The 230686-nt window shown below is 69.7% G+C and carries 199 protein-coding genes, 5 tRNA genes and 3 pseudogenes (2 of these 207 running past the window's edge); 84 read left to right on the top strand and 123 right to left on the bottom strand.

Annotated elements, in window-relative coordinates; genetic code table 11:
- Both FHX37_RS11705 and FHX37_RS11710 read left to right on the top strand, forming a co-directional pair.
- Window positions 1–455: the 3' portion of a beta-ketoacyl-[acyl-carrier-protein] synthase family protein gene (locus FHX37_RS11705; protein ID WP_141923928.1), read on the top strand. Its footprint begins 766 nt before the window's first position; 455 of the gene's 1221 nt are visible here — the last part of the coding sequence; its start codon lies off the left edge, out of view; its stop codon occupies window positions 453–455.
- Between the two features lie 57 nt (window positions 456–512).
- Window positions 513–1517: a beta-ketoacyl-[acyl-carrier-protein] synthase family protein gene (locus tag FHX37_RS11710; RefSeq protein WP_141923929.1), complete on the top strand. Its 1005-nt coding sequence runs from the start codon at window positions 513–515 to the stop codon at window positions 1515–1517.
- 63 nt (window positions 1518–1580) lie between these two features.
- Here FHX37_RS11710 and FHX37_RS11715 read toward each other — a convergent pair whose 3' ends face one another.
- Window positions 1581–2453, bottom strand: a complete 873-nt coding sequence (locus FHX37_RS11715) for a DUF6461 domain-containing protein (RefSeq protein WP_141923930.1) — start codon at window positions 2451–2453, stop codon at window positions 1581–1583.
- Window positions 2454–3237: 784 nt separating this feature from the next.
- On the opposite strand from FHX37_RS11715, the gene FHX37_RS11720 reads away from it, so the two are divergent.
- On the top strand, window positions 3238–4875 hold the full coding sequence (locus tag FHX37_RS11720; RefSeq protein ID WP_141923931.1) for a BCCT family transporter: 1638 nt from the start codon (window positions 3238–3240) through the stop codon (window positions 4873–4875).
- A gap of 64 nt (window positions 4876–4939) precedes the next feature.
- Window positions 4940–5368, top strand: a complete 429-nt coding sequence (locus tag FHX37_RS11725; protein ID WP_141925210.1) for an Hsp20/alpha crystallin family protein — start codon at window positions 4940–4942, stop codon at window positions 5366–5368.
- 84 nt (window positions 5369–5452) lie between these two features.
- Here FHX37_RS11725 and FHX37_RS11730 read toward each other — a convergent pair whose 3' ends face one another.
- From FHX37_RS11730 to rimP, 11 genes are all read right to left on the bottom strand, one after another.
- Entirely contained in the window at window positions 5453–6784 is a 1332-nt protein-coding gene (locus FHX37_RS11730) for a M16 family metallopeptidase (protein WP_141923932.1), read from the bottom strand.
- 89 nt (window positions 6785–6873) lie between these two features.
- On the bottom strand, window positions 6874–9186 hold the full coding sequence (locus FHX37_RS11735) for a polyribonucleotide nucleotidyltransferase (protein ID WP_141923933.1): 2313 nt from the start codon (window positions 9184–9186) through the stop codon (window positions 6874–6876).
- Between the two features lie 348 nt (window positions 9187–9534).
- Window positions 9535–9804: a 30S ribosomal protein S15 gene (rpsO, locus tag FHX37_RS11740; protein WP_141923934.1), complete on the bottom strand. Its 270-nt coding sequence runs from the start codon at window positions 9802–9804 to the stop codon at window positions 9535–9537.
- A 173-nt stretch (window positions 9805–9977) separates the two neighbouring features.
- Window positions 9978–10934 carry a bifunctional riboflavin kinase/FAD synthetase gene (locus tag FHX37_RS11745; RefSeq protein ID WP_141923935.1) on the bottom strand — a complete coding sequence of 319 codons (957 nt, stop codon included), beginning with the start codon at window positions 10932–10934 and terminating at the stop codon, window positions 9978–9980.
- A gap of 202 nt (window positions 10935–11136) precedes the next feature.
- On the bottom strand, window positions 11137–12036 hold the full coding sequence (gene truB, locus FHX37_RS11750; RefSeq protein ID WP_141925211.1) for a tRNA pseudouridine(55) synthase TruB: 900 nt from the start codon (window positions 12034–12036) through the stop codon (window positions 11137–11139).
- 168 nt (window positions 12037–12204) lie between these two features.
- Window positions 12205–12651, bottom strand: coding sequence for a 30S ribosome-binding factor RbfA (gene rbfA / locus FHX37_RS11755; RefSeq protein ID WP_141923936.1), 447 nt, complete (start codon window positions 12649–12651; stop codon window positions 12205–12207).
- Complete coding sequence (locus tag FHX37_RS11760) at window positions 12644–12952, bottom strand: DUF503 domain-containing protein (protein ID WP_141923937.1); 309 nt, start codon at window positions 12950–12952, stop codon at window positions 12644–12646. The genes rbfA and FHX37_RS11760 overlap by 8 nt, the downstream gene beginning before the upstream one ends.
- A 147-nt stretch (window positions 12953–13099) precedes the next feature.
- Entirely contained in the window at window positions 13100–16267 is a 3168-nt protein-coding gene (gene infB, locus FHX37_RS11765; protein WP_141923938.1) for a translation initiation factor IF-2, read from the bottom strand.
- Between the two features lie 223 nt (window positions 16268–16490).
- Complete coding sequence (locus FHX37_RS11770) at window positions 16491–16808, bottom strand: YlxR family protein (protein ID WP_141923939.1); 318 nt, start codon at window positions 16806–16808, stop codon at window positions 16491–16493.
- Entirely contained in the window at window positions 16792–17826 is a 1035-nt protein-coding gene (gene nusA, locus FHX37_RS11775) for a transcription termination factor NusA (RefSeq protein WP_141925212.1), read from the bottom strand. The genes FHX37_RS11770 and nusA overlap by 17 nt, the downstream gene beginning before the upstream one ends.
- A 24-nt stretch (window positions 17827–17850) precedes the next feature.
- A complete protein-coding gene (gene rimP / locus FHX37_RS11780; protein WP_141923940.1) occupies window positions 17851–18333 on the bottom strand; it encodes a ribosome maturation factor RimP in 483 nt (160 codons plus the stop codon).
- Between the two features lie 273 nt (window positions 18334–18606).
- Here rimP and FHX37_RS11785 point away from each other — a divergent pair, with 273 nt between their 5' ends.
- Both FHX37_RS11785 and FHX37_RS11790 read left to right on the top strand, forming a co-directional pair.
- The gene (locus tag FHX37_RS11785) at window positions 18607–19119 is read left to right on the top strand and encodes a ferritin-like domain-containing protein (RefSeq protein ID WP_246062253.1); all 513 of its coding nucleotides are present in this window, start codon (window positions 18607–18609) and stop codon (window positions 19117–19119) included.
- Window positions 19116–19580: a ferritin-like domain-containing protein gene (locus FHX37_RS11790; RefSeq protein ID WP_141923941.1), complete on the top strand. Its 465-nt coding sequence runs from the start codon at window positions 19116–19118 to the stop codon at window positions 19578–19580. Before FHX37_RS11785 ends, FHX37_RS11790 begins: the two co-directional genes overlap by 4 nt.
- Window positions 19581–19596: 16 nt before the next feature.
- Here the strand turns inward: FHX37_RS11790 and FHX37_RS11795 are convergent, their stop codons facing one another.
- Window positions 19597–21378 carry a proline--tRNA ligase gene (locus FHX37_RS11795; RefSeq protein ID WP_211351808.1) on the bottom strand — a complete coding sequence of 594 codons (1782 nt, stop codon included), beginning with the start codon at window positions 21376–21378 and terminating at the stop codon, window positions 19597–19599.
- Window positions 21379–21632: 254 nt separating this feature from the next.
- Between FHX37_RS11795 and FHX37_RS11800 the strand changes: the two genes are divergently transcribed.
- Window positions 21633–22478, top strand: coding sequence for a spermidine synthase (locus FHX37_RS11800; protein WP_141923942.1), 846 nt, complete (start codon window positions 21633–21635; stop codon window positions 22476–22478).
- 223 nt (window positions 22479–22701) lie between these two features.
- On the opposite strand, the gene FHX37_RS11805 is transcribed toward FHX37_RS11800, so the two are convergent.
- The gene (locus FHX37_RS11805) at window positions 22702–23385 is read right to left on the bottom strand and encodes a hypothetical protein (protein WP_141923943.1); all 684 of its coding nucleotides are present in this window, start codon (window positions 23383–23385) and stop codon (window positions 22702–22704) included.
- Window positions 23386–23754: 369 nt separating this feature from the next.
- On the opposite strand from FHX37_RS11805, the gene FHX37_RS11810 reads away from it, so the two are divergent.
- The 4 genes from FHX37_RS11810 (at window position 23755) to FHX37_RS11825 (ending at window position 28467) form a co-directional block, all read left to right on the top strand.
- Window positions 23755–24990, top strand: coding sequence for a cytochrome ubiquinol oxidase subunit I (locus FHX37_RS11810; RefSeq protein ID WP_141923944.1), 1236 nt, complete (start codon window positions 23755–23757; stop codon window positions 24988–24990).
- A 14-nt stretch (window positions 24991–25004) separates the two neighbouring features.
- Complete coding sequence (locus tag FHX37_RS11815) at window positions 25005–25928, top strand: cytochrome d ubiquinol oxidase subunit II (protein ID WP_141923945.1); 924 nt, start codon at window positions 25005–25007, stop codon at window positions 25926–25928.
- Window positions 25929–26454: 526 nt separating this feature from the next.
- Window positions 26455–27162, top strand: a complete 708-nt coding sequence (locus FHX37_RS11820) for a TetR/AcrR family transcriptional regulator (protein WP_211351809.1) — start codon at window positions 26455–26457, stop codon at window positions 27160–27162.
- A 66-nt stretch (window positions 27163–27228) separates the two neighbouring features.
- On the top strand, window positions 27229–28467 hold the full coding sequence (locus tag FHX37_RS11825) for a serine hydrolase domain-containing protein (RefSeq protein ID WP_246062254.1): 1239 nt from the start codon (window positions 27229–27231) through the stop codon (window positions 28465–28467).
- Window positions 28468–28876: 409 nt separating this feature from the next.
- Here FHX37_RS11825 and FHX37_RS11830 read toward each other — a convergent pair whose 3' ends face one another.
- Window positions 28877–29146 (bottom strand): DUF6406 domain-containing protein, encoded by a 270-nt coding sequence (locus FHX37_RS11830; protein ID WP_141923946.1) that lies wholly within the window; start codon window positions 29144–29146, stop codon window positions 28877–28879.
- Between the two features lie 295 nt (window positions 29147–29441).
- The gene (gene secA2 / locus FHX37_RS11835; protein WP_141923947.1) at window positions 29442–31757 is read right to left on the bottom strand and encodes an accessory Sec system translocase SecA2; all 2316 of its coding nucleotides are present in this window, start codon (window positions 31755–31757) and stop codon (window positions 29442–29444) included.
- A 169-nt stretch (window positions 31758–31926) separates the two neighbouring features.
- Between secA2 and FHX37_RS11840 the strand changes: the two genes are divergently transcribed.
- Window positions 31927–33498, top strand: a complete 1572-nt coding sequence (locus tag FHX37_RS11840) for a glycerol-3-phosphate dehydrogenase/oxidase (protein ID WP_141923948.1) — start codon at window positions 31927–31929, stop codon at window positions 33496–33498.
- A 14-nt stretch (window positions 33499–33512) separates the two neighbouring features.
- On the opposite strand, the gene FHX37_RS11845 is transcribed toward FHX37_RS11840, so the two are convergent.
- Window positions 33513–34097, bottom strand: a complete 585-nt coding sequence (locus FHX37_RS11845; RefSeq protein ID WP_141923949.1) for a GTP-binding protein — start codon at window positions 34095–34097, stop codon at window positions 33513–33515.
- 802 nt (window positions 34098–34899) lie between these two features.
- On the opposite strand from FHX37_RS11845, the gene hisS reads away from it, so the two are divergent.
- Window positions 34900–36222, top strand: coding sequence for a histidine--tRNA ligase (gene hisS, locus FHX37_RS11850; RefSeq protein ID WP_141923950.1), 1323 nt, complete (start codon window positions 34900–34902; stop codon window positions 36220–36222).
- 334 nt (window positions 36223–36556) lie between these two features.
- Here hisS and FHX37_RS11855 read toward each other — a convergent pair whose 3' ends face one another.
- The gene (locus FHX37_RS11855) at window positions 36557–37498 is read right to left on the bottom strand and encodes an alpha/beta hydrolase (RefSeq protein WP_141923951.1); all 942 of its coding nucleotides are present in this window, start codon (window positions 37496–37498) and stop codon (window positions 36557–36559) included.
- Window positions 37495–38019 carry an ATP-binding protein gene (locus tag FHX37_RS11860; protein ID WP_141923952.1) on the bottom strand — a complete coding sequence of 175 codons (525 nt, stop codon included), beginning with the start codon at window positions 38017–38019 and terminating at the stop codon, window positions 37495–37497. The genes FHX37_RS11855 and FHX37_RS11860 overlap by 4 nt, the downstream gene beginning before the upstream one ends.
- Window positions 38020–38917: 898 nt before the next feature.
- Here FHX37_RS11860 and FHX37_RS11865 point away from each other — a divergent pair.
- From FHX37_RS11865 to FHX37_RS11895, 7 genes are all read left to right on the top strand, one after another.
- A complete protein-coding gene (locus FHX37_RS11865; RefSeq protein WP_211351810.1) occupies window positions 38918–40540 on the top strand; it encodes an ABC transporter substrate-binding protein in 1623 nt (540 codons plus the stop codon).
- A 38-nt stretch (window positions 40541–40578) separates the two neighbouring features.
- Window positions 40579–41529: an ABC transporter permease gene (locus FHX37_RS11870; RefSeq protein ID WP_141923953.1), complete on the top strand. Its 951-nt coding sequence runs from the start codon at window positions 40579–40581 to the stop codon at window positions 41527–41529.
- On the top strand, window positions 41526–42416 hold the full coding sequence (locus tag FHX37_RS11875) for an ABC transporter permease (RefSeq protein WP_141923954.1): 891 nt from the start codon (window positions 41526–41528) through the stop codon (window positions 42414–42416). Before FHX37_RS11870 ends, FHX37_RS11875 begins: the two co-directional genes overlap by 4 nt.
- Window positions 42413–44017, top strand: a complete 1605-nt coding sequence (locus FHX37_RS11880; protein ID WP_141923955.1) for an ABC transporter ATP-binding protein — start codon at window positions 42413–42415, stop codon at window positions 44015–44017. The genes FHX37_RS11875 and FHX37_RS11880 overlap by 4 nt, the downstream gene beginning before the upstream one ends.
- Before the next feature lie 87 nt (window positions 44018–44104).
- The gene (locus FHX37_RS11885; RefSeq protein WP_246062255.1) at window positions 44105–45067 is read left to right on the top strand and encodes an LLM class flavin-dependent oxidoreductase; all 963 of its coding nucleotides are present in this window, start codon (window positions 44105–44107) and stop codon (window positions 45065–45067) included.
- A 121-nt stretch (window positions 45068–45188) separates the two neighbouring features.
- A complete protein-coding gene (locus FHX37_RS11890) occupies window positions 45189–45935 on the top strand; it encodes a hypothetical protein (protein WP_141923956.1) in 747 nt (248 codons plus the stop codon).
- On the top strand, window positions 45932–46393 hold the full coding sequence (locus tag FHX37_RS11895; RefSeq protein WP_246062256.1) for a hypothetical protein: 462 nt from the start codon (window positions 45932–45934) through the stop codon (window positions 46391–46393). The genes FHX37_RS11890 and FHX37_RS11895 overlap by 4 nt, the downstream gene beginning before the upstream one ends.
- A gap of 24 nt (window positions 46394–46417) precedes the next feature.
- Here the strand turns inward: FHX37_RS11895 and FHX37_RS11900 are convergent, their stop codons facing one another.
- Window positions 46418–47260 carry a GNAT family N-acetyltransferase gene (locus FHX37_RS11900; protein WP_141925219.1) on the bottom strand — a complete coding sequence of 281 codons (843 nt, stop codon included), beginning with the start codon at window positions 47258–47260 and terminating at the stop codon, window positions 46418–46420.
- Window positions 47261–47543: 283 nt separating this feature from the next.
- Between FHX37_RS11900 and FHX37_RS11905 the strand changes: the two genes are divergently transcribed.
- On the top strand, window positions 47544–48005 hold the full coding sequence (locus tag FHX37_RS11905; RefSeq protein ID WP_141923957.1) for an Lrp/AsnC family transcriptional regulator: 462 nt from the start codon (window positions 47544–47546) through the stop codon (window positions 48003–48005).
- 49 nt (window positions 48006–48054) lie between these two features.
- Here FHX37_RS11905 and FHX37_RS11910 read toward each other — a convergent pair whose 3' ends face one another.
- The 18 genes from FHX37_RS11910 to FHX37_RS11995 form a co-directional block, all read right to left on the bottom strand.
- Window positions 48055–48462, bottom strand: coding sequence for a DUF4345 domain-containing protein (locus tag FHX37_RS11910; protein ID WP_141923958.1), 408 nt, complete (start codon window positions 48460–48462; stop codon window positions 48055–48057).
- Between the two features lie 122 nt (window positions 48463–48584).
- Window positions 48585–49193 carry an energy-coupling factor transporter transmembrane component T family protein gene (locus tag FHX37_RS11915; RefSeq protein ID WP_141923959.1) on the bottom strand — a complete coding sequence of 203 codons (609 nt, stop codon included), beginning with the start codon at window positions 49191–49193 and terminating at the stop codon, window positions 48585–48587.
- Window positions 49190–49903 carry an energy-coupling factor ABC transporter ATP-binding protein gene (locus tag FHX37_RS11920; protein WP_141923960.1) on the bottom strand — a complete coding sequence of 238 codons (714 nt, stop codon included), beginning with the start codon at window positions 49901–49903 and terminating at the stop codon, window positions 49190–49192. Before FHX37_RS11920 ends, FHX37_RS11915 begins: the two co-directional genes overlap by 4 nt.
- A gap of 50 nt (window positions 49904–49953) precedes the next feature.
- On the bottom strand, window positions 49954–50565 hold the full coding sequence (locus tag FHX37_RS11925) for a biotin transporter BioY (RefSeq protein WP_141923961.1): 612 nt from the start codon (window positions 50563–50565) through the stop codon (window positions 49954–49956).
- 177 nt (window positions 50566–50742) lie between these two features.
- Entirely contained in the window at window positions 50743–51783 is a 1041-nt protein-coding gene (locus tag FHX37_RS11930) for a lactonase family protein (protein WP_141923962.1), read from the bottom strand.
- On the bottom strand, window positions 51780–53654 hold the full coding sequence (locus FHX37_RS11935; RefSeq protein ID WP_141923963.1) for a fatty acyl-AMP ligase: 1875 nt from the start codon (window positions 53652–53654) through the stop codon (window positions 51780–51782). The genes FHX37_RS11930 and FHX37_RS11935 overlap by 4 nt, the downstream gene beginning before the upstream one ends.
- Window positions 53638–54426, bottom strand: a complete 789-nt coding sequence (locus FHX37_RS11940) for a thioesterase II family protein (protein ID WP_141923964.1) — start codon at window positions 54424–54426, stop codon at window positions 53638–53640. Before FHX37_RS11940 ends, FHX37_RS11935 begins: the two co-directional genes overlap by 17 nt.
- On the bottom strand, window positions 54401–54664 hold the full coding sequence (locus FHX37_RS11945; protein WP_170181564.1) for an acyl carrier protein: 264 nt from the start codon (window positions 54662–54664) through the stop codon (window positions 54401–54403). Before FHX37_RS11945 ends, FHX37_RS11940 begins: the two co-directional genes overlap by 26 nt.
- Window positions 54665–54780: 116 nt before the next feature.
- Window positions 54781–57714, bottom strand: coding sequence for a type I polyketide synthase (locus tag FHX37_RS11950; protein WP_170181565.1), 2934 nt, complete (start codon window positions 57712–57714; stop codon window positions 54781–54783).
- The gene (locus FHX37_RS11955) at window positions 57711–58304 is read right to left on the bottom strand and encodes a class I SAM-dependent methyltransferase (RefSeq protein WP_170181566.1); all 594 of its coding nucleotides are present in this window, start codon (window positions 58302–58304) and stop codon (window positions 57711–57713) included. The genes FHX37_RS11950 and FHX37_RS11955 overlap by 4 nt, the downstream gene beginning before the upstream one ends.
- 111 nt (window positions 58305–58415) lie before the next feature.
- The gene (locus FHX37_RS11960; protein ID WP_141923967.1) at window positions 58416–59504 is read right to left on the bottom strand and encodes a styrene monooxygenase/indole monooxygenase family protein; all 1089 of its coding nucleotides are present in this window, start codon (window positions 59502–59504) and stop codon (window positions 58416–58418) included.
- A 195-nt stretch (window positions 59505–59699) separates the two neighbouring features.
- Complete coding sequence (locus FHX37_RS11965; RefSeq protein WP_141923968.1) at window positions 59700–60305, bottom strand: GTP-binding protein; 606 nt, start codon at window positions 60303–60305, stop codon at window positions 59700–59702.
- On the bottom strand, window positions 60280–60678 hold the full coding sequence (locus FHX37_RS11970; RefSeq protein ID WP_342777611.1) for a DUF742 domain-containing protein: 399 nt from the start codon (window positions 60676–60678) through the stop codon (window positions 60280–60282). The genes FHX37_RS11965 and FHX37_RS11970 overlap by 26 nt, the downstream gene beginning before the upstream one ends.
- 31 nt (window positions 60679–60709) lie before the next feature.
- Complete coding sequence (locus FHX37_RS11975; RefSeq protein WP_141923969.1) at window positions 60710–61135, bottom strand: roadblock/LC7 domain-containing protein; 426 nt, start codon at window positions 61133–61135, stop codon at window positions 60710–60712.
- A 42-nt stretch (window positions 61136–61177) separates the two neighbouring features.
- Window positions 61178–62755, bottom strand: a complete 1578-nt coding sequence (locus tag FHX37_RS11980; protein WP_141923970.1) for a sensor histidine kinase — start codon at window positions 62753–62755, stop codon at window positions 61178–61180.
- Window positions 62756–63144: 389 nt separating this feature from the next.
- Complete coding sequence (gene hrpA / locus FHX37_RS11985) at window positions 63145–67056, bottom strand: ATP-dependent RNA helicase HrpA (protein WP_141923971.1); 3912 nt, start codon at window positions 67054–67056, stop codon at window positions 63145–63147.
- A 52-nt stretch (window positions 67057–67108) separates the two neighbouring features.
- Window positions 67109–67369: a hypothetical protein gene (locus FHX37_RS11990; RefSeq protein ID WP_141925222.1), complete on the bottom strand. Its 261-nt coding sequence runs from the start codon at window positions 67367–67369 to the stop codon at window positions 67109–67111.
- Between the two features lie 25 nt (window positions 67370–67394).
- Entirely contained in the window at window positions 67395–68285 is an 891-nt protein-coding gene (locus tag FHX37_RS11995; protein ID WP_141923972.1) for an RpnC/YadD family protein, read from the bottom strand.
- Between the two features lie 102 nt (window positions 68286–68387).
- On the opposite strand from FHX37_RS11995, the gene FHX37_RS12000 reads away from it, so the two are divergent.
- Window positions 68388–68831, top strand: coding sequence for a MerR family DNA-binding protein (locus FHX37_RS12000; RefSeq protein WP_141923973.1), 444 nt, complete (start codon window positions 68388–68390; stop codon window positions 68829–68831).
- A gap of 197 nt (window positions 68832–69028) precedes the next feature.
- Here FHX37_RS12000 and FHX37_RS12005 read toward each other — a convergent pair whose 3' ends face one another.
- A complete protein-coding gene (locus tag FHX37_RS12005) occupies window positions 69029–70060 on the bottom strand; it encodes an NADP-dependent oxidoreductase (RefSeq protein WP_141923974.1) in 1032 nt (343 codons plus the stop codon).
- A gap of 163 nt (window positions 70061–70223) precedes the next feature.
- Between FHX37_RS12005 and FHX37_RS12010 the strand changes: the two genes are divergently transcribed.
- Complete coding sequence (locus FHX37_RS12010; protein ID WP_141923975.1) at window positions 70224–70841, top strand: TetR/AcrR family transcriptional regulator; 618 nt, start codon at window positions 70224–70226, stop codon at window positions 70839–70841.
- A 90-nt stretch (window positions 70842–70931) separates the two neighbouring features.
- Window positions 70932–72329: a heparan-alpha-glucosaminide N-acetyltransferase domain-containing protein gene (locus FHX37_RS12015; RefSeq protein ID WP_211351811.1), complete on the top strand. Its 1398-nt coding sequence runs from the start codon at window positions 70932–70934 to the stop codon at window positions 72327–72329.
- A 104-nt stretch (window positions 72330–72433) separates the two neighbouring features.
- On the opposite strand, the gene FHX37_RS12020 is transcribed toward FHX37_RS12015, so the two are convergent.
- The 7 genes from FHX37_RS12020 to FHX37_RS12045 form a co-directional block, all read right to left on the bottom strand.
- Complete coding sequence (locus FHX37_RS12020; protein ID WP_342777612.1) at window positions 72434–72574, bottom strand: DUF397 domain-containing protein; 141 nt, start codon at window positions 72572–72574, stop codon at window positions 72434–72436.
- Window positions 72575–72605: 31 nt separating this feature from the next.
- The gene (locus FHX37_RS23875) at window positions 72606–72728 is read right to left on the bottom strand and encodes a hypothetical protein (RefSeq protein WP_281288295.1); all 123 of its coding nucleotides are present in this window, start codon (window positions 72726–72728) and stop codon (window positions 72606–72608) included.
- Complete coding sequence (locus tag FHX37_RS12025) at window positions 72725–73318, bottom strand: GNAT family N-acetyltransferase (RefSeq protein WP_211351812.1); 594 nt, start codon at window positions 73316–73318, stop codon at window positions 72725–72727. Before FHX37_RS12025 ends, FHX37_RS23875 begins: the two co-directional genes overlap by 4 nt.
- Window positions 73315–75105: an IucA/IucC family protein gene (locus FHX37_RS12030; RefSeq protein ID WP_141923976.1), complete on the bottom strand. Its 1791-nt coding sequence runs from the start codon at window positions 75103–75105 to the stop codon at window positions 73315–73317. The genes FHX37_RS12025 and FHX37_RS12030 overlap by 4 nt, the downstream gene beginning before the upstream one ends.
- A 61-nt stretch (window positions 75106–75166) precedes the next feature.
- The gene (locus FHX37_RS12035) at window positions 75167–76933 is read right to left on the bottom strand and encodes an IucA/IucC family protein (protein ID WP_141923977.1); all 1767 of its coding nucleotides are present in this window, start codon (window positions 76931–76933) and stop codon (window positions 75167–75169) included.
- Between the two features lie 33 nt (window positions 76934–76966).
- A complete protein-coding gene (locus FHX37_RS12040) occupies window positions 76967–78367 on the bottom strand; it encodes a lysine N(6)-hydroxylase/L-ornithine N(5)-oxygenase family protein (protein ID WP_141923978.1) in 1401 nt (466 codons plus the stop codon).
- Entirely contained in the window at window positions 78364–79965 is a 1602-nt protein-coding gene (locus tag FHX37_RS12045; protein WP_141923979.1) for a pyridoxal phosphate-dependent decarboxylase family protein, read from the bottom strand. Before FHX37_RS12045 ends, FHX37_RS12040 begins: the two co-directional genes overlap by 4 nt.
- 779 nt (window positions 79966–80744) lie before the next feature.
- Between FHX37_RS12045 and FHX37_RS12050 the strand changes: the two genes are divergently transcribed.
- Window positions 80745–81641 (top strand): Kelch repeat-containing protein, encoded by an 897-nt coding sequence (locus FHX37_RS12050; RefSeq protein WP_170181567.1) that lies wholly within the window; start codon window positions 80745–80747, stop codon window positions 81639–81641.
- 139 nt (window positions 81642–81780) lie between these two features.
- On the opposite strand, the gene FHX37_RS12055 is transcribed toward FHX37_RS12050, so the two are convergent.
- Both FHX37_RS12055 and FHX37_RS12060 read right to left on the bottom strand, forming a co-directional pair.
- Window positions 81781–81853 (bottom strand) — tRNA-Lys (locus FHX37_RS12055).
- Between the two features lie 122 nt (window positions 81854–81975).
- The gene (locus tag FHX37_RS12060) at window positions 81976–82974 is read right to left on the bottom strand and encodes an LCP family protein (protein ID WP_141923981.1); all 999 of its coding nucleotides are present in this window, start codon (window positions 82972–82974) and stop codon (window positions 81976–81978) included.
- Window positions 82975–83510: 536 nt separating this feature from the next.
- On the opposite strand from FHX37_RS12060, the gene FHX37_RS12065 reads away from it, so the two are divergent.
- The 4 genes from FHX37_RS12065 to FHX37_RS12080 are packed head-to-tail and all read left to right on the top strand — an operon-like array spanning window position 83511 to window position 87946.
- Entirely contained in the window at window positions 83511–84533 is a 1023-nt protein-coding gene (locus FHX37_RS12065) for a 3-oxoacyl-ACP synthase III family protein (protein WP_141923982.1), read from the top strand.
- A complete protein-coding gene (locus FHX37_RS12070; protein WP_141923983.1) occupies window positions 84530–85366 on the top strand; it encodes an SDR family NAD(P)-dependent oxidoreductase in 837 nt (278 codons plus the stop codon). The genes FHX37_RS12065 and FHX37_RS12070 overlap by 4 nt, the downstream gene beginning before the upstream one ends.
- Window positions 85359–86099: an AfsA-related hotdog domain-containing protein gene (locus FHX37_RS12075; RefSeq protein ID WP_141923984.1), complete on the top strand. Its 741-nt coding sequence runs from the start codon at window positions 85359–85361 to the stop codon at window positions 86097–86099. Before FHX37_RS12070 ends, FHX37_RS12075 begins: the two co-directional genes overlap by 8 nt.
- 11 nt (window positions 86100–86110) lie before the next feature.
- The gene (locus FHX37_RS12080) at window positions 86111–87946 is read left to right on the top strand and encodes an acyl-CoA dehydrogenase family protein (RefSeq protein ID WP_141923985.1); all 1836 of its coding nucleotides are present in this window, start codon (window positions 86111–86113) and stop codon (window positions 87944–87946) included.
- Between the two features lie 179 nt (window positions 87947–88125).
- Here the strand turns inward: FHX37_RS12080 and FHX37_RS12085 are convergent.
- The 3 genes from FHX37_RS12085 to FHX37_RS12095 form a co-directional block, all read right to left on the bottom strand.
- A tRNA-Lys gene (locus tag FHX37_RS12085) sits at window positions 88126–88198 on the bottom strand.
- 294 nt (window positions 88199–88492) lie between these two features.
- Window positions 88493–88696 carry a hypothetical protein gene (locus FHX37_RS12090; RefSeq protein WP_141923986.1) on the bottom strand — a complete coding sequence of 68 codons (204 nt, stop codon included), beginning with the start codon at window positions 88694–88696 and terminating at the stop codon, window positions 88493–88495.
- Between the two features lie 96 nt (window positions 88697–88792).
- Window positions 88793–89752 (bottom strand): N-acetylglucosamine kinase, encoded by a 960-nt coding sequence (locus FHX37_RS12095; protein WP_141923987.1) that lies wholly within the window; start codon window positions 89750–89752, stop codon window positions 88793–88795.
- A gap of 653 nt (window positions 89753–90405) precedes the next feature.
- Between FHX37_RS12095 and FHX37_RS12100 the strand changes: the two genes are divergently transcribed.
- The 4 genes from FHX37_RS12100 to FHX37_RS12115 all read left to right on the top strand — a co-directional run bounded on the left by FHX37_RS12100 (window position 90406) and on the right by FHX37_RS12115 (window position 94269).
- Entirely contained in the window at window positions 90406–91308 is a 903-nt protein-coding gene (locus tag FHX37_RS12100) for an N-acetylmuramic acid 6-phosphate etherase (protein ID WP_246062390.1), read from the top strand.
- 68 nt (window positions 91309–91376) lie between these two features.
- Window positions 91377–92042 carry a SanA/YdcF family protein gene (locus tag FHX37_RS12105; RefSeq protein ID WP_141923989.1) on the top strand — a complete coding sequence of 222 codons (666 nt, stop codon included), beginning with the start codon at window positions 91377–91379 and terminating at the stop codon, window positions 92040–92042.
- 70 nt (window positions 92043–92112) lie between these two features.
- Window positions 92113–92760, top strand: a complete 648-nt coding sequence (locus tag FHX37_RS12110) for a SanA/YdcF family protein (RefSeq protein ID WP_246062257.1) — start codon at window positions 92113–92115, stop codon at window positions 92758–92760.
- A 51-nt stretch (window positions 92761–92811) separates the two neighbouring features.
- Window positions 92812–94269: a hypothetical protein gene (locus FHX37_RS12115; RefSeq protein ID WP_141923991.1), complete on the top strand. Its 1458-nt coding sequence runs from the start codon at window positions 92812–92814 to the stop codon at window positions 94267–94269.
- 48 nt (window positions 94270–94317) lie between these two features.
- On the opposite strand, the gene FHX37_RS12120 is transcribed toward FHX37_RS12115, so the two are convergent.
- The gene (locus FHX37_RS12120; RefSeq protein WP_141923992.1) at window positions 94318–97578 is read right to left on the bottom strand and encodes a tetratricopeptide repeat protein; all 3261 of its coding nucleotides are present in this window, start codon (window positions 97576–97578) and stop codon (window positions 94318–94320) included.
- A gap of 301 nt (window positions 97579–97879) precedes the next feature.
- Window positions 97880–98800, bottom strand: a complete 921-nt coding sequence (locus tag FHX37_RS12125; RefSeq protein WP_141923993.1) for an NADP-dependent oxidoreductase — start codon at window positions 98798–98800, stop codon at window positions 97880–97882.
- Between the two features lie 305 nt (window positions 98801–99105).
- Between FHX37_RS12125 and FHX37_RS12130 the strand changes: the two genes are divergently transcribed.
- Entirely contained in the window at window positions 99106–101379 is a 2274-nt protein-coding gene (locus FHX37_RS12130; protein ID WP_141923994.1) for a UvrD-helicase domain-containing protein, read from the top strand.
- Here FHX37_RS12130 and FHX37_RS12135 read toward each other — a convergent pair.
- The 3 genes from FHX37_RS12135 to FHX37_RS12145 all read right to left on the bottom strand — a co-directional run bounded on the left by FHX37_RS12135 (window position 101376) and on the right by FHX37_RS12145 (window position 103807).
- A complete protein-coding gene (locus FHX37_RS12135) occupies window positions 101376–102230 on the bottom strand; it encodes an SAM-dependent methyltransferase (RefSeq protein ID WP_141923995.1) in 855 nt (284 codons plus the stop codon). The two genes, FHX37_RS12130 and FHX37_RS12135, sit on opposite strands and share 4 nt — an antisense overlap.
- Before the next feature lie 240 nt (window positions 102231–102470).
- Window positions 102471–102704, bottom strand: coding sequence for a hypothetical protein (locus FHX37_RS12140; protein ID WP_141923996.1), 234 nt, complete (start codon window positions 102702–102704; stop codon window positions 102471–102473).
- A gap of 107 nt (window positions 102705–102811) precedes the next feature.
- Complete coding sequence (locus FHX37_RS12145; protein WP_211351813.1) at window positions 102812–103807, bottom strand: trypsin-like serine peptidase; 996 nt, start codon at window positions 103805–103807, stop codon at window positions 102812–102814.
- 930 nt (window positions 103808–104737) lie between these two features.
- Here FHX37_RS12145 and FHX37_RS12150 point away from each other — a divergent pair.
- From FHX37_RS12150 to FHX37_RS12170, 5 genes are all read left to right on the top strand, one after another.
- Complete coding sequence (locus tag FHX37_RS12150; protein ID WP_141923998.1) at window positions 104738–106294, top strand: hypothetical protein; 1557 nt, start codon at window positions 104738–104740, stop codon at window positions 106292–106294.
- Between the two features lie 20 nt (window positions 106295–106314).
- A complete protein-coding gene (locus tag FHX37_RS12155; RefSeq protein ID WP_141923999.1) occupies window positions 106315–107313 on the top strand; it encodes a hypothetical protein in 999 nt (332 codons plus the stop codon).
- Window positions 107314–107480: 167 nt separating this feature from the next.
- A complete protein-coding gene (locus FHX37_RS12160) occupies window positions 107481–108221 on the top strand; it encodes an immunity 49 family protein (RefSeq protein ID WP_141924000.1) in 741 nt (246 codons plus the stop codon).
- A gap of 187 nt (window positions 108222–108408) precedes the next feature.
- A complete protein-coding gene (locus FHX37_RS12165) occupies window positions 108409–109323 on the top strand; it encodes a hypothetical protein (protein ID WP_141924001.1) in 915 nt (304 codons plus the stop codon).
- On the top strand, window positions 109320–109742 hold the full coding sequence (locus FHX37_RS12170) for a GntR family transcriptional regulator (RefSeq protein ID WP_211351814.1): 423 nt from the start codon (window positions 109320–109322) through the stop codon (window positions 109740–109742). Before FHX37_RS12165 ends, FHX37_RS12170 begins: the two co-directional genes overlap by 4 nt.
- Window positions 109743–109775: 33 nt before the next feature.
- On the opposite strand, the gene FHX37_RS23235 is transcribed toward FHX37_RS12170, so the two are convergent.
- Window positions 109776–110348 (bottom strand): hypothetical protein, encoded by a 573-nt coding sequence (locus tag FHX37_RS23235; protein ID WP_211351815.1) that lies wholly within the window; start codon window positions 110346–110348, stop codon window positions 109776–109778.
- A complete protein-coding gene (locus tag FHX37_RS12180; RefSeq protein WP_141924002.1) occupies window positions 110290–110616 on the bottom strand; it encodes a hypothetical protein in 327 nt (108 codons plus the stop codon). Before FHX37_RS12180 ends, FHX37_RS23235 begins: the two co-directional genes overlap by 59 nt.
- An 82-nt stretch (window positions 110617–110698) precedes the next feature.
- Between FHX37_RS12180 and FHX37_RS12185 the strand changes: the two genes are divergently transcribed.
- Complete coding sequence (locus FHX37_RS12185) at window positions 110699–112288, top strand: DUF262 domain-containing protein (RefSeq protein ID WP_141924003.1); 1590 nt, start codon at window positions 110699–110701, stop codon at window positions 112286–112288.
- A gap of 605 nt (window positions 112289–112893) precedes the next feature.
- Here FHX37_RS12185 and FHX37_RS12195 read toward each other — a convergent pair.
- A complete protein-coding gene (locus FHX37_RS12195) occupies window positions 112894–113292 on the bottom strand; it encodes a hypothetical protein (protein ID WP_141924004.1) in 399 nt (132 codons plus the stop codon).
- 567 nt (window positions 113293–113859) lie between these two features.
- On the opposite strand from FHX37_RS12195, the gene FHX37_RS12200 reads away from it, so the two are divergent.
- From FHX37_RS12200 to FHX37_RS12220, 4 genes are all read left to right on the top strand, one after another.
- Complete coding sequence (locus FHX37_RS12200; RefSeq protein WP_141924005.1) at window positions 113860–114285, top strand: hypothetical protein; 426 nt, start codon at window positions 113860–113862, stop codon at window positions 114283–114285.
- Window positions 114282–114593 carry a hypothetical protein gene (locus tag FHX37_RS12205; protein WP_141924006.1) on the top strand — a complete coding sequence of 104 codons (312 nt, stop codon included), beginning with the start codon at window positions 114282–114284 and terminating at the stop codon, window positions 114591–114593. Before FHX37_RS12200 ends, FHX37_RS12205 begins: the two co-directional genes overlap by 4 nt.
- A gap of 550 nt (window positions 114594–115143) precedes the next feature.
- On the top strand, window positions 115144–115521 hold the full coding sequence (locus tag FHX37_RS12215; RefSeq protein ID WP_141924008.1) for a DUF4258 domain-containing protein: 378 nt from the start codon (window positions 115144–115146) through the stop codon (window positions 115519–115521).
- A 5-nt stretch (window positions 115522–115526) separates the two neighbouring features.
- A complete protein-coding gene (locus FHX37_RS12220; protein WP_141924009.1) occupies window positions 115527–115730 on the top strand; it encodes a hypothetical protein in 204 nt (67 codons plus the stop codon).
- A gap of 105 nt (window positions 115731–115835) precedes the next feature.
- Here the strand turns inward: FHX37_RS12220 and FHX37_RS12225 are convergent, their stop codons facing one another.
- Window positions 115836–116555 carry a lantibiotic dehydratase gene (locus tag FHX37_RS12225; protein ID WP_246062258.1) on the bottom strand — a complete coding sequence of 240 codons (720 nt, stop codon included), beginning with the start codon at window positions 116553–116555 and terminating at the stop codon, window positions 115836–115838.
- Here FHX37_RS12225 and FHX37_RS12230 point away from each other — a divergent pair.
- A pseudogene (locus FHX37_RS12230) lies at window positions 116482–117359 on the top strand (IS5 family transposase). The gene FHX37_RS12225 and the pseudogene FHX37_RS12230 overlap by 74 nt on opposite strands.
- A gap of 15 nt (window positions 117360–117374) precedes the next feature.
- On the opposite strand, the gene FHX37_RS12235 reads toward FHX37_RS12230, so the two are convergent.
- The gene (locus FHX37_RS12235; RefSeq protein WP_281288296.1) at window positions 117375–118196 is read right to left on the bottom strand and encodes an IS481 family transposase; all 822 of its coding nucleotides are present in this window, start codon (window positions 118194–118196) and stop codon (window positions 117375–117377) included.
- On the opposite strand from FHX37_RS12235, the gene FHX37_RS12240 reads away from it, so the two are divergent.
- Both FHX37_RS12240 and FHX37_RS12245 read left to right on the top strand, forming a co-directional pair.
- Entirely contained in the window at window positions 118143–118430 is a 288-nt protein-coding gene (locus FHX37_RS12240; RefSeq protein ID WP_141921957.1) for a transposase, read from the top strand. The two genes, FHX37_RS12235 and FHX37_RS12240, sit on opposite strands and share 54 nt — an antisense overlap.
- A 17-nt stretch (window positions 118431–118447) precedes the next feature.
- Window positions 118448–119326: an IS3 family transposase gene (locus FHX37_RS12245; RefSeq protein ID WP_246062391.1), complete on the top strand. Its 879-nt coding sequence runs from the start codon at window positions 118448–118450 to the stop codon at window positions 119324–119326.
- 52 nt (window positions 119327–119378) lie between these two features.
- Here the strand turns inward: FHX37_RS12245 and FHX37_RS12250 are convergent.
- The 5 genes and pseudogenes from FHX37_RS12250 to FHX37_RS12265 form a co-directional block, all read right to left on the bottom strand.
- Window positions 119379–119624: pseudogene (locus tag FHX37_RS12250) on the bottom strand (leucine zipper domain-containing protein); the annotation flags it as partial.
- A gap of 67 nt (window positions 119625–119691) precedes the next feature.
- The gene (locus tag FHX37_RS22860) at window positions 119692–120162 is read right to left on the bottom strand and encodes a lantibiotic dehydratase (protein ID WP_170181570.1); all 471 of its coding nucleotides are present in this window, start codon (window positions 120160–120162) and stop codon (window positions 119692–119694) included.
- Window positions 120163–120439: 277 nt separating this feature from the next.
- A complete protein-coding gene (locus FHX37_RS22865; RefSeq protein ID WP_170181571.1) occupies window positions 120440–120604 on the bottom strand; it encodes a hypothetical protein in 165 nt (54 codons plus the stop codon).
- Window positions 120605–120676: 72 nt separating this feature from the next.
- Entirely contained in the window at window positions 120677–121198 is a 522-nt protein-coding gene (locus FHX37_RS12260) for a hypothetical protein (protein ID WP_141924013.1), read from the bottom strand.
- A 175-nt stretch (window positions 121199–121373) separates the two neighbouring features.
- Window positions 121374–121916 carry an ATP-binding protein gene (locus FHX37_RS12265; RefSeq protein ID WP_141924014.1) on the bottom strand — a complete coding sequence of 181 codons (543 nt, stop codon included), beginning with the start codon at window positions 121914–121916 and terminating at the stop codon, window positions 121374–121376.
- Between the two features lie 259 nt (window positions 121917–122175).
- Between FHX37_RS12265 and FHX37_RS12270 the strand changes: the two genes are divergently transcribed.
- The 3 genes from FHX37_RS12270 to FHX37_RS12280 all read left to right on the top strand — a co-directional run bounded on the left by FHX37_RS12270 (window position 122176) and on the right by FHX37_RS12280 (window position 125566).
- A complete protein-coding gene (locus FHX37_RS12270; RefSeq protein ID WP_342777613.1) occupies window positions 122176–123000 on the top strand; it encodes a helix-turn-helix domain-containing protein in 825 nt (274 codons plus the stop codon).
- Window positions 122997–123248: a DUF397 domain-containing protein gene (locus tag FHX37_RS12275; RefSeq protein WP_141924016.1), complete on the top strand. Its 252-nt coding sequence runs from the start codon at window positions 122997–122999 to the stop codon at window positions 123246–123248. Before FHX37_RS12270 ends, FHX37_RS12275 begins: the two co-directional genes overlap by 4 nt.
- A 224-nt stretch (window positions 123249–123472) precedes the next feature.
- A complete protein-coding gene (locus FHX37_RS12280) occupies window positions 123473–125566 on the top strand; it encodes a UvrD-helicase domain-containing protein (protein ID WP_141924017.1) in 2094 nt (697 codons plus the stop codon).
- 85 nt (window positions 125567–125651) lie between these two features.
- Here FHX37_RS12280 and FHX37_RS12285 read toward each other — a convergent pair whose 3' ends face one another.
- The 5 genes from FHX37_RS12285 to FHX37_RS12305 all read right to left on the bottom strand — a co-directional run bounded on the left by FHX37_RS12285 (window position 125652) and on the right by FHX37_RS12305 (window position 131923).
- The gene (locus tag FHX37_RS12285; RefSeq protein ID WP_141924018.1) at window positions 125652–127898 is read right to left on the bottom strand and encodes a GmrSD restriction endonuclease domain-containing protein; all 2247 of its coding nucleotides are present in this window, start codon (window positions 127896–127898) and stop codon (window positions 125652–125654) included.
- Between the two features lie 193 nt (window positions 127899–128091).
- Window positions 128092–128478 carry an SdpI family protein gene (locus tag FHX37_RS12290; protein ID WP_246062260.1) on the bottom strand — a complete coding sequence of 129 codons (387 nt, stop codon included), beginning with the start codon at window positions 128476–128478 and terminating at the stop codon, window positions 128092–128094.
- A 323-nt stretch (window positions 128479–128801) separates the two neighbouring features.
- A complete protein-coding gene (locus FHX37_RS12295) occupies window positions 128802–129929 on the bottom strand; it encodes a baeRF2 domain-containing protein (protein ID WP_141924019.1) in 1128 nt (375 codons plus the stop codon).
- Between the two features lie 143 nt (window positions 129930–130072).
- The gene (locus FHX37_RS12300) at window positions 130073–130492 is read right to left on the bottom strand and encodes a DUF2267 domain-containing protein (RefSeq protein ID WP_141924020.1); all 420 of its coding nucleotides are present in this window, start codon (window positions 130490–130492) and stop codon (window positions 130073–130075) included.
- A gap of 333 nt (window positions 130493–130825) precedes the next feature.
- Window positions 130826–131923, bottom strand: coding sequence for an ISAs1 family transposase (locus FHX37_RS12305; protein ID WP_141924021.1), 1098 nt, complete (start codon window positions 131921–131923; stop codon window positions 130826–130828).
- A gap of 220 nt (window positions 131924–132143) precedes the next feature.
- Between FHX37_RS12305 and FHX37_RS12310 the strand changes: the two genes are divergently transcribed.
- Window positions 132144–132971 carry an EI24 domain-containing protein gene (locus FHX37_RS12310; protein WP_394344516.1) on the top strand — a complete coding sequence of 276 codons (828 nt, stop codon included), beginning with the start codon at window positions 132144–132146 and terminating at the stop codon, window positions 132969–132971.
- 185 nt (window positions 132972–133156) lie between these two features.
- On the opposite strand, the gene FHX37_RS12315 is transcribed toward FHX37_RS12310, so the two are convergent.
- The 3 genes from FHX37_RS12315 to FHX37_RS12325 all read right to left on the bottom strand — a co-directional run bounded on the left by FHX37_RS12315 (window position 133157) and on the right by FHX37_RS12325 (window position 136196).
- Window positions 133157–134272, bottom strand: coding sequence for a D-alanine--D-alanine ligase family protein (locus FHX37_RS12315; protein ID WP_141924023.1), 1116 nt, complete (start codon window positions 134270–134272; stop codon window positions 133157–133159).
- Between the two features lie 94 nt (window positions 134273–134366).
- Window positions 134367–135377, bottom strand: coding sequence for an NAD(P)H-dependent glycerol-3-phosphate dehydrogenase (locus tag FHX37_RS12320; protein WP_141924024.1), 1011 nt, complete (start codon window positions 135375–135377; stop codon window positions 134367–134369).
- Between the two features lie 6 nt (window positions 135378–135383).
- Window positions 135384–136196, bottom strand: a complete 813-nt coding sequence (locus tag FHX37_RS12325) for a lysophospholipid acyltransferase family protein (RefSeq protein WP_141924025.1) — start codon at window positions 136194–136196, stop codon at window positions 135384–135386.
- A gap of 280 nt (window positions 136197–136476) precedes the next feature.
- Between FHX37_RS12325 and cofC the strand changes: the two genes are divergently transcribed.
- On the top strand, window positions 136477–137109 hold the full coding sequence (gene cofC / locus FHX37_RS12330; protein ID WP_141924026.1) for a 2-phospho-L-lactate guanylyltransferase: 633 nt from the start codon (window positions 136477–136479) through the stop codon (window positions 137107–137109).
- A gap of 84 nt (window positions 137110–137193) precedes the next feature.
- Here the strand turns inward: cofC and FHX37_RS12335 are convergent, their stop codons facing one another.
- The 4 genes from FHX37_RS12335 to leuC form a co-directional block, all read right to left on the bottom strand.
- On the bottom strand, window positions 137194–137475 hold the full coding sequence (locus FHX37_RS12335) for an HU family DNA-binding protein (protein WP_141924027.1): 282 nt from the start codon (window positions 137473–137475) through the stop codon (window positions 137194–137196).
- 78 nt (window positions 137476–137553) lie between these two features.
- On the bottom strand, window positions 137554–137802 hold the full coding sequence (locus tag FHX37_RS24220; protein ID WP_449405181.1) for an SCO5555 family protein: 249 nt from the start codon (window positions 137800–137802) through the stop codon (window positions 137554–137556).
- Window positions 137781–138371 carry a 3-isopropylmalate dehydratase small subunit gene (leuD, locus tag FHX37_RS12345; protein ID WP_141924028.1) on the bottom strand — a complete coding sequence of 197 codons (591 nt, stop codon included), beginning with the start codon at window positions 138369–138371 and terminating at the stop codon, window positions 137781–137783. The genes FHX37_RS24220 and leuD overlap by 22 nt, the downstream gene beginning before the upstream one ends.
- A 39-nt stretch (window positions 138372–138410) precedes the next feature.
- Window positions 138411–139808, bottom strand: a complete 1398-nt coding sequence (leuC, locus tag FHX37_RS12350) for a 3-isopropylmalate dehydratase large subunit (RefSeq protein ID WP_141924029.1) — start codon at window positions 139806–139808, stop codon at window positions 138411–138413.
- Between the two features lie 190 nt (window positions 139809–139998).
- Here leuC and FHX37_RS12355 point away from each other — a divergent pair, with 190 nt between their 5' ends.
- Entirely contained in the window at window positions 139999–140676 is a 678-nt protein-coding gene (locus tag FHX37_RS12355) for an IclR family transcriptional regulator (RefSeq protein WP_141925227.1), read from the top strand.
- A 79-nt stretch (window positions 140677–140755) separates the two neighbouring features.
- Here the strand turns inward: FHX37_RS12355 and FHX37_RS12360 are convergent, their stop codons facing one another.
- The 4 genes from FHX37_RS12360 to FHX37_RS12370 form a co-directional block, all read right to left on the bottom strand.
- Window positions 140756–143146: an FtsX-like permease family protein gene (locus tag FHX37_RS12360; RefSeq protein WP_246062261.1), complete on the bottom strand. Its 2391-nt coding sequence runs from the start codon at window positions 143144–143146 to the stop codon at window positions 140756–140758.
- Window positions 143146–143421 (bottom strand): hypothetical protein, encoded by a 276-nt coding sequence (locus FHX37_RS23580; protein WP_394344495.1) that lies wholly within the window; start codon window positions 143419–143421, stop codon window positions 143146–143148. The genes FHX37_RS12360 and FHX37_RS23580 overlap by 1 nt, the downstream gene beginning before the upstream one ends.
- Window positions 143400–143888, bottom strand: coding sequence for an ABC transporter ATP-binding protein (locus FHX37_RS12365; protein WP_246062262.1), 489 nt, complete (start codon window positions 143886–143888; stop codon window positions 143400–143402). Before FHX37_RS12365 ends, FHX37_RS23580 begins: the two co-directional genes overlap by 22 nt.
- Before the next feature lie 682 nt (window positions 143889–144570).
- Window positions 144571–145722, bottom strand: a complete 1152-nt coding sequence (locus FHX37_RS12370; protein WP_141924030.1) for a PQQ-dependent sugar dehydrogenase — start codon at window positions 145720–145722, stop codon at window positions 144571–144573.
- A 125-nt stretch (window positions 145723–145847) separates the two neighbouring features.
- Here FHX37_RS12370 and FHX37_RS12375 point away from each other — a divergent pair, with 125 nt between their 5' ends.
- The 5 genes from FHX37_RS12375 (at window position 145848) to FHX37_RS12395 (ending at window position 151306) form a co-directional block, all read left to right on the top strand.
- A complete protein-coding gene (locus FHX37_RS12375; protein ID WP_141924031.1) occupies window positions 145848–146678 on the top strand; it encodes a M24 family metallopeptidase in 831 nt (276 codons plus the stop codon).
- Complete coding sequence (locus FHX37_RS12380; RefSeq protein WP_141924032.1) at window positions 146675–148447, top strand: SDR family oxidoreductase; 1773 nt, start codon at window positions 146675–146677, stop codon at window positions 148445–148447. Before FHX37_RS12375 ends, FHX37_RS12380 begins: the two co-directional genes overlap by 4 nt.
- Before the next feature lie 29 nt (window positions 148448–148476).
- The gene (locus FHX37_RS12385; RefSeq protein ID WP_141924033.1) at window positions 148477–149412 is read left to right on the top strand and encodes a metal-dependent hydrolase; all 936 of its coding nucleotides are present in this window, start codon (window positions 148477–148479) and stop codon (window positions 149410–149412) included.
- 35 nt (window positions 149413–149447) lie between these two features.
- Window positions 149448–150539 (top strand): PDR/VanB family oxidoreductase, encoded by a 1092-nt coding sequence (locus FHX37_RS12390; RefSeq protein ID WP_141924034.1) that lies wholly within the window; start codon window positions 149448–149450, stop codon window positions 150537–150539.
- Window positions 150540–150694: 155 nt separating this feature from the next.
- On the top strand, window positions 150695–151306 hold the full coding sequence (locus FHX37_RS12395) for a TetR/AcrR family transcriptional regulator (protein ID WP_141925229.1): 612 nt from the start codon (window positions 150695–150697) through the stop codon (window positions 151304–151306).
- Between the two features lie 50 nt (window positions 151307–151356).
- Here FHX37_RS12395 and FHX37_RS12400 read toward each other — a convergent pair whose 3' ends face one another.
- On the bottom strand, window positions 151357–152094 hold the full coding sequence (locus FHX37_RS12400) for an SGNH/GDSL hydrolase family protein (RefSeq protein ID WP_141924035.1): 738 nt from the start codon (window positions 152092–152094) through the stop codon (window positions 151357–151359).
- A gap of 66 nt (window positions 152095–152160) precedes the next feature.
- Window positions 152161–153208: pseudogene (locus FHX37_RS12405) on the bottom strand (TlpA family protein disulfide reductase).
- 81 nt (window positions 153209–153289) lie between these two features.
- Here FHX37_RS12405 and FHX37_RS12410 point away from each other — a divergent pair.
- Entirely contained in the window at window positions 153290–153937 is a 648-nt protein-coding gene (locus tag FHX37_RS12410; protein ID WP_141924037.1) for a MerR family transcriptional regulator, read from the top strand.
- Window positions 153938–153984: 47 nt separating this feature from the next.
- Here the strand turns inward: FHX37_RS12410 and FHX37_RS12415 are convergent, their stop codons facing one another.
- The 6 genes from FHX37_RS12415 to FHX37_RS12440 all read right to left on the bottom strand — a co-directional run bounded on the left by FHX37_RS12415 (window position 153985) and on the right by FHX37_RS12440 (window position 157607).
- Window positions 153985–154443 carry a carboxymuconolactone decarboxylase family protein gene (locus FHX37_RS12415; RefSeq protein WP_141924038.1) on the bottom strand — a complete coding sequence of 153 codons (459 nt, stop codon included), beginning with the start codon at window positions 154441–154443 and terminating at the stop codon, window positions 153985–153987.
- Between the two features lie 173 nt (window positions 154444–154616).
- Window positions 154617–154689, bottom strand: a tRNA-Glu gene (locus FHX37_RS12420).
- A 97-nt stretch (window positions 154690–154786) separates the two neighbouring features.
- Window positions 154787–154859, bottom strand: a tRNA-Glu gene (locus FHX37_RS12425).
- Between the two features lie 55 nt (window positions 154860–154914).
- A tRNA-Gln gene (locus FHX37_RS12430) sits at window positions 154915–154986 on the bottom strand.
- A gap of 133 nt (window positions 154987–155119) precedes the next feature.
- Window positions 155120–156580 carry a glutamate--tRNA ligase gene (gene gltX / locus FHX37_RS12435; protein WP_141924039.1) on the bottom strand — a complete coding sequence of 487 codons (1461 nt, stop codon included), beginning with the start codon at window positions 156578–156580 and terminating at the stop codon, window positions 155120–155122.
- 229 nt (window positions 156581–156809) lie between these two features.
- Window positions 156810–157607, bottom strand: a complete 798-nt coding sequence (locus FHX37_RS12440; protein ID WP_141924040.1) for a fumarylacetoacetate hydrolase family protein — start codon at window positions 157605–157607, stop codon at window positions 156810–156812.
- Between the two features lie 207 nt (window positions 157608–157814).
- On the opposite strand from FHX37_RS12440, the gene FHX37_RS12445 reads away from it, so the two are divergent.
- Both FHX37_RS12445 and FHX37_RS12450 read left to right on the top strand, forming a co-directional pair.
- Window positions 157815–158594, top strand: a complete 780-nt coding sequence (locus FHX37_RS12445) for a DUF3152 domain-containing protein (RefSeq protein ID WP_246062264.1) — start codon at window positions 157815–157817, stop codon at window positions 158592–158594.
- 208 nt (window positions 158595–158802) lie between these two features.
- On the top strand, window positions 158803–159267 hold the full coding sequence (locus FHX37_RS12450) for a Rieske (2Fe-2S) protein (protein ID WP_141924042.1): 465 nt from the start codon (window positions 158803–158805) through the stop codon (window positions 159265–159267).
- A gap of 44 nt (window positions 159268–159311) precedes the next feature.
- Here the strand turns inward: FHX37_RS12450 and cimA are convergent, their stop codons facing one another.
- The 3 genes from cimA to FHX37_RS12465 form a co-directional block, all read right to left on the bottom strand.
- Window positions 159312–160949, bottom strand: a complete 1638-nt coding sequence (cimA, locus tag FHX37_RS12455; protein WP_141924043.1) for a citramalate synthase — start codon at window positions 160947–160949, stop codon at window positions 159312–159314.
- A 251-nt stretch (window positions 160950–161200) separates the two neighbouring features.
- The gene (locus FHX37_RS12460) at window positions 161201–162646 is read right to left on the bottom strand and encodes a sodium/glutamate symporter (protein ID WP_141924044.1); all 1446 of its coding nucleotides are present in this window, start codon (window positions 162644–162646) and stop codon (window positions 161201–161203) included.
- Window positions 162647–162932: 286 nt separating this feature from the next.
- Window positions 162933–164357, bottom strand: a complete 1425-nt coding sequence (locus tag FHX37_RS12465) for an aldehyde dehydrogenase family protein (protein ID WP_141924045.1) — start codon at window positions 164355–164357, stop codon at window positions 162933–162935.
- 253 nt (window positions 164358–164610) lie between these two features.
- On the opposite strand from FHX37_RS12465, the gene dacB reads away from it, so the two are divergent.
- The 9 genes from dacB to FHX37_RS24110 all read left to right on the top strand — a co-directional run bounded on the left by dacB (window position 164611) and on the right by FHX37_RS24110 (window position 178477).
- Window positions 164611–166197, top strand: a complete 1587-nt coding sequence (gene dacB, locus FHX37_RS12470) for a D-alanyl-D-alanine carboxypeptidase/D-alanyl-D-alanine endopeptidase (protein WP_141924046.1) — start codon at window positions 164611–164613, stop codon at window positions 166195–166197.
- 198 nt (window positions 166198–166395) lie between these two features.
- Window positions 166396–168183 carry a hypothetical protein gene (locus FHX37_RS12475; protein WP_141924047.1) on the top strand — a complete coding sequence of 596 codons (1788 nt, stop codon included), beginning with the start codon at window positions 166396–166398 and terminating at the stop codon, window positions 168181–168183.
- Window positions 168184–168268: 85 nt separating this feature from the next.
- The gene (locus FHX37_RS12480) at window positions 168269–169198 is read left to right on the top strand and encodes a 3-methyladenine DNA glycosylase (RefSeq protein ID WP_141924048.1); all 930 of its coding nucleotides are present in this window, start codon (window positions 168269–168271) and stop codon (window positions 169196–169198) included.
- A 56-nt stretch (window positions 169199–169254) separates the two neighbouring features.
- Window positions 169255–171588 carry a M20/M25/M40 family metallo-hydrolase gene (locus FHX37_RS12485; RefSeq protein WP_141924049.1) on the top strand — a complete coding sequence of 778 codons (2334 nt, stop codon included), beginning with the start codon at window positions 169255–169257 and terminating at the stop codon, window positions 171586–171588.
- A 151-nt stretch (window positions 171589–171739) separates the two neighbouring features.
- Window positions 171740–172528 carry a hypothetical protein gene (locus FHX37_RS12490; protein ID WP_246062265.1) on the top strand — a complete coding sequence of 263 codons (789 nt, stop codon included), beginning with the start codon at window positions 171740–171742 and terminating at the stop codon, window positions 172526–172528.
- An 87-nt stretch (window positions 172529–172615) separates the two neighbouring features.
- The gene (locus FHX37_RS12495; protein WP_141924050.1) at window positions 172616–173323 is read left to right on the top strand and encodes an SWIM zinc finger family protein; all 708 of its coding nucleotides are present in this window, start codon (window positions 172616–172618) and stop codon (window positions 173321–173323) included.
- A gap of 133 nt (window positions 173324–173456) precedes the next feature.
- Window positions 173457–176537, top strand: coding sequence for an SNF2-related protein (locus tag FHX37_RS12500; RefSeq protein ID WP_449405186.1), 3081 nt, complete (start codon window positions 173457–173459; stop codon window positions 176535–176537).
- Between the two features lie 5 nt (window positions 176538–176542).
- On the top strand, window positions 176543–177319 hold the full coding sequence (locus tag FHX37_RS12505; RefSeq protein WP_141924052.1) for an SWIM zinc finger family protein: 777 nt from the start codon (window positions 176543–176545) through the stop codon (window positions 177317–177319).
- Window positions 177320–177634: 315 nt separating this feature from the next.
- Complete coding sequence (locus FHX37_RS24110) at window positions 177635–178477, top strand: GrpB family protein (protein WP_141924053.1); 843 nt, start codon at window positions 177635–177637, stop codon at window positions 178475–178477.
- Here the strand turns inward: FHX37_RS24110 and FHX37_RS22870 are convergent.
- Entirely contained in the window at window positions 178418–178693 is a 276-nt protein-coding gene (locus FHX37_RS22870; RefSeq protein ID WP_170181453.1) for a hypothetical protein, read from the bottom strand. The two genes, FHX37_RS24110 and FHX37_RS22870, sit on opposite strands and share 60 nt — an antisense overlap.
- A gap of 102 nt (window positions 178694–178795) precedes the next feature.
- Window positions 178796–180073: an RNA-guided endonuclease InsQ/TnpB family protein gene (locus tag FHX37_RS12515; protein ID WP_141924054.1), complete on the bottom strand. Its 1278-nt coding sequence runs from the start codon at window positions 180071–180073 to the stop codon at window positions 178796–178798.
- A 510-nt stretch (window positions 180074–180583) separates the two neighbouring features.
- Here FHX37_RS12515 and FHX37_RS12525 point away from each other — a divergent pair.
- The gene (locus tag FHX37_RS12525; protein ID WP_141924055.1) at window positions 180584–182239 is read left to right on the top strand and encodes a hypothetical protein; all 1656 of its coding nucleotides are present in this window, start codon (window positions 180584–180586) and stop codon (window positions 182237–182239) included.
- Here the strand turns inward: FHX37_RS12525 and FHX37_RS12530 are convergent.
- The 3 genes from FHX37_RS12530 to dnaE form a co-directional block, all read right to left on the bottom strand.
- On the bottom strand, window positions 182236–184398 hold the full coding sequence (locus FHX37_RS12530; RefSeq protein WP_141924056.1) for a tetratricopeptide repeat protein: 2163 nt from the start codon (window positions 184396–184398) through the stop codon (window positions 182236–182238). The genes FHX37_RS12525 and FHX37_RS12530 overlap by 4 nt on opposite strands.
- A gap of 144 nt (window positions 184399–184542) precedes the next feature.
- A complete protein-coding gene (locus FHX37_RS12535; RefSeq protein ID WP_141924057.1) occupies window positions 184543–185259 on the bottom strand; it encodes a helix-turn-helix domain-containing protein in 717 nt (238 codons plus the stop codon).
- Window positions 185260–185313: 54 nt separating this feature from the next.
- The gene (gene dnaE, locus FHX37_RS12540) at window positions 185314–188877 is read right to left on the bottom strand and encodes a DNA polymerase III subunit alpha (RefSeq protein ID WP_141924058.1); all 3564 of its coding nucleotides are present in this window, start codon (window positions 188875–188877) and stop codon (window positions 185314–185316) included.
- Between the two features lie 365 nt (window positions 188878–189242).
- Here dnaE and FHX37_RS12545 point away from each other — a divergent pair, with 365 nt between their 5' ends.
- Window positions 189243–190004 (top strand): MerR family transcriptional regulator, encoded by a 762-nt coding sequence (locus tag FHX37_RS12545; RefSeq protein ID WP_141924059.1) that lies wholly within the window; start codon window positions 189243–189245, stop codon window positions 190002–190004.
- A gap of 361 nt (window positions 190005–190365) precedes the next feature.
- A complete protein-coding gene (locus FHX37_RS12550) occupies window positions 190366–192267 on the top strand; it encodes a DUF2075 domain-containing protein (RefSeq protein ID WP_141924060.1) in 1902 nt (633 codons plus the stop codon).
- Between the two features lie 70 nt (window positions 192268–192337).
- Here the strand turns inward: FHX37_RS12550 and FHX37_RS12555 are convergent, their stop codons facing one another.
- The 3 genes from FHX37_RS12555 to FHX37_RS12565 form a co-directional block, all read right to left on the bottom strand.
- Window positions 192338–196132, bottom strand: a complete 3795-nt coding sequence (locus FHX37_RS12555; RefSeq protein WP_141924061.1) for a caspase, EACC1-associated type — start codon at window positions 196130–196132, stop codon at window positions 192338–192340.
- Complete coding sequence (locus FHX37_RS12560) at window positions 196129–196530, bottom strand: hypothetical protein (protein WP_141924062.1); 402 nt, start codon at window positions 196528–196530, stop codon at window positions 196129–196131. Before FHX37_RS12560 ends, FHX37_RS12555 begins: the two co-directional genes overlap by 4 nt.
- A 219-nt stretch (window positions 196531–196749) precedes the next feature.
- Window positions 196750–197994, bottom strand: coding sequence for a helix-turn-helix domain-containing protein (locus FHX37_RS12565; RefSeq protein ID WP_141924063.1), 1245 nt, complete (start codon window positions 197992–197994; stop codon window positions 196750–196752).
- Window positions 197995–198159: 165 nt separating this feature from the next.
- Between FHX37_RS12565 and ureA the strand changes: the two genes are divergently transcribed.
- The 4 genes from ureA to FHX37_RS12585 are packed head-to-tail and all read left to right on the top strand — an operon-like array spanning window position 198160 to window position 203510.
- The gene (gene ureA / locus FHX37_RS12570) at window positions 198160–198738 is read left to right on the top strand and encodes an urease subunit gamma (RefSeq protein ID WP_141924064.1); all 579 of its coding nucleotides are present in this window, start codon (window positions 198160–198162) and stop codon (window positions 198736–198738) included.
- A gap of 5 nt (window positions 198739–198743) precedes the next feature.
- A complete protein-coding gene (locus tag FHX37_RS12575; RefSeq protein WP_141925231.1) occupies window positions 198744–200423 on the top strand; it encodes an urease subunit alpha in 1680 nt (559 codons plus the stop codon).
- Window positions 200424–200463: 40 nt separating this feature from the next.
- On the top strand, window positions 200464–202164 hold the full coding sequence (locus FHX37_RS12580; RefSeq protein WP_141924065.1) for an amidohydrolase: 1701 nt from the start codon (window positions 200464–200466) through the stop codon (window positions 202162–202164).
- Window positions 202165–202175: 11 nt separating this feature from the next.
- Complete coding sequence (locus FHX37_RS12585) at window positions 202176–203510, top strand: MFS transporter (RefSeq protein WP_141924066.1); 1335 nt, start codon at window positions 202176–202178, stop codon at window positions 203508–203510.
- 44 nt (window positions 203511–203554) lie between these two features.
- Here FHX37_RS12585 and FHX37_RS12590 read toward each other — a convergent pair whose 3' ends face one another.
- Complete coding sequence (locus tag FHX37_RS12590) at window positions 203555–203914, bottom strand: nucleotide pyrophosphohydrolase (RefSeq protein ID WP_141924067.1); 360 nt, start codon at window positions 203912–203914, stop codon at window positions 203555–203557.
- Between the two features lie 58 nt (window positions 203915–203972).
- The gene (gene dhaM, locus FHX37_RS12595; RefSeq protein WP_141924068.1) at window positions 203973–204365 is read right to left on the bottom strand and encodes a dihydroxyacetone kinase phosphoryl donor subunit DhaM; all 393 of its coding nucleotides are present in this window, start codon (window positions 204363–204365) and stop codon (window positions 203973–203975) included.
- A gap of 99 nt (window positions 204366–204464) precedes the next feature.
- Between dhaM and dhaK the strand changes: the two genes are divergently transcribed.
- The 6 genes from dhaK to FHX37_RS12625 all read left to right on the top strand — a co-directional run bounded on the left by dhaK (window position 204465) and on the right by FHX37_RS12625 (window position 210510).
- A complete protein-coding gene (dhaK, locus tag FHX37_RS12600) occupies window positions 204465–205460 on the top strand; it encodes a dihydroxyacetone kinase subunit DhaK (RefSeq protein ID WP_141924069.1) in 996 nt (331 codons plus the stop codon).
- Between the two features lie 24 nt (window positions 205461–205484).
- Complete coding sequence (dhaL, locus tag FHX37_RS12605) at window positions 205485–206138, top strand: dihydroxyacetone kinase subunit DhaL (RefSeq protein WP_211351817.1); 654 nt, start codon at window positions 205485–205487, stop codon at window positions 206136–206138.
- Between the two features lie 45 nt (window positions 206139–206183).
- Complete coding sequence (locus tag FHX37_RS12610; RefSeq protein ID WP_141924070.1) at window positions 206184–206492, top strand: hypothetical protein; 309 nt, start codon at window positions 206184–206186, stop codon at window positions 206490–206492.
- 278 nt (window positions 206493–206770) lie between these two features.
- Window positions 206771–207472, top strand: coding sequence for a DUF1707 SHOCT-like domain-containing protein (locus FHX37_RS12615; RefSeq protein WP_141924071.1), 702 nt, complete (start codon window positions 206771–206773; stop codon window positions 207470–207472).
- A gap of 241 nt (window positions 207473–207713) precedes the next feature.
- Window positions 207714–209201 (top strand): M20/M25/M40 family metallo-hydrolase, encoded by a 1488-nt coding sequence (locus FHX37_RS12620; protein WP_141924072.1) that lies wholly within the window; start codon window positions 207714–207716, stop codon window positions 209199–209201.
- 709 nt (window positions 209202–209910) lie between these two features.
- On the top strand, window positions 209911–210510 hold the full coding sequence (locus FHX37_RS12625; protein ID WP_141924073.1) for a cob(I)yrinic acid a,c-diamide adenosyltransferase: 600 nt from the start codon (window positions 209911–209913) through the stop codon (window positions 210508–210510).
- A gap of 13 nt (window positions 210511–210523) precedes the next feature.
- On the opposite strand, the gene FHX37_RS12630 is transcribed toward FHX37_RS12625, so the two are convergent.
- The 17 genes from FHX37_RS12630 to rpmE all read right to left on the bottom strand — a co-directional run bounded on the left by FHX37_RS12630 (window position 210524) and on the right by rpmE (window position 224292).
- Entirely contained in the window at window positions 210524–210820 is a 297-nt protein-coding gene (locus FHX37_RS12630) for an MTH1187 family thiamine-binding protein (protein WP_141924074.1), read from the bottom strand.
- Between the two features lie 138 nt (window positions 210821–210958).
- Window positions 210959–211432: a DUF2550 domain-containing protein gene (locus FHX37_RS12635; protein ID WP_141924075.1), complete on the bottom strand. Its 474-nt coding sequence runs from the start codon at window positions 211430–211432 to the stop codon at window positions 210959–210961.
- A 23-nt stretch (window positions 211433–211455) separates the two neighbouring features.
- Window positions 211456–211857 (bottom strand): F0F1 ATP synthase subunit epsilon, encoded by a 402-nt coding sequence (locus FHX37_RS12640; RefSeq protein WP_141924076.1) that lies wholly within the window; start codon window positions 211855–211857, stop codon window positions 211456–211458.
- Window positions 211858–211926: 69 nt separating this feature from the next.
- Entirely contained in the window at window positions 211927–213369 is a 1443-nt protein-coding gene (gene atpD, locus FHX37_RS12645; protein ID WP_141924077.1) for a F0F1 ATP synthase subunit beta, read from the bottom strand.
- 5 nt (window positions 213370–213374) lie between these two features.
- Complete coding sequence (locus FHX37_RS12650) at window positions 213375–214292, bottom strand: F0F1 ATP synthase subunit gamma (protein ID WP_141924078.1); 918 nt, start codon at window positions 214290–214292, stop codon at window positions 213375–213377.
- Window positions 214293–214295: 3 nt separating this feature from the next.
- Entirely contained in the window at window positions 214296–215939 is a 1644-nt protein-coding gene (atpA, locus tag FHX37_RS12655; RefSeq protein WP_141924079.1) for a F0F1 ATP synthase subunit alpha, read from the bottom strand.
- Window positions 215940–216015: 76 nt separating this feature from the next.
- Entirely contained in the window at window positions 216016–216825 is an 810-nt protein-coding gene (locus tag FHX37_RS12660) for a F0F1 ATP synthase subunit delta (protein WP_141924080.1), read from the bottom strand.
- Complete coding sequence (locus FHX37_RS12665; protein WP_141924081.1) at window positions 216825–217367, bottom strand: F0F1 ATP synthase subunit B; 543 nt, start codon at window positions 217365–217367, stop codon at window positions 216825–216827. The genes FHX37_RS12660 and FHX37_RS12665 overlap by 1 nt, the downstream gene beginning before the upstream one ends.
- Window positions 217368–217409: 42 nt before the next feature.
- The gene (atpE, locus tag FHX37_RS12670) at window positions 217410–217619 is read right to left on the bottom strand and encodes an ATP synthase F0 subunit C (protein ID WP_141924082.1); all 210 of its coding nucleotides are present in this window, start codon (window positions 217617–217619) and stop codon (window positions 217410–217412) included.
- A 93-nt stretch (window positions 217620–217712) separates the two neighbouring features.
- Window positions 217713–218579: a F0F1 ATP synthase subunit A gene (gene atpB / locus FHX37_RS12675; RefSeq protein WP_211351818.1), complete on the bottom strand. Its 867-nt coding sequence runs from the start codon at window positions 218577–218579 to the stop codon at window positions 217713–217715.
- A gap of 93 nt (window positions 218580–218672) precedes the next feature.
- Window positions 218673–218888 (bottom strand): hypothetical protein, encoded by a 216-nt coding sequence (locus tag FHX37_RS12680; RefSeq protein WP_141924083.1) that lies wholly within the window; start codon window positions 218886–218888, stop codon window positions 218673–218675.
- A gap of 60 nt (window positions 218889–218948) precedes the next feature.
- A complete protein-coding gene (locus FHX37_RS12685) occupies window positions 218949–219386 on the bottom strand; it encodes a hypothetical protein (protein ID WP_141924084.1) in 438 nt (145 codons plus the stop codon).
- 226 nt (window positions 219387–219612) lie between these two features.
- Window positions 219613–220836, bottom strand: a complete 1224-nt coding sequence (locus tag FHX37_RS12690; protein ID WP_141924085.1) for an MraY family glycosyltransferase — start codon at window positions 220834–220836, stop codon at window positions 219613–219615.
- 126 nt (window positions 220837–220962) lie between these two features.
- Window positions 220963–221778, bottom strand: coding sequence for an L-threonylcarbamoyladenylate synthase (locus tag FHX37_RS12695; protein ID WP_141924086.1), 816 nt, complete (start codon window positions 221776–221778; stop codon window positions 220963–220965).
- A gap of 37 nt (window positions 221779–221815) precedes the next feature.
- Window positions 221816–222673, bottom strand: a complete 858-nt coding sequence (gene prmC / locus FHX37_RS12700; RefSeq protein ID WP_141924087.1) for a peptide chain release factor N(5)-glutamine methyltransferase — start codon at window positions 222671–222673, stop codon at window positions 221816–221818.
- A gap of 209 nt (window positions 222674–222882) precedes the next feature.
- Entirely contained in the window at window positions 222883–223950 is a 1068-nt protein-coding gene (gene prfA, locus FHX37_RS12705; protein ID WP_141924088.1) for a peptide chain release factor 1, read from the bottom strand.
- A 132-nt stretch (window positions 223951–224082) separates the two neighbouring features.
- The gene (gene rpmE / locus FHX37_RS12710; RefSeq protein WP_141924089.1) at window positions 224083–224292 is read right to left on the bottom strand and encodes a 50S ribosomal protein L31; all 210 of its coding nucleotides are present in this window, start codon (window positions 224290–224292) and stop codon (window positions 224083–224085) included.
- A 381-nt stretch (window positions 224293–224673) separates the two neighbouring features.
- On the opposite strand from rpmE, the gene FHX37_RS12715 reads away from it, so the two are divergent.
- A complete protein-coding gene (locus FHX37_RS12715) occupies window positions 224674–225381 on the top strand; it encodes a hypothetical protein (RefSeq protein WP_141924090.1) in 708 nt (235 codons plus the stop codon).
- Window positions 225382–225441: 60 nt separating this feature from the next.
- On the opposite strand, the gene FHX37_RS12720 is transcribed toward FHX37_RS12715, so the two are convergent.
- From FHX37_RS12720 to thrB, 3 genes are all read right to left on the bottom strand, one after another.
- Window positions 225442–226998, bottom strand: a complete 1557-nt coding sequence (locus tag FHX37_RS12720; RefSeq protein ID WP_141924091.1) for an OmpA family protein — start codon at window positions 226996–226998, stop codon at window positions 225442–225444.
- Between the two features lie 346 nt (window positions 226999–227344).
- Window positions 227345–229396 (bottom strand): transcription termination factor Rho, encoded by a 2052-nt coding sequence (rho, locus tag FHX37_RS12725; protein ID WP_141924092.1) that lies wholly within the window; start codon window positions 229394–229396, stop codon window positions 227345–227347.
- 411 nt (window positions 229397–229807) lie between these two features.
- Window positions 229808–230686, bottom strand: partial view of a homoserine kinase gene (gene thrB, locus FHX37_RS12730; RefSeq protein WP_141924093.1) — the 3' portion only. It continues 105 nt past the right edge of the window; 879 of the gene's 984 nt are visible here — the last part of the coding sequence; its start codon lies off the right edge, out of view; the stop codon is at window positions 229808–229810.

Raw genomic sequence — 230686 nt, forward strand, 5'->3', positions numbered from 1 at the left:
CCGGATACGGCGCCTCGGCCGACGCCCACCACTTCACACGCCCGGAGCCCCAGGGCCACGGTGCCCAGCTGGCGATTCGCGCCGCCCTGGACGACGCCGAACTCGACCCCAGCGAGGTGGACCACGTCAACGCCCATGCCACCTCCACCCCGATCGGCGACCTCGCCGAGGCCAGGGCGCTGCGCGCGACGTTGCCCGCACCACCGCCGGTGACCGCGCTCAAGAGCGTCATCGGCCACGCCCATGGGGCCGCCGGCTCCCTGGAAGCGGCGGCCGCGGTACTGACACTGGAGCACCAAGAGATCCCACCCACCGCCAACCTCGACCACATCGACCCGGAGATCGGGCTGGACGTGGTGACCAAGGCGCCGCGACTGGCATCGATACGCACCGTACTGAGCACGTCGGTCGGGTTCGGAGGGCAGAACGCGGCACTGCTACTCACCAGCGCCTGAACCAGCGCCCCACCGACCCAGCCGCCACACACCCAGCGACGGACGAAGGGACCCCCAGTGAGAGTCGACGCGCCCCTGAGCATCACCTCGGCCTCGGTATGGCTACCCCCGGACCGCTACCACGTGGAGGAGGCGCTGGCCAGCGGGGCCGTCACCGAGACACAGGCGCGCCGTGCCGCCGGACCCGTGGCCGCCTACGCCGGTGACACCAGCGTCGAGGAGATGGCGGTATCCGCCGCACAGGACACCCTCAAACTGGGCGATGTCACCGCCGACGAGGTCTCCCTGTTCCACTACGCCTGGTCCTACGACCAGGGGGAGCACCTGTGGTCGCCCGCCCACCAGATCGCGCAGGCGAGCGGCATCACCGCCTGCGCCAGCGTGGGATTCTGCGAGATGTCCAACGCGGGCGCGACCGCCCTGCACGCCGCCGCCTCGTCGATGATGCTGGAGCCGCACCTCGACCGCGCCCTCATCGCCACGTCGGACAACTTCAGCACACTGCCCTACGACCGCTGGGCCAACTCCCTGGTCAACATCCTCAGTGACGGGGCGACCGCCGCACTGCTCACCCGCGGCGCCGGGCCGCTTCCCGTCATGGCGGTCGCCTCCGGCGGGGACCCCCTGATCGGGGGAGGGCTGGTGGCCCACCGGCACCCGTTCCAACCCTCGCGGCCCGGCCACAAAGTGTCGCGTGAGGACTGGCACGCGGCCGCGCAGGCCTTCACGGCAGTACGCGCGGCGATCACCGACACTGTCACCACGGCACTGGACCACGCCGGACTGGAGCCCGCCGACCCCCGCATCCGCGCTGTACTCACCCCGCGGATGTCGGCGGCGCTGGCAGCCAAGACGCTACCGCGCCTGCTGCCCGAGCCGCTCTACCAGCGCCACATCCTGCTCGGCCAGGACACCGGCCACATCGGAACCGGTGACCTGCTGGCCAACCTCGCCTGGCTACTGGAGCGTCCCGACCTCACCCCCGACGGTTACACCGTCCTGCTGTCGTTCGGTTTCGGCGGCAACATCACCTGCCTGGTGGTGGCCAACGGTCCCAGGTGAGCCCGCGCCCCGGGAGAGGGCCAGGTACGGATTCCGACACTCGCCCATCCCAAGACGACGTATCTAGGCTCCCAGCGCACGGCGGACCGCGTTGCGGCGTGCGGCCTCGCGGGAACGACCCGTGACGTGCGTGGCGCACCCGAGAGCGCTCCGCAGGGCGAGCTCGGGATCGGGATGCAGCGCGGCCTGCAACGCCTCGGAGGTCCGGGCGAGCTCGAACCGGTCCTCCCGTGGCTCCGGCGACCACGCCTCCTGTCCCCACGAACGCAGGAGCAGACCCAGCTCCGAGTGATCGTCGACGGGCGCGTCCGGACCCCGTTCCGCTCTCTCCAGGGCCGCGGTGACTTCCGGGTGGTCCGCCACCCCGGCCTCCTCGGCCCATGAGCGTGCGTAGTCCACCGCCGCCCGGCGCCGAACCTCCGGTGCCGCAGCGGCGACCAGCTCCGCAAGGTCGGGCTCCAGCCGCCGAGCGTCCGCGCCGACATCACCCAGTAGTGGCCACAGCTCCGCGCCCAGCGGTTCCCCGCCGAGGTCAGCGGACTCCAACCGCACGCCGGTGATCCGCTCGGCGAGCGCCAGAGCCGCGCCGGCCGGATCGGCACCGGACTCCCGCCCCCGCTCCGGGTCGAGTCCGACCGCGCGCATGTCGGCGTCGAGGGGGTTGGACGCTCCCAGGCCGTCCTGGGGCCGCAACGGGTCGAAACACACCCGCGTCGTCCCGTCGACGGCGTACAGAAAGGCGCCCTCCGCGTTGGCGTTGAGCGCCCACACGGCGACCATCTCGGTTCCGGCCGACGCGCGCTCCGCGACCGAGGGGGTGGTGCCCTGCCACCCGGACGGTTCCACCAGCACGGTCCATTCCCCCTTCCGGACGGCGTGCGCGGTGAGCGGGTCGTGATCGCCGTTGGCCGCCTGCTCCTCGAGGGCGTCCGCCACGGGGAAGGGCCGGATCCGCTCCGCCCCAGCACCGCCAAGCGGCACCAGTGGCGGAAGGCGCGAGGAACCACGAGGCAGGACCGTGCGGTGCGCATCCCCGCTCCCGAACACGTGGCGGATGTGTGTTTTTCCGGGATCACCTGGGGGAACGCTCCGTTACGCCCCATCCGGGGACAAGTGCGAAATACCACGTTTCACGGCATACCGAGAACGGCACCACAGGGTTGAGTAAGCGCGCGGAAAGCAACACCAATCCCTGGATGTCAATATCGGTGTGGCGGTGAGAATGGCCGGATCCGGCCATTCTCACCGCCACACCGAATAAGCTCCCACACCCGGCCGGGCACATGGCATACATGTGTTGAGGCCGCGCTGAGCAGGATATTCACACAGGCCGGTGCGGTACACGATGATGGGATGCACAGCCACAGGCGACTCTACGAACACACTCGGCTCCCCGGAGGTAGCGCGATAACTAAAACCGGCACAAACCGATCAATATACGATAACCACTCGCCCGCAAAACACATGATTTGCGCACGTTGGCGTATAGGCTGCGCCAAGGACTACGAATAGCAACCAGAATTCGGCCGTCCGGCAACCGCTGCGGCCCGACGTGCGAGCGCACGGGCCGCGCGATGCAGGGCTCTGAGTCGGCCCGGCAGCAGCGGAGTGGTCCGCACGGACCCGCACTCCATGGAGCCGGCAGAGCCGAGCCGGAGCTCGGGAAGGAGTCGTCATCCCTCAACAGAAATCGTATATAAAGGAGCATACGAACCCACCGGTGTTCTTCATCTCCGGTGTGGTCATCCTGGCCTTCGTCGTACTGGGCATCGTGTTCCCGGAGCAGTTCGAGGCCAACGCGCTCAACGTCCGGAACTGGATCGGGGAGAAGTTCGGCTGGTTCTACACCCTCGCCGCTTCGTTCTTCCTCGTGTTCGCCCTGTGGCTGATGCTCAGCCGCTACGGCCGGATCCGGTTGGGCCCGGACTCGTCGCGGCCGGAGTTCGGCACCATGGCGTGGTTCGCCATGCTGTTCACCGCCGGCATGGGTATCGGCCTGGTGTTCTACGGTGTCACCGAGCCGGTCTGGGACTCGGTCGACGACCGGATCGTCAACGTCGACAACGTCGCAGAGTCCACCACGGGCGCGTTGCAGTACACCCTGTTCCACTGGGGTTTCCACCCGTGGGCCATCTACATCATCGTCGGTGCCTCGCTGGGCTACTTCTGCTTCCGCAAGGGTCTGCCCATGCGGCCCGCGTCGGCGCTGTACCCGCTCATCGGCAGCCGCATCTACGGCTGGCTCGGTAACCTGATCGACATCCTCGCCGTGTTCGGCACGCTGTTCGGTCTGGCCACCTCACTCGGTCTGGGGACCCAGCAGATCAACAGCGGGCTGGAACGGGTCCTGGGAGTTCCCAACACGGGCCTCGTCCAGGTCGCGATCATCTGCCTCATCACGGCGGTCGCCGTCATCAGCGTCGTCGCCGGCATCGACAAGGGCATCCGCCGGCTGTCGGTCATCAACCTGTGGCTGGCCGCAGCGCTGATGGTCTTCGTGTTCCTCCTCGGCCCGAAGCTGTGGATGCTCAGCATGATGACCACCGGTGCCGGCGCCTATCTCCAGAACCTCGTGGAGATGAGCCTCACCTTCATGCCCGGCCAGATGGAGGGCGCCACGGCCAGCACCGCCACGCACGACTTCAGCGTGGCCTGGACCGTCTTCTACTGGGGCTGGTGGATCTCCTGGTCGCCGTTCGTCGGCATGTTCCTCGCCCGTATCTCCTACGGCCGTACCCTGCGCCAGTTCGTCACCGGAACGCTGTTCGCCCCGGTGGGCGTCACCGTCGTGTGGTTCGGCGTCTTCGGCGGCGCGGGCATGTTCTACGACAAGCTCCAGAACGCTGGGATCAGCGGCGTCGGCGACGAGGCCGAGGGCATGTACGAGCTGGTCGAGGCACTGCCGGTGGCCGGCATCCTCATCAGCCTGGTCTCGCTGCTGACCGTGCTCGTCGTGACGGTCTTCTTCGTCACCTCCTCGGACTCCGGCTCGCTCGTCGTGGACATGCTGACCAACGGCGGCGACCCGCACCCGGTGAAGATCCAGCGGATCTTCTGGGCCGTCACCGAGGGTCTGGTGACCATCGTGCTGGTTGTCGCGGGCGGCACAGCAGCACTGGAGGCCCTGAAATCCGCAGCGGTCATCACAGGACTGCCGTTCGCGATCGTGCTCCTGTTCATGCTGGCTGGCCTGTTGAAGGCCCTGAAGCAGGAGGACCCGGCATCCATCTATCCTGACATGCAGCTGCCGCGTCTCGGAGACGGGAAACCGTCACACCAGAACCCCGAGGATGAGGGGAACGTGACCGTCGGGACCTCCGGAAGCGCAACGTCGACACGTACCGAAGACGAGCAGTGAAGGGACGGATGCTGTGACAGCTAAACGAAGGAAGGGGGCCAACCCCTTCCGTGGTGTCCTGGACATGATGAGCGAGATGAACCGCATCTCCGACACCATGTCCACCCTGGAGACCAGTTCGGGGTACGCGCAGCCCCGCGGGCACGCCGACGCGTGGAGCCCCACCACCGACATCTTCGCTCGGGGCGACGACCTGGTCATCCAGTGCGAGATACCCGGGGTCAACCCCGACGAGGTCGAGGTGTCGTTCTCGCACGGCTACCTGACGATCTCGGGTGAGCGCCGCCGCAACGACGAGGACCGGCTCTACTACGCCTCCGAGCGTTTCCTCGGTAACTTCCGCCGTGAGGTCACCCTCCCGGTCGGGATCGACGAGGACAGCCTCGAGGCGAACTTCGACGACGGTCTGCTCGAGGTGACGGTGCACGGTGGCGCCGACGCCTCCGGGCCCAGCCAGATCGAGGTGCAGAGCAAGAAGCGCCGGGGCAAGTAACCCCCAGTCGGGTTACCGGCGCAGGCGGCCCGGGTGGAACCGAGGTTCCACCCGGGCCGTCGTTCGTTCGCGGGGAAACGGCGCTCAGAACTCGCGGTCCCGGCCGTAGGGGCCGATCACCGCCAGTGCCCGGGGCCGGTTCAGCACCTCAGCCGCGACACGGGACACGTCCTCGAGCGTCACCGCATCGAACGTGCGAAGGTCCTCGTCCACGGAACGGTGCCGGGCGTGGCCGAGCTCGTGCGCGGCGATCCGACCGCGACGCGCGTTCGTCCCCTCGCTGTCCAGCACCTGGGAACCCGTGATCTGGCCCTTGGCACGCACCAGCTCCTCCTCGGAGATCCCCTCCGCCGCCACACGGGCGAGTTCGGTGCGCAGCACGTCCAGAAGCTCGTCCACCTTGTCCGGTTGGCACCCCGCGTACACCTGGAACAAGCCGGCGTCGGCGAATCCGCTGTGGAACGACTGCACCGCGTAGGCCAGCCCGCGCCTCTCCCGCACCTCCTGGAACAACCGGGAGGACGGCCCGTCGCCGAGGACGGCGTCGAGCACCCGCAGCGCGTAGCGCCGGTCATCGGTCCGGGTCACTCCCGCACACCCCAGGATCAGGTGCGCCTGTTCCGTGTCCCGCGGCACCAGGGCCGTTCCCGGGCGTATCGCCATCGCCTCCGAACCGCTGCGCGGCGGCGCCGGCGGCACGGAACCGGCGGTCTCCAGTTGGGGGCCGAACGCGGCCGCGACCTGGTCGACCACCGTCTGGTGGTCGAGGTTTCCCGCCGCGGTGACCACGAGTTCTGCGGGGACGTAGGCACTGCGGTACTGCTCCGCGATGCGTTCCCGCGGCAGTGCGGAGATGGTGTCACGAGTACCGAGGATGGGGCGTCCGAGGGGGTTCCCACCGAAGACGTGCGCGGCGAAGACGTCGTCGACGAGCTCGCTGGGCTCGTCCTCGTACATCGCGATCTCCTCGAGGATGACGCCGCGTTCGCTCTCCACCTCGGCGGGATCGAGCAGCGATCCGGTCGCCATGTCGCTCACGACGTCGATGGCCAGCGGGAGGTCCCGGTCGAGCACCTTGGCGTAGTAGGTGGTGTGCTCCTTGGTGGTGTAGGCGTTGTGGTCGGCGCCGACCCCGTCGAGAGCCGCGGATATGTCGCGGGCGGAGCGCCGGTGCGTCCCCTTGAACAGCAGGTGTTCCAGGAAGTGGGCGGACCCGGCGTGCTCGTCGTCCTCGTCGCGGGAGCCCGTGGTCGCCGAGACGCCGAACGACACGGAGCGCACGCCCGGGACGGTCTCCGTCACCACGCGCAGCCCGCCGGGCAGGACGCTGCGTTGCACGCGGCCGGACCCCTGGCCGGGTTCCAGCAGGGTCAGGGTGGGCTGTGTCTGTTCCGCGGCGGTAGGGGTTGGGTTCATGACTCGCTTTTCTGGTGCGGGGCTGGCAATACCAAGGGCGGCCGTGTCCGTGACACGGCCGCCCCGCTGCTACGGTTCGTCAGCTCAGGTCAGGTGTTCTCGCTGCGGGCGCCGCGGCGACGACGCCGCCGCTCGCCCCCGCCGCCGGAACCACTGTCCTCGTCCGAGCCGCTCGACTCCTCGGCTTCCGCGGTCTCGCCCTCCTCGGCGGAGTCGGACCCGGATTCCGCCTCGGCGTCGGCGACCTCCACGGGAACGAGGGACAGTTTGCCGCGGTCGTCGATCTCGCGGATCTCCACCTGGATCTTCTCCCCGATACCGAGGACGTCGTCGAGGTTCTCGATCCGCTTCCCGCCGTGCAGCTTCCGGATCTGCGAGATGTGCAGCAGACCGTCCTTGCCGGGCAGCAGCGACACGAACGCCCCGAAGGCCGTGGTCTTGACGACCGTACCGAGGTAACGGTCGCCGACCTCCGGCATCGTCGGGTTGGCGATGCTGTTGATGGTGTCCCGGGCGGCCTCGGCGGAAGGGCCGTCGGTAGCGCCGACGTAGATGGTGCCGTCGTCCTCGACCGTGATGTCGGCGCCGGTGTCCTCCTGGATCGTGTTGATCATCTTGCCCTTGGGGCCGATGACCTCCCCGATCTTCTCGACGGGCACCTTCACGGTGAGGATGCGCGGGGCGTGCGGGCTCATCTCGGCGGGCCGGACGATGGCCTCCTGCATGACGTCCAGGATGGCCAGGCGCGCGCCACGGGCCTGCTGCAACGCGGCGGAGAGCTGCTGGGCCGGGATCCCGTCCAGCTTCGTGTCGAGCTGCAGCGCCGTGATCAGCTCACGCGTTCCGGCGACCTTGAAGTCCATGTCGCCGAACGCGTCCTCCGCACCGAGGATGTCGGTCAGCGTGACGAAGTTGTCGCCCTCGCTGATGAGCCCCATCGCGATACCGGAGACCATCTCCTTGAGCGGAACGCCCCCCGCCATGAGCGACATCGTGGAGGCACAGACCGACCCCATGGAGGTCGACCCGTTGGAGCCGACCGCTTCGGAGACCTGCCGGATGGCGTAGGGGAACTCCTCCCGGGACGGCAGCACGGGGATGAGCGCCCGCTCGGCGAGCGCACCGTGCCCGATCTCCCGGCGCTTCGGCGAGCCGACCCGGCCGGTCTCCCCCGTGGAGTACGGCGGCATGTTGTAGTTGTGCATGTAGCGCTTGGTCTTCTCCGGGTTGAGCGTGTCAACCGTCTGCTCCATGCGCAACATGTTCAGCGTGGTCACACCCAGGATCTGGGTCTCGCCGCGCTCGAACAGCGCCGAACCGTGCACGCGGGGCAGGACGTTGGCCTCCGCGTTCAGTTGGCGGATGTCCTTGGGCCCCCGGCCGTCGATACGGACGTTGTCCCGCAGTACCCGCTCCCGCATCAGCTGCTTGGTGAGCGAACGGTACGCGGCACCGATCTCCTTCTCGCGCCCCTCGAAGTCCTCGAGGAGCTTCTCCCCGGCCAGCCCCTTCACGCGTTCCAGCTCGGCCTCGCGCTCCTGCTTGTCCGCGATGGTCAGCGCGTTGGACAGCTGCTCGCGGACCGCGTTGTCGACCGCCTGGTAGACGTCGTCCTCGTACTCGAGGAAGATCGGGAACTCCCCGGTCTCCTGAGCGGCCTGGTCGGCGAGCGCCTGCTGCGCCTTGCACAGCACCTTGATGAACGGTTTGGCCGCATCCAGCCCCTCGGCGACGGTCTGCTCGTTCGGGCCGACAGCGCCGTCCGCGACGAGCTGCAGGGTGCGCTGGGTGGACTCGGCCTCCACCATCATGATCGCGACGTCGCCGTCCTGCAGGACCCGGCCCGCGACCACCATGTCGAACGTGGCGGCCTCCAGCTCACTGTGGGTCGGGAACGCCACCCACTGCCCGTCGATCAGCGCCACGCGGACGCCGCCGATCGGGCCGGAGAACGGCAGCCCGGCGAGCTGTGTGGACATCGAGGCGGCGTTGATCGCCACGACGTCGTACAGGTGCTCGGGGTGCAGCGTCATGATCGTTTCCACGATCTGGATCTCGTTGCGCAGCCCGTCCTGGAACGACGGGCGCAGCGGCCGGTCGATCAGCCGGCAGGTCAGAACGGCGTCCTCGGAGGGGCGCCCCTCCCGCCGGAAGAACGAGCCGGGGATGCGCCCCGCGGCGTACATGCGCTCCTCGACGTCCACCGTCAGGGGGAAGAAGTCGAGGTTCTCCTTCGGTCGTTTCGACGCGGTGGTGGACGAGAGCACCATGCTCTCGTCGTCCAGGTAGGCCACGGCCGACCCCGCGGCCAGCCGGGCGAGACGTCCGGTTTCGAACCGGATAGTACGAGTGCCGAACCGGCCGTTGTCGATCACGGCCTCGGCAGAGTATGCGCCCTCCATGGGCGGCCTCCTAGCACAGGGTTCACATCTGCTCCCGCACCCGTACCTCGGAGGGTCTTCTTCGTCGCCGAGTTCTCGTCTCGACTCGCCGGTGCGGCACTGTGCGTGCCCGCAGAGCGCCGAGAGGTCCGTGACGGCCGGTCATCGATCGAAGTTTCCGGCCCGCTGTGACGGTCCGGAAACCACTACCGAGGACCGGCCTCGACGCAGCAGCCGAGGGGCGGCGCACGGGAGCGCTTCGCGATTCAGTTGTTGCTCTTACCCACCATTGTGGACGATACGCCCGCCGAACGGTGGTCAAAGCACGGTACGAACAGAGGGAGCGGACCAGCCGCTCCCTCTGGAAACCTACCGGCGCACGCCGAGACGGTGGATCAGGTTCCGGTATCGCGTGATGTCCTTCTTCGCGATGTACTTCAGCAGCCGCCGACGGCGGCCCACCATGAGCAGCAGCCCGCGGCGGCTGTGGTGGTCCTGCTTGTGGGTCTTCAGGTGCTCGGTAAGCTGCACGATCTGGTGTGTCAGCAGTGCGACCTGGACATCCGGCGACCCGGTGTCGCCTTCCTTCGTGCCGTACTCGGCGATGATCCTCGCCTTAGTCTCAGTGTCGAGAGCCACGACGCTCCTTCTGTCGGTACGCAGCTTCATCATTGGGCATCCGGGCCCCGTTCGGGGAGGCCGGATTCGGCGACCACGCGTACGAACAGTCGCCACAATGGCGCCAGGCGTAGAACCTGGACAACGCACCAATCCTACCCCAACGAGCGGAACCGGTCGGACATCCCGCGGGCTCACCGCCCCGACATCAGCTCCCGCACCGCGGAAACGTCCCGCCGCATCGCGACAATCAGGTCCTCGACACTGGGGAAACTCTCCTGCGCCCGGATGTGGTCGGTGAACTCCACAGCGGCCCTGCGCGAGTACAGGTCGAGATCGTCCCGGTCCAGGGCGTAGGCCTCGACGGTACGAGGGCTTCCCTCGAACGTGGGGTTACTCCCCACCGACACCGCCGCGGGCCAGCGTTCCTCCTCCCCGCCGCTGTCAGTGGTGCGCACCAGCCACCCCGCGTACACCCCGTCCGCGGGAACGGCCGTCTCCGGCGGGAAGTCGATATTGGCGGTGGGGAAACCGAGGAGGTCCCGCCCCCGGGAGGCGCCGGGAACCACCACGCCCTCCAACCGGTGCGGCCGCCCGAGGCAGTCCCGCGCCCGAGCCACGTCCCCGGAAGCGATGAGGCTCCGGACCCGTGTGGAGGTAACCGTCTCCGCGTGGGAGTCCGTGAACAGCCGGACACCGTCCACGACGAAGTCGTACTTCTCCCCCAGCGCCCGCAGCACGCCGACGTCCCCCGTCGCCCCGCGCCCGAACCGGAAGTCCTCCCCGACGACCACAGCGGCGGCGTGCAGCCGCTCCGCGAGGACGCGGCGCACGAACCCCTCCGCGTCCAGGCGGGACAGCTCCGGGGTGAAGGGCAGCACGCACACCGCGTCCGCCCCGTGTTCGGCGAGCAGTTCGTCCCTGCGTTCCGCCGGCGTCAGGAGGTCAGGAGCACCGCCCCCGCGCACCAGGGTGTCCGGATGGGGGTCGAACGTCACCGCGACGACCGGAAGCCGCGACGCGGCGGCGTGGTCCGCCGCTGTGCGGAGGACGGCCTGGTGACCGAGGTGGACACCGTCGAAGACACCAACAGTGACGACGCAGCGCCCCCAGCCGGAGGGAACGTCGTCCAGCCCTCGCCAACGCCACACGTCCAACGGCCTCCTTCGGGCACACATGGCACGGGTTCCACACGCCGGGAGAACAGCCCCGGCACACCGGGGGAACAGGGCGGGCCCGTCCCGCAAGCGCGGCGGAACCGGCCGTGTCGCCCCGGAGCGGGGCCAACGATACCGCTCCGGGATCCCCGCCGGCACGCTGACATGTGGGTGGCGAACGCGCCGGGGACGACCGTCAGGAACCCGCCGGGGCGAGAACCACGACGGGTTTGCTGTAACCGGGTTTCTCCTCGGCCAACGCGACCGCCTCGCCCTCGGGGGAGAAGACCCCGATCGGCCCCGGTCCCAGCTCCCCCGGCGCGATCCGGTTGCCGTGCGTGATCTTACGGGTCTCCTCGGCGCTGAGCACCCGTACGGGGAACGCCGCCGCCACCGCCTGGGAGAGGGGAAGCGCCGTGAACTCCTCGGCCAGCTCGTCGAGCGTGCGCGCCTGGGAGACGTCGTAGGGACCCACCCTGGTCCGGCGCAGCGCCGTGAGGTGCCCGCCGACGCCCAGCGCGTCTCCCATGTCCCGGGCGAGAGCCCGAACGTAGGTACCGCTGGAGCAGGTGACGCGGGCGTCCACGTCGAGGGCCCCGTCCGCACCGTCGGCAGCGTGCCGGATCTCACCCACCGAGAACTCGGACACCGTCACCGACCGGGACTCGAGCTCGACGTGCTCCCCGGAGCGAGCGGACTTGTAGGCCCGTTTGCCGTCCACCTTGATCGCGCTCACCTGCGGCGGCACCTGGCTGATCGCGCCCGTCAGCTCCTCCGCGGCGGCACGGACCGCCTCACCCGTCACGGCACCAGCGTCAGCACGCGCCACGGGCTCGCCCTGGGCGTCGTCCGTCGTGGTGCTCTGACCGAGCCGGATGGTGGTCTCGTAAACCTTCTCCGTCCGGGTGAGATACCCGAGTAGTTTCGTCGCCTTACCGGTCCCGATCACCAGCACCCCGGTCGCCATCGGGTCGAGGGTGCCGGCGTGGCCGACCTTGCGGGTACCGGCGAGTTTGCGCAACCGCGCGACAACGTCGTGCGAGGTCCACTCGGCGGGTTTGTCGACGATAACAACGGCGCCGTCACTAGCGGTCATCATGCCCTCGGCGCCCCCGTTCCGCACCGCGGTGGGGCCGCCTCTCTCCTTCCTGGTGGTGAAGCGCCACGAGCCACTCGTGCTGGCAGGCACCGCCCGCGCGGGCGGTGAGGACCGCCCGGCCCCGCGGCACGGATTCGCTGTCAGCCGCTCCCCGGCGCGGGGGCCTTACTCCTCGTCGTCCTCGTCCGCCCGCTCGCGGGGTTCCCGGTACGGGTCGGGGTCGCCCGCGGGCTGGGCCTCGTTGGCGGAACGCGCCACCTCGGCGTCCGACTCACGTGCCTTGACCAGCAGTTCCTCGATGTGCCTGGCGTTGCGCGGCACCTCGTCGCTCGTGAACGTCAGGCTGGGAGTGTGCCGCAGGCCGAGCTGCTTGCCGACCTCGCTGCGGATGACACCCTTGGCGCTCTCCAGAGCGGCCGACGTCCCGGCCTTGTCCTCGTCGGAACCGAAGACGGTGTAGTACACCGTCGCCTCACGCAGGTCGTTGGTCAGACGCGCGTCGGTCACGGTGACGAAGCCCAGGCGCGGGTCCTTGATGCGTCGTTCCAGCATCTGGGCGACGATCCGCTGGATCTGGTCGGCGACCTTGCGCGCTCGTGCGGCGTCAGTCATCGTCACTTTCTTCCTCTGCGTTGAAGATCCGCTGTCTCGCGGAGAGCAGATCGATCTCGGGGTGGTCGGCGACGGTCCGCTCGCAGGAGTCCATCAGGTTGGAACAGTGGGCGGCCGTCGACGCCGCCACGGCCACACCGATCTCGCAACGGCGGTACAACTCCTGGTTTCCCGTCTCGGCGACCGAGACGGAGAACGCGCGCTGCAGTTCCGCCACGATCGGCCGTACCACCGAACGCTTCTGCTTCAGGGAACGGACGTCTCCGAGCAGAATGTCGAGTGTCAGGGCCCCGATGAACACGCGCCCACCCCATGTGTCGCTTACCGCGAACCGCGGTCCGGATGTCCTGTGCGTGTCGCTTGACGGCGCGACGGGCCGGAGGAGACGAGCAACAGGCGGGACCCCGGTGCGGTGTTCCCACCCGGGGGCCCGCTTGCTCACCGCGCGTTAGTCGCGCGGTTTCTCCTGCATCTCGTAGGTCTCGATGACGTCATCCACGCGGAGATCGTTGTAACCGATGCCGATACCGCACTCGTAGCCGTCCCGGACCTCGGTCGCGTCCTCCTTGAACCTGCGCAGCGAGTCCACGTTGAGGTTCTCGGAGACGACGACCCCGTCCCGGATGAGCCGCGCCTTGGCATTCCGGCGGATGATACCGGTACGTACGAGCGCACCCGCGATGTTGCCGACCTTGGGCACCTTGAAGATCTCGCGGACCTCCGCGGTTCCCAGCTGGACCTCCTCGTAGACCGGCTTGAGCAGGCCCTTGACCGCTTTCTCGATCTCGTCGATCGCCTGGTAGATCACCGAGTAGTAGCGGATGTCCACGCCCATCCGGTCGGCGAGCTCGCTGTTCTTGCCCTCCGGCCGGACGTTGAAGCCGACGATGATCGCGTCCGAGGTCGCCGCCAGGTTGATGTCGTTCTGCGTGATCGCGCCGACACCGCGGCCGATGATCCGGATGCTGACCTCGTCGCCTCCGACATCGATCTTGTTCAGCGACTCTTCCAGCGCCTCGACCGAACCGGACATGTCACCCTTGATCAGCAGGGCCAGCTCGTTGCGCTCGCCCTCCTTCAGGTGCTCCTGCCAGTTCTGCAGCGTGACCCGGCGGCTCGCCTTGGCCTGCTGCGCGAAACGCTCCCGCGCTTCCCGCTGCTGGGCGATCTGGCGCGCGACCCGGTCGTCCTTGACGACCAGGAAGCTGTCGCCGGCGCTGGGAACATTGGTGAGGCCGAGCACCTGGACCGGACGGGACGGCTCGGCGCTCTGCACGTTCCTGCCGTGCTCGTCGAGCATCGCCCGCACGCGGCCGTAGGCGTCGCCGCAGACGATCGACTCGCCAACGTTCAGCGTGCCGCGCTGCACCAGCACTGTCGCCATCGAACCGCGGCCCCGGTCGAGGTAGGCCTCGATCGCCAGCCCCTGGGCCTCCATCTCCGGGTTCGCCCGGAGGTCGAGGGAGGCGTCCGAGGTGAGCACCACGGCCTCGAGCAGCTCGTCGATGTTGCTTCCCCGCAGTGCCGAGATGTCGACGAACTGGACGTCACCGCCGAGGTCCTCGGCGACCACACCGTACTCGGTGAGCTGCGAACGCACCCGCTGCGGTTCGGCGCCCTCCGTGTCGATCTTGTTGACCGCCACCACGATCGGGACACCGGCGGCCTTGGCGTGGTCGATCGCTTCGGCCGTCTGCGGCTTCACCCCGTCATCGGCGGCGACCACCAGGATCGCGATGTCCGTTGCCTGGGCACCGCGCGCACGCATGGCGGTGAACGCCTCGTGCCCCGGGGTGTCGATGAAGGTGATCCTGCGCTCTTCACCGTCGACCTCGGTTCCCACCTGGTAGGCACCGATGTGCTGGGTGATACCGCCGGCTTCGCCGCCCACCACGTTGCTGTTGCGGACCGTGTCCAACAGCTTCGTCTTGCCGTGGTCGACGTGGCCCATGACGGTCACCACGGGCGGACGGGGGCGCCGGTCCTCCTCGGACCCGCTGTCCTCACCGAACTCGATCGAGAAGGACTCGAGCAGCTCCCGGTCCTCGTCCTCGGGACTGACGACCTCAACGGCGTACTTGAGCTCGTCACCGAGCAGCTGCAGCGTCTCGTCCGGCAGGGACTGGGTCGCGGTGACCATCTCACCCAGGTGCATCATGACCTGGACGAGCGACGCCGGGTTCACCTCGATCTTGTCCCCGAAGTCGGACAGGGAGGCACCGCGGGACAGCCGGAGCTTCTGGTTGTTGCCACTGGGGATCTTGACGCCGCCGAACGACGGCGCGCCCATCTCCGTGGACTCCTGGCGACGCTGCTTCTTGGACTTGCGACGCCCCGGACGGCTTCCCGGACGCCCGAAGGCACCCGCTGTTCCGCCGCCGCGGCCACGGCCGCCGCCACCGGGACGTCCCGGAGCGCCACCGGGACGCGGTCCGCTGCCGCCACCGGGTCCGCTGCGCGGCGCGCCGCCGGCCGGTGCTCCGCTGCGGCCGCCACCGCCGCCGCCACCGCCGCCACTGGCGGGACGGCCACCGCCGCGGCCACCACCGCCGCGGCCGCCACCGCCACCGGTGTTGGGGGGCGTCGGCCGCGAGGCCGGCATGTTCATGGGGCTGGGACGGGGACCCGCCGGCTTGGGGCCGGCGTTGGCCGGGGTGGGTTTCTGCTGGCCACCGGACTCCGTCGATCCGCCCGAACGCGGCTGGGCCTGGGGACGGGGTGCCCCCTCCTGCTTACCGCCTCCGGAACGCTGAGCCGGCTGACCGCCCTGGCCGCCCTGGCCACCGCGGCCGCCCTGACCACGGCCGCCCTGGCCGCCGCGACCACCCTGGCCGCGACCACCCTGGGCGCCCTGGCCTCCTTGGCCTCCTTGGCCGCCCTGGCCTCCTTGGTTGCCTTGGCCGCCCTGCTGACCGGAACGCGGTCCCGGACGCGGAGCGGGTTTGGCTCCCATCCCGGTCGCTGTCGTCGCGAACGGGTTGTTCCCGGGGCGCGGTCCCGCGGAACGCGGGGTGGGACGCTGTCCCTTGCCGCCGCTGTCGGAACGCTCGCCGCGCTGACCGGACTCACCGCCGGACTTGCCGCCCCCGGGCGGCCCCGGTTTCGGTGCCGAACTGCGGGGCCCCGGCTTGGGGCCCGGTTTCGGACCCGGCTTGGGGCCCGGCTTCGGCGCCTCTCCCGTTCCGCCGGGCTTGGGGCCCGGTTTCGGCGCGGTTGTGGACTCTGCGGAGGCGGCACTACCGTCCTCCGCCTGGGCGGCTTCCTCCCCGCCCGTGGACTGGGCGGCTTCCTCCCCAGCCGGCTGGGAGCCGTTGGACTGGGGCTGGCCGCTGGGGACGGATTGTTCGGGTTTCGCGGCGGGCTGCTCGGACTCGTCAGCCTTCTCAGCCTTCGCCGCGGGCTCCTCGGCCGGCTCCGCCGTCGATTCCGCCTTCTTCGTCCCGGAGCCCGTGCCGGAAGTCTCGTTGAACGCTTCCTTGAGGCGCCGAACGACGGGGGCCTCTATCGTCGAGGACGCCGATCGCACAAACTCGCCCATCTCATTGAGCTTGGCCAGTACGGCCTTGCTCTCTACTCCGAACTCCTTCGCGAGCTCGTATACCCGGACCTTCGCCACTGCTCTCCTCTACTCGGTCCGGGCCATGGGGTTGTGCCGGACCGTCGCTAGCTTGACGTACTCATCGCTGCGTACTCATCGAGCGCTCATCGCAATCTCGACCCGCTTCCTCGTCGCTACACAACAATGGGGCAGCCGCACCAGGGACCTGGCACCTGGCACAGCAAAACCCGCCGATCCTGCTTTCCCTTACAACCAGCGGATCGGCGCTACCATTCCAACCCTATCTGGAAGCTTGGCCGACTCCAACGTGCGAAGCTGCGGCAACGCGGGCGGCGACACGGGACGTGTCCAAGCCCCCCGCGGGTACGGGAAACACCCGCGACCACACTTTCCGCCGCTCGGCCGACTCCCAGCACTGCGGGTCGCTGTGCAGATAGGCGCCCCGGCCAGGCATGCGCCTGGTGGGGTCCGGCGTAACCACACCGTCCTCGACCACCAGCCGCACCAGGTCGGACTGCGCAGCCCGCGACCGGCAGCCGACGCACGTACGCACGGGCGACAACCGGCCGCTGGCATCCAGTCTAGCGCGCTGACGCATTCGGCTCACCCGCCGGACGGTCAGGATAATCGTCCGGACTTCCGATGACCGGTTCCGCGTCCTCCGGATCGGAGTCGGACCGGATATCGATTCGCCACCCGGTGAGGCGGGCAGCCAGCCGCGCGTTCTGCCCCTCCTTACCGATCGCCAGTGACTGCTGGTAGTCCGGAACTGTGACCCGGGCCACCTTGGCGGCCGGATCGAGCACCTCGACCTCGCTCACCCGCGCAGGGGAGAGCGCGTTCCCGACGAACACCGCCGGGTCCTCGGAGTGGTCGACGATGTCGATCTTCTCCCCGTTCAGTTCGGTCATGACGTTACGAACCCGGCTGCCGAGCGGACCGATGCAGGCCCCCTTGGCGTTGACCCCTGTCTGGGTGGACTTCACCGCCATCTTGGTGCGGTACCCGGCCTCCCGGGCGATCGCCGCGATCTCCACCGTCCCGTCGGCGATCTCGGGAACCTCCAGCTCGAACAGTTTGCGCACCAGGTTGGGATGGGTACGGGACAGGGTCACCGAGGGACCCTTGTGCCCCTTACGAACCTGGACCACATAGGCCCGCAGCCGTTCCCCGTGCGGGTAGGTCTCACCGGGTACCCGTTCCTGCGGCGGCAGCACCGCCTCCACCCTGCCGAGGTCGACGAGGACGTTGCGGGAATCCCTGCCCTGCTGGATGATGCCGGAGACGATGTCGTACTCGCGGCCGGCGAACTCCCCCAGGGTCATCTCGTCCTCAGCGTCCCGCAGTCGCTGCAGGATCACCTGCTTGGCTGTCGAGGTCGCGATCCGCCCGAAGCCGACGGGCGTAGCGTCGTACTCGCGCAGGAAATTGCCTTCGTCGTCATAGTCAGCGGCCCACACCACCACGTGCCCGGTGGAGCGGTTCAGCTCCACCCGCACCGAGAGGTCCGTTCCCTCCTGCCGGTGGTAAGCGAGCACGAGAGCGTCCTCGATCGCCTTGACGACGAGGTCCACCGAGATGTCCTTCTCGCTTTCCAAACTGCGCAGGACACTCATATCGATATCCACGGGGCTCCCCCTCTAGTCCGCCGCGCCGACGTCAGGATCGCGGCGGAATTCCACCTGGACTTTGCCGCGCCCCAGATCAGAATAGCCGTACACACGGTTCTGACCATCGACCTCAAGAGTCACACCCGTTTCGTCCGCGTCCACCACGCGACCGTTCACCTCACCGCCCTCGGCGAGGTCGGCCCGCACCAGACGCCCTCGGGAGCGTCGCCAATGCCGGGGGTGCGTAATCGGCCGGTCCACTCCGGGCGAGGTCACTTCGAGAACGTAAGGAGCTTTGCCCATGGCATCGGACGCGTCGAGCACGGTGGAGATCTCCTGCGTCACCACTCCGACGGAGTCGAGGTCAACGCCGTCGTCGGAGTCCACCACGACACGCAGCAGACGCCGTTTGCCGGCCGGGGTGACCTCAATGGCTTCCAGGTCCAGTCCGGCCTCGGCGAGAACCGGCTCCAACAGCTCGGCGAGACGGTCATGGCGAGCCTGCGCGCCCATCAGTGATCCTCCCCCGGCGAATTCCGCCCGCTCCCCTGGCGAGGATGGGGCGGTCCAGCTGTGCACATAAGTCGTCCGCACGTCACGACGACGGCGGTTGTACGATCAAGGGTATCCACAGTCGGCGGTTCTCCAGGCATCATCCACCAAGGTGTGCACCCGACGGTTCGGTTTTCCAGTCTGACCCGCCGTGGCCGCGTGTTCCGGTGAGCCACGCCCGACGTGTCACGATGGAGATCCTTTCCCCGCACGTCCGCTCAGAGGAGGACGGGTTTGGCCCACGGCTACGGCGCCGTCAGCCGCCGCGCTCTCGTCACAGGTGGGGCCATGGGTGTCGTTGTCGCGGCGCTGGGTGGCTGCCAGGGGCAACGTTGGCACCCCAGTGAGATATCCCCCGACGAGTACGTCCTGCGTGGTGCGATCACCACCAAGAACCGTCTCATCGACCGTTACGAGACACTCATCGCCGACGGGACCGGGCCGGGGGACCTGCTGGAGCGGCTACTCACGGACCACAGGCGGCACCTGGAGGCGCTGAAGGGGCGGATGCCGGACCGGGAGCACGAACCTCCCGACCGCGCCGAACCCTCGCCCTCCCCATCCCCCGTTCCGGAAGGGGACGACACCGACCTCTCCGTGGCCGGGATCCGGGCAGCGGAGCAGAGCGCCGCCGCAGCGCGGCCGCGGGAGGCCCAGCGGGTGGCGGACCCCGCCCTGAGCCAGCTCCTCGTCAGTATCGGCGCGAGCGAAGCCGGCCACGTCCGACGACTCACGGAGGAAGGTTGAGACCCACAGCCACGGGGGACATCGCCGCTGACGACGCGCTGCAGGCGGCGCTGGCGGCCGAGCACGCCGCGGTGTACGGCTACGGCTACATCGGCGCCCACAGCACGGAGGGGCAGCGCGAGCGGAGCCGCCGGTGCCTGGACGAGCACCGCCGCCAACGGGACGTGCTGCGCGAGAAGCTGCGCCAACGCGACGTCACCCCCACCGAGGCCGAGGACGCCTACCAGCTCCCGGACGACACCGGGGAGGACGCCCTGGCGTCCTTCGCCCGCGAGCTGGAGGGCACGGCCGCCCAGAACTACCTCCAGCTCGCCTCGGTGGACGAGCCGCAGTTGCGCGAGCTCGCGGCGCACGCGCTGCAGAGCACAACGGTACGGGGGCTGCCGTGGGGAGCCGAGCTCCCCACGTTCCCCGGGTTCCCGGACGGCGAGCCCCCCGGACCGGACAGCGCGGGCGAGTGAGGCGGCCGGTACCGCCTCACACCCGGCTCACCGCCTCACGGTCCGCAGCCTCACGACCGGCCGCCTCGACGACCGTCGCCACCGCCGAGTCGAGCGCGATCTCCGTCCGCTCCCCGCTCCTGCGATCCCGCAGCTCGAGCACCCCGTCGTCGAGGCCCTTGCCGACGATCAGCGCGGTGGGAACGCCGAGCAGCTCGGCGTCGGTGAACTTCACGCCGGGGGACACGCCCTTGCGGTCGTCCACCAGCACCCGGAGGCCGGCCTTCTCGAGGTCCTCCGCCAACCGCACCGCGGTGGCGACCTGGTCCCCCTTGCCGGTGCCGACCACGTGGACGTCCGCGGGAGCCACACGGCGGGGCCACACGATGCCCTTCTCGTCGTGGGACTGCTCGACGATCGCCGCGACGACGCGGGAGACGCCGATCCCGTAGGAGCCCATGGTGACGCGCTTGGGCTTCCCGTCCGGGCCCAGGGCGTCCAGTTCCGCCGCGTCGGCGTACTTCCGGCCGAGCTGGAACACGTGCCCGAGCTCTATGCCGCGCGCGGTGTACAACGTGCCCTGCCCGTCCGGTGCGGGGTCGCCCTCCCGCACCTCGGCCGCGTCGACCACGCCGTCCGGTGTGAAATCGCGTCCACAGACCAGGTCGACCACGTGGTGGTCGACCTGGTCCGCGCCGGTGACCCACCGGGTTCCCTCCGCCACCCGCGGGTCCACGAGGTAGCGGAGCTTGTTCTGCGTCAACGCGGTGGGCCCCACGTAGCCCTTCACCAGGAACGGGTTGGCGGCGAAGTCGGCCTCGTCCAGCAGCGCCACCTCGTGCGGGTCCAGCGCCGCTTCCAGCCGCTTCATGTCCACGTCCCGGTCCCCGGGAACCCCGACACCGAGGATCTGCCACTCGTCCTCACCCGGGGCGCGGGTCTTGACGAGCACGTTCTTCAGGGTGTCGGCGGCGGTGAACGACCTGCCCAACCCGGCGTTGTTCATGAACTCGACCAGGGTGTCGATCGTCGGCGTGTCCGGTGTGTGGTGCACCTGCGCCTCGGGCTGGCCCTCGACCGGCACCGCGGGAGGGGCCGCCACCCGTACCGCCTCGACGTTGGCGGCGTAGTCGGAACCGGTGCTGCGGACGAAGGTGTCCTCACCGGTGGGTGTCTCGGCCAGGAACTCCTCGGAGAGGCTCCCTCCCATGGCACCGGACGTCGCGGAGACGACGGCGTAGTCCAGTCCCAGCTGGTCGAAGATCCGGACGTAGGCGTCCCGGTGCAGCTCGTAGGAACGCTGCAGCCCCTCGTCGTCGATGTCGAAGGAGTAGGAGTCCTTCATGTGGAACTCGCGTCCGCGCAGGATGCCGGCGCGGGGACGCGCCTCGTCCCGGAACTTCTCCTGGATCTGGTAGAGGAAGACGGGGAAGTCCTTGTAGGAGGAGTACTCCCCCTTGACGAGGTCGGCGAACAGTTCCTCGTGCGTGGGGCCGAGGAGGTAGTCGGCGCCCTTCCGGTCCTGCAGGCGGAACAACAGGTCCCCGTACTCGGTCCACCGCCCGCTGGCCTCGTAGAGCTCCCGGGGGAGCAGGGCGGGCAGCAGCACCTCCTGGGCCCCGATGCGGGACATCTCCGCGCGGATGACGTCGGCCACGTTGTCCAGCACCATCTTTCCGAGCGGCATCCAGGAGTAGACGCCGGGGGCGGCGCGACGCACGTATCCGCCGCGGGCCAACAGTTTGTGGCTGGGCACCTCGGCGTCGGCGGGATCCTCGCGCAGGGTGCGTAGGAACAGGGTCGACATCCGCAGCAGCACGGCCGCTCCTCAGTAGCGATGGGGATAACACGATTGCGATTGGGAAGTTCCAGGCTACTGGGACACGGACACGCTCGCAGCCGCGTTCCGCGCGGCGGCCTCCCGGACCGGCCCCCGCCGTCCCGAGCAGCTCGGCTCCGTCGCGGCGCGGGAGGCACGAGGGAGTACCGTTTCCCCAGTGGGAGGCGACGCCTCGGGTCGCGGGTGGCAACGCGGCCGGCGGACAGTTGGGAACCGATTCGGACGGGAGCGCCATGGGTGGGCACGAGACCGGGGACGCGGGCCCGTCGGAGCGCCCGGACGTACGGGTGATGCGGGACGCGGACCGGAGCGACGCCTGGATCCTGGTGGCGGACGGGACACCGCAGTCCCACGTCGACCTTTCCGACCCCACCTACCTGGACTTCGAGTACGTGCGGCGGCTGGCCCACGTCGCCGACCTCACCGCCCCTGAGGGGGCGCCGATCGCGGCGCTGCACCTCGGCGCGGGAGCGCTCACGCTCCCCCGCTACATCGCCGCCACCAGGCCGGGCTCCCGGCAGCGCGCCGTGGACGACAACCCCGAACTCGTGGAACGGGTCCGGTCGGAGCTTCCCTGGGGGCGGGAACTGCGCATCCGGGTCGGTATCCAGGACGCGCGCACCTGGTTGGCGCAGCGCCAGACGGCGAGTGCCGACCTGCTCGTGTGCGACGTCTTCGCGGGCGCGCGCACCCCGGCCGCCCTGACCTCGGTGGAGTTCCACTCCGAGGTGGCACGGGTGCTGCGGGGTACCGGGCTAGCGGCGTTCAACATCGGTGACGGTCACCGGATGCGGCACGTGCGGTCCCAGGTCGCCACCGCGTCCGCGGTGTTCTCCGAGGTCGCTCTCCTCGCCGAACCACGGGTGCTGCGCGGGCGGAGGTTCGGCAACCTCGTACTGGTCGCCTCGGACGGTTCGCTGCCCGTCGGGGAGCTCGCGCACCGTGCCCACCACGACCCCGACATGGCGCGCCTCCTGGAAGGCGCGGAGCTGGACCGTTTCGCGTCGGGGGCACGGCCGGTGCACGATGCCGACGCCGAGGCCTCCCCGGCGCCGCCGGAGGACGCGTTCCTACGTTAGGTCCTGTTTTCCGGACGCTGTTCGTCGCGAGCGGCTTCTCCCGTGCCGCCCGGCACGGCCGGTCAGGGAGGCGGAGCGGACCCTCCGCCGACCCCGCCGGGCGGTGTCCCGGGGCGGCGCGCAGCAGGACAAGCGCCCGAAAAACAGGACCTGGTACTCCGGTGTACCGCGCCGGCCCCGCAGCGCTCGTGGCGGCAGCCTCCACCGGAGGGGCCCGGACGGTTCAGGGGGGAAGCTCGCGTTCGAGCATGGCGGAGAACTCGTCGGTGTGCTGGAGCTGCAGTCCGCCGGCGGGGTCGCTGCGGGTGGGCATGCAGGAGAGCTTCCCGCCGCGCCACCAGATCATCTGGTCGGTGATCGCCTCCCCCCGGTCGAGGCTCCGGAAGGTCTGGTACAGGAAGGGCAGCAACGGTATCGACCGTTTGCTGCGCAGTACGGCGTAGACGAGGACGTTGGGGTCCGGCAGCATCACGATGGCCCCGTAGGGCAGCGGTTCCCGGGCGAGTTCCGCCAGGCGCATCACGTGTGCCGAGCCGGGCCAGGTGAGGCCGTGGACAACGTGCACCGGGGTGTCGGCGGTGGTCTGGTACGTCTGCCCGTCCACGGGGTCCTGGGCCATGTTCCTCAGGGCGGTGAACCACACGTCCTGCTTGCTGACCCCCCACGCCTGCAGGTACCGCTTGTCCAGCACCATCGCCTCGTAGGAGGACGGCTGCGTCTGGTAGCAGACGAGCGCCGTCAGGTGGGGGTTCACCGAGTACGCCAGCATCTCCGTTCCCAGGGAGCTCGGATCGCCGGTGAGAGCGACCCGCAGTTGCGGGGCCGCCACGGGGAACGGCATGGACAGCACATAGCCGTGCATGTCCGGTTGCGGGCCGTGCGCGGGCTCGGGAGGTGGGACGCCCATCACTGGATCTCGCGCTCCTCGTCGTCGATGGCACTGCGGTGTGCCGACCGTACCGGTACGTCGGTGGCGTGTATGGGACGAGCGCACCCGGCTCGCCGTTCCCACCCGGCCGCCCCGGTTGGCCGCGGACGCACTCCCGCGCGCGTCACGTACCGTTCCGGCCCGTGCCACCGGCGTCGCGGAACGCGCCGCCAGGGGCGGCTGCCCCGGGAGCGGGCCCTCCTACTCCCATGGCGGTAGCCCGGGCGCCGTCGGCACTCCCGGAGTCGTAGCGCGGGAGTCCCCCCGGGGACGACGCCCGCGCCGCGGGCGGTCGGGGACGCTTTCGTCCGTACCCGCTGTCCCCGCACCCCACGAGACGGAACCGGCATGGTCGACGATCCCCTGCTTCTGGCACGGCTGCAGTTCGCGCTGACCGCGGGAACGCACTACCTGTTCGTGGCCTTCACTCTGGGACTGGCGCCGTTCCTCCTGTTCGGCCAGCTCAGCGCGACCCTGCGTGGCGACGCGGGGCGGATGCTGGGGGTGCGGTTCTGGGGAGGCCTCTATGTCGTGAACTACGGGATGGGGGTGCTGTCCGGGATCGTCATGGAGTTGCAGCTCGCGACCGGGTGGAAGGGCCTCAACGAGGTCTTCGGGTACACCTTCGGGGCCCCGCTGGCGGTGGAGACGATGGGAGCCTTCTTCCTCGAGTCCACGTTCCTGGGGCTGTGGGTGTTCGGGTGGGACCGGATGGGCCGCTGGACGCACCTGTCCTGCCTCGCGGTGGTCACCGCGACCGCCTACGCCTCAGCGTTCTGGGTGCTTGTCGCCAACGGTTTCCTGCGCCATCCGAGCGGCATTCGGATGCAGGACGGCACAGCCGTCCTCACCAACCCCGCGGCGCTGCTCGCTTTCGGTCACGTGACGGTGAGCGCGCTGCTGTTGGGCGGGCTGGTCACCGCCGCCGTGAGCGCCTACCACCTGAGTCGGGGCCACGACCCGCACGGGATCTACCGCCGCGGTGTCCACAGTGGTCTCGCCGTGATCACGGCTGCCGCCCTCCCCACCGTGGCGCTGGGTGGTTCCCAGCACGTTCTCGACCAGCGCCCTCCGCCAGCCAGCGGTCTCACCTACAGCGCCACGGAGATCGCGCGAATCGAGGACGCCTACGGGGCGACGGCGACAGCGGCGGTGTTCGGTCACCTCGGCTACGCCGTGATGGTGCTGAGCTGGCTGCTGGTCGTCGGGGTCGCCGGCGTCGGTGCCGTGGTGTGGCTGCTGGGCGGGTTACGGCGGTGGCGCTGGTTCCACTGGACCCTGGTGTTCTCCCCCGTTCTCGCGTTCACCGCCAGCATCGGCGGCTGGGTCTACCGGGAGACCGACCGCCAGCCCTGGGCGGTGACACACCTGCTCACCACCGCCGACGCCCGTACGGAGATGTCCGCGGGAGCGGCGGCCGCCTCGGCCCTCCTGTTCACGCTCGCCTTCCTCGTCCTGGCAACGGTCACCTACCGGCTGCTGGTGCGTTTCGCCCGGCGGGGGCCGTACGGCGGCCCGCTCGCACCGCCCACCGAACACACCGAACACACCGACGGAACGCAACCGCCCGAGCCCGTTCTCTGAGCAGGGAGACCACGATGGAACACCCCGCCGCCCTCGCCCTCACCAGCCTGACAGTGGGTTACTTCGTCCTCGCCGGATGCGATGTCGGCCTCGGTATGCTCATGCCCCACCTCGCCCGCACCGCCGGTGACCGCCGCCGTCTGGTCGCCGCGATCGCACCGTACTTCCTGGGAACCGAGGTGTGGCTCGTCGCGACCGTCGGGATGATGGTGGGGCTCTTTCCCGAGGTGGAGAGCCGCCTCCCGGCCGCTGTGGTGCTGCTGGTGCTCCTGCCGGGGTGGCTGTCGCGGGACGCCGGGCTGTGGCTGCGGTCCCGCTCCCGCACCGCGGCCTGGCGGCATGCCTGTGACACGGCCGTGGTGGTGGGGAGCTGGGCCCTCGCCGTGGGGTTGGGGCTGGTGCTGGCGGACCTGTTGACCGGTGGCCGGCCCGGTCCGGCGACCGTGTTCTACACGCTCACCACGGTCCTCCTGTTGGCGCTGCGCGGGGCCGCGTTCGGGGCCGAGCGTCTCGTCCCTCCCGAGCACGCCGCGGGCAGGGCGGAAAGCGCCGACGCCGCTGCCAGACTGACCCGCACGCTCGCGCGCGGCGGAGTGGTGGCCACGGCGCTGGCGACGGGTGCCGCGTTCCTCCCCGGAGCCGGTCCGGAACGGCTTCTGCCAGCGGCGGCGGGTGCCGCGGTGCTGGTGGCGGTCCTGGCCGTGGCCTCCGGACTCTCCGGGCCGCGGTGGTCGGGGACCACGTCGGCACTGGCGGTGGCCATCCCACCGCTGGTGACAGCCCTGTCCGCCGGACTGCCCACACCGGCCGCTCCCCCGCAGACCCTGGCACTGGTGGGAACCACCCTGCTTCCCCTGGTTCCGGTCATGGCTGTCGGGCAGATATGGCTTTACCGATTGTCACGCCGCCCCGCCAGCACGCCCGGGTTCTTCGCGTGAACCCGCTGGGTACGGGCGCACCCGAACGGAGGCAGCGCGCCCGGGAGCCCCGAACGGCGGAAAGTATGCGTAGCGGCTCGCGAGAACGGGCATCCGGTTACTGGCGACGGTTCGTCGCTCGGAATCGCATCCGTACTCGCGCGGCCTGTCCGGTGACCGGAACAGGCGTGGCCAAAGGAGGAAAGACCGTGCCCGAGACCGTCCACACACCGTCCGCTGCCGGCTGCAGTTGCGGCCCCGGTTGCTCGTGCGGCTGCCAGAGCGGCGGCCCGTGCTCCTGCTCCGGCGGCTGCGGCTAGTTTCTCCCCCTACGAACGCGCACGGGTTGCTCTCTTCCGGACGACAGCCCGTGCGCGGGCACCTCAGTCACCGGTGCGTTCCGCCGGTCACGGGACGCGTCGGGGGCGGTCCCGGAAGCCGACCGCTTCTCCTGAGTGGAACGCCCAACCGCCGCGGGGACCGGTGTGACACATATCGTGCTCGTATCCGAAGAGGCACGCGGCGCGACGCTCCCATACTGGAAAGCGTGCATAGCTCACCCCACGAACGTCCGCCGTTTCCAGAGGCCAGTGTCGCTGCCCCGATCCCGTCCAGTGAGCACAGGGGGTACCAGCGCCAGCAACGGTCCGCTTCCCCGCTCGCGTCCCAACGGCGGGCGAACCTCGTGCACATCGCCGCCGAGCTGTTCGCCAGGAAGGGGTTCCAGTCGACCACGGTCCGCGAGATCGCCGACGAGGCGGGGATCCTCTCCGGCAGTCTGTACCACCATTTCGACTCCAAGGAGTCGATCGTCGACGACATCCTCTCGTCCTTCCTCACCAGCGTGGTGGACGCCTACCGGACGGCGGAGGCGCAGGGCGGCGACCCTCGCGAGGTCCTCGCCCGCCTGGTCCGGGCCTCCTACTCCGCCCTCGACAGTCACCGTTCCGCCGCCACCGTGCTGCACAACGACTGGAACTACCTGCGGCAGCTCCCGCGATTCGACTACCTGCACACGACCGAACGCGACATCCAGCGGATCTGGACCGGTGTACTCACCGACGGCCAGAGCAGAGGCGTGTTCCGGTCGGACATCGATCCCGAGCTCACCTGTCTGATGCTGCGGGACAGCATCCGGGGCAGCGTGCGTTGGCACCAGCCCGACGGGAAATCCGCCACCTCCGAACTCGCCCGGCACACCATCACCGTGCTCCTCGCCGGTATCAGCGCCGACGGGGATGACGAGACGCCGTAAACCGTCCCGGAGACCGGGAGTGTAGGCTCGTGGCCCGGTCCGGACCGGCAGTCGAAAGAGGTGACCGTGGTCGAGAACACCGAGGTGCACGGAACACACGCCCCGGGATTCGGCCGGGTGCGGGATGTCTTCGCGAAGAACTTCGCCCGCGGGTTGGAGACCGGTGCGGCGCTGTCCGTATACGTCGGCGACGAGCTCGTCGCCGATCTGTGGGGCGGGGTCGCCGACCACAGGACGGGACGGGCGTGGACGCGCGACACCCCGTGCTTCGCCTTCTCGTGCACCAAGGCGATGACCGCTGCCGCGGCGCTCCGGGTGGCCGAGCACCGGGGCTACGACCTCACGGCCCCGGTCTCCTCCTGGTGGCCGGAATTCGGCGCCCGGGGCAAGGAGAGGGTGACCGGAGAGCACCTGCTGTCGCACCAGAGCGGTCTTCCCGCTTTCGCACGGGACGTGTCGGTGGCCCAGGCCGCTGACCCGAAGGCGATGGCGGACCTGCTCGCGGACCAGGCACCGGAGTGGGAACCGGGCACCGGACACGGCTACCACACCTACACCTTCGGTTGGCTCGCCGGGGAGATGGTGCGCAGGATGGACGGCCGCACCGTCGGCCGGTACGTGTCGGAGGAGATCGCGGATCCGCTGGGTCTGGACCTGTGGGTCGGCGCTCCCGACACGGTCGTCGAGCGCACGGCACGGCTGACGTCGGGCTCCGGTGCGTCGGGATCCGAGCAGCAGGCCCCGTCCTCGGGAACGGGAGCCGCCACGCACGGAAAGCCCCCAGAGGAGAGCGGCAGCGCGGCGGCACGCCTGGCCGAGGCCGCCGGCGACCCGCTCAGCGCCCTGTCCCGCAGCATGCGCAGCCCCGACGTCAACGGGGTCACGGGCCGGTTCAACAACCGGGACGTCCTCGCGGCGGGATGGCCGGCGGCGGGGCTCGTCACGACCGCCCACGGGCTCGCCGGTTTCTACCGGAACCTGCTCGCCGGCCGGATCCTGGAACCGGACACCCTGCGGAACGCGATCACTCCCCGAGTGAACGGGCCGGACAACGTGCTGTGCATGGACAGCTCGTTCGGACTCGGTTTCATGCGCCCGTCCCTGGTCTTCGCCGTTCCCCGGGCGGCACAGGGCGGGGCGTTCGGGCACACCGGATTCGGCGGGTCGATCGGACTGGCCGATATCGAGCGGGGAATCTCCCTGGGGTACGTAATGAACCGGACAGGGGCCGAAATGTCCGGCGGATTGCGCGCCATGCGGCTCGTCAAAGCGGTCTACGACAGTGTGGGGAAATCGGAGGACTGACGTCGCCCGCGCACCCCGCTGGCGCCGCCCTGCGGCACGCTGCCGCAGGGCGGGTCCGACCGGGTGGGGAGGACACGCAGCCGCGGGGAATGGCAGAAAGCACGGCTGCGCGGCTGTCCGGTCGGCTGCGTCCGAACCCAGCACGCACCCGGTGAGCGGAACAGGGATGCGTACGGACGCCGCCGGCAACGATTCCGTTTTCACTTCCGGAACCGCACCGCTCACGAAGAATTCTCCGCCCCAACGGCGAGTTCCGGAAGACCCACACCGGTCCCAAATAATGTCCCTGCTTCCTGTGGGTCCTGAGCCCCAGCCGGTTGGACCGGACCGGGATCGGTAATGTTCGGGAGGAAAACACCCCGTCCGCGCGGACCAGCGAAAACCCGCACACGGCCCCTCCCCGGGAAGGTCACCCGATTCGGACCGCCACCAGATATGCGCCGGGAGAATCGGCGTCCACGATATCCGTTATTTTCCACACCTGTTGGCTCACCGTGAAAGTGTCCCCCACTCGCACGTCGATCATAGTGTTCAGACGCCATTCGCTCGGGCCGCCGATTTTGGCGACGGGATTCCCCGAATCGTCGGTCCAGAACCGGCCGCCACCCACAGGCCCACCCTCGAACCGGTCGTTGCGGCCGTAACCGACGGTTTCCTGCGCGCCGATCTCGTGAGCCACGTCCGCCCCTCTCCCGCTATCCGAACGTTCCGCCCGGCAATGAGTATCCCGAAACGCACCGACACAATCCGTCCGTGACATATCTGCGCGGAGCACCCGACTTTACCGTTCGGATGTGCGGTTGCCTATGGATGCGTCGTGCCGTTTCCGCCCTCTCCTCTCCGGGAAAGCGCTTTCTCCCCGTCGCGGAGACGGCGGCGCGGGAGAGGAATGCCGGCCGCGGGAGCGCGGGGACATCCGGTTCGGGCATTACTGGGCCCGTCGCCCCGGGGCGACGGGCCCAGTAATGCCGTTCCTATGCCGAGGGGGAACGCGGAGGCTGCCCCAGCGCGGTTCTGACCTTTCCGGCGAACGTCTCCAGCGCGCTGCTGAAGGGGTGGTCGTGGACCATGTACGTCCAGGTCATGGACGGGCGTTTGATTCCCAGCGCCGTGACGTCGATACGGCCGTCAACCGCTTCGGCCTGTCCGAACGTTTCCGCGGCGCGCGCCCTGGCCTCGTCCAGGAAGCCCTTGAACGCGGGCACCGCGTCCCGGTTGAACTCGTCCAGCGGATCCCGGCGTCCCAGGAAGCGCAGGTGGATCCCCTCCCTGAGCTCCGCCAGGAACGCGTTGTGGTCGGTCCATCCCCGGTCGAGGTGGTAGAGGGTGATCAGCCGGGCCGCGCGCGCGACCTCCTCCGCGCCGACCTCGGCCACCAGGTCGGCGTGCCGCGTCGGGCAGTCGACCGCGAGCTGCCGGTCCCCCAGGTTCTCGCGGAGTACGGCTTCGCGATGCTCCAGTACCACACCACGTTGGACGTCGATGAGTTTGTTGTACCGCCAGGTGTTGCGGTGCGCCTCAACCAGTTGCCCCTGTGCGACACGCTGCGCGTGGTCGACCATGGGGGGCCATCCGGGGTCGGTGATCTCCCCGTCGGCGTTCACGGCGTAGTTGCGGACATCGGGCGCGTTGGTGGCGATGAGCTCGTCGTCGGCGCTGACGAAGAAGGTCGAGCTTCCGGGGTCGCCCTGCCGGCCGGCGCGGCCGCGGAGCTGGTCGTCCAGCCGGCTGCTGGGATAGCGCCCGAAACCCATGACGTAGAGACCGCCGGCCTCCACCACCCGTTCCCGGTCGCTCATGTCGCTGCCGCCGAGCCGGATGTCGGTACCGCGTCCGGCCATCTGGGTGGACACCGTGATCGCGCCGTAGGTTCCGGCCTCGGCGATGATGGACGCCTCGTCCGCGTCGTTCTTGGCGTTGAGCACGACGCAGTCGAGCCCTTCGGCGTGGAGCCGCTTCGCCAGCGCCTCGGACTCGGCGACGTCCTGGGTCCCGATGAGGATGGGGCGCCCGGTGGCGTGTGCCGAGGTGACCTCGGCGACCAGCCCGTCCTCCTTCTCCTCCCGGGTGGCGTACAGTCTCCCGACCCCGTCGGTACGGACACACGGCTTGTTCGGCGGGATGACGGCGACCTCGAGTTCGTAGAACTCGCGCAGCTGCTCGGCAACGGCCATAGCGGTTCCGGTCATGCCGCACAGCGTCGGGTAACGCACCGCCAGCGCCTGGACGGTGATCGAGTCCAGCACCTCCCCGGTGTCGGAGGCCGCAACCCGCTCCTTCGCCTCCACGGCCGCCTGCAGGCCGTCCGGCCAGCGCTGCAGCAGCGCGATCCGGCCCCGCGACTCGTTGATCAGCTGGATCCCGCCCTCACGCACCACGTAGTGCACGTCGCGCTGCAGCAAAACGTGGGCGTGGAGTGCGAGGTTGACCCGGGGGAGCACCGACGTGTCGTCCTCGGAGTAGAGGTCGATGTCGCCCAGCTCGCGCTCGACCTCGTCGATGCCGGCATCCGTGAGCTGGACGTTGCGCCCCTCGTCGTCCACCTCGTAGTGGAGCCGGGGGGTCAGGCCGCGTACGAGTTCGGCCATCTCCACGTCGGCGCTCGAGCTCTCCGCGGCTCCGGCGAGGACCAGCGGAACCCGCGCCTCGTCGACGAGGACGGAGTCGGCCTCGTCGATCAGCGCGACGCTGGCCTCGCCGAGGACGCGTTCGTTCTCCTCGGTGACCATCCGGTCGCGCAGCACGTCGAACCCGAGCTCGCTGACCGAGGCGTAGGTGACGTCGGCCGAGTACGCGTTCGCGCGCTCCTCGCGGGTGGACTCCTCGCCCACCCAGGACACGGCGACGCCCAGGAGTTCGTAGAGGGGGCGCATCCACTCCGCGTCCCGCCTCGCCAGGTAGTCGTTGACGCTGAGGACGTGCACGCCCTGCCCCCGGAGGGCGAATCCGGCGGCAGCCAACGCCCCGGAGAGCGTCTTGCCCTCACCGGTGGCCATCTCGGTGATGTGCCCGTCGAGCAGGGCCATGACCCCGAGCAGTTGGACGTCGTAGGGGCGCTCGTCCAGCGTGCGCCGGGCGACCTCCCGTCCCAGGGCGCACAGTTCGATCAGATCGGCGCGTTCGTAGGGAAGCTCGGCGTTGCCGAGCTCGGCGGCCCGGTCGGTGAGCTCGTCGCGGGTGAGTTCCCGCAGTTCGGGCTCACGGGCCTCGATCGGTTCCAGGAGCTTGGTATAGGGGCGCAGATCCGCCGCGCCGGGCTTCCCCAGCAGCCGGCGGACGCTCTCAGCCATTCGTCCGAACACCACCCAAGGGTAACGCTGACGGGGCGCTGTGCGTTCCCGGTGTTCACCCCGGGGTTCGACACTTGTCCGGGAGTGGATAAAATCGTCAACCGAAGTTCGACATTGTCGTACCACTAACGACATTATCGATTATCAGCCCGGACAGGAAGACTTCGTGATGCGTACGCTCCCTCAGCAGACCCACCCCATCCGGGAACGGACCCGCGCGGAACTCACCCGTGGAACATTCGACCTCCTTGTTGTCGGCGGCGGCATTCTCGGCACCTCCGTGGCCTGGATGGCCACCCAGGCGGGGCTGCGGGTCGCCATGGTCGACGCGGGGGACTTCGCCGGAGCCACGTCCAGCGCCTCCTCCAAACTCGTACACGGCGGGTTGCGTTACCTGCAGACCGGCGACGTCCGGCTGGTGGCGGAGAACCACCGGGAACGGCGTGCCCTGTCCGGGGATGTCGCTCCCCACCTGGTCACTCCCCGGCCGTTCCTGGTCCCCGTGTACCAGGACGGCCCGCACAGCGCGGCCAAGATGGGAGCGGGCGTGTTCCTGTACTCCGCACTCTCCGCGTTCGGCGACGGCCTCGGCCGCCTCATGACCCCGCGTCGTGCCCAGCGCCTCGTGCCCTCGCTGCGGACCGACGGACTGAAGGCGGTGGCGGCCTACCACGACCACCAGATGAACGACAGCCGGATGGCGATCATGACCGTGCGTGCGGCCACCGACGCGGGAGCGGTGGTACTCAACCACGCTCAGGTCGAGGGGCTACGGACCACACACGGCCGGGTGACCGGCGCGGAGCTGCGCGACCGGGTGGACGGCACCGAGTTCGGCGTCGACGCCCGACTGGTACTCAACGCCACAGGGCCGTGGGTGGACCACCTGCGCCGCATGGAGGACCCCGCCGCGGACCCGAGCATCCGGCTGTCCAAGGGGTCCCACCTGGTCGTCAAGGCCGACCGGCCGTGGAGCGCGGCCCTCACCGTTCCCGTGGACAAGTACCGGGTCTCGTTCGCCATCCCCTGGGAGGACCGGCTCCTGCTGGGGACGACCGACGAGGAGTACACTGACGATCCTGCCGAGGTCGGGGTCACCTCCCGCGATGTCGAGCAGATACTCGGCGAGGCCGGGACCGCCGTCGACAGCGCACAGCTCTCGTCCGACAAGATCGACTACTCGTTCGCGGGCCTGCGGGTTCTCCCCGGCGGGCCCGGCGCGACGAGCGCGGCCAAGCGCGAGACCGTGGTGACGTCCGGCCGCGGTGGGATGCTGTCGGTCTCCGGCGGCAAATGGACGACGTACCGCCACATCGGTCAGGTCGTGCTGGACCGGTTGCGCAGGATCCGCTCGGTTCCGCTGGCCGAGGACATGGCACCGACCCTGCGTACCGTGCCGCTCCCCGGGATCGGCCAGCCCGAGGCGGTGGCGCACCGGCTCATGGCCGACGGCGACCCGCCGGCCCACATGGACCCGCTGGTGGCCCGCCACCTGGCCACCCACTACGGCAGCCTCGCTCTGGACATAGCGGCACTGGTACGCGCCGATCCCTCTCTCGGGGCCCGCATCCACCCCGACGGCCCCGACATCTGGGCCCAGGTCGCCTTCGCCCGCGACTACGAGTGGGCCGTCACCGCCGACGACGTCCTGCGTCGCCGCACCACGGTCACTGTCCGGGGGCTGGACACGGCCGACGTCCGGCAACGGACCGCCTCACTGCTGGAGGGGCGCGCCGGCTGAACGGTGCGCTGGCGTCAGCGCACCATACTGCCCTGCTGCTGTCCGGACTCGACCTCCATCGCGCGTTTCACGAGCCGCACCAGGACAGTGAGCACGGACTCCCGGTCCCGGGCGTCGCACCAGATGATGGGAACCTCCGGGGCGAGGTCGAGCGCGTCCCGGAGCTCGCCCTCCGTGTAGCCGGGATCGTCGTCGAACGTGTTGATCGCCAGCATGAACGGCATCCGGTACTGCTTCTCGAAGTAGTCCAGGGCCTGGAACGAGTCCTCCAGCCGCCGCGGGTCGGCGAGGACAACAGCCCCGAGCGCTCCACGGACCAGGTCGTCCCACATGAACCAGAACCGCTGCTGTCCCGGCGTACCGAACAGGTAGAGGGTCAGGTCGGTCTCGAGCGAGATCCGCCCGAAGTCCATGGCGACGGTGGTGCTGGTCTTGTCGGGGGTCTTGGAGAGGTCATCGATGCCCGTGCTGGCCTCGGTTACCGCGCCTTCGGTGCGCACTGGAGGGATTTCGGAGACCGCTCCTACGAACGTTGTCTTTCCGACACCGAACCCGCCGGCGACGATGATCTTGGTGGAGAGTTGCGGTGAGTCGTGCACTGGTTTTCTCTAGCTTCTAGCGACGCTGGGACGGGGAATTCATTGGTTGGTATCGCATGCCACGCCGTGAACCTAGCACCGTTGCGTGTCGTGGGGGGACAGAACGGTGCAGAGCACCAGCGAGACGGAGCCTCGCGCGTTGGGGCGCCCGCGCTGCGCCGGTCGGGACGGACAGTATGAATCATGCAGCGCAGACCTTCGCAAGGTATTCCGAAACCGGCGTTGAAACCAGCGGACTCGCGGTATACGGCGAACACGAGGATAACGGCGTGGTAGCCCTCGCACGGTCAGCTGCGGCCGGATTTCTCCCGCTGAGCGAGGAACGCTCACCTGGTTACCCCGGGCGACACCATTCATCACACCAGGAAACAAGATTTTTTACCACATTGTGAGCGTCCCATTCCGGCCACGGAGGGAACTGGGCACGGCAGGGAAAGGCGCACTACCGTGGGAAAACGGCCCGCGCAGCGTGGCAGCGGCTTGTTCCTGGCACACGATACGGCGCCACCACGCCGCGGCGGGCGGTTTCCGGGGTCAGGGACCCGACGCTTCCACCGAAGCGTTCGGACCGGGTGGAAGCGGTGTCCCCGCCCCTCCGGAGGTGCCGCTGGCCCGTGCACCGTCCGCACGGGCCAGCGGCGGCCGACCGGACACGCGCTGCCGCGAGGGGCGCTGTGGTCATCGCCACCGACGCATCCGACCGGCTGCTTTCCCCGAGGCCAGCTACGCGCCCCCCGCGGACCCCTTAGGATTGGGCCGGTACCTAGCCCCGGTATGCAGGCCGAAGGAGCCGTTTCACCCCATGTCCGAACAGCGCGTCATCCGTCCCACTCCCATCAGCGGCTTCCCCGAGTGGTTGCCGGAGATTCGAGCCGTGGAGCAGCGCTGGTTGGACCATATCCGCTCCGGCTTCGAGCGCTACGGTTTCACCCCGGTGGAGACACCGTCGGTGGAGAACCTCGACGTACTGCTGGCCAAGGGAGAGACGTCCCAGGAGGTGTACACGCTCCACCGCCTCCAGGCCGACGCCGGGGACAACAGTGACGCCAAGCTGGGGTTGCACTTCGACCTGACGGTGCCGACCGCCCGTTACGTCGCCCAGCACTTCAACGACCTGACGTTCCCGTTCAAGCGCTACCAGATCCAGCGCGTGTGGCGCGGGGAGCGCCCCCAGGAGGGCCGTTTCCGGGAGTTCACCCAGTGCGACATCGACGTGATCAACGTCGACCAGGTGCCGCTGCACTTCGACGCGGAGATGCCGCGCATCGCCCACGAGATCCTGTCCGGACTGGACATTCCCTCCTGGACGATCTACGTCAACAACCGCAAGGTGCTCCAGGGCTTCTACGAGGGCCTGGGGATCGCGGACCCGCTGGCCGTGATCCGCACCATGGACAAGCTGGACAAGATCGGCGGTGAGGGGGTCCGCACCATCCTCACCGGGGAGGTCGGACTCTCCGGGGAGCAGGCCGACAGCTGTCTGGCGCTCGCCCGGATCAGCGGCGGGGACCGCTCCGTCACGGACGAGGTGGACAAGCTCGGCGTGCGGTCGGAGCTTCTGACGGAGGGGCTCGAGGAGCTCGGTTTCGTCCTGGACTCGCTGTCCGACCTTCCCTCCGGGAGCGTCGTGGCCGACCTGTCCATCGCTCGCGGGTTGGACTACTACACCGGCACCGTCTACGAGGCGGCGTTCGACGACGACCCCGGCTACGGCAGTATCTGCGCCGGAGGGCGTTACGACGACCTCGCCGGGCAGTTCATCCGCCGCAGGCTTCCCGGGGTGGGTTTCTCCATCGGCCTCACCCGGATCTTCGCCAAGCTCGTCGCGGAGGGCCGGATCGAGGCCGGACGGGTGTGTCCCACCGACGTCATGGTGGCCGTTCCCAACGCCCAGCGCCGCGAGGCCGCGTTGCGCACGGCGGCGCGGCTGCGCGAACGCGGTTTCAACACCGAGGTGTACCACCAGGTCGCCAAGTTCGGGAAGCAGATCCAGTACGCGTCCCGGAAGGGGATCCCGTTCGTCTGGTTCCCCCCGCTCGATGAGGGCGGGACTCACGAGGTGAAGGACATGACGACCGGGGAGCAGGGCGAGGCCGACCCGGAAACCTGGTCAGGGACGGACTGACGCGCCGGGGCCGCGGTGGCGCCGCCGCGGCCCCGCGACCCTACTGGCACAGAGGCATGCAGCTGCATGCGTTTGTGCATGTGCAAATGTCCTTGCAGACGCTACTATGGGAGGCGTGGCGGCATGACTCCTCGCGCCGCGTGGGAAACGGCAGGCGCGGGGGCACTTCCACACCTCCAGAGCGGAACCCGGTTCTCTCGCCGGGCGGACCGCTCAGCTGCGGGTGCGTAGAGGGGAGGGCATCCGCAGCGCCGGCAAGCGCGTCGCCAGCGGGCTCGTCACGTGGAGGGGGCGTGACGAGCACTGGCGGCCGCTCGCCTGCCGCGCTGCGTTCTCACTCTGCCCGGAAAGCGCGCCGGAGCGCGTCGAAGGCGGGTTGGGCGGCCTGCCGGGCCGCCGGAACCGCGTGCATGTAGCGCAGGAAACTGTGCACCATTCCGGGGCTGTCCTGCCACTCGGCGGCGACTCCGCAGTCGCGTAGCCGCTGCGCGTAGTACTCGCCCTCACCACGGATCGGGTCCAGCTCGGCGGTGAGGATGAACGCCGGTGGTTGGCCGGAGAGGTCCCGGACCCGGGCGGGCCGGGTGTGGGCGGGGAGGTCGGCGGGGGACGCGTCGCCGAAGAAGGCCCGCTGGTACCAGTCGCGTTCCACCTGCGACATCCCGTAGTCCCCGTCCGCGGGCTGGTCCGCGCTGCTCGCCCCCGCACCGGTGGAGGGGTACAGCAGGAGCTGGAAGAACGGGACGGGAAGGCCGCGCTCGACCGCGAGGTGCCCGAGGGCCGCGGCGAGCAGGCCGCCGGCGCTGTCTCCCGCGACCGCGACCCGGTGCGGGTCCCCTCCCAGCGTGGCGGCGTTGTCCACCACCCACCGGTAGGCGGCGAGGGCGTCCTCGACCGCCGCGGGGTAGCGGTGTTCGGGAGCGAGCCGGTAGTCCACGGACACGACGGTCGTCCCCGCCTGTTCCGCCAGCAGCCGGGTGATGTTGTCGTGCGTGTCGACGCTTCCGACGACGAACCCGCCGCCGTGCAGGTAGAGCGTCAGCGGTGTCGCTTCCGCGGTTGCCGGCCGGTAGACCCGGACCGGGATGTCGGGGGCCCCGGTGGGGCCGGGAACGCTCCGGTCGGTCACTGTCTCCGGTTCGGCCAGGCGCGGCGCGGCGAGGCCGGCCTCCCGCTCGCGTTTCCGTTCCGCCGGCAGGTCCAGGTTGTCGTCGAAGACCGGTGCTGGCTGGGTGCTGAGGAAGTCCGCGAGAACCGGGTCGATCTGTGCGCTCATGTGGGTACGTCGATCTCGAACCAGGCGGTGTGCGTACTGTCGGACCAGTACTCCCCGCTACGGGATGTGCAGCTTTCGATGATGAGCATGCCCCGACCGTAGTCCCCGTTCTCCTCGCGGACGGTGGCGGTCTCGCCGCTCACCTCGGAGTTCTTCTCCCCCTGGTCGGCCACGGCGACCCGTACGAGGGGGTGCTCGCACCGGATGAACAGCGTCATGACACCGCCGGTCTGTCCGGAACGCGAGTGCAGCAGCGCGTTGGTCGCCAGCTCGCTGGCCGCGAGTTCCGCGTCGTCCACGACGGCGTCGGGCAGCTGGAACCGTTCCAGGAACTCCCGCACCCGTCCGCGGATGGAACGGACGGCGGTCAGGTTCCCGACGCAGCTCCACACGGTGTGGTCGGTGGCCGAACGCTCGGCCGAGGCACCGGCGAGTTCGCTCGGTTCCACGATAGGCGCATCGAACGGGTCGGCAGCGGAGTCCTCCTGGACGTGTTCCTGGAGTCGCTGCGAATCGGTCATCCCCGTGTCACTCCCATCACCACCGGGCGGCACCCACCGGATCTCACCTTAGACAACGATGCACCATGACCAGGACAGCACATGTCGCCCCCCACTGGTGGATACGACGCGGGAGTGTGTGCGCGTGTCGTGCGGCGCGGCCGCCCACAGTACACGCAGCCACACGGGGAAACCGACGTGACCTGCGAATACTCGGCCGTGCGGCGGAGGCCTCGACTGGCGCGAGCGCGGGTGTCCGGAGCGTGTACGGCGGGTGGAAACGATCCAGTGAAGTCCTGAACACAGGAGCCTTACCAGGATTCCGGTTATGCCCGAAAACCGCCGACTGTCAGGGATACGGAACCGCTCCCCGAACACTGGCAATCCCGCTCCGAAGCGGCACGGTCACCCGCCCCCGTTACGAGCGTTCGGCACCCGACGTTCGCGGCCGATGTGACTCTTCAACCGATATAAGCAAGCAGTTGCTTGATTAACGACAAAACGGGCAAAATCAATATTAAACAACACGATCAAGAGACCAGAAAGCAACGATCACATCACGACATAAGCGCTGATAGCCGGGTTTTGCCCGCCACACACCCCCGTTTCCCTCGATGTACAACCGTGCGCATCGCGGAACTTGCGATTATCGCATAATCACAGCTCACCCCGGATTTTTTCACTCACAGTTACTGATCCAGCACACCTTTCTGCGCACAATGGAAAATACGGTACAAATACAGTTAATTACGGTTTGACGTGAATGGGAACGCTGGCGACCATCAAGTGGTCGGTGCGCAGCACAGGTCGCGCACCTGCACTTTTGTCCGTACCGGGCGGATCCGCGGCCTCTCTTCCGGAGCGGTAGCGCTCACCCCCTCCGTCCGTTGTCGTCTATCACGACCGAACGAGGTGTTTTGTGCCGTCTGCACCCGATCAACGGAACGATGTTCCGCCGAGAGGAAGAGGCACCCCTCCCAGCCGCCGCAGCCTGCTGCGGTACGGAGCCGCCGGCGCCCTGGTCACACCCGTCCTCGCCGCCTGCGGCTCGACAGCCAACCCCGACGCCTACGTGGCCAGCCAGGACTACGACGACCCCAAGCGCGGGGGACGGCTGCGCGTCGGCGTCGCGGGCGGTTCCTCCTCCGACACCGTCGACGCGCACAACCCGGTCAGCAACACCGACATAGCGCGGGTCATCAACCTCAACGAGGGGTTGTGCTACTTCGACGTGGACTACTCACTGAGGATGGGACTCGCCGAGTCCGTCGAGGCCAACCAGGACGGAAGCGCGTGGACCGTCCGGCTCCGCAGTGACCTGGAGTTCCATAACGGGAAGACCATCACCGCCGACGACGTGAAACACACACTCCTCCGGGTCACCGACCCGGACAAACCCGGCTCCACCGCGACCCAGCTCGCGGCGATGGACCGGAACGGCCTGCAGAAGCTGGACGAGCGCACCCTGAGGATCCGCTTCGACCAGCCGGTCAGCAACTTCACCGACATCGCCGCCCAGTACGCCATGGGCATCGTGCCCGAGGGCTACGACCCCGCGAAGCCCGTCGGAGCGGGCCCCTTCGCCTACTCGGAGTTCACCCCGGGCGTGCGCAGCATGTTCACCCGCCACGACAACTACTGGCGTGAGAACGAACCCCACCTGGACGAGCTGGAGATCATCAACTACCCGGACGACACGGCGCGGGTGAACGCGCTCATCGGCGGCCAGGTGGACGCGGTCAGCCAGCTCCCGCACAACCAGATCGCCGTGATCGAGTCCTACGATCACCTGGACATCCTGGAGTCCGAAACCGGGATGTGGGTCCCGTTCACCATGCGGGTGGACCAGGAACCGTTCGACGACGTGCGGGTGCGTCAGGCCTTCCGGCTCATCGTGGACCGGGAGCAGATGATCAACCAGGCCCTCTCCGGGCACGGGGCCGTGGCGAACGACCTCTACGCCCGGTTCGACCCCGCCTACAACGACGACCTCCCGCAACGCGGTCAGGACATCGGAAAGGCCAGGGAACTGCTCGCCGAGGCGGGCTACGAGAACGGCCTGGAGGTCGAACTGGTCACCGCGCCGATCAGCGCCGGTGCGGTCCAGGCGGCCTCCGTGTTCAAGGAACAGGCGAAGAAGGCCGGAGTGACGGTCAACCTGCGCCGGGTCACCTCCACCGAGTTCTTCGGTGACAACTACCTGAAGTGGACCTTCGCCCAGAGTTTCTGGAACACCCGCAACTACCTCTCCCAGGCCGCGAACGGCTCCATGCCCGACGCCGCGTTCAACGAGACCCACTGGGACGACGACGAGTGGACCGAGCTGGTGACCGAGGCCCGCACCACGATGGACGACGGCAAGCGCACCGAGCTCCTGCACCAGGCCCAGCGGATCGAGCACGAGCGCGGCGGCTACATCATCTGGGGCTTCGCGAACACGGTCGACGGGTTCAACGCCAACGTCAACGGCTTCGAGCCCTCCGTCACCGGTAACCCCCTGAGCTCCTACGGGTTCCGGCGTGTGTGGTTCGCGAACGACTGACCACCGCACCCGCCGCACCCAACCGAAGGACACCTGACATGATCCGCATGATCGCCAAACGACTACTTTTCGGGTTACTCACCCTTTTTGTCGTATCGATAGTCATCTTCCTGGCGACCCAGGCGCTTCCGGGCGACGCCGCCCGCGCCATCCTCGGGCAGGAGGCCACCGAGGCGCGGTTGGAGGCGCTGCGCCGACAGCTACACCTGGACGACCCGATAGCCGTCCAGTACGGCAGCTGGATCGGCGGCATCCTCACCCTCGACCTCGGCGACTCCTTCGCCGCGGGGCTGCCCGTGGCGGAGTACCTCGGCCCGCGGGTGACCAACTCCGCGTGGCTCCTCCTCTTCGCCGCTCTCCTCGCCACCCCCCTCGCCCTGCTCGTCGGCGCCTACAGCGCGCTGCGCCGCGACCGGTTCGCCGACCACGCGGCCTCCATCGGGACGCTGATCCTGGCGGCGATCCCCGAGTTCGCCGTGGGGATCGTACTGATCCTGCTCTTCTCCACCGGCTGGCTGCAACTGTTCCCGCCGGTCTTCGGCGGCGGTGCGGGTGCCGTGTGGACCTACCCCGACCAGTTGGTGCTTCCGGTCGTGGCCCTGGCCATCGCCGTCAGCCCACCCATCGTCCGCATGATGCGGGCATCGATGATCGAGGTCCTGGAGAGTGACTACGTGCAGCAGGCGCGTCTGAAGGGGCTCCCGGAACGCACCGTGATCTGGCGGCACGCCGCCCCCAACGCGATCGGCCCGGTGGCCCAGGTGGTCGCGTTGCAGCTCGCGTGGCTCGCCGGCGGTGTCGTCGCCATCGAGTACCTGTTCCGCTACCCCGGAATCGGCCTCGCCCTGATGGACGCCATCGACACGCGCGACCTGCCGATCATCCAGGCCGTGGCGTTGTTGATCGCCGGTATCTACATCCTGGTCAACCTCCTGGCCGACGTCGTGGGCCTGGCCGCCAACCCGAAGGTGAGGGTGTCCGCGCGATGAGTGCCGCACAGACCACCACGAACGAACAGACCACTGCCGCCCCCGCGAACCGCCCGGGACTGCTTCGGACCGCGTGGTCCTACGGACGCACCAAGGTGGGGGTGCTCCTCGCCGGGGTCATCGTCCTCACCGCGGCGCTCGGGCCGTTCCTCAGCCCCCACTCCCCCACCGAGTTCGTCGCCGAGCCCTACGCGCTCGACGCCGAGGGCGCCCTGTTCGGCACCGACCAGCTCGGACGGGACGTGTTCAGCCGGTTCCTGCACGGCGGCTACACACTGCTGACGATCTCGGTGTCCTCCGCGCTCGGCGGCGTCGCCGCCGGAACCGTCCTGGGGATCATCGCCGGCTACCGCGGTGGATGGGCGGACGAGCTGATCATGCGCGCCAACGACATCCTGCTGGCGTTCCCGCAGCTCATTCTCGCGCTGTTGATGATGTCCATCATCGGGCCGAAACCGTGGATGATCGTCCTGATCATCGGCGTCTCCCACGCCGCGCGGGTGGCCCGCGTCGGCCGGGAGTCCACGCTGAAGGTCGTCGAGCAGGACTTCGTCAAGTCCGCCGAGGCCATCGGTATCCCGCGGTGGCGGATCATGCTCACCGAGATCCTGCCCAACATCACCAGCCCGCTGCTGGTGGAGCTGGGGCTGCGTATCACGTACTCGGTCGGCGTGGTCGCCACGTTGAGCTTCCTCGGGATGGGGCTGCAGCCGCCCACCGCGGACTGGGGCCTGATGATCAACGAGAACCGGATCGCGATCACCGTGCAGCCGTGGGCGGTGGGGCTACCCGTCGCCGCCGTCGCGGTCCTGACCATCGGAGCGAACCTCATCACCGACGGCCTGTCCCGGGCGTCCGTCGGTATCGACCGGGGGGTGGAGAAGTGACCCAGACACCCGAGGCGGCAAACGCCGCCGGCGAGAGCACAGCGCTCGACGTCGAGGGGCTGACCGTTATCGGTCGCCCGTCCGACGTGGAGATCATCTCCGACATCAGTCTGCGGGTGCAGCGGGGGGAGATCCTCGGCCTGATCGGCGAGTCCGGCTCCGGAAAGACCACTCTGGGCCTGTCCCTGCTGGCGCACTGCAAACGCGCGACGGAGATCACCGCCGGGAGCGTCACGGTCTCCGGAGGCTCACTGCTGGGGCGGTCCGAGGCCGAGCGCCGGAACCTGCGGGGTCGGGCCGTGGCCTACATCCCGCAGTCGCCCGCCTCCGCGCTCAACCCGGCACTGAGCCTGCGCACGCAACTACGGGAGGCACTGCACAACTGGGACACGGCCGACGGCAGCGTCGAGGGCCGCCTGCGCGAGGTGCTGCGCGAGGTCGCCCTTCCCGACGACGACGGTTTCCTCGGCCGCTACCCGCACCAGCTGTCCGGTGGACAGCAGCAGCGGGTGGCCATCGCGATGGCGTTCATCGGACGCCCCGACCTGATCGTGCTGGACGAGCCCACCACCGGTCTCGACGTGACGACCCAGGCGCACGTGCTGGAGACGATCCGGCGCATGACCCGGGACTCGGGCACCGCCGGGGTCTACATCAGCCACGACATGGCGGTCGTCGCCGAGCTCGCCGACGAGATCGCGGTGATGTACCAGGGGGACGTGGTGGAGCACCGCCCCGCCGGGGACATGCTCGCCGCGCCGCACCACCCCTACACGGCACGGCTGCTGCGCGCCGTGCCGGTGCTGCGGACCGACGCGCAGGTTCCGGCGGAGCGGTCGCGGAACCCGCTGCTACGGGTGCGCGAGCTGCAGGCCAGTTACGGGGACACACCGGTGCTGACGGGGATCAACGTCGACATCTCCCGGGGGGAGTGTGTGGCGTTGCTGGGCGAGTCCGGCTCCGGGAAGACGACCCTGTCGCGTTCCATCGTCGGGTTGCACCACCGGTTCACCGGGGAGATGACGTTCGACGGCGCTGCGCTGGCGACCAGCAGTTACCAGCGCGACGCCGCCCAGCGGCGCCGGATCCAGTACATCTTCCAGAGCCCCTACGAGGCGCTGAACCCCCGCAAGCGGGTGCGTGACCTCATCCTGCAGCCGCTGGCCCACCTGACGGGCAAGGTGGAGAACCCCGACGCGGCCGTGGCGCACGCGCTGGAACGCGCGGCGCTCCCGGCGGGGTACGGGGAGCGTTTCCCGGAGCAGCTCAGCGGCGGGGAGCGGCAGCGGGTGAGTATCGCCCGCGCCATCGCCACCGGCCCCGAACTGCTGGTGTGCGACGAGATCACCTCGGCACTGGACGTCTCGGTCCAGGCCGAGATCGTGGAGCTGCTGCGCAACCTGCAGAACGACGGGATGGCGTTGCTGTTCGTCACGCACAACATCGCCCTCGTCTCCAACATCGCCCAACGGGTGGCGGTGCTGAGCCAGGGCCGGATCGTGGAACACGGGCCGGTGGGCGAGGTCATGTCCGATCCCCAGCACGAGTACACCCGGGCGCTGATCGCGGACACACCCGACTTCGCCCCGCAGTCGGGCTGACGCGCCGCGGTGCGGGAGTGGCGCGGTCCGCTCCCGCACCGCGCGCCCCGCAGGGTTGACCTCAACCAAACGTGAGGGAACAGCCTCGTGGTGGACGACCACGAACGCACCGGGAGGCACCTCATGACAGCACTCAGCATCGGCGTGAACCTGCCCACGTTGGGCGAAGGAGCGCACGAGGCGGCGAGTGGCGGACCGAGCCCGGCCGAACGCGCCCGCCACGCGGAGCAGCTCGGCTTCGAGTCGGTCTGGGTTCCGGACCTGATGACCGGCGACGGCATGCCGGCGTTGGAGAGCACCGCCGTGGCGGCCGCGGCGGCCGCGGCGACCGAACGGGTCCGGATCGGGTTCGGGGTGTACGTGGTGGCGCTGCGACCGGTCGTGTGGACCGCCGCGCACCTGGCCACCCTGCAACACCTCTCGCGGGGCCGCGTCCTGTTCGGAGTGGGATCGGGAGGGTTCCCGCGGGCGCCCTTCTGGCTCGCGAGCGGAGCCGCGGCCCACGACCGGGGCGCCCGCACCGACGCGGCACTGCGGGCACTTCCCGGCCTCGTCGGTGGCGAGCCGACCCTCGTCGACACCGCCTCGCAACGGGTGGAGATCACCAACGCCCCAGCGGCTCCGGTACCGCCCGTACTGGTCGGCGGGAACTCCTCCGCCGCGCTCCGCCGCACGGTGGAGTACGGCGACTCCTGGTTCCCCTCCCTGATCACACCCGAGACGCTCGGCAGACGGGTGGAACGGATGCGCTCCCTGGCCAGCGCACACGGACGCGGCGTTCCCGGGGTGACCGTCGGCGGTCACCTGGTTCCGGGGGAGGGCTCCACCGCCCGCGCGGCGCGGGAGAGTCTTGTCTCCTCCCTGACCGACCAGCACGGCATGTCCGCGGACGAGGCCGAGCGAATCCCGATCTCCGGTGGCACCGCCGAGATGGCCGAACGGCTGGCCGCCTACGCTGCGTCAGGGGCGCAACGCGTCGTCGTGAGTCTGGACGGTGCGGACTGGATGCACGGGTGCGAGACGCTCGCCGAGGCGGCCCGGCTGCTGTGAGCGTTCCCACGGCCGTGGTCCCGAATTCCATCCCACACGTGGTTTTCGGATAGAAAACGAGAGGTGCGGGGAACAACCACGACGCGATCCGGGGGGATGGACAACCAAACGAAAGAGCCACATGGAGCTCGAACGAGTCATTCTGGGCCTGGTCGTCGCTGTCCTCCTCCCCTACTCCGTTCCCGCGCTGCGCGCACGGTCCACTGTGGCTGTGGCGGCCAGCACCCTCTACGCGGGCTACACTCTGTATCCGGTTTTCCTTTCCTGGGAACCGTTCCTGCTGATTCCGTTGTGCGGAACGATCTCGTACGGCCTTGTTCAGCTGGCCCGCCACGACGGGGACATGCAGGGGTCTCCGCTGCTCTTTCTCCCCGCCGAGGTGCGAAAGTACACGCTCGTCCCGGTCGGTGCCGCGCTCATCGCCACCCTCAGCACGCTGGCGATGTACGGGGTACCGGAGATGCTCAACGCGACTCATGAGTTTATCCTGGACAACACGGTGGGGATCGGCGTGTCGGGGTTCCTCATCGCGACGTTCGTCGGTGGGGAGGTCGTCACGCACACCCTGCACCCCTTCTCCGCCGAGTTGAAAAAAGCCGAGGAAGAGGAGATGACGCCCCTCAAGGGTGCGGGGACAGTCATCGGTTGGCTGGAACGCTCCCTTACTTTCCTGCTGGTCGGTGCCGGACAATCGGAGGCGGTACTCGCCGTTGTCGGGATAAAGGCACTCGCACGGTTCTCGGAATTGCAGGCCAACCAGAAAAGATTCGCGGAATACTTTCTCATCGGAACGATGAGCAGTATCGGCTTCGCGGTTCTCGTCGCGGCTACCGTCCGTTTGGCAGTCGGGGAAAGGGCACTCGTTTGAACACGCAACTCACGCTTCGGCAGCACCCGCTCATAAGAGCACTCACCGAACTCGACCTTCCCGTCACCGACTACGTCATCGCGGGCAGCGGCCCGCTGCTGGCCCACGGTATCCGCGACGAGGTCTCCGACCTCGACATCGTCACCCGGGGGCCCGCCTGGGAACTGGCCCAGACCATGGGGCCGCTGTCCACGGCCCCGTGGGAGGACGTCCAGCGTGTCCTCCTCCGGCGCGGCCACCTGGAGGTACTCAACGGGTGGTTCCCCAGCACCTGGGACGTCGACGAGTTCATCGACAACCGGGTGGTCATCGACGACCTCCCGTTCGCCCCCCTCGACCGGGTTCTCCAGTGGAAACGCACCCTCGGGAGAGCCAAGGACCTGGACGACATCGACGCGATCCTGCGCTACCTGACCCGCAGTCCGCTTCCGCCGACGGTCCACCCCTCCCACCCGTGAGGTTCCGGGAGAAGCGCCGGTGCCTCAGAACAGGACGGACATGACCGCACCCACCTCGCGGAAGCCGACCCTGCGGTAGGCCGCCCGTGCCGGGGTGTTGAAGTCGTTGACGTACAGCGTGGCGCGCGGGGCCACTCCGGACAGTGCCCAGCGCGCCACGGCCGCCATACCGTGTACGGCGTGCCCCTGTCCGCGGTGCTCCGGGTGCACCCACACACCCTGGATCTGGCAGGCGTAGGGGGTGACGGCTCCGATCTCGGCCTTGAACACCACCCGCCCGTTCTCGATGCGCGCGAGCGCACGCCCGCTGCGTACCAGCTCCGCTATACGGGCCCGGTACAGGGCGCCCCCGTCGCCCGAGTCCGGCGGGACACCCACCTCCTCGGTGAACATGGCGACACAGGCCGGGTACAGGATGCTGAGCTCGTGCGGCTGGACCTGACGTACGCGCGTGTCCGGTTCCACCGCGGGATACTCCGACAGTTCCAGCACGGGCTGGTTCGCCCGGATCGTCCGGGCGGGGCCCCACGCGGGGCGGAGCCGGTCCCACATGTCGTTCACCGCCGGTATGGGGCCGACGATGGAGGAACAGCGGCGTCCGCGTTCCCGGGCGCGTTCCGCGAACTTGCGGACCGCCGTCGGTCCGGCGTTCACCGGTACCAGGTTGGCGCCCGAATAGCACAGCGAGGCGATACCGCCCTGTTCGACGTATCCCCACAGTTCCGCACCGAGCCGTGCGGTGTTCAACCCGGTGGCGCGCACCCGGGAACTGACGAAAACGTTCCCGACCGGGTCGGCGTCCAGAAGGCCGTGTACGGCCTCCCGGTCGTGTTCGTCCAGTACACGCACCGAGGAGGTTCGCAGCACCCGCATCACCCCACCCGACATGATCCTCGCGACTCCAGACTAATCGACCAGCGGGCGGCGGGAGGCGGAACGGCGCTCGGGGCACCCTCTCACTTCCGGGGCCTGTGGCCGTCGGCCCCCGCTGCCGGCGGGGACCGTCCGCCACACCGGACGCTCCCGGTGATTCTCCCCTCCCCGCCCCCGTGTCCCCAACACGACACGGCTGTCCGCGCCGGGTCGGGGTGGCGGTACCATCGTGGCCGTCCAGCCCGGGCAACTCCCCCGACCTGCGAGGTGAGCGACGTTGCGTTTGGACCGCGTCGACGAGCGGATCATCGCTATTCTCGGCGCGGATGCGCGTACCAGTTTCGCTGACATCGGCGAAGCTGTGGGGCTGTCCGCCTCAGCCGTCAAGCGGCGGCTGGACCGGCTGACGGACGCCGGCGCGATCCGCGGATTCACTGTGCTCCTGGAGCCCTCGGCTCTCGGCTGGACCACCCAGGCCTACATCGAGCTGTACTGCCGCGCCCGCACGTCGCCCGGCGAGATCAGAGCGGGGCTCGCCGACTACGCCGAGGTCACCTCGGCGTGCACCGTCACCGGGGAGGCCGACGCGATGGTCGAGGTACGGGCCAGGGACATGACCCACCTGGAGGAGACGATCGAGCGCATCGGCGCCGAGCCGTTCGTGGTGCGCACCAAGAGCACCCTGGTCCTGTCCCGCTTGGTCGAGCAGCCCGTGCTGGCCGGCGAGGCCAACGGCTGAGCCGGTCCCGTCGCCCCCGCGGGCCGGGGACGCTCGGACCGGGACCGTGTCAGGTGATGGGGATGCGTACCGTGCGGTTCATCGCGCGGACGAGGCGTGCCTGTGCGAGGAAGAGCAGCGGCATTCCCACCAGTTCGAGCACGAGCGCGGCGATGAGCACCGGGTGCGGCCAGCCGTCCACGAGCACGGACAGCAGCCGGACCACCCCGTCGGCGAATATCGCTCCGACCAGGAGCCGGAACGGCAGGGTGACGCTCTCGATGCGCGGGATCGCGCACAGTGCCAGGACTCCGGCGAGGATCCAGAAGAGGCCACTGGAGCGGAACGCGCTGTCGGAGCTGGCGGCGGCCTCGCCGGCGCCGGGGAACAGCGCGGCGCCGAGCGCCACCTCCCCGAGCCCGATCACCGCGAGGGCGAGGGCGAGTACCGCCACGGCTACTTGCAGGCAACGGCGCATCGGTACTCCATCCTGGAACAATCCTTAGTCCAAACCACGATAAACCGGACTATACGGGTTATCCTCGCAGGTTTTCCGGCGAGCCGCACACGTGGCCGCCCCCAGCGGCCTCCGTCCGGTGTTCAGGAGCGCTCGTCGATCCCCCGGGCGGACATCGCCTCCCCCATGGCCTCGGCGGAACGAATCAGCGCGACGATGGCCGGTACCGCCAGCAGGTGGGGCCGGCGGCGCAGCCCGCGGGCGAGGTAGGCCTCCCGGGAGCTCCGCCACGCCGATGCCACCAGCGGGATGGAACGTATGGTCAGGGCCAGTACCAGCGCCACGCGCCGCGGGCGCACCCCCACCACCGCCAGTGGCCGGGCGAGGTTCTCGAACAGGGCCAGCATCTCGCTCACCCGGGTGGACAACGTCACTATGCCGGACAGCAGCACGGCGGCCACTATACGGAGGCACAACCGCGCGGCGAGCTGCCAGTCGCCCGCGAGCGCCTGGAACGCCACGATCGCCGCGAGGAACCACGCCAGCGGGACGAGCAGCCGCACCGCGCGGCGGACGGAGAATCCGGACAGGGGGTAGAGCGCCGCGCTGCCCAGGGCGGCGGCCAGGTCCACCCACATGTTCCCGACCGCGAGCACCACCGTGACGACGGTGAACAAAAACAGGAACTTGCCCCAGGCCGGTGTCCGGTGCGCCACCGAGTCACCGGGAACGTACAGGCCGACCGTGTTCACGGCGTCCTCCCCGGCGCGGCGCCGGTACCGGGGGCCAGTCCCATCAGTTCCGTGTAGTGGGCCACGGCCGGTTCGGGTTCCCCGTCGAACACCACACGTCCCTCGTCGACGACCAGCACCCGGTCGAAGTCCATGACCGTCTCCAGGTGGTGGGTGAACAGGACGAGCTGCTGCGGCAGCTCCCGCAGCGTCCGTTCGATCAGCGCGACGTTCCGCAGGTCGAGCAGGGTCGTCGGCTCGTCGCACACCAGGATGTCGGGTTCGGTGACCAGGACGGCGGCGAGTGCCAGCAGCTGCTTCTGGCCCCCGGAGAGCAGGTGGGCGGGATGGTCGCGGTGCCCGGCCAGGTCGTAGCGTTCCAGCACCGCGTCCACCCGCCGGGTGATCTCGGCCCGGGAGAGGCCGCTGTCCCGCAGCCCGATCTCGATGTCCTCGGCGACCGTGGGCATGATGATCTGCGTGGCGGGGTCGGAGAACACGAACCCCACCCGCTGCCGTACCTCGCGCGCCCGACGGCGGGTGTCGAGCCCGTCCACCCACACCCGGCCCGAGTCCGGCACGATGAGGCCGTTCAGGGTCCGGGCGAGGGTCGACTTCCCGGAACCGTTGGCGCCGATCACCCCGATCCGGTGCTCGGTGAGCCGCAGGGAGATGTCGCTCAGCACCGGACACCCGTCGTAGGCGTGGGTCACGTGTTCCAACGTCAGCATGGGACTGCGGCGCCGTTCCTGCTCGGAGAGCTGTGGTTCCGTCGTGGGTTCTAGTTCTCGGTGGGTTCCGCCGTGGTGACGGGGCGGCCCGGCGGCGGCACCGGGTAGGCGCGGAAGACGGCCGAGGCGACGGCCGAGGCCAGGAGCGCCTTCGCCAGGTCACCGGGGAGGAACGCTCCGGTTGCGATGATACTGGCCAGCAGTTCGTCACCGAGCGCGACCGCGCTCCACGGCACCCCGACGGCGTAGATGACCCCGATTCCGCCGAGGATGTTGATCCCGAATCCCGGGAGGAAGCGGTACCGGGGAGCCATCCGCTGGGCGAGGAGACCGATCACCAGCGCCCCCACGACCCAGCCGAGCATGTAGCCCCCGGTGGGGCCGAGGAAGGGTCCGACCCCTCCCCTGCCGCCTGGGAGGAGGGGAAGCCCGGCCAGGACCAGGGCGAGGAAGGTCAGTACGGCCAGGGTCCCGCGTTTGGCCCCGAGCAGGCTGGGGGCGAGCATCACGCCGAGCGTCTGCAGGGTGATGGGTACCGGCCCCACCGGGATCGAGAACGGGAGACTGAGTACCGCTATCAGAGCGGCGAAAACGCCGATCAGCGCGGCGTCGCGCGCGGTCAGACCGCGGTGGCGCACTCGCGGGTCAGGGGATTCTGGCATGAGGGATCCTGTCGTCGGAGTTACCGTTGCCCACCCCCATTGTCGGATATGCCCGGTTGAACCAATGTTGTGGCACCCGACGGAGATTCCGCGGCGGACCTTGTCGGATACCGCCAGGGCTCCCCTGCGCGGCATCCCGGCGCCGCGCCCTGCGGCGCGGCGCCGGGAGCGGCTGCCTCACGCGGGCAGGACGCAGGCGGGACTTCCCAGCTGCATCCGGTTCCCGGTGTCCACCGGAACCCCGGTCTCGTCGTCCAGAGCCAGCACGGCGAGCAGCCCGGTGTCCTGGTTCGCGGCGACCAGGTACCTTCCCGCGAGGGCGACGTGCCGCGGCCAGGTGCCGCCGGAGGGGGTCTCCGCCAGGAACCGTGGTGGCGCGCCCCGGGCGGGGAGCTCGAACGCGGACACGGTGCCCGCTCCCCGGTTGGACACGTAGAGCCGCCGGCCGCCCTCGGGCCGCACCACGGCGGCCGGGTGGTTCTCCCCCGTCCGCTCGGTCGCGGCCACGGCGGTCTCCCATCGCAGCGCCGTCCCGCAGGGCTCCCACCGCAGCACGTGGATCCGGGAGTCGAGCTCTCCCACCACGCAGAGCCCGCCGTCCGGGTGGGATACCACGTGACGCGGCCCGCTCCCCGGCGGGAACCGGGCGGCGACCGGCCCCCCGTCCGGTCGCGCGTCCGCAGTCAGGGGGTGGCGGCGCAGCTCGTCGGTACCGAGGTCGGCGACGAGCAGCTCGCCGCCCCCACGCGGCACCCGGACGTGGTGGGCGTGGGGGCCCTGTTGGCGTTCGTCCGGGCCCGAACCGGTGTGGGGCAGCACCCGGACGGGCGGGAGGGGGGCGCCGTCCGCACCGACGGGGTGCACGCTCACGGTGCCGTCGGCGTAGTTGGCCACGGACACGTGCCGCCCGTCCGGGTGCACCGTGAGGTGGCAGGGAGCACAACCGCCCGTGGACGCGTCCGCCAGTTCGGTGAGCTCTCCCCCCTCCCGCACGGCGAACCCGGTCACCCGCCCGGTGGTGCACTCGTTGACCGAGTACAGGAGCGGCCGCGTGGGGTGGGCCGCCAGGTACGAGGGGCCGGTGGTGGCCGCGGCGGCCTCCCCGCCGGACAGCTCCCCCGAGGAGTGGTCCAGCCACACCCGGTGGACGCCCGCGCCGGAACCGGGCGGGTCCGAGCCGGGCGTGTAGGTGCCTACCCACAGGAGCTGGTGTGTCATCGTCGCTCCGTCGCGGATCGGGAGGAGCCTCCGGTATCGCTGTGCTGTACCGCCAGCGCGGCTATGCCGCCCTGGCGGTACAGCTCCCGGCAAGCGCCCCGGCGGATCTTGCCACTGCTGGTCTTGGGGATGGTGCCGGGCCGGACCAGCACGACGTCGTCCGTCTCCACACCGTGCACGGTCCCCACGGCGCGGCGCACCTCCTCCACAGAGCGCTCGGCGTCGAGGTCGGCGACACGGCTCCGCTCCACCTCGACGACGATGACCAGGCCCGTCCCGACGGCGGGCTCCGTCTGGAAGGCCGCCGCGTGCCCGGCCCGCATCTCGGGTAGCGCCCGGGCGACCGTGTCCTCCAGGTCGAAGGGGTGGTGGTTGCTCCCGCGCACGACGATGAGGTCCTTGTCCCGGGAGGTGATGCACATTCTCCCCTCGTGCAGGAAACCGAGGTCACCGGTACGCAGCCACCCGCGTCCCGGATAGCCCAGCCCCGGGTCCGCGGGAGGGGGAACGGGAGAGCCGGAGGCGTCCGTGGGCCGGTTGTCGAACAGTTCGACACTCTCCTGCGGGCGGGCGTAGTACCCGTGGGCGACGTTTGGGCCGTGCACCCAGAACTCGCCGATCGTGTCCGGCGCGGCGAGGCACCCGGTCTCCGGGTCCACCACGGTCACTTCCTGCTGCTGGGGAACGCCGCAGCCCACCACCGGGATGGCGTTTCCGGCTCCGGGGTCCGCGTCGGCGACGCGCCCCGCCGCCAGAGCTCCGCGCTCGCACCACCGCACCCGGGGAGCAACGCCCACAGGGTCAAGCGCCACAGCCACGGTCGCTTCGGCGAGTCCGAAACTGGGAGCCAGGTCGTTGTAGGAGAACCCGGTGCCGCGGTAGGCCTCGGCGAACGCGGTCAGGCTCGCCTCGCGTACGGGCTCCGCGCCGACGACCAGCGCCCGCAGCGGGGTCAGGTCGAGCGCGGCGCGCTGTTCCTCGGGGGCGCGGCGTACCGCCAGGTCCAGGCCGAAGTTGGGGGAGCACGTTGCCACCGCGCCGTGGTCACTGATCGCGCGCAGCCAGCGGATCGGGCGCTGCACGAAAGCCTGCGGGCTCATCCAGACACCGTGCGCGCCGGCGAGCAGCGTCGTGGCCGCCGCCACTACGAGCCCCATGTCGTGGAAGAAGGGGCACCAGCTGACGTAGGTTTCCTCCGGACGCAGGTCCAGCCAATCGCGCGTCTGGCGCGTGTTGCTCCACAGGTTGCCGTGGGTGACGACGACTCCGGCCGGACTGCGTGTGGAGCCGGAGGTGTACTGCAGGTAGGCGGTCTCCTCGGCCGCGCAGGGGACGATGCCACCCACCGGTTCGTGGTCGAGCGCGTCGACCGCGAGAACGGCCCCGGTTTTCACCCCGGACTCGGCTATCCGGTGGAGGGACTCCGCGTCGGCGGAGAGGGTGAGGCTCGCCGCCGGTGTGGCGTCCGCCAGCACCGCGGACAGCCGCTCGTCGCTCTTGCCCGCCTCCGGCTGGTACAGCGGGACGCTGACGACCCCGGCGTACAGGCACCCGAGGAACGCGGTGATGTAGTCCAGCCCTTGGGGAAGCAGCAGTGCCACGCGCTCGCCCGGAGCTGTGACCTCCCGCACGGCGGCGGCGACGGTGCGGGCTCGTTCGTCGAGTTCGGCGTAGCTCAGAGTGTGTGCCGCCCCGTCCGGGTCGTCCCGGTAGTCCAGGTAGGTACTGGCTGGTTCCTGCGGACGCGTCCGGGCCCAGTGGCGGATCGTCTCCGCGAAACCCACCGGTGGCTGCGGTACGGACATCTCGTTGGTCCTCTCGACCGTGTCGGTTCCATGCGGTGCGGGATCGGGGTTACGGATGGTCGCCACGGAGCAGCTCCACGATGCGTTGCCTGCCCTCGGCCGGCGGCATGTGGCCTCCCGGCAGCGTTACGCAGGTGAACTCCCGGGAGGTGTGGCGCTGCCATTCCCGGACCGCGGCGGGGTCAGCAGCGGGGTCGTGCTCGCCGACGAGGGCGGTCAGGCGCACCGGGAGCGGCTGCGCGGCGCGTGGCGTGTAGGCGTCGTGCAGGGCGAGGTCCTCCTGCAGGTCCGCACCGAAGACCTGCGCCAGCTCCCTGCTCTCCGTGATCTCCGGGGGGATCCCCCCGTAGGCGGCGTCAACGGCGTGCACGAGGGAGACGGGGTCCGTGGGCCATCCTCCTTCGCGTTCCCGTGCCGCGTGGGGGGCCTCCCGCCCGCTCACGACCAGGTGCTCGACCGCCTCTCCCCGGGCGAGCAGCTCCGCGGCGGTCTCGTAGGCCAGCACGGCTCCCATGCTGTGGCCGTACAGCAGCACCGTTCCCGGCAGCCGGGCGATGGCGCCGGCGGCACCGCGCACCGCGGGTTCCCAGCGTTCGGCGGGGGGCGCCGTGGGAGAGACGCTGTTCCGGAGCGCGCCCCACAGCGCCGTTCGGTCGTCCATTCCCCGGAACCACGTGAGATAGGTGGCCGGCATGGCACCGGCATGCGGGAAGCAGACCAGGTGGCGTCGGGCCTCCCCCGAACCGGTGGCTGCCGCGGAGGGATCGAGCGGGACGAGGGCGGGGAGCGTCTCCCCCTGTCCGGCGGTGTCCTCAGCGTGAGGTTGTTGTTCGGGCAACGATCTCCTCCGCGATCGCTGTGGGGGTCACGTGGTCGTAGATGAACGTGGGGCTGACGCTGATCCCGAAGCGGTCCTCGATCTCGGCGGTGAGCTCCGTGGCCTGCACCGAGGAGAGACCGCTCTCGGCCAGGGGCGTGTCCTCCGCGATCCGGTCACGGGAGGTGCTCAGTACCTCCGCGACCCGGGTGACGATCCATGTTTCGACGTGTGAGCTGTGAACATGCGTGTCTTCCATTTCCTCCCCCTTGATCGAACCGAACCGACCATACGGACACCGCTCTCTATCGCCTCCTATGCGCACAAATCGGACACAGCGGTGACGGCATCTCTCCCCACGACTACGGGCGGGCGTCACGGAAGGTTGCATTCGAGGTGCGCGGCGAACGTGTCGATCGTGGGATGGTTCAACAGATCGGCCGCGGTGACCCTGGCAAGCTCCGGATGGGCGGTCTGCACCCGGTTGCGGACCTCCATCAGCGCGATCGAGGACAGCCCGAGATCCTCGAACCGCTCCGCGGTGGACACCCGCTCCGGCTCGCGGTGGAGGACGTCGGCGACGATGGCCGAGAGCGCGGACGTGACCACCCGCACCCGCTCCTCCGCCGTGGCGGCCGCTTCCAGCTCGGCGGCGAGGTCCGGGAGTGCCGCCCGGCGGCGCTCCTCCCAGCCTCGGTCCCAGACCATCGGGGAGAGCTCCGCCGAAGGCAGACCGGCGGGGGCCACGCCGCGGGGAACGGGCCCCAGCGTGTACACCTCCCCCGCCTGGGCGAGCAGCGCGTGGTACTCGCCCGCCTCACCGTCCCGGTCCGACCGCCCCGCGGCGGCCACACCGCCGGAGGAACCGCTCTCGGCCAGGACGTCGGCGACGGCGTGCCCCAGGACCCCGCGCGGGGAGATCTCGACGAACATGCTTCCCTCCTCGGCGAGGGAACGCACCACCGGGGCGAACTGGACACTACCGCGCAGTTGGCGGGTCCAGTACTCACCGTCGAGCTCGTCCCCGGTGACGGGAGAGCCGGTGTGGGTGGAGACGATGCGCGCCTCCCCGCTCTCCGCCGGGGCGAGCGGGGCGAGCGCCGCGCGCAGCCGGGGCAGGACCGGATCCAGCAGCGGACTGTGCGCCGGCACCCCGTCGGCCACGGGCCTCGCCCACACCCCCGTGTCCGTGAGACGGGTGTTCAGCTCGGCCAGCGCGTCCTCGGTACCGGACAGCACGCACGCGCGGGTGCCGTTGTAGGCCGCGACGGCCAGTTCGTCCTCCCGGCCGGCGATCGCCCCATGCGCTCCCTCCGGCGTCAGGTCCGTCGCCAGCATCCCCCCCTCGGGGGCCTTCTCGGCGAGGAGTTCGGAACGGGCGCACACCAGACGCGCCGCGTCGTCCAGCGAGAGCGCTCCCGCGACGTGGGCCGCGGCGACCTCGCCGAGGGAGTGTCCGACCACCACGTCCGGACGGACGCCCCAGGACCGCCAGAGCTCCGCCAGCGCCACCTGCATCGTGAACGTGGCGCGCTGGGTGTCCGCGAACCCGGACAGGGCATCTCCCGGGCTCCAGTGGGCGTCGCTGTGCGCGGCCAACGCCTCGCGCAGCCGGTCCACCGCCGCGGCGAACACGGGTTCCGCCGCGTAGAGCTCGGTACCCATGCTCTTCCACTGGGCTCCGTGCCCCGGGAAGACGAACACGGTCCGCGGAGCGCGACGCGGCGCGGCGCGCGGACCGCGCACGGCGGGGTGCGGACGCCCCTCCGCCACCGCGCGCAGCGCGGTGGCGGCCTGTGCGGTGTCCTCCGCGGCGACGGCGAGGCGGTGGGAACCGTGGTCCCTGCGATGTACGGCTGTGCTCGCGGCGGCCGCCAGATCGCAGCCCTCGATGTCGGAGGCCCACGCCGCGGCCGTGGCGCGCACCGCGGCTTCGGTGTGCGCGGAGACCGGGATCAGCTGCATCCGCCTCTCCTCCTGGGGCTCCTCCGACCCGCTGTCGCGTTGGAGTGGGGTGTGGTGCGGGGCCGTGAGGATCACGTGCGCGTTGGTCCCGCCGAACCCGAACGCGCTCACTCCCGCGAACCGCTGCTCGCCCCGCACGGGCCACTCCCGTGCCTGTGTCGGGAACTCCACCGGAAGGTCCCGCAGCTGCGGCCGCTCCTGTTCGTGGTGGATCAGCGGGGGGATCGTCCCGTGGTACAGCGCCAGTGCCGTCTTGGCGGCGCCGGCCAGCCCGGCGGCCCCCTCGAGGTGGCCGAGGTTGGACTTCACCGAACCCACCGGGAGGGGAGCCTCGCGGTCCTGGCCCAGAACCGCGGCGAGCGCGGACGCCTCGACCAGGTCGCCGACCATCGTGGCGGTCCCGTGGGCCTCGACATAGTCCACTTCGGAGGTGGGGACACCGCTGCGCTGGTACGCCTGGGTGAGAAGCTCCTGCTGGGCGCTGCGGTTGGGGGCGAACAGCCCGTTGGAGCGGCCGTCGGAGTTCTCCGCGCTCCCGGCGACGGTGGCGTACACGCGGTCGTTGTCGCGCCGTGCCGTGTCGGAGCGCTTCAGGACGAGGGCGAGCATTCCCTCGCTGCGCACGTATCCGGCACCATCCGCGTCGAACGGGTGGCACCGCCCCTGTGGGGCGAGGATGCCACCGTCGACGAAGGAGGCCGTGAGACCGGAGCTGAGCAGGATGTTGACCCCGCCCACGACCGCGACGTCGACCTCTCCGCTCTCGATGTCCCGCCGCGCCTGGTGCAGGGCGACCAGCGAGGAGGAGCAGGCGGTGTCGACGGTGTGCGACGGCCCCCGGGCGTCCAGCGTGTAGGACACGCGATTGGCGAGGATCGCCATGGCCGCCCCGGCAGCCGTATACATGCTGGTCCGCTGGCCGGGGGCGAACGACCGCGCCACCTGGTCGGTGGCGGCCGCTCCGACGTAGACGGCAGTGCGAGGGCCGCTGGCGTCCGACAGCGGCATGCCGGCGTTCTGCAGCGCCTCGACGACGACCTCCAGCAGGATGCGCTGCTGGAGGTCCATCTCGTCCGCCTCGGCGGTTCCGATCCCGAAATAGCCGGAATCGAAGGCGTTCGGGTCGTCCAGTGTCCCCGCCGACCACGCTTCCCGGGGACGCTGTTCCGGATGGAGCTCAGAGGCCATCCGTTCCCAGCGCTGCGGTGGGAACGTCGTCACCGCGTCCCCACCCTGCGTCAGGGTGCGCCACAGGTCACGGGGACCGTTGATCCCTCCGGGAAGACGGCAACCGATCCCAGTGATCACGGCGGGGGACCGTTCGTCCTCGGTCGCGCCCCTCACTTGGCACTCACTTCCCAGACTCCGGCCGAACCGCAGCAGCGGACGTCCACGTCCGTGAACCGATTCTCCAGTTCCCGCTGGAGATCCGCGAAGGAATCCTTGGTGTTGTGGAACGCGTTGTCGAAGGAGTTGTTGTACACGTCCAGGACTTTTCGCGCTGCCCTGCTGTTGTCGACACCGTCCGACAGGATCGTGGCGCCGAAGAACCGTCCTCCCGGACGCAGCACCCGCGCCACCTCGTCGAACATGGCGGATTTCGTGGCCATGTCTCCGGGTATACAATGCATTACCATCGAGCACCCCACCGAATCCAGTGACGCGTCCTCCAGCGGAAACTCTCCCAGAGCGTCCGCGATGTGAATACGCGTCTCTCTCTTTTTGACACGCCCTGCCGCGCGCCGGAGCGGGACCTCGTTCAGGTCAAGCAGATGCACCACACCATTCTCCGGTACCGGCGCACGAGAAACGTAGTATCCCGTTCCAGGGCCTATGTCCAGGTGACGTTCACCGACGTTCCTCTCGTAAAGAGAACGCACTGTGCTCGCCGGACAACGCCATATGTAACGCTGACTCAACCAGACGACGGTCAAGTCATAGGTTCCGATGTTAAGCCTGTTGTAAAGGCGCGGGTTAGCTTCGGAGGACGATCCGGAAACAGAAATACTCCATCTCCCTCAACTAGGGGGCAAAAACAGGCAGTCTCACTCGGAGGACTGTTGCGCCACCCGAGAAATGTAGTCGCGGCACGAGTCCGGATCGAACATCCATTTCTCGTAATCACCGGGATCGTTGAACCCGCTTATCCAGCGGTCGGCGATCTCCTGATGCTCGGTGACGGCGGGAAGAAGTTCCCCAAAGTGATCCGGGACGTCCCCGGACCAGAATCCGGTCACCATCTGGGAGAAGGTCGCGGCGTGCTTGCCCTGCTCCTCCCAGAAGGAGTCGAACGTCTCGTTCATCCAAGCGGCGTCGAACGGGGCCTCGCCTCGGGCGAGAATCGCATCGGCGAATTTCTGCGCGCATATCGTGGAGTTGGCCCACCCCTGGGCGCTCACCGGGTCGGAGGTCACCACGGCGTCGGCCATCCCCATGACGAGACCGCCGCTGGGCAACATACCGACAGGGCGGTGCACAGCGGGAACGATCCTCTCCATGAGCATGGCGTTGTCGTCGACCAGGGTGGCGTCGCGGCAGCGTTCCGCGATGTCGGGAACGTGCTCGGTGAGCCGCCCCATCATCGCCCGCAGCATCGCCTCGCTTCCCCGCCCCACCACGTCGGCCGACCCGTCCAGTTCCGAACCGGGACGGGCCATGGTGAACACGGAGGTGGCGGGACCGGCTGAGGTCAGTATCGGGGTGCACACCACTTCGCCGCCCGGAGTGGAGATCACACTGACGCGCTGTTCGCCCTTGTCGCTCGGTGCGACACCGTGCAGGATCGCTTGGCTCAGCACTCCCGTCTGCGCGCCGCCCGAACGCGAGGGGTCGTTGGGGAACAGCTCGCCGAGCTCCCCCGATCCCACTGCGACGACGACCAGATCGTACATACGGGCGAAGTAGTCCAGGTCCGATACGGTAACGCCGTGAATGACGACCTTGCCGCCCCTGTCCTCGAAGTACTCCATCCAGTCGGCCATCTTCACGCGCCGCTCGACCGACACTCCCGGCCCGGCTGACTGTTTCCCGCTGATGTCGAGGGGCGGTTGGCCCGGAGCGCGTAGCGAGAGGTCGACCCAGTTGTACTCGGGGGCCTGGTCGGACCAGAAATCGAGCCCCGCCTCATGTTCCATCTCCCGGACACGCTGGAGTGTGAACTGCGTCGCGGACGTACGTCCGCGGCGGATCTCGGGCGAAGTCTTTCCGGTTATCAGCGTGACTTCGTAATTATTGTCGATCAGTTTGTGGGCAAGAAAGAGCCCACTCTGACCGGCACCGACAATCAGAATCCTGCGCATCTCTTATCCTCGTCCCGGTTTCCCTCTAGGTCAGCCCACCGGCTCCGGTGCACCGGGCCGGGACAGTGTGTACTGGAGCAGCCGTTTGAGCACACCTCCGGACGAGAGTCGGTCCCGAGCGTCGAAATCCACGATCGGAATGTGCGGATCGATCTCCAGCGCCTCGCGGATCTGTTCGGTCGTGTAGTCGAGTTGACCGTTGAACCTGTTCAAGGCGACCACATACGGGATCCTTCCGTTCGTCTCGAAGTAGTCGACCGCGTCGAAACACTCGGACAGACGACGACTGTCCACAACGATGACGGCTCCGACAGCGCCACGGACGATATCGTCCCACATGAACCAGAAACGGGCCTGTCCGGGGGTGCCGAACATGTACATGATCAGCTCCCGTTCCAGGGTCAACCGCCCGAAGTCCATGGCCACCGTGGTCGTGGTTTTCTCCGGCGTCCCGGAAAGGTCGTCGTGGTCGGTACTGGCCTCGGTCATCACCGCTTCGGTGGTGACCGGCGGAATTTCCGATACGGAGCCGACCATCGTGGTTTTCCCGGCACCGAAGCCACCAGCGACGACGATCTTGGTGGAAACGAGGGACTGGGAACCGGTCGTGTTATTGGAAGAGACGTTCGAGTCCACGGAGCGCCCTCTCCAGAACTTGGTTTTCCGACGGGCTTTGGCCGGTGATGGTCGGATGGATGTACACGTACTCCTGGTCGGCGAGGTCGCTCAGCAGTACCTGGGTCACCCCCATGGGGATTTCCAGTTCCGCGGAGAGCTCGGCGACCGATCGCGGCTCAGCGCACAGCTGGTATATGCTCTCCGACTCCGGCATCAGGTTCGGAGGTACGGGGGTGTCCGGGTCCGCCACCGACACCAGCGTCTGGACCATCAGCGGGTGGCGTGACCGGGTACGCCCACCCGTGAAGGTGTACGGGCGTATCCGTGCGCCCCTTTTCCTGCGATAGCTCATATCACCGAGTTCCCCTTCGCGCTTCGGCACGGTTTCCATCGATCGCGCGCCGGGCCTGGCCGCGCGAACCTCATGACGCCATTACCTCGCGCAGCTGGGAACGCAGTTGAGGGGTCAACGCGTGTCCCGCGCTCTCCACGAGCAGGGTCATCTGGTAGGCGACGATCTTCATGTCAGCGTCACTCGACGTCAGCACGGCCAGGGACGACCCGTCACTGATGGACATGACGAACAGGTGCCCGTGCTTCATACGCAGAATGAGCTGCTCGGACTCGCCCTTGCTGAACATGCGTGCGGTACCGTCGGCCAGGCTCTGCAGCCCGCTGGCGATCGCGGAAAGCTGTTCGGCGTACTCCTCGGGGAAGTCACGGGAGGCTGTCAGCAGCAGACCGTCCGACGAGACGACGATCGCGTGTTCGACTCCGGGAACTTCCGAGACGAAGTTGGAGACGAGCCAGGTGAAGTTCTCCGCGCTCTCACTCAAGCGGTTGTCCATATCCGTTCGCCTTTTCACTTGATTCGGCTTCGCGCCGTATCGCTACTCGTCCGACCCGGCTGCCTGCTGACCCTCGATGAAACCCTCGAGGTCGGCACGGATCCGCTCGGCACGGTCGTCCTCGGCGGCCTCGGGCGTTTCCTGGGTGTCACCGGCGGCACCATCGTCCCCGCCGGTTCCGTCCCCGGCGGTGGCACTCCCGTCAGCGGGGGGCATGGGAGGCAGGACAGAGCTCCTGTGCGCGCTACGACGCGGCAGACCGGCCGCGGTCACCGACGAGTCCATGGCACTGTTCTTTTCCTGGGGATGGTTCGGGCCGGATACGGTCTGGGTCTGTCCAGGGCTCTGCTCCCGCCGACGAGTGCTCCCCGCGGACTCCGAGGAGGCCGGTGCGGACTGCCCGGCTTCCGGTGAGGAGGCGTGGGCGAAGGGCCCCGTGTTCGATCCCGCCGACCGGCGCTGGCCCCTGTCCTGGCTCGGCGTCGCGAAGAGCCGTGCCGGCACGACCACGTGCGCGCTCACACCGCGGAAGGCACGTGCCTCGAGCTGCACCTGCATGCCGTGGCGGTGCGCGATCCGGCTGACCACGTACAGCCCCATACGCCGCATGACCTGTTCGTCCAGGACCGGTTCGCCGGCGAGGCGGGAGTTCAGTTCCGCCAACTGCTCCTCGGGGATCCCGATCCCCTCGTCCTCGACGGTGACCAGCAGCCGGTTGTCGGCCATCGACTGGGCGCTGACGACCACCTGGGCGTGCTCCGGCGACTTCTCAGTCGCGTTGTCCATCAGCTCGGCGAGCAGGTGGGTCAGGTCGTCGGCGGCGCTCCCCGTCAGGGAGATGTCCGGCAGGTCTCCCACCTGGACCCGCTGGTACTCGCTGATCTCGGATATCGCCGCGCGGGCGACGTCCAGCAACGGAACCGGCTCACCGGAGGTGTCCCCGGTGTCCTCACCCGCCAGGACGAGCAGGTTCTCCCCGTTGCGGCGCATGCGCGTGGCCAGGTTGTCGATCTTGAAGAGCTTCTCCAGCAGCTCGGGGTCCTCGCTGTCGCCCTCGAGCTCCTCGATGTGGTCCATGATCGAGTCGACCAGGGTGAGGTCGCGCATCGCCAGTCCGGCCAGCGTTCTGGTGACCAGCTCCTGCTGCTCCGACCGCTGTGACTGTTGCGGCAGCGGAGCGTGGGGGGTGGCTGCCGCCTGCTGCGGACTCGCGGGAACCGCCTGTGTCCCGGTCCAGTACTGGTGGGGGTGGCCAGTGGCCGGCTGCTGGGGGTGGGGGTATTGCTGGGGGTGGGGGTATTGCGGGGGGTACGCGTACGGTGCCGCGGCCCACTGCTGCGGGTCCGCGGGGGGAGGACCGGCCTGCTGCTGCCACGGGTGAGGCTGCTGCCACGAGTAAGGCTGGGGAGCGTGACCGGCCCGCCGGGATCCGGACCGTATCCCCAGCCATGTGAGCAGCCTCTGCCATTTCCCGCTCTTGGGGGGGAGCGGTGTCGGGCCCTCCGCACCGGGTTGGTACGGGAGGGAGTGGGGGTGGGGGTGTGGGTGGTTGTCGTACCCAGCTGGTGACCGCGCTCCGGGAGGCTCTCCGGACGCGGTCGAAGATGGCGTGTGCGCCACAGCACATCTCCTCGTATCGGGGGTAACAGACGGTGAGCCACACCCGTTCCCCGCGACGCCCCACGCCCCTCTCGGGTAGCCAGGGGACCTCCCGAAACAGTCACCGCAGCACAACTCGTATGGCTGTCCGGCCCACGGTTAAGCGAAGTGCGCCCCAACCGTCCTCACATAGACAGATCGAAAGCAACGCTAGCACAGAAAGCCTTATGTGCCAGGCGATCCGGGATTTTTTCCGTCCCGGACACCACGACTCCACCCGGAGGACACCCGACACACAGAAGAGGATGGCAGGAACACTCTGTAACGAAACCGGGGATGACCAGAGCACCGGCGGAAGTGGTCGGTATCACTCCCGGGTTCGGGTACGGACCGTTACCGTGTCCGCCCGGTCACCCCCGCACCGCCTGGGCCGCCTTGCGGATGCGCTTCTCCGAGACCGGGTAGGCCGTGCCGAACTCTTGGGCGAAGAAACTCACCCGCAGCTCCTCCAGCATCCACCCGAGCTCGACCACGTCGGGGTCGTGGGCCCGTCCCGGGGGAAGCGCCGACACCGCGTCCGCGCACACCTGGCGCACCTGTTCCACCTTCGCGAGGGTGGTCTGGTCCCGCCGGGGGTTCTCCGGGAGTTTGTCCATCCTCAGCTCCATGGCCCGCAGGTAACGCGCGAGGTCCCCCAAACGGTGGTACCCGGCGGCGGTCACGAACCCGGGATGGATCAGCCCGCTCAACTGCCCCTGGAGGTCGTTCATCGACGGCAGCACGGCCAGGCTCGTCGTTCCGGACACCCGCTGGCCGACCGTGTGGGCGCGGGCGAGCACCCGCGCGGTCGCCGCGACCGCGTCGGAGAACGTGTCCGCCAGGCCGGAGCGCACGTGCTCCCGCAGCTTCTCGAAACCGTCCGCGTCCCACACCGGGGCGCCCGCCTCCCGCATGAGGGCGTCGACGCTGCAGGACAGGCAGTCGTCGAACACGGCGTCGACACTGCCGTGCGGGTTGTGCCCGAGCGCGAGCTTGCTCTGGTTGTCCAGTTGCCGCTGCGCCACCGGCACCGGTGAGGGGAGGTTCAGCAGGAGCAGACGGCGCAGTCCGCCCTGCATGGACGCGCGCTGTTCCGGCTCGGTGTCGAAGATGCGGACGGCCACGCTCTGCCCCTCGTCCACCAGGGCGGGATAGCCCCTGACGGCCGAGCCGGCGGAGCGGCGCTCGAAGACCTGGTCCAGTGGACCGAAGTCCCACGTCGTCAGCCCCCGCTTCTCGATGCCGTCGGCCTCCGCGGAGATCGCCTTCTGCAGTTTGGGTTTGAGCTGGTTCTGCAGGTCGGCGATGTCGCGGGACTCGGCGAGCCTGCGTTTCTTCGCGTCCACCGCCCGGAAGGTGACCCGCAGGTGGTCGGGCACTTTCTCCCACTGGAAGTCACCCGGGTCGATCCGTTCTCCGCTGTCCCGGCCCAGTTCCCGAGCCAGCGCCTCCACGAGCGGTTCCTGGTACGGCGTCAGGCGCTTCAGCACCGCCGCCGCGTGGTCGGGTACGGGCACGAAGTGCCGCCGCACCGGTTTCGGTAGGGAGCGCAGCAGGGCGACCACCAGCTCCTGGCGCAGCCCCGGGATCTGCCAGTCGAACCCGTCCTCCGTCACCCGGTTGAGCACCTTCAGGGGAACGTGCACCGTGACGCCGTCGGCCTCGGTTCCGGGTTCGAACTGATAGGAGAGGTCGAAGGAGAGGTCCCCCTGCCGCCAACTGTCCGGGTAGTCCTGCTCCCGCACCTCGTCGGCGCGTTCGCTCATCAGCATCGACTTGTCGAAGCTGAGCAGGTCCGGGTTCCGCTGCCGCTCCTTCTTCCACCAGGAGTCGAAGTGGGCCGCCGAGACGACGTCGGCGGGAACGCGGGCGTCGTAGAACTCGAACAGGGTCTCGTCGTCGACGAGGATGTCCCGGCGGCGCGCGCGGTCCTCCAGGTCCTGGACCTCGTCGAGTTTGCGGCGGTTCTCGTGGAAGAAGGCGTGCCGCGTTTCCCAGTCGCCCTCCACGAGGGCACGACGGATGAACAGGTCCCGTGACGTCTCCGGGTCGATGCTCCCGTAGCCGACCTTGCGCTGGGCCACCAGGGGGACGCCGTACAGCGTGACCCGCTCGAAGGCCACGACCTGGCCGCGGTTCTTCTCCCAGTGCGGCTCGCTGTAGGTGCGTTTGACCAGGTGCCCGGCGAGGTTCTCGGCCCACTCGGGCTCGATGCGCGCGACGACCCGGCCCCACAGCTTGGAGGTCTCCACGAGCTCGGCCGCCATCACGTAACGCGGCTGCTTCTTGAACAGGGAGGAACCGGGAAAGATGGCGAACCGGGCGCCGCGCCCGCCCAGGTACTCGTGCTTATCCGGGTCCTTCAGCCCCACGTGCGACAGCAGTCCGGACAGCAGCGCGATGTGGACGTTCTTCGGGTCGGGCTCAGCGTCGTTGGGCGTGATCCCCATACCCGTGACGATCTGTTCGAGCTGGCTGTAGATGTCCTGCCACTCGCGCACCCGGAGGTAGTTGAGGAACTCCGTGCGGCAGAGCTTGCGGAACTGGTTGCCGGACAGGGCCTTCTGCCGCTCCCGGACGTGCCGCCACAGGTTCAGGTAGGCGAGGAAGTCCGAGTCCTTGTCGGCGAAGCGGGCGTGTTTGGCCGCCGCGGCCTCCTGGTTGTCCGCCGGACGTTCCCGCGGGTCCTGGACCGACAGTGCCGCGGCGATCACCATGACCTCGCGGACGCACCCGTTGCTCTCGGCCTCCAGCACCATCCGGCCCAGCCGGGGGTCCACCGGAAGCTGCGCGAGGTTGCGCCCCACACGTGTCAGTCCGTTGCGCGCGTCCCGCTGCTGGGGTTCGAGCGCCCCCAGCTCGTGCAGCAGGTTGATGCCGTCCTTGACCTGGCGCCGGTCCGGTCCGTCGACGAACGGGAACGCCTCGATGTCGCCCAGCCCCAGCGAGGCCATCTGCAGGATGACCGATGCGAGGTTGGTGCGCAGGATCTCCGGGTCGGTGAACTCCGGGCGGGACAGGAAGTCCTCCTCGGAGTACAGCCGGATGCAGATGCCCTCCGCGACCCGGCCGCAGCGCCCCTTGCGCTGGTTCGCCGACGCCTGCGACACGGGTTCGATCGGCAGGCGCTGCACCTTGGTGCGGTGGCTGTAGCGGGATATGCGGGCCGTTCCCGGGTCCACCACGTACCTGATCCCCGGCACGGTCAGCGACGTCTCGGCGACGTTGGTGGACAGGACCACACGCCGCCCCTGGTGCGGGGTGAACACCCGCTGCTGCTCCGCCGAGGACAGACGCGCGAACAGCGGGAGGATCTCGGTCTCGGGGAACTTCTGCTTGCGCAGCGCCTCGGCGGTGTCGCGGATCTCCCGCTCCCCGCTGAGGAACACCAGGATGTCGCCGGGCCCCTCCCCCTGCAGTTCGGCCACGGCGTCGCAGATCGCCTGGGTCTGGTCGCGGTCGCTGTCCTTACCGTCCGTCTCCTCCTCGGACACGGGCCGGTACCGGACCTCCACGGGGTAGGTGCGCCCGGACACCTCCACGATGGGGGCGTCCCCGAAGTGCCGGGAGAACCGTTCCGGGTCGATCGTGGCCGAGGTGATGATGACCTTGAGCTCGGGCCGGCGCGGCAGCAGCTGTTTGACGTAGCCCAGCAGGAAGTCGATGTTCAGGCTGCGCTCGTGCGCCTCGTCGATGATCAGGGTGTCGTACTGCCGCAGCATGCGGTCCTGCTGGATCTCCGCCAGCAGGATGCCGTCGGTCATGAGCTTGACCCGGGTGTCGTCGCTGGAGCGGTCGGTGAACCGGATCTTGTACCCCACGGCCTCACCGAGCGGGGTGTCGAGTTCCTCGGCGACCCGTTCGGCCACGGTACGGGCGGCCAGCCGGCGCGGCTGGGTGTGGCCGATCGTGCCGAGCACCCCGTATCCCAGTTCCATGCAGATCTTGGGGAGCTGGGTGGTCTTACCGGAGCCGGTCTCCCCGGCGACGATCACGACCTGGTTGTCGCGGACCGCCGCGGCGAGGTCGTCCTTCTGCTGGCTGACGGGGAGCTCTTCGGGATAGGAGATCTCCGGCGTACGCTCCCGGCGCTGCTGCACGCGGCGCTCCGCCCGCTGGACGTCGGCGGCGATGTCCGCGCGGATACTCGCGCGCTTTTGCTCGTTGCGCACCTTGGAGAGGCCGTCGATACGACGACGCAGCCGGTGCCGGTCGGCCAGCATCAGCTCGGGAAGGCGGTCCCGGAGTTCGGTGAGGGACGGTTCCGCAGGCGAGGTTGTCATACCTGGTTCAGGATAGGCCCGAACGCAACGGATTTATTCCCCGGTGCCGCGTTCACGGCTGCGGCCCCGGGGCCCGGTCGAACAGCTCATCCGGCGTGTTGACGACGGCCGCCCGCCGCACCCACCGGTCCTGCTGGTGGGCATCGCCACACTGCCGCACCCGGTCACGCACCGTCTCCGGAACCGCGATCCCCCGCGCCTCCAGCACGGCCAACACATCCTCGGCCTTACCTTCAGCTTTGCCCTCGGCCTTGCCCTCGGCGATGTGCCGACGAGCGAACTCCGTCCTCCACTCGTAGGCGGGAGGGAGCATCAACGGTCACTCCTGACCTGACATCTCAGTCGAACAGGCCGTCAACGGAGTCGACGACGGCGGCGCGCCGCACCCACCGGTCCAACGTCGGTTCGTCACCGCACTCCCGGATACGCGCACGCACCGTCTCCGGGACCGCGATCCCCCGCGCCTCCAGCACACCCAGCACATCCTCGGCCTTACCCTCGGCCTTGCCTTCAGCTTTGCCTTCAGCTTTGCCCTCGGCCTTGCCCTCGGCGATGTGCCGACGAGCGAACTCCGTCCTCCACTCGTAAGTCCCGGTCGCCATGAGTGCCTCCCAGTGTTTACGGGCCGCTTCGGAAAGCGCACCAGCCACGTAGTCAGTATAGAAAGTCCCGCGCTGCTCATCCACGTGTTCCAGGGCGTGGGCGAAGGCTTCCAGCACGCCCGGCGTATCCCCGTGGCTCAGTGCCGACAGGACCGAGAGCTCCGGCATGGCGGCTGCCGTCTCCGTGTCCGTGACGACGGGGATCCGGTCGGGGCCGAGGATCTTGGGCCGCGTCACCGACCGCGTGATGTCGGTGGGGATGGGACGGTCGTACCAGTGCGCGACAGCCGGGTTCGGGCAGAACACCACCAACTCCACCGGACACTCCAGTCGGGCGCGCAGGTTGGCCTGGTACACCGGCCAGCTGTAGAACTTCTTGCTCTTGCGGTCGAGCTGGACCTCCACGATGATCGCCAGCACGGCGCGGCCGTCCGGATCGCGCAGCACGGTGACGGCATCGGCGATGTACTGCACGGGGTTCGTCTCGGCGAGGTCGGCGCACTCCAGCACCACTTCCTCGTGCTTGGGCACCTCAACCCCGGGAACGGCGCATTCCAGCAGTACCGGAGCCACATCGGGACGGTACTGCACCAGGTCGATCGGAAACTCGTGCTCGCGCGTCGGCATGGCAGCAAGTTAGCGCCTACCGGAGGGTAGGTAAGGCGGTTCGGGAAAATCCGCACGCTACACCTTGAACTTGGACCGCGCTCCGAGTTCTAACCTGGCCGTATGAAGGCTGAGCAGGCCGAGGAACTCCTGAGCGTCGCCCGGTTGGCGGCGCGGGTGGGGGTGCGGCCGGACACCGTGCGCTACTACGAGCGGGTCGGACTGCTGCCCGCCCCTCCCCGTACGAGCGGGGACCACCGCCGCTACGGCACCGCGGCCGTGGACCGGCTGCGGTTCATCCGCGGCACCCAGATGCTGGGGCTGCGGCTGTCCGAGATCCGCGAGCTGTTGGCGGTGCGGGACACCGGTGTGTGCCCGTGCGAACCGGCGGAGGACCTGCTGCGCCGGCGGCTGGACGAGCTGGACGCCGAGATGGCGCGGTTGGCGGATCTGCGCTGGGAGCTGGCCGGGATGCTGGACCGGTTCGGCCCCTCCGGCTGCCCCGACCCGGCGCCGGGTACCTGGCGCCCGCCCGAGACGCCGTCCGCGACCGGGGAGGGGAGGTGATCCGCGATGTGCCCGTGCTGTGACGACCCGACGTGCCGGTGCGAGTGCTGCGACTGCTGTTGAGCGGCCGCGCCCCTCCCGCGCCGCGGTATCGGACGGGAAGGGCGCGGCGTCCCGGCTGCCGGTGGGTCCCGCGACCGCTGCACACGGCCGGACCCACCGGGCAGCCGTACTGGTGGGAAGCCGCCGGCTCCGTCTCAGCCGACGCGCACCAGCATCTTGCCGACGTTGGCGCCGCCGAGCATGTCCAGGAACGCCTCGGCGGCGCGGTCCACACCCTCCACGACGGTCTCGTCGTAGCGGAGCTGTCCGTTGCTCAGCCACTCGCCGGCCTCGGCGGCGAAGGCGTCGAAGCGCTCCATGTTGCGGCTGATGACGAACCCGCGCAGGGTGAGTCCCTTGCCGATGAGCTGGGCCAGGTTGCGCGGTGCGGCCGGCGGCTCGGTGCTGTTGTACATCGAGATCATCCCGCAGATCGCGGCCCGCCCGCCGAGGTTGAACGCGGAGATCGCCGCCTCCAGGTGCTCCCCGCCGACGTTGTCGAAGTAGACGTCGATCCCGTCCGGAGCGGCGGCGCGCAGCTGGCCGACGATGTCGCCGTCCTTGTAGTTGAACGCGGCGTCGAACCCGTACTTGCTGGTGAGCAGCTCGACCTTCTCCGCCGATCCGGCGGATCCGATGACCCTGCTGGCCCCCTTGAGCCGGGCGATCTGGCCCGCGACGGTGCCGACCGCTCCGGCGGCGCCGGAGATGAACACGGCGTCACCGGGTTTGATCTCGGCCATGTCGACGAGTCCGTAGTAGGCGGTCAGCCCGGTCATGCCGAGGACGTGCAGGAAGACCGACTCCGGGACACCCGGGATGTCCGGGGTCTTCTGGAACTGGGCGGCGTCGGCCTGCACCGTGTCGCGCCAGCCGTAGAAGTGCAGCACCGTGTCGCCGACGCTGAGGTTGTCGGAACGGGAGGCCACGACCTCGCCGACCGCTCCCCCGGTCATCGCCTCGTCCAGCTGGAAGGGCGGGGTGTAGGACTTGACGTCGTCCATCCGGCCGCGCATGTAGGGATCGACCGAGATGTAGGTGTTGCGGACCCGCACCTCTCCCGGGGAGAGGTCGCCGAGTTCCCGCTCGACCAGGCGGAAGTCACTGGGCTGCGGCCAGCCGTTCGGGCGCGCGGCCAGCTGCCACTCGCGGGCGGTCGGTGCGGTCTCGGTGGCGTCTGTGGACATCCTCAGAGCTCCTCGCTCGTTGTTCTCCTGCTGTAGGGCTGCCCGGTACCCGGACGCCCGGGGGTTGATGCCCGGCACCAACGACGGGACCGGGACACACATTCCCGAATGGCGTTTGATTTTTATCAAAAGCTAATCGTCCCGGTGGGCTAGGCTGGGAACCATGGGTAACCGGAACGGTCGGCGGCGCTCCCCCAGCAAGGGGGACGTGCGGGAGGAGAAGATCCTGGAGAGCGCCGCCACCCTGCTGCGCGAACGGCCGCTGCACCAGGTCACGGTGACCGAGATCGCCACCGGCGCCGGCATCACCGCGCCGACCTTCTACTTCTACTTCTCCACGAAGGCCGACGTGCTCGCCGCGCTGTTGGAACGGGTCCTGGAGCGGATACGCACACAGCTCACCGACTGGTTGGAGGACGGGGACGCCGAACCCGCGATACGCGCCGTGCTGGAGACCAACGCGTGCGTGTGGGGTGAGCACGGGGCTCTCCTGCGGGAGATCTACTTCTCCACCGCCCCGGAACCGCGGATCGCCGAGCTCCGGGACCAGTTCGCCGAATGGCTGGTCGCGGCCGTAGCCGATCGCATCGCTACCGACCGGGAGGCCGGAACGGCACTGCCCGGCCCTCCCGGGGCGACCGAGCTCGCCCGGACCCTGTGCGGAATGGTGCTGGCCTCGTTCGCCACCGCCGCCAGCTGCGGAGACCCGGCACTACGCGACGGGCGGCTGGTACGGACGTTGACCACGATCATCGTGCGCTCCGTCTACGGAAGCGGCTAGAGGGCTTCGCAAGGGAGCCGACGGCGCCCGCCTGCGGGGTGCTATACAGGAGGACGCCCCCACCTGTCCGCGACCCCACACCGGACGGATATGTCCAACGATCCACCCGCTCCCGCTCCGCCCTGCGACAATTCCCGCACTCACGGTTCCGAAGCGGCCACACCCCGCAGCCGGCCGCAACGACTCGCCGGGATCGACCTGGCCCGGTTCCTCGCCATCGCGGGCATGCTCGTCGTCCACTTCGGCACCCCGTTCATCGAGTTCAACAGCCCGACCAGCGCGATGATCTTCCAGTACGCCAACGGCCGTTCCACGGTGCTGTTCGCGTTCCTGGCCGGGATCTCCCTCTCCCTGCTCTCCCGAGCCCCCGCGCCGCCGCGGCAGCTCTCCCCGCGGCGGCGCGCGGCGCGGATCGCCGTGCGCGGCGCCGCGCTGATGGTGGTGGGGTGGCTGCTCAACGCCGTGGTGGTGTCCAGCGGCAGCGGCCTGACCGTGATCATCACCTACTACGGCCTGTTCTTCCTGCTGGCGGTGCCGTTCCTGCGGTGGAGCGGGCCGTGGCTGGCGGCGGCCGCGGGCGTGGTGCTGCTGGTGGGCCCCCAGGTCCGGTTCCTGGTGCGGCGCTCCTACGAGGACGGCGGGGCGGCCTCCGAGGTCGTCCGGGCGTTGAACTCCTACGATCCGGGACACCTGTTCTACGAGCAGGGTCTGGCCGAGCTGACGGTGTTCGGGCTGTACCCGGCGCTGTGCTACATGGCCGCGGTCTTCGCCGGGATGGCGGTCGGCCGGCTCGACCTGCGCGATCCCGCGGTCCGGCTCAGGCTGGCGGTGTTCGGCATGCCGATGGCCTTCGTCGCCTACCGCGTCTCGTGGCACGCCTGGTACCACTACGGCCTCTACGACGTGCTGGGACGGAGGGAGGAGGTCACCGGACCGGTCCCCACGGACGACGCCCGGTGGCTGTTGAGCAACATGCCCCACACGGCCACCACGTTCGAGGTCGCCGGCGCGATCGGGATCGCCATGACCGTCCTGGCCGGGTGCCTGTGGCTGGCCGAACGCGTCCCGCGCCTGCTCGCACCGTTCACCACCTGCGGCGCCATGGCGCTCACCATCTACGTCACGCACGCGCTCGTACTCTCCTGGCAGGCGTGGCTGCGGGACGACATCGGGGGGCTTCTGGGCCTGCTCGACCGCAACATGGGCGAGGTGTACGTGGTGACGGCGCTCGTGGGGGCGACGCTGTACCGCGCCGTCGCCCGTCGCGGCCCGCTGGAGGCCGGGGTGAGCGCGGTGACCACCGCCGCCGTTCCCGAACGGGGACGACGCGGCAGGCGCTCCCCACCCCTGAAACCACCGAGGCCGCCGGGGCCGGAGGAGCCGGATACGGCCCCGGCAGAGCAGGCGCCGGTCCCCGAACCGGCCCTGCCGGCTGAGCCGGCTGACGGGGACCGGAGGACGGAATCCGTTCCCGAAACCAGCGGTTGAGCCCGCGCCGACGAACCGGGGCGTTTCCTGCCGCTGGGATCGCGGCCGGGACAGTGGGCACACGTATGCCCCGTGGCCGGCAGGCGGCTCACGGGGCGATAGGTCTACAGGCGCTCGGCACGCACGTCGGCGAGGAGCGCGTCCCACTCAGCAGCCGAAAACCACAGGTAGCCCGCCTGCCGGTTCCGGGTGTCGCGGACTGCGGTTACCCGCCCCTCGCGGCTTCCACGCAGTTTGTCCCCCACTTGCTGTAACTGGACTTGTGCCGGTCCGACGTCATGCGAACTCTCCTCGTGCTTTTGCGATCGCGGCCTGAGACCGCTCCGGGGGTAGGGCCACACTGCGCAGCATGCCGAGCAGCGGGGCGCGGTCCTCCACGGCACCAGGGTCGACGATCACACCACTACCGGTACCGGCCCGCGTCCCGCGCCCCTGGCGCGCACCATCAGGGTGGCGGTCTTGTCCGGCAGGGTGACCTCGCCCTCGGCGGTGAAACCCGCCGCGCGGAACGCCGCCACCGAGGCCGCGTTTCCGGAGTCCGGCTCGGCCACGACCCGGCCGCACCGCGGGTCCGCGGCGAGCGCCGCCGCGGCGACATCCGCGAGCAGCTTCCTCCCGGTGCCGCGCCCGGTGCTCTCCCGCTCCCCTATGGCGATGTGCAGGCCGATGTCGTGGGGATCGTGCTGGTAGCACCCCGCCAACCGGTCCCGCGCCACCCGGTAGACCTCCAGGTAGGCCAGGTCCCGGCCGCCCCGCGCGACCAGCAGCGGACGGGAGTGGTCACCGGCCAGTTGGGTGGCGATCTCGTCCCGCCACCGTTCCAGCGGCCAGTCCTGGCACCAGAACTCGGCGACGTGCGGCCGCGCCATCCAGCGCTGGACCAGCTCGACGTCCTCCTCCCGCCGGGGTTCGCGGACCGACCACGGTTCCGCCAGCTCCACTGCGGGAGGAGGGGGAACGTGCGGGGCGGTCTCCTCCGCCGCGTTCACTGTTCCCCCGCCCCGGGCTGGTGCAGCGGGTTGGGAACCGTGCCGTGCACCGCCGCGTGCGGGCGTTCCGGACGGTCCCGGTAGGCGTCGAGCAGCAGCCGGTTGCGGTTCAGGCACAACCGGTCGATCTCCGGGGTGAACAGGTCGAACATCGCGAACCGGTCGGCGAGTTCCGGGAACCGCTTCTGGTAGGCGAGGACCTCGTCCCGGAGCATGCTCCAGAACTGTTCCTCCGACACTCCGAGGTGGTGTTCCACGATCGGGGCGAGGTAGCGGAAGTGGCCGACGAACAGGCCGCTCTGGATGAACTGCCGCAGGAACTCGGGGGGTTCGCGCAGCAGCGCCGCGTCCACCTCCTCCGGCATCCCGTCCAGTTCGGGGAGGTGTGTGGCGCTCACGTTGACGTCGTCCACGAAGTCCTTCACCGCCAGCCGGGCCGGAGCCTCGTCCCGGAACACGACGATGGTGTTCTCGCCGTGCGGGGAGAACACCACCCCGTAGCGGTACAGGAAGTGCAGCAGCGGCGGCAGCAGAGCCGAGAAGAGCCGTCGCAGCCACTCCTCGGCGCCCAGGCCGGAACGGGCGACGAGGGCGGCGACGAACGCGTCGCCGTTGCGGTCGGTGTGCAGCAGTGACGCCAGGGTGCGTGCCCGCTCCCCCTCATCGAGCTGGGCCTCCAGCGGTTGGCGCCAGATCGCCCCGAGCAGCTCCCGGTACTGGTAGGGGACGTCGGTGATCTCCTCCAACTCCTGGTGGCGGACCGTCACCGAGGCCACCTCGCCGAGCAGGATCGCCCGGGTCTCGTCCCGCAGAAACGGGTCGGCGGCGGCGATCCCCGTGACCCAGGTGGTCACGGCGGGGGCGGCGACGGTGCGCTCCGTCGGCAGGCCGCGCCACACCAGGGTGTTCAGGATGGACAGCGGGAGTTTGACGTGGTGGCGGTCCAGGCGGTCGGTGTTGGTGAAGGTGCGGATGGACTGCTGCGCGCGGTAGAGGTCGGGGCCGTCACCCAGCGGGACGATCCGGCGGGCCGCCACGTCCGGGGCGAAGGTCGGCAGCACCACCTCGTCCCACTGCCACGGGTGGACGGGCAGCAGCACGTAGGACTGCGGGTCCAGACCCTGTTCCGACAGGCCGCGGAGGAACCGGTTGCGGGTGTCCGCGTCGAGCTCGCCCGCGAGCAGGGTGGTGTGGTCCAGCCCGCTCACCGCGGAGTAGCGCGCCAGGGAGCGGTGCACCGCGATCCACGGGAGGCGGTGCAGTCGGCGCGCCTCCGGGGCGTAGTTCGCCGCGTCGGAGGCGGAGAACCCCACCCTGCCCTTGTTGGGGACCAGCCACGGGTGGCCGGTCTGGTACCCCTCCAGTTCGGCGTAGGGAAGGTCCGCCAGCTCCTCCGCGGTCGGCGCGTCCTCGCCCAGCAGCCGTGTCTCGGCGGCCAGGGTGGCGGTGAGCTCCCGCACGAGGTGTCCGGTGGTGTCCCCGGTCATGCCGAGGGTGGTGTGGGCGTCCAGCAGGAGGCGCAGCGGGTCCTCGGCGGGGTGGTCGCCCTCCGGTGCGGTGCGGGTGACGGTGTCGGGGTCGACGCGCCAGTCGTCGAACGCGCCGCGCTGGGCGGTGAACGTGTAGCTGACACCGCCGGGAAGGTCGACGCGGTAGGCGCCGTCCCTGGTGGCGACGGGTTCCAGTAGTTGTTCGTAGGACAGTTCGGACAGGGCCTTGGCGACCATGGCGCGTCCGGCGCGGCGCCAGTTGTCGTCGGTGAGGTCGTTGGGGACGATCAGGGACACGGGAAACCTCCTGCGGCAGGGGTGGGGAAGGGTTCACGGGGGTGGGCGGTGCCCGGTGCGGTCACGCGCCGGCGCGGGAGCGCACTTCCGCGGTGAAGGGGTTGGCGATGGTGCGGTAGACCGACTGGGTCTCCAGGGGGCCGACGAGTTCGTCCAGGCCGTCGATGCGGGTGAGCAGGTTGGCTTTGCAGCGCAGCGTCTCCGACTCGGCCAGGGTGCGGGCCAGTGGCAGGGTGTCGAACCGCCGCAGCCGTTCCCGGAACACTTCCAGGAGGGGGCGCTCGTCGGCGATGCCCAGCGCGCCGAACGCGCCGACGAGGCCGAGCACGTTGTTGACGCCGATGTAGTAGCCCAGGCGTTCGTCGATGACGGCGTCGTCACAGCGGTTGGCGCCGTCGTCGCCGACGCCGGGCAGGATCCTGTCCAGTTCGCCGGACCTGCGTTCGGAGATGTAGTACCCCTGGTTGTCGCGGTACCAGCCGCCGCTGGGCCAGCCGGCGTCGTCGAGGGTGACCAGGGTGTTCTGCTGGTGGGCTTCCAGACCCAGCCCGTAGGTGCCGTACAGCCAGAGGACGGGGGCCAGGACGGTGTCGGCGTAGCGGGCGCACCACTCCTCGGCGATGTCCTGGCGGTCGCGGCCGGTGCGTTCCTCCAGTTCGGCGACGACCCGGGAGAGCCCGGCCGTGCCGGTGTCGGGGCGTTCGGCGAGCAGGCCGGCCACGCACACGCTGCGTTGCCCGGCGGGGAACGGGTTGGCGCGCAGCACGGTCTCCAGCCCGCTCTCCGGACGCCCGGTTCCGGCGGCCGGGTCGGGGTCGACGGTGATCCAGGCGGGGTCGCGGACGATACCGAACGTGGGGTACGCCGCGGCGAGCTCGGAGGCGAGCCCGGCGTCCAGGAGGCGGTCGATCTCGGCGCCGCGCCGCAGCTCCGCTCTCAGGTTCTCCCGTTTGGAGTTGGTGATGGGCAGCCCCAGCGAGAGTTTGAGCATGACGGGGACGCCGGGGGCGTAGAGGGTGCGCAGTGAAGCGGTGGGGTACCACTCCGGTCCGCCCGGTCCCACGTCGCGCAGTGTCCCCTCCGCCAGCCGCTCGCGGACGCCGGGGCGGGTGCGGATCTCGCGTGCCTGCCACGGGTGTGCGGGGATGGGCACGGTTCCCGGTGGGGTCTCCGGTGCGATGGGGGCCAGCAGTTCGTGCGCGTCGCCGGAGGAGGAGACGACCGAGGGGTCGGCCGCGAACCAGTGCACCGGGAAGGACCCCCGCAGTTCCGGGGAGAAGTGTTCGGTCTCGGTGTCGGTGACGCCGATGCGGCTTTTCGGGGCGGGGTGCAGCGGGTGCCCGAGGACGAGGGCCTGTTCCGCGGCCAGGAACGGGGGGCGGTCGTCGGGTTCGTCGGTTTCGGCGCTGCGGCGTGTGAGGTGGTGGGCGGTGCGCCGCTGGGAGTCGGCCACCCGGGCCACCAGGTCGGAGACGGTCTCGGGGGTGCTGTCCCGGCCAGCGGCGGCTTCCTCCGCGAGCAGGGCGGCGACGGTCACCGCGCTGACCGGTGTTCCGGGGGCGAGACGCGCCGGGCCGAACCGGTGGAACCCCGCCGGGGAGTGGTGGAGGACCTCGGTCTCCAGCCGGGTTCCGCTCGCCGGGAGGTCGAGGGTGAGGGTGCCGCGTTCCGGGACCGGGGCTCCGGTCTCGCGCAGCCAGCACCGGAGCAGGCCGTTGGTGGTCGCGGTGTCGGCGACGCGGTCGAAGTCACGGCCGGCCGGGGGGTGGGCGGCGGTGGCGGCGCCTCCGCTGCCGGAGTCGCCGGGGCCGCCGGTGTTCACGGTCATCGTTGCCTTCCAGGGACGGCTCGGGGGTCGGGGTCAGTGGCTGTGGTCGTGTTCCGTGTCGGTCACGGGGGTGGCGTCGGCGGGCACGCCGAAGGTGGTGAACGCGGTGCGGCTGGGCAGGGCGTGGACCTTGCGCCCGCAGACGGAGTTGAGGATGGTGGCGGCGCGCCACGCCCCCAGCGTCAGGTCGGGGGCGCCCACCCCGTGGGTGTGCATCTCGGCGTTCTGCACGTACAGGCCCGCGCTCGTGGCGGCGTCCAGCTCGACCCGGTAGTCGCCGCCGACCCGGTAGCGCCCGTGCTCGTCCCAGGCGACCAAGTCGTGCACGGGTTCCAGGAAGTCGGGGCTGCGGGGGGTGTATCCGGTCGCCAGCACCACCCGGTCGGTGTGCAGGGTGAACGCGCGTTCCTGCTCGGTCTGGCGGCAGGTCAGCTCGTAGCCTCCCGCGTGCTCGCGGGCGGCGGTCACCTCGGTGCTGGGGGCGAGGGTGACGTCCGGCGGGTCCCCTCCGACGCCGCGCTCGTAGAGGACGTCGTAGATCTCGCCGATGGTCTCCTCGCTGATGCCCTTGTACAACTGCCACTGCTGGGGCAGCAGCCGCTCCCGCTGGTGCCGCGGCAGGCCGCGGAAGTAGTCGGTGTAGTCGGGGGTGAAGTGCTCCAGGCCGAGCTTGGAGTACTCCATGGGCGCGAACGCGGGTGTGCGGGCGAGCCACCGCAGCCGCCACCCGTTGTCCCGCTGCGCCCGCGCCAGGTCGAGGAAGATCTCGGCGCCGGACTGGCCGGAGCCGACGACGGTGATGTCACGCGCGCCGTCCAGGTGGCCGCGGTGGTCCAGGTAGGAACCGGAGTGGAACACGTCGGCGCCGACCAGCTCCCGGAACGGTTCCGGAACGGCGGGGGCGGTGCCCACCCCGAGCACGACGTTGCGGGCCCGCACCCGGTGCCGCGCCGCGCCCGACACGTACTCGACGGTGAACGTGTCCGTCGCGGCGTCGTGCTCCAGGCGCGCCACCCGGGCGCCGAACACGCAGGACGGCAGGGACTCGGCGACCCACCGGCAGTAGTCGTCGTACTCCCGCCGGGGCACGTGGAACCGTTCGGAGAAGAAGAACGGGAACATGCGGTCGTGGGCGCGCAGGTAGTTCAGGAACGACCACGGGTTCGTGGGGTCCACCATCGTGACCAGGTCGGCGAGGAAGGGGACCTGCAGGGTGGTGCCCTCCATCAGCATCCCCGGGTGCCAGTGGAACCGGTCGCTCTGCTCCAGGAACAGGGCGCGCGCGTCGGGGACCTCGTCGGTGAGGGCGGCCAGGGCCAGGTTGAACGGGCCGACACCGACCCCCACCACGTCGTAGGTGCCGGTGTCCGCCGCCTCGGGTGCGGTGGGCTTTCCGTCCCGGAGGGTGTGCCCGGTGCGGGGGGTGGTGGTCACTGGTCCTCCTCGGCGCCGGCGGCCACGACGGCGGCCAGCAGGGCGTCGACGTCGTTCTGGCGCGCCTGGGGGTTGAGCAGGGTGAGTTTGAGCCACACCGCGCCGTCGAGCTCGGTGCGTCCGACCACGGCGCTGCCGGCCCGCAGGAGACGGCGCCGCAGGGCCGCGTTCACCCGGTCGGGGTCCCGCGTGTCCGTGTAGCGGAACACCACGGTGGTCAGCACCGGGTCCGCGGCGAGCTGCAGCGCCGGGTCGGCGGTGATACGGCGCGCGGCGTGGCGGGCGAGGTCGTGGCAGGTGTCGGTGAGGCGCCCCATGCCGTCCCGGCCGAGGGCGCGCATGGTCACCGCGATCTTGAACACGTCGGCACGGCGGGTGGTGCGCATCGAGTTGCCCAGCAGGCTCGGGTAGCCGGCCTCCTCGTCGTCGGCCGGGTTCAGGTAGGCCACGCGCCGGGCCAGCGGGTCCAGCGACTGTGCCTGGCGGGTGAGGAACACGCCGGAGGCGACGGGTTGCCACCCCAGTTTGTGCAGGTCGAGCGCGACGGAGTCGCTGGCGGCGAGGCCGTCCAGCAGTGACGCGAGCCGCTGGGAGAACAGGGCGCCGCCGCCGTAGGCCGCGTCCACGTGCAGCCAGGCCCGGTGGCGGCGCGCCACCTTGGCGATACGCGCCAACGGGTCGATGGCCCCGGCGTCCGTGGTTCCGGCGGTGGCGATCACCGCGGCGGGGATGCCGCGGCAGCGGGTGAGTGCCTGTTCCAGGGCGGCGGGGTCCATGCGGTGGTGCTGGTCCACCGGAACGGGGATGACGGCTGACTCGCCCAGACCGAGGAACGCGGCGTTGCGCTGTACCGAGAAATGGGCTTCCTGTGAGCAGAGGACGCGCAGGCGGGGAGCCGCGGTGATCCCGTCGCGCGCCGGCTCCACCGCCCCTGGGGCGTTGCGCAGGGCTGCGTCGCGTGCGAGCAGCATCCCCATCAGGTTGGACTCGGTTCCGCCGGAGGTCAGCACACCGGAGGCGGAGGCCGGGTGGTAGCCGACCAGCCCGGCGAGCACGCCGAGCAGCTGGGTTTCCATTGTGGTGGCGGCGGGTGCCTGGTCCCAGGAGTCCAGGGAGGGGTTGAGTGCCGCGGCGGCCGTTTCTGCCGCGACCGCGACCGCCAGCGGGGGGCAGTGCAGGTGGGCGGCGCAGGAGGGGTCGCCGGGGTCGGCGGAGCCGCTGGCGAGGATGCGGGTCAGCTGCTCCAGAGCAGCGGTCGCCCCGGTTCCGGTGTCCGGGAGGAGGTCACCGGTGGCGGCGCGCACACCGTCGGCGAGTTCGCTCGGGTCTCCCGCGGGGATGGGGCCGTTCCGGTGGGCGGCTCCGTCCGCCAGCGCCCGCAGGGAGACGTCCAGCAGCGGCCGCAGGTGGTCCGGTCCGGTGCTGCCGCCGGCGAGGGCGGCGTCGTCGGCAGCCGGGACCGGGGCGCTGCCCGCCGGGTCACTGTGGGCGGCGGGCGGAGGCGCGTCCTCCGGGTCCCCCGTGGGGACCGGGTGGGTCGGGGGCTGTTCCTCGGCTCCGACACGGGTCGGGGGCCGGGGGTTGCAGCGAGCCGGCATGCGGGGAACTCCAGTCTCGGGGAGATCGCTACTTAGCGAAGCCTTACCTGTCTAAAGTGAGCCTAACCTATTTTTGAGTGCATGGAGTATGACACACGTCACCCGCGAGGCACCCGTTTTCCGAGCCGTTCCGCACCTCACGTCCAGCGCGGTCGTGCCACCGGTGGAGTGCCGCGCCTCCGCGACGGACTCCCGTCACAGGTAGACCGGGTACGGCCAGTCGCTACGAGCCGTACTGAGACGTTCCGCACCGCCCCGGCACGGCGGACACCGGAACCGGCACCGATAACCGCCCCAGCGCTCCCGCCCCGACCACAGCGTCGCAACGACCGGTTCGCGCGACCACGGGATCGCCGCACCCGCCCGAGGTGGTTCACGAGGGCGAGTAGGACGCCGAGGCGGATGCGGAAGAGAAGGCCTTCCGGACCTCCGTTCACAGGGGAACCGGTCCGGATATCCGACGGAACGGCCTCCCGCCAGAGAACCCTCGATCACGCGCCGCTCCTCGAAGCCGCTGGCAGCTCGGTAGTTCCGAGAACGCCCGACTACGCTTGGGCCGAGGTACGTCACCGTGGCCTGCGGGGTGTGCCCCAGATCGACACCACCGTGTGGACGGACAACGGCCGGATTCCCTGGTGAACCCACAAAGCCGGATCCGCGGAACCGGCAGGACCCCGGAGACACTGGCCCCTGCCTCCGCAGAAAGACCAGCGATGCCCAGAGCCGTTCTCTCACTCCTCCTCGCGGTGGCGGCCCTGTACGCGACCTCGTGTGCCCATATGCCCGAGCCGATCGACACCACTGCCGCCGTCATCGACGGCTCTCCCCTGCACGGCCGCTACAACCACTCCGTCGTATGGACGGGGTCCGAGATGATCGTGTGGGGAGGCCAGGCCGACACCACCGTCAAGGACGGTGCGGCCTACGACCCCGGGACCGACACCTGGCGCACCATCGCCGAGGCTCCCGTCTCGGCCGGCTCTGCCGACACTTTCATGTCCGGGAAGCGTATGGTCTCCGTGTCGGAGGAACTGGTACTGGTCTACGATCCCCGGAGCGACGAGTGGGCACGCGTGGAACCGGGGTTCGACGTCGTCGATGGCGCACCGTTCTCCTCAGGACGGGCGGCCCTCGTGGGAACGGACGGCGACGGCGTCCGCGTCGCGCTGGTCGACGCCAGGGACGGCACCGCGGAACGGTTGTCCGCGCGCGGTATCGACCCAAGCTCCCGGACCAACCTCGCGCTCGCCACCCGCGGTACCGACGACCTGTGGCTCCTGGCCGCCAGCACCGACACCGGCAACGCCGCCGAGAACGCCACCACCGACCTCTACCGGTGGGACGAGGGCGAGTGGCTGCGGGAACGGACCGATACCTCCGGCTACCTGGTCCCGGCCAGCGGAACCGGCGTTCACGACTCCGGGCCCGCTTTCGCCCGATGGGAAGCCGGCCGGCTCCTCTCCCTCAACAACGCCTCCCTGGGAATACACGCTGCCGACGGACGCAGCGCGGCTCCCCTCCACGTCGGGAGCGAAGGTGGCCCGTGCCTGTCGAGCCGCTACACCGTCCTCGCCGGGGACGAGCTCCTGACATGGTCCGGGCCCACCTGCACGGCCGACACCACCGTGACCCACCCGCCCACCGGATTGAGAGTCCCCACGACCGGGGCCGAATGAATGGTGGTGTCCCGGAGGGGGAACGCGCGCCGCTCGGAAAACGGTGAACCAGGGAATCAGCACCGTCCGGGTACCCGCATCCAGCCACCGCACGAAAAAGGCCCTGAACGGGAAATCCCCGCTCAGGGCCTTCATCAGGTGCGCCATCAGGGACTCGAACCCCAAACCCACTGATTAAGAGTCAGTTGCTCTGCCGCTTGAGCTAATGGCGCCCGTCGCCCGCGTTTCCCGCGGCGGCGACACGTGTCATCCTACCGGATCAGACGGGTGGTCGGTGCACTCCGCGGGTGCAACGCGGCTCACACCGGGCGGTCCGCGGACCGCCGCACGGCCGTCACCGCACCCGGTCGACCTCGTTGCCGAGACCGCGCTCGGCGACGTGCTCCACGGCGCGGTCCTCGCGCAGCGCCGTGAACAGCCCGTCCGCGACCTCCCGGTCCAACCGCGCGATGTTCCTTCCCTCCACCCAGTCGGTGGCGGCCACGGGCAGGCTCGTGAACGTGAGCCCCTCCGGTCCGATCCGGGCCAGCCGCACCGCGAGCGCGCGCAAGGTTCCCGCGCCGGCTTCCTCGTCGACGGCCAGCGACCCGCTCGCCGCACCCAGGAACGCGTCCAGCTTCACCGGGTCGCGCACGATCCCGGCGTCGACCGCCTCCTCACCCATGGCCTTCAGGAGGGCCTGTTGGCGTTTCGCCCGGTCGGCGGTACCCTCCGGTAACCCCTTGCGTTCGCGGACGAACCGCAACGCCTCCTCACCGTCCATCCGGTGGTGGCCCGCCGACCACGACCACGCGTTACTGGGGTCGTCCACGTCCTCCTTGACGTGGACGTCGACACCGCCGAGCGCGTCGACCATCGCCTCGAACCCGTGGAAGTCCACCACCGCGAAGTGGTCCACCCGCACGTCGGCCAGTTCCTCCACCGTGCGGGTGAGCAGCGCGGGACCGCCCTCACGGAAGGCCGTGCTGACCTCGTCCTTCCCTCGGCCGGGCACCGTCACCCAGGCGTCCCGGGGTATGGACACGACGACGGCGCTCTCCGCGTCCGTCGGCAGGTGCAGCAGCATGACGGCGTCGGCGTGGGCCTCACCGGAGCGCCACTTCCCCTCCACGGGGCCGCCGCGCAGGTCGGATCCCACGAGCAGCCAGTTCGTCCCCGGATCGCCGCTCGGACGGCCGCTCTCGGTCGGCGCCGCGCCCTCCACGCGCTCGATGTTGCGCTCGTGGACGCTCAGCCGCCACAGCCCGGCGGCGGCTATCGCGACCACCAGCAGAACGACCGCGCTCAACGCCGCCGTGACCGCGCGGCGGCGACGGTGCCGCGGTTTCCCCATCTCCGGATCCCGGTCGGTCGCTTCTCCGTTGGGGGATACCTTCCCGCTGCTCGCGCTGTTGCACGTTCCTCGGCGGAGGAACCAAAGCCGCGCACCCCGCCTGCGCCGGTACCGCCGACGGGGTGGGGCTCGCGGTTCCGAGTAAAGGGGGGGAGAAGAACGGGTGCCCCGTGCGGACCCCGGACGCGCCCGTGCTGCCCCGAACCGGCGTAGAACCCGTTTCCCGGAGTGAAGAACACCGGCGGACCACCGTGCATGTGAATTCCCAGAAAAAAGGGGAACACGAGATCCATGCCTCCCGGGAAACCGAAAACTTCTCCCCTTTTCCCGGCGAAACACGCGCAACCCCTCAGGACACGGAAACCCCGCAGCCACCGACCACCCAAAAACCAGGAAAAACGAAAACAAATTCGAGAACAGAAAATACACGAACCCCTTTGCAATCATGTGGAACAAGATGTTTCCTATACTCTTTTCGGGAAAGGACAACGCGAAAGTTCGCGGCGGCCTTGCGACAGGCCCCGCACGGTAGGAGAATGAAAGCACATGTCACGGGTGTGGGAAGCTATATTCCCGCCGACGAGGTAACCAATGAACGGATAGCCGCGGAAACAGGGGTTTCGGCGGACTGGATAGAGAAACGGACCGGGGTGAGGTGCCGCCGGTGGGCGCACCCGGAACAGGCGACCTCCGACCTCGGCGCGCAGGCGAGTCGCAACGCGCTGGCGACCGCGGGGGTCTCCCCCGAGGAGCTGGGGCTGATCGTCAGCGCCACCTCCCTACCCGACGAGCTCGGCCCCTCGGTCGCCTGCCGGGTCCAGGAGCGGCTCCGGGCGCTCAACGCCGCGGCCATGGACGTCGGAGCGGCGTGCAGCGGGTTCCTGTACTCGCTCGAAGTGGCGCGTTCCTGGATCACGTCCCGGGAGGAGCACCGCCCCGTCCTGGTGGTGGGCGCCGAGGTGTACTCGCGGTTCCTCGACCCCCGGGACCGGGGAACCGCGGTCCTGTTCGCCGATGGAGCCGGAGCGGTGGTGCTGCAGGCGGGAGACGAGGAAACCGGTCTCGAACCGTTCCGGCTGGGAGCCGACGGCACGGGGGCCGACCTCGTCGGCGTGTTCGCCGGAGGGAGCCGACGCCCCGCCTCCCGGGAAACGGTCGCCTCGGCCGAGCACACGATCCGCATGGACGGCAGGAGGATCAGCGAGTTCACCGCGGAGATATTCCCGCGGATGGTGCGGGAGTGCCTGGAGGAGCACCGGATCGCGTTGTCGGACATCGACCTCGTGGTTCCCCACCAACCCAACCCCCGCCTGCTGCAGGAGGTCGCGACGCGTCTGGGCATCAGCTCGCGTCAGCTCGTGCTCACCGGTGACGAGGTCGGCAACATCGGGGCCGGATCGGTGCCGTTCGGTCTGGCCCGCGCGGCCGGCACGGGGCGCCTGCGTCGCGGGGACCGCGTCCTGTTGTTGGCCTTCGGAGCAGGCATGACCTGGGGAAGCGGACTTCTGACCTGGTCAGGAACCGCTCCACACACCGCACGGGAAGGAGATCCCGCATGAATGTCCTGGACACGTTCCGCCTCTCCGGATACCGGGCACTGGTGACCGGAGCCTCACAGGGGATCGGACGGGCCACCGCGCTGGCTCTGGCCCAGGCCGGTGCCCACGTGGGTCTGACCGCCCGCAACGAGCAGGCTCTCACGGAGGTGAGCACGCGGGTTTCCGAACTCGGAGGCGAGGCCGCCGTGATCCCCGCCGACCTGCGGCAGTCCGACAGCGCGCGGGACGTCGTGGAGGAGGCCGTCTCCTCGCTGGGCGGGCTGGACCTGCTCGTGCACAACGCCGGCGGTCCCCAGACCGACGCGGAGGGCCGCATGATACTGCGCCCGCTGACCGAGACCTCCGACCAGGACTGGCAGGAGGTGATCGACATCAACCTCATGGCCGCGGTGCGCCTGTGCCGGGCCGCCCACCCCGCACTGCGGTCCTCGGAACGCGCCAGCGTGCTCCTGGTGTCCTCGGTGGCCGCCCTCGTGGCTGTTCCCGGTATGGAGTCGTACGGAGCGGTGAAGAACGGGCTCCTCTCCTACGTCCGCTCCCTCGCCGTGGCCTGGGCACCCGACGGTATCCGGGTCAACGCCCTGTGCCCCGGCTGGGTCCGCACCCAGCTGACGGAACCGATACACGGCGAGAGCGCGACCTCCCAGGCAGCCCTGACCAACGTTCCCATGCGGCGCTGGGGCACCCCCGAGGACGTGGTGGGGCCGGCCGTCTTCCTCTCCTCCCCCGCCGCGTCGTTCGTCACCGGTCAGCATCTGACGCCGGACGGAGGGCTGACCGCCTTCCCCGCCATGCCTGGCTCCGGAGCCGAGGAGGGAAACCACCATGCGTGACTCGCTCTGGGTGGCGGGGGACCTCCTCCCCACCCCGCGCTCACACCCGGAGATACGCCCCTACAGCGAGGTCCTGCACGGGCTGCACACGGGCGAGGTGCGCGGGGTGCGCCTCGCCCCCGCCCTCGGCGTCGGCCCGAGGGACTGGAACCACCTCGCCGAGACGATCGCGCGGCTGGCCCCCACGGAGCCGGTCACGCTGGCGAGCTCCCCACCCGTGCCGGTCGCACGCGCCGAGGTGCTCAAGAACTCCCAGGAGAACGTCGTCATCGCCGGCCCCGAAACCACGGACGACACCGTCGAGTGCGCCCTGGCCGTCGCTGACGGCAACGAGCTCATGCGCGACCACACCGCCCAGCGTCAGCACCTGCCGGGGATGCTGCTCATCGAGGCGGGCATCCAGTGCACGACGTGGGCGACGAGGCAGTTGCACCCCGCGCCCGACGGCAGGCTCCCCGTCTACCCGGTCATGCACGGCTGCGAGTTCGAGTTCGACCGCTTCCTCTTCTGGCTACCGGTGCACCTGAGCGTCACCCTCACCCCGACGGGCACGGCCGACTCCGCGAAACGGCCGCTGCGCGCCGACGTCGAGTACCGCCAGCGGGGGCGGTCCGCCGCCCGGGGGCGGTTCCACTTCAACGCCTTCGATCCGCCCCGGATCCACGAGGTGGAGCAGCACCAGTCCCGGAAGGCGATCAGCGGCCCACCGAGCGGCGGCACCGCGCCGCGCTGAGGAGGAACACGATGGCGGATCCCGCTCGCGACATCCGCACCCGGCTGGAGGCCGCCGCGCACGGGCTCCCGGTACCGGAGCCCACCGCGGCCTCCCTGTTCGACCACGAGGTCTTCTCCGCCCGGTCCAGCGTCTCGCCCGACGAGCACTACCACCTCACCCACGAACGCATGCGGGTGCTGAACCAGCGTCTGGGCGGTGGGCGCTCCGTACTGCGCTCCCCGGAGTGGATGCTCGCCGTACTGGAACACGCGGCGATGATCGACCCGTCCCTCTTCCTGAGGGCGATGGTGCACTACGCGGTCTGTCTCAACGCGGCCGTCCGGCTCGGGGACGGCAACGAGGAACTCACCGCCGCGGTCGACCGTCTCGACACCCTCGCGACGGTCGGGGGTGTCCTCATCACCGAGGTGGGGCGCGGCAACAGCCACATCTCGGTACGTACCCGCGCCGAGTACGACCCCGAGCTTCCCGGGTTCCGGATCACCACCCCCGCACCGGAGGACGCCAAGTTCATGCCTCCGGTGGGCCTTCCCGGGGTGCCCAAGACCGGTGTCGTCTACGCCCGGCTGTTCGCCGGCGGACGGGACCGCGGGGTCTTCCCCTACCTGGTGGACATCCGGGACGAGCACGGCCCCCGCCCGGGGATCGGGGTGGACCGGCTGCCCGACACCAGTGTCACGCCTCTGGACTACTCCCTGGTGTCCTTCGACAACGCCCCCGTACCGTTCGGGCGCTGGCTGCGGGACACCGCCGAGATCACCCCGCGCGGCGAGTTCCGGGAACCCGAGGAGCACGCGCAGCAGCGGCTCGTCAGGTCCCTGACCGTGTCCTCCAGCGCCTCGGCGGCGGGCGCCGCCGCACTCGCCGCCGCCACCCGGGCCACGGCCGCCATCGCCCACCGTTACGCTCGGCACCGCCGCACCGAGAGCACGGTGGCCGAACACGTCCCGGTCATCGACTACCGCGTCCAGCAGGACTCCCTCTTCGGTGCGATCTCCTCGGCATACGCGACGACCTTCCTGGTCGACAGCGCCCTGCGGAGGTGGGCCGAGGGCCGGACCACCGCCCCCGAGGGCGACGATGCCGCCGGGGCGGCGACGTGGGCTCCCTGGACAGCGGTGAACAGGGAACTCTCGCTGGCCAAGGTGTCGGCCACCACCACCGCCGAGCGCGTCTGCGCCGAGGCGCGGCGGCGGTGCGGGGCGCAGGGCGTTCTCACCACCAACCGGATACCGTCCTACGAGGCGCTGGCACAGATCTACAACAGCGCGGGCGGGGACAACCGGCTCATCCTGTTGGATGTCGGCCGCGCTCTCGCCGCGGGCACGGGCTACCAGCCGCCCCGGGCGGAACGGCCGTCACCGCCGTACCGTTCCCTGACCGATCCCCGCATGTGCTCCTACCTCCTGCGCGCGGACGAGCGGTGGTTGCACGAACAGGCGTCCGCCGCCGTCGGTACGGGAACCGCTCCCGACGCCCTGGAGGAGTGGAACGACCATCTGTGGCTGCTCCTCGAACTCGCCTCCGCGCACGCGCGACGGTTGGAGTTCCAGGCCTTCGGGGAGGCGGTGGGGTCGGTATCCGACCCGAGGGCGTCGCGGGCCCTGCGTTCCGCCTACGAGCTGTGGGAACTCGACGCCGTCGGGCAACGAGCGGCCACGCATCTCGCCCACGGCCGTATCACCGCCGAGGAGTACCTCGCCCTGCCGCGGTTACGCTCCACGGTGCTGCGGAGCTTCGACGGCCCCGTCCTGGCCGAGGGGCTGGGAGTGCCGTTCGACCAGCTCAGCGTGCCGATCGCCGACCCCGATTACCCGTACCTGCTCAAACACGCGAGGACGTAGGCATCCCGCGGAAGGATCGGGCCGCTGCTACGCGGCAGGCGCGCTGCCGCCCACGTCCGGGGAAACGGTGAAGCGGTGCTCTCGTACGGCACAAGCGGGAAGCCGCTGACCACAGCGGCCACCCGACCGGGGCACCGCGGGGGGTCCTCGGTCACGAGGCGGGTCACCAGAGAGAAGAGTGCGCCACCAGGGACTCGAACCCCGAACCCACTGATTAAGAGTCAGTTGCTCTGCCGCTTGAGCTAATGGCGCGAACCGTGCGGTTCCTGCGGCGGGCTGGCCGTTGCCGCCCGAACCGACGCGGTTAACCTTAGCATCCCGGACAGCCGCTCGCGAACCGAACGGAGGCCGCCTGCCCGACACAGTCGGGCGGGCGGAGCGGACCGGAGTGCTCTGGGTGGCTGGTGGGGACTGTTCGTCACGAGGGGCGCCCCGGAGCGGTACCGGCGGGCCGAGGATCAGGGCAGAGCGGATCCTCGGCCGAGGAGGACGGGAACACCGCCGGCGCGGTGCCGCAGCGACGCGCACGCGTCCGCCGGCCAGGCCCTACCCCCACATCGCGACGACACTGGCGACGACCGCGATCGCGGCGATGACCCCCACCACCGTGACAACGATGGGGGTGAGGGGACGCCTCGGTTCCCGCTGGTCCTGCTCGGGTTCGTTGTTCTCCGACACGAACCGGTGGAACATCGTCGTCGATCCCGCCGGGTCGCTCTGGTTCTCGTTGTTGTCCGTGTTGTCTGACATGGGAGGACTCTCGCTATTCACGTCGTGCCGTGTCGATTTTCCGAAGGGAACAAGCGTAGGAAACACGTGCGGTGTTGTCGCCCCTGGCGGCCCGGTTCAGTCCGGTACCCGTTCCGTGGACTCCAGCAGGGCCGTGTGCGCCTCCGGTGAGGCCCCGGCGGCGCGCAGCGCCATCCCGGCCGCTCCCAGAACACCCTCGGACGCTGTCCTCGGCACCACCCCGTGGCGTTCCCACAGCCCGGCGTGCACCTGGTCGGCGACCGGGCCCGAGGCCAGGAGCGAACCAGCGCACACCACAGGGGAGGCTCCCATCGGCTCGGGGGCCACCGCCGCGATGTTGGTCAGCAGCCGCCCGGCGGCGTCAGTGACGATATCGGAAGCGACACTGTCACCGCCAGCGGCCGCGCACGCGACCTCGGGCGCCAACACACCCAACTCGGCGGGCGGACGCTGGTGCACGGCGCGGATGATCTCCTGCGCGTCGCCGGGGACGATGCCCAGCGTCGCGGCGACCCGGTCCCGCAGCCGCGTGGACCGGCCGCGCCCGTCGATGTCGGCCAGCACCGAACGCAGCGCCGCCAACGCGATCCACACGGCCGAACCCTCGTCCCCCAGGAGCCACCCGTAGCCGTCGCACCGGTGCACGACCTCGCCACCACGGACGTAGGCGGCGAAGGCGCCGGTCCCCGAGCCGAGCACGGTTCCCTCCGCGGCGGTGCTTCCGGAAGCGAACGCCGTGGCGACGTCGTCGGTCACGTACGGCTGCCCGGGCAGTTCCAGTGCCCGCCACGCCTGGGACACGGTCCGCAGCGCCGTCTCGTGCCCCGCGGCCGAGGCTCCGGCGACCCCGAAAACCCCGCCCCGGACCGCGACGTCACCCGAGGCCTCCAGCGCCGAACGCAGCGCTGTCTCGAACGCTTCCGACGGGTCGGAGCTGGAGAACTGGTTGGCTCCCCCCGCCCGGCCGGTGGCCAGTACCCGGCCGTCCAGCGCGGCGACGGCGCACCGCGTCGATGTTCCGCCCGCGTCCACACCAATTGCGACTTGTTCGGTCATGGCAAAAGCCTACGGTTCCGCCACCGCTTTCGGGTGCCGCGCCCGCCGGATTCCACCATCCTCGCGACAGCGGTGTGAAACCGCAGCGCACAGCAGCACAGCGGCGACAGGTCCCGGGGTCACGCCCGCCGCGACGGCGGCGGGGAACACCGTGAACCGGCGCCCGCGCCGGTACCAGCCACCGTGGTGAAAGCGAATCACCAGCGTAGTGAAACCCGGACCCTGCAGGATGGGAACCGTGGGCGTCACCGGCCGGAACTTCCCCGCGGCCACGGTTGCGTCCCAAGCAGAGCGGGCTACGCGCCCTGAACGGGAACACGGCCCTGCGGGTTGGAGGACGGCCATCCCGCACGGGCCGAGTCTCCCCGTCTTTCACTTTTCTTTCGGCGCTCCCGCGCGGCGGCGCACCACGCCACCTCCACCCACGCACCGAGTGCCTCTCGTACCCTTCGCAGTGGTACTGGGACCGGGTTACGCTTTCACCCGGCCACCGCTGCCCGGGACGGGCCACGGCGGGCAGGACGCGGCCGAGACGAGCACGGACGCGACACGGCGCTCCAGCGGTACGCCGCACGCCAGGAAGGAGCCGCATGCGGCCGAAACACGACACCACAGCCCCGGGCGGCAGCAGCGTGGGGTCCAACGAACGCGCGATGGTGCGCTCCCCCACGGAGCTGCGCAACACCGGAACCCACGACATCGACCGGTTGTCCACCCTCGACATGCTGCGCGAGATCAACGCCGAGGACGCGACGGTCCCGGGCGCCGTCCAGACCGTGCTTCCGGAGATAGCGCGGGCTGTCGACACGGCGGTGGAGACGTGGCACGCCCACGGCACCATCCACTACTTCGGGGCGGGCACCTCCGGGCGGATCGCCAGTCTGGACGCCGTGGAGCTCGCGCCCACCTTCGGTATCCCCTCCGACCGGGTACGGGCCCACCACGCCGGCGGGGACGCCGCGTTGGGCAACGCCCTGGAGGGAGCGGAGGACGACCCCGAGCTCGGACGGGCCGACGCCGCCGAGGTCGCGGCGGGCGACACGGTGCTGGGACTCACCGCGAGCGGCCGCACCCCGTACGTGGCCGGGGCGTTGCGCCGCGCCGGCGAGGCAGGGGCCCGGCTGGTGCTGGTGAGCGCGAACCCCCGGGCGGAGCTGGCGCCCGAGGTGGACGTGCACATCGGCGTGGACACGGGCGCCGAGGCCATAGCCGGCTCGACCAGGATGAAGGCGGGAACCGCGCAGAAACTCGTGCTGAACGCGTTCTCCACCGGCGTGATGGTGCGGGTGGGGCGCACCTACTCGAACCTCATGGTCGGCGTGAACGCGACCAACGCCAAACTCCGCGGCCGCATGGTCACCATCCTCGTGGAAGCCACCGGCATGTCCGAGGAGGAGTGCGCCGACGCGCTGGACCGGTCCGGTGGTGACACCCGGGTGGCGCTGGTGGTGCTGCTGTCGGGCGTGGACGCCGACACCGCCCGCTCCGCGACGGAGGCCGCGGACGGCCGGGTCCGGGAGGCGCTGCGGCGCACCGGCGCGAACGCCGGCTCCTGAACGGTCGCGGAGTGTCGTTTCTCCGCCCGGAGGGAACGCGTGGCGGGCGCGGCGCGTCTCCCACGGGTATGCGAGGAGTGTGGCGAAAGCGGCGGTTGTGGTTGGCGGTGGTGGCCGGGTTGGTGGTCCTCCTCCCGGTTCCCGCCGTGTGGATGTCGGTGTCCACGGCGGGACAGCGCTACTCCGCGGACGATGTTCCGCACCGCCCGGTCACCCTCGTGCTGGGGGCGGGGCTGGAGGAGGACGGGACCCCTTCCCGGTTCCTCGCGGCACGGTTGGACATCGCCGCCGAGCTGCACGCCGCGGGCAAAACCCGGGTGGTGCTGGTCAGTGGGGACAACAGCGCGGAGTCCTACGACGAGACCGGCGCGATGCGCGACTACCTCGTCCGGGCGGGTGTCCCCGGGGACCGTGTGGTCGCGGACCACGCGGGCTTCAGCACGTGGGAGTCGTGCGCGCGGGCCCGGGACGTTTTCGGGGTGGACAGCGCGACCGTGGTGACGCAACGGTTCCACCTGCCGCGTGCGGTGCGGTTGTGCCGGACCGCCGGGATCGACACCGTCGGGGTGGGCGACCCGAGCGGGCAACGCCGCCTGCCCACGACGGTGTACGGTTACGCACGGGAGATTCCCGCCGCTGTCAAAGCCACCGCCAGTGTCCTCCTCCAGCCCGAGCCGACGTTCCCCGGCCCCGAGGAGGATGGCGTGGAGGACGCGCTGGAGTCCGCTCCGTAGGACGCCGCCCCGCCGCGTTCGCATCCCGGCAGGGCGGCCGGCCGCTCGTGACCCCGAGCCGGGAGAGGGTGTGTGGACGGTGGTTCTGGCGGTGGTGGCACCGTCGGTGTGGCTGCGCGCCGCGAGCGCCCGGCGGGTGAGCGCGGAGGACGACGCGCCGCGGCGCCCGGTGGCGATCGTGCTGGGGGCCGGCGTGGGGCCGGACGGCCCGTCGGTGCTGCTGCGGCGGCGGTTGGACATCGCCGCGCGCCTGTACCACCGCGGCCGGGTGGCGGTGGTGCTGGTGTCGGGGGACAACCGGTCCTGTTCGCGCCACGAGACGGACACCATGGCGCGCTACCTCGCCGACCGCGGCGTTCCCCCCGCGGTCGTGGTGGCGGACCCGCACGGCTACCGCACGTGGGACACGTGCCTGCGGGCGCGCCACGTGTACGGGGTGGAGCAAGCCCTCGTGGTCACCCAGTACTTCCACCTGCGTCGGGCGGTGGTGCTGTGCCGGGCGGCCGGGATCGACACCGTCGGGGTGGGCGACCCCAGTTTCGGGGTGCGGCCGCGGGTGACGGCGCACGGCTACCTCCGGGAGGTCGGCACCGCTCCCGGTGCGGTGGTCGACGTCGCGACGAAGCGGGGTGTGGACCGTGCGGGCCCGCCCGTGGAGGAGTTGCGTCAGCTGCTCGCCGGCCGACGCGGCTCGGCCCCGGCGGAGGAGGAGCGTTGACGAGGACCGGGTTTTGGCGACCGCCCCCGGATGAAGTGAAGAATGGGAACCATGGACGCGACGACAGGTACCGCCGGCCCGTTGCAGGGCGTGGACGACATCGACTGGGGCGCGCTGGCGCCCGAACGCGGCTCCGAGATCCCCGAGCTGCTGCGCGGCGTGCGGGGCGGTGACGATCCGGCGCGGAGTGTCGCCACCCTGTACGACATTCTCCGTTTCCCCGGTGCGGGCTATCCGGCCGCGCCGACCGCGAGCGGTTTCCTGGTGGACATCGCCTGCGATCCGGAGACCGCCGACCCGGGGCAGGCGCTCAGTCTGCTGCTGGAGCTGGTCGCGCCCACTGCCGCGGACCATTTCCCCCGCCGCCTCGACCTGGAACAGTGGCGCGCGGACGTCGCCTGGGCGGGCTCCACCGACGTGGAGACCGTGCGGGGGCAGTACCGCACGTGGCGGGACGAGGCCGGCGACGAACAGCAGTACCGCAGGATGAGTTCCCGACTGGACGCGGTGAGCCGCCCGAACGGCGTCACGCTGCTGGAGGCCGAGCTCGCCACCTACGACGCGGTCCGGAAGCGCGTTCCGGAACTCGTCGCGCTGCTCACCGGCCGGGGGAACCGCCGGCGGATCGCGGGGTCGGTCCCGCCGGCGGAGTGGGTGTGCTACCTGCTGGCGTTCCTTCCCGACGCCGAGACCGCCCAGCGGAGTGTCACGGCGATCACCGCGGCCTCCTCGCTGCTGCAGCCGCCGTCCCGGAACCAGCAGCAGTCACCGCGTGCGGAGGAGAGCGAGCCGCTGTCGGCGGAACTGTTCGCACTGGGGGCGCTGGCCGGCCCGGAGGACGCCACGGTCACGGTCGCCCTCGCCCACCAGATGACCTCGGGGCACCTGTACAACACGTTCGCCGCCGCTGTCGCGCTGACGGTCATCCACGGCTCGCGGGTGCCGTCCGAGTGCCTCACCCGGATCGCCGAGGGCGGCAGGACCCGGGTGGGCTACCACGGGCTGTTCGAGGACTCGTGGCCGCACTGCGGGGAGATCCAACCCGAGGTGCTGGGGTTCCTCGCGTTGGAGCGCGGCGGGGAGCGTACCCGCCGCACCCGGCTCGACATGGCGCCCGACGTTCTGGCGCACTCCGAGGACGCCGGCAGCGGCATCGCCGCGGGGGCGGCACTGGACATGGTGCTGGGGCCGCGAACGGCCGCGCGCACTCCCGTCCCGGAGGAGAACGCCGAGCTGGACACGGAGACGCTGGAGGTGCTGTGGGCGATCGCGGAGCTTCCGGAGCCGGTGTGGACCGAGTCCGACGTCGGTGCCACCGTCGCGGCGTGGGGGTTGCCCGGTGACCGTGCCGAGTTCCGCGCGTTCGCCGGCGTGACCGACGGCGAGGAGGAGAACGACCGGGCCGCTGGGGACAACGGCGGATCCGGGGACGAGGGCCGGCAGCCCGACACCGCCGGTCCGGCGCGTTCCGGAGGGCTGTTCGCGCGCCTCTTCGGCGGAGGTTCCTAGGTCCTGTTCTCGGGCGCTGTCCGCGCGGGAACCAGCGCGTGGCGGCGGTCAGTTGATCGGCCACCGCCGCGCCACGTTCCCGGGGTGTTTGTGGAAGAGTTCCTCGTTCAGGTCCAGCGCTTCCTCCCGGAGCTCGGCTTCCCCGGTGTTGTCCGTCCTGTCGATGGCGGAACGCAGGTAGGCGACCACGGTGTCCTCCGGTGCCCCCCACACCCACAGGATGCGGGCCAGCAGGATCTCGCTGCGGATCTGGCCCACGTGGTTGTCCATGTTCTGGTAGGCGGCGTACGCCCGCTCGGCGTGGTCGCGGGCCTTCCTCAGCCAGTCGCGCGCCCGTGACGAGGCGGTGATGGAGCCGTCCTGGGAGTCGAGCCGCATCGTGGCCTGGAACAGTTCCCGGGCGGCGATGCGGTGGCTGCGCGCCGCCCACCAGGTGTCCCCGAGTTCGTCGAAACCCGCGACGGCCGTGGCGAACGCCGCCGCGCTGTCCTGTAGTTTGCGCCTGCGCGCCTTCCGGTCCCGGGCGAGTATGCGCCCCAGGGTGAGGTAGCCGCGGTACACGCCCCACTGGTCGCCCATCCGTTGCTGGGAGCTGATCGCCTCCCGCAGCATCGCGGTGCGGCTCCCGGCCGACCACTCCCGGCGCAGGGCGAAGAACCGCAGCAGCCACGGGGCGCGTTCGTGGTTGAACTCGGACTTGGCCCACTCGGCGTAGGACCCCAGGACCTCGCGGGTGAGCTCCTCTGGGGTGGCGCGCCGCTGGTGGAGGTCGCGGGTCCGCTCACCGGCGAGGGGGCCGCTGTCGGGGCCGCCGCGGTGCGCCAGACGCCCCGCGAGGAGGCGGAGCCGGTAACGCAACCCGTCGCGGCGCGTGTTGAACACCAGGTCGCACTGTTCGTATTGGGCCTCCAGCTCGTGGGTGTCCAGGGTGCCCATGGCTCGCAGGCAGCGCGCCACGTACCACTGTTTCCCTCCCTCGTGGAACCGGTCCCGCAGGTCCCGCAGGGTGAGCCAGGACTCCAGGTGCCGTCCGCGGCGCGCCAGCACGTCGGCCAGCAGCAGCCGCGCGAGGTCGCGCTGGTCGGGGTCCCCGGTGTCCTGGAAATCCTCCTGGGCCCGCTCCAGCAGGTCCTGGGCCACGGTGTAGCGGCCGAGGTAGGAGTAGACCTCGGCGATGTCGCACCGGGTGCGGGCGCGCCACCACTGATCGTCGTGCTGGGCGAGGACGCGTTCGGTCTGGGTGAGGATCTCGCGGGCCCGGTCCAGGTCGCCGCGGCGGTACAGGCTGACTCCGAGGACGCGCCACGCCCGCGCGTGCCAGCGCGGGTCGGATCCCAGCTGCTCGAAGATGTACTCCGCCCGTTGGGCGAACTGGACGCTGCGGTCGTAGCGGCCCTGGTTCCCGCACAGTTCCGCGTTGTCCAGCATGGCCATACCGAGCGCGTGGGGGTCGCTGCCCGCGGCGGCCAGGTCGCACTGGGTCTGCACCGCCTGGCCCCACTCCTCCCAGTGGGTGCGCACCACCTGGCACATCGCCGACACCGCCCGGGAAAGCCGCCACCCGATCTGGATGTGGTTGTCCACCTGGGCGACGAAACAGCACCCCAGCAGCATCTCGCGTTCCCGGGCCAGCCACGCGCGGGGGTGCTCGGGAGCTTCCAGTTCCAGTGCGGACACGGACGGCAGCGGGTCCAGGCGCGGTTGGGGGAAATCCTGGTCGGAGCGGCCCAGGGTTTCGGCCGCCTGCTCCGCCAGCCAGGTGTAGGTCACCAGCAGGCGCCACATGGCGCGGCGGGTCGGTTCCCTCCCCCAGGCTTCCTCCTCCACCTCCGACAGTCCGAGCTTCTCGTGGGGCTGGGCGAGCACCGCTCCCCGAACGAGCTGCGGCATCCGGTACCGGTCGACGCCGTCCTCGGCGTGTCCCAGCGGTTCGAGCAGGAACAACCGCTCCAGGTCGCGGATACTGTCCTGGGCCTGGCCGCGCGGCACGTCCAGCAGCGCCGCCGCCGTGTAGTCGGACAACTCCTCCAGACCGTTCGTGGCCATGCGCCACAGCAACAGGCGGTCACGGGCGCTGCACACCTGGAACACGCCGATGAAGGACTCGGCGAACCCCGCCGGCTCGTCGGGCCGCAGCAACGGGTTCTCCTGCTCGGTCTCGCGGAGCTGCTCCAGCAGTTCGGACGTGGTCGGACCGGAGGGGCGGTCCAGCCACCGCCCGCACATCCCCAGGGTCTGGGGGAGGCCGTGGCAGTGCTCGATGATCTCGCGGCGCAGCTCGCGCTCCCGGGACCGCTCGGCGGAGGAGCCCCGTGTGGGGGCGTGCCTCTCCAGCAGCTCGGCCCCCTCCGCGACGTCGAACCCCGACAGGGGGATGCGCGTGTAGTCCATGCCGTGGTGTTCGAAGTCGCCGCGGCAGGTCAGCACCACGGCGCTTTTGGGGCTGTTGGGGATGAGCTCGCCCACCTTCTCGGGATCCTCGACGTTGTCCAGCACCAGGAGGATCCGTTTGCCCGCCGTCAGGGCGCGCCAGGCCTCACCGAGGCGGCGCCGCGGTGCGCGGGGGGTGGAGTCGAACGTCGCCAGCAGGTCGTTGAGCAGGCTCCGCACAGTGCGGGGCGCGCTGGAGCCCAGCCGGGGCCCCTGGTCAGGGATGCTCTCCTGCTCCGGTGCGCGGGAGCGCCCCCCGTTGATCCACTCCCACAACCGCAGGGAACGGGGGCGGTCCTGCTCCTCCTCCGCGTGTGTCCCCTCCAGTTCCAGCTCGGCCGGGGCGAAGTGCTCCTTGTCGCCGCACATGTCCCGCCACCGCACACCGTCGGGGAACCGGTCGGCGACCTCGTGGGCGATCCGCAGGGAGAGCCGGGTCTTTCCCGTCCCTGTGGGGCCGGTGATCGCGATGATCAGGGCCGAGTACCGGTTCTTGCCGCGCACCATCCAGGACGGGCGGCTGAGTATCCTGCGCCAGCCGCTGCGGGGGAACGCGGCGAACAGGCGGCGCAGCAGGGCGCGCTCGGCGCTGTAGCCGACGTTGGGGCCCTGCAACGGCGGAAGGTCACTGTGCGGGTAGGCGGGTTGTGCCGCGGTGGCTTTCCGCTGGCCGGAGCGCCACCCCCGGTCGATGGCCACACCCGCCAGGGCGCTGCCGAACGTGCCCGCGACGCTGGACAGCCAGACGACACTGCGCGGCAGGTCCTCCAGGACCTCCGGCGACATCTCCAACCACGCCGACACGGCGACGCACAGCGCGGCCACCACGAGTGCCGAGACGGAGCCGATGACGCGGCGGCGGGGCTCCGGCGGCGTCACCGCGGCCGGACCTTCCCGGCGCCGCCCGACCCACGCTTCCCCCGTGGGTGGGCGGCCGGAACCGGGATGGCGAGGACGCCCCTCCCGCGCGCGGGCGGACCCCGGTGCTGCGGCATCGTTGCGCTCCCCTGCTCCGCTGGTTGTGGCCCCCGCGGTGTGGCAGGGGCGCGTCCGGCGTCGTGCGTACCGTCGCGCCCTATGTTTTGCAGATTCCTGACCCGTTGTCCACCCGTCGATGAGGATCTCCGGCTGACCTGGCCGGACGCCGCCCCCTTGGCCGCGGTCGCGGTCCTGAGGCCCCTCAGTCGATACTCAGGGCGATCTTGCCGCGGGTGTGGCCCTCGGCGCTGCGGCGCTGGGCGTCGGCGGCCCGCTCCAACGGGAACGTCTCGGCGACCTCGACGGTGACCTTGCCCGCTTCCACCAGGTCCACGAGCGCGGCCAGGTCGCTCGGGTCCGGCCGGACGAACACGTAGGAGCCGCCGATCCGGTTCACGGCGGGGTCGGCGACGGAGGCGATGCGTCGTGCGGGAACGCCCAGTTCCCGGCTCTGGGACACCGCGTCCCCGCCGACCAGGTCCAGCGCCGCCGTCACCGGTGCGATGCCGCCCACCCGCTCCGCCAGGCCGGGGCCGTAGGTCACCGGTTCGGCTCCCAGGGAACGCACGTAGTCGTGGTTGGGTTCGGAGGCGGTTCCGATGACACGGGCTCCCAGCGAGTGCGCGACCTGCACCGCGAAGGAGCCCACCCCGCCGGCCGCCGCGTGCACCAGGACCGTGTCGCTTCCGGTCACCCGCAGGGCGTGCACGAGGGCCTGGTAGGCGGTCAGTCCCGCCAACGGCAGGCTCGCCGCCTGGGTCCAGTCGAGGTTGCGGGGCTTACGCGCCAGTGTCCGCACCGGGGCCGCGACCTTCTGCGCGTAGGTGCCGTTGCGGACAATGTCCTGACGCACGTACCCGATGACCTCGTCCCCGGGGGCGAACTCCGGCACCGCGATTCCGGGTTGTTCCACGACCCCGGCGACGTCCCAGCCGGGGATCACCGGGAACCACGCCTCGATGAGGCCGTCGAGGTACCCCTCCCGCAGTTTCCAGTCCACCGGGTTGACCGACGCGGCACGCGCCTGGAGGAGCACCACGTCCGGTCCCACGGTGGGTTCGGCCACGTCGGCCGTTTCCAACTGTTCCGGGCCGCCGTACTGCCGGTACACGATCGCTTTCACTGTCCTGTGTCCTCTCCGATCGACACTGTGCCTGGCCGGTGTCCGGGAGGGGATCTTCCGCACGGGCCCTCCCGGACACCGATTGTGTCGAACAGCGGGGACACCTCCCCGACCATTCCGCCGCGTCGCGCGATTCGCGGCGGGTCCCCGGCGGGTACGTCCCCTGGCGGACAGACACCGTCCAAAGGTGTGAAAGGACCGGCCGGTTCCGGCCACCGTGTCACTAGCATCGGTTACAAACACGGGAAAGAACGGTGAGCGTACCGGCTTTCGCGCGTTGGGCGCGTACCGAGCTAAGGAGGCTCATGCCCCTGCTGGCCATCGACGCGACGTGTCTTCCCCAATACGACAAGCTCGACCGTCCCACCCGGGAACGGCTGCTGTCCGTGACCCGGAAGTTCCGCGAGCTGCCGCTGGAGTCCCTCCTCTCCCACCCCGACCTGCGCATCAGTTCCCTGCCGGCGGGCCAGGACCCGCGCATCCGCACGTTCCGCATCAACGACGCGTGGACCGGGGTGATGCTCGCCCCGGAGTCGGGGGAGACCTTCCTCCTGGTGCACCTCCTCCCCCGGGAGGCGGCGGAGGACTGGGCCCGCGACCAGCGCCACGACGTCAACGGCGTCATGGGCACGCTGGAACGCCGCGACGCCACCGCGCTGCAGCGCGCCAACGAGGACGGCTCCCCCGCGCCTGCCACCGTTCCGTCCTCCGCCCATGCCCCCGGCACGCCGGTGGCCCCCTCCGGCAGCCACCCCGCCCCCGCTGCCGGTGCCGACGCCCCCGCTTCCGGCGCCTCCGCTCCGCTGGACCACGTCAGCGACCGTGACCTGACCCGGTTGGGGGTCGACGCCGAGGTTCGGGAGTTCTGCCGCACCCTGGACAGCGCCGCGCAGCTGCACGCCTGGGCCGCGGCCCTGCCGCAGGACCAGTACGAGGTGCTGCGCGCCCTCGCCGAGGGGCACTCGGTGCAGCGGGTGCGGGACGAGGTGGTGGTGCCGCGCCGCCCCGCCGTCGGGACGGTCTCCCCCCGCGACTACGACACCGCCATCCGCAACACCCGGGAACGGGTGGTGGTCGTCAACGACGACCAGGAGACGCGGGACACCCTCGCCGGGGAGTTCAACGCCTGGCGCATCTACCTGCACCCGCAGCAGCGCGAGCTCGCCTACCACCCGCGGTTCGGCGGCCCGGCCAAGGTGACCGGCGGGCCGGGGACCGGCAAGACGGTGGTGGCCCTGCACCGGGTGAAACACCTGGCCGAGCACCTGCCGCTGGACGGCCGGGTGCTGCTCACCAGTTTCACCAACGCCCTGGTGGAGTCGTTGCGGCGCAACCTCGCGCTGCTGCTGCCGCCGGAGCTGCTGGAGGACGTCGCGGTGGTCACCACGGACAAGCTGGCGCTGGACACCGTCCGGGAACACCATCCCGAGGTCCGGTTGCGTACCGACACCCGGGGAGTGTTCGCCAACGCGGTCCGCCACCACCAGCTGCCGTGGCCGGCCGACCTCCTGTTCTCCGAGTACCGGAACGTCATCACGGCCCAGGGCATCACCACCCTGGAGGACTACCTCGCCCCCGAGACGCGCCGGGGGCGCAGCGTTCCGCTGGACGAGGGCCAGCGGCGCGAGGTGTGGCACGCGATCAGTGAGGCGCGCACCATGATGCGCAACAGCCAGGCGCTTCCGGCCGAGGAACTGCACACCGAGGCCGCCCGCATCCTGGAACAGCGCCGGGAGCGCCCGTTCACCAACGTCGTCGTGGACGAGGCCCAGGACCTGCACCCCGCCCAGTGGCGCACCCTGCGGGCGGCTGTCCTGCCGGGTCCCAACGACCTGTTCATCTCCGGCGACAACCGGCAGCGGATCTACGGCAACACGGTCTCGTTCCGCCAGCTCGGGATCGGCGTGGTGGGGCGCTCCTACCCGCTGCGGGTCAACTACCGCACGACCGAGGAGATCCTCACGTGGGCCGAGGGGATCATGCGCGGCCAGACGGTCACCGAACTGGGCGAGACCGTCCCCGAACCGCCCGGGGTGGCGCGGTGCGTCCTGCGGGGGCCGCAACCGGAGCTGTACGGCGCCCCGGACGAGCCCGCGGAACTCGACGCGCTGGCCGACCGGGTTCGGGGGTGGCTCGCCGAAGGCATGGAGCCGGGCGACGTGTGCGTCACGGCGCGCACGAACCGGCTGCGGGACTCGGTCGCCGCCCACCTTCGGGCGCGCTCCCTACCGGCCGCCATATTCAACCCGCGCGAGCACGCCGTCACCGAGGCGACCCACGCCGTCCGCGTCACCACGATGCACGGTGTCAAGGGGCTGGAATTCCGGGCGGTGGCGGTCTCCGGGGTCACCGCCACCGCGTTGCCGCAGATGGACGCCGTCACCAGCCCCGAACTGGACGAGCGACAGCACCGCTCGGACCTGGACACGCAGCGGGCGCTGCTGTACGTGGCCTGCACCCGGGCGCGGGAGCAGTTGTACGTGTCCTGGCACGGGGAGCCCAGCCCGTTCCTGCCTCCGGTTCCGGACGGGCCGGTGTCCGGTGCCGCGGCGGAGCACGGGGCCGTGGCCGCCCGTTAGGACTTGGCGAACACTCCCCCGCACTCGTACACCCGCTGGTTGAGCCGGGACGCGCCCAGGTAGGGGGCGATCTCGGAGGCGACCTCGCTCAGCTGCGGCTGGTCGGGGTCGGGACGCCAGGTGTTGACGTCGACCAGCCCCGGATCGACCGGTTCCAGGTCGGCGAGCCAGGGGGCGAACCGGGCGGGGGTGCGGGTCTGCCACGGCATGCCGAGGTCGGTGATGACGGCGGTCATCTCGTCGGCGGATTCCTGGTCGTCGGCCACCACGTGGGAGATCGCCAGGTGGCTTCCGGGCACCACCCGCTCCAGGGGGCCGCGGATGGCGCGGTAGGCGTCGTCATCGCCGGGGATGCAGTGCGGGATGCTGAACATCAGCAGCGCCACCGGTTCGGAGAAGTCGATGAGCCGCGTGACGTCCGGGTCGGACAGGATCTGGTCCGGGTCGGTCATGTCGGCGGTGACGACCGTGGTGTTGGGGTTGTCGGCGAGGAACGCGCGGCCGTGCAGCAGCACGACCGGGTCGCTGTCGACGTAGACCACCCGGGAGTCGGGCCGGAACTCCTGGGCGACGTGGTGGACGTTGCGCTCCGTGGGGTATCCGCTCCCCAGGTCGAGGAACTGGCGGATTCCGGCCTCCTCGGCGAGGTAGCGCACCGCCCGGTACAGGAACATCCGGTTCTGTCGCGCGATGTCCAGGCACTCCGGGAACGTCTGCAGCACGGAGTGGATGAACTCCCGGTCGACGGCGTGCGTGTCCTTACCGCCGAGCAGGTAGCCGTAGGCGCGGGAGGCTAGGGGGACGTCGGTGGGGATATCGGCCGAGGTGGGTACGGAGCTCGTTTCGTTCATAGCCCAATCGTCCAAACCGAGGGGGTAGGCAGGCGTCGCTGTTTTGACTGCGGCGGCGGCCGGAGGACCGGAACCGTCCAGTTCCGGGATCAGTACACCAGAACGGCTGCCATGGCCGACAACGGCACTGGTGAGCGGGCTTCGCATCCGATGGACGCGCCACGCGCGGGTTGGTGCCCGTGTTCCGGAGCCCCGTCGCGGCCCGGGGCGGGGCGTGCGGGTCCAGAAACCGAGGGTGGGTTACTCGTCCCTGGGCATGGGGGCGGGTTCGGCCTCCTTCATGCGCTCCTCGGTCCAGTAGCTCTCGGCCGAGGACGGGTCCTGGGTCACCTCGTGACTCGTCGTCTGCGCCTTGGGATCGGCGGTCCAGGAACCGGCGTCACCGTCCTCGGTGAAACGCAGTGCCATGATCCCTGCGGCGACAACGGCGACTCCCGCCGCCAGTACGACCGTGCGGAGCGTGGAGCGGCGCATGGGGTCGGCCTCCTCGACAGACGCGCGGAACAGGGTCGGGCATGGCCCGGCTCTGTCACCGTACCGGACGCGGTGCGACCGGGACCATACCCGTGGCTCCCGCGCGGTTACGTAACGTCGCCCTGCTCGTCGAACATGTCCTTGACGGCATCCCCGAAGTAGGGGCTGCGGTTCCAGTCGTCACTGGTGACGGTGCTGGTGACCCCGTTCACGTGGCCGAGCCCGCTGCTGTCGTCGAACTCTCGCAGCCACGGTCCGCCGCTGGCGCCGCCGCCGAAGCCGCACTGGAGCTCGAGGCGCCCGTCGGCCGGGTTCACCCGCTGGGTGGTTCCCTGGCACCACCACTGGATCTCGCCGTTCTCCTTGTTGACCGGGTACCCCAGCACGGTCACGTCCTGGCTGCGGTCGTAGTTCCAGCTCAGTCCGTGCCCGCCGGTGACGTTGACGAGCTTGTCGCCGTCCTGGGGCCAGGTGGTGACCATGGCGACGTCCCACTGCAGGTTGCTGTCGTTGATCCACCCGTTGAAGGTGCGGAGCTGCTTGGCGTAGAACGTGCCGTGCGGGCGGTCGCCCTCCCGGTAGCGCGGGACGTAGGTCCAGTTCTCCATCCAGGTGCCGTTCTCACCGCCGTGCACGCAGTGGCCGGCGGTGACCACCATCTGTTTGGAGGAGCTGTTGAGCGCGCTCGCCGAGCACATGTAGTCCTTGCCGTCGCTCGGATTGGTGTAGAAGACCTTCCCGGCCGCGTCCGACTCGGTGACCATGGTGCTCGGCCCGTCCCCCTCGGGCTGGGAGGACGGGACGGAGCCGGGGGTCCCGTCGGTACCGGTGGAACGGCTCGCCGCGCCGGAGCCGGCTTCGGCGCCCTCGGGTGGGGACGCGGGAGTCGCCTCGCTCATCCGTTCCGGCGTCCAGTAGTCCTCCATCCGCTCGGTGGATTCCGCGGATATCCCCGTGCCGTCGGAGAACGTCGCCTCGGCCCGTGTCGTTCCGGAGGGGTCGGGGGTTGCGGGCCCGGCGGAACCGGGGTCCGCCGCGGCGGGGTTCACCATGGCCGCGACCAGGAAGAAACTCGCCGCCACGGGAAACAGCAGATAGCGCATTACACGCACGTTCCCACCCTTTCAGGGAATCGTCGGTCGACTACGGCGAACACCAGGGAAGATCATCATTCCATTCCTGGGGGTTCGTTCGCCGGGATGGGCCTATCCGCGCGTGCCGCACCGGAAACCGGGATTCCCGCAGACCTAACCGGACAGGAAAAGGGGCCTATCCCCGGCGCCAGTAAGTTGCGCCACCCAAACCGGACACTAATCCCATCGCGGATTATCCGGCATTGCAGCGCACCCGTTTCGCCTGTTCAGCGAAATTCCGCGACGGCATTGCCATGTGCGTCCCTGCCCCGGACCGTCACGAACGCGCGCCGCCGGGAACACGCACCAACGGCCCGTGCGACCCCATCAGGGTGTGGAAGTGCCGCACCACCCGCTCCACCGTCGGGGCAACCGGGTCGCGGTGCGGGACGAACCGGGACCGGTGACCGCGACGCCGCTGCGATGCCGCGCCATCCGCTCACTGGTTTCCGCGGCGGTGTCACCAACGTTCAGTCCTCATACAGCCAGCAGGGATAGGGAATCTCGCACGCGAAGAGCTTACGCCCGGTGATAGCCAGACCCTCCGGGTTCCGCGCCTGACTCGGTGGATCATCTCTATTCCCGGGCCACTGCCGTTGGTTGGGCAGCATCCGGGTCGCCACCCAGATTCCCGGCGGGATCTCTCCTGCTCATCGGCCGTATGGTGCGTACCTCCGCCTCGCTGCGAGCGGACCGGTACGCAAACCGGTGTGGCCGATATCGGCCACGGGGCCGGTGTACGGGTGCGTGCGGTCGCACTGATGTCTGATGTGTCGGGATAATCGGCCGTGCCTGTCTTGGCCCTGGTTCCTCCGGCATGCGGGCGCGCCGTCCTCCACCCCGCCCGGGAACGGATGAGGGCTGGGGCAGGACTCCCCCCATTGATAGCGAGGTTGTGTAGTGAGTGGTGACAAGCCGCCTCTGGTGAATCCGGACGAGATCCCGTTTACGGACCTGGCCCCGGAGTACCTGGAGACGGTCGCCCGGAATGTGAAGGACGACGGCGGCAACATCGCCGACTCCGGAAACACCATCCGCTCCACCTGGCAGGGCCTGGGCGAGGTGTATTCCGCTCCCGAATCCGGGCAGCTGCTGTCGGCCGTGGACCGGGTCGCCGAGCTGGGTGACGACATCAGCGACGCCCTCACCTCGGTGGCCGATGCGCTGGTGACCTTCGCCGAGGAGGGCGGCAAGGCCAAGAAGGAACTGGTGGCACTGCGGGGCGAGGCCCGCGACTTCCTGGAATCCATCGAAGCAGAGGGCGAGGACTGGAACAAGGATGAGGACGCGGTGGCCGAGCACCGCGACCTGCGCGGCCGGATCAACGCGGCGATCGTGGCCTACCAAGAGGCCGAGCGCAAATGCGCCAACGCGATCACCAGCCTGTTCGCGGGCGGGACCACGTTCGTGGCCGGCAACGCGCAGGAGCCCACCCCCTGCCGGGCGGGTGAGCAGGTCTACGGGCTGGAGGAGATCCCCGAACAGGCGTCCATGCCCTGGGGCGGGCCCCAAGCGGTGGACGCGCCCTTCTACGTCGACGCCGCCGCCGGAGCCCACGACCTGTGGTTGGGCAACGTCCGCGAGGCCGGCAGCATGCTCGGCGTCCACCGCGACGGCGACTGGGGCGTGGAATCCGGCGGGGAGTGGCTGGCCAACGAGAAGGCCTACTGGTACGAGACGTATCAGTCCACAGCGGCACTGACCGGGCTCTACACCCCCCGCGACGCCACCTGGGGTGTGGACTCGGCCGGGGAGTGGGCGGCCAACGCCACCCGGGTGCGGGTGGAGATGGCCCATGCCATGGTGCCCTGGAGGGAGTGGGACGAACGTCCCGGCTACGTCATCACCCAGGGCGGAGCCAACATCAGCACCGCCATCGGCGGGGCGGTGCTGGGCGCCACGGGCGTGGGCGCCCCGGCCGGAGCCGCGCTGGCCTCCCGCGCGGGCCTCCCGCGCGGGCCTCCCGCGCGGGCCTGCAAGGGCTGCGGGGGCTGCGCGGCGCCCACCCGGAGGCGGGAGACCTGCCCGCCCGCCCCGACGCCAGCACCGGTGCGGAGCATGCCACCACACCCCAGGGCGATACACCCCGGTCCCGGCCCGATGCGCTGTCTGACCGGCAAGCATCCCCCGACGGGAGCGAGGACCCCACCGCGGAATACGTGCAGCGCATCATGGGCCAGCTCGACCTGGACTCCCAACAAGTCGGACTCAAAGCCGCCCTGGACAAACACAAATCCCTGCAACACGAACTCGCCATGGCCGGCGGAGGCGGTAGCGGTCATATGCCCGATACCGGCCCCGGGATCGGAGACAGTCCTCAGGGAGCACAACCGGACACTCCCACACCGACGCGAGACACAGGTGCCGGTTCTCCCAGCAGCGGCGATAATGGCCATGGTCCTACCCGGGATGGCGGCGCATCATCCCCTATGGACGGTGGTTCCGGTGACGGGATAGGCAACCGTGGCCCTGGTTCCGTGGACCTCTCCCCGCGCACTGGCAGCGGGGACGGTTCCCAGAACGGTGGTAGCGGTGGTTCTTCCCACCACGAAGGAACAGGTACTGGGGACGGCCGAGACCACGGTTCGGGGCGTTCCTCTCCTGAGGAGACCGTCCGGCGGCAGGTGGAAAAAGCCAACACCGACCCGGAGTGGTTCGAGAAATACTACAAGAGCAACGGTCACCGGCGGGATACGGCTTTCCTCGACGAGAACGGCAACACTCTGCCCCAACTGACACGGGCCTCGGAGGGCGATCCCTGGATCTCCAAGGACACACTTCCGCCGCCGGAGAAGCCGGATTACCTCGGTGAGACCGAATACGGGGATCGGGACCATGCCTCACCCGGGCAGCGCGAGGAACTAGACCGGTTCGCCCAGGAGCGCCGCGAGGCAATCGATAGGGCCAATGAGACGAAGAGCGATCTAAGGGAGAGCGAGAATAACCATCCTGAAGGGCTGAAGACGAAGGATGAGCACCCCACCGTCACCGAGAAGCGTCAAGAGTACGCATCGGCTCAGCATGACGCGACGAAGAAATCGGAAGCGTTCGGAGAGAAGGTCGCCGAACAAGCGGTTCTTGAACGCTATCCTGACGCGGAGAAGGTAGAGATACCGGACACCGCCCCCAAGAACGGAAACGACCAGTTCGACCAGATATGGAAAACTAAAGACGGAAAGTACATCGTCGTCGAGGCGAAGAGCGACGCTTCCACACCACTCGGTGAGCGCACGATCAAAAATGAAAACGGAGAGCCAAAACGAACATCACAAGGAACAAGAGAATATTTTGACGATACACTTGAAAAAATGAGAAACCGAGGTGCACGAGATACGAACAATAAAACCGAGCAAGACATAGCAAAGGAAATAGAAAGAGCAAGAAAGAAAGGAAAAATTGAATACGTAGAAATAAAAGGAAATCCAAAAAATGAAAAATATAATGGATACAAATATAAGAAATTCAATATAAATTAGGAGACATAATCAATATTTATATACCTCACCACGAAGAAAAAAATATCCCCGCATACAAAAAAAACGTAGAAAAAAATTACAATTTTTGCAAGGAGAGTTTCGAGGACCTTGAAGAGCACCCGAAGTCCATCAACTCAACTCTGAGTGAAACACTTCTGTACGCCCGCATGCGTACGGCGCTCGATCCGACCTCCCGCTATGTAGAGACCTGGGAGGCCTGGGTGGCGGCCATGCAGGTGTCCTACGCCCTGTTCGCCTCCTCGGTCTTCGAGGAGGGCTCCACGGTGACGTGCAGGATCGACCACGAGAACCGCACCCTCCCCACCACCGGCCCGCAGTACTACACCAACGCCAGCAACTGGATCACCGCCTTCTACCTGGCCACCATCTGCCGCGAAAAGGAGCGCAAACAGTGGCTGTGCCGGATCCCGGTGGAACTGCTGCGCCAGGCCGGACAAAGCGAAGGCACCGTCTACAACGAGCACATCTACCACTGGATCGGAGCTCTGCAGGCCTACACCCGCGGAAACGAGCAGAGCCGCCTCACAGACGAGCTGACCTCGGCCATCAAACTCTCCCACCCCGACCGCGCCCAGGTGGGTGACGCCGAGACCCTGAACAAGCGCGTCTTCCCCCCGATGGACCTGTTCCGCCTGTTCATCCAGCGCAAGATCACCGAGTTCAACGAGTCCCTCGCCAGTGCGCTACGGATGCACAAGGAGTACTTCACCGCCACCGAGGAACGCGCCGAGGACATCGACGGGGTGGTCGCCCTGGGGCCGTTGGCCATCGCCTGCATGGCCTACGACGCCGGCTACTGGGACCCGGAATTCCAACTCGAGGTGGAGTCCGAGTACATGCCCAAGCACCTGCTCGAGCGCAGCTGGTACGGAGAGTTCCCCACCTGAGGCCGCACTCGCGCGCCGGACCACCCGTCGAGCTTGCCGTGAGTCACGTATCGCACTGTGCTGAAACGTGGTTTTCTGCGAGCGCGAGGCAGCAGGTTGCCACCTCTCCCGTATCCCACGGGGTACCTTCGAACATCTTGTACTGATACGTTGATACAAGAGCAATACAAAAAGGATGGTGGGACCCATGCCCGAGTGGACGGCGGTCGCCGTCGTGTTCTTCCTGATAACGATGTGCCTGTACCCGCGCACCGGCGAGTCCGGTCGGGTGACGGCGCAGAGGACGTCCCTGCGGCGGTTCCTCCGCAGTGCGGGACTGCCGCGTTCGGAAGGGGACGCCTGGCTCGCCGAGCGACTCGGCCGACGCGAGCGGGCCGCGGCGATCAGCTCACAGGTTCTGCTGGTGCTCGCCCTGGCCTGCGGCCTGGCAATACCGGCGCTGCGGGACTCCTCCTGGTGGGCTCTGGCCCTGATAGGCGCCGTCTGTACGGGCCGCGCCGTTGGGCCGCTCATCGCCGCACTGCGCCAGGCACGCGCGCCGCTGCCCACGGACGCTCCCCGGGTGGCGCGGACCGCCCGGCCGCACGTCGGCGACCATGTCGCCTGGCCCGAGCGGGCCATCAGCGCGGCCATGGCGCTGGCTCCCGCGGGGGTCACCGCAGTCGCGGCGGGGTGCGTACTCCTGGGGATGGCGGAACCGAGCACGATCGCCTGGAGCACGCTGGGCGTTCTCTCCGTGGCCGCCGTGGCGGTTCCGGTGCTGGTGTCCTACCTCGCCGCGCTGCTGGTGCACGCGCCCCGGCCCGCCACCTCGCAACAGAACCTGTTCTGGGAGGACGCACTGCGGGCGCGCACGCTGCGGGCACTCTACTGCCTGGGCGGCACGCTCGCGCTCTCCCTCGGCATGGGAGCGGCGATCGTGTTCGACTCCGCAGTGACCGGGGGGTGGCCCGAGAACCCCGTGCGCGGTGCCGCGATCGGGACAATGCTGGTGTTCCTGGTGCTGCTGCCCGTCTACTCCGGTCTGGCGGCGGGGGCCGCGCCGGGACAGCGCTTCCGCCAGCGGTTGTGGTCCTCCGGCCTGATGAAGGATGCCGCGTGATCATCACGGTTGACCCGCGTTCGTACCTTCCGCCGTTCGAGCAGGTGCGCGACCAGATCCGCGGCCGCGTCGGCACCGGGGAACTTCCGGTGGGGTCCCGGCTGCCGCCGGTGCGGCGGCTGGCCGCCGACCTGGGGGTGGCGCCCAACACGGTGGCGCGCGCCTACCGGGAGCTGGAGCGGGAGGGGGTGCTGGACGGCCGCGGCGCCCGGGGAACGTTCGTGGCGGCACCACCACAACAGCCGGAACGGACCGCCGAGCCGCCAGCGTCCGGCGAACCGGGAGGCGACGTGCGGAACTCCGTCCGTGACCTGGTGCGCCGCGCCCGCGATACCGGCATGGACCGCGCGGCCGTGCTGGCCCTGGTGAGCCGGGAGTGGGACGCGGCTTCGGTGACCGCCGGGGAGGAGCACCGGTGAGCGAAGGCAGCACGGTTCACCGTTCGGTGCTCCCTACTCGTGGACGGCGCAGGTTCCCGGGTCGAACTCCGCGGCGGTGATCCGTTCCATGAGTGACCGCGCGTCCGGATAGGTCGGTTCTATCTGGCGGGCGAGGACCACCACCGCCACCGCACGGGCTCCCCTGCGTTTCAAACAGTGCGCGGCCGACTGGACGCGGGCACCGGTGACCCACGTGTCGTCGATGAGGAGAACGTCGGCGTTCTCGATACGGTCCCCGACTTCCGCACCGCCGGGAAGGGTGAACAGCGCCGTGTCGAACTCCCGCTGGTTCGGTGCCGCCTCCGGGGTGAGGGCGAGGTCGATGCGTTCCAGCGGGATCTTGTGTGCGAGCAGGGATTGGAGGGGGTGGATGGTGTCCGGTCGCCGCGTGCTGGGGACGAAGCAGACGTGGGAGAAGGAGGACACACCGGAGGCTCGTTTCACGCACGCCAGGTGCCGTTTGCAGAAGTCCCAGAAGAGCGCGAAGAGACGTTTCCGCATCTCGTCAGTGTCCGCGAGGGACTGCTTATACTTGGCGAGGTCGTCGGCGTGCTGGCCGTCTTTCGTGCGGTAGGTGATGGGCACGGCCGTGTCGGCGACGAGCACTCCCGCCCGCCCGCGCGGTCTTGTTGCAGGCGACACAGAGGATCGCGCCCGAGGCGGGACCGGCCGCGGCGGTCAGCGAGGTCAAGGCGCCAACGGCGGTGGTGATCGCCGTCATCTTGCCGACGTCGCCGACGCAGTCGAACCTGCTGATCAGGTTGTCGAGGCCGCGGGCGGCGCGCTTGACGCCCTCGTCGAACCTCTTCGAGTCGATTCCCAGCTTGACGAGCAAGCTTGCGACGGTGGCCATACGGAAACACCTCCCGCAGGCGGTGGCGAATAGTTAGAATCACACCAGGAATAAACAGGACTTGCTCTGAGTAGAGGGAAATATGTCAGAGTTGAATATCAGGAAAGCTATCGACAAAATCTCCCAAGGAGAGATTCGCATCCCTGCGTTTCAGCGCGGATTCATCTGGGACGAGAATCTTGTTGCCCATCTAATGGATAGCATCTACAAACAATACCCTTTTGGATCCATTATTTTATGGAGAACGAAAGAGCAACTAAAAACAGAAAGAGCTCTCGGAAATTTCAGACTCCCCGACATTGATCCTGACTATCCGATCGACTATGTACTTGACGGGCAGCAACGACTTACCTCGATATTTGGTGTATTTCAAACAGACATAGAACCTGATGTGCCTACGGAGTGGAATAAGATCTACTTCGACATGCAAGCTGACGAGAGTATGCAAGAATCCTATTTCTTTGCCTTGTATGATGATCAGGCTGACCCGCAGCGCTACTTTCCCATTGGGGCATTTTTTGACACCGTAAGGTATCGAAATGCGACTAAAAACCTGGAAAGCCGCGAAGCTGAACTTATCGATAAAGTTCAAGAGCGGTTTAAAGAAGCGACTATCCCGGTGCAGTCAATCGAAACCGATGACCGTGCGAAGGTGGCGATTGTCTTTGAACGCGTTAATAGGCTGGGGATTGAGCTTGATGTATTCCAGCTGCTCTCAGCTTGGACTTGGAGTGAAGACTTTGATCTGCGCACCAAGTTCGACGAACTGGCTGAGGAACTAGAACCATTCGGTTTTGGCGCTGTTGGCGAAGATACCAATCTTCTCTTGCGTTGTTCCGCGGGGATCGTGTCAGGAAACCCAGCGCCTGAAGCTATCATGGGACTGAACGGAGCCATCGTACGTGAAAATTTTGAAAAAATTGTCAACGGCATCCGTGGAGCCATTGACTTCGTCAGGAATAATATTGGCGTCGAAAAACTCAATAATCTTCCCTACCCGACACTTCTCATACCACTTTCCTACTTTTTTGCAGTAGAGGGCGAGAGACAGGTTGCAGTTAATGACGACCAACGAAAATCTCTACTGAAGTGGTTTTGGCGATCGTGCTTTTCTCGGCGATTCAGTGCTGGTGTATTCACCAACCTTCGCCGCGACTTGGAAGAAGTCAAGAATCTGAAAATCCACGGAAATTCCGAGCTTTCCGAAATTCCATGCACAGTCGATTCCGAATTCTTCTCTGAAACCAGTTTCAGTATCCGTTCCGTAAACACGAAAACCTTCATCCTCATGCTTGCGCAACTTGACCCAATGAGTTTCGTTAGTGGAAATCGAGTCAACCTCAAAGAAGTACTAAAAGAGTATAATCGAAATGAATTCCACCATCTTTACCCTCAGAAGTTCTTGAAACACCTAGGGTTTTCCCCTCGACATATCAACCGACTAGCCAATTTCGCTTTTATGTCGCGAGCCGACAATCGAAAGCTCGGAGGGGACCGCCCGAGCATCTATAGGCAGTGGATTCCTAGTAATTACCAAGAGATCATGAAAGCTTCCGCTGTCCCAGAGAGGGCGCTATTCGCTGACGATTACGAGGAGTTCATCGAGAAGCGATCTGAGATGCTTGCCGAAATAGCGCACAACTTGCGGGACAATGGAATGGTTCGCTTGTAATTCCGGTGTAAAGGTGATGCTTGTTCTGTATTTCCTGGATAGGCAAGGGGTGTGATGTCAGTTAACTTAAAGCTACTCATTCCCTCCCAATGCGGCATTGGCCTCCCGGATCGCCGCCCACATCTCTTCCTCGGACTGGTAGTCATCCCAGTGCGGCAGAAGCTTCTCAGGGTCAATGCACGGCCCCGAAGTTCTCGCGTTATGGCGGTGATGCGCTGATCCACGGTATCCGGTGCAGTTGCAGAGCTTTGTCCGGACCGGTGTGTGCGCGGCGCCTGGAAGCGAGGTTGGCCCACCCCGCGGCCGCAAGGGCCTGGCGGGCGATGTCGGCCAGGCACCCAGCACCACCGGCAGCGCCCCGGTGCGGGCCCGGCGCGCGTCCTCATTCCAGGTCACGTCCCGGATGTGGTGAACGGCTTCGATGGGCCAATGCCGGCGCAGGCAGTCCGCGAGTTCGGCGGGCCGTGCCGATACGGCGGGTACGGCGCCCGATGAGCAGTACCTGGGCGGCGTGAGGAAAGCGATGCCCAGACCGTCGGTGGCCAGGACCTTGATACGGCGCCGCTCGAAGCGGTCGCGGTTGCGCTGCCACCCCTCGTCGTGGGCTAGCCCACCTGCTTCCAGGGCAGGCCGGCCAGGCGCGCGTGCAGTGCGGCCCGGTTGGTCGTGACGTAGAAGAGGTAGTGCGCTGCGCGCCGGTGCAGGTAGGAAGCGTGGGCCCGCACGGTGTGCAGCGCGTCGGCCGTGATCAGGCACCCGGCGAGGTCTTCGTCAGCCAGGCGGTCCGGGGCGCCGGTGAACGCCGCGGTCTCGGTGTGCTTGGCCCCGGTCGCCTGGACGGTGGTGACCACCGCGTCGCTGTGGCGGGCCAGGTGGAACACCCCGGCGCGGGTGCCGTCACTGCGGCGCGAGCCGTGCATGGCCGTGCCGTCGGCGGCCAGGCAGGCCTGGCGCGGCCGACTCACGGGAGCGCTGCGCCAGCGGCGGTGCTCGCGTTCGGGCACGTCATCGAGGGTGCGCCCGGGGTTCTCACGGGGGACGGGGCCGGTGTGGGCGGCGATCGCCTCGGCGTGGGCGGTCCCGGCCGCCGCGAGGGTGTGGGGGGTCGAGGTCGGCCAGGAGGCCGGCGACGGTGCGCTCGGTGGGCACCGGCACTCGGTCGGTGACGGGGTCGAAGCGCAGGCCCAGCCGTATCAGCAGGGTGTCATCGGCGCGGCGGGCCCATTCCACCGCGGCACTCGCCCAGACGACCATGGCCAGCACTGCGGGCAGCGGGTAGCGGATGCCGTTCGGGGGTCGGGCACGGCGGCGAGGTGGTCGAGCAGGCCGGTGAGGGGTTCTTCTGCGGTGTCGGACGCAGCGCAGGCATGGGTGCGAGATGATGTGAGGGTGGGCATGGCGCTTTCATGGATCGTGTTGTCTCAGCAACTCCATGCTCCAACGGCGCCATGCCCGTTTTCTCATGCCGCGATTCGCTCATTCCACCCCACTCCGCTCGTTTCAGGCCTGCCGGCACACCCCAGACCCATCGCGAGAACTTCGTGTTCGTGCGAATCCGACTGCAGTCTCGCGTGTTTTCCGCAATCGAGGAAACATGTTCCGAGGAGTACGATGACATCCCCCAGAATCACCGCTGTCCTGCTGCTACCTCCGAGGGGATTACTCCCTCAACCGCAACTACTCCTGAGCCCACACCGACATCATCATCGCCGACGGTTTCCGACTCCGAACTCATAGCTCAGTACGAAGAGCGTTGGCCAGGGGCCGAAGAGTTCTTGGAATCCGCCGAGGAGAACGGGTGGAATGACTACGCCGCCGTATACCACGACGACAACGGTGAGCGCTCCATCATCGCTGAACGGCACAAGGCCCTCAGTGATAGCCTGGTCACCATCGAGTCTTACCGTGAAGCAGCGGATGACCCCACGGATCTCCGCCGGGTTATCGAGTCCGATATCAAAACTGAGGACGAACCCGGTATTGGGAGTGGAAGATGAACTACCAAGCTGTCGAACTTCTCGCTCCTGACCTGCAAGACAAGGTTGACGCCGCCGTTGACGCTCTGGAGAACGGATTCGCCGACGGTACCCACATCGTGGGTGAGGACATCCAACCTGGCACCTACACCGCCACGGCATCTTCTGGTACCACCTTCAGCGATGCTTACTGGGACCGCGCATCCACCTCTGGTGACATCCTTGCTAATGACTTTGTCACCTCTGCACAGAGCGTCACAGTCACTATCTCTTCTTCCGACGGCCAGTTCACCAGCCGTGGTTTCGGGTTCTGGGAGCAATCCAGCTAATAACGCCGTGATCTGACAGGGTGGCTTATTGGTGCCCTAGTCAAACGCTCCTGGTCGCTTTCGCGGCTCGGCAGGGACGATCTGCTGGCACTCGTTGAGGTTGGCGACTGTCCGGGGACTATCTCCGCGCTGAAGGAAGCCGGAGTGGAGCGCCCCCTGGACGAGCACCAAGTGCGGCGCTGGACCTCGTGGCGAGGCTGGAGCGTGCTGCCCATGCTCGCCTATGCCTTCCTGGCGGTGCTGCGTATTCAGGCGCGCGCCGTGAGCGGTGCTACCACGGAGATAGTCCCGCTGAGCTGCGTCGTCACATCAGACCCGGTCTCATTCAGTCCATCACAGCGCCAAACTGTGCTCGAACCAACCTGATCACGACTTACGGCTGGAGCACTAGCGCGCAGTTGGATTACTAAATTTAATATCCCAGCGCACAAGAAAATATTTACTTTCAGCTACTTTTACTACCCTATGTGGTTGAGTGATCCATGCTTAATTTATATGGTTTTCCCGCATCTGAAGATGCGATGGAACGAAGCAATATATTGGATGGAAAATGAATAAAAAAGTAGGTGTATTTTTCGTTAACATCATTGCTGCTGTTGGTGTTCTCCTCACCGGCACGGCGGGCGCCCTCCTTGCCGGAAGCCCTGCGTATGCTAATTCCAGTAATGACCAGCCGGCAGAGGTTCGCCCCTACATATTCTGCGAAAACCCGGAAACGGGTGCCCCATGCGGACCCGAAGGGTACTCTCTCCATGCCCAGCTTAGAATGACAGAAAAAGATATAAGTGAGACTGAAGTCGAGAATACTATGTGGGATTATAGTGGCGTGGCGTACAAACAATCCAACGGCAAGTGGCGCTATCCTGGGGATGATATCGTTGTAATAGCTAATGACAAAGGTTGGGTTGTAACAGTCTGGAGAACCTAGCAAACATGGAAAACCCGGAAATAAGTCGCGACTCTTCGGTAAATGCTGCTTTTGTCAAATTTTCCGAAAAACAAGATGACGAGGGAATTGAATCATTCCCCATAGAACGAAGCAATGGAGACGTCATCGCTCTCGTTCATTTTACCAATTCCGGAAAATTGTTCGGATTAGAGCTTTTAGAGGCTGATACGCAGCTTCCATTTTCTTGAGATTCGAACGTACTTTGGGCACCCGTCCGGAGTCTCGTGTGTCAGAGGCCCCCGGACGGGTGCCCGCTGCAGGAAAGCCGGTGCACGAGGTGGTCTCCGAGACCATCACCGAGACCACACAGCGCATCGTGCGGGTGCGCGCGAAACCTGGTCACCACGCCCGGACACTGAGGGGCAGCTGGCTTGGGCGTTGAGGGCGCCCTCCCGCACCGTGGGTAGACGCCGGTAGGGGGCGGTGAGCTGGCCTTGTTCCTCGGGCGTCAGGAGGTCCAGTAGGCGGCCGGTGGTCGTGCCGGCGGCCCGCGAGACCCCGGCTACCGTCACGCGGAAGTCGCCCTCGTCCAGGGATCGGCGGCTGGGGGCGTGCACCTGCGCCCATAGTTCGGCGTGGGGCCACAGCGCGTCGGGGGCTTGTGCGCCCAGGTGTTGCACGGTCTTGTCGTCCAGGACCACTTCGCGGTGGCCTTCCGTGGTGGCGCGCTGGGCCAGATCCATCAGTGCGGCGTCGCGTTCGCTCAACGGTTCCGAGGCGGGAGGGGGTAGCCGTGAGCCGCGGAATCCAGCGGGTAGGCCCAGTCCGCGGTCGGGATCGATCAGCTCGTTTACCGGGACTAGGGCCTGTTTGGTAATTGGTGCGATCAGGGGAAAACGCACCGATCCGGTCACACCAGGCGTGTCACCCCGCACATAAGCGAAGCCTTCGGTAGACGAGTCAACGACCAAGAAGACCACACCCACCGAAGGCTTCACTGTGACCCTACCCGGCCCCGCACGCGGTGACCTCACCGACGCCCAATGGGCGCTGCTCGAACCACTCCTGCCCACCCCCGCCGCCGGCCGCCCACCCTCACGCTCCAAACGCCAACTGATCAACGGCATCCGCTGGCGGGTACGGGTCGGCGCTCCCTGGCGCGACGTGCCCGAACGCTACGGCCCCTGGCAAAGCGTCTATGACCTCTTCCGCCGCTGGACCCGCAACGGCACCTGGGCCCGGATCCTGACCGCCCTGCGCTCGCGGGCCGACGCGGCGGGGCTGATCACCTGGGACATCAACGTGGACTCCACCGCGGTGCGCGCCCACCAGCACGCCGCCGGGGCCGCGGAAAGGGGGAAGGCCGGGATCACGAAACGGTCGAGCCCGACGATCACGGGCTGGGCCGCTCACGCGGAGGGTTGAGCACGAAGATCCATCTGGCCTGCGAACAGGGACAAAAGCCGATGTCGGTGGTGGTCACCGCCGGGCAGCGGGGAGACGCACCGCAATTCGCACCGGTGGTGGAGGGCATCCGGGTGGCCGGACACCAGCGGAGCGGTCCCGCGCGCACCCGACCGGTGCGGGTGCGCGCGGATAAGGCCTACAGCTCGACGGAGATCCGTGCCTACCTGCGCAGACGCAAGATCAAGGCGACGATTCCCGAACCCGCGGACCGGGTGCGCAACCGCAAACGCACCGGGCATCGCGGGGGCCGCCCGCCGGGGTTCGACAAGGTCGATTATCGGGCCCGTCACGCGGTGGAGTGCGGGATCAACCGGCTCAAACGGCACCGGGCGGTGGCCACGCGCTATGACAAGCTCGCGCTTCGCTACGAGGCCACCATCCAGATCGCGGCCATCAACGAATGGCTCTGACTTCCCAAACAGGCCCTAGGTGTGATGTTCGGAGAGGTTGGGAACGCGCTCGGCGGGTGTTCGGCCGCCGATCCCGGTGTGGGGGCGATGGTAGTTGTACCAGTCCAGGAAAGCAGGATAAGCGGCCTGGCGCTCGGCCTCTGAGGCGTAGGGGCGGGTGTAGGCCCACTCCTGGGCCAGGGTCTGGTGGAAACGTTCGACCTTGCCGTTGGTTTGGGGCCGCCAGGGCCGGGTCCACCTCGGCGAGATCCCCAACTCCGAACAGATTTGGCGCCAGGTGGTCTTGGAGTAGGCCCAGGCGTTGTCGGTCAGCACTCGTTGCACGCGCACACCGTGGCCGTGGAACCAGGCCGCGGCCCGGCGCAGGAAGCCGGCGCAGGTCGCGGCCTTTTCGTCGGCCAGGATCTCCGAGTAGGCCAGGCGGGAGCGGTCGTCCAGGGCGGTGTGCAGGAAGGCGGTGCCCGCAGATGCCTTGTTGGGCCGGGCGGCGGCCCGGCCCAGGGCGCGCCATCCCCCGCCGTCGGGGATGCGTCCGAGCTTTTTGACGTCGACGTGGACCAGCTCGCCGGGGCGGTCGCGCTCGTAGCGGCGCACGGGCTCTGCGGTGGCCCGGTCGGTGGCGGCCAGGGGCGGCAGGCCGCGGCGGGCCAGGATGCGATGAGCGGTGGAGGCGGCCACCCGGGTGCGGGTGGCCAGGCGTGCCGGTCCCAGGCGGTGTGGGGTGCCTCGTGTTTTCCGGACAGAGTGCCAATACGATGGTTCTGAAAGGAAACGAGGGAAGCATTGGGCAAGGCAAACGCATATTCGCCGGAGTTCCGTGATGAAGCGGTGAAACATGTCATCGAGAGCCAACGCTCTATCAACCGGGTTGCCAACGAGCTCGGGATCAGCTCGGAAACACTACGGAACTGGGTGCGCAAATACAGGAAAGAAACTCCCGACGATGCACCGTCACTGGATACGACCGAGCGGGCCCGGCTGCGTGAACTGGAACGACTCAACCGCGAGAAGGACATGGAGATCGCTTTTTTGAAAAAAGCGGCCGCGTACTTCGCGAAGGATCGTCCGTAAGCGACATATACGAGTTCATCGAGACGATGCGGTTCGATGAACACGCGGAGTACGCTTTCCCCGTTGATTTCATGTGTGCATGCGTGAACGTCTCCCGGTCGGGTTACTACGAATGGCAGTCCCGGCCCGAATCCGCCACGTCTCAGCGCCGCCAACAGTTGCGGCTACTGATCCGCACCGCCGTAGACCACGCCGACGGCACCTACGGCCACCGGCGGATCCGCGCCCAGCTGCAACGCTGGGGCGTTGCGGTGGGAGTGGAGCTGGTGCGTCTGTTGATGGGCGAGATGGGGCTGCATCCCTGCCAACCCCGCCCCCGGCGCAGCTCGCTGACCACACCAGCGGATACCGGTGCGATCCCCGACCTCGTGGGCCGCGACTTCACCGCACCCATGCCCAGTGTGAAACTCGTCGGGGATATCACCTATATCCCGACATGGAGCGGGTGGGTGTATCTGGCCACCGTCATTGATTGCTGCACGAAAGAAGTGGTTGGTTATGCGATGGATGACAACTACCGGACTCCGCTGATCATCCGGGCTGTCGCTCATGCGACAGGCAAGGGAAAGGTTCGTGCGGGGGCGGTGTTCCATTCGGATCGGGGGAGTAATTACACGTCCCGGGAGTTCGGTGATTACCTTGCTTCGGTCGGGATGACACGGTCGGTGGGGCGAACCGGGATTTGTTTCGACAACGCGATGGCGGAATCATTTTTCGGGGTGTTGAAGAATGAGCGTGTGAACCAGATGGTGTATCCCACGCGAGAACGAGCACGACGGGACATTACACGATACATCGAGCACTGGTATAATCACAGGCGTCTTCATTCCGCACTGGGATACAACACTCCATCAGAGATCTATGCGGAACATGAGAAACAGCGCCTAGCTGCGTAAAATCACCGTCTCACTCCCTGTCCGGAATCAGCAAGGCCCCTCAGTGCTTGCGGCGCAGCCGGACCACGTCGTCTTCGGTCTCGGCGCTGGTGCGGCTGGGTTGGCGGTGCGGGCGGCTGGGCCGGTCGGCCATGCCGGTCTCGCCTTCGTCGCGGTAGCGGGCGGCCCATTTGTGGGCGGTCTTGGGGGCGACGTTGAAGCGTTCGGCGGCTTGGCGGCGGGTCCATCCGTCCTGGACGACGCATCGGGCGAGTCGCAGGCGCCCGGTGGGGGTCAGGGGGGCGTTACGGTGGGGCACGAGGGCCTCCTGGAGCGTCGGTGCAGATCTCACAGTCCACACCGGAACCAGAAGGCCCTCTCTTCGTTCAAGGCCTTGCCAGGGCGTGTCGGGTGTTACCAACGTGCCGGAACATCACACCTAGGGCACCCATCCCGAAGCGTTCGCAGAACCGGCGGTGGTAGTCGCGCCACACCGCGTTTCCCTCAGGGGCGGGGTTCAGACGTGCCAGGACCGAGGCTGCGCTTTGGATCTCCCATGCCACCGTGCGCGGCAGTGTCATGTCGCTGTCCATCCGCAGCTCGACGGTGACCGTTGCGTGGTGGGAGGTCACCCGGCGCAGGGCAACGCAGGCCTGGGCTCGGGCGCGATCACGGTCGGCGGGCTCCGCCTCGTCGTGACGGCGCAGGGCGCGTTGGGCGTTCTCCAGGTGGGCGAGAAGTGCGGCGGCTGGCGGGTATCGGTGGGCTCCGGCGCCGCGGGCCGCACTGATGACGTGGCCCAATGGTTCAGGGGCGTCCATGGGGGGATGCAGGTTGCTCAGCAGGATGATCGCCATTGCCAGATTGCCCTTGGATGCCCCTCTGCGTGCCCTTGCCGCGTTATCTTGGCTCACCCTGCCATGAGTACCGCCATCGCACGTGTGGGAACCGGCGGCCATCCCAACGTGGCACGACGGTCCACCGCACCGCACCCGGTACTCATGTAGCCACCGCCACAACAGCGACACTGCCACCCCACCGGTATCCAGTGCCGTTCCCGGGAGGTACGCGTATGCGCGAACTGCTGCGGACCACAGTGAGCGCCGCGTACTGCGCATCCACCGGTTCTGGCACTCAGACGCTCCGGGGGCGGTAGTAGGTGGCGCCCGCGACGACGAGTGCGATGAGTGCGGGAACGAAGTACGCCCCTATCGACAGTATGGCGACGGCGTTCGCTGCGAGGGCAGCGGCTATCGGCGCGGCAGTGAGCGCCGTCTTTATCACGGAAAGCCCTCTCATCGCGATAGGGGAAGGCCACGTATCACGGGGCTCGGTTACGTGGCCTTCCGGGATCGGCGGGCCAACGCGGGGTCAGCCGGGGACTCCCAAGGCGTGGGCGAGCAGCACGATCAGGGTCACGACACAGGTGTAGGGCAGTGCTTCCACGGCGGCGAAGTACACCCAGGCTTGCCCTCCCGTGTCCCGCAGCAGACGACGCTTGAACCGTCGGTAGTGGCTGGGTACGCGCCGTGCGTGCCGGCGCCCGCGTGAGCGCGGGCGGGCCTCAGTGGCGGGGCGGTTCTCTCGCTGGGGCGCGCACGCGGGGGCACTGGCGGCGCTGCGGCTGAGTGGAGGGGGCGCCGGAACGTGGGGTGAAGGGGCTGGAGTGTTTCGGGCGGTGTGGTGGCGCATCCAGGCGGGGGCCTCGCCGTTGCGGCGCCGGTAGGCGACGCGGGGGTTCCCGGAGTAGGGGTCGGGTTCGCTGGGGCGGCGGGGGTGGTGTCGTTGCTGGGTGGGAACGCGGCTGAACCGCTGCCCGTGGCGGGCTTTCAGGACGGCGCGTACCCGCTCGTTGGCGGGGGCGGGCGCACGGGTGGTTTCCGGGAGAGTCATCATGGTTCCTCTGTTCTGTGGCCGTCACCCGGGGCAGCGGCACGGGTTCTCGACACGCGCGGCGGGTTGGTGGGGAGGTTGGGAGCTTCCGGGCGGGAAGGAAGGCCCTCCCGCCCGGACGGGGGTGTGCGGACCGGGCTGGGTCCCTCTCCCCAGGGCGGGAGGTCTGCGGTGGTCAGGCGGCGGGCCAGGCGCTGCCGGTGAGGTCGTAGTCCAGGCAGAACCACACCCGCCGGAGGGTGGGGTGTGCGTTGTCGCCCCAGGCGGAGGCGAGCTGTTCCACCAGCGCCAGCCCGCGTCCGGACTCGGATTCCAACCGCTCGTGCGGGACGGCGGCGGCGAGATAGCGGGGCTCTCCTCCCGGTGTTCCGCCGTCGCGGCAGACCACCTCCATCCTGGAGGCGCCGCGCCGCACCTTGAGAGTGAACGTCCGGCCGGGTTCGCCCGACCGGGTGTGGGTGATGGCGTTGGCGGCCAGCTCCCCGCCCAGCAGTCGGAACAGGTAGCGGTACTCCTCGCTTTGGGCTGCGGCGCAGGTGTCCAGGAAGGCGCGTACCAGTGGCATCACCACCGGCGAACCGCGGAACGTGAACCGGCGGGCGCTGAAGTAGGGGCGGTCGGGGCTGCGGTTGAAGTAGTACTCGTGTCCGGCCGGGATCAGCAGATCCAGCGGGACCGTAGCCTCAGGCATCGGAGGGACGGGGGCCAACCGGGCCATGCGCGTGCTCCTCTACACAGGTCACGGGACGTTTGGGGAAGGAAGCCACCACCCGCCGATCACCCAGAGCAGCACAGGGCTGGGGGTGGGGCACGCCGTGGCCACGGGCACCCTTAGTAGCCTCATGACCACCATCTATACACAGAGTAAAAGTGGATGTCACTATAGGTCAATAGAAAAAGTGACATCCACAACAGAGAGAGGGTTAAACTTTAGTCCCATGCAACGCCCGCACAGCCCGTCCATACGACGCCGCAGGTTGTCCAGCGAACTCCGCAAAGCGCGCGACCAGGCCAAGCTCACCACCAACGAGGCAGCCAAGAACCTTGGATGGGCTCATGGCAAGTTGAGCAAGATCGAAAACGCGGAGACCCAGTCCGTGAAGTCCGGCGATCTGGACAAGATGCTCGATCTGTACAACGTTGACGACGCCGAGCGCCGGGAAGCCATGCACCAGCTCGCTCGCCAGGCCAAGGAGCGCGGCTGGTGGGCCAAATATCGGGATGTCTTCGGCAAAGACGCACTGCCTGACTGGGAGACAGAGGCGTCAATGATCCGGAGGTTCGAAGGGCTGACGATCCCCGGGTTACTCCAAACTCCGGAGTATGCGGCCGCAGTCTTTCGAGCTGGGCGGGCTGTCCCCGAGGCGGATATCCGGCGTCAGGTCGAGGCCCGCATGGCACGCCATGAGATCCTCAACCGTGTCAGACCTCCGCATATGACAGCCGTACTGGACGAAAGCGTGCTTCAGCGGGTCATCGGGAGCCCTGAGGTCATGCACGAACAGCTTACGCACCTAAAGCATCTCGCCCTACGCCACCACATCGACGTGCAGATACTCCCCCATAGCGCAGGAGCTCATCTAGCGCTGGCAGGACCGTTCACCATCTTGGACTTCCCCCAGGTCAAGGACCAGTCGATCGTGCATGTAGAGACCGTGGCGAACGACCTCTTTCTGGAACATCCGGAGGAGCTGGAGCAATATAACCTAGCGTTCAGCAACGTACAGGGTGTAGCCCTGTCCACCGCCCTATCCGCTGATCTCATCGACAACCTACTGGCAGACTTGGAGAGCAAGCGATGACCGCCGACATGGTGTTCTGGAAGAGCAGCTACAGCGCACAACGCCAAGAGTGCGTCGAAGTAGCGCACCTCCCAGTGAGCTTCCGGAAAAGCAGCTACAGCGCACAAGGACAGGACTGCGTCGAAGTCGGAGACCTTCCGTGCGGGGCGGCACTGCGCGACTCCAAGAACCCAGAGCACGGGCACTTCACCTTCCCCGCCGCCGAATGGAACGCCTTCCTCACCGAGGTGAAAAACGCGGCGCTCTAGGAGACCATTCTCCTACTATTCTCTCGGAACCCTCTCCGCCCTTGTGTCTCACCACGCCAGACGCAAGGGCATTTTTTACTATTAATATCAGAAAATTGCATCATTCGGCAGAAACAGCGCACCATCGTCGAAGTTCCGGCAGCACCGGGAGCAAGCGCTGCCTATCCTGGGTGAGCGCACCTCCACACTCCGCCGCCACACCCCCGGGTGGAAAGGAACGCCGCGTGCCCCAGCTCGCCATCGACAAGGACTTCCTCAGCCGCTACGCGAAACTGGACAAACCCGTCCGGAAGGCGGTGGAGGACACGCTGGAGAGGTTCAGCGACCTCCACCACGCCGGCCAGCACCTGGAGAAGGTCACCCAGGCGCGCGACCCCCGGGTGCGCACCATCCGCGTCACCCGGGACTGGCGCGGGGTGGTGCTCGCCCCCGAGGAGGGCGACACCTACATGCTGGTGTCGGTGCTGCCGCACGACGAGGCCTACGAGTACGTCCGCAACCGCCGCTTCTCCGTCAACACCGCCCTGGGAGTGCTGGAGGTCCGGGACGAGGGGCGGATGGAGACCATGAGCCAGGTGCTGCAGCCGGTGGCGCAGGCCGCGCAGCAGCGGCTGTTCGACGGTTTCCGCGACCGGGACCTGCACGCCCTCGGCATCGACGAGCAGACGCTGACGATCGTGCGGCTGCTGGTGGAGGAGGAGCACCTGGACGCCATCCGGCCGATGATGCCGGCGTCCCAGCACAACGTGCTGGTGGCGCTCGCCTCCGGGATGAGCGTGGACGAGGCGTGGCACGAGGCCAGCCGGGACCTGGTCGACGAGGAACCGCCGGCCGACATCGACCCGAACGACCTGGGCGCGGCGATCCGCCGCACGCCCGACCGCGCCGCCGTCGTCGACGGCCCCGAGGAGCTGCGCGACATCCTGGAGCACCCGTTCGACGCGTGGCGGACCTTCCTGCACCCGCGCCAGCACCGCATCGCCTACCGCCCCTCCTACGGCGGACCGGTGATGGTCACCGGCGGCGCCGGAACCGGGAAGACCGTGACGGCGGTGCACCGGGCCGCGCACCTCGCCGGGCGCTACACCCCGCCGGACGGCACCCCCATCCTGCTCACCACGTTCACCACGAGCCTGGCCGAGGCGCTGCGGCACCAGCTCGGCCTGCTGGTGCGGCCGCCGCTGGACGAGCGGGTGGACGTGCGCAACATCGACAAGGTCGCCGTCGAGGTCGTGCGGGATGCGACCGGCGGCACGGTGGAGGTGCGGTCGGAACGCGAGCTGCTGTGGCTGTGGGAGGAGGCCGCGCGCGACACCGGCCTCACCGGGGCGTTCCTGTTCCAGGAGTGGGAGCACGTCATCCTCGCCCAGGACCTGGGGACCGAACGCGGCTACCTGCAGTGCCAACGGCGCGGGCGCGGCAGCAGGCTGGGGCAGCAGCAGCGGCGCGCCGTGTGGCAGGCGGTGCTGCGGGCCACCCGCCGCATGGCCGACGAGGGGTTGCGCACGTTCCCGCAGGTCGCCCAGGAGGCGGCCGCGATCCTGGAACGCGAGGGGCACCGCCCCTACCGGCACGTGCTCGTGGACGAGGCCCACGACCTGCACCCGGCCAAGTGGCGCCTGGTGCGCGCGCTCGCGCCGGAGGGCCCCGACGACCTGTTCGTCACCGGCGACCCGCACCAGCGGATCTACGACCACCGGGTGTCGCTGGCGGCGCTGGGGATCAACGTCCGCGGGCGCAGCCACCGGCTCAGCGTGAGCTACCGCAGCACCCAGGAGATCCTCTCCTGGGCGGTGGGGGTGCTCGGGTCGGCTCCGGTGTCCGGGCTGGACGACCTGGAGGACCGGCTGGACGACTACAGTTCGCTGCTGCGCGGACGCAGGCCCGAGGTGGCGGCGTACGAGACGCGCGAGGCCGAGCTGGACGGGCTCGCCGCGCGGGTCGCCGAGTGGGTGGAGCACGGTGTCGAGCCGGATGCCGTCGGGGTGGCGGCGCGCACCAGGAGTGCGGCGGACAGCGTGCGCAAACGGCTGGCCGCCGCCGGTGTGGCGACGACGAAGCTGACCGGCTCCGGCGGGGTCCGGGTCGGAACCATGCACGGGATGAAGGGACTGGAGTTCCGGTGCGTGGCGGTGGTGGGCGTGGACGCCGGCCGGGTGCCGCTGGACCACCACCTCACCCCGCGTGAGGAGGACCCGGTGGCGCACGGGCACGACCTGCAGCGGGAGCGCAACCTGTTGTTCGTGGCCTGCACCCGGGCGCGGGACGCGCTGGCGGTGTCCTACAGCGGCGAGGCCAGCCCGTTCCTGCCGGGCTGAACCGCGCCCCGGCTCCCCGGCGTCCACCGGAAGCCGGGGATTCCGACCGGTGGGAGGACCAGTCGGGTCGAGCGAGTCCGGCGGTTCACCGGAGCAGTGCCAGGCGCTGCCGGGCGCGCTCGAGCTGCTCGGTGGAGAACAGCGCGGTGAACTCCTGGTTCCGCAGCACCACCGACTCCACCGTGAGGTCCAGCCGGTCGCGCTCCGCCAGCGCCACGAAGTCGTCGGACAGCTGGGGCGTGTCCAGCACGGTGCGGGCGGTGCCCAACGCTCCGCGTTCCTCCAGCATCGCTGCCAACCGCCCCGGGTGGTGGCTCGTCTCCCGCGCGGCCTGTTCGCAGGCGGACTCCAGGGCTCCGTGGAACGCGGCCAGAACCTCCGCCTGGGGTGCCGCGCCACCGGGCAACGGTTCCTCCACCGGTTCCGCACCGTCCCCGCGGGCGAACTCCCGCAGCGCGTCCGCCGACGTGAAACAGCGGATACCGGCCCGTTCCAGCTCGGGAAGGTCGGCCTCCTCCGGGTCCAGCTCCAACACCACCGGGTCGCCCTGGCCGGTCTGCAGCCCGTCCGGCCAGTACGCCTCCGCGACGGCGATCGGGGCGCCGGTGCGGGGGTGGGCGATCTCCCGGTCCCGCTCGGGCTCGGCGTATCCCAGCTCGCGCAGCCCGGCGACGAGCTGGTCGAGCTGGACCACGCGCACGTCCCACGTCTCCGCGTCGTGGTCGGCCGGCACCGTACCCACCGGTTCCAACCGGGCCTCCGAACCAGCCGCGGAACCGTCGTGGAGGCTGTCGAGGAAGTCGTTGGCGGCCCTGGCCAGCATCCTGGTGCGCTCCGCCAGGAAGTGCTCGTAGGTCTCCAGCTCCCACAGGCCGGGGTCGCGGGGGATCCACTGCGACTCCAGCACGCCGGGGTTGCGCTGCTCCACCTCGGGGAAGTACACGCTGGGCTGGCGTTTGCCGATACGGCCGTTGGAGTCCTGGGTGAGGAAGCAGAAGTTGGCGATCGCGTTCACCAGCCGGTGGGGGTAGCGCTCCCGCAGCTGGGCCTTCGGGAAGATGTGGTGCACCTCCAAGCGGCTGTTGCGCCCCAGCATCTGGGCGTGCAGCGGCAGGCCGGAGTGGAAGTCCCGGGCAGAGCCCACCCGGGTCAGCAGGTACAGCAGCGGGTAGAACCGCGACCCCTTCGTGTGGCCCTCGAAGTCGCTGGCCCGCACCTGCAGCGTGCCGCCGCGCCACTCCCGCAGCTCGTCGGTCAGCCCGTCGATGCCGCCCTGTTCCACGACGGTGTAGTCCCGCGCCAGCGCGGTCTCGGTGGAACCGGTGTGACGGCCCCGCAGCGCCGCGTGGACGTACCAGAACAGCACCCGGTCCCGGTGGCGCGCGTCGGTGAAGTCCCCGCCGTTGAGGTGCAGCAGCCGGCACACCACCGGAACCGCGTAGCGCCCCATCAGCACCCGGTCGTGGTCCAGGCCGAGCCGACCCCCGACCGTGTCCAGGAACTTCCCGATGTAGTTCGCGGCCGCCTCCATCGCGCTCGCGAACCGCTCCGCGCTGATCCCCTCCAGGGAGCTGAACACGGCCTTGCCCGTGGCCACGGCGGTGACGCACCGCAGGAACCAGTCCAGGGTGAACTCCATCCCGGCCCGTTCCCACTGGTTGAGGTAGGAGCGCATGGTGTCGCGCGCCTCCGGCCAGTCCGAGCACACCTTCGCCAGGGCGAGGTCGCCCTTGGACAGCTTCGTGCCGCCGGAGTTGACCCGGTTGAAGATGTCGACGACGACGTCCATCGTCATCTCCTCACCGGTGATCGGCTCCACGTGCAGGTCGCGGTCGCGGATGTTGTACAGCTGGGTGAGGCGGCGCTCCTCCTTACGGGAGAGGTCGTCCTCCAGCCGGTCGAGCGTCGCGTCCAACCCGTCGGTGAACAGCGCGGACACGTCGACCCAGCGGGGATCGTCGCGCATCTCGGAAGCTATGTAGAACTTGAACTCCTCGCTTCCCACGTGGAAGCAGAGGTCGGTGAACGCCGCGGGGTCGCCCTGGAAGAACGCGGGCGCCTTCCCGCGCATGACGCCGTAGAGCGAGGTGATGCGCTGCTGGCCGTCCAGCAGCAGCGAACGCGTCCCCGTGCCGCTGCCGACGTTCCCCCGGGCCGCGGAGGAGTCCACCTCGGTGTCCCACACCAGCAGCGATCCCACCGGGTAATTCCGGTACAGGGAGCCCATCAGGCTGCGGACCTGGTCCCGGTTCCACACGTAGCCGCGTTGGAACTCCGGCAGCAGCATGGCGCCGCTGTCGACGTAGTCGAGGATCGTGGAAAGCTTGCTCATGCCCGCTCCAGGACGTTTCGGGGGGTCTGCGGCTCACTCGGGGTCAGCGGCCGCCACCCTATTGTGTCCCGAACCGTCCCGGGGAATCGTCACGGAAATGGAGGTCACGCCCTCGGGAGATACACCGGAAAGGGCTGTTCCCACCGGGAATCGGTTCTCCGGGATGCTGTCCCGCGGACCCGCGTCCCCTTTCTCACTCGCCGGGGTCCTCCGGGGGTACGGTGCGCCCTGCCCGAACCACGCCCGCGCACAGCACGAGGAGGTAGAGCGCGCTCGCCCCGAGGAACACGGCGGCCTGCGCCATACCGTTCCCGAGGAACAGCGGCGCCACCGTTCCCGCCGCCAGCACCACACTGGCGACCACGCACCAGGGAGCCGCCGCACGGTGCACGTGGTACCACGCCCGTTCGCTCGCCCTGGTACGGCTCGTCCTGATCCCGAGGAACGGGTTGGGCGCGAGGCGACCGGTGGCCCCCGCCCACGCCATGAGCACGGTGAGCGCGGCGGTGGCACCCAGCGCGAGGGTGACGGCCGCCAACCCTCCGCCACCGAGCCGCGCCTGCGCGGGAAGCAGCAACACGTTCCCCGCCTCTGCCACCACGGCAAACGACCTCCCGGGAACCGCCCTGGCGGTTCCGCACGACGAGCAGCGTTCCGCACGAACCTACAACGCCGCTGTCGTCCATGGCTCTCCCCCATGGGAGAACCCGCTCCGGTCTCCTGCGACCGGAGGAGGGCGAGGACGAGGAACAGTGCGTTCCGCGCGCGGCTCCCCCGTCCGCCGGCTCGGGAAGGACACGCGCGGGCGCGGTCCGCCGGCGGGTCCCGCACCGGGCCACACACACGCAACTCCCGCCCCGGCTCATGGCGGAGCCGGAACGGGAGCGAAGCCGCCCTGCGGAACTACCCGGACAGGGACGGGTCGGAGAACCGCAGCAGCGCGCCGAGGCCGTCGCGCATGCGCGCCTTGTCCTCGGGCACGAACACGAAGTCCGCCGACGTTCCCACGGCGGCGCGGACCAGCGCGGCGTCGGCCCGTTCCCGCACCGGCCGCTCGGCACCGAGATCGCGCAGCTCCTGCTCGCTGGGGGCGAGCTGTTCCGGGGTGTCCCCGACCCACACCCGGGTCTCGGCCCACGAGGTTCCCGGCGCCCACAGCAGCGTCTCCACCTGCCCGCGCTGCAGCGCGTACACCACCGGTTCCAGCCCTTCGACGGCGCGGTCGTCGTTGCCGCGCCCCTGCTCGTAGGAATCGGCGACGTCCTGCACCTGCTGGTCGGCGCGGTCGGCGAGGAGCCGGGAGAGCTCCGTGTTGATCCAGGTGTCCTCCTCGTCCGCCTCGGCGTCGCGACTGTCCGTCGCGGCCTCGACGACCTTGCCGCGCAACCCGTCCGGGAGCTGCTCGTGCACCTCCCGCTGGACGGGGGTCTCGCCCGCGAGCACGATCAGCTCCGTCTCGCCGTCCACCGTGAGCCGCCGGATCTCGGACACGACGCGTTTCGCGTTCTGCTTCACCTGCTCGTCCACGGCCCGCTGCATCTGCTTGTGGTGCTCGCCGCCCTCGCGGGGCTTGTGTGTCGGGTGCTCGTCGCCCTCCACCCGGTAGTCGACGCGGGCCCCCTGCGCGTCCACCGAGTCGAGGTCGGCGCCGATACTGTCCACCACCGCCATCACGTAGGGCACGTGCTGGCCGCGGCGCTCCAGGTAGGGCACGGGATTGGGCAACGGCCCGAACCGCGCGCTGTAGTCCTGCGGCGGCCGCGACACCAGGATGTCGAACAGCACCTCACCGCCGGCGGCGAACAGCACCTGTCCGCGCGGTCCGGGGGTGCCGTCGTCGCGTCCGGCGGCACCGTCCAGGGCGCGCAGGGTCTCCTCGTCCGCGCCCTGCTCGGCCAGGTCGTCCCGGGCTTTGTCCCACCGCACCCGGATGGCGTGGTCGGCGTCCTCCGCGTCGCGGGAGACGTTGAGGTACACCGACGCCACCAGGTTGGAGGAGTCGTAGGCTGGCAGCAGAAAAGAAAGGTCCATGGGAAGACTCCGCCTTCTGATCGTGCGGGTCGCTGTCGTGGTGTTTCGCGCCCCGGCCTCCGGCGCCGTCGGGCCGGGGGGCTCCGTCCGGGAGAGGACACCGCGCTCTCCCCTCCCCCGCGCTGCCGCGTGTTCCGGCGGGCTCAGCCGCCGGCCTGGCTCCCGGAGGGGGCGAACAAGCGGGCCAGTTCCGGCGGCAGTTGGGCGATGGTGTCACTGCTCTGCCCCTCCGGGGCCCACTCGCGCAGGGTGCGCAGCACGCCCTGGGTCTTGCGTTCGACCTCGGACATGTCGACCGAGCCGATGCCGCCGCTGATCTGGTCGAGGAACGTGCGTTTGTCGAACGATTTCGCCTGCCTTGTTCCGGCCTCGATCGCGGAGTGCAGGTCCTCCGGGAGTCCCGCCGTGAGGTCGTCCATCTGCCCCGCGCTCACGCACTGGGCGAGGGCGGACAGGGTCGCGCGGGAAAGCTGGTCGGCTTCGGCCCGACTCTCCAGGCCGTTGTGCTCCTGTACGCGCGCGAGGAAGTTCTCCGTCGCGCTGTCCGTGTATCCCGGATGCATCTCGTCGCCCCCGTTCCTATCGCCGAAAGTGACATCGAACCAGAGGGGAAACCACGCACCTCTCACCCTGGTACCGATGCGGCGACTTTAGCAACCAGAACGGGTATCACCCGCTGCCCGTGATGCGTTTCCGCAATTTACTGGACACACGAAAAACCTGATCAGCGAGCTATATACGAAGCATCGATCGCCTCAGGAGAGAAATTACACGCACCGGCACGAGATATTGCGTTTATTTGAGCGAGATATGCGCGTCCGTGCCCCCGGAAACGGTGCCGGGCGGGCGGTGACCAGGGCTATTTCATTCTCGGGTGTGGCGGGTGTAGCTGCTGGTCAGGGGAGCCTGAGAAGGTCAAGGGGACGGGTGAAGCACTCGTAGCTCACCCATCGGTAGGCCGCGGGGATACTCGCGAACCCCAGCCCTGCCAGCACCCCGATCGCCACATCGCGCAGCAGCGCCATGTTCTGCGGAGCGTTGCCTGTGCGCACCCGTGAGGCGTCCTCGCCCAAGCTCACATCGCGGATGTGGTGGCGGGCTTCGATGCCCCAGTGCCCGCGCACCAGGCTCGCCAGTTCTGCGGCCGTGACGCTTTCGGCCGGCAGGCTCGTGACCAGGTAGGCGTAGCTGCGCCGGACTCTGCCCGTACAGGACTCGCGCACCCATCGATGAATACGCATCACCTGACGGGCGTGGGGAAATGCGATGCGCGGTGCGGTCAGCACCTTGGCGGTGCGCACCTCGACTCGCCCGTGGGCGTGCTCACGGGCGGCCTCCAGCACCGGCGCCTGCGCCCAGGGCAGCGCTTTGGCCTGGGAAAGCAATGTGGGCTGGTTCGCCTTGACTGTCAGCAGGTACTCAGCCCCGCCTGCGACGAGCCAGCGGGCAGTGCCGAGTTGGGTGTGCAGCGCATCGGCGCTGATCACACACCCCGTGATGTCGACGTCGGCCAGCAGGTCGGCCACGGCGGCCATCTCACTGGCCTTGTCGTCCACGCGGACCTGGGCGACGGTGCGTCCGGCCGGGGTCATCGCCTGGAGCAGATGGGCGGCCGCAGCGGTGCGGGTGGCCGAGCCGCGCAGGCTCTTGCCGTCCATGACCAGCACCGCGATCTCCTCGGCGGTGTGGAGCCGGGTGAGCGTCTGCGGGTCCAGGGCGGTGAGGACGCGGCGGATCGTGGCGGGGCTGGGCGCCTGGCGGGTGCCCAGGGCGGGGTCGGTGATGCGGGCGCCGAGCCGGGCGAGGGTGTGCTGGGGCGCGTTGGCGGCCCACTGGCCGATCGCGGCCAGGCAGCGGGCGCCGGCCAGCACCGCGCACAAACCGGTGAGGATCACGCAGCTCAGCGGGTGGCGGCGTCCCCGCCGGTCGCGGGGATCACTGTCCTCGGCGGGCAGGATCGGCGTCGCGGACGCGGCCAGGGCGGACGAGGGCATGGCAGACTGAAGGCGCAACGGAGTCCCTTGGAAGTCAGAGATGTGAGAGTCCCTGCTCTTCTAGCGGGCTCCGTTGTCGTGTGTGCGGGCTTCTTCTGGATCGCTACAGGGCTGTGACCGGCTCCGCCATCATCCGCACCCGACTTTGAAACCGCCCTGGGCGGTGACGGCAGCGCGCGTGCCGGTCCGGCCAGCGACGACTGTAAGGTCGGGACTCGTGATTACCCCCATTCGCGACACCATCAGCGGTGCCGGCGACCTGTTGCGGGGCGCCGGTATCGTGCTGCGGCGGCCGAAACTGTTCCTGCTCGGGATGCTGCCGCCACTCGTCACGTCGTTCCTGTTCGTCGCGGCGCTGGTCGCGCTGCTGCTGTCCGTGTCCGACCTGGTCACATGGCTGACGCCCTTCGCCGCGGGGTGGGACCCCGCCTGGAGCGCCATGCTGCGCGTCGCGCTGGGCATCGCCGTCGTCGCCGGGGCGGTGTTCGTCATGGTGGTGGCGTTCTCCGGGGTGACCCTCGCCCTGGGCGCGCCGCTGTACGACAAGATCGCCGAGGAGGTGGACGACGAGCTGGGGAACGCTCCCCAGGAGTCCGACGAGGGCGTCGTCGGTTCGGTGCTGCGTTCCGTGCGGCAGTCCCTGGTTCTCGTCCTGATCTCGGCCGTGGTGGCGGTGGCGCTGTTCGCCGGCGGCTTCGTTCCCGTCCTCGGGCAGACCGTGATCCCGGTCGTCTCCGTGCTGTTCGGGAGCTGGCTGCTGGGCGCGGAACTCGTCGGTGCCGCCTTCGACCGTCGGGGCCTGCTGCGGCTGCGCGACCGTCAGCGGCACATGAGAGGCCGCAGGATGCGGGTTCTGGGGTTCGCCGTGCCCACCTACCTGATGCTGGCGGTGCCGTTCCTGGCGATCGTCGTGTTCCCGGCGGCCTCGGCCGGAGGAACCGTGCTGGCCCGGAACCTGGTGCCGCAGCCGCAACAGCAGCAACCCGTGCCGCCCCAACCACCCCAGCAGGGGGCTCCGCCACCGCCCCCGCCGGGCCACTGGCGTTAGGACCTGTTCGGCGGGCGCTGTTCGTCACGAACGTCGCCCCAGCGCCCGCCTGGCGAGGCCGGACAGGAGACAGAGCGGACCTCTGCCGACCCGCGGGAACGCTGCCGGGCGGACGCCCGCCGGGGCAGCGCGCACGCGTCCGCCGAACGGGCCGCCTGGACCACGGCCCCGGGCCGAGGCAGCCGCTAGCGCAGCCCCGGCTTACGGTTCAGGGCGGTGCTGATCAGCCGGTCGATCAGCTCCGGGTACTCCAGGCCGGCGTTCGCCCACATCTGCGGGAAGGCCGAGCTCGGGGTGAACCCGGGCATGGTGTTGACCTCGTTGACGTACACACCGCCGTCGTCGCCGTAGAAGAAGTCCACGCGGGCCAGCCCCTCGCAGTCCACCGCGTCGAACGCCTTACCGGCCGTGCGGCGCAGTGTCTCGGTCACCTCGGCGGGCAGGTCCGCGGGGATGGTGAGGCTGCTCGTGGAGAGGTACTTGGCGTCGAAGTCGTAGAAGTCGAACCCGTCGGCGACGTGGATCTCGGCGGGCATGGACACGTCCGGCGGGCCGCCGTCCCGCGACTCCAGCACGCCGCACTCCACCTCCCGGCCGGGGATCGCGGCCTCCACGATGACCTTGGGATCGTGTGCCCGCGCCTCCTCCACCGCCCGGGCGACGGCGTCCGTGTCGGCGGCGTCCGGGACCCTGGTGATGCCGACGCTGCTGCCGGCGCGGGCGGGTTTCACGAACACGGTGGTGGCGAGGTCGGCGATGTCCTCCAGGACACGTTTGCGTTCCCGCTGCCACCGGCGGTTGGTGACCGCGACGTAGCCGCCGGTGGGGATGCCCTGCTCGGCCAGCAGGGCCTTCATGAAGACCTTGTCCATGGCGGCCGCGCTGGCGAACACGCCCGCGCCGGCGTAGCGCGCGCCCATCATCTCGAACAGGCCCTGGATGGTGCCGTCCTCACCGAAGGGGCCGTGCAGCAGCGGGAGCACCACGTCGACCTGGCCCATCCGGCGCGGCACCGCGCCCGGTTCGACCACCAGCAGCCCACTGGTGGAGTCGAACGGCAGCGCGAGCTCCTCGCCGGTGTGCTCCACCGCGGGGAGCTCTCCGTCCGTGATCGCCAGACGCCGCGGGTCGTCCGAGGTCAGCACCCAGTTGCCGTCCCGGGTGATGCCGATGGGGACGACCTCGTAGCGGTCGGTGTCGATCGCGGACATCACGCTGCCCGCCGTGACGCACGAGATCTCGTGCTCGGAGCTGGAGCCGCCGAAGACGACGGCGACCCGGGTCTTTCGCTGCTCGGCCATGGCGCCCGACTCTACCTTTCCGGAACCGCTCCCCGTAACCGGTACACACCCGACACCACCGCACCCGCTCGCGCGGCCGGGAACCACCACCGGCTCAGAGACCGTAGCGTTCGGGTTTGGCGCTGCGGGACATGAACGCCATCAGCGCCTGCGCGGGGGTGAACTCGTTGCGCATCATGCCCACCACCGCCTCCGTGATCGGCATGTCCACACCGTTGGCGCGGGCCAGCGCGAGGATCGCCTCGGAGGACTTGACCCCCTCGGCCGTCTGCCGGGTCGCCGCGAGGACCTCGTCGGGGGTCATCCCCGAGCCGAGCTTCTCCCCGACGGTGCGGTTGCGGGAACGGGGCGAGCTGCACGTGGCCACCAGGTCGCCCATGCCGGCCAGTCCCGCCAGGGTGTGTTCGCTCGCTCCCAGCGCCACCGCCAGCCGGACGGTCTCCGCGAGCCCGCGGGTGATCAGGGAGGCCTTCGCGTTGTCGCCGAAGCCCATGCCGACCGCGACGCCGACCGCGAGCGCGATGACGTTCTTCACCGCGCCGCCGAGCTCCACCCCGACCAGGTCGGTACTGGTGTAGGGGCGGAAGTAGGAGGACTTGCACAGATGCTGCAGTTCCACCGCGGTCGGTTCGTGCGGGCAGGCCACCACGGCGGTCGCGGGTTGGCGTTCGGCGATCTCCCCGGCCAGGTTGGGTCCGGAGACGCACACGACCCGCTCCGGGGCGATGTCCAGCGTCTGGGAGATGACGTCACTCATCCGGCGCATGGTGCCGAGCTCGATGCCTTTCATCAGGCTGACCACGGCCGCGCCCTCGGGGATGTGCGCCCGCCACGCCGTGAGGTTGTCCCGCAGCGACTGGGACGGCACCGCCAGCACCACGAACCGCGCCCCCTCCAGGGCGGCGACCGGGTCGGACGTCGCGGTGAGGTTCGGGTTCAGTTCCACCCCGGGAAAATAGTCCGGGTTCTCGTGGCGCTGGTTCACGGCGTCGACGACGTCGGCGCGCCGGCCGTACAGGCGCACGTCGGCGACCTGAGCGTCGGCGAGCACGTTCGCGAACGCCGTCCCCCACGAGCCGCTGCCGAGGACCGCGACCTTCGTCATCACTCTCTACTCCCTGGTCCCAACGTCCGGTGCGGTGCCCTGCCCGCCGTTCTCGTCCCCGTCGGCGGAGACACCGCCCGTCCCCTCGGTGTCATGTTTGTCCCTGCGCGCCTGCTTCGGGTCGAAGGGGGCGGCGGGCGGTTCCTCCCCCCGGATACCGGCCTGCAGCTGGGTCACCTGGCGCATGATGTCGGTGGTGGCGTCGCTCAGCACGGTGGCGGTCAGTGGCTGGTCGCGGTACCGCGACAGGTCCACGGGGGGTCCGGCGGCGATCCGGACGCGTTTGCGGGGGAAGGGGCGGAGCTTGGCCGTGCCGTAGGGCAGTAGGTCCTGCTCGCCCCAGTGCGCCAGCGGAACCACGGGAACGCCGGCGGCGAGCGCCAGCCGCGCCACCCCGGTCTTGGCGACCATGGGCCACAGGTCCGGGTCGCGGGTGCAGGTGCCCTCGGGGTAGATGATCACCGCGGAGCCGTCGCGCGCGAGGGCCTCCTCGGCGGCTTTCAGCGCTTTCACCGCGTCGGTGCTGCCGCGCTTCACCGGGATCTGTCCGGTCTTGTTGGCCACGCCGCGCACGACGGGGATGCGGAACACGGACTCCTTGGCGGTGAAGGTGGGCCAGCGCTTCCCCGCCACGTAGAGGAACTTCGCGATCGTCAGCGGGTCGGCCATGGACAGGTGGTTGGCGGCGATGATCACACCGCCCTCGCGGGGGATGTTCTCCGCCCCGTGCCATTCGGCCTTGGTCACCCCTCGCAGGATCGGTCGGACGATGGTGGCCGTGAGGGTTTTCACCCACCGCGATTCCCGTTGCTGTGCCACGATTCCTCCGAACTCGCCGGGCCGGCGCGTGTACGCGGGTAGTGGTGCCGGCGCGGCCGCCCCCGGGGAACTCGGCGGCCGTGCGCGGCCGGTCCAGTTTAGGGGGAAACGCAGGTCGTGCGTTTCGCCCGCCCCGGTTCGGGGGAGACGGCGGCTTCCGGGGTGCTGGGGTGGGGTGCCCCACCGGTCACGAGGGGCGCGGCGCGGCATAAGCACCAGCCGCCGCGGGTTGTACGTTCTGCCTGGCGTACGTGCCCGTGGGAGTGAAGGCGGTGTCTGGATGGAACCGTGCTGGTCGCTGGTGGTGCCCGTGAAACGGCTGACGTGGGCCAAGTCCCGCCTGGCGGGGCTCACCGGCCCGCGACGCGCGGAGCTGGCACTGGCCATGGCCTGCGACACGGTGGCGGCGGCGCTGTCCTGCCCCAACGTGGCGGCGGTGTTCACCGTCACCGACGACGCCGATGCCGCCGAGGCCCTGCGGGAGGTGGGGTCGCGGGTGGTGACCGGGGAGCCCGGCACCGGGTTGAACGCCGCGCTGGTGCACGGTGCCGCGGAGGCGGCGCGACAGCGACCCGGGGACGGGGTGTGCGCGCTGAACGCGGACCTTCCGGCGCTGCGTCCGGGGGAGCTGGAGCGGGCACTGGACGAGGCGGGGGGCGCGGGGCGCTCCTTCCTGCCGGACGCGCCCGGGGTGGGAACCACCCTGTACGCGGCGGCGCCGGGTGCGGGGTTCGCTCCCGGCTTCGGCGGGGCGTCGCGCCGGCGGCACAGTGCCAGCGGCGCGGTGGAGCTGCGTCACGAGGGGGTGGACACACTACGGCGGGACGTGGACACGCCCGCGGACCTGCGTGCGGCCGCCGCGCTGGGGCTCGGGCCGCACACCACCAAGCTCATGTCGCGGTTGGACCCGTGATCCGGGCCGGAGACAACGCTGCCCGGGGCTCGCGGTGGAGCCCCGGGCAGGCGTGGTGGAGCGTTGCTCCCGCGTTGTCTTGAGTTATTCCTTGTCGCCGTTGACCAGGGCCTTGAAGTCAGCGCCGGGCCGGAACTTCGGGACGAATGTTCTCGGGACGTTGATCGTGGCCCCAGTGGCGGGGTTGCGCGCCGTGCGGGGGGCACGCTCGGTTTTCTCGAAGACGCCGAAGCCCGTGATGGCGACTTTGTCGCCGGAGGCCACCGTCTTCTGGATCGTCTCCAACACGGCATTCACTGCCTCGGTAGCGGACTTCTTGTCCCCCGTCCGCTCGGAGATCGCGTCAATCAACTCACGCTTGTTCATAGGTTCCTCCGGTTCCCCCTTGCCCGCACGAAATTAGGGGACACGATACCGGTGACACAAACACAAACGCCTGGGAAATCAGGGTGTTGCGGCCTCATCACCCTGGTCAGGAAGCTCGTTGAGCATTCGGTCAAGGCGTTCTGAAGCGCGGACGGGGTCCCTTTTAACGGCTTCGGTGACCGTCAAAAGCCTACGAATAGTAGAAATTCGGGCGTCTTCTGGAAGCGCATTGGCACGTTGGTGCGCCTGCCGTAGTCGTTCTGCCAAATCTTCGTAAAATTCTGGTTGCTGGGGCCGTTCCGGCCCTACATGGTCGCGGGAAGCCATGATTTCCGCTGTTCCTCGTAGGCGCTTATGGCATCGGTCTGCCGCAGGGTCAACGCGATGTCGTCCAGGCCCTCCAACAGCCGCCAGCGGGTGTAGTCGTCCAGCTCGAAGGGTTCGGCGACGCCGGGGGCGCGCACCTCGCGCTCCTGGAGATCCACGGTAACCTCCGTGCTCGGGTCGGCCTCGACCGCCTCCCACAGCCGCTCGATCACCGCCTGCGGCAGTACCACGGCGAGCAGACCGCCCTTCAGGGCGTTCCCGCGGAAGATGTCGCCGAACCGGGGAGCCAGCACGGCCCGGAATCCGTAGTCCTGCAGCGCCCACACCGCGTGCTCGCGGGAGGAACCCGTCCCGAAGTCGGGACCGGCGATGAGCACCGTTGCCCGCGAGAACTCCGGCCTGTTCAGGACGAACTCCGGGTCGTTCGCCCGCCAGGCGGCGAACAGGCCGTCCTCGAAACCGGTGCGGCTCACCCGTTTCAGGTAGGAGGCGGGGATGATCTGGTCCGTGTCGACGTTGCTGTGCCGCAGCGGTACGGCGTTGCCGGTGTGGACGGTGAACTTCTCCATGTCGGTACTACCCCTCGGTCGTGTCGGAAGCTGGTCTCGTCACAGGTCGTCGGGCGACGACAGGGTGCCGCGCACCGCCGTCGCCGCGGCGACGAGCGGGGACACCAGGTGGGTACGTCCGCCCTTGCCCTGCCGGCCCTCGAAGTTGCGGTTGGACGTGGAGGCGCTGCGTTCGCCCGGGGTGAGCTGGTCCGGGTTCATCCCCAGGCACATCGAGCAGCCGGCCTCGCGCCACTCCGCTCCCGCCGTGGTGAAGACCTCGCCCAGCCCCTCGGCGTTGGCCTGCTCCTTCACCCGCATGGAGCCGGGAACGACCAGCATCCGCACCCCCTCGGCCACGGTGTGGCCCCGGATGATCTCCGCGGCGGCGCGCAGGTCCTCGATGCGGCCGTTCGTGCACGACCCCAGGAACACCGTGTCCACCCCGATCTCGCGCATGGGGGTGCCGGGTTCCAGGTCCATGTAGGACAGCGCCTTCTCCGCGGCGGCGCGCTCGTCCGGGTCGGTGCAGCCGGCGGGGTCGGGAACGGACCCGTTGAGCGGTACGCCCTGGCCCGGGTTGGTGCCCCAGGTGACGAACGGGCTGAACTCGTCGGCGTCGAGCACCACCTCGGCGTCGAACTCGGCGTCCTCGTCGGTGCGCAGGCTCTCCCAGTGGGCGACGGCGGCGTCCCACTCCTCACCGGTGGGGGCGTGCTCCCGCCCGCGGATGTAGTCGAAGGTGGTCTCGTCCGGGGCGATCATCCCGGCACGGGCCCCCGCCTCGATCGACATGTTGCAGATGGTCATCCGCGCTTCCATGGACAGCGACCGGATGGCCTCACCGCGGTACTCGATGACGTAGCCCTGGCCGCCGCCGGTGCCGATCCTGGCGATGACGGCCAGGATGATGTCCTTGGAGGTGACGCCGGTGGGAAGGGTCCCGTTGACGGTGACCGCCATGGTCTTGAACGGGCTCATCGGCAGCGTCTGGGTGGCCAGGACGTGCTCCACCTGGCTCGTTCCGATACCGAAGGCCAGCGCGCCGAACGCGCCGTGGGTACTGGTGTGGCTGTCGCCGCAGACCACGGTCAGCCCCGGCTGGGTCAGGCCGCGCTGCGGACCGACGACGTGCACGATCCCCTGGTCCCGGTCCCCCATCGGGAACAGCCGGACGCCGAACTCCTCGGCGTTGGCGCGCATCGTCTCGATCTGGGTACGGGACACCTGGTCGGCGATCGGGCCGGTGATGTTGTCGGTCGGGACGTTGTGGTCCTCGGTCGCGACGGTGAGGTCGGGGCGGCGCACGCGGCGGCCGGCGAGCCGCAGCCCTTCGAACGCCTGGGGGCTGGTGACCTCGTGTACGAGGTGCAGGTCGATATACAGCAGGTCGGGCTCCCCTTCGGCACGTCGGACGACGTGCTCCTCCCATACCTTCTCCGCCATCGTCCGGCCCATGTGCGAACGCCTCCTCGGTTCTCGTTCCGCTACGGTCGCGCCCCGCTGGGGATGGCTGTCGTCCGCGCGGCTGCGGGCCGTCCCGGCTGGCCGCAGCCGACTTGCATCCCAAATAGCGAGACGGCAATATCAAGTTATGGACAACTCTAACCCATCCAGCGGCGGTGGTGTCGGCGTACTGGACAAAGCGATGTCCCTGTTGGACGCGTTGGAGTCGGGCCCGGCGTCCCTGGCCCAACTGGTGCGCACCACCGGGCTGGCCCGCCCGACCGTCCACCGGCTGGCGGTCGCGCTGGAGCACCACCGCATGGTGGACCGGGACAGTCAGGGCCGGTTCGTCCTCGGGCCGCGCCTGGGCGAACTGTCCATCGCCACCGGCGAGGACCGCCTGCTGGCCGTGGCGACCCCGGTGCTGGCGCAGCTGCGCGACCTCACCGGGGAGAGCGCCCAACTGTACCGGCGCCAGGGGGACGTGCGGGTGTGTGTGGCCGCGGCCGAACGCACCAGCGGTCTGCGGGACACGGTGCCTGTCGGTAGCGAGCTCCCGATGAGCGCCGGATCGGCGGCCCAGATCCTCCTGGCGTGGGAGGACGCCGAACGCATCCGGCGTTTCCTGCGCGGGGCGCGCTTCACCGCCGCCAGCCTCACCCAGGTCCGCCGACGCCGCTGGTCCCAGAGTGTGGGAGAACGCGAACAGGGGGTCGCCTCCGTGTCCGCTCCCATCTCCGGACCCGGCGGGCGCGTCATCGCCGCCGTCTCGGTATCCGGACCGATCGAACGCCTCACCCGCTCCCCCGGCCGGTTGCACGCCCAGGCGGTCACCGCCGCCGCGGAGAAGATCACCGAGGCCCTGCACAGCACCCCGTAACACCAGCCCCAGACCCCGAAGTAACAACCGTGGCCGGGTGTCCGAGAGCACCCGGCCACAGCGTGAGAGCTTCAGGACGTCAGCCCGTCAGCGCCTCCGAGGGCTCCGCACGGGCCGCCTGGCGGGCCGGCAGGGCGCTGGCGAGGACGCAGGCGCCCACCGCCGCCACCACGACCAGCGCCAACCGCCCCCAGGACAGCTCCACCACCAGGCTGGCCTTGCCACCCACCACCGCGTCGATGCCGAGCAACCCGTAGGGCACGCCGATGACCACGCCGAGCAGGGCGCCCAACAGTGCCAGCGCGGCTCCCTCGAGGGCGAGAGTGGCCTGCAGCCGTCGACGGCGCAGCCCCAGTGCCCGCAGCAGCGCCGTCTCCCGCCTGCGTTCCAGCACGGACAGCCCCAGCGTGTTGGCCACCCCCACCACGGCGATCAGCACTGTCACCGCCAGCATGGCCAGCGCCAGGTTGAGGAGGATGTCCAGCACGTTGGCGATGTCGGTGCGCTCGCTCAGCGCACCCGAGACCGTGATGCCCAGGTCCTGGGCAGCGACGCGGTTCATCGCCGTGGACAGCGCGTCCCGGTCGGCGCCGTCCTGCGCCACTCCCCACACCGTTCCGGTCTCGGTGCCGAGGTCCATCCCCGCCAGCACCTTCCGGGCGACCACGGCCGTCTCCCCGGCGGACACGCTCGCCAGCTCGGAACCCGACACCCGGAACCGCCGGCTCTCCGCACCGACGGACACGCGCACGGTGTCACTGTCCGCCGCCTCGAGCGCGGACATCCGATCCGGCGGGAGCAGCATCACGGGCGGATCGGCCGTGGCGTCGGCGAGCTGCTCCTCCCCGGCGGCCCGCGCCATCTCCGGCGAGGCACCGACGATCGTCGGGACCGGTTCCCCAGCGCCTCCGGCGGTGACCTCCACGTCAGCGGTGGTGACCGGCTCCACCCGGGTGAGGCCGTCGATGTCGCGCATCCGCGCGACGGTGTCGGGGGAGATGGAGCCGTCGGTGGCCTGGACACTGGCGTCCACCGGGTAGCGGCGGTCCAGGTCGGCGTCCACCGTCGCCTGCCCGCTGACCGCTGCCACGCTCAGTGCCGCGATGAGCGCCGTTCCCAGGACCAGGGCGGTCACGGTGGTGGCGGACCGGCGGGGGGCGCGGCGCAGGTTGGCTCCGGCGAGCTCCGCCGTCGTCCCCAACCGGGCCAGCAGCCCCACGGCGGACAGGGCGCCCCCTCCGACGGTGAGCGGCAGCGCGCCGGTGACACCCCCGGCCACGGCCAGGACCGCCCCCGCACCGACGGCCACCAGCCCCGCGACGTGACCGGGGGTAGCGGTCTCCTCCGCTGCGGCGTCCTGCAGCGCCTCAGCCGGGGCGACCGCCATCGCCCGGCGCGCGGGCAGCCACGCCGCGCACAGCGTGATGACCACCCCCGCGGCGACACAGGCGAGCAGAGCCAGCGGGTTGGCACGCATCCCCCCGCCGGCGAGCCCCATGAGGGTGGCACCGACGTAACCCAGCACGCTCCCGAGGACCAGCCCTAACAGGGAGCCCAGCCCACCCAGCATCCCGGCCTCGGTGAGCACGAGCGCGCGGACCTGGCGGCGGTGGGCACCGACCAGGCGGAGCAGGGCCGTCTGGCGCCGTCGCTGCGCCAACAGGATGGTGAACGTGTTGGCGATGACCATCGCGGCGGCCAGAAGGGCCACGAAGGCGAAGGCCAGGATGATCGCCGTCATCTCCGTCGTGCCGCCGACGAACTTGGTAGCGGCGGCATCGGCCTGGTCCGCGGCCGCCACGGCGCGGAACCCGGACCCGAGGGCGCTGTCGATGCCCTCGGCCACGCCCGGGATCTCCGTTCCTTCGGCCACCCGCACCAGCGCCTGTTGTGGTGCGGTGTCCCCGAAGAACGCGGCGGGAGCGTAGAACTGCATGTCCACCCCGGCCAGGGGCGTGAATCCCAGGTCGGTGGCTCCGGTCACCGTGACGGTGCGGGTCTCCCCCGAGGGCAGCCGCATCTCGAGGGTGGAGCCGACGTCGAGCCCGGCGTCGGACAGTGCCGCGCTGTCCGCCATGACCTCGTCGGTTTCCTCCGGCCACGATCCCGAGGCGAGGTCGAACCAGCGCAGCTGGGGGTCAGCGGGGAGAGTGAGCGCTGTGGCGGTCAGCCGCTGCCCGCCGGTGCGGGCCTGCACCGTCCGCGCGTGGCTGGGGTTGGCACTGGCGACGTCGGGGCGCTTTCGCACGTGTTCCAACCACTGGCCGGACGAGGGTTCCTCCGTCGCCTCCACGTAGACGTCCGCTCCGGTCAGCGGGGCTGCGGCCACCGAACGCAACCCGGCGGAGGAGGTGGAGCTGAACACGGCGGTCGCGGCGAGGAACCCGACGCCGAGAGTGACGGCCAGCACGATGGCGACCAACCGCGCCGGGTAGGCGCGCAGTTGCGCCCAGGAATCGGCGATCATCATCACGGCTCCAGTTTTGACAGCGCGGTCAGTACGGCATCGGCACTGGGGGAGTCGACCTGTTCGCGCACGGCACCGTCGGCGAGCAGCACCACCCGGTCGGCGTAGCTGGCGGCGTGCGGGTCGTGGGTCACCATGACGATGGTCTGCCCCAGGTCGTCGCAGGCGGTGCGCAGGTGGGCCAGCAGGCTCCGGCCGGTGGAGATGTCCAGCGCGCCCGTGGGCTCGTCGGCGAACACCACCGCAGGGCGGCTCATCAACGCGCGCGCGATCGCCACCCGCTGCTGCTGCCCGCCGGAGAGCTGGGAGGGTTTGTGGCCGGTGCGGTCCTGCAGTCCGAGCTCGTGGACCAGCCGGTCCAGGTACTGGCGGTCGGGTTGTTCACGAGTTTCAGAGGGAGGAGGATGTTCTGTTCCGCCGTGTGTGTCGGCAGCAGGTTGAACGACTGGAACACGAACCCGATCCGGTCCCGGCGCAGGTCGGTGAGCCGCTGCTCGTCCATGTCGGTGATGTCCTCGCCCCCGAGCAGGATGCGGCCGCCCGTCGGCGTCGCCAACCCGGCCATGAGGTGCATCAGGGTGGTCTTTCCCGACCCCGAGGGCCCCATGACGGCGGTGAACTCCCCGGTGGGGATGCGCAGCGACACATTGTCCACCGCGGTGACCTCCGCGGCTCCGGACCCGAATCTCTTGACCAGGGAGTGCGTTTCCAGGGCGGGTTTCCACTCCCCGTTCCCGTCTTCCATCGGTTTCCTTTCCAGGGAATTCTCGTGTTCGCCGCGCCGAATACCCATTCATTCCGCAGGAACCGGCCCGGCACCCATCGTCCTCTCGCGCGCGATTCGTGTGATCACCCCGATGGAGGGAATCCACGACCGACGAAAGTCGGTGCCGCGCGGTCTCCTCCCCGACGAAGGTCGAATTCCCGTATGCGTTGCGGAACACCCGCGGGGGAACGGAGCGGGACCCGAAAGCACCGCGCGCCGCTCTTCACTCCAAAGAACCGGTGCGACTCGGACGGTGCCACCCGGAACTCCCGGAAATCCCCTCGTGAACGCCGCACGTGCGGCGTCACGCGCGGGAACACGAGTCAGGGGAGCCGGACACCCCGCAGCGCCCGGGGAAGCGGCCAACGGAGCCGCGCTCGCCCTCCGGACACAGGAGGAATTCCATAGCCTTCCGTACGGCGATGTACCGCACACCGCTATGAAACACCGGACGTTGAACCATTCCGGATTCACTTCCGAAAACGAAGCACGGCCGCTCCGCTACCGACAACACGTTCGGCCCCGCGACGAACACCGCCATCACCGACACCGAAAAGCACCGGATAAAACCTCGCTCCTCAGGAGTGTTCGCGAGGATTTCCGGTTCACGTTCCGAACGTGCTGCTTCTGGAAGGGCCGCGCGACTGACCGGGAAACGGGGTCATTCCTGCAGGGGAACGGTGAGGATGCGGTCGTCGTTCTCCTCGGGCTGTCCGCGGCCGTCGCGGTTGCTCGTGGTGAGCCAGAGGCCCTCCCCGTCGGGGACCGCGTCGACGGTGCGCAACCGCCCGAACTCGGTGGCGTAGTGCTCCCGGGGTTCGCCCAGGGGATCGCCGCCGTCGCCGGTGATCGGCACCTCCCAGAGCCGCTGGCCGCGCAGCGCCGCGACCCACAGGCTCCCGCCGGCGATCGCCGCACCGCTGGGGGAGGCCTCCTCGGGGGTCCAGGTGAGCAGCGGGTCGGTGTAGTCGCCCCCACCACCGGTGCCTTCCACTTCGGGCCAGCCGTAGTTGTTCCCGGGCTCGACCAGGTTGATCTCGTCCCAGGTGTCCTGCCCGAACTCGCTGGCGAACAGCCGGTCCTGGTCGTCCCAGGCCAGGCCCTGCACGTTGCGGTGGCCCTGACTGTGGACGAGGTCGCCCCCTGGGTTGCCGTCGGCCGGTTCGCCCTCCGGCGTCATCCGCAGGATCTTTCCGCCGAGCGAGTCCGGGTTCTGGGCGCGTTGCCCCTCGCCCGCGTCGCCGGTGGTCGCGTACAGCATGCCGTCCGGCCCGAACGCGAGCCGCCCGCCGTTGTGGAAACTCGCGCTGGGGATGCCGTCGACCAGTACCTCCTCGTCTCCCAGACCATCGTCGGGGTCGTAGCGCATCCGGGTGATGCGGTTGTCGGAACCGGTGGTGTAGTACACGTACACGTAGGGGCGCTCCCCGGCGTCCCGGGGCACGGCGAGCCCCAGCAGCCCGCCCTCGCCCCGGGCCTCGGCGTCGGTGACCGCGCCGACCTCGCGCGTGTCCCCCTCCGGGGTGACGCGCAGGACCCTCCCGGAGTCGCGCTCGGTGACCAGGGCCGACCCGTCCGGTAGGAAGTCCATCCCCCACGGGACCTCCAGGTCGCTCGCCACGGCGCTGGGTTCGCCCGGTGGGGAACCGGTCCGGTCGTTCTCCCCCGGGCCGGTCCCCTCGTCGGAGGGAGCGCCGTTGCCGCACGCGCTGGTCACGGCGAGGGCCAGTGCCGCCGCGAGCGCGACTGGCCGCGCGCTCCGGGAGCGCCGCGGTTCCCGCGCGGCTGGGGTGGGACGAAGGATGGCACGCATAACCCCGGTGTTCCCGGCGGGCCCGTTGCCCTCACTCCTCACTCGCGGGAGGGGCCGGGTGGCGCCCGCGTGGAAATTCGCCTCTCCCCCTATCCCATTAATGACACGTTGTTTAAGATGACAGCATGTCTCACAATAATGTGACGGATACCACTGACATGGCGCGGTTCCGCGAGCTGCAGCAGCTCGCCTACAGCGCCGCGCAGTCGGTCGCCTCCACCCTCGAGCCGGGCGTCACCGAACGGGAGGCGGCCCGGCGCATCCGCGCGTGGCTGGAGGAGCGCGGCGTACAGGACTGGTTCCACACCCCGTTCGCCTGGTTCGGCGACCGCACCGCGTTCCGCGGGTTCCGGGTCCCGCTGCAGTTCTTCCCCGGCAACCGGCGCCTCGCGGAGGGCATGCCGTTCATCCTGGACTGCGCCCCGGTACGGGACGGTTACGTCGCCGACATCGGCTACGCCGGCTGCCTCGGCGACAACCCGGTGTTCGAGCGCCTCCTGGACGACCTGTGCGAACACCGCGAGCTGATCCTGCGCGAGGTGCGCCGCGGCCGGCCGTTGCGCGAGATCTACCAGGAGGTGGACGCGCTGATCCAACGCCGCGGCTACGACAACCGCCACCAGGTCTACCCGGGCCGGGTCATCGCCCACCAGGTGACGAAGGTGCAGTCCCGGCTGCCCAACGCCGTCGTCGCCGGGTTCGGCATCCGGTCGCTGCAGACACTGTTCGGGGACCTGCTGGTGGAGCGCATGCACCACCGCTCCCCGCTGTGGGCCGACGGCGAGATCTCCCAACACCCCGCCACCCCCGGCATGTGGGCGGTGGAACCCCACATCGGCTTCCGCGGCGTCGGGGTGAAGTTCGAGGAGATCCTCGTCGTCACCGAGGACGACGCGTACTGGCTGGACGACGACCTGCCCCACGTCCGCCGCTGGAAGGGAGCCCTGGCCGCATGAGCCCCACACCCTCCACCCCCGCCAACGGTGCGCACCGCCGCCGGGTCGCGACCTCCGACGGTCTGCTGCTGTCGGTCTACACCCGAGGGGACCCGAACGCGCCCACCGTGCTGTGCGTGCACGGCTACCCGGACAACGCCACCGTCTGGGACGGCGTCGCCGCGCACCTGTCCGACCGCTACCACGTGGTCAGCTACGACGTGCGCGGGGCGGGGTCCTCCACCGCGCCCCGGCGGCGCCGCGGCTACGACATGGAACTCCTCACCGACGACCTCGTGCGGGTCGCCGACGCGGTCAGCCCGGACCGGCCGCTGCACCTCCTGGCCCACGACTGGGGGTCGCTGCAGGCCTGGCACGCCGTCACCGAGCCCACCCACGCGGAGCGGTTCTCCTCCTACACCTCCGTCTCCGGCCCCTGCCTGGACCACCTCGCCCACTGGACCCGCTCCAACCTGAGCCCCCACCCGGCGAAGCTCGGGAAAGCACTCAACCAGGCCCTGCGTTCCGGCTACATCGGGTTCTTCCACACCCCGGTGCTGCCCGAGCTCGCCTGGCTCACCGGCGTGGGAACACTCGGACTGTCCGGACTGGAGCGCCTGGTGGAGGGCAGCCCCTCGCGCGACGCCCACCGGTCCCGGCGCGGCATCCGGGACTACCTCAACGGGCTGAACCTCTACCGGGCCAACATCGGCAACCGGATGCGCCACCCGGAGGAGCGCCGCACCTCCGTGCCCGTGCAGGTGCTGGTTCCCTCCGGGGAGGTCTTCATGTCCGAGGAGGCCCAGGCGGCCGCCTCCGCATGGGTGCCGGACCTGCGCCTGCACCGCCTCAGCGGCGGACACTGGATGCCGCGCACCCGTCCCGGTGCGGTGGCGGAGCGGGTGACGAACCTCGTCACCGAGACCGAAGCCGGACACGCACCACGGAACAACGCCCTGCCCGGCACGCGGGCCTTCGCGGGCCAGCTCGCCGTCGTCACCGGCGCCGGGAGCGGCATCGGCCGCCACACCGCCTTCGAACTGGCCGAACAGGGAGCCCGGATCGTCGCCGTGGACGTGGACGCGCAGGCGGCCGCGCGCACCGCCGACCTCGCCGGCCTGCTCGGCCCCGGCGGGTACCACTACCAGTTGGACGTCTCCGACAGCTCGGCCATGGAGACGTTCGCGGACTGGGTCCGCTCCGAGCTCGGCGTTCCCGACATCGTCGTCAACAACGCCGGCATCGGGACGGGCGGCGCCTTCGCGGACACCTCCCCCACCGACTGGCAGCGCGCCATCGACGTCAACCTGTGGGGCGTCATCAACGGCTGCCGCTCCTTCGCCCCCATGATGACCGAACACGGCCGGGCCGGACGGATCGTCAACACCGCCTCCGCCGCCGCCTACCTTCCCTCCCGGGCGTATCCGGCCTACGCCACGACCAAGGCGGCCGTGCTGATGCTCAGCCAGTGCCTGCGGGGCGAGCTCGCCGAGCACGGCATCCGCGTCACCGCCGTGTGCCCGGGTCTGGTCCACACCGGCATCATCGACAACACCACGCTCGCCGGCACCAGCGCTGAGCAGGGGTCGGCGGCCCGCAAACGACTGAACCGGCTGTACCAGCTGCGGGGTTACACCCCGGAGAAGGCGGCGCGGCGGATCACCCGGGCCATCCGGCGCGGCCCGGCCCTGCTTCCGGTCACCGGGGAGGCCCACGGCGGGCTGGCGCTGTCGCGGCTGACACCACACGTGCTGCGCGCCGCCGCGCGCGTCTCTCCCCCCATGGACTGACATCCCCCAGAGACGGGGGGTGCGTACTCTTGGCACCCGAGACCCCCGACACGGCCGGCGCCGCCGCGCCGCCGACGAGCCCGGCCCCGTCCCCCACCGGCGAGGGACCCGCCGAGGTGGACCTGACCCCGCGTGACGTGCGGTTCGACTGGTCAGCGACCGACCTGCACTGGATCCCCGGCCAACCGTTCGCCACCCACGTCATCAACGTGTTGCACCTGCTGCTGCCGGAGGGCGAGCGGTGGTTCGTCGCCGTGTTCAAGGAGGCGCTGCCCTACATCCGCGACGAACGGCTGCGGGAGGACGTCCTGGGCTTCATCGGCCAGGAGTCCACCCACGCCGAGGCGCACGCCGGCGTCCTCGACCACATGGACGCCCACGGCCTGGACCCCACCCCCTACGTCAGCCAGGTGGCCTGGATGTTCCGCACACTGCTCGGCGACCGCGGCCTGACCGGGCAGGCCGCCGAGTCGTGGCTGATGGCCCGCCTCGCCCTCGTCGCCGGGATCGAACACATGACAGCGGTACTGGGCCAGTGGGTACTGGACGCCGGCGAGCTCGACCGGGCCGGGACCGACCCCACCATGCTGGACCTGCTGCGCTGGCACGGAGCCGAGGAGGTCGAGCACCGGTCGGTGGCCTTCGACCTGTACACCCACGTCGACGGCCGCTACAGCAGGCGCGTGGTCGCCTACGGCGCCGCCACCGCCGCCATGGCCTACCTGTGGGTGCGCGGGGTGCGGTTCCTCATGGCCAACGACCCGGCCCTGGGACGGCGAGCCAAACCACGCTGGCGGGACATCCTGCGCACGGGACGCGCCGGGCTCACCCCGAGCCTGGGACACCTGGCCAGGGCGCTGCCCGGGTACCTCCGGCCCGGCTTCCACCCGTCGCAGGAAGGGTCCACCAGCCAGGCCGTGGCCTACCTCGCGATCTCACCGGCCGCCCGCGCCGCCCAGCACTGACCGTGGCCGCAACCAGTGACGTCGCGGAGCCGCACATGAAACACAGCGAAACCTACTACGCCGACCCGCCGTTCCCGCGGGACCTGGGGGGACGTCGGCGTCCCGACCGGTTCTGGACGGCCCTCAACCGGATCACCCCGGCCGTGGAGCGGCTGACCCGGCTCATCGGCCCGCCGCGTTCCACGCCACCCGCCACCACACTCGACCGCCGGGTGGTGGTGACCCGGGTGGAGCACCCGGCCCGGGAGGTGGCGGCCCTGCACCTCACGGCCGCCGACGGGCGCCCGCTTCCACCGTGGGACCCGGGGTGCCACGTCGACGTGGTGCTGCCGTCCGGAACCATGCGGCAGTACTCGCTGACCGGCGACCCCGCCGACACGGGAAGCTACCGGATCGCGGTCCGCCGGCTGCCCGGCGGCCGCGGGTCCGGTGAGGTCCACGAGCTGCCACCGGGGCGGGAACTCACCGTCCGCGGCCCCCGCAACGCGTTCCCGTTCGCCCGGCTGCCCAGCTACGTGTTCCTCGCCGGTGGTATCGGGATCACCCCGATCCTGCCGATGGTCCACGCCGCCGAACGCGCCGGCGCCGACTACCGGCTGGTCTACACGGGCCGTTTCCGGGCGACCATGCCGTTCCTCGACGAGCTCCCCGCCCCGCGAGGGGGCGGTTCGATCGAGGTGCGCACCGACGACACGCACGGTGTCGGCGACCCGGCCGCACTGTTGGGTACACCACCGGAGGGGACGGCGGTGTACTGCTGCGGTCCTCCGCCGCTGCTCGAGGGGGTGCGCGCGGCCCTGGAGGAACGCCCCGGTGTGGGTTTCCACTGGGAACGTTTCTCCGCCCCACCGGTCCGCGACGGCGTACCATTCGAGGTGGAACTCGCCCGGACCGGCAGGGTGTTGCAGGTTCCGGCCGACCGTACCGTGTTGGAGACCATCCAGCGGGTGCTGCCGGACGTCGCCTACTCCTGCCGTCAGGGCTTCTGCAACACCTGCCGGGTGCCACTCCTGGCCGGCGAGGTCGAGCACCGTGGTAGTCCGACAGGCGGCGGGCCGGTGTCCGAGGGGACGGTCGCGATCTGCGTGTCCCGTTCCCGGGGCGGGCGACTGGTGCTGGACCTGTGACGCCGCGTCCGGAGGGCACCGGCTGCCTCCCGCCGGCGGGAGGCAGCCACGCGGGCACCCGACCCGGATACGCGGAGGAACCAGCAGCCATGGCCATGCCCGAGTCCGAACCGTCCGGCCGCGGCGGCAGCGGGGAGGCGCGCCGCCCCCGCCGCATGCCGCCGCACCGGCGCCGGGAGGACCTCATCCGCACCGCCCTGGGACTGTTCGCCCGGTACTCGCCGGAGGAGATCACCCCGGAGCACATCGCCGAGGCCGCCGACGTCTCCCGCGCCCTGGTGTACCGGTACTTCCCCAACATGGCCGAGCTGCGCACGGCCGCGCTGCGCAGCGCGGTGGACGAACTGTCGCCGCTGCTCACCCCGCCCACCCACCTGGGGACACTGGACCAGCTCCGCACCTCGCTGCGGGCCTTCATCGACTTCACCGACCACTACGCCCCCGCCTACGTGGCGCTGCTGCGCAGCGGTTCCAAGGCCGCCACCGAGAGCGCCACCTCCGTCATCGACGAGGTGCGCTCCCAGGTACTGCGGCTGCTGCTGGAGCGCTCCGGTATCGAGACGCCCTCGCCGCTTCTGGTACTGACCCTGCGGTGCTGGATCTCCACCGTGGAGTCCGCCCTGCTCATCTGGTTGGAGGAGCGGACCATGCCCAAGGATGAGCTGGAGGAGTGGCTACTGGACCAGCTGGTGGCGATGGTCGGTGCCTCCGGTGTCGGTCCGGAGGAGACGCACGCGCTACGGGCCGCCGTCGGCGAGGACACGTGACCGGAAACCGTACCGGTGCCGCGTCCGCCCGGCGGTCCGGCCACCGGACGTCACGGGAGGTCGCAGTGGCTGGCCAGGCGCCGGGCCCAGGCCCGGTAGCCGCCGGAACCGGGATGGAACCCGTCGGCGGCGAACACTCCCGCCGTTGCGGTCAGGTCCGGGACGGGCACGTACACCGCCCCCGGGGCGTCTCCGGCGGCCCGGGAGACGGCCCGGTCCACGGCACGCGCCCGCAGGCCGAGCACCTGCCGCGTGGGCGCCGGGAGAGCCGGGAACCGGTGCAGCGGTGGTGTGCCACTGAGCAGGACACGGGTGTCGGGATGGTTCCGGCGCAGCTCGGTGAGGATGCGGGCCATGGTGGCCCGGACGGTCGCGAGCCGGGTCAGCCGCAGCGTGTCGTTGACGCCCGCCAGCACGACGGCGACGTCCGGCGGCGGCCCGTCCACAGCCGCCGGTAGGTGGCGGCGCTCCACCCCGCCGACGGTGGCACCGCTGCGCGCCACCACCCGCCACGCCACTCCGCGCCCGCTGCGCTCGGCGAGCGCGGCGGCCAGGTGGCCGGCGACACCGTCCCCGTGGTGGGACACCCCCACTCCCGCGGCCGTGGAGTCCCCCAGCACCAGCAGGTCGAGCGGCCGCCGCTCGGAGTCACCCGCCGCTTTCCCCCGCATGCCGCGGGCCTCCGGCAGTACCGGCGTGGTGGCACGCACCCGCATCCCCTGCGGGAGAAGCACCGGGACGGACGCCCACACCACCACCTGGGCGCAGCGCAGCAGCGCCGCGTTCACGCCTCCTCCCGTCCGGACGGGTGGTGGCGGGAGCGCGGCTGTGCCGTGGTGCTGCCCTCCGCGGTCTCACGCATGGCCCTCCTCCGGCTCTGGGGCGACGAGCGGACGGTACACCGGGATTCCGGAGTGTTCCAGCTCCGCACGCAACCGGAAGTAGGCGTCGCCGAACGGGTCCACGCCCCGGGCGGGCATCAGGCCCCGGCGGATGGTGACGTCGTGCGGGGCGAGCCGCGCCGCCCGTTCGTAGTGCCGTTCCGCCGGCCCGGAGTCGCCGCGGCGCGCGAGCTCGGCCGCGACCCGCGCGTGGGCGCGGGCGCGCTGTCCGCTGCTGTCGGGCCGGCGCAACCCGCCTCCGCCACCCGCGGGGGTGAGGCCCGGGTCGTCGTGGTGGACCCAGCGGCGCAGGGCGCGCAGGGAGTCCGCGGCGCTGAGCCCGTTGAGGGACCGGAAGAGGTCGGTGGCGACCTGGGTGTCCTGCGGTCGGGCGATGTTCCCCTCCTCGTCCACCCACACCACCGTGGGCACGTTGACGATATCGTAGGCCGCCGCCACCGCCCCGTGGATGTCGACCAGGGCGGGGTGGCTCGGTGCGGCCTCGGCGATCCACGGGCGCGCGTCCCCGACCGACGTCTCGACCGCCACGCTGAGCACGGTGAGGCCGCTTCCGGAGAGCTCGCGGTGGCGCTGCTCCCAGGCCGGCAGGTCGTAGCGGCACCCGCACCAGGGAGCCCACATCACCAGGGCGACCTTGCGGCCGCGGTAGTCCCGCAACCGGTGGGTGATCCCGGCGGTGTCGGGCAGCTCGAGGATCGGGGGCGGCGCCCGTCGCTCCGGCGGGAGCGGGGTCGGGGACCGCGGCGAGCACGCCGTTGTCGGTGTCGGCGACCACGGTGTGGCGGAGGGTTTCGAGGAAGGCGACGAGGTCGAGGGAGCCGCCGTGTTCCATGCCGCGGGCCACGCTGTCGGGAACGCAGGCGTCACCGTGGCACCAGCCGTGGGACTGTCGGGTCCAGCCCAGCACCGGGGCGCTGGTGGGGACGAGCAGCCGGCCGGAGCTGCCGGTGTGTGCCTCCAGCGCGACCGTCCTGTCCGGGAGGAGCACCGTGATACGCATCCGACCCTTTCCTTTGGATAGTTTCACTCTCTAATTTTGGAGAGTAGTACTATCCAATCCGAGGGGCAAGGGTGAGAGGCGATGCGGATATCCGAACTGAGCGAGCGGAGCGGGGTTCCGGTCGCGACCATCAAGTACTACCTGCGGGAGAACCTGCTCCCCCGGGGGGAGGCGACCTCGGCCACCCAGGCGCGCTACGGCGAGGAGCACCTGCGCCGACTGCGCCTCATCCGGGCGCTGGTGGAGACCGCCGAGGTACCGCTCGCCCGGATCCGGACGGTGCTGGAGGCGATGGACGACCCCGGCACGGACCTCCACCACCTTCTTGGAGCCACCCAGTACGCCTTCACCCCCCTGGCCGAGGCGCCGCCCGACGAGGGCGCCTGGGAGGAGGCGGCCGCGACCACCACGGGCCTCCTCGCCCAGCTGGGGTGGAACGTCACACCCCACTCCCCGGCCCGTCAGCAGCTGACCGCCGCCGTGGCGACACTCGCCCACCTCGGCCACCCGGTGGGAGCGGAGACACTGCGCGTCTACGCATCCGCCGCCCGCACCGCGGCGGAGCGCGACATCGCGACCGTCGACCCGGAAGCCTCCCGGGCGGAGACCGCCGAACACGTCGTCACGATGACCGCACTCATGGAACAGGCCCTCCTCGGACTGCACCGCCTGGCGCAGGAGGATGCCTCGGCCCGCCGTTTCGGCTCCGGCGAGCACTCCGCGGAGTGAGCCGCGGGCCGGAGGCGGCGCACCGCCCCGGCCCGGTCGCGTCCCGGTCAGTCCAGGTCGGGCGGCTGGCTCCCGGTGGCGACCATCACCCGGTTGAACAGGTTCATCACCCCGATCGTCGCGATGAGCGCGGCCAACTCCTCTGGCGGGTAGTGCTCGGCCGCCCGGGCGTAGACCCCGTCGGAGACCCCGCCCTCACCGAGCCGGGTCACCTCGTCGGCCAGCGCCAGCGCCGCCTGCTCGGCCGGGGTGAAGTGGTTACGGGCCTCGTGCCACCCCGCCACGGTGAACAGCCGCCGCCGCTCCTCGCCCAGTTCGGCCGCGTCCCGGGCGTGCATGTCGATGCAGAAGGCGCACCCGTTCAGGTACGAGCAGCGCAGCTCCACCAGCTCCGCGAGGTTCTCGCCGAGCGTCCCGTGCAGCAGGCGCCGGGCTTCGCGCACCTTCCCCAGCACCTGGGGAAGCTCCGCCACCGCCGAGACCCGTTCGACCGCTTCCGCCGTCATAACAACCTCCGAACTGTCGGATCGCCGACCCGCCGGATCGGCCTGCCGACCTCACCGACCCGCCGCGGCTCCCCGGTGTGACAGCACGGTAGGGTGATCCGGCTCACGCGCTGGCGCGGACCCGCCGGAACACGAAAAAGCCCCCCGCCCCGTCCGGGGCGGAGGGCTCGAAGTACCCCTGAGCGGATTCGAACCGCCGTTACCGCCTTGAGAGGGCGGCGTCCTAGGCCTCTAGACGACAGGGGCGCTGTGCCGGAACTGTGCGCGAACGAGCGGGGAGCTCCGGAGTGGAGCTGCCACTCAGCAAAAGAGCCCCCACGGCATGGGAGCTCTCAGCTGCACGTACCCCCGAGCGGATTCGAACCGCCGTTACCGCCTTGAGAGGGCGGCGTCCTAGGCCTCTAGACGACGGGGGCGCAATCCGAGCCGGTTTCCCGACTCCATGCGTTCCTGACCTATGGCAGAACGCTGCTGGGGTACCAGGACTCGAACCTAGACTAACTGAACCAGAATCAGTCGTGCTGCCGCTTACACCATACCCCAGTGCTTGGGAGGGGCCTCTCTTTCGGGGGCCTTTCCCTCGGCGCAGGAACAACTTTAGCGGACATCGCGGCAACGCGCGAACTGGAAACCAAGGGCGGCCCGAGCGGGACCCGGGCCGCCCCGGACAGCGGTGTCACTCCCCCGGCGAAGCGGGGGTGGCCGCCTCCTCCTCCCGGCGCAACCGGTCCAGTGCGCGACGCAGCCGCTCGCGGGTGCGCTCCCGGCCGAGCACCGCCAGGGACTCGAACAGCGGCAGGCCGACCGTGCGCCCCGTGACAGCGACCCGCACCGGCGCCTGCGCCTTGCCGAGCTTCAGTCCCAGCTCGGCCCCGACCTCCTCGAGGGCGGCCTTGAGCGCCTCCGGCTCCCAGGCGAGTTCCGCGTCGGCGAACCTGTCCAGCGTCGCGGACAGCATCGGTTCACCGATACCCGGTTTCATCGCCTTGCTCCAGCTCTTCTCGTCCTCGACCGGTTCGTCCAGGAACAGGAAGTCGACGTTGGCAACGATCTCGCTGAGCAGGGCCACCCGGGTCTGCGCCAGCGGCGCGAGATCGCGGAACGCGGCGTCGTCGTAGTTCTCCGCCGGCCACGGCGCGGACTCGCCGTGCAGCCACGGCTGGCACCGCCGCACGAACTCCTCGGTGCTCAGCGCCCGGATGTACTCGCCGTTGAACGCCCGCAGCTTCTTCTCGTCGAAGAAGGCACTGGAGCTGTTCACCTCGGAGATGTCGAACAGCTGCTCCATCTCCGACCACGGCATGATCTCCTGGTCGCCGCCCGGTGCCCAGCCCAGCAGCATCAGGTAGTTCACCATGGCCTCGGGGAGGTAACCCTCGTCGAGGAACCCCTCCAGGGAGACCTTGTCCCGACGCTTGGAGAGTTTCTGGCGCTTCTCGTTCACGATGACCGGCAGGTGCGCCCACACGGGCGGCTCGTGGCCCAACGCGCGCCACAGCAGCTGCTGCTTGGGGGTGTTGGACAGGTGCTCCTCGCCCCGGATGACGTGTGTGATCCGCATCTCGACGTCGTCGACCACGTTGGCCAGCACGAAGAGCGGGGAGCCGTCCGCGCGGGCGATGACGAAGTCCTCAATGGAACTGTGCGCGAACTCCACCCGGCCGCGTATCCGGTCGTCCACGACGGTCGGACCGCCGTCGGGAACCCGGAACCGCAGCGCCCGGCCGGGGCCCGGTTCCAGCCCCCGGTCCCGGCAGAAACCGTCATAGCCCAGTTGCGGGTTGTCCTGGCGCTCGCGCACCTGTTCCCTGGTGCAGTCGCAGTAGTAGGCCCGCCCCTGCGTGTACAGCCACTCGGCGTGTTCCCGGTGCGCGGCGGCGTAGTCCGACTGGAAGTAGGGCCCCTCGAAGTGGGGGTCGTCCGTGTGGATGCCGAGCGCGGCCATGGCCTGGATGATCCCCTCGGTCCACTCGGGCCTGTTGCGCTGCACGTCGGTGTCCTCGATGCGCAGCACGAACCTGCCCTGAGGGTCCTGTCGGGCCAGGGCCCAGTTGAACAGCGCCGAGCGGGCGCTTCCGACATGGAAAAGCCCAGTGGGGGACGGGGCAAAACGGGTCCGAATCGAAGTCTCAGTCACGCCCCCAAGGTACCGCCGCCAGGCCCCCTTCGACGGACGCTTGTCCTGCTAGGCGACGTCCCAGCGCCAGCTCGGCGGCGTTCCCGCCAGTCGGCAGAGGAGCCGTCATCGGCCCTGCCGGCGCGGCGCTGGCCGCGCCGCGCACGGTCAACAGCACCCGTCGGACAGGGCCCGGCGCCCGAACACGGGTCCCTCCGGCCCAGCAGCGGAGCCCGGCGCCCCGCCCCGGTCAGTCCCGGGTGGTGATCCGGTTGCTCAGCTCACCGACGCTCTGCACGCTCACCGTCACCTCCTGGCCGGGGGTGACCTGGCCGACCCCGGCCGGGGTGCCCGTGAGGACGACGTCCCCGGGAAGCAACGTCATGAAGGAGCTGATGTAGGAGACCAGCGCGGGGATGTCGTGGATCAGCCGCGAGGTGCGGTCGTCCTGGCGCACCTCCCCGTCGACCATGGTGGTCAGCCGCAGGTCGGAGGCTTCCTCCACGCTCAGCCCCGTCTCGATCCAGGGGCCGATCGGGCAGAAGGAGTCGAACCCCTTCGCCCGGGTCCACTGTTTGTCCCGCTGCTGCAGGTCCCGTGCCGTCACGTCGTTGGCGCAGGTGTATCCGAAGACGACCTCCGAGACCCGCTCCCGCGGCACCTCGCGGCACAGCCTCCCGATGACGACGGCCAGCTCGCCCTCGTAGTCCACCCGCTGTGAGATCTCCGGGTGGAACACCGGGTCGTCCGGCCCGGCCACGGCGGTGGACGGTTTCAGGAAGACCGCGGGTTCTGCGGTATCCTCCCCGGTGAGTTCCGACATCTCGGTGACGTGGTCGGCATAGTTCTTGCCGATACAGACGACCTTGCTCGGCAGGACCGGGCTGAGCAACCGTACGTCCTCCAGCTTCGCCCGTTCCCCGGCGAGTTGCACCTGCCCCAGCAGCGGATGTCCGCTGAGGCGGGAAACGTACTGCTGCCCGGCGTCCTCGGTGTCGATCAGGCCGAAACCGACCTCGTCCCCGGACGAGAATCTCGCGATGCGCACGACTGCCCTACCTTCGGGAATGCACGGATACGTCCCTCCCGACGTTACCGAGGGCACGACCTGGGCAGCACCGTTACGACAGCACACGCACACCACACTCCCGCCAGGGGGCGACACCCGACGCGTCCATCCGGACACGTTGTGCGACAGGAGCGTACCATCGCTGCTCACCGAACCTGGCCGACACGAGGGAAGGAAGGCCACGCCGTGCCCGGACCCGCACCGCAGCGCCGCCGACGACACCACCGCCGTTTCGCCCCCGCGGCCGTACTCGGGTCCGCGGTCCTCGCGGCGGGAACCGGGCTCGTGCTGGTGAACACGGACTCGCCGGAGCCGGAGGGTGCCACCTCCGCTCCGCCGTCGGCGGACGCCAACGGCGGCAAGGACGCGGCCAGTCCGCCCGCCGGTGAGGGGTCCGAGCCTCCGGTGCTGCTGCGTTCGGAGACCTCGGAGGTCACCGAGGGCAGCGGCGACCTCGCCGTGGTCGAGGGCAGCGGCGAGCCTCCGGGAGAGGGGCCGTACACGGACTACCTGGTCGAGGTGGAGGAGGGGCTGCCCGGTGACGCCGGGGACTTCGCCGACGCCGTGGAGACGATCCTCAGCCACGAGCGGAGCTGGGGCGGGAACCGGGGCGAGGACCGGATGCGGCGTGTGGACTCCGGACCCGCCGACGTGCGGGTGGCGCTCGCGGCACCCGACACGGTCGACGAGCTGTGCGCCCCGCTGCAGACCAACGGCGAGGTCTCCTGCGCCCAGGACGGGCGCGCCATCATCAACCAGAACCGGTGGGTCAGCGGCGTCGAGCACTTCAACGGGGACCTGGAGACGTACCGCACCTATGTGATCAACCACGAGGTGGGCCACACCCTGGGGTACGGCCACGTCGACTGCCCGGGCGAGGGAGAGCGCGCGCCGGTGATGCAGCAGCAGACGCTGGGTCTCGACGGGTGCGAACCCAACGGGTGGGTGAACCCCGAGGCCGGTTAGGGCCTGTTCCACCGCGTGTCGCCCGGCACCGCCCGGCCGCGTTCGCACCGGTCGGCAGAGGGTTCGCTGCGCCTTCCCTCCCGGCCGCGCACGACGGACAGCCTCCGGACACGGGGCCCGGTATACGGACACCGCCTCGGGATTGCCGGGGCTCCCGGCGGGGTAGTGGGAGACGCCGCTGGACGTTTCCGGAGACCGGGGAGGACGCATGCCTGGCTCACCATCCGAGGGCCGGAATCGACGTGACGGGGCGTCCCGGCGGAGGCTGCTGGGAGCCGCCGGGTGCGCCGCCGTCGCCGGGGCGCTGGCGGGCTGCGCGAGAGGCGGGGACGGCGGGGGCGACGGCGGGAACGGCGGGCCGTCCGGAACAGGGGAGCCCACCGGCGGCACGAACCTCGGCAGCACCGACGACATCCCCACCGGCGGGGGGCGCGTTTACAGCGGCGAGAACGTCGTCGTGACGCGTCCGGACTCGGGGACCTTCCGGGCGTTCTCCGCCACGTGCACCCACGAGGGGTGCACTGTCGGCGGGATCTCCGACGGCACCATCAACTGTCCGTGCCACGGCAGCCGGTTCGCGCTGGACGACGCCGCCGTGGTCGCCGGCCCGGCGTCGGAGCCGCTCCCCGAACGCGAGGTCACCGTGCACGACGGAGAGATCTGGGTGGACTGACCGGTTGCCGCCGCCCGCACCCGCCGTACGGGCGGCGGCCGGTCTCACAGGTGGGGGTAGCCCTGGCGGAGCAGCCCGTAGGTGATCGCCTGTTCCAGGGCCACCCAGGACGCGTCGATGACGTTCTCGCCCACACCGACGGTGGTCCAGTCGCTGTTTCCGTCGCTGAACGTCACCAGGATGCGGGTGACGGCGTCCGTGCCGGAGGTCCCCTCCAGGATCCGGACCTTGTAGTCGGTGAGTTCCAGCGCGCCCAGCGCGGTGTAGACCCCCTCCATGGCGCTGCGCAGTGCCCGGTCCAGGGCGTTGACGGGTCCGTTTCCCTCCTCGGTGGCGATCACCCGCTCGTCCTTGACGTAGAGCTTCACGGTCGCCTCGCTGAGGGGTTCCCCGGCGGATTCCTGGCCGGGTGCCGCCGTGTCCGCGGCCCGCGCGTCAGTCGCCGGTGCGGAGCGGCGCTCGGACAGCACCCGCCACGACTCCGCCCGGAAGTAGCGCACCGGGGAGCCGAGTTCCTCACGCAGCAGCAGTTCCAGGGAGGCGTCGGCGGCCTCGAAGCTGTATCCGGACTGTTCCAGGGACTTCACGCGCTCGGCGACCCGCCCCAGCAGCGCGCGGTCACAGGACAGGTCGAAGCCGAGCTCGCTGGCTTTCAGCTCGATCGAGGCCCGCCCGGCCATGTCGGAGACGAGCATGCGCATGTCGTTCCCGACCCGGGAGGGGTCGGTGTGCTGGTAGAGGTCCGGGTCGACCTTGATGGCCGAGGCGTGCAGCCCGGCCTTGTGCGCGAACGCCGACACGCCCACGTAGGGCTGGTGGGTGGCCGGCGGGATGTTCACGAGCTCCGCGACGGCTTGGGAGACCCGGGTCATCTCCGCCAGGCACCCCTCGGGCACCACCCTGCGGTCGTACTTCAGCTCCAGGGCTCCCACCACGGAGAAGAGGTTGGCGTTGCCCACGCGTTCCCCGTAGCCGTTGGCGGTGCACTGCACGTGGGTGGCGCCGGCGTCGACCGCGGCGAGGGTGTTGGCGACGGCGCACCCGCTGTCGTCCTGGGCGTGGATGCCGAGCCGGGCGCCGGTGTCGTTGCCGACCTCGGTGACGACGCGGGTGATGTCGGCGGGCAGCATCCCGCCGTTGGTGTCGCACAGCACGACCGCGTCCGCTCCGGCCCCGGCGGCGGTGCGCACCACGCTGCGGGCGTGGTCGGGGTCGTGGTGGTAGCCGTCGAAGAAGTGTTCGCAGTCCAGGAACACGCGTTGTCCGTGCTCGCGCAGGTAGCGGATCGTGTCGGCGATCATCGCCAGGTTCTCCTCCGGCGTGGTGCGCAGGGCGCGTTCCACGTGGCGGCTGTCGCTCTTGGCGACCAGGGTCACCACCGGCGCCCCGGAGTCACGCAGGGCGGTGACCTGCGGGTCGTCGGCGGGAGCGACGTCGGAGCGCCGGGTGGCGCCGAAGGCGGTGAGGCGCGCGTGCGTCAGGGGGAGCTCGTCGGCGGCGCGGCGGAAGAACTCCGTGTCCTTGGGGTTGGATCCGGGCCATCCGCCCTCGATGAAGCCCACCCCGACGTCGTCCAGCAGGCGCGCGATGGCCAGCTTGTCTGCGACGGTGAGGTTGATGCCCTCGCGTTGGGCACCGTCGCGCAGTGTCGTGTCGAAGACGTGGAAACTGTCGTCTGGCATGGGTGGAACTCCCCGGGTGGATGCGGTTCTCGTCGTGGCCGCCCTGCCGGTCCAATAAAAAAGACCCCTCGTGGACACGAGAGGTCGGCGCGCTGGCGGGGTCCGTTCAGCCAGCGCGCCTCGTAATAATGATCAGTGGAGACGGCACATTGTTCAGTGTGCCACACGGAACCGGCTGGCCACTGCCCTACCCGTGGACTCGTCCGGATGGGCGGGCCGTTTCCCGTGGCCAGCCGGTCGGTGCTGTCGGCTCACTGTGCCGCGGTGTCGCTGGTGGCCTGGCGGTTCCGTTTCCTGCCGAACACCAGCATCCCGGTGAGTACCGCCGCGACCAGGAGGATCGCCATGACGACCAGCATCGGGTACGGCCCGAACTGGACGATCAACGGGATGGCGGCCGCGGTGACCAGTCCGCCGCCGAAGAACGGTTCCAGCAGGAGCTGTTTGTAACCGAACGCGGGGTAGGCGGGGGTGCGCAGTTCCGGGTCGGCGACGCGCATCAGGATCAGGCCGGTCGCGGTGACGCCCATCGACTGGCCGAAGTCGCCGATACCGCGCTCGAACCAGTAGTCCGGGAGCATGCGGGGGGCGAGCAGCACGAAGGCGCTGATACACCACACCACGCCGAGCACGGTCAGCAGCAGGAACGGGACGATGTTGGCCGCGATGACCTGCAGGGAGAGCGACCCCAGGGCGGAGATCACCAGCATGTCCAGGGAGAAGCCCTGGATGCGTTCCACCATCTGCCGGTCGACGATCTCTCGCTTGTCGAACCGGTCGATGAGGAGCTGGAGGATGATGCCGCCGATCATGGCCAGGGGGAACAGGGGAACGTAGGCGAACAGTTCCAGCTGGTCGGCCCACAGCCAGGACTCCAGGTACTGCAGCGCCCAGAGGATGAGCTGGCCGATGAGCACGGCGATCGCGAGCACCCCGAAGTGCAGTGCGAGCGGTTCCACGGAGGAGGGGTGCACGGTCAGGGTCGCGGCGGCGCGCCGGTTCTCCTTCTCCACCAGGCCCATCTGCTCCGAGACCGAGGGGGAGGACCCGGCGCGGAGCTGGGTGCTCTTACCGCTGCGTACGCCCCAGTTGATCAGGATGATCCCGGCGATGATGCCGGTGAGCAGGCCGATGGTGGCCATGCCGAGGGCGAGGTCCTGGCCTTCGGGGAAGCCCACCTCCTCGAAGGTGTTCCCCAGGCCGCCGGCCGTGCCGTGGCCGCCCTCGAATCCGATCTCGATGAGCGCGCCGGTCAGTGGGGGCAGGCCGAAGACGGGGCCCAGGACGAGGATGGCGAGCAGCAGGCCCAGGACGTACTGTCCGGCGCTGAGCGTGAAACCGAACGCGACCTGGGGGCCGGCGAGCCGTCCCGCTTCCCGTGGTTTGGGGATGCGTTTGCCCAGGAACATGCCGGCGAAGATGACCGAGATCAACAGGCCGGGAAGCGCACCCCAGACTTCCAGGATGTCCGCGCCGAAGAGGCCGTTCTCCGCGAGGGGCTCCGCCCAGTCGGCACCGGTCAGGCCCACCAGGCTGCCCAGGATGTCGGGCCCGAGGAGGAGGGCGATGCCGCCGCCGATGATGGAGCTGGGGAGGAAGAGGCGTTGGGTCAGTTTCCACTTGACTCGCACGAGCTTGGCGATCAGCAATAGTACGCCGAGAAGCAGCAGCGAGAAACCGATGATTTCAGGGGACAATGACTACCTTTCCACCGAACGGAGCGCCATCGGGCCAGCGCGTGCCGCACGGCCCCCGGGCGCCTTTGACCGGAGTGAGCTACATCGCAGCCTGCCTGCAGCGGCATCCTAGTCGCTGTGCGAACCTGAGAAGAACGTTCGAAAAGCGAAAAATGTCCAATCAAGGGATACTGAACAGGGGTAAGTGACATATGCCACTACCGGTCCCTCGACATTATTGGTTCGCCCCCGGGGCGGTCGCGCACCGTTCCGGGCCGTGTCCCCTCACCGGCCCGGAACGGTCGTCTCACAGCTGCACGCCGGTCAGTACCATCGTCCGCTCGTAGGTGAGGTCCTCCATCGCCGGACGCACCCCCTCCTTGCCCACACCGGACTTCTTCACCCCGCCGTAGGGCATCTGGTCCGCTCGGTAGGAGGGCACGTCACCGATGATCACACCTCCCACCTCGAGCTCCCGGTGCGCCCGGAACGCCACCTGGATGTCAGGGGTGAACACGCCCGCCTGCAGCCCGTAGTCGCTGTTGTTGACCTCGGCGAAGGCCTCGTCCACCCCGCTGACCCGGCGCACCGCCAGCACCGGGCCGAAGGCCTCCTCCCGCACCACGGCGGAGTCCGCGGGAGCGTCCGTGAGCACCGCCGGTGTGACGGAACCGCCCTCCCGTTCCCCGCCGGTGAGAAGACGGGCGCCGCCCCGCACGGCGTCCTCGATCCAGCCGGCCACCCGGGCGGCGGCGCCCTCGTCGATCAACGGCCCCACCTCGGTGGCGGGGTCGCGCGGGTCACCGGTGGGAAGCTCGGCGACCCGTTCCACCAGACGTTCGACGAACTCGTCGTGGACCTCGTCGGCGACGATCACCCGCTGCACGCCAATGCAGACCTGGCCCGCCTGGTTGTTCCCGAACAGGGCCACCCGGCGCGCCGCCCAGTCCAGGTCGGCCCCCGGAAGCACCACCGCGGCGGCGTTCCCGCCGAGCTCCAGCGTGACGTGCTTGTGCGGCGCCATCCGCTGCAGCTGCCAACCGAACTGCCCACCGGTGAACGAGACGACCGGCAGGCGCGGGTCGGTGATGAGCGGCTCCGCCCGCTCGTTGGGCATCGGCAGCACCGACACCATCCCGCGCGGGAGATCGGTCTCGGCGAGGATCTCCCCCAGCACGAGCGCGGTGAGCGGGGTCGCGGGAGCGGGTTTGAGCACGATGGGAGCGCCGACCGCGATCGCCGGGGCGACCTTGTGCGCCACGAGGTTCAGCGGGAAGTTGAACGGGGACATGCCCAGCACGGGCCCCTTGGGGACGCGGCGGATCATCGCCACCCGCCCCGTACCTCCCGGGTCGGTGTCCAGACGCTGCATCTCCCCGCTGTCCCGCCGGGCTTCCTCAGCGGCCAGCCGGAACACCGACACCGCGCGGCCGACCTCTCCTCGCGCCCACTTCACGGGTTTGCCGCTCTCCGCCGTGATGAGCGCGGCGATCTCCTCGGTGCGTTCGGTGAGCCGCCGCGAGACGTGCGCGAGCGCCTCGGCCCGCGCGTGGGCCGGCAGGGCAGCGGCCGTGGCGGCGACCGAGTCCGCCGCCGCCACCGCCTCCTCGATCTGCGCGGCGGAGGGGACCGCCGCGGTACCCACGTTCCCGCCGGTGTAGGGGTCGGTCACTGTGATTTCCGTGTCGCCGGTGGCAGCAGCCCCGGCCAGCCAAAACGGGCGCGTATCCATACCGGGAACCGTAAACCCCCGCCCCCTCCCCTCGTTGTCCACGAAGGTGAACAACCCTACGCAGATACTCCTTATTGGAGATACCCGTGCGCAGGGACCGGCGACCCCCGCACAACCCCGGCGGTGGCGGGAAGGGGTGTCGGGCCGCGCGGACAACGGGAATAGCCGGTACGGACATGTCCTGCTACCTTCCGGAACCAGAACCTGTGGCCCCGATCACATCCCAGCCCCGAGTGCGCAGGAAGGCCACCGCATGCCGGACCACCCCCGCCCCCGCACGATCGCACTGCCGGTGATCACCGCAGCCGCCCTCCTCACCGCCTCCGCCTCACCCGCCGCGGCCGCGACCGGGACCGCCGACGGCGTCACCGACCTCCGCTCCGACCTCGACGCCATCCTGGAGGACCCCGCTCTGGAAGAGGCGGTGTCGGGGGTCGTCGTACGCAGCCTCCGCGAGGACGACACCCTCTACCAGCGCCGCTCCGGCAAACCCCTCACCCCCGCCTCCAACACCAAACTCCTCACCTCGGCCGCAGCCATGGAGGTACTGGGTCCCGACCACACGTTCGACACCACGGTCACCGCTGAGCGCTCCCCCGACGACGGTCTGGTCAGGGGCGACATCCACCTCGTCGGCACCGGGGACCCCAGCCTCACCCGCGAGGCGTTCGCCGACCTCGCCTCCGACGTGGCCGACAGTGGCGTGACCGAGGTGAGCGGCGACCTCGTCGCCGACGACACGTGGTTCGACTCCCGCCGCCTCGCACCCGACTGGGAGGCCGCGGACGAGCCCTACTACTACGCCGCCCAGATCTCCGCGCTGACCGTGGCCGCCAACGACGACCTGGACACCGGCGTCGTCACCGCCACCGCCTCTCCCGGACCCGCCGAAGGCACACCGGTGGAGGTCGAGCTCGCCCCGCACACCCGGAACCTGACGTTGCGCAACACCGCCCGGACCGGGCCGCCCAGCGGGGACCGCTCGCTGGACATCACCCGCCCCTCCGGCGGTAACACGTTCACCGCCTCCGGGGAGCTCCCGGCCGGCGGCGACAGGTTCTCCACCCTGCGTACCGTGCACGAACCCACCGAGCACGCCGCCCACCTGTTCGCCGAGGAGCTGGAACGGGAGGGGGTCACGGTGGACGGCGGCGTCGAGCGCGGCACCCGACCCGCCGAAACCACCGAACTCGCCCAGCGCGAGTCCGCACCGCTGCGGGAGCTGCTCACCCCGTTCCTCAAGCTCTCCAACAACGGACACGCCGAGATCCTGACCAAGACGATGGGGCGCGAGGCCGCCGGGGAGGGAAGCTGGGAGGCGGGCCTTCCCGTGATCGAGTCCGCGCTGTGGCGCCTCGGCGTCCCGCCCTCGGGAGTGAAGCTGCACGACGGCTCGGGCCTGTCCCGCACCAACAGACTCCCCGCCGCCACGACGGTCCACCTGCTCGAGGAACTGCGCGAGGAGCCCTGGTTCGACACGTGGCGGGAGGCCCTCCCCCTCGCCGGGGACAACGACCGTATGACGGGTGGAACCCTCACCAACCGGATGCGCGACACTCCCGCCGCGGGAAACGTGCGGGCCAAAACCGGTACCCTGACCGGGGTAAGCGCGTTGTCGGGTTACGTGACCGGCGCTGACGGCGAACCGCTGGTGTTCGCGGTCCTCAACAACCAGGTCCCGTCCTCCGCGGCGCGGGACGCCCAGGACGCCATCGCGGTACGGCTGGCCACGTTCACCCGCGACGAACCCACCCCGGGTCCGGACACGGCGAGCGAACGCGCACCCGTCCCCCGGCAGCCGCAGGACGGGCTGGAATGCACCTGGGCAGGAACCTGTTAGGTCCTGTTCGGCGGGCGCTGCCCGCCGAACAGGACCTACCGCGAGGGACCGGGAGGACGGTGAGCGCGACCCGGCGTCCGAGGCGGGACCGGCGCCGCGGCGGCCGCCGGGGTGCGGTCTTGCCGTGGGCGGGCCGCGGCCATCGTCCCCCACCGCCGCCGGCCCCTCCGCGGGCTCGCCGCGAACTGGAGAGCAGGAGTGTCCCTCGTCTACCGCAGCATCGCCGCCGCCCCGCAGGGGCACGACGTCATCGCCTCGACGTCGGCTGTCCTCTCCTCGTGGCTGAGCCGGCGCGGCACGGCGGGGGCACGCGTGGACTTCTCCCGTTCGGGAGCCTACGAGCTGAGCGGCCGCTCCCGGGCGACCGTGCTCCGGCACGACAACGGCGACGAGAAGGTCACGTTCCTGCGGCTCATCACCGAGTCCGACAAACCCGAAGGGGTGTGGCGCACCTCGGTCACCGCCGTGTCCGACCCGGGACGGCTCTCCGCCCCCCACCTCTGGGTGGACATGACAGCCGATCCCCGGGCGGAGCTGTCCGGCGCGGGCAGTGACCGCTTCGACGTCGCCGCTCCGGACGCGGTGCGGATGCTGCTCGAGGCGGTTCCCGCCTTCGACGGCGACCATCCGCTACCGGCGGAGCCCCGGATCGTGCGCGGCAGCGACCCCGCGGCCGTTCCGGAACTGCTCGCGGCGATCGGCGACCCGCGCCGCCGGCTGGCCGTCGTGGTCAGCGGCACCCCCGCCGACATGACCGTCGCCGGATGGCGCGACACGATGGCCGGTGCGCTCAGCCGCTCGACCGGCATGTGCGCGGGTTTCGTATTGGACCGGGCCGCGCAGGCGCAGGTGGACGCGGCGCTGCCGCACGGTTTCGACGTCCCGCGCGGCGGCGTGCGCACCTTCCTTCCCGGAGTGGAGCTCCGGAAGAGCTCCGACCAGCTGCGCCACCCCAGGATGAGCGCGCACACCCTGGACGACGCCCGCGAGGGCGGCCGGGTGCGTTCCTGGGTCGGGTTGGCGCTGTCCCGCTCCGTCCGGCACAACGCGGTGGACTCCCCCCTCCCACCGGAGCTGCGGGACGTTGACACCCTCCTCAACGAGGAGGAGATCGACGCGTTCGTCCACGGGGACACTCCCGGCTCCGCCGCGCGTCCCGCCCCGGTGACCCCGCCCGCCGCCGACCCGCAGACCGCGGAGACGATCGAGCTGCTGCGGCAGAGCCTCGCCGACCGGACCGTGGAGTCCCGACGCCTCAACGCCGAGGCGAAACGCCTGAGCACCCACAACGCGGAACAGGCCACCGAGCGGGAGCGGCTGGCCGCCGAGCTCTCCGAGGTGACCGGGGAGCTCGACACGGCACGCGAGGAGCTGCACGCGCTTCGGCACGAACTCTCCTGGCTGCGGTCCCGCCTCCAGGAGGAGGGGATGTACCGGCTGGCGCGGGAAACACCCCCGCCCGAGGGCGCGCTGCGACCGCCGCGGACGGTGGAGGAGCTCCTGGAACGCATCACCGACGGTTCCGGCTTCCCGCACCTGTTCTTCACCATCACCGACCACGACACGGTCCGCGAGCTCACCGGGCACCGCAAGGAGAACCTGTGGGTGGCCCGCGCGTGGGAGGCTCTGCTGGCGCTGGACGACTACGCGCGCTACCAGCTGGACCATCCCGGCAACGGCCTCAGCCTGCACGACTACCTGCGGGAACCACCGGACGGCTACCGGGCCGTTCCGGTGCGACGGTTCGCCTCCCGGGAGAGCGACCACGTCCGCACCCGGGACAAGCTCAGCGGGAAGCGGGTGTTCCCCGTTCCCCGCGAGGTCGACCCCAGCGGCGAGGTCCCCATGTTCGCCCACATCAAGCTGGACACCGAGTACGGCGTCTGCCCCCGGCTGTACTTCTACCCGCACCTGGGGCCGCGCACCACCAACCGCGTCTACGTCGGCTACCTCGGACGGCACCTGCCCGTACAGCGCACCAACTGACCGCGGCGGCGAGTCCCCGGACCGCGCGGCAGCGGAGGAACGAGCGGCCGCTCCCGCCCCCGCCGAGCGCCTATCCTGGAAGCCGATGGACACGGACACTCCGGCTCCCGCCGAGCCCGGCACGGTTCTGGAGCACCACTCGTGGCAGGAGCGGGAAGCCCACCACCACGAACGCGTGGACGCCCTGCTCGCCGGGCACCTGCACCGGCGCGAACGCGGCATCGCCCACCCGGTCGAGGACTTCCTGTTCACCTACTACAGCCACAAACCCGCCCACCTGCGCCGCTGGCACCCCGGCCCGGGGGTGGTCCTGCTCGGCGACACCGCGCAGCAGCGCTTCCCCGGGCGCTGGTACACCACGACCACGGTCGACGACCCCGCGACCGGTGAACCCGCGACCGGTGCCACCCTGGACGTCGACGCGTTCCTCGCCGCCCGCGGCTCCACCGTGGACTTCGTCGTCTCCCTCCTGGACGCGGTCGCCTCCCGTCCGCCCCACCTGGGGTGTTTCGGACTGCACGAGTGGGCGATGGTCTACAGGCTCGACCCGGAGCAGCTCCGGCACTCCCACGTCCCCCTCCGGCTCGGCTCGCAGGGCACCGACCAGGTCGTGGAGTCGCACCGGATCCGCTGCTCGCACTACGACGCGTTCCGGTTCTTCACCCCCGAAGCGCGCCCCCGCAACCAGCTCCAGCCGACCCGCCAGCGCCAGGCCGAACTCGACCAGCCCGGGTGCCTGCACGCCACCATGGACCTGTACAAGTGGGCCTACAAGCTCACCCCCGCGGTTCCCAGCGAGCTCGTCACCGACTGCTTCGAGCTCGCGCGCGACGTCCGCGAACTGGACATGCGCGCCTCGCCCTACGACCTCAGCTCCTACGGCTACACCCCCGTCCGGATCGAGACCGCCCAGGGCAAGTCCGAGTACGTCGCGGCCCAGCGCGCCTTCGCCGAACGCGGCCAGCGCCTGCGCCAACGACTGCGTGAGGTGTGCGCGCACCTGGCCCCCGCCTGACGGACGCGGCCCGGCCGCCCCGCTGGCAGCGCGTGCCACGGTGGTACGTTGCCATAGTGATTTCCCCCACAACGACCACTTCCTCCCGGAACCCCCTCTGGAACCGCTGGCTCTCCCGCGCCGGACTGGCGGCCGTCCTGCTGGTCGCCGGCCTCTCCGCCTCGAGCACCGCCCCTCCCGAACCGCGGGGCGCCGACGCGGCGCCGGAGGAGTTCAGCGCCGAACGCGCGATGGGCCACATCGAGGAGATCGCGCAGGGGCCCCGGCCGGTCGGCTCGCCCGCCCACGCCGAGACCCGCGACCACCTGGTGGACCAGCTCGACACGTGGGGCTGGGACACCGAGGTGCACGAGAGCGTCGGCCTGGCCAGCCACGCCGACGACACCCGGCACATGGCGGCCGTCGACAACATCACCGCCACCCTGCCCGGCAGCGACCCCACCGGAACGGTGGTCCTCGCCGCCCACTACGACTCGGTATCGGGATCGCCGGGCGCCGCCGACGACGGCATCGGCGTGGGCACCATCCTCGAGGTGGCCCGCGCGCTGCGCGCCGACGGCGCCGGCCAGCCCCGCAACGACGTCATGGTGCTCATCACGGACGCCGAGGAGAAGGGGCTTCTGGGGGCGGAGGCGTTCGTGCGGGAACGCGCGCAGGAGATCGAGCCCGCCGCGGTCCTCAACCACGAGGCGCGCGGCGCCAGCGGCGCCCCGGCGACGTTCAGAATGAGCTCCTCCGACGCCACCCTGCTGGAGGTGCTGTCCCAGGCGCCGGGTGTCTCCGCCGACTCCGCGGCCGAAGCGGTGTTCGACGCGCTCCCCAACGACACCGACGCCACCAACTTCTTCGGTTCCGGGCTGCACGGCTACGACACCGCGATCACCGGCGGCGGCGCCTTCTACCACAGCCCGCTCGACAGCACGCAACACCTCAGCCGGGCCTCGCTGCAGCAGATGGGCCGGTCCAGCCTGGCCATGGCGCGCGACCTCGCCACCACGGACCTGGCCACCCTGGAGGAGGGCGAGGATCAGCTCATCACCACACCGCCGGGCGGCCCGGTCCTGCTTCCCGCGGCGGCGGAGACCCCGCTGGCGTTCGGGCTGCTCGCCCTGGCGGGAGCGCTGGTCGCGGTGCGGTGGCGCCGCCGGGAACTGACCGCCGGACGCACGGCGCTGTCGGCCGTGGCGGCGCTGCTCGCGCTGGCGGCCGCCGCGGGGACGGCGCTGGCGGTGTGGCAGGTGGCACTGCTCGTCGACCCTGGTCAGGCCTCGGCTGTCGTGGGCGCCCCCTACAACCCCGGGTTCTACCAGGCGGCGATGCTGGTGGCGGGGGTGTCCGTCGTGCTGGGCACCCACGCGCTGCTGCGTCGTCGGCTCGGCGGCCCGGCGCTCGCCGCCGGGGCGGTGTGCACCGCGGCGGTGGCGGGCCTCACCGGGGTGCTCCTGCTGCCGGGAGCCGCGACGATGCTGGTGCTCCCGGTCCTGCCGGCGGCGACCGGCGCTCTCGCCGCGGCGCTGCTGCCCCGGCGCTGGACCACGGCACGCACTCTCCTGCCCGTGTTCGCGCTGGCGCCCACCGCACTCCTCGCCGGACCGCTCGTCTCCTCGACCTTCGAGGTCGGCCTGCCGATGGGCGGGCCGTTCGCCACGCTGCTCACCGCCCTGTTCGCGCTGCTCGCGCTTCCGGTCGTGGAGGACGCCTGGCCCGCCGCCGCCCCGCGCCGTCCCGGTGTGGCCAGGGCAGGGGTGGCGGCGCTGGCGCTGGCACTGGTGGCCGCTCTCACCGGTGCGGGCCTGTTCACCAACCGCGAGGGCGCCACCCCCGCCCGCCAGGAACAGCTCACCTACGCGTTCGACGCCGACGCCGGCGAGGCCTACTGGGCCGGCGCGCCCAAGACGGAGTGGAGCGAATCGCTGCTCACCGAGGACCCGAAACCGCTCGACTCGGTTCTCCCCGTTTCGGACGGCGAACCGCTCGCGCACGGGCCGGCGCCGACCCTGGACACCGCGCCACCGCGGGTGGAGGTCCGCGACGACACGAACGGCGAGAGCGGCCGCGAGGTCACGCTGCGGGTGTCCTCACCCCGCGAGGCCCCCACGCTCGGGCTGTGGGTGACCGACGGGAACGCCACGGTGCGTTCCGCGGAGGTCGCCGGGCGCTCCGTTCCGGTGACCAGGACGAACGAGCAGCGCTTCGGGTTCGTGTTCCACGGCGCCGCCCCGGAGGGGGTGACGGTGCGGCTCACCCTCGACCAGGGCGCCGGCGACACCGCCACCGTCCGGGTGGCCGACCGCACCAACGACCTCACCGGGATCGAGGGCCTCGCCCCGCCGCAGGACCGGGAACTCGTGCGTCCGGCCCTGTGGGTGACGCGCGCCCAGGACCTGTGACGAGGATCAACCTCCCGGGGCGCGGGACGCCCACCTGCGGCCCGCGCCCCGGCCTTCCGGAAGGCCGGGGCGCGGGCCGGACCGCCGTTTTACCCTCGAGGTCCGGCGGAGTTAACGTTCCGTTGCAGGCGACCGGGTGAAGAGAGGCAGAATGACCGAACCGACGCTGCAGGGCATCGATTTCCACGCGTCGAACGCGGAGGACACGCAGGTACTGACCCGGGACGGCATGCCTCAGGTGCGCCAACGGCCGATCCCGGAGTGGGAGGTGGAGGCGCGCAACCGGCTGGCGGCCGCGGTCGAACGGTTCAGCCAACCGCTGGCCGACCTGGTGGAGCGGGACGCCAACGAGGGCGACACCCGCATGCTCGTCGCCGACTTCCTCAGCGACGGCCTCAACTACGGCAAGTACGACTCCCTCACCACCTCCTACCGCACCCGGGGCGAGTCCGTCGACTACGGCATCCTGCTGGACGGGGAGCTGTTCGCGTTCCTCGAGGTCAAGGCGTGCGGACAGTCCCTGGACGCGCGCAACCTCCGCCAGGTGAAGACCCACGCCGCGGCGGAGGGGCTCAGCTGGGTCGTCCTCACCAACGGGCGGCACTGGCAGGTGCACCACGTGGTCGACGCCGACAGCGGCACCACCGCCCTGGTGGTGGACGTGGACCTGTTCTCCGAGGGGTCCGAGGAAGCCAACGTGGACGCCCTCTTCCACCTGTGCCGGGAGGCGGTGCAGGACGGGCGGTTGGACAACCTGCGGGCCTGGCGCGAGGCTCTGGCGGCCGAACCCCTGGCCCGGTTGCTGCGCAGTCGGGCCGTCGTGGACACCATCTGCGCGGAGATCCGCCGGGACACCGGGCACACCGGGCACGTCGGCGACACCGAGGACGTGCTGCACGCGTTGCGGAAAAGCGTCCTCGCCCGCGGGCTCGGCGGGTGAACCGTCCCGCGGGCGTTCCGGAACTGCTCGCGGCCGCCGCGCCGTATCCCGGTCGCCACCCCGCGCACGCGGCGTTAGAGTCTCCCCATGGCAGCACACGCGTTCAGTATTGACGACATCCGCGCGGCGGCGCCGACCGACGCGTTCGACCGGGGGAACAAGCACCACGACGACGGCCGGGTGCGGCGGCTCCGGGCCGACCCGGGGCGGGTCTCCGCTCTCGTCGAGGACGGTGAGGATCACGCGGTGCGGTTGCGGTGGGAGACGGACACGCCCAGTGGCGCGTGCAGCTGCTCGGCGGGGGCGGGCTGGTGTGACCACGCCGTCGCGCTGGCGCTCGCCTGGCTCGACGGGTCGGACGGCGACGCGCGGACCTCCGCGGCCGCCGAGACACCCGAGTCCCCTGACCTCACCGGGTTCCTCAACAGCGAGGACCCGACGTGGCTCGCCGAACAGCTGGCACGCGTCGCCGGTGAGGACCCCGTCGTGTGGGTGCGGCTGGCGGCCGCGTCCGGGTCCGAGGCCGCCGTTCCGGCGGCACGCGACCTCCTCGACGAGGCCGTCCTGGGCTACCGCCCCGGACTACCGGACGGGACCCCGGCCGGCGGCGAGGCCCGTCTCGAGCGCGCCATCGGCCTCCTGGACGAGTTGTTGGACTACGGTTTCGCCGACCGGGTGGGCGAGCTCGCCACCGACGCGGCCGCGCTCCACGCGCGCAGGTACCCCGACGCCAGCGGGGACCACGCCGAGCGGTTGCGCAAGCTCGCCGCCACCGCCGAGGAACTGGACCAGTAACCCGGTCGGCGGGGCCCGACGGGCCGCTCCGACTTTCCGCGATCGCACGACTCACCCGGTCACCAGCGGGATACTGGGAGGCGTGCGGATCTTCGAGGGTTTCTGGGATGGTTACGGGCTCGCGGTGTGGGCCATGGACTCCGGCGGAGCGGCACGCACCACCTCGCGCAAACGCGTTCGCTCCCACCCGTACGCGGCACAGCACACGGCGTTGCGTCGTGACCTCGGTTCCGCCGCGGAAACCGGCCGGCGGCCCCTCGGCGACGCTCCCGGCACACCCGTCCTCGGGCACGCCCACGTGTGGTTGCCTTCCGTCCCGCGCCACCCGCTGCCGCCCGCCGAGCTTCCCCCGTTGGAGGACGCCCCCACCTCCGGCAGGGTCGAGCTGCGCCAGTGGAGCGTCCCCATCCTGTCCCTGGCCTCGGGGGACGCGTTACGGGTGTTGCGGGAGCTGGGGGCCGACACCGGTGACGTCGCCGCCGGCGCCTCACTACGCCACCTCGCCGCCGTCGCCGAGGTGGCCGAGCGGCTGGTGGAGACCCGCCGGGTCATTCCGCAGCTCGTCACGGACGACGCGGTGGACCCCCCGCAGGGGAGCGCCCAGTGGCGCCCCGTCCTGGACCGGGGAACCAACGCGTGGCTGCGTGAGGCGGCACGCGCCCTCCCTCCGGTCGCCCGCGCCCACCACCCGGTCGACGCCTCGGCCGCGGAAACCGGGCAGGCGGTGATGGGTGACCTGGTGACCCTGCTGTGCGTGTTCACCGACCACATCGCACGGTCCCGTACCCGCGGTGCCCTGCCCGCTCCGGCGGGAACCGCGCCGAGACTCCGTGAACAGTGGCTGCACGCACTCACCAGCGACGACGGGGACTGCGGTCTCCGTCCGGCGCAGCAGGGAACCGCCGCCTCCCTCCAGGAGACGCTGCGGGAGTGGTTCACCGCGACCCACCAGGAGAGCGGCGACCTCAGGGTGGTGTTCCGGTTGGTGGACCCGGACGCCGCGCGTGAGGACCCCGATGCTCCCGAGCGCGCTGACGCGGACGCGTGGCTCGTGGAGTTCTGGGCGCAGTCCACCGCGGAGCCGTCCCTCATGGTGCGGTTGGGCGACGTGTGGCACGGCGGTTCCACCGACTGGCTTCCCGCCACCGCCGAAACGTCGGTGCTGCGGGCGCTCGGGCGGGCCCGCCGGTGTTACCCGCGGCTGGGGGACGCGCTCCGCAGCCCCACCCCCACCCATCTGGAGATCGACGTCAACGACGCGCACACCTTCCTCACCACCCACGCGCGCGCCCTGGACGAGGCCGGTTTCGGGGTGCTGCTGCCGAAATGGGCCGGCAGGAGGAAGGTGGGGTTGCGGTTCAACGCCTCGAGCCGCTCCGCTCCCGCCTCCCCCTCCTCCGGGTTGGGCGGTGCCGTGGTCGACTTCGACTTCCGCGCCACCATCGACGACCAGGAGCTCGGCCGGGGCGAACTGGCCGAGCTGGCCCGGCTGAAACAGCCGCTGGTGAAACTGCGCGGCGAGTGGACCCAGCTGGACCCGGCGAAACTGCAGGCGGCGGCGGACTTCCTCGCCGGCGGCAACGGCGGTACGGTCGACGCCCGCGACGCGCTGCGCATGGCCGTGTCCCCGGAGGTGGACACCGGAACGGAGACACTGCCGCTGACCGGTGTGGACGCCGACGGCGAGCTGGGGGCGTTGCTGGAGGGAACCGCCGCGCGCACCGTCTCCCCGATGGGCCGGCCGGCGGGGTTCACCGCCGAGCTGCGGCCGTACCAGCAACGCGGCGCGGCGTGGCTGCGGTTCCTGGAGCAGTTCGGACTGGGGTCGGTCCTCGCCGACGACATGGGGCTGGGCAAGACCGTGCAACTGTTGGCGCTGCTGGCGGCCGAGCGGGAGGACGGCGCCGCACCCGCCCCCACGCTGCTCGTCTGCCCCGTCTCGCTGCTGGGCAACTGGCAACGGGAGATCTCCCGGTTCGTCCCGGCGCTGCGGGTGCACCTCCACCACGGCCAGAACCGGCCGCGCGGCGCGGAGGTCACCGATGCGGCCTCCGCCGCGGACGTGGTACTGACCTCCTACGGGCTGGCCACGCGTGACGTGGAGGAACTGTCCGCCGTGGGCTGGCGGCGCGTGGTCTGCGACGAGGCCCAAGCGATCAAGAACCCCCACGCGCGTCAGGCGCGGGCGATCCGGTCCATCCCCGCACCGTCCCGGATCGCGCTGACCGGAACTCCGGTGGAGAACCATCTGGGGGAGCTCTGGTCGGTCATGGAGTTCACCAACCCGGGACTGCTGGGGCCGCAGAAGACGTTCCGGCACAACATCGCGGCGGCGGTGGAGTCCGCGGCCGCCAGCGGACACACGTCCGAGGCGGCGGAGGAAGCCACACAGCGGCTGCACCGGGTGACCCGCCCGTTCGTCCTGCGCCGGTTGAAGACCGACGACAGCATCGTCGACGAGCTCCCGGACAAGCAGGAGATGAAGGCGTGGTGCGGCCTCACGCGGGAGCAGGCGTCGCTGTACCAGGCGACGGTCGACGACATGACCAAGCTCGTCGACGAGGCTTCCGGCATCCAGCGCAGGGGTCTGGTGCTGGCGACGATGACCAAGCTCAAACAGATCTGCAACCATCCCGCCCACCTGCTCGGTGACGGGTCGCGGCTCGACGGCCGCTCGCGGAAACTGGAGATGCTGTGTGAACTCCTCTCCGGGATGGTCGCGGAGGGGGACAAGGCGCTGTGCTTCACCCAGTACACCGACTTCGGTGACCGGCTGGCGCCCTACCTCACCGCCCGGTTGGGGGTGGAGGTGCTGTGGTTGCACGGCCAGACGCCGCGGTCCGCGCGCGAGGACATGGTGCGGCGGTTCCACGAGAGCGGGAGGCCGATGGTGTTCCTGCTGTCGTTGAAGGCCGGCGGCACCGGGCTGAACCTGACCGCGGCGAACCAGGTGATCCACGTCGACCGGTGGTGGAACCCCGCGGTGGAGGACCAGGCCACCGACCGGGCGTTCCGCATCGGCCAGCAGCGCAACGTCCAGGTACGCAAGATGATCTGCGCGGGAACGCTGGAGGAGCGCGTCGACGCGATGATCGAGGGCAAGCGGAACCTGGCCGAGGCCGTCGTCGGCAGCGGTGAGGAGTGGCTCGGTGAGCTCTCCACCGACGAGCTGCGCGACGTGATCCGGCTGGCACCCGAGGCCGTGGAGGGGTGAGTGGTATGCGCGACCGGGGATCGATCGGGGAACAGTGGTGGTCGCGGCGGTTCATCGAACCGCTGGAGCGCACCGGCGACAGCGGGCGGCTGTCCCGGGGCCGCACCTACGCCCGTTCCGGGGCGGTGGGGCCGTTGGAGGTCTCCGCCGGCATCGTCACCGCACCGGTCACCGGTTCCGAGCCGGATCCCTACATGGTCACGGTGATCTTCCAGCGGTTCAGTGACCCGCTGTGGCGGGGAATCTGCGCCGAACTAGCGCAGCAGGCCCGGTTCCGCTCCGCGCTCCTCGCCGGGGAGATGCCCGCCGAGGCCGAGGAGCGGTTCGCGGAACTGGGCGCGCCGCTGTTCCCGGAGCACTTCGACGACCTGCAGGTGGACTGCACCTGTCCGGACTGGGGTTTCCCGTGCAAGCACGTCGCCGCCGTGCTGTACACGCTGGCGGACGCGTTCGACGACGACCCGTTCCTGGTCCTGCAGTGGCTGGGGCGCGACCGCCAGGCGCTGCTGGCCGAGATCCGTGAACACGTGCCCGACGACGCGGCGGGTCCCGGAGACGACTCCGGAACCGGGGACGAGCCACCGGAACGGGGATTGTCGGTGAGCCTGGCCCCGCTCACCGCCCGGGTGCACGACTTCTGGTCGGCCCCGGCACCCCCGGCGTTCACCCCGCCGAGGGCCGCGAACCCGCTCACGCACCTGGACACCGACACCCCGGGGCTGCGTACCGCGCTGGAGACCCTGTACGAGCAACTGGACGAGGACCCACGCGAGCTGCCCTGACTCCGGTGGTACCAGGCAGGGGCCACGCATGGTTCGAGCTCGTACTGTGAAGCCAGGAGCGAGGGCAGCGGCAGAAAGAGCATGACATCTGCCCCTGCCAGAGGTCGCGACGGAACGCGCAGCATCCAGCGCCACCCTGACTTACCCGCCAGTTTCCTTGTCCGCACCGGACCGGAACGGGATTCACGGACATCGAGCTGACCGGAAAAGCTCAGTAGGCTTGAGCCGAGGAAGCTGTCAGGACCGGTGCACATCACCACCGCGTTCCGCGAGCGATCCTCGAGGCGACGCGGGAGGAGGGTCGGGAGGGGTTAGATGTCACATCCGCGTTGGGACGACACCGACTCCGTGTTCGAGCCGGTTAGGGTCGCTCCGGTCGAGCGCGGTTCGAAGGCTCGCGTTGACCTCGTTTCGCACGATGAGGATTGGCATCGGGTTTTCGCGAGTACCGCCGACAGGCTAAGACCATTACCGGGTGTCTGCTCGGTGGAGCATGTGGGTTCAACGTCGGTCAGATCAATACCGGCCAAGCCGGTCATTGACATCAATCTGGCCGTCAACGCGATCCGAACCAGCGAGGTGACCGAGCGGCTGAACGAACTGGGATTCCAGCTCATCCTGCTCGAACCCGATTGGCACGAACACTGGTTATTCAAACGTCGCGCCCCCGCTACAAACCTTCATGTGCTGCCAGCGGGATGTTCAGTACTAGCTCGCGATCGGGCGTTCAGGGATCTCCTCACGGCGGACCGTGAGCTCGCCGACGAGTACGCACGGCTGAAGAGAACTCTTGCACATCGGGAATGGGGTTCCGCCCAGGAGTACGCTGAAGCCAAAACCGAGTTCATAATCGGATCTCTCCGTTGTTCCGGTTTCGATGCGACGTGCTCGACCGGCCGACGCTGCCCCACATTGATCCACGGGCGATCAGCGCCACCGGCGGACCACCGTGGCCAGCCCCGCGGTGAAACCCCCGCCCACGACCTGCCCCAGCTCTTGTTGAGGAAAGCCGCGACAGCACCGGCCCGGGAAGGAAACGCCCCCGCACCAGACGCCCACGTTGGCGACCGCCACGGCGACGCGCCGCGGGAGCTGGTGTCACTGCCAGGCAGCAGGCCAGGTCGACCGGTTCGGCCAGACGGTCGCCCACTTCGTTGAGGGAAAAACGGCCGCGGGTCGCACGGTTGCTCTCCCGCTGCTCTCCCGCGCGAGGCCGTCATCCAGGTTGGCGCATGCCAGGCGCATCACGAGGAGCGCGGCCACGGCGGCTCCGGCTCCCGGGGCCGGGGGCCGGGGCAGGAACGCGAGCGCCGCCCCGGCGGCACGTCCGAAGCTCACGCTCGCCCAGGTCAGGGTGGCCGTTCCGTACGTCATGGTCGGCGAGGAAGCGACGTACTCCCGCAAGGTGCGCCGCGAACCAGGGTTTGAGTGCTTGACATCCTCTCCCGGCCGGAGCTGGGAGGATCCAGCGTCCCGTCAGTGCGGGCCGCTGGCGGTTGACGCTTCATAGCCCGCCTGACGGCGAGGGCTCCACGTCCTGGCACCCGCAATGTCCTGGGGCGCTTGCTGCTTGGCCGCATGGGCGACGTTGCATGCGGCGTTGGTGTCGGCGTTGTCGGTGTGGCCGCATCCGGGTGCTTTGCACGCGAACCGGTCCTGGGAGTCGCGGTTGCCGCTGGTGGTGACCCCGCACGCCGAGCAGCGCCGCGAGGTGCCGGGGGCGGGAACACGGACCAGGTGCCCGCCCCGGTCAGCGAGCTTGTATTCCAGCAGGGTGACGGTGCGGCCCCATGCCTCACCGGCGATGGAGCGGTTCAGCCCCGTCTTCTGCCTGACGTTCCTGCCAGGAGCGTCCACGGTTCCCCGGGCGGAGGCGGTCATGCTAGTGATGGTGAGGTCTTCGACCCCGATCACGCCGAATGTCTCGGCCAGGGCGGTAGTCGTCTTGTGCTGCCAGTCGAGGGCGCGGCGCTTGGCTCTCGCGCGCAGGCCCGCGATCTGGTCATAGGTCCGGCGCAGCCGATTCGATGTCGGGTGCCCCAGTGTGCGGTGGCGGCGTTGGCGGGCGGACTTGCGTTCTAATCGGCGAAGGTATTCTTCCTCTCCCACCGTGAACCACGGCCCGTGCTCGCGGACGGTGCCGTCCGACAGGGCCAGCGGTTTGGCCACACCCCGGTCGATACCAACACCGGGGCCGGTGTGCGGGGCGGGTTCCTTAACGTCGGTGCGTACACGGAACACGATGTGCCAGCCATTGGCTTCCCGCACGAGTCGGGCGCCGGTGACCTTGTTATGCGCATCGGCGTGCTTACCCACCGGCAGGCCCCGGGTCCAGCGGAACCGCACCATGCCGATGTTGGGGACCCTCACGGTGCCCCACCTGCGGTTGAGGCGGCGGATTGCCAGGTCGCGGCCCTGGGGAACATCGACGGCCATCCGTGAGCGCAGCCGGGACTTGAAGGTCGGTTTTCCGGCCCGCCCGCCCCAGCAGTTACGCCACGCCTGGACGTAGGTCTTGAGGACGGCCTGTGCCGCTTGCGCCGGGAGTTCGGCGAGCCAGTCAATGTCCGCGCGGGCCTGCTTGATGGCCTGCTCGGCGTCCTTCAGGTCGATCCTGCGGTTCTCCGATACCTGGGTCCACCAGTCATGGAGCAGGTTCCACATGGTACGGGCGGCGTGGGCCTGCGCTTCCAGGGCGTTCGCTTGTCCGGGTGTGGGATACATCCGGGCCTTGTGGCCGCGTTCCCGCTTCACGTGTCACCTCCCCACCGCCAGCCAAAGCCGGACTATACCATTTGGTTCATGTCACCACGCTGGGAATAAAGACCCGATGTGCACTGGCGCGCACGTTGCCTACCACCTTCATGCCCGCTTGATTTTCGCCACGAAGTACCGACGCACGGTCTTCACCAGCCCTACACATACTCGACGCCGGTGAGTGAGTGTACTCAGACAGGCACATGGCCCCGCTCCGATTCCGGCGCGTGGTGCGGACACCGTGCGGGGATATAATCGGCGGGCCATGAGCCGCTTCGTGCCAGCCTGCCCTCTTCTCCCGCGTATTTCCACACTGGAAACACAAAGAGTAAAGTTCTGTAATAGAATTGCTCATAGAGGGCAGTGCCGCAGTGCCGCAGTGCCGCAGTGCCGCAGTGCCGCAGTGCCGCAGTGCCGCAGTGCCGCAGTGCCGCAGTGCCGCAGTGCCGCAGTGCCGCAGTGCCGCAGTGCCGCAAGCTCTGACCCCCTTTTGTGGACGGCGTTCTGATGGCCGTCCCCTACCTCCGAACCCAGGTGGGACCCGACCCGCACCGCTGGACCACGTTCGGCGAACGCACCACGGTGCTCGTCATCGCCCGCACGTTCACCTCCACCGTGAAAGCCCTCGAAGCGCTGGCGGCTTTCCGCGGTGACCCCCGCGTCCTCGTCATCGTCACCGTCGACGACACCTCCGCCTTCAACGCCGGTACGGAAGCCCTGCTCCGCGCAGCGGACATGTGCCTCCTCCCCTGGGAGGAAGCGACAGCGCTGCCCGTCGACCTGGTTCTCACCGCCAGCGAGAACGTGGACCTGAGCCCGTTCACCGCCCCGGTAGCGGTGCTGCCGCACGGGATCGGTTTCCAGAAGTACGTCCCGGACTCCGAGAGCGGAGCCGTCCGGCTGGCGGGTGTCGTCCGGGAGGAGTTCACCGAGTGGTCCAACGTGCACATGGTCATCTCCCACCCCGCCCAACGCGAGCAGCTCCGCTCCGCCCACCCCGCACTGGCCGAACGGGCCGCCGTCGTCGGCGACCCCACCCACGACCGGCTCCGGGCAGCGCGCCGGCTCCGGCACCACTACCGGCAGCGCTTCGGCCTGGGCCCTGAGCAGCGGCTCGTCGTCCTCACCTCCACGTGGGGGGAGGAGAGCCTCATCGGCACCCAACCCACGCTCCCCGCAACACTCCTCAGGGAACTACCGCGTGACCGGTACCGCGTCGCCGCCGTACTCCACCCCAACGTGTGGTACTCCGACAGCCCGTGGACGGTACGCGCGGTCCTCGCCGACGCCGTCGACGCGGGACTGGCCCTGGTCCCGCCGGACGAGGGGTGGGGCGCCGCGCTGGTCGCGGCGGACTGTGTGATCGGCGATCACGGCTCGGTGACCGTGTACGGGGCCGCGCTGGACCGGCCGGTGCTCCTCGGAGCGTTCGGCGACGAGGCCGTGGGCGGAACCGCGGTCGACCGGCTCGCCCACCACGCCCCGCGTCTGGGCAGCGGCGACGGGATCCGAGAACGGGTCGAGGCCGCCCTATCCCAGCACCGACCCGGCCGGTACACCAGCGTCGCCGACCTCGCGTTCACCCATGTCGACAGGGCAGGACGACGTCTTACCGAGTTCCTCTACCGGCTGCTGGAACTTTCCCCGCCCTCCCGGAACGGAGCCACCCGCGTCCTTCCGCCGGCCTCCCCGGAGTACACACCTCCCGCCTCGTTCGAGGTCCGCACCCGCTGTACGGCGCCGGGCGTCGTCCACGTGGAGCGTTTCCCCGCTGCGGTGGCAGGCCCCGGGAGCGTGGCACCGGCAGAGGTCCGCCACCTCGCCGCGGAGGAGACCGAGCCTGTTGACGCGATCGTGCGGTCCGCCTCCGTCATCACCGGCCCCTGCCACCAGGACCCCGGCTCCGCCCGGCAGTGGGCCGCCGCAGCCCTGGACCGCTACCCCGGCTGCCTGATCGCCGCAACCCGGAGCGGTTCCGGGCACCATCTCGCCGTCCGCGACCGGGGGCACCTCCGTGTCCGGACCGACGGCACCCCGGACGCCGGTTTACCAGCCGCGCTGGTCTACGCGCTGTTGCTCCACGGGCAGCAGCGTCCCGCCGGTCCCCACACCCTGCACGCGGGTGGGGACACCTGGCGGTGTTCGATCGAACCCGACAGTTAACCGTTCAACTCGGCCAACCGGTCGCGCACCTCACGCGCCTGCGGATTGCCGCCCGCGGTGTAGACCGCCAGGACGTTGCGCAGGTGCGGGAGGGCAGCCGCCGGCGCGCCCAGCCGAGCCAGCACGTCCGCCAGCTCCCGCTCCGCTTCCGCCTGGTAGTACGTGCGCCCTCCAGCGCGCAGAGCCTCCACCGCCGCGCCCAACTCCCGCGAGGCCTCGGCGAGCCGTCCCGCACGGGAGTACGCGTACCCCAGGCTCGCGCGGGCCCGGGCGGCCATCCGCTCGTCCGGAGGGGACAGCGCGAGGAAACGTTCCATCGCCTCGCCGGCGGCGGCGATGGCGTCGTCCTCCCGCCCGGACGTGGCGAAGGCGCGGCCCCGGAAGTAAACCGCCAGGGCCGCACCGCGGGCCCCGTTGTACGCGTCGTGCTCGGCCACCCGCTCGTTGAGACGCTGGCAACGGTCGTAGGCGGCGATGGCACTGTCCGGGTCGACGTACTCCAGATAGCGCCCGTGGAACTCCTGCACCGAGGCGCGCAGCAGCAGCTCCGCGTCCTCGGCGGCCCGCAGTGCCCGTTCGATTTCCTGCTGCGCCCGCTCCCACCGTCCGAGGTCGGTCAGCGGCCGGGAGGCCAGGGACCGCAGCCGCGCCTCCGCCCGAGCGTTACCGGCTGCCTGGGCGGCGTCGGCACCGGCGGTGCCGGTGTCGGCCCAGTCGGTGACGTAGCGGACGTTCAGGTACAGCGCCGTGGCCAGCTCGGCCAGCTGCCACGCGTGGTCGTGCATCCCGGCACGCGCCGCGGCCCGCACTCCTTCCCGCAGGGTTTCCCGTTCCTCCTCCAGCCACCGCAGCGCACGCTTGTCGTCCGCGCCGAAGGGGTCGCTGCGGCCACCGGTCCACGCTGCGGTGTCAACGATCCGCAGCCGTTCTCCCATGACGACCCGGTCGGCGAACGCCGCCATGGCCAGGAAGTCTTCCAGTCCCCGGCGGAAGGCCGCGCTGCGCTGCTCCTCGCTCTCCGTGCGGGTGGCGCGTTCGCGCGCGTCCAACCGGATGAGGGAGTGCCGGAAACGGTAGTGGTCCGAACCGTCGGATTCGAGGAGGTTGGCCCCGGTGAGCTCCTCCGACAGCGCGCGCACGCTGCCGGGGTCGGTGTCGCCGAGTGCGGCGGCGACGGACACCCCCACACGGGGGCACGGCCAGGAGGACAACGCGCGGTACAGGGCGGCGGCCGGCGCGGACAGTTGGCCGTAGGACACGCCGAGGACCGCCGAGACGGTCGTCGCCTGCCCCTCGGGGGCCAGCGCGGCGAGCCGTTGCTTCTCGTCCTCGAGCTCCTCCGCCAGTGGCTCGAGCCCGCGCGGGGAGCACCGCGCCATCCGGCGGGCCGCTGTCGCCAACGCCAGCGGCAGACCGTCGCAGGCCGCCACCAAGCGGTCGAGGATTCCGCTGCCCGCTGCCGCTGCGGCGTCACCACCCATGGCGAGGAGCAGCTCCCGACCCGCCTCGCTGTCCAGGGGTTCCAGGGCCAACGAACGCGCCCCGTCGAGCTCCAGCTCCGGCAGGGCCGGACCGTCGCTGGTGACCAGCACCCCGCTCCCCGGAGCGTTGGACAGGAACGGGCGCACCTGGGCGGGGTCCGTGGCGCCCTCGATGACCACGAGCGCTGCCGAACGCGCCAGCCGGCTGCGGAGCTGGTTAACCCGCCCCTCGTAGGTGGACGGCAGGTACTCGTCCGCGACACCGAGCCTGCGCAGCACGATCGTCACCCACCGGTCCGGGTCCTCGCGGTGTGCTCTGCTCCCGGTGTCGTAGGTGACATGGATCTGTCCCCCGGGGAAGCGCTCTCGGAACTGCGCGGCGCACTTGCGGATGAGCGCGGTCTTGCCGATACCCGGCGCCCCGTCCAGGACGAGGACGTTGGTGGTGTCCCCACGGCCCAGAACCGTTTCCGCTTTGGCGAGCGCGGCGGTGCGGTCGACGAAGTGCGGAGGCTCTGGCGGTACCTCCAGCGGAACGTCCGCCTGGCCGCCGGTGCGGATGTTCACCGCACCGGTGTTGTTCTGGATCTGCACGGCGGTCTCCGCGTTCCCGTGCAGGTCGTTGCGTGCCGCGCCGTCGGAGCCGCCTCCGGCCGCGCGACCGTCTCCACGATCCATCCGTCCTCCTGCGGGGGTGACAGGAAAGCACCGACCAGTAACACGGTACGGGACCAGCGCACCACGCCGCAGCTTCCAGCGCCCTGTTGGGGACGGAGCCGCACGTGGCGGGGGCCGCCCGGGGCCGCCCGCCACCGTGCCGTCCTACGCCGAGGTGTCCTGGGACTCCACGGCGTGGCCGAAGTTGCCCGCGCCCACGGTCCGCTCCAGGGTGCGCAGGACGTGATCGGTGTCGTCGTCGGGACCCGGCACGTAGTACGGGCGTCCGTGCCACCCGAACGTGAGCGTGGCGGGCCCGTTCCACTCGCCGAGGTGCCCCGCCGCCGCGTCGAAGTCCTTGTCCGGCTCGAACCCGAGCTCGCGGGCGTAGGCGACGGACCCGAACACCAGCTCCTGGGCCAGCTCGACGGGGGCCTGTACCGGTTCGTCGCCGTAGGGGGCGTACATCCGCCGGACATAGGGCGGGATCTCGGCGATGTCCACCACGTCCGGCCCGTAGGCGTGTTTCACCCCCAGGCAGTACGGGTCCACCAGGTAGGTGCACACCGCGACGTTGCCCCACCGGCGTTCCCGGGTGACGATCACGGTCACCAGCTCGTCCGTGCCGGGGTCCCCCTCGGCCACCAGGGAGCTGTCCGGCCACTCCGGGTCACCGGTGACTCCCAGGCCGAGGCTCCAGCCCGGGCTGATCCAGCACCCGGCGACCGGGTTCTCCGTCGGCCGGGGTTGCTCCTCCGCGATCGCGCGCACCACGGGCGCCACCCGGGAGGGTGACACGCCGAGGGTCCGCGCGATCGCTTTCGGGGAGCGGCCCTGTTCGCGCAGCTCCCGGACGCGCTGCGTCAGCTCATCGTTGTCCATGCCCAGGAGCATACGGGCAACAGCGGGCGCTGGTGGACCGCAACCCGGTCGCGCTCAGTAGCTGACCGAGTCGGGGCCGAGCAGGGACTTCACCTCCCCGGCGAAGTCCGTTCCCACCTGCACGGGATAGTTGGGAACCTCGAACACGGTCGATTTCACCGGGTTGTCCACCCGGATCGTCAGCGGGGTCTCGCCCCGGTGGTTGGCCAGGGTCTGTTTCAGTTCGGCCACCAGCTCCGGGGTGAGGCGCTGTTCCTGGACGGTCAGCAGCATGGGGGGCGGGCCGTCGGTGAGGTGGCTGATGTCCAGGATCGTCATCTCGTTGGCCTGCAGCGAGTACTCACCCTCCCGCTCCTTCACCCGGCCTTTCACGGACACCGCCATGTCGGTGGCCAGGGACTCGGAGTAGAGCGTGTAGACGTCGGCGAAGAACAGCACGTCGATGGAGCCCCCCATGTCCTCGACGACGACCTTCGCCCACGGGTTACCGCTGTTCTTGCTCACCTTGCGCTCGACCGAGGACATCAGCCCGGCGATCTGCACCTCGCTGCGGTCCCGGTGCTCCCCGTTGGCGACGTCCAGGATCGTGGTGTCGCTGTTGCGCGTCAGGATCCGCTCGGCGCCGGAGAGCGGATGGCTGGAGACGTACAGTCCCAGCATCTCGCGCTCGAACGCCAGCTTGGTCTTGCGGTCCCACTCCCGCTCGTGCCAGGTGATGTCCAGACCGACGGGTCCGTCCCCGTCCCCCCCGGCGGCGCCGAACAGGTCGAACTGGCCGTGGGCCTCCTGCTTCTTGGAACTGAGCACGGCGTCGACCGCGGCCTCGTGGTGGTCGAACAGGTCCATACGGGCACCACCCAGCGAGTCGAACGCCCCCGCCTTGACCAGCGACTCGATGACCTTCTTGTTGCAGGCGGTGAGCTCGATCTTGTTGAGGAAGTCGGTGAAGCTGGTGAACTTGCCCTTCTCCTGGCGGGTTCTGAGGATCGACTCCACCACCTGGGCGCCGACGTTGCGCACCGCTTCCATCCCGAACCGGATGTCGGAACCCACCGGAGTGAACCGCAGACCGGACTCGTTGACGTCCGGAGGCAGCACGTTGATGCCCATCTTGCGGCACTCGGCCAGGTAGATCGCGGACTTGTCCTTGTCGCCGCTCACCGACGTCAGCAACGCGGCCATGTAGGACGCCGGGTGGTTGGCCTTCAGGTAGGCGGTCCAGTAGGACACGATGCCGTACCCGGCGGCGTGCGACTTGTTGAACGCGTACCCGGAGAAGGGAAGCATGACGTCCCACAGCGCCTGGATCGCCTCCTCGGAGAAGCCCTTCTCCTGCATACCGGAGAAGAACTTGCTCTCCTCCTTCTCCAGCGCCTCCTTCTTCTTCTTGCCCATAGCCCGGCGCATCAGGTCGGCGCCGCCCAGGGTGTAGCCGGCGAGCTGCTGGGCGATCGCCATGATCTGCTCCTGGTACACCAGCAGCTGGTAGGTCTCCCCCAGGATCGGTTCCAGAGCCTCTTCCAGCTCCGGGTGGATGGGCGTGTTCTCCTGGCGGTCGTTGGAGCGGTCGGCGTAGTCGTTGTGGGCGTTGGCCGCCATCGGGCCCGGCCGGTACAGGGACAGCACCGCGACGATGTCCTTGAACTCCTTGGGCCGCATGCGCTTCAGGAGTTGGCGCATCGCTCCCCCGTCGAGCTGGAACACGCCCAGCGTCTCGCCCCGGGAGAGCAGCTCGTAGGTGTTCGCGTCGTCCAGTGCCAGCGAACCCAGCTCGATCTCGATGCCCTCGTTGGCGGTGATGTTGTTCACCGCGTCGTCCATGACCGTGAGGTTGCGCAGACCGAGGAAGTCCATCTTCAGCAGGCCCATCTCCTCGCACTGCGGGAACGGGAACCCGGTGATGATGGCGCCGTCGGTGTCCCGCTTGTGCACCGGGATCACGTCGAGGAGGGGCTCGGCGGACAGGATCACCCCCGCCGCGTGCACCCCGGTTCCGCGGGTGAGGCCCTCCAGACCGCGGGCGGTGTCCATCACCGTGCGCACCTGGGGGTCCTTCTCGATCAGCGACCGCAGCTCGCTGGCCTCGCTGTAGCGCTCGTTGTTCTCGTCGTAGATCGCCGCGAGGTCGATCTCCTTGCCCTGGGCCGCCGGCGGGAACGCCTTGGTGATCTGCTCTCCCATGGAGAACGGCAGGCCGTGGATGCGGGTGGAGTCCTTGACCGCGGCCTTGGCCTTGATGAGACCGAAGGTGAGGATCTGGGCGACCTGGCCCTCACCGTAGCGGTCCGTGACGTAACGGATCATGTCACCGCGTTTGCGCTCGTCGAAGTCCAGGTCGATGTCGGGCATCGTGACGCGTTCCGGGTTGAGGAACCGCTCGAAGATCAACCCGTGTTTCAGCGGGTCGATGTCGGTGATGCCCAGCACGTAGGACACGAGCGAACCCGCCGCCGACCCGCGCCCGGGGCCCAGCGCGATCCTGTTGTCGCGGGCGTACTGGCAGATGTCGGCCACCACCAGGAAGTAGGCGGGCCAGCCCATCCCGTTGATGATCCCCAGCTCGTGCTCGACGCGCTCGCGCACGTCGTCGCCGGCGCCCTCGGGGTAGCGGTTCGGCAGTTTGTTCTCGACCTCCCGGCGCAGCCAGGTGGCCTGGCTCTCCCCCTCGGGGACCGAGTAGCGCGGCATGAGGTCGCGGTGGGAGAACACCTCGTCGTAGGCGCCGTCCTCCACCATCTCGGCGATGGCCAGCGTGTTCCTGCACCCCTGCTGCCACTCGTCGAAACTGTTGATCGAGCGCATCTCCTCGGCGCTCTTGATGTAGTAGCCCGAGCCGTTGAACTTGAACCGGTTGGGGTCGTCCAGGTTCTTGCCGACGCCGACCGCCAGCAGCGCGTCGTGGGTGTTGGCCTGGTCCTCGGTGACGTAGTGCGAGTCGTTCGTCACCACCGGCGGCAGGTCCAGTTCCTTGCCGACCTTCAGCAGACCGTCCCGGACCTGGCGCTCGATGTCGACCCCGTGGTCCATCAGCTCCAGCCACACCGCGTCCTTGCCGAAGATGTCACGCAGCTGGGAGGCGTACTCCAGGGCCTCGCGTTCCTGTCCCAACCGCAACCGGGTCTGCACCCCGCCGGAGGGGCAGCCGGTGGAGACCATGACGCCCTCGCTGTGTTGCGACATGAGCTCCAGGTCCATCCGGGGTTTCATGTAGTAGCCCTCGAGGGAGGCGAGGCTGCTCATCCGGAACAGGTTCCGCAGTCCGACGGCGTTGCGCGCCCACATGGTCAGGTGGAGGTAGCGGCCGCCGCCGGAGATGTCCTTGCCCGCCTCGGCGGCGCTCCCGTCCTCGTCGTTGGTGCGGATGCCCCACTTCACCGGCTTCTTGTGGAACCGGGACTCCGGGGCCACGTAGGCCTCGATGCCGATGATCGGTTTCACCCCGGCGGACTTGGCCTGTTCCCAGAACTCGTAGGCTCCGAACATGTTGCCGTGGTCCGTCATCGCCACCGCCGGCATACCCTGGTTCACCGCTTCGGCGAACAGCGGCTTCAACTTGGCGGCGCCGTCCAGCATCGAGAACTCGGTGTGCACATGCAGGTGAACGAAGGGATCGGACACAGTTCGGCTCGCATTCCATGTCTGTGCGGTTCGGTGGCCATTACTCTAACGCCGCACTACCCTTACGCGGTCCCCAACATCGCACTGTCCACAGGAACTCGTGTCCGCCCCCGCACAGGGGCGGTTCCGCCCCTGTGCGACACGCCTGACAGGGACTCCCCACCGTGGAGAGCGGCGTGTTCGGTGTGTTCCATCACCACCGTCTCTTCCGCGAAGAGGCGGCACGGCGATCACCGGGCCATCCGTCGGTACTCCATCGCAGCATCCGGCACGTAACACTTGAACCTGACGCCGCGTCAGCCCGCAGTATCGGTTCCACCGGGGCGACACGCCTCGGACGGAGCAACGGTGACGGGAAAACGGCCATGGCACAGGAGCAGTCCGCCCGGTTCCGGAAGATCGGGCGGTTAGCAGCCGAGACGGGTGTGACCGTGCGGACGCTGCACCACTACGACCATCTGGGGTTGGTCTGCCCGTCCGAGCGGACGACGGCCGGGCACCGCCTGTACGACACCGGTGACGTCCAACGGCTCTACCAGGTCCTGGCCCTGCGCCAGCTCGGGTTGCCACTGGAGTCCATCAGCGCCGTGCTGGAGGGAAAGCTCCCGCTCGGCGAGCTGCTTGAGCGCCACCGCGGCCACCTGGACCGGCAGCTGGCGGTGATCCGCAACCTGCGGGCCCAGTTGGACACGATGATCACACAGGTCAACGCCCCCGGCGGAGCCACCGTCACCGACTTCACGGAACTCATCCAGAAGGTGGTAACTGTGGACGAGACGATCAGGAGCTATTTCAGCGAGACCCAACTCGCCGAGCTGGCCCAACGCCGCGAGCGTGCCGGGGAGGAGGCCGTCGCCGAGGTCGAGGCCCGCTGGCCCCGGCTCCTCGCCCGGGTACAGGAGGCGATCGACGCGGGGACGGATCCCTCCGCCCCCGAGGCCCGGGAGATGGCCCGCGAGTGGCAGGAGCTACTGCACCGGTTCCACGGCGGCGACGACAACCTGCGGGACTCGCTGTACCGGATGCAGTCCGACAACGCCGAGGAGATCCGGCAACAGTACGGCGGCCCCACCCGGGCCCAGATGGACTTCATCGCGCGTGCCGGTGAGGCGGGGACGGGCGAGTAGGGGGTCGCCACCGTTCCGACACCACGGTCCTACGGACCACGCCGCTGACCGGGACGCGGGTCGGCGGCGGTGTTGGCCGAACCTCGCGTCGGACGGACGCGTCACACCGCCGACACCATCACCCCTGTTCCGGGGACGTGTTCGTCGGTTCCCCGGAACAGGGATTGGTACCAGTACAGCCTCCGCCCAGTGCCACTCGCGACGAACACCGCCCGCCGACCAGGGCCTGACCGCCTGAATCCCCTTCATGGCGGGAGGTTCGGTAGCCTGTCGGTGATCCTGATGCGGCCCGACGGGCTTCCACCCTTCCGGCGGATATGCCCCCACCCGCACGAACCTTTCGTGCTGCCTGGGGACATACGTGCCGGTTTTCCGCCGATCCGCCAAGAACCTTGCCTCCCACTCCCCCCTGGAGAGCGAGCTGGGGGAACAGATCCGTGAGTACCTCCTGCACAGCAAGGGATCGCCACCCAACGAAGCCGAGGTCCGCTCCTGGAACCGGAGCCTGCCCGTCCTGGGAGCGGACCTCGTGGACGCGGGGTTGGGCGATGTCGAGGTCCTCATCGAGTACCAGCTCCCGCTCACCAGCAAACGGGCCGACACCGTCCTCGCGGGGCTGCACCCCGAGACCGGGGAGAACAGCTACGTCGTGGTGGAGCTCAAGCAGTGGAGCAGCGCCCGCACCTGGGAGGACGACCCGACCCTGGTCACCGTGGACGCTCCCGGCGGCCCCCGCCTCCATCCCGTGCTACAGGTGCGTGACTACTGCGAGTACATAAGCGAGTTCGTCAGCTCCGTACACGATCCGGGGACGAGCGTGCGGGGTGTGGCCTACCTGCACAACGCGGTGGACAACGACGTCCGCGACCTCCACTCGCTTCCGGGCGACGACAACGGTCAGCTTTTCACCCACCAGCAGCGCGGTGAGTTCCTGGATTTCCTCCGTTCCCGCCTCTCCACCAAGTCCGGAGCCAGGGCCGCGGACAGGCTGGTCGGCGGCCACTGGCGCCCCAGCCGCCCCCTGATGTCGGTGGCAGCTGACGAGATCCGGCACCGGGAGCAGTTCACGCTGTTGGACGAGCAGCACACCGCCTACCGCACGGTCCTGCACGCCGTGGAACAGGCGCGTTCGGAGGACAGGAAGAACGTCGTGATCATCAGCGGCGGGCCGGGGAGCGGGAAGAGCGTTATCGCGCTCTCGCTGCTCGGTGAGCTGTACCGCAACGGGACCTCGGCCCTGCACGCGACAGGGTCGCGCTCGTTCACCCAGACCATGCGCAGGACCGCCGGCAGGGGCTCCTCGGCGGTGCAGAAACTGTTCACGTACTTCAACAGTTACATGCAGGCCCGCCCCAACGACCTCGACGTCCTGATCTGCGACGAGGCGCACCGGATCCGGGAGACCTCGGAGAACCGGTTCACCAGAGCCGACCACCGCACCGGGCGGAAACAGGTCGACGAGCTGGTGTCGGCCGCGCGTGTCCCCGTGTTCCTCCTCGACCAGCACCAGGTGGTCCGTTCCCAGGAGATGGGAACCGTGGACACCATCCGCGAGTTCGCCGAGTCGAAAGGGCTGCGTGTCCACCACATATCACTGGACGGCCAGTGGCGCTGCGGTGGCAGCGAGAAGTACGAACGGTGGGTCCGGCGTCTGCTGGGGCTGGAACCGGGCGGCCCCGTGCCGTGGGAGGGGGACGAGAACTTCCGGCTGGCGACCGCGGACTCCCCCTGGGACATGGAGAACAAGCTGCGGCCCACGCTGGACCACGGGTACACCGCCCGTATCAGCGCTGGTTTCTGCTGGCCGTGGAGCAAGGTGCGCTCCGACGGCACGCTCGTCGCCGACGTCCGGATCGGTGACTGGCACCGCCCCTGGAACAACCCGGAGACCCGTGCCGTCAACGGCGCTCCGCCCCACTCCCTCTGGGCGACCGCGAGCGGCGGTTTCGACCAGGTGGGGTGCGTCTACACGGCACAGGGTTTCGAGTACGACTGGTCCGGAGTGATTATCGGCCCTGACCTGCTGTTCCGGGACGGCCGCCTGGTTGTCGACCGTTCCGCCAGCGAGGACGCGGACCTGCGCAAGAAAAGGATGAGCGACACCGAGGCGGAGAACCTGATCCGCAACGTCTACAAGGTCCTTCTCACCCGGGGATTGCGTGGAACTCTCCTCTATTCCACCGATCCGGAGACACACGAGTTCCTGACCGGGCTCATCCACGGTTCGGGGCAGGAGGGCACCACAGGCGCTGCCGGAACGTGACCGAGGGCCCGCGACCGCTGTGACCGCTGTCTCCCGACAGTGCCCCTCGGGGGGAAACGGGTGGAGCGTTTCAGGACCGGGGCACCTCAACCAGCGGGGACGGCTGTTCGGGACCCTGCGCGTTCCCGTGGGGGTGCGCCGACACCACCTCCCGGGCGACCGTGTCCGGTTCGGTGAGGCAGCGCCAGGCGGGAACCCGCAGCGTCGGCAGTCCCGACACCGTCCCGAACAGGGCGACGCGGTCGAGCGTGCGTTGCAGACAACGACCGGGAGCGGGAGCGACCGGGTCGCCCGCCCCGGCCCAGTCGACGAGGACCGCCACTCCGCCCTCGGAGGTCGGGACGTACAGGTCACAGTGGTAGCCACCGATGCGGGTACCCACCCGCGGTTCGGAGCCGCGGTCCCGCAACGCGCCGAACAGGGCGGTCCGGGCCTCGTCCCGGGACGGGTCGGTGTCGTCGCCGTCGTCGCGCGCGTTGGCGAGGTCGGCGAGCAGACCCTGGCACGCGGACCAGTACCCGCGGTCACCCACCACGTACAGTCGTGATTTGGCCCGGGTCACGGCGACGTTCCACAGGTTCTGCTGTTGGACGGCCCAGTTCGCCGGGCGGGTGTCGGCTCCCGTCGCCGCGGTCGGCGACACCACGATGACGTCGCGCTCGCCGCCCTGGAACGTGTGGATGGTTCCGCACCGGATGCGTTCCTCGGCCCGTTCCCCGAGTCGGGAGCGCAGCTCGCGCAGCTGGGCGGCGAACGGGGTGACCACGCCGATGTCCACGTCGTCCGGAAGCTCCCGCCACAGTTCACGCAACAGCTCGATGACGCGCTGGGCCTCCCCCTGGTTGCGGCACGAGAACCCGCCGGGACGGTCCGGGGCGCCGCGCACATCGATCCACCGCAGCGCGGGGTCGTGTGTGGAGGCCAGCTTGTCGGTGCGGGTGCGGACCGCCAGCCGGTTGCCGTAGAAGCGGCGGTTCACCGGGGTCACGATGTCGGGGTGGCACCGGTAGTGCTCGTCCAGCCACAGCACATCGTCCCCACTGGCCGAGAGGGCGGCGGCCGCCGCGTGGTAGGCGGAGTTCCTCGTGAAAAGCAGCGAACGGTCCTCCAACCACTGCTCGTCGAGACCGTTCTCCCCCTGGTAGCGCCGGTCGTCCCGGTACTCCAGGGTGTTGACCGGTTGCAACTGGTGCGGGTCCCCGATCACCAGCGCCCGCTTCGCCCGGTACAGCAGCGGGATCAGGTCCGGGATGGTGCACTGGCTGGCCTCGTCCACGACGACCAGGTCGAACAGCCCCGGGTTGGGTGGGAACACGCTGCGCACCGAACGGGAGGTTGTGGCCCACGCCCGCACGGCCGCGAGTAGTTGGGGGATCCCCTTCCAGGACGTGGCACCGGAGTTGAGCGCCTGCAACCGCGCGTCAATGGCGTCCTGGCCGCCGCGTATCCCCGCGGCGACGTTGCCCACGAGGTAATTGGAGCCGTCCTCGCGGCGCCCCTCGCGAACGGCGGTAACGGTGTTCCGGGAGGACTCCGGAGCGGGGTGGTCGGCGAGGACCCGGCGGGTGTGACGCCACTCGCGTTCGGTGTGCAGGAACCGCAGTACGGCGACGAGTTCGTCGTCGGTTCCGCGGATTCCGAACCGGCGCCGGACGCGCCACCGGTACCACCAGCCCGACCAGCGGTTCTCCAGGGCCTTTTCGATCCGGCTGGCCCAGGTATCCACTTCCGCGTCCGGGAAACTCGCCGGGGTGAGTGCCTCCGGCAGCCGCGCGCGCTCGCGTTGCCGCACGGGAGACAGCACCGCGAGCTGGTGCTCGGCGGTGGCGGTCCCTCCCAGATTGGCCTGTGCGACGCTGAGCCGCTGTTCGTGGTCGTCGAGGCTTTCCGCCGCGGTGCGGACATCCGTTGCTCCGAACCGCGCGTTGCGCAGGGTGGTGAGGATGTCGGGTTCCTGTTTCCGCCGGTCGGCGTTTCCCGTCCGCACCACGAGGTCCGCCCCGGGCAGCAGCGCGTTGGCCCGGTTCACCACCTCGTCGACGGCGGTGTTGTTGGTGGAGGCCACCAGTACGGACTGCCCATCGGCCACGGCCGTCGTTACCACCGAGGTGATCAGTTCGCTCTTACCGGTGCCGGGAGCACCGGTGGCGACGGTGAGCCGCCTTTCCATCGCCGCGTGCAGGATCTCTTCCTGGGCGCTGTTGCTGTTTCCCGTGATGACGGGACGAGGGGAACGCGACCACGGTCCCGGACCGGTGTCCCCGCCCAACGCGGCGAGCGCGGTGCTGGGGATGCGGTCAGTCTTCAGGGCGTGATCCCCCCGCACGTCGAGGTCCCGCACGAGTTGCTGTACCGCCGCGTCCGCCCTGTCCGCGCGGTGGAGCACGGCGACGTTCTGCGCGCCCTTCCGGTACGGCTTGGCGAGGTCCAGTTCGCGGCGCAGCTCTCCGGGGACAAGGTCGTGGACGCGGGGCAGGTCGAGCCGTTCGCACACGCTGCGTGCCTTGTCGCCGAGTCCGGCGACTCCGGTACCGGCCCAGTCCGCCTCGAACCAGGTGAGGAACTCGTTGAGCTCGTCCGGGTTGTACTCGGCTATCGAGGTCAGAACGGCCGTGTTGAGCATGGGTTCGCTCACCGGGACGAGCTGTTGCTCGCCGTCGTCCGCCACGCTGACCTCCAGGTCCATGACCAGGAGTGGTGCGATCTTCCAGTCGCGTCTCCCGCCGTTGTTCAGCGCCGCCGCGTCGAACAGCACCGCCGGGTAGCCGTACCGGAGCATCTGCCCGCTCCTGCGCGCGTTGGCGGCGAGGGTGGCGGCTTTGCCCGTGGGGCTCCACTGTTCCCCGGCACCGCTGAGCAGCTCCTCCGATCCCATGTCGCAGGCGGCCACCTGGGTCCCGTGCACGTCGGGAAGCTGTTGCAGCACACTCTGCCGCGTGAGGCAGGAGTGGTAGTAGGAGAACAGGGACTTCCACTGCTGGACGTCCAGGGGGGCGTGGGGGTCCCGGTTCCGGGCGTTTCCGGACTCGCGTGGCTGTGCTCCGTGGCCGTTCCCGTCCCTGTCGGCGGTGCGCGCGGTGGGAGCGGGCCTCTCGTGGTGCCCCGGTGAGGCCGGTGTCGCGGTCAGGGAGTCCACCCGGCGGGCGAGTCTGATCGAGCCGTGCGTTTCCAAGGAGAAGCCGGTGACGCGTTGGCCCCCGAGGCTGTCCACCTGCCGGTGCACGTACTGGTACAGGTCGGAGGTGTCGATCCAGCCGTCACCGTTCCCGTCCGGCCCCTCTCCCGCCAACGCGCGGGCGACCGCGGCGCTGAACGGCGACGGCGTCGGCTTGGTCGAGTTGTCGCCCTCTTTAGCCTCCTGTCCGGATCCGGCGGCCGCGAGTACGTAGGTGCCTTCGCCGTTGAGGAACTCCCGTTCGACATCGATGCCCTCGTCCCCGTCGTCCCGGGTGGTGAACCCGTCGGCGAAAGCGCCGCTGTAGCAGCAGTCCAGCAGCAGGAGTTTGCTGTTGACCCGGGAATCCTCGAGCATCCGCTGCAACTTCTCAGCGGAGAGCCCGGTACTTGCCAACAATTTCTTGGACGTGTCACGAAGCGCCAGGTGCAGCCTGCCCCGCTTGTTCTTCACTCCGTGGCCGGAAATGGAGATGAAGACGAGATCATCCGGCATGCCGTTAAGTACCTCCTCCAGGATCGAGGAGGCTTCCGCGTAGGTCGGGTCGATCAGCACCTTGCGTTCGTCGAAGTGGCCGTTGTCCCGCAGCGCCGTGTCGATGGCATCGACATCGGCGGTCGGCGAGCGAAGGTTCGCGTAGGCGGGATCGTCGTAGGTGTTGGTGCCGATCAGTACCGCTGTGCGTGTCACCGCTGCCCGTCCTCACTGACGTTCTCCGAGGAAGACGCGTCCTCCTCCAGCACCGCGATGTACCTCTTCACCTCGTTCTCGGTGGTCCGCCCCGTCATCTGCAGTTTCCTGCCGTTGACCTCCAAGGTCACCGACTTTTGGGCGCTGGTCTCCAACCAGGTCTGGACCACCGCGACGATGTGCGGGAGGACCCTGGCGACCGCGAATCCCGCCAGGGTGACGGCGCCGAGGAGGGTGGCGGCGTCACCGCGCGTGCCCGACGGACCCTCTGTCTCGGCGAGCTCGACGCGCTCGATGTTGAGCTGTTCCAACTGCCGCAGGAGGAACCTGGTGTGCTCGTCGGCTTCCTTCTCGGTGACATCGTCCTCGAACTCGATGCGCGCCTTCATCTCCGGCACTGAGCACTCCATCGTGTCGTGTTCGCCAACATACGATCGGGCCGCGGAAAGCGGCTGACGGCCCCGCGCCTTCTCTAACACCGATTCAAGGTCGACACGCCGGGATCGCCGCATCGTGGCCGAAACCGGCCACAGTGCGTGCTCGTCCCGGTCCGGAACAGTTTCCCGGCTGACAGCGGGAGCCTCAACCCGCGCGCACCCCGCCGGCCGCCGCGCGGCTCACTGGATCTCCTCGGCCTCGCAGTGCAGGGCCAGCAGCAGCGCCGCCGCCTCCGCCGGGGAGGTGATCCGGCACCCGGTGAGCTCAGCCAGCCGGTTGAGCCGGTTCAGCACGGTGTTGCGGTGGCAGTACATCTCCCCCGCCGTCTCGCTGACCGACCCGGTGCGCGCGTAGGCGGTGAACGTCGACACCAGCCGTTTCCGCTCGTGGGTGGGAAGGTCCTGGAGCGCCCCCGACAGTTCGTGGGCCAGTACGGGACCGAGTTCACCCATGCGCGCGGCGGCCACCGGCGCCCACGCGTCGCGGAGGGTGACGGGCCCGGTGGTGGTGTCGTCCAACGTCGCCGCGACGGTCTCCGCCGCCCGCAGCGCGCGCGGCACACGTGCCAGCCCGGCGGCCACAGGCCCGAGGGCGCACGGGACGCTTTCCAACCAGCGCGGCGGCGCCGCTCCCCCGGGCGCGGCGGCCAGCTGGGACGCGCCGGACCGCAGCGCCAACAGGACCGTCCCTCCCCCGTGTTCCTGGACGTGGGCGAACGCGGCGGCTGGTGCGGCGGTGGCCGCCGCGCGCAGCCGCTGTTGCTGTCGCGGCAGCCGCGCGACCGCCACCGTGAAGGCGGCCTCGGGGTCCACCCGCAGAGCGGTTCCCACCTGGGCGACAAGTTGCTGGTCGCGGCCCTCGGAGGCCAGTAGTCGTCCCACGAGCGCGGCGCGCTCCCGCTCCCGCGCCCGGGCGAGCACGGCGGTCTCGTCGAGATAGGCGGTGTGCACACGCACGGTGTGGAACTCCACGGCTTCCCACACCCGCACGGCACCGCGCGTGAGCGCGGGCAGTTCCTCGGGCGGTATCCGCTCCAGCATCGCCGTCCACAGCAGCCGGAAGTCGGTACGTACCGCCTGGAGGAGCTCTTCCAAGGGGACGTTCTGGTGGACGCGCCGCCGGCCGAGGTCGGCGGAGATCCCGTGCAGCCGTTGCGGCAGGGGGAGGTCCCCGATGAGGCGCAGCAGCAGTTCGAGGCTGGTGTGGGCGGTCGAACGCAGGTCCTCGTGCGGCACGGTCTCCTGGTAGCCCTCGAACCGCGCGACCTCACCGGTGTAGCGGTTCACGAGCTCGTCGAGGTCCGCGAGGCAGTCCCGCACGACCCTGACCAGCGCCTCGGTGGCGGGCGGGCGGTCCAGCGGGGCGGCGCCTCCGGGATCGGCGCGGGGTGCGTCAGCGTCGCCGTACTCGGCCGAATTGTGCATACGCCCATTATCACCGCCGCAATGCGCTGCGATTCGTCATTGTTGGCCAGGTCACCCCACCGGCACCGTGGAACCACACGCGTTTTCACCCGTCATGTCTGTTTCTGCCGTTGTCCGGCGGGTTCGGCAGCGGGCCACGACACCCACGACGGAAGGGACCGGCACATGCACCTCACGCCGCGGGAACAGGAGCGGCTGCTGCTGTTCACAGCGGCCGACCTGGCCCGTCGACGCCTCGCGCGGGGAGCCAGCCTCGGATCGACCGAAGCGATCGCGCTGGTGTGCGACGGCATCCAGGAGGACGCCTGGGACGGTCTGACCCTGCAGGAGGTGGTGCGGCGGGCGCAGCAGGCCGTGGCACCCGAGAACCTCCTGCCCGGCGTCCCCGACGCCGTACCGGAACTGCAGGTCGAGGCGCTGTTCCCGCACGGCTCCTCCCTCGTCCACGTTCCGCGCCCGTTCGGAGCTCCCGGGGAGGACGGGGCCGGCGCGGTACGCACCCCGGCGGGCGAGGTCGCCCTGGCACCGGGACGCCCGCGGACCTCACTGGAGATCCGCAACACCGGCGAGCGCACGGTCTGGCTGTCCTCCCACTTCCCGCTGGAGGAGGCCAACGCGGCACTCGAGTTCGACCGCGGGGCGGCCGCAGGGCACCGCCTGGACCTGCCCGCCGGCACCTCGATGGAGTTCCCCGCCGGAGAGTGCCGCACCGTCACCACCGTCGCACGAGGAGGACAGCAGTGAGCCGGATGCCGCGCGCCGAGTACGCGAACCGTTACGGACCCACCGCGGGAGACCGGATCCGCCTGGCCGACACCGACCTGTGGGTGAGCGTGACGGCCGACGACACCGAACCCGGGGAGGAGCTACTGGGCGGGTGCGGCAAGACCGCCCGCGACGGTCTGCTCGTCGCCGGCAGGGCCCCGCGCGACAGCGCGCTGGACATGGTCATCCTCGGCGTGCTGCTACTGGACCCGCTGGCGGGGGTGCGCAAGACCAACATCGGGATCAAGGACGGCCGGGTCGTCGGTACCGGCCGCGCCGGCAACCCCGACACCGCCGACGGCGTCGAACTGGTGGTGGACTCGCACACAGCGATGATCACCGGGGAGGGCATGATCGCCACCCCGGGCCTCATCGACTCCCACGTCCACCTCTCCAGTCCCGAGGTCGTGCCGGCGGCGCTCTCCGCGGGGGTGACGTCCCTGGTCGGCATGGGCATCGGCGGCGTGTGGGACGTCGGCGCGAACCCGGCGCCCAACCTGCACAACCTCATCGCCGGGTGGCGCGACGTACCGGTCAACGTCGCGTTCCTCGCCCGCGGGTCCTCCTCCTCGTCCGACCTGCTGGAACGCGCGGTGCTGTCCGGGGCCGGCGGGTTCAAGATCCACGAGGACTGGGGCGCCACACCGGGCATGGTCGACACGTGCCTGGGAGTGGCCGACCGGGCGGACCTTCCGGTGGCACTGCACACCGACACCCTCAACGAGTCCGGATACCTGTCCGACACGCTGCTGGCCACCCGGGGGCGCAACGTGCACGCCTACCACGTGGAGGGCGGCGGCGGGCATCCCGACCTGCTGGAGATCGTCGGCCAGCCCCACGTCCTGACGTCCTCCACCACCCCCACCCTTCCGCTGACACCGGCCACCGTCGATGAGCTGCTCCCCATGACGATGACCGTGCACCGCGGCCACCACGGGGTGGAGAGCGACGTGTCCATCGCGGCGAGCCGCGTGCGGGAACACGCCATCGCCGCCGAGAACGCTCTGCACGACCTCGGCGCCATCAGCATCGTCAACTCCGACTCCATGGGGATGGGGCGCATCGCCGAGACCGCCCGCCGCACCTGGCAGCTCGCGCACACCCAGGCGCACCTGGCCGGCGAGGCGGGTCCGGAGGCCGACAACAACGACCGGGTGCTGCGCTACCTCGCCAAGATCACCCTCAACCCGGCCATCGCGCACGGAATGGCCCACGAGGTGGGAACGCTGCGGCCGGGAAGCATCGCCGACATCGCGCTGTGGAAACCCGCCACCTTCGGCGCCCAACCGGAGATGGTCCTCAAGTCCGGCTTCGTCGCCTGGGGCGCTTCCGGTTCCGGGTCGGGCTCCACCCGCCTCACCCAGCCACGGACGATGGGCCCCTACTTCGGCGGGCTCGGCGCCGCACCGCGCCGCCTGTCCACCGTGTTCGTGTCCAGCGAGTGCCTGGAGGACAGCGCGGCCCGGGCCGCGCTACCGGACGGGGTGAACTACACCGTCGTACGCGGCAGCCGGGGACTGAGCCGCGCCGACATGGTCGGCAACACCGCCACCCCCGAGGTCCGGGTACCCACCGGTCCCGACCCGGTACGGGTGGACGGGCGCCCCGTCGACGTGCACCGCGCCGCGGAGCTTCCCCTGACCCGCGCGCAGAACCTGGCGTGACCGGGCCAACAGCGACAGGACCGAGGAGTACTGGCAGCACATGCTGGATGTGAAACTCACCAACGCCCGCGTGCGCACCATGGCGCCTGACCGGCCCCGCGCCCGCAGTCTCGGCGTCCTCGCCGGGCACATCGCCGGGCTGGACGAGGAGGTGGCGGATCTTCCCGCCCGGACCACCGTGGACTGCGGCGGAGCGGCGCTCGTGCCCGGGTTCGGCGACGCCCACAACCACATGGCCTGGTTCGGCCAGTCCCTGGCCGAACTGCCGCTGCAGCACGTCACCACCCTGGAGGAGCTGTACCGGGAGGTGTCGCGGCGCGCCGACGCCACCGCCGAGGGGGCGTGGGTCGTGGGTTCCGGGTACGACACCGCCGCCATGGGCGCCCATCCGGACCGGGACGGGTTGGACCGCGCCGCCGGCGGCCGCCCCGTGTGGGTGAAGCACCGGTCCGGGCACATGTGCGTGGTCAACAGCGCTGTCCTGCGCATGATCGGGGCCGAGGAGAACGCTGCCGACCCCGAGGGCGGTGTCATCGTCCGCGACGCCGCCGGCAGGCCCACCGGCGTGCTGCAGGAACGCGCCCAGGAGCTGGTGGACGAACTCGTCCTGCCCACCTCCGTGGCCGAGCTGGCCGACGCCCTCGGCCGCGCCAGTTCCGTCTACGCCGCCGAGGGCCTCACCCACGTGGTGGAGGCCGGAATCGGCCGGGGGCTGATCGGCCGCAGCCCGGTGGAGGCCGCCGCCTACCAGCTCGCCCGGCAGCGCGGAACACTGCGCACCAGGGTCCAGCTCATGGTCGCCGCCGACAACATGCACACCCTGCCGGCGCACCGCGACGACGGCATCGACCTGGGTATCGACCTCGGGCTGAGCACCGGTTTCGGCGACGACCGGCTCCGCCTCGGCCCGATGAAGATCTGGCTGGACGGTTCCCTCATCGGACGCACCGCCAGCGTCTCCGAACCGTTCTGCGACCACGGGCACACCCGGGGTTTGTATCAGGGCAGCGCCGAGGACATGCAGGAGCTGATCGTCGACGCGCACCGCGCGGGCTGGCGCGTCGCCGCCCACGCCATCGGGGACGACGCCGTCGACCTGGCGCTGCGCGCGTTCGCCCGGGCCCAGCAGGCAGCGCCCTGGCCGCAGGCACGCCACCGCATCGAACACGCGGGGGTGGTGCGCCCCGACCAGGTGGCCCGGTTCGCCCGTCTGGGGGTGACGCCGGTACCGCAACCGCGGTTCCTGCACACCGTGGGCGACACCATGCGCGACGCGCTGGGCGCCGAACGCGTCCCGTGGCTCTACCGCCACCGTTCCTTCCTGGAGCAGGGGGTGCGTGTACCGGGCAGCTCCGACCGGCCGGTCGCTCCCGGCGCGCCACTGCTCGGCATGGAGTCCATGGTGGAGCGCACCAGCAGCGGCGGCGCGGTTCTGGGAGCCGACGAACGCGTCCGCCCCGAGCAGGCGCTGCGCGCCTACACGTCCGACGCCGCGTGGGCCAACCGCGACGAGCACCGCCGCGGCACGCTCACGCGCGGAAAGCTCGCCGACCTCGTGCTGCTGGACCGCGACCCCGCGGACCCCGGCGACACCCCCATCGGCGACATCACCGTGCTCGCCACCCTCCTCGGTGGCGAGTGCGTTCACGGGGCCGACGCGTTCCCCGGCCTGACGGCCGCGGCCGCGTCCACCCCGGTATCCCCCGAATCCCGAGGCCGCGCGACCGCGGCGGGTTCTTAGGAGAAACCTCGATGAGTGACCTCGACCCGGACAGCGCCACTCAGCGCCACGACAACGGCGCACCGGTGGTGAGCAGCCGCGAATCGGGCCGTATCGCCTTCGCCGCGTTCGTCGGTACGGCCCTGGAGTGGTACGACTACTTCCTTTTCGGCACCGCGGCCGCTCTCGTCTTCAACCGGTTGTACTTCACCAGCCTCGACGCGCTGGCGGCGACCCTCGCGGCGTTCGCCACGTTCGGGGTGGGCTTCGTCGCCCGACCCGTGGGTGCCGTCATCTTCGGGTGGGCGGGTGACCGGATCGGCCGGCGGCCCGCGCTGCTCGTCACGGTGGTGATGATCGGCGTCGCCACCGGGTGTGTGGGGCTGCTGCCCGACTACACCAGTATCGGGATCGCCGCACCGATCCTGCTGGCGCTGCTGCGCCTCCTCCAGGGCGTGGCCGTGGGCGGCGAATGGGGCGGCGCCGTGACTCTCGCCGTGGAGCACGCGCCTCCGGAGAAACGCGGCCGGTACGCCGCACTGCCCCAGATCGGCTCCCCCGTGGGCACGCTTCTGTCCTCCGGCGCGTTCTCCCTGGTGCTGACGTTGCCTTCCGCGCAGTTCGACGCGTGGGGGTGGCGCCTCCCCTTCCTCGCCGCCTTCCCGCTGCTGGTGGTTGCGGTCTACATCCGCCGCAGGGTGGAGGAGTCACCGATCTTCACCGAGATGGAGAGCCAGGAGGACAGGGCGAAGGTCCCCGCCGTGGACGTGTTCCGGCAGGCATGGGGGCGGCTCGGTGTTGCGATCGCCTCGGCGTTCCTGGGAGTCGGCGGCTTCTACATGATGACGACGTTCATCATCAGCTACGGCACGGACACGGTGGGGGTGTCCCGCAGCCTGATGGTGAACGCGACACTCGTCGCCGCGGCGGCCCAGATCTGCGTGATCATCCTGGTGGGCCGGCTCGGCGAGCGGCTCGGCCCCGGCAGGGTCACCATGTGGGGCGGCCTCGTCACAGCTCTGGCGGCCGCTCCGATCTTCCTACTGACCGAAACGGCCCACCCCGCCCTGATCGTGCTGGCGGTCACCGCCGGTGTCGGCACCCTCTCCATCGCCTACGCCGTGTCCGGCGCGCTGCTCACCGAACTGTTCCCGGCGCACCTGCGTTACAGCGGCGTGAACCTGGCCTACAACATCGCGGGGGCTCTCAGCGGGTTCCTGCCGTTCGTCGCGACCGCCATGCTGGGCAGCGCGGACGGCTCCTGGTGGGCGCCGGCCGCGCTGCTCGCGGTGGTCGCCGCGATCACCGCCGCGGGCGGGTTCTACGGCGAACGGCTGCGGGTCACCGACCAGGTGGTCGTACGCTGAACCGTTGCGCCGGGCGGGCGGGGAGAGCACCGCCCGCCCGGCGCTCACGTGTGCGGTCCGCCCGCGGCCGACCCGTGCCGGGACGGAGGGGCGCCGACGGGGAAACGCTCCTCGTTGCGCGCCATCTTCTCCTTCAGCGCGGTTTCCAGGTCGATGTCCAGCACATCGGCCATCCGGAGCAGGTAGCTGAACACGTCGGCCATCTCCATCCGGACCGCCTCGGCCTTGGCGGGGTCGTCCATCACCCGCTGCGACTCCTCGCGTTCCATCCACTGGAACTCGGCGGCGAGCTCACCCGCCTCCCCCGTCAGTGCCATGGCCAGGTTCTTCGGGGTGTGGAACGGCCCCCAGTCGCGGCGTTCGGCGAAGTCGGCCAGCAACCCTTGCAGTGTCGCGATACTCATCCGTACCGGGATACCACCCCGCCGCGGCGGGACGGACCGTCGCCCCGCGCCGCGCGCCTCACTCCTTGCGGTAGTCCCAGGCCTCCTCCGCGGCGGCCGCGACGGCGGAAAGCGCGGCGTCGGCGGACGCGGCCGCCTTGGCCGCCACCGCACCCTCGACGAAGGGGGCGTCGACGAAACGGGCCGCGAGGTCGTCCCGGTCGTCCAGCACCATGCGCGCGGTGAGGACCGAGCTCCCCAGGTCGGCCAGCACCACCGCTCCCGCGCCCGAGTCGGCGCGGGCTACGGCCTCGGCGACCTTCGTGTAGGAGGTGCCGATCCCGCCCTCGTCGTCGCCACCGGCCGTGGCCACGGTCACCGGCTGCGAGCCGAGCTCGGCGAGCAGTGCGGCGACACCTGCCGCGAGGTCCGCGCTGTGCGCCACCAGGACGATTCCCACGCTAGCTGCCATGGGGGGAGCATAACCCCGACGGCGCGGACGGTGGGGTTCACCCGCGGCGCGCCGGGTAGGCCCTTCCCGAACCCGCTGCCGTCTGGGGGAGGCCGCACCGTGAAGAAGTTCCTGAACGACCCCGACCAGGTCATCACCGACACGCTCACCGGGTTGGCCGCCGTGCACGCCGAGCTCACGGTGGACACCGAACGGCGGATCGTCACTCGCGCCCGTCCGGCTCCGGGGAAGGTCGCGCTGGTCTCCGGTGGTGGTTCGGGACACGAACCGCTGCACGCCGGGTTCGTCGGGCCGGGGATGCTGGACGCGGCGTGCCCTGGGGAGGTGTTCACCTCTCCGGTTCCGGACCAGGTGAGCGCCGCCGTCGCGGCCACCGACACCGGACCCGGGGTGCTGTTCGTCGTGAAGAACTACACCGGTGACGTGCTGAATTTCGAGATGGCGGCGGAGCTGGCCGGAGAGGACAGTGTCGCGACCGAGACCGTGCTGGTCAACGACGACGTCGCGGTGCGCGACTCCACGTTCACGGCGGGGCGCCGGGGCACCGGAGCCACCCTGCTCGTCGAGAAGATGGCCGGTGCTCTGGCCGAACGGGGAGCACCGTTGGCGTCGGTCGCGGAGATGGGGCGCCGGGTCAACGACGCCTCGCGCTCGTTCGCGTTGGCGCTGACCGCCTGTACGACCCCCGCGTCGGGACGTCCGGGGTTCACCCTCGCCGAGGACGAGATCGAGGTGGGCGTGGGGATCCACGGTGAACCGGGCCGCAGCCGGGAGCGGATGCGGCCCTCCCGGGACCTGGCCGCCGTGCTCGTGGAGAGCGTCCTGGACGACATGCCCCGCGCCGCTGACAGTCCGGCGATCGTGCTCCTCAACGGGATGGGCGGCACTCCCCTGCACGAGCTGTACCTGCTGTACGGCGATGTCGCGGCGGAGCTGCGGCGGCGCGGGGTGAGCGTCGCCCGCACACTGGTGGGGAACTACGTCACCAGTCTCGACATGGCCGGGGCGTCCCTCACGGTCTGCGGCGCGGACGAGGAGATGCTGGAGTTGTGGGACGCCCCCGTCGCCACCCCGCACCTGCGTTGGAAGGTGTGACCCGTCCACGGGAGGCCAGGAACCATGAGCGATCCGGGAATCGACGCCGGCGCGGCCCGCGCGTGGGTACGCGGCGCCGCGGATGTGTTCGGACGGCGGATGGACTACCTCACCGGTCTGGACACCGCCATCGGCGACGGCGACCACGGGACGAACATGCAGCGGGGGTTCGCCGCGGCGGCGGAGGCGGTGGGGTCGGGAGACCACGGCACGGCCGGCGAGGTGTTCACCACCACCGGCCGTACGCTGATCTCCAGTGTCGGCGGTGCTTCCGGGCCGTTGTACGGCTCGCTGTTCCGCACGGCGGGGAAACGGCTCTCCGGTGCCGGCACGGAACCCGGCGATGTGGGATCCGCCCTGGAGGACGGGGTGGAGGCGGTGGGCCGACTGGGCGGGGCGCGGGAAGGGGACAAGACGCTTCTGGACGCCTGCCTTCCGGCGGTCGCCGCTCTCACCGGGGTGCTGCGGTCGCGGGGCGACGTGGTGGAGGCGGCCCGGGCTGCGGCCGACGCCGCCGCCAAGGGGGCCAAGGACACGGAGGACATGGTGGCGCGCAAGGGGCGGGCTTCCTACATGGGGCAGCGCAGCGCCGGGCACCGGGACCCCGGTGCCGCGTCGGCGGCGTTGCTCTTCGAGGCGCTCGCGACTGCCGTAGGCGAATCGAAGGAGACCGGATAGGGCGAATCCACGTTTTCGCGGACTCAGACGTTTTATTCTGCTCTGATGGAGATCCTTTCGGGCCGATTCGTCATGGACGTGCTACCGGAGCTCGCCGTGGACCTGATGGAGCTCCTCACGGAAGCGGGCGAGCAGAGGCTGGCAGCGACCATCCCCGACCTGAGTTTCCACTCCTGGTGCGAGTGCGGGGAGCCGTCGTGTCTGAGCTTCTACACGGCGCAGCCACCCGACGGCCCCTACGGCCCCGGGCACTACACGCTCTCGCTCTCCCGTCGCCACCAGATGCTGGTCCTCGACGTGGTGGAGGACAGGATCGTTTTCGTGGAGGTGCTCGACCGGCCGCCGCGTGAGTAACCGGTTGTTGCCTCCGCGCCCCCGGTAGTCCGCCTCCGGTGGCGCGGGGGCGAACAACCGGTGTCCCAAGCCCGGTGCGGCGCCCCGGATCAGGTTCGCTTCCGCTTCCCGCCGCCTCGGGGAGCGAAGGCGGGACGTGTCCTCCCCGCCCGCCCGCGGTGGAACGGGGTCCAGCGTCGCGCGGTGCCCGGGGGCACCGCTCGGCTTCCCGTATCTCAGGGAACGGTCAGGGCACCGCCGGTGGCACCGGGGTTCGGGGAAGCGCGAAACTGTGGGGTATGACCGACAACGAGAACCCCGTTCCTCACTCGCACCAGGATCCGATCCGCGCCTCCGACGCCGACCGGGACACCGTGGCCAACCAGCTACGCGAGGCGCTGGCGGAGGGCAGAATCACCCCCGCGGAACACAGTGAGCGCTTGGAGAGCGTCTACGGTGCCACCACCCGGGGCGAGCTGGCCCCTCTCACCGAGGATCTTCCCGCGATCCCTGACAACCCCTCCAGGGAGGTCTCCACCGCCGGAGTGTCCGCGGCGCCGCGCCCCGTCTACGGCCGGGAACGGGTCGGCGGGAAGCCGACCGGCGGGTTCTCGGTCGCGATCATGGGAGGGTCGAACCGTACCGGGAACTGGATCGTCCCGCGCCACTACTTCTGCGTCGCGGTGATGGGCGGGGTCGAGCTGGACCTGCGGGAGGCGCGGTTCTCCGCCCCCGAGGTCACGATCCACGCGAACACGCTCATGGGCGGTATCGAGATCACCGCCCCCGACGACATCGAGGTTCGCATCCACGGCATCGGGGTCATGGGCGGCTACGGCACGGAGGGAGAGCCGCCCAGTGTGCTGGAGAGCGGAACCCCTGTCGTGCATGTGGTGGGCGTGGCGCTCATGGCGGGGGTCGATGTCCACTACAAGAAGCGCCAGCACCAGAAGCGTTCGCGGCGCACCGGCGACGCCGAGATCGAGGACGGGAGGAACTGACCAGGTCAGATTTCCGGTTTTCCAGGGAAAATACAGAATCCGTATGCATTTCAGCACGGTCCGCTGCATATCCGACTTACGGGACGTGTCATCTTGATGCGCGGTATTCATCAATGTCAGGCTCTCCAGAGTCCGCGCCTTTCGTCCCGCCCCACAATCCCCGGGGCGGGTCGTCGAACAAAGGAAGGTCACCGTGCACAGCACAGACTCTGGAGAATCCCCCAACCGTTCCGGTAGGCGCATGCTCGTCAGGGGAAGCGCGGTCCTCACCGCGTTCGCTCTCGGTCTCGTACCGTCAGTCGCCCAGGCGAGCACCCCTCCCACACAGCTCCCCACTCTGGTGACCACGGAAAACATCCGTGAACACATGGAGAGCCTGCAGATCATCTCCGACTACAACGGCGGAAACCGGGCCTCGGGAACCGACGGCTACGAGATTTCCGCGAAGTACGTCATTGACCAGCTCGAGCGGGCGGGTTACGAACCGCGCAAGGACACCTACGAGTACGAGAAATGGGAGCAGAACGCCGACCCGGCGTTCACCCAGTCCGCCCCCGAGGAACGCGAGTTCGCCCGGGGAACGGACTTCCAGACCATGGAGTACTCGGGTTCCGGCGACGTCACCGCTCCCGGCGCCGCGGTGAACGCGGACAGCGACCAGAGCGGCTGCTCCGCCGAGGACTTCGCGGACTTTCCCGAGGGCGCGGTCGCCATCATGCAGCGGGGCAGCTGCACCTTCGAGACCAAGGCGGACAACGCCACCGAGGCGGGCGCGAGCGCGGCCGTGGTGTTCAACCACGGCAACAGCGACGCCCCCGAGGACAACGAGGCGTTCAGCGGCACCCTGTCCTCCCTCAGCGAGATCCCCGTGGTCGGCACCAGCAACGCCGTGGGAGAGGACCTGGTCGACGCCGGCGGTGACCTCGAGGTCAGCCTCACGGTCGACGCCGGGGTGAGCACCCACACCTCCTACAACGTCATCGCCGACACCGAGGGCGGCGACGACGAGAACGCGGTGGTCGTCGGCGCGCACCTGGACGGGGTACCCGCGGGAGCGGGCATCAACGACAACGGCAGTGGAACCGCGACGGTCCTGGAAACCGCGAAACAGCTCGCGAAGCTGCAGGAACCGAACAACACGGTCCGGTTCGCCTTCTGGGGAACCGAGGAGGAGGGCCTCATCGGTTCGACGAAGTACGTTGAGGGCCTCAGCGACGAGGAACTGGACAACATCGGGCTCTACCTCAACTTCGACATGCTCGGCTCGCCCAACTTCGGCCGGTTCGTCTACGACGGCCGGGGCGAGCTGGAGGGCTCCCTCACCCCGCCGGCCGGCTCGGCCGCCATCCAGAAGGAGTTCGAGGACTACTTCGACAGCCAGGGCCTGGTGAGTGAGCCCACCGAGTTCAGCGGCCGCTCGGACTACAGCGCGTTCATGGAGGCCGGTATCGCCTCCGGCGGGCTGTTCAGCGGTGGCGACGGGGTCAAGACCGAGGAGCAGGTGGAGTACTACGGCGGCACGGCCGGCGAGGACTTCGACCCGAACTACCACACGGCCGACGACGACATCGACAACATCAACTGGACCGCGGTGGAGCAGCTCTCCGGCGGCGTGGCCCACACCGTGGAGACCTACGCGGAGAGCACGCTCCCGGTGAACGGTGTCCGCTCCTACCAGGGGGCGGAGGAACTCCGGTTCGACCGGAAAGCCGACAGCTGGTTGCGCTAGGTCCTGTTTTTGGACGCTGTTCGCCGCGAGCGGCGTCTCCGGTGCCGCCCGGCACGGCCGGTCAGGGAGGCGGAGCGGACCCTCCGCCGACCGACGGGAACGCCGCCGGGCGGTGTGCCGGGGCGGCGCGCAGCAGGACAAGCGCCCGAAAAACAGGCCCCAGAGGCCGGTGAGCGGCGCCGTTCGTCATGATCGGAACCGCCGGTGCCGCGCCGGCACTGCCGAGGATCACGGCGGCACGGTTCCTCCGGCGACGGGAGGACACCGTCGGCACGGTTCCGGGACGACATACGGGAGGAGAGACCTCCACCGCCCGGGTCCATCCCCCGAACCAGCCGCTCGCGAGCGGTAACCCCGCCCGCGAGCGGCTGCGGCGTCTCGCCCCTCCACGGCACCGGTGAGCGCACCCGCGGGGCGGTGTCCGAACGGCGGGCGGCCCGGCCTCCCCAACCGCGCCACCCGCCCACGAACCGGCATGCAGCCGCCTCTTCGCCCCAGGAGGCGGCTTCCCCTTCCTGCCAGCCGTTTCGGATGTCCCCCGCTGCGCACCCGAACCTGACACACTGCATGTTCCCCACGGTGCCGTAACCGGAAAACTACTTTGTGTAACCTTCCGGACCTCTTAATGTACCAGTGGCCGCCGCTTGGGCCACCCGTCGATACCGAACGGTTATGCGTCCTTCGTCGGTCCGCTCGTAGGGTGGATGACATGACCAAGCAACGGGACACCGACACTCCCGTCGTACTCTCCAAGATCTACACACGGGGCGGCGACGCGGGAAGCACGGCGCTGGGCGACATGAGCCGGACCACCAAGACCGACCCGCGTCTGGTCGCCTACGCCGACGTGGAGGAGGCCAACGCCGCGATCGGCACGGCCCTGGCGCTCGGCGACGTACCCGAGGAGATCCGCGCCCTGCTCGGCCGGGTGCAGAACGAACTGTTCGACCTCGGGGCCGACCTGTCCTGCCCTGTGACGGATGACCCGCCGTACCCGCCGCTGCGCGTGGAAGAGGCCTACATCGAACGCTTGGAGGAGGAGTGCGACTCCTACAACGCCGAGCTGCCGACGCTGCGTAGCTTCATCCTCCCCGGCGGCTCACCCGCGGTCGCCCTGATGCACAACGCGCGGGTCGTGACACGTCGGGCGGAACGCGGGGCGTGGGCGGCGATGGAGGACTACGGCGACAGCGTCAACCCGCTGACCGCCCGCTACCTGAACCGGCTGTCGGACCTGTTGTTCGTGCTGTGCCGGGTTCTCGGCGAGGACGGCGAGCAGGTGCTGTGGAAACCGGGTGGGGAGCGTTAGGGACGCCTGTCCCCTATCCTCGGTCGAGTTCCTGTTCCACCGCTTCGACCTTGTGGGTCAGTCCGTCGTCGACCCCCTCCCGGATGTCGGCCTTCAACGTCAGGCTGACCCGGTCGGAGTTCTCGCCCGCGGCCGCGACCGCGCGGCGCACGACGTCCATCACCTCGTCCCACTCGCCCTCGACGGTGGTGAACATCGCGTCGGTCCGGTTCGGCAGGCCGCTCTCGCGTACCACCTGCACCGCCCGGGCGACCTCGGGGGCGACGGACTCGCCGGTACCCATCGGAGTTACGGAGAATGCCACGATCATGGGGCCAGCGTAACCGGAACCGCGCGCGCCGCGCAGGACCGACGCGAGCGGTTCCCGGCACCGGACTCCCCCCGGTCCCGGGACCGGGGGGAGTCCGTGACGAACGGCGCGACCAGCGCCGCGTCCGTCGGACAGACCCTAGTGCCAGCTGGATCCGGGCGGTCGGGACTCCAACCAGGACAGGAACCCCGTCAGCGCCCCCTCGCTCATGGCGATCTCCAGTGAGGCCTCCGTGGGCGGGGTGCCCTCCACCGACCAGCCGACCTCCAGCACGGTCACGTCGCTGGTGAGCTCGGCCAGGTCACGGGAGGTGGGGGAACGACGCCCCAACACAGTAAGACCGCGGCGCGACAGTTCCACTGTCGGCCGCGGCCAGAGCGAGAAAATACGGTACCAGCGCAGCTCGTCGGCGCCGTACCGTCCGAAACCGATACGCCAGGGACTGCGCGGACTGGGCTCGCGGACATAGCACTCCACGGCTCCCCCACCGTGTTCCAGCACCATGCGGCGGAGCGTCACCGCCACCAGTCCCAGCAGAGCCAGGGCAAGCAGGGCGAGCACCAGCCATTCGGCGATCTCGTACCACGGTTGGCCGGTCAGCAGCGCCCCCACTTGTACGTACCCCTTGCCGGTCCCTAAAGCGCCTCTGCTGCCTGCAGACGGCTGCGCGCCCGTTCCGCACGGGCCTGAGCCTCGGCGTCCTCCGCGCTGACACCCGCGGATTCCGCCCCGTCCAACGCGACCTTGGCACGGTCCACGTCGATGTCCTCAGCGAGTTCGGCGATCTCAGCGAGGATCGAGACCCGGTTGTTCGCCATGGAGACGAACCCACCGTGCGCGGCGACCCGGACCTCGCCCGTCTCCCTGCCACCAAGGACCCGGACCACGGACCCCGGCGCCAGAAGCGCCATCACGGGGACGTGCCCGGGTTGCAGGCCGATCTCGCCGTCGGTCGTCTTGGCGATAACCATATCGCCTTCGCCCGCCCATATCTCGTTTTCGGGAGAGACGATCTCGACGAAAAGCTGTTGTGACACTGCCACAAACTCCCTAAGCTCGCGGGCGTCGCGCGGGGGCAGACCGTGGGCCCGCCCCCGCCAGCGCCTCTAGCCTTGCAGCGTCCTGGCCTTCTCTTCGGCCCCCTCGATGCTGCCCACGCCGAGGAACGCCTGCTCCGGCAGGTGGTCGTACTCACCGTCGCACAGCGCCTTGAAGGAGGCGATGGTCTCCTCCAGCGTCACGAACACGCCCGGCTCGCCGGTGAACTTCTCGGCGACGTACATGTTCTGCGACAGGAAACGCTCCAGTCGCCGCGCCCGGTTCACCGTGATCTTGTCCTCCTCGGACAGCTCGTCGATGCCGAGGATGGCGATCTGGTCCTGCAGGTCGTTGTTCCGCTGCAGGATCTGGATGACCCGCTGGGCGACGTCGTAGTGCTCCTGACCCACGAACTGCGGGTCGAGGATGCGCGAGGTGGACGACAGCGGGTCGATCGCCGGGAAGATGCCCTTCTGGAAGATCGAGCGGGAAAGCTCGGTCGTCGCGTCCAGGTGGGCGAACGTCGTCGCCGGCGCCGGGTCGGTGTAGTCGTCCGCGGGAACGTAGATCGCCTGCATCGAGGTGATCGAGTGGCCTCGGGTCGAGGTGATCCGCTCCTGGAGCTGACCCATCTCGTCCGCCAGGTTGGGCTGGTAACCCACCGCGGAGGGCATCCGCCCGAGCAGGGTGGAGACCTCCTGGCCCGCCTGGGTGAACCGGAAGATGTTGTCGATGAACAGCAGCACGTCCTGCTTCTTCGCATCGCGGAAGTACTCCGCCATGGTCAGCGCGGACAGTGCCACACGCAGCCGGGTGCCCGGCGGCTCGTCCATCTGGCCGAACACGAGGGCGGTGTCGTCCAGCACCCCCATGTCGCCCATCTCCAGGAAGAGGTCGGTGCCCTCGCGGGTGCGCTCACCCACGCCGGCGAACACCGAGACACCGCCGAAGTTACGGGCGATACGGGTGATCATCTCCTGGATCAGCACGGTCTTGCCGACGCCGGCACCGCCGAACAGACCGATCTTCCCGCCCCGCACGTAGGGGGTGAGCAGGTCGATGACCTTGAGACCGGTCACCATCATCTCGGTCTTCGACTCGAGCTGGTCGAAGCTCGGGGCGGAGCGGTGGATCGGCCAGCGCTCGGTGACCTCCAGCTCCGAGCTGGGCACGTCCATCGACTCGCCCAGCGTGTTGAACACGTGGCCCTTGACGACGTCACCGACGGGGACGCTGATCGGCTCTCCGGTGTCGCGCACCTCGGCACCGCGGACCATGCCGTCCTGCGGCGCGAGGCTGACCGTACGCACCAGGTTGTCGCCGAGGTGCTGCTCCACCTCGAGCGTCACCGTCTTGCTCGTCCCACCGACCGTCACATCGGTGTGCAGGGCGTTGTAGATCGCCGGCAGTGAGCCGACGGGAAACTCCACGTCGACGACCGGGCCGGTCACCCGGGCGATGCGCCCGGTTGCCGTGCCAGCCGCGGCCGCCCCTTCAGCAGTCGCAGTCACTTCTCTTATTCACTCCCCGCGCTGGCACCAGTGAGGGCGTCAGCACCGCCGACGATCTCACTGATTTCGTTGGTGATCTCCGCCTGGCGGGCCTGGTTGGCCTGGCGGGTCAGGTTCTGCACAAGCTCCTCGGCGTTGTCGGTAGCCGCCTTCATGGCGTTGCGCCGCGAAGCGTGCTGCGACGCCGCCGACTCCAGGAGCGCGAAATAGATCCGGTTGGCCACGTACTGCGGAAGCAGCTGGTCCAGGGCCTCCTCCCGCGACGGCTCGAAGTCGTACAGCGGAAGGGCACCGCCCTGTTCCTGCTCCAGCTGCTCCTTGTCCACCTCCTCGACTTTCAGCGGAAGCGCGCGTCGCGACGCCGCACGCTGGGTCAACATGGAGATGAACTCGGTGGAGACGATGTGGATCTCGTCCACACCGCCCTCTTCCGTCTCCTGGATGAACCGGTCCATCAGGGCCGACCCGATCTCACGGGCGTGCTTGTAGGAGGGACGTTCGGTGATCCCCTCCCACGTCTGTTCCATGGTGCGCTTGCGGAACTGGTAATAGGCGATGCCCTTGCTGCCCACCACGTACAGCAGGGGCTCCTTGCCCTGCTGCTCCAACAGCGCGCCCAGGGACTCGGCTTCCTTGATGGCGTTGGTCGTGTAGGGACCGGCGAGACCCTTGTCGCTCGTGATCACCAGGACAGCGGCCCGCGTGGGATTCTCCGCCTCGTTGAGCAGCGGGTGCTCGTCGACGCGACCGGCCACGGCCGAGACGGCCCGGTTGATCTCTCGCGCGTAGGGCTCCGCCGCCTCGACCGCCCGCTGCGCCTTCGTGATGCGGGTGGTGGCGATGAGCTCCATCGCACGGGTGATCTTCGCCATCGACCTGGTCGAGCGGATCCTCCGGCGATAGACGCGAAGCTGTGCTCCCATGTCCTACTTCCCGGCGCTCTTTGCGACCTTGATCGTGTCCTGGCCGACCTGGCTCTCCTCCAGCGCCTCGCTTTCCTCCTCAGCGCCGAGGATGGTGCCCTGGCTGGTTTCGAAGGACTGCTTGAACGTCTCGACGGCCTCCTTGAGGGCGTCGGCCGTCTCGTCCTCGAACTTGCCGCTCTCCCGGATGTTGTCCAGGACACCGGAGTGTTCGCGGGAGACGTAGTCCAGGAAGTCCGCCTCGAACCGCTGCACGTCCTCCACCGGAACGTCGTCCAGGTGGCCGGAGGTCCCCGCCCAGATGGAGACGGCTTCCTTCTCCATCGGGAACGGGTTGTACTGGTTCTGCTTGAGCAGCTCCATCAGCCGCTGACCGCGCTCCAGCTGCGCCTTGGACACCGAGTCCAGGTCCGAACCGAAGGCGGCGAACGCCTCCAGCTCGCGGTACTGGGCCAGACCCACACGCAGCGAACCGGTGACCTTCTTGACCGCCTTCGTCTGCGCGTCACCACCGACACGGGAGACGGACGTCCCGACGTTGACCGCCGGCCGCTGCCCCTGGTTGAACAGCTCGGACTCCAGGAAGATCTGGCCGTCGGTGATGGAGATGACGTTGGTGGGGATGTAGGCCGAGATGTCGTTGGCCTTCGTCTCGATGATCGGCAGACCGGTCATCGAGCCCCCGCCCATCTCGTCGGAGAGCTTCGCGCAGCGCTCCAGGAGACGCGAGTGCAGGTAGAACACGTCACCCGGGTAGGCCTCACGGCCCGGGGGACGGCGCAGCAGCAGGGACACCGCGCGGTAGGCCTCGGCCTGCTTCGTCAGGTCGTCGAAGACGACCAGCACGTGCTTGCCGTTGTACATCCAGTGCTGGCCGATCGCCGAACCCGTGTACGGGGCGATGTACTTGAAACCAGCGGGGTCGGAGGCGGGGGCGGCCACGATGGTGGTGTAGTCCATCGCGCCGGCTTCCTCCAGCGCGCTGCGTACGCCGGCGATGGTCGAGCCCTTCTGGCCGATCGCGACGTAGACGCAGTGCACCTGCTTGTCGGGGTCCCCGGAATCCCAGTTGGACTTCTGGTTGATGATCGCGTCGATACCGATCGCGGTCTTGCCGGTCTGCCGGTCGCCGATGACCAGCTGCCGCTGGCCGCGGCCGATCGGCGTCATCGAGTCGATCGCCTTGATACCGGTCTGCATCGGCTCCTCGACCGGCTGGCGCTGCATCACCGACGGTGCCTGCAGCTCCAGTTCACGACGCTCGGTCGTCTCGATGTCACCCTGACCGTCGATCGGGCGACCCATCGGGTCGACGACGCGACCCAGGAAGTTGTCCCCGACCGGCACGGAGAGGACCTCCCCGGTGCGGCGCACCGTCTGGCCCTCTTCGATGTCGGTGAAGTCACCCAGGACAACGGCACCGATCTCACCGATCTCCAGGTTCTGGGCGATACCCAGCGTGCCGTCTTCGAATTCCAGCAGTTCGTTCGCCATCGCCGAGGGAAGGCCACCGATGCGGGCGATACCGTCACCGGAGTAGGTGATGGTTCCGACCTCTTCCGCACGGGCGGTATCAGGCTCGTACGACTGGACGAAGCGCTGCAGCGCGTTCCGGATCTCCTCCGGCCGGATCGTCAGCTCCGCCATCTCTCGTATGTCCTTGCTCTCGTGTTGCGCCGCGTTCCCCGGCGCAGGTGTGTTTTGCGTTGGGGATTCGTCGCGTTCAGCCGGCCAACCGCCGCCGGACCTCAGCGAGCCTCCCGGCGATCGTGCCGTCGATGACCTCGTCGCCCACGTGGATGGACATTCCCCCCACGACCTGCGGGTCGACGTCGATATTCAGGTGCATGGTCCGGCCGTAGCGCCGGGTCAGTACGGTCTGGAGCCGCTCCTGCTGCTGCGCACTGAGCGGGGCGGCGGTGCGCACCACCGCCACGTAACGCTGCGCGCGTTCGGCTACGAGCTGCCCGTAGTGCTCCAGCCCCTGTTCCAGCTTACGTCCCCGTGGCCGGGTCACCGCCTCGGTGACCAGCTCGAGTGTGGACGCGTTGGTCTTGCCGGAGAGCAGGTCCTGCACCAGGGCCCGCTTGCCTTCGGCGGTGGTGCCCTCCGCCGTGAGTGCCGCGCGCAGTTCCGGTTCCGCCTCGACGATGCGACGGAACCGGAACAGCTCGTCCTCCAGCTCGCCGAGACGCTGTTCGTTCTCGACACTGGCGACCGTGGCGTAGACCGCCATCCGTTCGGCGGCGTCCACCATGTCCCGGCTCCTGGACCATTCGGCCCGTACGATATCGCAGGCCACAAGCACCGTGGCCGGCGATACCCGGGACTCCAGCAGCTCGGAGACCAGGCCGGACTTGCTGTCCGCGTCGTTGGCGGGTTCCGCCAACCACCGGCGCAGGGACCTCTCCTCCCCCAGCAGGGCCACGACCTCGAACAGTTCGTGCCCCAGCGTGGCGGCGTTCGCCGACGGGAGGATGTCGTCCAGGCGCCGGGTGACCGCGTCCAGTGACCTGCGGCTGATCCCACGCATCAGCGCACCTCTGCCTGTTGGCGTGTTCCCTCGCCCTGTTCCAGTTCGTCCAGGAACCGGTCGATCACCCGGTTCTGGGCCGCGTCATCGTCGAGGGTCTCCCCCACGATGCGTTCGGCGAGGTCGGTGGAGAGCGTGCCGATCTCCGCCCGCAGCTGCGCGAGGGCCTGTTGGCGGTCCGCCTCGAGCTGGGCGTGCCCGTTCTCGATGATGCGGTTGGCCTCCGTCTGGGCCTCCTCACGCGCCTCGGCGATGATGGCGGCACGCTGCTCTTTGGCCTTCTCCACCTCTTGCGCGTACTGCCGGTGAGCTTCCTCGAGCTTCAGCCGGTACTGCTCGCGAACCTCCTCGGCCTCGGCCTCGGCCTTCCTCGCACGCTCGATGCCACCCTCGATCTGGTTGGCACGCTCGTCCAGGGCCGAGGTGATCTTCGGCCACATCTTGGTGACGACGCCGAAGATGAGGAGGAAGGCGATGAGGCCGAAAGTGAATTCGTCCCAGTGGATCCGTAGGACGTTGCCTTGTTCGGCTGCCAAGATCATGGCTGGCATCCCTTCGCGTCCGGATTGACCGTGTGGGCTTCGTTACAGGACGAACGCGAGCACGAAGCCCAGGATGGCCAGGGCCTCGACCACGGCGAAGCCGAAGATCATCTGGCCCTGCAGGATCCCTCGGGCCTCCGGCTGACGGGCGATGGCCTGCACGCCCATGCCGAAGATCAGGCCGACGCCGATGCCGGGGCCGATGGCGGCGAGGCCGTAACCGATCGCGTTGAGGCTGCCTTCGAGTTCCATTGTTATTCCCTTACTCAGACGGGCCGACGGGCACGTTGCGCCGCCGAACTGACGTTGGATTTACCGGATAGGGGTCTCAAGCGCGCGCACGCCCTAGTGCGCGCCCTCCATGGCCTCACCGAGGTAAATGGAGGACAGCAGGATGAACACGTATGCCTGCACGGCCATGATGAACAGTTCGAAAACGGTGAACAGCAGGAAGCCGATCAGGGCGATCCCCGAGTAGCCCACGGAGACCGCGCCCAACAGCGGCCCCATGGCCGTCGTGGGATTGAACATGTAGAAGCCGGCCGCGGCGAAGACCGCCAGCAGCAGGTGCCCCGCGAACATGGTCGCGAACAGACGGACCGAGTGAGTCAGCGGGCGGATGATGAAGTTGGAGAGTGCCTCGATCGGCACCACCAGGGGAAGGATCCACGCCGGAACACCGCTGGGGACCAGCCGGGCCTTGAAGTGGGCTCCCGCGCCGTGTGTGCGGATCCCGACGGCGTTCCACAGCACGAAGACGAACAGTGCCAGGACCGCCGGGAACGCCAGGTTGGACGTCACCGGGAGCTGGAGCCCGGGGATGATCCCCATGAGGTTCATGGCGAAGATGAACAGGAACAGGGTCACCATCAGGGGCAGGAACTTGTCCCCAGCCTTGCCCATGGTCGTACGGGTGACCTGGTCGCGGATGAAGGAGACCAGGAGCTCGGCTACGCTCTGCCGCCGGCTGGGGACGACCGTGGCCTTGCGGGTGGTGAAGTACCAGAACCCGATCACCACGAGTGCCGAGATCACCAGCACCAGCGCGTACTTGGTGATACCCGACGAGAGCGGAAGACCGAAGTCGATCCACGGTGCCGGGAAGAACAGGTCAGTGCCAGGAGCTTCGAATCCGCAGCCCTGCTGGTTGAAGATATGCGGCTCGGGGCAGTCTCCACCTGCGGCGGCTACAGTGCGCACGTCAGCACTCACGGCGAACCCTTTCGTCGTGACGCAACTCAAACCTCGATATATCAGGCGGTACCGCGCCGCTCTGGGGGAGAGGCTGGTTACCGGGCTGGATGGTCAGGACCGGACGTACTGGGCGATGATCAGATAGATCCCACCGGCCAGGCCCAGGAGCATGCCGATTGGCAGGAAGAGCGTGGCGAAACCGAGCATCCGGTCCGCCAGCCACCCCAGGCCGCCCCAGAAGGCCAGACCTCCCAGCAGATACGAGACGACCGTAACCGCGTTGGCGCGCGGCGCGTCGTTGCCGCCCGCGCCCGAACGACCGTTCATCTCGCTCCGGAACATAGCAGTAGGTGAATCTGGTTCGCACACCACCCCACGGCCTCGCATTCACCGCTCCTCCTCGAGGGCAGGGCCCGCCTCCGGCGTGCTCCGCGCGGGTTCCACGTAGGGACGCTTCACCCGGACGTTGGCGACCGCCTGCCCCGCGAGCCAGACGATGACGCAGGCGAGCGAGGTCAGGGCGAAAGCAGTGCCGTTGAGGACCGCGGTGCCTTTGAACAGGACCAGCGCAATCGCCAGTATCCCGACCTTCGTCGTGTACACGAGGAAGGCCACGGGAAGCATCAACTGGGGATTCCGCTCCCCCGTCCACGCGATGACCACCGCGGACACGGCGAAGAACCCGAGGATCAGCGCCGTTCCCGCGACGACACCGGCAACGCCCGCTACTCCCGCCGTGAACGCGGCGACGATCGTGGCGACCGTGCCCGCGACGGCGGTCGGAATCGCGGCGCCGCGGATAATCCGGGCGTCGTGTTCCTGCATAGGGAAGCTCCGGTGGCTGCATTCGTGGGGTGCTTGCTCGTGAAAGCTATCACAAGGTTTTCGGCGCTCGTTCCCCCGTGTCCGTTACGTCCACCTTGAGAACACCCAAACTGCCCAAAAAATCGGGCAATACACCCCATATTGGATATATCACCGCGAAGGGGATTCCGTTGCCTGCCTGCGCGGACGGCGACAGCGCACCCGGGCCCGGTTCCGGAGGGCAGCCCTACTGCCCGCCCGAGGACGGGGCCTTTCCGGAAACGGAACAGGAGCCGGAACCGAAACCCCGGTAACGGCGCCGCCAACGCTGCCACCGCGGCAACGTGATGAGTGCCACCGCGCACGCCGCCACCAGCGTGGTCACCGCCAACACCATGTAGGGAGCGTTGAAGACCGACAGTGACACGGACGCGAACGCGATGATCGCCGCCCACAGGTACATCAGCAGCACCGCCCTGGCGTGGGAGTGCCCCAGTTCCAGCAGCCGGTGGTGCAGGTGCTTCTTGTCCGGGGCGAACGGCGACTTCCCCGCCATGGTGCGGCGCACCACCGCCAGTGTCAGGTCCGCCAGCGGGAGCGCCAGCACCAGCAGCGGCAACAGCACCGGAAGGAAGATCACGAGGGCGTGGTCGCTCCCGATGCTCTCCGCGGCCTCCCCCGTCGGCACGCTGACCGCGCCCTGCTCCCCCCGCTCCCTGGTCGCGGGCTCGGGGATGAACTGGCCGGTCACGGTGATCGTGATCGATGTCATAAGCAGACCGAGCAGCATCGACCCGGTGTCGCCCATGAACACCCGCGCGGGGTGGAAGTTGTGTCCGAGGAAACCGATGCACACGCCGGCGAGGATGATCGCGATCATCGCCGGGTAGGACTGCCGCTCGTAGCCCTGGTCCACGGCCGCCACGTAGTAGTAGGCGAAGAACGCGAAGGCCGAGATCGCCACGATTCCCGCAGCGAGGCCGTCCAGACCGTCGGCGAAGTTGACCGCGTTGATGGTCACCACGATCAGCATGATCGAGATCACCGCGCCCAACCACGGCCCCAGGGAGAGCTGGGTCGTCGGCAGGGGGAGCCACAGCATCTCCACGCCGCGCCACACCAGGATCCCCGCGGCCGCGGTCTGGCCGGCGAGTTTGGCCACGGGCCCGATGCCCCACTTGTCGTCGACGACGCCGATGACCGTGATGAGACCGCCGGCCAGCAGCAGTCCCTCCCAGGTGTCGGTGTTGAAAACACCCCGCAGGTGCGGCAGCTGCGCGGAGACCAGCAGCGCGGCGGCGAACCCGCCGTAGATCGCGATCCCGCCCATGCGCGGCACCGGCTCCGTGTGCACGTCACGGTCCCGCACGGGAGGTGCGGCCCCGAAGGCGACAGCCGCCCGCCGCACGGCGGGAGTCAACAGGTACGTGACCGCCACGGCGATGACGAAAGTGAGCGCGTACTCACGCACGGCGTATCCGGGATCCTTCGGCTCGCACGGCTGTCCCGGCGGGGCCGGCAGCCGTGATTACTGTCTCGAACGCTCCGAACGTAGCACTCCGCGCCGGTTGACGCCCGCCGAGCACCTCCCGTGCCGCTAGCCCTGGTGCTCCCGGTCCTCCCCATCGTTGCGGGAGTCCGCCCTCCCGGTGCTGTCCCCGGACTCTTCCGCCCCGGCGTCCTCGGGTGCGGACGCTTCGGCGGACGGCTCCTCCCCGGTGTCCTCCCGGCTGGTGTCGGCGTCGGCGGAGCCGGTGGCCGTCTGCGGTTTCGCGGTGATCACCGTGCCGCACACCGCCCGCAGCCGTTCCACCGGGATGGCCCCGTCCCGTAGGACGCGCGGCACCGCGTAGGTCATGTCGACGATGGTGGAGGGAACACCGGTGTCGCAGGTCCCGCCGTCGAGGTACACCCCGACGCTGTCCCCGAGCTGCCGCCGCGCCTCGTCCGCTGTCGTCGCGGCCGGTTCTCCCGAGGTGTTGGCGCTGCTGACCGCCATCGGACCGACCTCCCTGAGCAGGTCAAGCGCCACCGGCTGCATCGGCATCCGCACCGCCACCGTCCCCTTGGTGTCCCCGAGGTCCCAGGAGAGGCTGGGGGTGGCGGTGCACACCAGTGTCAACGGGCCGGGCCAGAATTCCTCGATCAGGTCCTGGCCGTGCCGGCCCAGGTCGTCGATGAGTGCCTGGGCGGCGCGCACGGAGCCCACCAGCACCGGTGGGGGCATGTCCCGGCCGCGCCCCTTGGCACTGAGCAGCCCCGATACAGCGGCCGGGCTGAAGGCGTCGCTGCCGATCCCGTACACGGTGTCCGTGGGGAGCACCACCAGTTCCCCCCTGCGGACGGTCGAGGCGGCGTCGGCGATGCCGTCCGAACGTTCCTGGGCATCGGCGCAGTCGTAACCGCGGCTCATCACATCACTCCTCATCCTCAGCGCCACCGGGCGGTGGTCACTGTTCCACCCTGCGCATCTCCACGAAGCGGTCGCGGTGGGCGAGGTCCTTGCGGTTGCGGACGTCGCGCCACCCGGAGTCCTCCGGGAACAGCCGGGGGATGTCCACCCCCTGCCCGTCCCCGTGTTCGATGATCATCACACCGCCGCCGCGCAGCAGCCGCCGTCCGATCCGCTCCAGGTCACGGATCGCGTCCAGACCGTCGTTGCCCGACCACAGCGCCGGCGCCGGGTCGTAGTTGCGCACCTCGGGCTGGACGTCCTCGGCGTCCCGCGTCGGGACGTAGGGCGGGTTGCTGATGACCAGGTCCACACGGCCGTCCAGCTCGCGCACCGCCTCCCGCATGTCCGCCAGATGCGTTGTGACCCGGTCCTGGTAGCCGGCGCCCGTGATGTTGCGCCTGGCCCATTCCAGGGCGCGGGAGTCGATCTCAACCGCGTGCACGCGGGACCGTGGCACCTCCTGGGCTATGGAGATCGCGATGGCGCCCGATCCGGTTCCGAGGTCCACGGCGAGGGGGTCGGCGACGTCCATGTCCCGGAGCGTGCGGATCGCCCGCTCGGTCACCATCTCGGTCTCGGGACGCGGGACGAACACCCCCGGGCCGACCTGGAGTTCCAGGTAACGGAAGTAGGCGTGTCCGGTGATGTGCTGTAGGGGCTCACGCGCGGCGCGGCGGGCGACGCACTCCCAGTACAGGGCGTCGAAGTCGGCGTCGGCGACCTGGTGCAGCTCCCCTCGACGGACGCCGTGCACGAACGCCGCGAGTTCCTCGGCGTCGGTGCGGGGCGAGGGGATACCCGCGTCAGCCAGCCGCAGCGTAGCTCGAGCGACCTCGTCGAGCAGGAAGTTCATCGTTACTCCCGGGCGGATGCCTCGGCCGTCAGGCCGGGGAGGAAGCCCGTCCCTCCTTCCGCATGGTGTGGGCGTGTCCGACCGTTCGCCGCGGTGCGGGAACACGTGCCACGGGTGCACCACCGGGCGGCACCGGACGCGCCGGTGCCGGCACTCGGGACGGGGACCGACGCGGCCCCGTCGACCTGTGCGCGGCCGGGCCCGTGGCCTTACTGCTGGGCCTGCTCCAACCGCTCCTTGTTGTCCGCATCGATGAGGGCATTGACGACCCCGTCGAGTTCCCCTTCCATCACCTGGTCGAGGTTGTAGGCCTTGTAGCCGATGCGGTGGTCGGAGATCCGGTTCTCCGGGAAGTTGTAGGTGCGCACCCGTTCGGAGCGGTCGAGGCCACGCACCTGGCTCTTGCGCTCGGCGGCGGCCTCCGCCTCGGCCTCCGCCTGGGCCTCGGCGTACAGCCGGGAGCGCAGGATCCGCATGGCCTGTTCCTTGTTCTGGATCTGGCTCTTCTCGTTCTGGCACGCGACGACGATGCCGGACGGCAGGTGGGTGATCCGCACGGCGGAGTCGGTGGTGTTCACGCTCTGCCCGCCGGGACCGGACGAACGGTAGGTGTCGATCCGCAGGTCGTTGTCGTGGATCTCCACCTCGATCTCCTCCGCCTCGGGCACCACCAGCACCCCGGCCGCCGAGGTGTGGATACGTCCCTGCGACTCCGTCACGGGCACACGTTGCACGCGGTGCACACCGCCCTCGAACTTGAGGTGGGTCCACACCCCCCGGCCCGGCTCGGGTGTGCCCTTGTTCCGGAAGGACAGCGTGATGTCCTTGTAGCCGCCCAGGTCCGACTCGGTGGCACTGATGACCTCGGTCTTCCAGCCCTGGCGCTCGGCGTAGCGCAGGTACATCCGCACGAGGTCGCCGGCGAACAGCGCCGACTCCTCTCCGCCCGCTCCGGCCTTGACCTCGACGATGATGTCCTTCTCGTCCGAGGGGTCGCGCGGGATGAGCAGGTACTCCAGCCGTTCGACGAGCTGTTCGCGCTTCGTGCGGAGCTGGTCGGCCTCGTGGGCGATCGTGGGGTCGTCCGCGGCCAGCTCGTTCGCTGTCTCCAGCTCGCTGTCCACCCGCATCAGCTCGCGGTACGTGGTGATGATGGGAGTGAGATGGGAGTACCGCTTTCCGAGCTGACGCGCCTTGCCCGGCTCCGCGTGCACCTCGGGGTCGGCCAGCTGCTGCTCCAGCTCGTAGTACTCACCTAGAAGGTCGTCCAGCTTCACTTCGTTCCCATCCCAGCGGTGTTGGAAGCCTGCGGTTCCGTCGGCGCCCGCGTTCGGCACCGCGGCTGCGGGCGGGCGCCGGCCCGCACGGACGACCCGTGGGGCCGCGCGAACCGGCGCCGCGAGCAGGTACTACTTGCGCTTGCCGAAACGCTGCTCGAAGCGGGCCACCCGGCCGCCGGTGTCCAGGATCTTCTGCTTGCCCGTGTAGAACGGGTGGCATGCCGAGCAGATGTCCGCGCGGATGACACCCTCACTCGCGGTACTGCGGGTGGTGAATGAGTTTCCGCAGGTGCAGGTCACCTGAGTGACGATGTACTGGGGGTGGATATCGGATTTCACGTGGCTCTCCTCGCTCATGGCGGTTGCCGGACGCATACCGGTGGATGGAGCACAGTTCCGAAACCGTCGGCCGTTCCTCGTTCACACGGGCGACGGGAAGTGTGGTATGCGCGAACCGGTCCCGCGGCGGTCTCAGCGGATTCTGTCCCCGCCGTGCGGGGTCTGCTCCTCCCTCTACCAGTTTGCCAGACGCGTAACCATCAGCCGACCAGCCCGTATTCCAACGAACCGCCCGGCAGCACGCTGGCGGTCCCGGGCACACCCGGCGGCGTCCGCGGGCCACGCGCGCGGAGGCGCGCCGGCTTCGCTCTTGCTACGGTCCCAGTAGCCGCGCCCGACTCTCCCCCAAGCGCGGTGGTACCCCCGACGTGAAGGACCCACATGCGTTTCGCCCCCGTTTACCGACGTACCACGGCCGCCGGTACCGCGCTGGCCGCCGCCGTCCTGCTCACGGCCTGCGGCGCGGAATCCGGCGACGACGGGTGGAGCACACCCGATGAGTGGGAGTGGAGCGAGTGGTTCTCGTTCGGTGACGAGGACGGTGAGGGTTCCGGCTCCGAGGACTCCGCGGACGAGGCGGACGGGAACTCCGAGGAGGAGACGGCGCGGTTCGCGCTTCCCGAGTCCTGTGCCGACATCGGCGCCGGTGAGGTGGCCGGTGGCCTCGCTCCCGCCGGGGCGAGCGTGACCGAGGACACCGAGGAGCTCGACGGTGCCTCCGACGCCGAGCAGATGTCGTGCGTGTGGACCGGTTCCGGAACCGAGGGGGGCGACGGGGAGTCGTTCGCGATCACCTTCACCGTGAACGCCGATCCCAGCGCCCGGTTGGAGGTGGCCCAGCTTCCCGGCGAGGAGGAGATGAACTGGGAGGTCGACGTGGACGTGGAGGTGGACAGCTACCGCACCGCGCGCTCGGAGACGCTCGGCGGTGAGCTGGACTACGTCACCACGGTCGAGGGGTCCACCCAGAGCCTGCACCTCGCGCTGCCCGAGGACTTCTACATCTCGGCCGTCGCCGTGTCCTCGGAGGCCTCCCGGAAGGACCTGGAGAAGGTCGTGTTCCAGGCCGCGGAGCGGGTCGAGCAGTAGGGGCGGTAGGAGCCGGCGGGGGCGGGACCGGTAGTCCCGACGTCCCGCCCCTGACACGCCTCACTCCTCGATGGGGATCTCTTCCAGCTCGCCGAACGGGCCGGCGCGCAGGGTGAGCTCCTCGGTCCCCTCCGGTGGGGCGGCGAAGACCGCGACCAGGTCGTAGGTGTTGCCCGGTTGCAGTTCGTGCACCTCCTCGGCGAAACCGCTGGAGGTACCGCCCTCCAGGTTCATCTGCGCGACGTAACGCTCCAGGTCGGACTCGGGGTCCAGGAGCTGCAGCCCTCCCAGCGACCCCGAGCTGAACTGTTCCGGACCGCCCGCCTGCGCGCTCCCGTCAGCGCCCATGTCCGGGATCACGGGTTCGTCGGAGTTGTTGGTCAGCGCCACCGTGGCGATCACGTAGGCACCGTCGCGCCGCAGCGGGTAGACCTCCAGTTGCACGTCCTCGCGCTCCTCGGAGGCCACGACGTCCCCGTTGTCCTCGGTGAACGGGGCCGGCCAGGTCACGGTGCGCTGGGCGACGCCGAGCCCGTCGTCGTCCCCCTCCTCCTGGGAGCCGGGGGTGGTGACGTCGTAGGAGAACTCCACCCGGCGGTTGCGGGCGCGCGCCTCCTCGTCGTCCGGGCCGCCCTCCACGGCGATGGGTTCGGTGCTGCCGCGCCCCTCCACCTCGTAGGAGTACTCGTTGCCCAGCTCCTCCACCAGCAGTTCCCGCACCGTCCGCGCGCGTTCCTCGGAGAGGTTCTGGTTGTAGGCGTCGGTCCCCTTGCTGTCGGTGTGGCCCACGATCGTGATCTCCGAGTCGTTGGCCTCGACGTTGTTGGCCAGCGAGTCGGACGCCTGGCGGACCACGTCCTCGGCTTCCTCGGTCAGGTCCGACTCGTCGAACTCGAACATCACGTCGGAGTGCAGCGAGATCGTCTCCCGGTCGCCGTCCCGGGTGATGGATGCGATGTCGGAGTCGACGAAACTCTCCACCCACCCGGTGTCGGCCTCGGCGCCGTCCTCGGGGGGCCGGTTCTCGAAGGTGAGGTTCTCCCCGTCGGGCGGGTCGTCGGGGGTGAGATGCTCCGGGCCGTTGGGGTCCTGGGGGCCGGACCGGTCCTCCTCGACGTCCTGGACCGGGATGCCCGTCATGGCGCCCAGGCCGCTACCGATGAAGGTCACCTGGTCCACCTTGTCCGGCAGGCGCGGGAAGTACCTGCGGTACTCGTTGGTGACCCCGTCGAAGACGGGGTACAGCCCGTCGCCGTTCGGACTGGCCGAGCCGTACTTCAACCCCTCCTCGTCGGTGTACTCGCGGAACACCTTCCCCGTCATGGGATCCACCAGGGTGTTGGCCATGCTGAGGTTGCGGTTGCTGCCCTCGAACCCGTCGGGGTAGCTCACCTCGTAGTGCATCACCGTGTAGTCGGGGGTGCGTTCCAGTGCGGTGACGGAGAAGCGCAGCTTCTCGTCGTTACCGGTGTCCTGGAAGATGTGCCCCTCCCTGGTGTAGGGGAAGTCCTCCTCGACAGGCGGCGGACCCTCCGAGTCGAACAGGCTGCAGCCGCTGAGAAGAAGGCTGCCCGTGGTCAGCAACGCTATCGGGGCCAGGAGCGTCGTCCGCGCCATGGGGGAGATCTCCGATCGTTGAGGGGATTGCGGCCGGGGACATCCTCCAGCAATTCCGGCTGTGTTGACGAACCGGGACCAACCACCGCGGGCCGCGTCGGAGTACCTCCGGTTCCCCGGGTGAGCCGTCCGCTGCGGCCGGACCGCCTCCCCGGCACGACCCCGCTCCGACACACGTAACGGCCCCGGCCGTGCGGCGGTGCCGACGTGGCCGGGGCCGTTGGTCCCGAAGAGGCGGGGTCTAGGTCCTGTTCTTCGGACGCCTGTCCTGCTGCGCGACGCCCCAGGACACCGTCCGGCGGCACCGGAGACGCCGCTCGCGACGAACAGCGCCCAAAAACAGGACCTAGTTGTCGTTCGGGCCGACCGTGGTCTTCTGGACCTGGAGGAGGAACTCCGGGTTGCTCTTGGTGTCCTTCATCTTGTCCTGGAGCAGCTCCATGGCCTGCTGCGTGTCCAGGGCGTGCAGCACCCGGCGGAGCTTCCACACGATGTTGAGCTCGTCGTTCGACATCAGGATCTCCTCCTTGCGGGTGCTGGACGAGTCCACGTCCACCGCGGGGAATATCCGTTTGTCCGCGAGCTGACGGTTGAGCTTCAGCTCCATGTTGCCGGTTCCCTTGAACTCCTCGAAGATCACCTCGTCCATCCGGGAACCGGTCTCGACCAGGGCGGTCGCCAGGATCGTCAGGGAGCCGCCGTTCTCGATGTTGCGCGCCGCGCCGAAGAAGCGCTTCGGCGGGTACAGCGCGGTGGAGTCCACACCGCCGGAGAGGATGCGCCCGCTCGCCGGAGCCGCGAGGTTGTAGGCCCGCCCCAGCCGCGTCAGCGACTCGAGCAGCACCACGACGTCCAACCCCATCTCCACCAGCCGTTTCGCCCGCTCGATCGCGAGTTCGGCCACCGTGGTGTGGTCGTCCGCAGGCCGGTCGAAGGTGGAGTGGATCACCTCACCCTTCACCGTGCGCTGCATGTCGGTGACCTCTTCCGGCCGCTCGTCCACCAGAACGACCATGAGGTGGCACTCGGGGTTGTTCTCGGTGATCGCGTTGGCGATGGACTGCAGGACCGTCGTCTTCCCGGCCTTCGGAGGGGAGACGATGAGGCCGCGCTGGCCCTTGCCGACGGGAGAGACCAGGTCGATGATGCGGGTCGCCAGGTCGCTCGGGTCGTTCTCCATCCGCAGCCGTTCCTGCGGGTACAGCGGGACGAGCTTGGAGAAGTCCGGGCGGCTGCGGGACTGGTCCGGCGCCATCCCGTTGATGGTGTCCAGCCGCACCAGCGCGTTGAACTTCTCCCGGCGCTCGCCCTCCCGGGGCTGGCGCACGGCGCCGGTGATGGCGTCGCCCTTGCGCAGACCGTACTTGCGCACCTGGGACAGCGAGACGTACACGTCGTTGGACCCGGGAAGGTAGCCGGTCGTGCGAACGAACGCGTAGTTGTCCAGGATGTCGAGGATCCCGGCGACCGGAAGCAGGACGTCGTCCTCCTGGATCACCGGCTCCGTGTCCTGCTGGCGGTCCCGGCCGCGGCGGTCGCGGCGGTCACGGCGCCGTCCGCGGCGGCGTCCGCTGCCGCCATCGTCGTCCTGGCCCCGGTTGCCGCCCTGGTTCTGGCCGCCCTGGCTCTGGCCGCTCTGGCCGCCGCCCTGCTGGGACTGCGTGTCGGCGGAGCCGTCGTCCCGGTTCTGGCGGTTACGGCGGTTGCGCTGGCGGTCCCGGTTGTTCTGGCCGCCCTGGCCGCCCTGGTTCTGGCCGCTCTGGCCGTTCTTGTTCTCCGCGCCGCTCTTCTGCGGGGCCTGGGATGTCTTGGTCACGCTACTCGTGGGAGTCGAGGGGTCAGTGCCGTCCGACGATTTGTTCCGGCCGCCGGAATCGTCGCCGCGTTTGCGGGACGAACGCCGCTCCCGAGCGGACCGCTCCGCCCGCTCGGACTGTTCCTGCTCGCCCCCGGAATCCCGGGAGTCGGAAGCCGCCACCGGGGACCCGCTGGATGCCGTCTCACCTTCCGCGCCCGACTCGGCAGCCTGACGATCGGAAGCCGAACCGCCAGCGTCCTGGCCGGCTTTGCTGGCCCCGGCGTTCCCGCCACCGGAGCCCTTGGCTGGTTTCTTGTCGGCCTCTGGCCCCGAGACAGGGCCTTGGTTAGCTTCAATCGCGGCGATGATGTCGCTCTTGCGCATCCGCCCCGTACCCGTGATACCGAGGCTCGACGCGAGCCGCTGAAGCTCGGTCAGCTTCAGCGACGACAGCCCGGAACCCTGGTTCCGGGACCGCGACGACGCGCTCTTGCCGGCTGGGGATGCCGCGTCTCCGGATTCCGCACCGGACGCAGACGCGGTGGAGTTCTGTTGCTTGTCGACCGCCGCATCCGTGTGGAGTTCGGTGGTGTCGCTCACTAAGGGTCCTTCCCAAGGAGCGGGCGCGGGCCGTCATGACAGTTGCAAACGGCCGGCCCGGTGGTGCGAACCGGCGGGGGCCGGGTCGGGCTTGCCCCCCGTGGTGTCGGGAACCGTCGTCCCCCACCCAACAGCGGCGGGCTTAAGGGCACAGCCAGACGTCGGGACGATGAGCTCGGTGATGCTGCCCGTGGACTTTGTCGCCGTTCTCGCCAGGCGAGGAACCGACATCAGTGGGAAAGGCAGAGCCGGGTCCGCGCGGCGGACCCGACACAGTGCCATCCGGGTGTGACGCCGACGTGGAAAGAACCACTCGCCTACATCCCGGGGAAAACACTGTGGCTGCTGAGCACACGCCCCGCGTCGGGGCATCTGGTGCTACATCCAGCCTAACACCACCGGAACCCACAGCTATTCCTCGCCACAGGTCGATGAACGGGGAGAACTGATCCACACCCCTGCCGGATCGGTTTGTAAGGGGCGTATATGCCAACTCGTACCCGCCACTTCCCGTACTGAATCAACCAAGCCGTCCCCGATTCTGCGCTCCTCGCCCGTCCCGCCGGCGCTCTCCCAGCCGAACACGAGCACGGTGGGTCCGGCCCCGGAGATCACCGCGGGCAGCCTCGCCGTCTCCCGCAACGCGCGCGCGAGCTCCGCGCTCTGAGACATCGCCGGGGCGCGGTAGGACTCGTGCAGGCGGTCCTGGGTCGCTTCCAGCAGCAGTTCCGGCCTCCCGGAGACCGCGGCCGTCATCAGCGCCGCGCGGCCAGCGGTGAAAACGGCGTCAGCGTGCGGCACCGACTCCGGGAGAAGCCCACGCGCCTGCTCGGTGGACAACCGCTGGTTCGGGACGCACACGACCGGCCGCAACCGCAGCGAAGGCTCGACACGCAGGCAACGCCACCGCTCCCCCTCGTGCCAGGCGAGTGTGAAACCACCGTAGACGCAGGGGGCCACGTTATCCGGGTGCCCCTCAACGCCGGCGGCCAGCTGGAAGACACGGTCGCGGTCCGGGCGCCCGTCAGCCGGGTCAACCTCCCCCAACAGCACGGTGGCGGCGGTGACACCCCCCACGATCGCCGAGGCGGAGGATCCCAGGCCGCGCCCGTGCGGGACCCGGTTGCGGCACCGCACGTCCAACCCCGGCATTTCGCGTCCCGCGCGCTCGAAAACCGCGCGGATCGCCCGCACCACCAGGTGGTTGCCGTCCCGCGGCACGTCGTCCTCGCCCTCACCGGCGAGGTCCACCGTGACGGCCCCGTCCTCGCGGGGCTCGACCTCGATCTC

This window comes from Haloactinospora alba (assembly GCF_006717075.1).
Taxonomy (GTDB): Bacteria; Actinomycetota; Actinomycetes; order Streptosporangiales; family Streptosporangiaceae; genus Haloactinospora; species Haloactinospora alba.

Excerpts from the sequence above, each read along its gene's own strand:
- FHX37_RS11725 (WP_141925210.1), top strand. The coding sequence starts at position 4,940 with ATGATGAGCGAGATGAACCGCATCTCCGACACCATGTCCACCCTGGAG.
- FHX37_RS11730 (WP_141923932.1), bottom strand. The coding sequence starts at position 6,784 with ATGAACCCAACCCCTACCGCCGCGGAACAGACACAGCCCACCCTGACC.
- FHX37_RS11735 (WP_141923933.1), bottom strand. The coding sequence starts at position 9,186 with ATGGAGGGCGCATACTCTGCCGAGGCCGTGATCGACAACGGCCGGTTC.
- truB (WP_141925211.1), bottom strand. The coding sequence starts at position 12,036 with ATGACCGCTAGTGACGGCGCCGTTGTTATCGTCGACAAACCCGCCGAG.
- rbfA (WP_141923936.1), bottom strand. The coding sequence starts at position 12,651 with ATGACTGACGCCGCACGAGCGCGCAAGGTCGCCGACCAGATCCAGCGG.
- FHX37_RS11770 (WP_141923939.1), bottom strand. The coding sequence starts at position 16,808 with ATGCGTCAGCGCGCTAGACTGGATGCCAGCGGCCGGTTGTCGCCCGTG.
- nusA (WP_141925212.1), bottom strand. The coding sequence starts at position 17,826 with ATGAGTGTCCTGCGCAGTTTGGAAAGCGAGAAGGACATCTCGGTGGAC.
- rimP (WP_141923940.1), bottom strand. The coding sequence starts at position 18,333 with ATGGGCGCGCAGGCTCGCCATGACCGTCTCGCCGAGCTGTTGGAGCCG.
- FHX37_RS11800 (WP_141923942.1), top strand. The coding sequence starts at position 21,633 with ATGGGTGGGCACGAGACCGGGGACGCGGGCCCGTCGGAGCGCCCGGAC.
- FHX37_RS11805 (WP_141923943.1), bottom strand. The coding sequence starts at position 23,385 with ATGGGCGTCCCACCTCCCGAGCCCGCGCACGGCCCGCAACCGGACATG.
- FHX37_RS11810 (WP_141923944.1), top strand. The coding sequence starts at position 23,755 with ATGGTCGACGATCCCCTGCTTCTGGCACGGCTGCAGTTCGCGCTGACC.
- FHX37_RS11815 (WP_141923945.1), top strand. The coding sequence starts at position 25,005 with ATGGAACACCCCGCCGCCCTCGCCCTCACCAGCCTGACAGTGGGTTAC.
- secA2 (WP_141923947.1), bottom strand. The coding sequence starts at position 31,757 with ATGGCTGAGAGCGTCCGCCGGCTGCTGGGGAAGCCCGGCGCGGCGGAT.
- FHX37_RS11840 (WP_141923948.1), top strand. The coding sequence starts at position 31,927 with ATGCGTACGCTCCCTCAGCAGACCCACCCCATCCGGGAACGGACCCGC.
- hisS (WP_141923950.1), top strand. The coding sequence starts at position 34,900 with ATGTCCGAACAGCGCGTCATCCGTCCCACTCCCATCAGCGGCTTCCCC.
- FHX37_RS11855 (WP_141923951.1), bottom strand. The coding sequence starts at position 37,498 with ATGAGCGCACAGATCGACCCGGTTCTCGCGGACTTCCTCAGCACCCAG.
- FHX37_RS11860 (WP_141923952.1), bottom strand. The coding sequence starts at position 38,019 with ATGACCGATTCGCAGCGACTCCAGGAACACGTCCAGGAGGACTCCGCT.
- FHX37_RS11870 (WP_141923953.1), top strand. The coding sequence starts at position 40,579 with ATGATCCGCATGATCGCCAAACGACTACTTTTCGGGTTACTCACCCTT.
- FHX37_RS11875 (WP_141923954.1), top strand. The coding sequence starts at position 41,526 with ATGAGTGCCGCACAGACCACCACGAACGAACAGACCACTGCCGCCCCC.
- FHX37_RS11890 (WP_141923956.1), top strand. The coding sequence starts at position 45,189 with ATGGAGCTCGAACGAGTCATTCTGGGCCTGGTCGTCGCTGTCCTCCTC.
- FHX37_RS11910 (WP_141923958.1), bottom strand. The coding sequence starts at position 48,462 with ATGCGCCGTTGCCTGCAAGTAGCCGTGGCGGTACTCGCCCTCGCCCTC.
- FHX37_RS11920 (WP_141923960.1), bottom strand. The coding sequence starts at position 49,903 with ATGCTGACGTTGGAACACGTGACCCACGCCTACGACGGGTGTCCGGTG.
- FHX37_RS11925 (WP_141923961.1), bottom strand. The coding sequence starts at position 50,565 with ATGCCAGAATCCCCTGACCCGCGAGTGCGCCACCGCGGTCTGACCGCG.
- FHX37_RS11930 (WP_141923962.1), bottom strand. The coding sequence starts at position 51,783 with ATGACACACCAGCTCCTGTGGGTAGGCACCTACACGCCCGGCTCGGAC.
- FHX37_RS11945 (WP_170181564.1), bottom strand. The coding sequence starts at position 54,664 with ATGGAAGACACGCATGTTCACAGCTCACACGTCGAAACATGGATCGTC.
- FHX37_RS11960 (WP_141923967.1), bottom strand. The coding sequence starts at position 59,504 with ATGGAACATGAGGCGGGGCTCGATTTCTGGTCCGACCAGGCCCCCGAG.
- FHX37_RS11970 (WP_342777611.1), bottom strand. The coding sequence starts at position 60,678 with ATGGAAACCGTGCCGAAGCGCGAAGGGGAACTCGGTGATATGAGCTAT.
- FHX37_RS11975 (WP_141923969.1), bottom strand. The coding sequence starts at position 61,135 with ATGGACAACCGCTTGAGTGAGAGCGCGGAGAACTTCACCTGGCTCGTC.
- hrpA (WP_141923971.1), bottom strand. The coding sequence starts at position 67,056 with ATGACAACCTCGCCTGCGGAACCGTCCCTCACCGAACTCCGGGACCGC.
- FHX37_RS11990 (WP_141925222.1), bottom strand. The coding sequence starts at position 67,369 with ATGCTCCCTCCCGCCTACGAGTGGAGGACGGAGTTCGCTCGTCGGCAC.
- FHX37_RS11995 (WP_141923972.1), bottom strand. The coding sequence starts at position 68,285 with ATGCCGACGCGCGAGCACGAGTTTCCGATCGACCTGGTGCAGTACCGT.
- FHX37_RS12000 (WP_141923973.1), top strand. The coding sequence starts at position 68,388 with ATGAAGGCTGAGCAGGCCGAGGAACTCCTGAGCGTCGCCCGGTTGGCG.
- FHX37_RS12005 (WP_141923974.1), bottom strand. The coding sequence starts at position 70,060 with ATGTCCACAGACGCCACCGAGACCGCACCGACCGCCCGCGAGTGGCAG.
- FHX37_RS12010 (WP_141923975.1), top strand. The coding sequence starts at position 70,224 with ATGGGTAACCGGAACGGTCGGCGGCGCTCCCCCAGCAAGGGGGACGTG.
- FHX37_RS12015 (WP_211351811.1), top strand. The coding sequence starts at position 70,932 with ATGTCCAACGATCCACCCGCTCCCGCTCCGCCCTGCGACAATTCCCGC.
- FHX37_RS12035 (WP_141923977.1), bottom strand. The coding sequence starts at position 76,933 with ATGACCGTGAACACCGGCGGCCCCGGCGACTCCGGCAGCGGAGGCGCC.
- FHX37_RS12045 (WP_141923979.1), bottom strand. The coding sequence starts at position 79,965 with ATGCCGGCTCGCTGCAACCCCCGGCCCCCGACCCGTGTCGGAGCCGAG.
- FHX37_RS12050 (WP_170181567.1), top strand. The coding sequence starts at position 80,745 with ATGCCCGAGCCGATCGACACCACTGCCGCCGTCATCGACGGCTCTCCC.
- FHX37_RS12060 (WP_141923981.1), bottom strand. The coding sequence starts at position 82,974 with ATGGGGAAACCGCGGCACCGTCGCCGCCGCGCGGTCACGGCGGCGTTG.
- FHX37_RS12065 (WP_141923982.1), top strand. The coding sequence starts at position 83,511 with ATGAAAGCACATGTCACGGGTGTGGGAAGCTATATTCCCGCCGACGAG.
- FHX37_RS12070 (WP_141923983.1), top strand. The coding sequence starts at position 84,530 with ATGAATGTCCTGGACACGTTCCGCCTCTCCGGATACCGGGCACTGGTG.
- FHX37_RS12075 (WP_141923984.1), top strand. The coding sequence starts at position 85,359 with ATGCGTGACTCGCTCTGGGTGGCGGGGGACCTCCTCCCCACCCCGCGC.
- FHX37_RS12080 (WP_141923985.1), top strand. The coding sequence starts at position 86,111 with ATGGCGGATCCCGCTCGCGACATCCGCACCCGGCTGGAGGCCGCCGCG.
- FHX37_RS12090 (WP_141923986.1), bottom strand. The coding sequence starts at position 88,696 with ATGTCAGACAACACGGACAACAACGAGAACCAGAGCGACCCGGCGGGA.
- FHX37_RS12095 (WP_141923987.1), bottom strand. The coding sequence starts at position 89,752 with ATGACCGAACAAGTCGCAATTGGTGTGGACGCGGGCGGAACATCGACG.
- FHX37_RS12100 (WP_246062390.1), top strand. The coding sequence starts at position 90,406 with ATGGTGCGCTCCCCCACGGAGCTGCGCAACACCGGAACCCACGACATC.
- FHX37_RS12105 (WP_141923989.1), top strand. The coding sequence starts at position 91,377 with ATGCGAGGAGTGTGGCGAAAGCGGCGGTTGTGGTTGGCGGTGGTGGCC.
- FHX37_RS12115 (WP_141923991.1), top strand. The coding sequence starts at position 92,812 with ATGGACGCGACGACAGGTACCGCCGGCCCGTTGCAGGGCGTGGACGAC.
- FHX37_RS12130 (WP_141923994.1), top strand. The coding sequence starts at position 99,106 with ATGCCCCTGCTGGCCATCGACGCGACGTGTCTTCCCCAATACGACAAG.
- FHX37_RS12135 (WP_141923995.1), bottom strand. The coding sequence starts at position 102,230 with ATGAACGAAACGAGCTCCGTACCCACCTCGGCCGATATCCCCACCGAC.
- FHX37_RS12140 (WP_141923996.1), bottom strand. The coding sequence starts at position 102,704 with ATGCGCCGCTCCACGCTCCGCACGGTCGTACTGGCGGCGGGAGTCGCC.
- FHX37_RS12145 (WP_211351813.1), bottom strand. The coding sequence starts at position 103,807 with ATGCGCTATCTGCTGTTTCCCGTGGCGGCGAGTTTCTTCCTGGTCGCG.
- FHX37_RS12160 (WP_141924000.1), top strand. The coding sequence starts at position 107,481 with ATGCGTACGGCGCTCGATCCGACCTCCCGCTATGTAGAGACCTGGGAG.
- FHX37_RS12165 (WP_141924001.1), top strand. The coding sequence starts at position 108,409 with ATGCCCGAGTGGACGGCGGTCGCCGTCGTGTTCTTCCTGATAACGATG.
- FHX37_RS12180 (WP_141924002.1), bottom strand. The coding sequence starts at position 110,616 with ATGGCCACCGTCGCAAGCTTGCTCGTCAAGCTGGGAATCGACTCGAAG.
- FHX37_RS12185 (WP_141924003.1), top strand. The coding sequence starts at position 110,699 with ATGTCAGAGTTGAATATCAGGAAAGCTATCGACAAAATCTCCCAAGGA.
- FHX37_RS12205 (WP_141924006.1), top strand. The coding sequence starts at position 114,282 with ATGAACTACCAAGCTGTCGAACTTCTCGCTCCTGACCTGCAAGACAAG.
- FHX37_RS12215 (WP_141924008.1), top strand. The coding sequence starts at position 115,144 with ATGAATAAAAAAGTAGGTGTATTTTTCGTTAACATCATTGCTGCTGTT.
- FHX37_RS12220 (WP_141924009.1), top strand. The coding sequence starts at position 115,527 with ATGGAAAACCCGGAAATAAGTCGCGACTCTTCGGTAAATGCTGCTTTT.
- FHX37_RS12235 (WP_281288296.1), bottom strand. The coding sequence starts at position 118,196 with ATGTTTCACCGCTTCATCACGGAACTCCGGCGAATATGCGTTTGCCTT.
- FHX37_RS22860 (WP_170181570.1), bottom strand. The coding sequence starts at position 120,162 with ATGGCGATCATCCTGCTGAGCAACCTGCATCCCCCCATGGACGCCCCT.
- FHX37_RS22865 (WP_170181571.1), bottom strand. The coding sequence starts at position 120,604 with ATGAGAGGGCTTTCCGTGATAAAGACGGCGCTCACTGCCGCGCCGATA.
- FHX37_RS12260 (WP_141924013.1), bottom strand. The coding sequence starts at position 121,198 with ATGACTCTCCCGGAAACCACCCGTGCGCCCGCCCCCGCCAACGAGCGG.
- FHX37_RS12265 (WP_141924014.1), bottom strand. The coding sequence starts at position 121,916 with ATGGCCCGGTTGGCCCCCGTCCCTCCGATGCCTGAGGCTACGGTCCCG.
- FHX37_RS12275 (WP_141924016.1), top strand. The coding sequence starts at position 122,997 with ATGACCGCCGACATGGTGTTCTGGAAGAGCAGCTACAGCGCACAACGC.
- FHX37_RS12285 (WP_141924018.1), bottom strand. The coding sequence starts at position 127,898 with ATGAGCAAGCTTTCCACGATCCTCGACTACGTCGACAGCGGCGCCATG.
- FHX37_RS12295 (WP_141924019.1), bottom strand. The coding sequence starts at position 129,929 with ATGGACCTTTCTTTTCTGCTGCCAGCCTACGACTCCTCCAACCTGGTG.
- FHX37_RS12300 (WP_141924020.1), bottom strand. The coding sequence starts at position 130,492 with ATGCATCCGGGATACACGGACAGCGCGACGGAGAACTTCCTCGCGCGC.
- FHX37_RS12305 (WP_141924021.1), bottom strand. The coding sequence starts at position 131,923 with ATGCCCTCGTCCGCCCTGGCCGCGTCCGCGACGCCGATCCTGCCCGCC.
- FHX37_RS12315 (WP_141924023.1), bottom strand. The coding sequence starts at position 134,272 with ATGGCCGAGCAGCGAAAGACCCGGGTCGCCGTCGTCTTCGGCGGCTCC.
- FHX37_RS12320 (WP_141924024.1), bottom strand. The coding sequence starts at position 135,377 with ATGACGAAGGTCGCGGTCCTCGGCAGCGGCTCGTGGGGGACGGCGTTC.
- cofC (WP_141924026.1), top strand. The coding sequence starts at position 136,477 with ATGGAACCGTGCTGGTCGCTGGTGGTGCCCGTGAAACGGCTGACGTGG.
- FHX37_RS12335 (WP_141924027.1), bottom strand. The coding sequence starts at position 137,475 with ATGAACAAGCGTGAGTTGATTGACGCGATCTCCGAGCGGACGGGGGAC.
- FHX37_RS24220 (WP_449405181.1), bottom strand. The coding sequence starts at position 137,802 with ATGGCTTCCCGCGACCATGTAGGGCCGGAACGGCCCCAGCAACCAGAA.
- leuD (WP_141924028.1), bottom strand. The coding sequence starts at position 138,371 with ATGGAGAAGTTCACCGTCCACACCGGCAACGCCGTACCGCTGCGGCAC.
- leuC (WP_141924029.1), bottom strand. The coding sequence starts at position 139,808 with ATGGGCCGGACGATGGCGGAGAAGGTATGGGAGGAGCACGTCGTCCGA.
- FHX37_RS12355 (WP_141925227.1), top strand. The coding sequence starts at position 139,999 with ATGTCCCTGTTGGACGCGTTGGAGTCGGGCCCGGCGTCCCTGGCCCAA.
- FHX37_RS12360 (WP_246062261.1), bottom strand. The coding sequence starts at position 143,146 with ATGATGATCGCCGATTCCTGGGCGCAACTGCGCGCCTACCCGGCGCGG.
- FHX37_RS12365 (WP_246062262.1), bottom strand. The coding sequence starts at position 143,888 with ATGGAAGACGGGAACGGGGAGTGGAAACCCGCCCTGGAAACGCACTCC.
- FHX37_RS12370 (WP_141924030.1), bottom strand. The coding sequence starts at position 145,722 with ATGCGTGCCATCCTTCGTCCCACCCCAGCCGCGCGGGAACCGCGGCGC.
- FHX37_RS12375 (WP_141924031.1), top strand. The coding sequence starts at position 145,848 with ATGTCTCACAATAATGTGACGGATACCACTGACATGGCGCGGTTCCGC.
- FHX37_RS12380 (WP_141924032.1), top strand. The coding sequence starts at position 146,675 with ATGAGCCCCACACCCTCCACCCCCGCCAACGGTGCGCACCGCCGCCGG.
- FHX37_RS12390 (WP_141924034.1), top strand. The coding sequence starts at position 149,448 with ATGAAACACAGCGAAACCTACTACGCCGACCCGCCGTTCCCGCGGGAC.
- FHX37_RS12395 (WP_141925229.1), top strand. The coding sequence starts at position 150,695 with ATGCCGCCGCACCGGCGCCGGGAGGACCTCATCCGCACCGCCCTGGGA.
- FHX37_RS12410 (WP_141924037.1), top strand. The coding sequence starts at position 153,290 with ATGCGGATATCCGAACTGAGCGAGCGGAGCGGGGTTCCGGTCGCGACC.
- FHX37_RS12415 (WP_141924038.1), bottom strand. The coding sequence starts at position 154,443 with ATGACGGCGGAAGCGGTCGAACGGGTCTCGGCGGTGGCGGAGCTTCCC.
- FHX37_RS12450 (WP_141924042.1), top strand. The coding sequence starts at position 158,803 with ATGCCTGGCTCACCATCCGAGGGCCGGAATCGACGTGACGGGGCGTCC.
- cimA (WP_141924043.1), bottom strand. The coding sequence starts at position 160,949 with ATGCCAGACGACAGTTTCCACGTCTTCGACACGACACTGCGCGACGGT.
- FHX37_RS12465 (WP_141924045.1), bottom strand. The coding sequence starts at position 164,357 with ATGGATACGCGCCCGTTTTGGCTGGCCGGGGCTGCTGCCACCGGCGAC.
- dacB (WP_141924046.1), top strand. The coding sequence starts at position 164,611 with ATGCCGGACCACCCCCGCCCCCGCACGATCGCACTGCCGGTGATCACC.
- FHX37_RS12480 (WP_141924048.1), top strand. The coding sequence starts at position 168,269 with ATGGACACGGACACTCCGGCTCCCGCCGAGCCCGGCACGGTTCTGGAG.
- FHX37_RS12490 (WP_246062265.1), top strand. The coding sequence starts at position 171,740 with ATGACCGAACCGACGCTGCAGGGCATCGATTTCCACGCGTCGAACGCG.
- FHX37_RS12495 (WP_141924050.1), top strand. The coding sequence starts at position 172,616 with ATGGCAGCACACGCGTTCAGTATTGACGACATCCGCGCGGCGGCGCCG.
- FHX37_RS12500 (WP_449405186.1), top strand. The coding sequence starts at position 173,457 with ATGGACTCCGGCGGAGCGGCACGCACCACCTCGCGCAAACGCGTTCGC.
- FHX37_RS12505 (WP_141924052.1), top strand. The coding sequence starts at position 176,543 with ATGCGCGACCGGGGATCGATCGGGGAACAGTGGTGGTCGCGGCGGTTC.
- FHX37_RS24110 (WP_141924053.1), top strand. The coding sequence starts at position 177,635 with ATGTCACATCCGCGTTGGGACGACACCGACTCCGTGTTCGAGCCGGTT.
- FHX37_RS22870 (WP_170181453.1), bottom strand. The coding sequence starts at position 178,693 with ATGACGTACGGAACGGCCACCCTGACCTGGGCGAGCGTGAGCTTCGGA.
- FHX37_RS12525 (WP_141924055.1), top strand. The coding sequence starts at position 180,584 with ATGGCCGTCCCCTACCTCCGAACCCAGGTGGGACCCGACCCGCACCGC.
- FHX37_RS12530 (WP_141924056.1), bottom strand. The coding sequence starts at position 184,398 with ATGGATCGTGGAGACGGTCGCGCGGCCGGAGGCGGCTCCGACGGCGCG.
- FHX37_RS12535 (WP_141924057.1), bottom strand. The coding sequence starts at position 185,259 with ATGGACAACGATGAGCTGACGCAGCGCGTCCGGGAGCTGCGCGAACAG.
- FHX37_RS12545 (WP_141924059.1), top strand. The coding sequence starts at position 189,243 with ATGGCACAGGAGCAGTCCGCCCGGTTCCGGAAGATCGGGCGGTTAGCA.
- FHX37_RS12565 (WP_141924063.1), bottom strand. The coding sequence starts at position 197,994 with ATGCACAATTCGGCCGAGTACGGCGACGCTGACGCACCCCGCGCCGAT.
- ureA (WP_141924064.1), top strand. The coding sequence starts at position 198,160 with ATGCACCTCACGCCGCGGGAACAGGAGCGGCTGCTGCTGTTCACAGCG.
- FHX37_RS12575 (WP_141925231.1), top strand. The coding sequence starts at position 198,744 with ATGCCGCGCGCCGAGTACGCGAACCGTTACGGACCCACCGCGGGAGAC.
- FHX37_RS12580 (WP_141924065.1), top strand. The coding sequence starts at position 200,464 with ATGCTGGATGTGAAACTCACCAACGCCCGCGTGCGCACCATGGCGCCT.
- FHX37_RS12585 (WP_141924066.1), top strand. The coding sequence starts at position 202,176 with ATGAGTGACCTCGACCCGGACAGCGCCACTCAGCGCCACGACAACGGC.
- FHX37_RS12590 (WP_141924067.1), bottom strand. The coding sequence starts at position 203,914 with ATGAGTATCGCGACACTGCAAGGGTTGCTGGCCGACTTCGCCGAACGC.
- dhaM (WP_141924068.1), bottom strand. The coding sequence starts at position 204,365 with ATGGCAGCTAGCGTGGGAATCGTCCTGGTGGCGCACAGCGCGGACCTC.
- dhaL (WP_211351817.1), top strand. The coding sequence starts at position 205,485 with ATGAGCGATCCGGGAATCGACGCCGGCGCGGCCCGCGCGTGGGTACGC.
- FHX37_RS12610 (WP_141924070.1), top strand. The coding sequence starts at position 206,184 with ATGGAGATCCTTTCGGGCCGATTCGTCATGGACGTGCTACCGGAGCTC.
- FHX37_RS12615 (WP_141924071.1), top strand. The coding sequence starts at position 206,771 with ATGACCGACAACGAGAACCCCGTTCCTCACTCGCACCAGGATCCGATC.
- FHX37_RS12620 (WP_141924072.1), top strand. The coding sequence starts at position 207,714 with ATGCTCGTCAGGGGAAGCGCGGTCCTCACCGCGTTCGCTCTCGGTCTC.
- FHX37_RS12625 (WP_141924073.1), top strand. The coding sequence starts at position 209,911 with ATGACCAAGCAACGGGACACCGACACTCCCGTCGTACTCTCCAAGATC.
- FHX37_RS12630 (WP_141924074.1), bottom strand. The coding sequence starts at position 210,820 with ATGATCGTGGCATTCTCCGTAACTCCGATGGGTACCGGCGAGTCCGTC.
- FHX37_RS12650 (WP_141924078.1), bottom strand. The coding sequence starts at position 214,292 with ATGGGAGCACAGCTTCGCGTCTATCGCCGGAGGATCCGCTCGACCAGG.
- atpA (WP_141924079.1), bottom strand. The coding sequence starts at position 215,939 with ATGGCGGAGCTGACGATCCGGCCGGAGGAGATCCGGAACGCGCTGCAG.
- FHX37_RS12660 (WP_141924080.1), bottom strand. The coding sequence starts at position 216,825 with ATGCGTGGGATCAGCCGCAGGTCACTGGACGCGGTCACCCGGCGCCTG.
- FHX37_RS12665 (WP_141924081.1), bottom strand. The coding sequence starts at position 217,367 with ATGATCTTGGCAGCCGAACAAGGCAACGTCCTACGGATCCACTGGGAC.
- atpE (WP_141924082.1), bottom strand. The coding sequence starts at position 217,619 with ATGGAACTCGAAGGCAGCCTCAACGCGATCGGTTACGGCCTCGCCGCC.
- FHX37_RS12680 (WP_141924083.1), bottom strand. The coding sequence starts at position 218,888 with ATGAACGGTCGTTCGGGCGCGGGCGGCAACGACGCGCCGCGCGCCAAC.
- FHX37_RS12685 (WP_141924084.1), bottom strand. The coding sequence starts at position 219,386 with ATGCAGGAACACGACGCCCGGATTATCCGCGGCGCCGCGATTCCGACC.
- FHX37_RS12695 (WP_141924086.1), bottom strand. The coding sequence starts at position 221,778 with ATGAGCCGCGGTTACGACTGCGCCGATGCCCAGGAACGTTCGGACGGC.
- prmC (WP_141924087.1), bottom strand. The coding sequence starts at position 222,673 with ATGAACTTCCTGCTCGACGAGGTCGCTCGAGCTACGCTGCGGCTGGCT.
- FHX37_RS12715 (WP_141924090.1), top strand. The coding sequence starts at position 224,674 with ATGCGTTTCGCCCCCGTTTACCGACGTACCACGGCCGCCGGTACCGCG.
- FHX37_RS12720 (WP_141924091.1), bottom strand. The coding sequence starts at position 226,998 with ATGGCGCGGACGACGCTCCTGGCCCCGATAGCGTTGCTGACCACGGGC.